At 70.9% G+C, this 230,686-nt stretch carries 197 protein-coding genes and 1 tRNA gene (2 of these 198 only partly in view); 136 read left to right on the top strand and 62 right to left on the bottom strand.

What is annotated here, in order from left to right:
* Both IE262_RS15010 and IE262_RS15005 read left to right on the top strand, forming a co-directional pair.
* Positions 1-232, top strand: partial view of a FecCD family ABC transporter permease gene (locus tag IE262_RS15010; protein ID WP_189874054.1) — the final stretch only. It extends 863 nt beyond the left edge of the window; 232 of the gene's 1,095 nt are visible here — the last part of the coding sequence; the start codon falls outside the window, past its left edge; it ends in the stop codon at positions 230-232.
* A gap of 11 nt (positions 233-243) precedes the next feature.
* Positions 244-1,134: an ABC transporter ATP-binding protein gene (locus IE262_RS15005; RefSeq protein WP_229877268.1), complete on the top strand. Its 891-nt coding sequence runs from the start codon at positions 244-246 to the stop codon at positions 1,132-1,134.
* 69 nt (positions 1,135-1,203) lie between these two features.
* Here IE262_RS15005 and IE262_RS15000 read toward each other — a convergent pair whose 3' ends face one another.
* On the bottom strand, positions 1,204-1,551 hold the full coding sequence (locus IE262_RS15000) for an SCP2 sterol-binding domain-containing protein (protein WP_189874052.1): 348 nt from the start codon (positions 1,549-1,551) through the stop codon (positions 1,204-1,206).
* 64 nt (positions 1,552-1,615) lie between these two features.
* Here IE262_RS15000 and IE262_RS14995 point away from each other — a divergent pair, with 64 nt between their 5' ends.
* The 6 genes from IE262_RS14995 (at position 1,616) to IE262_RS14970 (ending at position 8,000) form a co-directional block, all read left to right on the top strand.
* Positions 1,616-1,966 carry a hypothetical protein gene (locus tag IE262_RS14995; RefSeq protein WP_134040143.1) on the top strand — a complete coding sequence of 117 codons (351 nt, stop codon included), beginning with the start codon at positions 1,616-1,618 and terminating at the stop codon, positions 1,964-1,966.
* Positions 1,967-1,973: 7 nt separating this feature from the next.
* A complete protein-coding gene (locus tag IE262_RS14990) occupies positions 1,974-2,789 on the top strand; it encodes a TlyA family RNA methyltransferase (RefSeq protein WP_189874050.1) in 816 nt (271 codons plus the stop codon).
* Entirely contained in the window at positions 2,786-3,691 is a 906-nt protein-coding gene (locus tag IE262_RS14985; protein ID WP_134040147.1) for an NAD kinase, read from the top strand. The genes IE262_RS14990 and IE262_RS14985 overlap by 4 nt, the downstream gene beginning before the upstream one ends.
* A gap of 165 nt (positions 3,692-3,856) precedes the next feature.
* Positions 3,857-5,599, top strand: a complete 1,743-nt coding sequence (gene recN, locus IE262_RS14980) for a DNA repair protein RecN (RefSeq protein WP_189874049.1) — start codon at positions 3,857-3,859, stop codon at positions 5,597-5,599.
* A gap of 270 nt (positions 5,600-5,869) precedes the next feature.
* Entirely contained in the window at positions 5,870-6,622 is a 753-nt protein-coding gene (locus tag IE262_RS14975; protein ID WP_189874046.1) for an MraY family glycosyltransferase, read from the top strand.
* 247 nt (positions 6,623-6,869) lie between these two features.
* Positions 6,870-8,000 carry a glycosyltransferase family 4 protein gene (locus tag IE262_RS14970; protein WP_189874044.1) on the top strand — a complete coding sequence of 377 codons (1,131 nt, stop codon included), beginning with the start codon at positions 6,870-6,872 and terminating at the stop codon, positions 7,998-8,000.
* A gap of 274 nt (positions 8,001-8,274) precedes the next feature.
* Here the strand turns inward: IE262_RS14970 and IE262_RS14965 are convergent, their stop codons facing one another.
* Positions 8,275-10,077 (bottom strand): glycoside hydrolase family 15 protein, encoded by a 1,803-nt coding sequence (locus tag IE262_RS14965; RefSeq protein WP_134040153.1) that lies wholly within the window; start codon positions 10,075-10,077, stop codon positions 8,275-8,277.
* A gap of 535 nt (positions 10,078-10,612) precedes the next feature.
* On the opposite strand from IE262_RS14965, the gene pyrG reads away from it, so the two are divergent.
* From pyrG to IE262_RS14905, 12 genes are all read left to right on the top strand, one after another.
* Positions 10,613-12,277 carry a CTP synthase gene (gene pyrG, locus IE262_RS14960; protein WP_134040155.1) on the top strand — a complete coding sequence of 555 codons (1,665 nt, stop codon included), beginning with the start codon at positions 10,613-10,615 and terminating at the stop codon, positions 12,275-12,277.
* A 94-nt stretch (positions 12,278-12,371) separates the two neighbouring features.
* On the top strand, positions 12,372-12,998 hold the full coding sequence (locus IE262_RS14955; protein ID WP_134040157.1) for an NUDIX domain-containing protein: 627 nt from the start codon (positions 12,372-12,374) through the stop codon (positions 12,996-12,998).
* 194 nt (positions 12,999-13,192) lie between these two features.
* Positions 13,193-15,328, top strand: a complete 2,136-nt coding sequence (locus tag IE262_RS14950; RefSeq protein ID WP_189874042.1) for a tetratricopeptide repeat protein — start codon at positions 13,193-13,195, stop codon at positions 15,326-15,328.
* A 165-nt stretch (positions 15,329-15,493) separates the two neighbouring features.
* Positions 15,494-16,618, top strand: a complete 1,125-nt coding sequence (gene ald / locus IE262_RS14945; protein ID WP_166681749.1) for an alanine dehydrogenase — start codon at positions 15,494-15,496, stop codon at positions 16,616-16,618.
* 409 nt (positions 16,619-17,027) lie between these two features.
* Positions 17,028-18,155 carry a ParA family protein gene (locus tag IE262_RS14940; protein ID WP_134040385.1) on the top strand — a complete coding sequence of 376 codons (1,128 nt, stop codon included), beginning with the start codon at positions 17,028-17,030 and terminating at the stop codon, positions 18,153-18,155.
* Positions 18,140-18,766, top strand: coding sequence for a hypothetical protein (locus IE262_RS14935; RefSeq protein WP_189874040.1), 627 nt, complete (start codon positions 18,140-18,142; stop codon positions 18,764-18,766). Before IE262_RS14940 ends, IE262_RS14935 begins: the two co-directional genes overlap by 16 nt.
* 65 nt (positions 18,767-18,831) lie before the next feature.
* Positions 18,832-20,067 (top strand): segregation and condensation protein A, encoded by a 1,236-nt coding sequence (locus tag IE262_RS14930; protein ID WP_189874038.1) that lies wholly within the window; start codon positions 18,832-18,834, stop codon positions 20,065-20,067.
* Entirely contained in the window at positions 20,064-20,738 is a 675-nt protein-coding gene (gene scpB, locus IE262_RS14925; RefSeq protein ID WP_134040165.1) for an SMC-Scp complex subunit ScpB, read from the top strand. The genes IE262_RS14930 and scpB overlap by 4 nt, the downstream gene beginning before the upstream one ends.
* On the top strand, positions 20,738-21,817 hold the full coding sequence (locus IE262_RS14920) for a pseudouridine synthase (RefSeq protein ID WP_134040167.1): 1,080 nt from the start codon (positions 20,738-20,740) through the stop codon (positions 21,815-21,817). The genes scpB and IE262_RS14920 overlap by 1 nt, the downstream gene beginning before the upstream one ends.
* A gap of 228 nt (positions 21,818-22,045) precedes the next feature.
* Positions 22,046-22,801 carry an NUDIX hydrolase gene (locus tag IE262_RS14915; protein ID WP_134040169.1) on the top strand — a complete coding sequence of 252 codons (756 nt, stop codon included), beginning with the start codon at positions 22,046-22,048 and terminating at the stop codon, positions 22,799-22,801.
* Complete coding sequence (locus IE262_RS14910; protein WP_189874036.1) at positions 22,801-23,823, top strand: ADP-ribosylglycohydrolase family protein; 1,023 nt, start codon at positions 22,801-22,803, stop codon at positions 23,821-23,823. The genes IE262_RS14915 and IE262_RS14910 overlap by 1 nt, the downstream gene beginning before the upstream one ends.
* 3 nt (positions 23,824-23,826) lie before the next feature.
* Positions 23,827-24,603: a nucleotidyltransferase domain-containing protein gene (locus tag IE262_RS14905; protein WP_189874034.1), complete on the top strand. Its 777-nt coding sequence runs from the start codon at positions 23,827-23,829 to the stop codon at positions 24,601-24,603.
* Here the strand turns inward: IE262_RS14905 and IE262_RS14900 are convergent.
* On the bottom strand, positions 24,574-25,272 hold the full coding sequence (locus IE262_RS14900) for a nucleotidyltransferase domain-containing protein (RefSeq protein WP_189874032.1): 699 nt from the start codon (positions 25,270-25,272) through the stop codon (positions 24,574-24,576). The genes IE262_RS14905 and IE262_RS14900 overlap by 30 nt on opposite strands.
* A 155-nt stretch (positions 25,273-25,427) precedes the next feature.
* Between IE262_RS14900 and aroH the strand changes: the two genes are divergently transcribed.
* From aroH to der, 5 genes are all read left to right on the top strand, one after another.
* Positions 25,428-25,790, top strand: coding sequence for a chorismate mutase (gene aroH / locus IE262_RS14895; RefSeq protein WP_134040176.1), 363 nt, complete (start codon positions 25,428-25,430; stop codon positions 25,788-25,790).
* A complete protein-coding gene (locus tag IE262_RS14890) occupies positions 25,787-26,872 on the top strand; it encodes a prephenate dehydrogenase (protein ID WP_189874030.1) in 1,086 nt (361 codons plus the stop codon). The genes aroH and IE262_RS14890 overlap by 4 nt, the downstream gene beginning before the upstream one ends.
* Positions 26,873-27,236: 364 nt before the next feature.
* A complete protein-coding gene (gene cmk, locus IE262_RS14880; RefSeq protein WP_134040178.1) occupies positions 27,237-27,914 on the top strand; it encodes a (d)CMP kinase in 678 nt (225 codons plus the stop codon).
* A 56-nt stretch (positions 27,915-27,970) separates the two neighbouring features.
* On the top strand, positions 27,971-28,558 hold the full coding sequence (locus IE262_RS14875; RefSeq protein WP_229877267.1) for a lysophospholipid acyltransferase family protein: 588 nt from the start codon (positions 27,971-27,973) through the stop codon (positions 28,556-28,558).
* An 82-nt stretch (positions 28,559-28,640) separates the two neighbouring features.
* Positions 28,641-30,113, top strand: a complete 1,473-nt coding sequence (der, locus tag IE262_RS14870) for a ribosome biogenesis GTPase Der (protein WP_134040181.1) — start codon at positions 28,641-28,643, stop codon at positions 30,111-30,113.
* Between the two features lie 89 nt (positions 30,114-30,202).
* On the opposite strand, the gene IE262_RS14865 is transcribed toward der, so the two are convergent.
* Positions 30,203-30,622 carry a hypothetical protein gene (locus IE262_RS14865; protein ID WP_189874028.1) on the bottom strand — a complete coding sequence of 140 codons (420 nt, stop codon included), beginning with the start codon at positions 30,620-30,622 and terminating at the stop codon, positions 30,203-30,205.
* 236 nt (positions 30,623-30,858) lie between these two features.
* Positions 30,859-31,635: a DUF8842 C-terminal domain-containing protein gene (locus IE262_RS14860; protein ID WP_189874024.1), complete on the bottom strand. Its 777-nt coding sequence runs from the start codon at positions 31,633-31,635 to the stop codon at positions 30,859-30,861.
* A gap of 539 nt (positions 31,636-32,174) precedes the next feature.
* On the opposite strand from IE262_RS14860, the gene IE262_RS14855 reads away from it, so the two are divergent.
* The 5 genes from IE262_RS14855 (at position 32,175) to IE262_RS14835 (ending at position 36,605) form a co-directional block, all read left to right on the top strand.
* Positions 32,175-32,831: a LysM peptidoglycan-binding domain-containing protein gene (locus tag IE262_RS14855; protein WP_189874022.1), complete on the top strand. Its 657-nt coding sequence runs from the start codon at positions 32,175-32,177 to the stop codon at positions 32,829-32,831.
* Positions 32,832-33,206: 375 nt separating this feature from the next.
* Entirely contained in the window at positions 33,207-33,755 is a 549-nt protein-coding gene (locus IE262_RS14850; RefSeq protein WP_229877261.1) for an MTB12 C-terminal domain-containing protein, read from the top strand.
* A 165-nt stretch (positions 33,756-33,920) separates the two neighbouring features.
* Positions 33,921-35,183 (top strand): glycosyltransferase family 4 protein, encoded by a 1,263-nt coding sequence (locus tag IE262_RS14845; protein WP_189874020.1) that lies wholly within the window; start codon positions 33,921-33,923, stop codon positions 35,181-35,183.
* Positions 35,183-36,010, top strand: a complete 828-nt coding sequence (locus IE262_RS14840) for a hypothetical protein (RefSeq protein ID WP_189874093.1) — start codon at positions 35,183-35,185, stop codon at positions 36,008-36,010. Before IE262_RS14845 ends, IE262_RS14840 begins: the two co-directional genes overlap by 1 nt.
* A 379-nt stretch (positions 36,011-36,389) precedes the next feature.
* Entirely contained in the window at positions 36,390-36,605 is a 216-nt protein-coding gene (locus IE262_RS14835) for an I78 family peptidase inhibitor (RefSeq protein WP_134040189.1), read from the top strand.
* A 108-nt stretch (positions 36,606-36,713) separates the two neighbouring features.
* On the opposite strand, the gene IE262_RS14830 is transcribed toward IE262_RS14835, so the two are convergent.
* Together IE262_RS14830 and IE262_RS14825 are read right to left on the bottom strand one after the other, a co-directional pair.
* Complete coding sequence (locus tag IE262_RS14830) at positions 36,714-37,763, bottom strand: phosphatase PAP2 family protein (protein WP_134040191.1); 1,050 nt, start codon at positions 37,761-37,763, stop codon at positions 36,714-36,716.
* Between the two features lie 251 nt (positions 37,764-38,014).
* On the bottom strand, positions 38,015-39,175 hold the full coding sequence (locus IE262_RS14825; protein ID WP_189874018.1) for a glycosyltransferase family 39 protein: 1,161 nt from the start codon (positions 39,173-39,175) through the stop codon (positions 38,015-38,017).
* A 268-nt stretch (positions 39,176-39,443) separates the two neighbouring features.
* On the opposite strand from IE262_RS14825, the gene IE262_RS14820 reads away from it, so the two are divergent.
* Positions 39,444-41,072 (top strand): MFS transporter, encoded by a 1,629-nt coding sequence (locus tag IE262_RS14820; RefSeq protein WP_189874016.1) that lies wholly within the window; start codon positions 39,444-39,446, stop codon positions 41,070-41,072.
* Between the two features lie 153 nt (positions 41,073-41,225).
* Positions 41,226-42,416: an acyl-CoA dehydrogenase family protein gene (locus IE262_RS14815; protein ID WP_134040197.1), complete on the top strand. Its 1,191-nt coding sequence runs from the start codon at positions 41,226-41,228 to the stop codon at positions 42,414-42,416.
* 168 nt (positions 42,417-42,584) lie between these two features.
* Here IE262_RS14815 and IE262_RS14810 read toward each other — a convergent pair whose 3' ends face one another.
* Positions 42,585-43,022 carry a cell division protein SepF gene (locus tag IE262_RS14810; RefSeq protein WP_134040199.1) on the bottom strand — a complete coding sequence of 146 codons (438 nt, stop codon included), beginning with the start codon at positions 43,020-43,022 and terminating at the stop codon, positions 42,585-42,587.
* Positions 43,023-43,797: 775 nt separating this feature from the next.
* On the opposite strand from IE262_RS14810, the gene IE262_RS14805 reads away from it, so the two are divergent.
* The 7 genes from IE262_RS14805 to IE262_RS14775 all read left to right on the top strand — a co-directional run bounded on the left by IE262_RS14805 (position 43,798) and on the right by IE262_RS14775 (position 54,689).
* Positions 43,798-44,685 (top strand): S1 family peptidase, encoded by an 888-nt coding sequence (locus tag IE262_RS14805; RefSeq protein WP_373305049.1) that lies wholly within the window; start codon positions 43,798-43,800, stop codon positions 44,683-44,685.
* 491 nt (positions 44,686-45,176) lie between these two features.
* Positions 45,177-46,082, top strand: coding sequence for a S1 family peptidase (locus tag IE262_RS14800; protein WP_134040203.1), 906 nt, complete (start codon positions 45,177-45,179; stop codon positions 46,080-46,082).
* 613 nt (positions 46,083-46,695) lie between these two features.
* Complete coding sequence (locus IE262_RS14795; RefSeq protein ID WP_189874012.1) at positions 46,696-47,778, top strand: S1 family peptidase; 1,083 nt, start codon at positions 46,696-46,698, stop codon at positions 47,776-47,778.
* A 259-nt stretch (positions 47,779-48,037) separates the two neighbouring features.
* On the top strand, positions 48,038-51,691 hold the full coding sequence (locus IE262_RS14790) for a DNA polymerase III subunit alpha (RefSeq protein WP_189874010.1): 3,654 nt from the start codon (positions 48,038-48,040) through the stop codon (positions 51,689-51,691).
* On the top strand, positions 51,688-52,698 hold the full coding sequence (locus tag IE262_RS14785) for a DNA polymerase Y family protein (protein WP_189874008.1): 1,011 nt from the start codon (positions 51,688-51,690) through the stop codon (positions 52,696-52,698). The genes IE262_RS14790 and IE262_RS14785 overlap by 4 nt, the downstream gene beginning before the upstream one ends.
* Before the next feature lie 220 nt (positions 52,699-52,918).
* Complete coding sequence (locus IE262_RS14780; protein ID WP_134040211.1) at positions 52,919-53,779, top strand: esterase/lipase family protein; 861 nt, start codon at positions 52,919-52,921, stop codon at positions 53,777-53,779.
* Positions 53,780-54,053: 274 nt separating this feature from the next.
* Positions 54,054-54,689, top strand: a complete 636-nt coding sequence (locus tag IE262_RS14775; RefSeq protein WP_189874006.1) for a class I SAM-dependent methyltransferase — start codon at positions 54,054-54,056, stop codon at positions 54,687-54,689.
* On the opposite strand, the gene IE262_RS14770 is transcribed toward IE262_RS14775, so the two are convergent.
* Both IE262_RS14770 and IE262_RS14765 read right to left on the bottom strand, forming a co-directional pair.
* Entirely contained in the window at positions 54,678-55,223 is a 546-nt protein-coding gene (locus IE262_RS14770) for a ribonuclease FAU-1 family protein (RefSeq protein WP_189874004.1), read from the bottom strand. The genes IE262_RS14775 and IE262_RS14770 overlap by 12 nt on opposite strands.
* Entirely contained in the window at positions 55,204-56,124 is a 921-nt protein-coding gene (locus IE262_RS14765; RefSeq protein ID WP_189874002.1) for a GNAT family N-acetyltransferase, read from the bottom strand. Before IE262_RS14765 ends, IE262_RS14770 begins: the two co-directional genes overlap by 20 nt.
* A gap of 95 nt (positions 56,125-56,219) precedes the next feature.
* On the opposite strand from IE262_RS14765, the gene IE262_RS14760 reads away from it, so the two are divergent.
* Positions 56,220-56,588, top strand: a complete 369-nt coding sequence (locus tag IE262_RS14760) for a GntR family transcriptional regulator (protein ID WP_189874000.1) — start codon at positions 56,220-56,222, stop codon at positions 56,586-56,588.
* A gap of 120 nt (positions 56,589-56,708) precedes the next feature.
* Here IE262_RS14760 and IE262_RS14755 read toward each other — a convergent pair whose 3' ends face one another.
* The 3 genes from IE262_RS14755 to IE262_RS14745 all read right to left on the bottom strand — a co-directional run bounded on the left by IE262_RS14755 (position 56,709) and on the right by IE262_RS14745 (position 59,981).
* Positions 56,709-57,482, bottom strand: a complete 774-nt coding sequence (locus tag IE262_RS14755) for a DUF72 domain-containing protein (RefSeq protein ID WP_189873998.1) — start codon at positions 57,480-57,482, stop codon at positions 56,709-56,711.
* 15 nt (positions 57,483-57,497) lie between these two features.
* Positions 57,498-58,592: a DUF5925 domain-containing protein gene (locus IE262_RS14750; RefSeq protein ID WP_189873996.1), complete on the bottom strand. Its 1,095-nt coding sequence runs from the start codon at positions 58,590-58,592 to the stop codon at positions 57,498-57,500.
* Between the two features lie 180 nt (positions 58,593-58,772).
* Positions 58,773-59,981, bottom strand: a complete 1,209-nt coding sequence (locus IE262_RS14745) for a S8 family peptidase (RefSeq protein WP_189873994.1) — start codon at positions 59,979-59,981, stop codon at positions 58,773-58,775.
* Positions 59,982-60,292: 311 nt separating this feature from the next.
* Here IE262_RS14745 and IE262_RS14740 point away from each other — a divergent pair, with 311 nt between their 5' ends.
* Complete coding sequence (locus tag IE262_RS14740; protein ID WP_134040226.1) at positions 60,293-61,099, top strand: SGNH/GDSL hydrolase family protein; 807 nt, start codon at positions 60,293-60,295, stop codon at positions 61,097-61,099.
* 98 nt (positions 61,100-61,197) lie between these two features.
* On the opposite strand, the gene IE262_RS14735 is transcribed toward IE262_RS14740, so the two are convergent.
* The 3 genes from IE262_RS14735 to IE262_RS14725 form a co-directional block, all read right to left on the bottom strand.
* On the bottom strand, positions 61,198-62,874 hold the full coding sequence (locus tag IE262_RS14735; RefSeq protein WP_229877260.1) for a sulfite exporter TauE/SafE family protein: 1,677 nt from the start codon (positions 62,872-62,874) through the stop codon (positions 61,198-61,200).
* On the bottom strand, positions 62,871-64,361 hold the full coding sequence (locus IE262_RS14730; protein WP_189873992.1) for a tetratricopeptide repeat protein: 1,491 nt from the start codon (positions 64,359-64,361) through the stop codon (positions 62,871-62,873). The genes IE262_RS14735 and IE262_RS14730 overlap by 4 nt, the downstream gene beginning before the upstream one ends.
* A 163-nt stretch (positions 64,362-64,524) precedes the next feature.
* Positions 64,525-66,054 (bottom strand): DUF4331 domain-containing protein, encoded by a 1,530-nt coding sequence (locus tag IE262_RS14725; protein ID WP_134040232.1) that lies wholly within the window; start codon positions 66,052-66,054, stop codon positions 64,525-64,527.
* 230 nt (positions 66,055-66,284) lie between these two features.
* Between IE262_RS14725 and IE262_RS14720 the strand changes: the two genes are divergently transcribed.
* From IE262_RS14720 to IE262_RS14710, 3 genes are all read left to right on the top strand, one after another.
* The gene (locus IE262_RS14720) at positions 66,285-66,827 is read left to right on the top strand and encodes a sigma-70 family RNA polymerase sigma factor (RefSeq protein ID WP_134040234.1); all 543 of its coding nucleotides are present in this window, start codon (positions 66,285-66,287) and stop codon (positions 66,825-66,827) included.
* A complete protein-coding gene (locus IE262_RS14715) occupies positions 66,824-67,642 on the top strand; it encodes an anti-sigma factor (protein WP_189873990.1) in 819 nt (272 codons plus the stop codon). The genes IE262_RS14720 and IE262_RS14715 overlap by 4 nt, the downstream gene beginning before the upstream one ends.
* A 115-nt stretch (positions 67,643-67,757) precedes the next feature.
* Positions 67,758-68,021, top strand: coding sequence for a hypothetical protein (locus IE262_RS14710; RefSeq protein ID WP_134040236.1), 264 nt, complete (start codon positions 67,758-67,760; stop codon positions 68,019-68,021).
* A gap of 59 nt (positions 68,022-68,080) precedes the next feature.
* On the opposite strand, the gene IE262_RS14705 is transcribed toward IE262_RS14710, so the two are convergent.
* From IE262_RS14705 to IE262_RS14695, 3 genes are all read right to left on the bottom strand, one after another.
* The gene (locus IE262_RS14705) at positions 68,081-69,280 is read right to left on the bottom strand and encodes a CaiB/BaiF CoA transferase family protein (RefSeq protein ID WP_229877259.1); all 1,200 of its coding nucleotides are present in this window, start codon (positions 69,278-69,280) and stop codon (positions 68,081-68,083) included.
* Between the two features lie 71 nt (positions 69,281-69,351).
* Positions 69,352-70,134: an ABC transporter permease gene (locus tag IE262_RS14700; protein ID WP_189873986.1), complete on the bottom strand. Its 783-nt coding sequence runs from the start codon at positions 70,132-70,134 to the stop codon at positions 69,352-69,354.
* On the bottom strand, positions 70,131-71,078 hold the full coding sequence (locus tag IE262_RS14695) for an ATP-binding cassette domain-containing protein (protein WP_189873984.1): 948 nt from the start codon (positions 71,076-71,078) through the stop codon (positions 70,131-70,133). Before IE262_RS14695 ends, IE262_RS14700 begins: the two co-directional genes overlap by 4 nt.
* Before the next feature lie 63 nt (positions 71,079-71,141).
* Between IE262_RS14695 and IE262_RS14690 the strand changes: the two genes are divergently transcribed.
* Positions 71,142-71,879 carry a TetR/AcrR family transcriptional regulator gene (locus IE262_RS14690; RefSeq protein WP_189873982.1) on the top strand — a complete coding sequence of 246 codons (738 nt, stop codon included), beginning with the start codon at positions 71,142-71,144 and terminating at the stop codon, positions 71,877-71,879.
* Positions 71,880-71,915: 36 nt separating this feature from the next.
* Here IE262_RS14690 and IE262_RS14685 read toward each other — a convergent pair whose 3' ends face one another.
* Genes IE262_RS14685 through hmgA form a run of 3 tightly spaced genes read right to left on the bottom strand, consistent with a single transcriptional unit; the run spans position 71,916 to position 75,270 of the window.
* Positions 71,916-73,106 carry a type ISP restriction/modification enzyme gene (locus IE262_RS14685; protein WP_189873980.1) on the bottom strand — a complete coding sequence of 397 codons (1,191 nt, stop codon included), beginning with the start codon at positions 73,104-73,106 and terminating at the stop codon, positions 71,916-71,918.
* A gap of 25 nt (positions 73,107-73,131) precedes the next feature.
* Positions 73,132-73,881: a GntR family transcriptional regulator gene (locus IE262_RS14680; protein ID WP_134040248.1), complete on the bottom strand. Its 750-nt coding sequence runs from the start codon at positions 73,879-73,881 to the stop codon at positions 73,132-73,134.
* Positions 73,882-73,941: 60 nt separating this feature from the next.
* Positions 73,942-75,270 carry a homogentisate 1,2-dioxygenase gene (hmgA, locus tag IE262_RS14675; RefSeq protein WP_189873978.1) on the bottom strand — a complete coding sequence of 443 codons (1,329 nt, stop codon included), beginning with the start codon at positions 75,268-75,270 and terminating at the stop codon, positions 73,942-73,944.
* A gap of 234 nt (positions 75,271-75,504) precedes the next feature.
* Between hmgA and IE262_RS14670 the strand changes: the two genes are divergently transcribed.
* From IE262_RS14670 to IE262_RS14640, 7 genes are all read left to right on the top strand, one after another.
* Positions 75,505-76,164: a nuclear transport factor 2 family protein gene (locus IE262_RS14670; protein ID WP_229877258.1), complete on the top strand. Its 660-nt coding sequence runs from the start codon at positions 75,505-75,507 to the stop codon at positions 76,162-76,164.
* A complete protein-coding gene (locus IE262_RS14665) occupies positions 76,161-76,787 on the top strand; it encodes a TetR/AcrR family transcriptional regulator (RefSeq protein WP_134040252.1) in 627 nt (208 codons plus the stop codon). Before IE262_RS14670 ends, IE262_RS14665 begins: the two co-directional genes overlap by 4 nt.
* Positions 76,788-76,937: 150 nt before the next feature.
* Positions 76,938-79,178, top strand: coding sequence for a molybdopterin oxidoreductase family protein (locus IE262_RS14660; RefSeq protein ID WP_189873976.1), 2,241 nt, complete (start codon positions 76,938-76,940; stop codon positions 79,176-79,178).
* 122 nt (positions 79,179-79,300) lie between these two features.
* Complete coding sequence (locus IE262_RS14655) at positions 79,301-80,764, top strand: CitMHS family transporter (RefSeq protein WP_189873974.1); 1,464 nt, start codon at positions 79,301-79,303, stop codon at positions 80,762-80,764.
* Positions 80,765-80,813: 49 nt separating this feature from the next.
* Positions 80,814-82,082: an MFS transporter gene (locus IE262_RS14650; protein ID WP_189873972.1), complete on the top strand. Its 1,269-nt coding sequence runs from the start codon at positions 80,814-80,816 to the stop codon at positions 82,080-82,082.
* Positions 82,083-82,183: 101 nt separating this feature from the next.
* A complete protein-coding gene (locus IE262_RS40355; protein ID WP_308432749.1) occupies positions 82,184-83,137 on the top strand; it encodes a hypothetical protein in 954 nt (317 codons plus the stop codon).
* On the top strand, positions 83,124-83,834 hold the full coding sequence (locus tag IE262_RS14640; RefSeq protein WP_134040259.1) for a class F sortase: 711 nt from the start codon (positions 83,124-83,126) through the stop codon (positions 83,832-83,834). Before IE262_RS40355 ends, IE262_RS14640 begins: the two co-directional genes overlap by 14 nt.
* A gap of 106 nt (positions 83,835-83,940) precedes the next feature.
* Here IE262_RS14640 and IE262_RS14635 read toward each other — a convergent pair whose 3' ends face one another.
* Together IE262_RS14635 and IE262_RS14630 are read right to left on the bottom strand one after the other, a co-directional pair.
* A complete protein-coding gene (locus IE262_RS14635; RefSeq protein ID WP_189873970.1) occupies positions 83,941-84,693 on the bottom strand; it encodes an ArsR/SmtB family transcription factor in 753 nt (250 codons plus the stop codon).
* A gap of 247 nt (positions 84,694-84,940) precedes the next feature.
* Positions 84,941-85,582 carry a TetR/AcrR family transcriptional regulator gene (locus IE262_RS14630; protein ID WP_189873968.1) on the bottom strand — a complete coding sequence of 214 codons (642 nt, stop codon included), beginning with the start codon at positions 85,580-85,582 and terminating at the stop codon, positions 84,941-84,943.
* Between the two features lie 107 nt (positions 85,583-85,689).
* Here IE262_RS14630 and IE262_RS14625 point away from each other — a divergent pair, with 107 nt between their 5' ends.
* Together IE262_RS14625 and IE262_RS14620 are read left to right on the top strand one after the other, a co-directional pair.
* Entirely contained in the window at positions 85,690-85,977 is a 288-nt protein-coding gene (locus IE262_RS14625) for a YiaA/YiaB family inner membrane protein (protein ID WP_134040265.1), read from the top strand.
* A gap of 94 nt (positions 85,978-86,071) precedes the next feature.
* The gene (locus IE262_RS14620) at positions 86,072-86,710 is read left to right on the top strand and encodes a TetR/AcrR family transcriptional regulator (RefSeq protein ID WP_134040267.1); all 639 of its coding nucleotides are present in this window, start codon (positions 86,072-86,074) and stop codon (positions 86,708-86,710) included.
* Positions 86,711-86,830: 120 nt separating this feature from the next.
* On the opposite strand, the gene IE262_RS14615 is transcribed toward IE262_RS14620, so the two are convergent.
* Complete coding sequence (locus IE262_RS14615) at positions 86,831-87,292, bottom strand: MaoC family dehydratase (RefSeq protein WP_189873966.1); 462 nt, start codon at positions 87,290-87,292, stop codon at positions 86,831-86,833.
* A 133-nt stretch (positions 87,293-87,425) separates the two neighbouring features.
* Between IE262_RS14615 and soxR the strand changes: the two genes are divergently transcribed.
* Entirely contained in the window at positions 87,426-87,950 is a 525-nt protein-coding gene (gene soxR, locus IE262_RS14610) for a redox-sensitive transcriptional activator SoxR (RefSeq protein WP_189873964.1), read from the top strand.
* Positions 87,951-88,237: 287 nt separating this feature from the next.
* On the opposite strand, the gene IE262_RS14605 is transcribed toward soxR, so the two are convergent.
* The gene (locus tag IE262_RS14605; protein ID WP_134040272.1) at positions 88,238-88,846 is read right to left on the bottom strand and encodes a hypothetical protein; all 609 of its coding nucleotides are present in this window, start codon (positions 88,844-88,846) and stop codon (positions 88,238-88,240) included.
* 285 nt (positions 88,847-89,131) lie between these two features.
* Between IE262_RS14605 and IE262_RS14600 the strand changes: the two genes are divergently transcribed.
* Entirely contained in the window at positions 89,132-91,930 is a 2,799-nt protein-coding gene (locus tag IE262_RS14600) for a penicillin acylase family protein (RefSeq protein ID WP_134040274.1), read from the top strand.
* Between the two features lie 130 nt (positions 91,931-92,060).
* On the opposite strand, the gene IE262_RS14595 is transcribed toward IE262_RS14600, so the two are convergent.
* The 3 genes from IE262_RS14595 to IE262_RS14585 form a co-directional block, all read right to left on the bottom strand.
* On the bottom strand, positions 92,061-96,017 hold the full coding sequence (locus IE262_RS14595; RefSeq protein WP_229877256.1) for a wHTH domain-containing protein: 3,957 nt from the start codon (positions 96,015-96,017) through the stop codon (positions 92,061-92,063).
* Positions 96,018-96,131: 114 nt separating this feature from the next.
* Positions 96,132-97,469 carry a serine-threonine protein kinase gene (locus IE262_RS14590; protein ID WP_189873962.1) on the bottom strand — a complete coding sequence of 446 codons (1,338 nt, stop codon included), beginning with the start codon at positions 97,467-97,469 and terminating at the stop codon, positions 96,132-96,134.
* A gap of 185 nt (positions 97,470-97,654) precedes the next feature.
* Positions 97,655-98,893: an exo-beta-N-acetylmuramidase NamZ family protein gene (locus tag IE262_RS14585; RefSeq protein ID WP_189873960.1), complete on the bottom strand. Its 1,239-nt coding sequence runs from the start codon at positions 98,891-98,893 to the stop codon at positions 97,655-97,657.
* Positions 98,894-99,057: 164 nt separating this feature from the next.
* Between IE262_RS14585 and IE262_RS14580 the strand changes: the two genes are divergently transcribed.
* Positions 99,058-99,822: an SDR family oxidoreductase gene (locus IE262_RS14580; protein ID WP_189873958.1), complete on the top strand. Its 765-nt coding sequence runs from the start codon at positions 99,058-99,060 to the stop codon at positions 99,820-99,822.
* A gap of 117 nt (positions 99,823-99,939) precedes the next feature.
* Positions 99,940-100,533: a TetR/AcrR family transcriptional regulator gene (locus tag IE262_RS14575; protein ID WP_189873956.1), complete on the top strand. Its 594-nt coding sequence runs from the start codon at positions 99,940-99,942 to the stop codon at positions 100,531-100,533.
* Between the two features lie 47 nt (positions 100,534-100,580).
* On the opposite strand, the gene IE262_RS14570 is transcribed toward IE262_RS14575, so the two are convergent.
* The 6 genes from IE262_RS14570 to IE262_RS14545 all read right to left on the bottom strand — a co-directional run bounded on the left by IE262_RS14570 (position 100,581) and on the right by IE262_RS14545 (position 105,253).
* Positions 100,581-101,795 (bottom strand): acyl-CoA dehydrogenase family protein, encoded by a 1,215-nt coding sequence (locus tag IE262_RS14570; protein ID WP_189873954.1) that lies wholly within the window; start codon positions 101,793-101,795, stop codon positions 100,581-100,583.
* Positions 101,796-101,801: 6 nt separating this feature from the next.
* Positions 101,802-102,854 (bottom strand): phosphotransferase family protein, encoded by a 1,053-nt coding sequence (locus tag IE262_RS14565; RefSeq protein ID WP_189873952.1) that lies wholly within the window; start codon positions 102,852-102,854, stop codon positions 101,802-101,804.
* 105 nt (positions 102,855-102,959) lie between these two features.
* Positions 102,960-103,871 (bottom strand): MBL fold metallo-hydrolase, encoded by a 912-nt coding sequence (locus IE262_RS14560; protein ID WP_189873950.1) that lies wholly within the window; start codon positions 103,869-103,871, stop codon positions 102,960-102,962.
* Between the two features lie 95 nt (positions 103,872-103,966).
* On the bottom strand, positions 103,967-104,275 hold the full coding sequence (locus tag IE262_RS14555) for a DUF202 domain-containing protein (RefSeq protein WP_134040289.1): 309 nt from the start codon (positions 104,273-104,275) through the stop codon (positions 103,967-103,969).
* The gene (locus IE262_RS14550; protein WP_131563556.1) at positions 104,272-104,664 is read right to left on the bottom strand and encodes a YidH family protein; all 393 of its coding nucleotides are present in this window, start codon (positions 104,662-104,664) and stop codon (positions 104,272-104,274) included. The genes IE262_RS14555 and IE262_RS14550 overlap by 4 nt, the downstream gene beginning before the upstream one ends.
* 73 nt (positions 104,665-104,737) lie before the next feature.
* On the bottom strand, positions 104,738-105,253 hold the full coding sequence (locus IE262_RS14545) for an NUDIX hydrolase (protein WP_189873948.1): 516 nt from the start codon (positions 105,251-105,253) through the stop codon (positions 104,738-104,740).
* A gap of 195 nt (positions 105,254-105,448) precedes the next feature.
* Here IE262_RS14545 and IE262_RS14540 point away from each other — a divergent pair, with 195 nt between their 5' ends.
* The 3 genes from IE262_RS14540 to IE262_RS14530 all read left to right on the top strand — a co-directional run bounded on the left by IE262_RS14540 (position 105,449) and on the right by IE262_RS14530 (position 108,598).
* Positions 105,449-107,104, top strand: a complete 1,656-nt coding sequence (locus tag IE262_RS14540) for an FAD-binding dehydrogenase (RefSeq protein ID WP_134040291.1) — start codon at positions 105,449-105,451, stop codon at positions 107,102-107,104.
* Between the two features lie 101 nt (positions 107,105-107,205).
* Positions 107,206-107,976, top strand: a complete 771-nt coding sequence (locus tag IE262_RS14535; protein ID WP_189873946.1) for a molybdopterin-dependent oxidoreductase — start codon at positions 107,206-107,208, stop codon at positions 107,974-107,976.
* The gene (locus IE262_RS14530; RefSeq protein ID WP_189873944.1) at positions 107,960-108,598 is read left to right on the top strand and encodes a cytochrome b/b6 domain-containing protein; all 639 of its coding nucleotides are present in this window, start codon (positions 107,960-107,962) and stop codon (positions 108,596-108,598) included. Before IE262_RS14535 ends, IE262_RS14530 begins: the two co-directional genes overlap by 17 nt.
* Positions 108,599-108,731: 133 nt before the next feature.
* Here IE262_RS14530 and IE262_RS14525 read toward each other — a convergent pair whose 3' ends face one another.
* The 3 genes from IE262_RS14525 to IE262_RS14515 all read right to left on the bottom strand — a co-directional run bounded on the left by IE262_RS14525 (position 108,732) and on the right by IE262_RS14515 (position 111,907).
* Positions 108,732-109,643, bottom strand: coding sequence for a hypothetical protein (locus tag IE262_RS14525; protein ID WP_189873942.1), 912 nt, complete (start codon positions 109,641-109,643; stop codon positions 108,732-108,734).
* A 190-nt stretch (positions 109,644-109,833) separates the two neighbouring features.
* Entirely contained in the window at positions 109,834-111,231 is a 1,398-nt protein-coding gene (locus IE262_RS14520; protein WP_134040299.1) for a GntP family permease, read from the bottom strand.
* Between the two features lie 157 nt (positions 111,232-111,388).
* Entirely contained in the window at positions 111,389-111,907 is a 519-nt protein-coding gene (locus IE262_RS14515) for a gluconokinase (RefSeq protein WP_134040301.1), read from the bottom strand.
* Between the two features lie 253 nt (positions 111,908-112,160).
* Between IE262_RS14515 and IE262_RS14510 the strand changes: the two genes are divergently transcribed.
* Complete coding sequence (locus tag IE262_RS14510; RefSeq protein WP_134040303.1) at positions 112,161-112,880, top strand: FadR/GntR family transcriptional regulator; 720 nt, start codon at positions 112,161-112,163, stop codon at positions 112,878-112,880.
* 50 nt (positions 112,881-112,930) lie between these two features.
* Here IE262_RS14510 and IE262_RS14505 read toward each other — a convergent pair whose 3' ends face one another.
* Positions 112,931-113,353 (bottom strand): YchJ family protein, encoded by a 423-nt coding sequence (locus IE262_RS14505; protein WP_229877255.1) that lies wholly within the window; start codon positions 113,351-113,353, stop codon positions 112,931-112,933.
* Positions 113,354-113,721: 368 nt separating this feature from the next.
* Here IE262_RS14505 and IE262_RS14500 point away from each other — a divergent pair, with 368 nt between their 5' ends.
* The 20 genes from IE262_RS14500 to IE262_RS14405 all read left to right on the top strand — a co-directional run bounded on the left by IE262_RS14500 (position 113,722) and on the right by IE262_RS14405 (position 144,019).
* Positions 113,722-115,584: a phage tail sheath subtilisin-like domain-containing protein gene (locus IE262_RS14500; protein ID WP_134040307.1), complete on the top strand. Its 1,863-nt coding sequence runs from the start codon at positions 113,722-113,724 to the stop codon at positions 115,582-115,584.
* A 35-nt stretch (positions 115,585-115,619) separates the two neighbouring features.
* Positions 115,620-116,144: a phage tail protein gene (locus IE262_RS14495; RefSeq protein ID WP_131563567.1), complete on the top strand. Its 525-nt coding sequence runs from the start codon at positions 115,620-115,622 to the stop codon at positions 116,142-116,144.
* A gap of 26 nt (positions 116,145-116,170) precedes the next feature.
* Positions 116,171-116,938, top strand: coding sequence for a T4 family baseplate hub assembly chaperone (locus IE262_RS14490; protein WP_134040309.1), 768 nt, complete (start codon positions 116,171-116,173; stop codon positions 116,936-116,938).
* On the top strand, positions 116,931-117,695 hold the full coding sequence (locus tag IE262_RS14485; RefSeq protein ID WP_189873937.1) for a hypothetical protein: 765 nt from the start codon (positions 116,931-116,933) through the stop codon (positions 117,693-117,695). The genes IE262_RS14490 and IE262_RS14485 overlap by 8 nt, the downstream gene beginning before the upstream one ends.
* Positions 117,696-117,783: 88 nt before the next feature.
* Positions 117,784-118,737, top strand: a complete 954-nt coding sequence (locus IE262_RS14480) for a Pvc16 family protein (RefSeq protein WP_189873935.1) — start codon at positions 117,784-117,786, stop codon at positions 118,735-118,737.
* Positions 118,738-118,770: 33 nt separating this feature from the next.
* A complete protein-coding gene (locus IE262_RS14475) occupies positions 118,771-120,774 on the top strand; it encodes an ATP-binding protein (protein WP_189873933.1) in 2,004 nt (667 codons plus the stop codon).
* Entirely contained in the window at positions 120,765-121,049 is a 285-nt protein-coding gene (locus tag IE262_RS14470) for a hypothetical protein (protein ID WP_134040317.1), read from the top strand. The genes IE262_RS14475 and IE262_RS14470 overlap by 10 nt, the downstream gene beginning before the upstream one ends.
* The gene (locus tag IE262_RS14465; RefSeq protein WP_189873931.1) at positions 121,046-127,966 is read left to right on the top strand and encodes an eCIS core domain-containing protein; all 6,921 of its coding nucleotides are present in this window, start codon (positions 121,046-121,048) and stop codon (positions 127,964-127,966) included. The genes IE262_RS14470 and IE262_RS14465 overlap by 4 nt, the downstream gene beginning before the upstream one ends.
* A gap of 16 nt (positions 127,967-127,982) precedes the next feature.
* The gene (locus IE262_RS14460; RefSeq protein WP_189873929.1) at positions 127,983-128,663 is read left to right on the top strand and encodes a hypothetical protein; all 681 of its coding nucleotides are present in this window, start codon (positions 127,983-127,985) and stop codon (positions 128,661-128,663) included.
* Positions 128,660-129,361 carry a hypothetical protein gene (locus IE262_RS14455; RefSeq protein ID WP_189873927.1) on the top strand — a complete coding sequence of 234 codons (702 nt, stop codon included), beginning with the start codon at positions 128,660-128,662 and terminating at the stop codon, positions 129,359-129,361. Before IE262_RS14460 ends, IE262_RS14455 begins: the two co-directional genes overlap by 4 nt.
* A 10-nt stretch (positions 129,362-129,371) precedes the next feature.
* On the top strand, positions 129,372-129,755 hold the full coding sequence (locus IE262_RS14450) for a LysM peptidoglycan-binding domain-containing protein (RefSeq protein WP_189873925.1): 384 nt from the start codon (positions 129,372-129,374) through the stop codon (positions 129,753-129,755).
* Complete coding sequence (locus IE262_RS14445; RefSeq protein ID WP_134040326.1) at positions 129,748-130,887, top strand: hypothetical protein; 1,140 nt, start codon at positions 129,748-129,750, stop codon at positions 130,885-130,887. The genes IE262_RS14450 and IE262_RS14445 overlap by 8 nt, the downstream gene beginning before the upstream one ends.
* A gap of 48 nt (positions 130,888-130,935) precedes the next feature.
* Entirely contained in the window at positions 130,936-131,469 is a 534-nt protein-coding gene (locus IE262_RS14440; protein ID WP_189873923.1) for a phage baseplate assembly protein V, read from the top strand.
* Between the two features lie 20 nt (positions 131,470-131,489).
* A complete protein-coding gene (locus IE262_RS14435; RefSeq protein ID WP_229877254.1) occupies positions 131,490-131,870 on the top strand; it encodes a hypothetical protein in 381 nt (126 codons plus the stop codon).
* Positions 131,867-132,250 (top strand): GPW/gp25 family protein, encoded by a 384-nt coding sequence (locus IE262_RS14430; protein WP_189873922.1) that lies wholly within the window; start codon positions 131,867-131,869, stop codon positions 132,248-132,250. Before IE262_RS14435 ends, IE262_RS14430 begins: the two co-directional genes overlap by 4 nt.
* The gene (locus IE262_RS14425) at positions 132,247-135,378 is read left to right on the top strand and encodes a putative baseplate assembly protein (RefSeq protein WP_189873920.1); all 3,132 of its coding nucleotides are present in this window, start codon (positions 132,247-132,249) and stop codon (positions 135,376-135,378) included. Before IE262_RS14430 ends, IE262_RS14425 begins: the two co-directional genes overlap by 4 nt.
* Entirely contained in the window at positions 135,375-139,253 is a 3,879-nt protein-coding gene (locus IE262_RS14420; protein ID WP_189873918.1) for a putative baseplate assembly protein, read from the top strand. Before IE262_RS14425 ends, IE262_RS14420 begins: the two co-directional genes overlap by 4 nt.
* Positions 139,253-141,448, top strand: coding sequence for a hypothetical protein (locus IE262_RS14415; protein ID WP_189873916.1), 2,196 nt, complete (start codon positions 139,253-139,255; stop codon positions 141,446-141,448). Before IE262_RS14420 ends, IE262_RS14415 begins: the two co-directional genes overlap by 1 nt.
* Before the next feature lie 115 nt (positions 141,449-141,563).
* On the top strand, positions 141,564-143,123 hold the full coding sequence (locus IE262_RS14410) for a DUF6519 domain-containing protein (RefSeq protein WP_189873914.1): 1,560 nt from the start codon (positions 141,564-141,566) through the stop codon (positions 143,121-143,123).
* A 2-nt stretch (positions 143,124-143,125) separates the two neighbouring features.
* On the top strand, positions 143,126-144,019 hold the full coding sequence (locus IE262_RS14405; protein ID WP_134040340.1) for a peptidoglycan-binding protein: 894 nt from the start codon (positions 143,126-143,128) through the stop codon (positions 144,017-144,019).
* 195 nt (positions 144,020-144,214) lie between these two features.
* On the opposite strand, the gene IE262_RS14400 is transcribed toward IE262_RS14405, so the two are convergent.
* Positions 144,215-144,302 (bottom strand) — tRNA-Leu (locus tag IE262_RS14400).
* Positions 144,303-144,490: 188 nt separating this feature from the next.
* On the opposite strand from IE262_RS14400, the gene IE262_RS14395 reads away from it, so the two are divergent.
* From IE262_RS14395 to IE262_RS40350, 3 genes are all read left to right on the top strand, one after another.
* Complete coding sequence (locus IE262_RS14395) at positions 144,491-145,816, top strand: M20/M25/M40 family metallo-hydrolase (RefSeq protein WP_134040341.1); 1,326 nt, start codon at positions 144,491-144,493, stop codon at positions 145,814-145,816.
* 139 nt (positions 145,817-145,955) lie between these two features.
* Positions 145,956-146,189 (top strand): chaplin ChpH, encoded by a 234-nt coding sequence (gene chpH, locus IE262_RS14390; protein WP_134040343.1) that lies wholly within the window; start codon positions 145,956-145,958, stop codon positions 146,187-146,189.
* Positions 146,190-146,347: 158 nt separating this feature from the next.
* Complete coding sequence (locus tag IE262_RS40350; RefSeq protein ID WP_189873912.1) at positions 146,348-147,118, top strand: chaplin; 771 nt, start codon at positions 146,348-146,350, stop codon at positions 147,116-147,118.
* 69 nt (positions 147,119-147,187) lie between these two features.
* On the opposite strand, the gene IE262_RS14380 is transcribed toward IE262_RS40350, so the two are convergent.
* Positions 147,188-147,376, bottom strand: a complete 189-nt coding sequence (locus IE262_RS14380) for a DUF5703 family protein (RefSeq protein ID WP_014671721.1) — start codon at positions 147,374-147,376, stop codon at positions 147,188-147,190.
* 47 nt (positions 147,377-147,423) lie between these two features.
* Here IE262_RS14380 and IE262_RS14375 point away from each other — a divergent pair, with 47 nt between their 5' ends.
* Positions 147,424-148,110 (top strand): hypothetical protein, encoded by a 687-nt coding sequence (locus IE262_RS14375; RefSeq protein WP_134040347.1) that lies wholly within the window; start codon positions 147,424-147,426, stop codon positions 148,108-148,110.
* Between the two features lie 96 nt (positions 148,111-148,206).
* On the opposite strand, the gene IE262_RS14370 is transcribed toward IE262_RS14375, so the two are convergent.
* Complete coding sequence (locus IE262_RS14370; protein WP_189873910.1) at positions 148,207-150,393, bottom strand: helix-hairpin-helix domain-containing protein; 2,187 nt, start codon at positions 150,391-150,393, stop codon at positions 148,207-148,209.
* Positions 150,390-151,373 (bottom strand): aldo/keto reductase, encoded by a 984-nt coding sequence (locus IE262_RS14365; protein WP_189873908.1) that lies wholly within the window; start codon positions 151,371-151,373, stop codon positions 150,390-150,392. The genes IE262_RS14370 and IE262_RS14365 overlap by 4 nt, the downstream gene beginning before the upstream one ends.
* A 170-nt stretch (positions 151,374-151,543) precedes the next feature.
* On the opposite strand from IE262_RS14365, the gene IE262_RS14360 reads away from it, so the two are divergent.
* The 7 genes from IE262_RS14360 (at position 151,544) to IE262_RS14330 (ending at position 158,495) form a co-directional block, all read left to right on the top strand.
* Entirely contained in the window at positions 151,544-152,599 is a 1,056-nt protein-coding gene (locus tag IE262_RS14360; RefSeq protein WP_134040353.1) for an LLM class F420-dependent oxidoreductase, read from the top strand.
* A 234-nt stretch (positions 152,600-152,833) separates the two neighbouring features.
* The gene (locus IE262_RS14355) at positions 152,834-153,622 is read left to right on the top strand and encodes a ferritin-like domain-containing protein (RefSeq protein ID WP_134040355.1); all 789 of its coding nucleotides are present in this window, start codon (positions 152,834-152,836) and stop codon (positions 153,620-153,622) included.
* A gap of 131 nt (positions 153,623-153,753) precedes the next feature.
* Positions 153,754-154,440 carry a histidine phosphatase family protein gene (locus IE262_RS14350; RefSeq protein ID WP_134040357.1) on the top strand — a complete coding sequence of 229 codons (687 nt, stop codon included), beginning with the start codon at positions 153,754-153,756 and terminating at the stop codon, positions 154,438-154,440.
* A 96-nt stretch (positions 154,441-154,536) separates the two neighbouring features.
* Positions 154,537-155,127 carry a DUF3090 domain-containing protein gene (locus IE262_RS14345; RefSeq protein WP_189873906.1) on the top strand — a complete coding sequence of 197 codons (591 nt, stop codon included), beginning with the start codon at positions 154,537-154,539 and terminating at the stop codon, positions 155,125-155,127.
* Positions 155,091-155,909 carry an SCO1664 family protein gene (locus tag IE262_RS14340; protein WP_134040361.1) on the top strand — a complete coding sequence of 273 codons (819 nt, stop codon included), beginning with the start codon at positions 155,091-155,093 and terminating at the stop codon, positions 155,907-155,909. Before IE262_RS14345 ends, IE262_RS14340 begins: the two co-directional genes overlap by 37 nt.
* Positions 155,910-156,059: 150 nt before the next feature.
* Entirely contained in the window at positions 156,060-157,289 is a 1,230-nt protein-coding gene (gene mshC / locus IE262_RS14335; RefSeq protein WP_134040363.1) for a cysteine--1-D-myo-inosityl 2-amino-2-deoxy-alpha-D-glucopyranoside ligase, read from the top strand.
* 279 nt (positions 157,290-157,568) lie between these two features.
* On the top strand, positions 157,569-158,495 hold the full coding sequence (locus tag IE262_RS14330; RefSeq protein WP_189874083.1) for an SMP-30/gluconolactonase/LRE family protein: 927 nt from the start codon (positions 157,569-157,571) through the stop codon (positions 158,493-158,495).
* A 64-nt stretch (positions 158,496-158,559) separates the two neighbouring features.
* Here the strand turns inward: IE262_RS14330 and IE262_RS14325 are convergent, their stop codons facing one another.
* Positions 158,560-159,546, bottom strand: coding sequence for a PAC2 family protein (locus IE262_RS14325; RefSeq protein WP_134040366.1), 987 nt, complete (start codon positions 159,544-159,546; stop codon positions 158,560-158,562).
* 154 nt (positions 159,547-159,700) lie between these two features.
* Positions 159,701-160,372, bottom strand: a complete 672-nt coding sequence (locus IE262_RS14320) for a FadR/GntR family transcriptional regulator (protein ID WP_134040368.1) — start codon at positions 160,370-160,372, stop codon at positions 159,701-159,703.
* 168 nt (positions 160,373-160,540) lie between these two features.
* On the opposite strand from IE262_RS14320, the gene IE262_RS14315 reads away from it, so the two are divergent.
* The gene (locus IE262_RS14315; RefSeq protein WP_189873904.1) at positions 160,541-163,231 is read left to right on the top strand and encodes an NACHT domain-containing protein; all 2,691 of its coding nucleotides are present in this window, start codon (positions 160,541-160,543) and stop codon (positions 163,229-163,231) included.
* Positions 163,232-163,253: 22 nt separating this feature from the next.
* Here the strand turns inward: IE262_RS14315 and IE262_RS14310 are convergent, their stop codons facing one another.
* From IE262_RS14310 to IE262_RS14295, 4 genes are all read right to left on the bottom strand, one after another.
* Entirely contained in the window at positions 163,254-164,870 is a 1,617-nt protein-coding gene (locus IE262_RS14310; protein WP_189873902.1) for a glycerol-3-phosphate dehydrogenase/oxidase, read from the bottom strand.
* A gap of 87 nt (positions 164,871-164,957) precedes the next feature.
* A complete protein-coding gene (glpK, locus tag IE262_RS14305) occupies positions 164,958-166,496 on the bottom strand; it encodes a glycerol kinase GlpK (RefSeq protein ID WP_134040394.1) in 1,539 nt (512 codons plus the stop codon).
* A gap of 131 nt (positions 166,497-166,627) precedes the next feature.
* On the bottom strand, positions 166,628-167,422 hold the full coding sequence (locus IE262_RS14300) for an MIP/aquaporin family protein (RefSeq protein WP_189873900.1): 795 nt from the start codon (positions 167,420-167,422) through the stop codon (positions 166,628-166,630).
* A 341-nt stretch (positions 167,423-167,763) separates the two neighbouring features.
* A complete protein-coding gene (locus IE262_RS14295) occupies positions 167,764-168,528 on the bottom strand; it encodes an IclR family transcriptional regulator (protein WP_134040375.1) in 765 nt (254 codons plus the stop codon).
* A gap of 355 nt (positions 168,529-168,883) precedes the next feature.
* On the opposite strand from IE262_RS14295, the gene metH reads away from it, so the two are divergent.
* The 4 genes from metH to IE262_RS14275 all read left to right on the top strand — a co-directional run bounded on the left by metH (position 168,884) and on the right by IE262_RS14275 (position 177,031).
* Complete coding sequence (gene metH, locus IE262_RS14290) at positions 168,884-172,414, top strand: methionine synthase (RefSeq protein ID WP_189873898.1); 3,531 nt, start codon at positions 168,884-168,886, stop codon at positions 172,412-172,414.
* A 217-nt stretch (positions 172,415-172,631) separates the two neighbouring features.
* On the top strand, positions 172,632-173,327 hold the full coding sequence (locus IE262_RS14285) for an HAD family hydrolase (RefSeq protein ID WP_189873896.1): 696 nt from the start codon (positions 172,632-172,634) through the stop codon (positions 173,325-173,327).
* A gap of 443 nt (positions 173,328-173,770) precedes the next feature.
* Complete coding sequence (locus IE262_RS14280) at positions 173,771-175,372, top strand: ABC transporter substrate-binding protein (RefSeq protein WP_134039237.1); 1,602 nt, start codon at positions 173,771-173,773, stop codon at positions 175,370-175,372.
* 81 nt (positions 175,373-175,453) lie between these two features.
* On the top strand, positions 175,454-177,031 hold the full coding sequence (locus IE262_RS14275; RefSeq protein ID WP_373305051.1) for an ABC transporter substrate-binding protein: 1,578 nt from the start codon (positions 175,454-175,456) through the stop codon (positions 177,029-177,031).
* A gap of 110 nt (positions 177,032-177,141) precedes the next feature.
* Here the strand turns inward: IE262_RS14275 and IE262_RS14270 are convergent, their stop codons facing one another.
* A complete protein-coding gene (locus IE262_RS14270) occupies positions 177,142-177,813 on the bottom strand; it encodes a response regulator (RefSeq protein WP_134039235.1) in 672 nt (223 codons plus the stop codon).
* A gap of 14 nt (positions 177,814-177,827) precedes the next feature.
* Positions 177,828-178,799, bottom strand: a complete 972-nt coding sequence (locus tag IE262_RS14265; RefSeq protein ID WP_229877253.1) for a RecB family exonuclease — start codon at positions 178,797-178,799, stop codon at positions 177,828-177,830.
* Positions 178,800-179,099: 300 nt separating this feature from the next.
* Between IE262_RS14265 and IE262_RS14260 the strand changes: the two genes are divergently transcribed.
* The 3 genes from IE262_RS14260 to IE262_RS14250 all read left to right on the top strand — a co-directional run bounded on the left by IE262_RS14260 (position 179,100) and on the right by IE262_RS14250 (position 182,476).
* On the top strand, positions 179,100-180,662 hold the full coding sequence (locus IE262_RS14260) for a site-2 protease family protein (RefSeq protein ID WP_189873889.1): 1,563 nt from the start codon (positions 179,100-179,102) through the stop codon (positions 180,660-180,662).
* A gap of 57 nt (positions 180,663-180,719) precedes the next feature.
* Positions 180,720-181,622 carry a tRNA (adenine-N1)-methyltransferase gene (locus IE262_RS14255; protein WP_134039232.1) on the top strand — a complete coding sequence of 301 codons (903 nt, stop codon included), beginning with the start codon at positions 180,720-180,722 and terminating at the stop codon, positions 181,620-181,622.
* Between the two features lie 281 nt (positions 181,623-181,903).
* Entirely contained in the window at positions 181,904-182,476 is a 573-nt protein-coding gene (locus tag IE262_RS14250; protein WP_134039231.1) for a hypothetical protein, read from the top strand.
* A gap of 80 nt (positions 182,477-182,556) precedes the next feature.
* On the opposite strand, the gene IE262_RS14245 is transcribed toward IE262_RS14250, so the two are convergent.
* Positions 182,557-182,862, bottom strand: coding sequence for a ferredoxin (locus IE262_RS14245; RefSeq protein WP_189873887.1), 306 nt, complete (start codon positions 182,860-182,862; stop codon positions 182,557-182,559).
* 256 nt (positions 182,863-183,118) lie between these two features.
* Here IE262_RS14245 and arc point away from each other — a divergent pair, with 256 nt between their 5' ends.
* The 6 genes from arc (at position 183,119) to prcA (ending at position 189,260) form a co-directional block, all read left to right on the top strand.
* Positions 183,119-184,885: a proteasome ATPase gene (arc, locus tag IE262_RS14240; protein ID WP_134039229.1), complete on the top strand. Its 1,767-nt coding sequence runs from the start codon at positions 183,119-183,121 to the stop codon at positions 184,883-184,885.
* Between the two features lie 232 nt (positions 184,886-185,117).
* A complete protein-coding gene (gene dop / locus IE262_RS14235; protein ID WP_351086463.1) occupies positions 185,118-186,629 on the top strand; it encodes a depupylase/deamidase Dop in 1,512 nt (503 codons plus the stop codon).
* Positions 186,630-186,810: 181 nt separating this feature from the next.
* On the top strand, positions 186,811-187,029 hold the full coding sequence (locus IE262_RS14230; RefSeq protein ID WP_020128324.1) for a ubiquitin-like protein Pup: 219 nt from the start codon (positions 186,811-186,813) through the stop codon (positions 187,027-187,029).
* Between the two features lie 33 nt (positions 187,030-187,062).
* Positions 187,063-187,656, top strand: coding sequence for an endonuclease VII domain-containing protein (locus tag IE262_RS14225; RefSeq protein ID WP_189873885.1), 594 nt, complete (start codon positions 187,063-187,065; stop codon positions 187,654-187,656).
* Positions 187,608-188,453: a proteasome subunit beta gene (prcB, locus tag IE262_RS14220; RefSeq protein ID WP_189873883.1), complete on the top strand. Its 846-nt coding sequence runs from the start codon at positions 187,608-187,610 to the stop codon at positions 188,451-188,453. The genes IE262_RS14225 and prcB overlap by 49 nt, the downstream gene beginning before the upstream one ends.
* Positions 188,454-188,513: 60 nt before the next feature.
* Positions 188,514-189,260, top strand: a complete 747-nt coding sequence (gene prcA / locus IE262_RS14215) for a proteasome subunit alpha (protein WP_134039226.1) — start codon at positions 188,514-188,516, stop codon at positions 189,258-189,260.
* A gap of 94 nt (positions 189,261-189,354) precedes the next feature.
* Here the strand turns inward: prcA and IE262_RS14210 are convergent, their stop codons facing one another.
* Positions 189,355-190,368, bottom strand: coding sequence for a LacI family DNA-binding transcriptional regulator (locus IE262_RS14210; RefSeq protein ID WP_189873881.1), 1,014 nt, complete (start codon positions 190,366-190,368; stop codon positions 189,355-189,357).
* Between the two features lie 135 nt (positions 190,369-190,503).
* Here IE262_RS14210 and IE262_RS14205 point away from each other — a divergent pair, with 135 nt between their 5' ends.
* The 16 genes from IE262_RS14205 (at position 190,504) to IE262_RS14130 (ending at position 207,481) form a co-directional block, all read left to right on the top strand.
* The gene (locus IE262_RS14205) at positions 190,504-191,763 is read left to right on the top strand and encodes an MFS transporter (protein WP_189873879.1); all 1,260 of its coding nucleotides are present in this window, start codon (positions 190,504-190,506) and stop codon (positions 191,761-191,763) included.
* A 9-nt stretch (positions 191,764-191,772) separates the two neighbouring features.
* Positions 191,773-193,134: a Pup--protein ligase gene (gene pafA / locus IE262_RS14200; RefSeq protein ID WP_134039223.1), complete on the top strand. Its 1,362-nt coding sequence runs from the start codon at positions 191,773-191,775 to the stop codon at positions 193,132-193,134.
* 290 nt (positions 193,135-193,424) lie between these two features.
* Positions 193,425-194,390 carry an FKBP-type peptidyl-prolyl cis-trans isomerase gene (locus tag IE262_RS14195; protein ID WP_373305047.1) on the top strand — a complete coding sequence of 322 codons (966 nt, stop codon included), beginning with the start codon at positions 193,425-193,427 and terminating at the stop codon, positions 194,388-194,390.
* 56 nt (positions 194,391-194,446) lie between these two features.
* Positions 194,447-194,821, top strand: coding sequence for an FKBP-type peptidyl-prolyl cis-trans isomerase (locus tag IE262_RS14190; protein WP_134039221.1), 375 nt, complete (start codon positions 194,447-194,449; stop codon positions 194,819-194,821).
* A gap of 266 nt (positions 194,822-195,087) precedes the next feature.
* Positions 195,088-196,065 carry a helix-turn-helix transcriptional regulator gene (locus tag IE262_RS14185; protein ID WP_134039220.1) on the top strand — a complete coding sequence of 326 codons (978 nt, stop codon included), beginning with the start codon at positions 195,088-195,090 and terminating at the stop codon, positions 196,063-196,065.
* A 14-nt stretch (positions 196,066-196,079) separates the two neighbouring features.
* Positions 196,080-197,084, top strand: coding sequence for a helix-turn-helix transcriptional regulator (locus tag IE262_RS14180; protein WP_134039219.1), 1,005 nt, complete (start codon positions 196,080-196,082; stop codon positions 197,082-197,084).
* A gap of 149 nt (positions 197,085-197,233) precedes the next feature.
* The gene (locus tag IE262_RS14175) at positions 197,234-197,521 is read left to right on the top strand and encodes a hypothetical protein (protein ID WP_134039258.1); all 288 of its coding nucleotides are present in this window, start codon (positions 197,234-197,236) and stop codon (positions 197,519-197,521) included.
* Positions 197,522-197,606: 85 nt separating this feature from the next.
* The gene (locus IE262_RS14170) at positions 197,607-197,801 is read left to right on the top strand and encodes a hypothetical protein (protein WP_134039218.1); all 195 of its coding nucleotides are present in this window, start codon (positions 197,607-197,609) and stop codon (positions 197,799-197,801) included.
* Positions 197,802-198,061: 260 nt separating this feature from the next.
* The gene (gene tatA, locus IE262_RS14165) at positions 198,062-198,346 is read left to right on the top strand and encodes a Sec-independent protein translocase subunit TatA (protein WP_131560809.1); all 285 of its coding nucleotides are present in this window, start codon (positions 198,062-198,064) and stop codon (positions 198,344-198,346) included.
* Positions 198,347-198,393: 47 nt separating this feature from the next.
* The gene (gene tatC / locus IE262_RS14160; protein ID WP_189873875.1) at positions 198,394-199,350 is read left to right on the top strand and encodes a twin-arginine translocase subunit TatC; all 957 of its coding nucleotides are present in this window, start codon (positions 198,394-198,396) and stop codon (positions 199,348-199,350) included.
* A gap of 157 nt (positions 199,351-199,507) precedes the next feature.
* On the top strand, positions 199,508-202,360 hold the full coding sequence (locus IE262_RS14155; protein ID WP_134039216.1) for a DEAD/DEAH box helicase: 2,853 nt from the start codon (positions 199,508-199,510) through the stop codon (positions 202,358-202,360).
* Positions 202,361-202,822: 462 nt separating this feature from the next.
* The gene (locus IE262_RS14150) at positions 202,823-204,445 is read left to right on the top strand and encodes a sensor histidine kinase (protein WP_134039215.1); all 1,623 of its coding nucleotides are present in this window, start codon (positions 202,823-202,825) and stop codon (positions 204,443-204,445) included.
* Entirely contained in the window at positions 204,442-204,849 is a 408-nt protein-coding gene (locus IE262_RS14145; RefSeq protein ID WP_134039214.1) for a roadblock/LC7 domain-containing protein, read from the top strand. Before IE262_RS14150 ends, IE262_RS14145 begins: the two co-directional genes overlap by 4 nt.
* Positions 204,846-205,271 carry a DUF742 domain-containing protein gene (locus IE262_RS14140; protein WP_134039213.1) on the top strand — a complete coding sequence of 142 codons (426 nt, stop codon included), beginning with the start codon at positions 204,846-204,848 and terminating at the stop codon, positions 205,269-205,271. The genes IE262_RS14145 and IE262_RS14140 overlap by 4 nt, the downstream gene beginning before the upstream one ends.
* Entirely contained in the window at positions 205,252-205,872 is a 621-nt protein-coding gene (locus tag IE262_RS14135) for a GTP-binding protein (protein WP_134039212.1), read from the top strand. Before IE262_RS14140 ends, IE262_RS14135 begins: the two co-directional genes overlap by 20 nt.
* 124 nt (positions 205,873-205,996) lie before the next feature.
* Entirely contained in the window at positions 205,997-207,481 is a 1,485-nt protein-coding gene (locus IE262_RS14130; protein ID WP_189873873.1) for a cytochrome P450, read from the top strand.
* An 18-nt stretch (positions 207,482-207,499) separates the two neighbouring features.
* Here the strand turns inward: IE262_RS14130 and IE262_RS14125 are convergent, their stop codons facing one another.
* The gene (locus tag IE262_RS14125) at positions 207,500-208,441 is read right to left on the bottom strand and encodes an RluA family pseudouridine synthase (RefSeq protein ID WP_189873871.1); all 942 of its coding nucleotides are present in this window, start codon (positions 208,439-208,441) and stop codon (positions 207,500-207,502) included.
* A gap of 99 nt (positions 208,442-208,540) precedes the next feature.
* On the opposite strand from IE262_RS14125, the gene IE262_RS14120 reads away from it, so the two are divergent.
* A complete protein-coding gene (locus IE262_RS14120; RefSeq protein WP_189873869.1) occupies positions 208,541-209,122 on the top strand; it encodes a GNAT family N-acetyltransferase in 582 nt (193 codons plus the stop codon).
* Positions 209,123-209,446: 324 nt separating this feature from the next.
* On the opposite strand, the gene IE262_RS14115 is transcribed toward IE262_RS14120, so the two are convergent.
* Both IE262_RS14115 and IE262_RS14110 read right to left on the bottom strand, forming a co-directional pair.
* Positions 209,447-210,292, bottom strand: coding sequence for a siderophore-interacting protein (locus IE262_RS14115; protein ID WP_134039208.1), 846 nt, complete (start codon positions 210,290-210,292; stop codon positions 209,447-209,449).
* 192 nt (positions 210,293-210,484) lie between these two features.
* Positions 210,485-211,414: a 5'-3' exonuclease gene (locus IE262_RS14110; protein ID WP_229877265.1), complete on the bottom strand. Its 930-nt coding sequence runs from the start codon at positions 211,412-211,414 to the stop codon at positions 210,485-210,487.
* Between the two features lie 299 nt (positions 211,415-211,713).
* Between IE262_RS14110 and IE262_RS14105 the strand changes: the two genes are divergently transcribed.
* From IE262_RS14105 to IE262_RS14095, 3 genes are all read left to right on the top strand, one after another.
* Positions 211,714-212,802 (top strand): quaternary amine ABC transporter ATP-binding protein, encoded by a 1,089-nt coding sequence (locus IE262_RS14105; RefSeq protein ID WP_134039207.1) that lies wholly within the window; start codon positions 211,714-211,716, stop codon positions 212,800-212,802.
* Positions 212,795-215,413: an ABC transporter permease/substrate binding protein gene (locus IE262_RS14100; RefSeq protein WP_134039206.1), complete on the top strand. Its 2,619-nt coding sequence runs from the start codon at positions 212,795-212,797 to the stop codon at positions 215,411-215,413. Before IE262_RS14105 ends, IE262_RS14100 begins: the two co-directional genes overlap by 8 nt.
* A gap of 63 nt (positions 215,414-215,476) precedes the next feature.
* Complete coding sequence (locus IE262_RS14095; RefSeq protein WP_134039205.1) at positions 215,477-215,671, top strand: hypothetical protein; 195 nt, start codon at positions 215,477-215,479, stop codon at positions 215,669-215,671.
* Between the two features lie 145 nt (positions 215,672-215,816).
* Here IE262_RS14095 and IE262_RS14090 read toward each other — a convergent pair whose 3' ends face one another.
* Positions 215,817-215,996 carry a hypothetical protein gene (locus tag IE262_RS14090; RefSeq protein ID WP_134039204.1) on the bottom strand — a complete coding sequence of 60 codons (180 nt, stop codon included), beginning with the start codon at positions 215,994-215,996 and terminating at the stop codon, positions 215,817-215,819.
* Between the two features lie 353 nt (positions 215,997-216,349).
* Between IE262_RS14090 and IE262_RS14085 the strand changes: the two genes are divergently transcribed.
* The 3 genes from IE262_RS14085 to IE262_RS14075 are packed head-to-tail and all read left to right on the top strand — an operon-like array spanning position 216,350 to position 218,650.
* Positions 216,350-216,928, top strand: coding sequence for a helix-turn-helix domain-containing protein (locus IE262_RS14085; RefSeq protein ID WP_134039203.1), 579 nt, complete (start codon positions 216,350-216,352; stop codon positions 216,926-216,928).
* Between the two features lie 6 nt (positions 216,929-216,934).
* Positions 216,935-217,657 carry a helical backbone metal receptor gene (locus IE262_RS14080; protein WP_189873867.1) on the top strand — a complete coding sequence of 241 codons (723 nt, stop codon included), beginning with the start codon at positions 216,935-216,937 and terminating at the stop codon, positions 217,655-217,657.
* A 48-nt stretch (positions 217,658-217,705) separates the two neighbouring features.
* Positions 217,706-218,650, top strand: coding sequence for a LysR family transcriptional regulator (locus IE262_RS14075; protein WP_134039201.1), 945 nt, complete (start codon positions 217,706-217,708; stop codon positions 218,648-218,650).
* Between the two features lie 175 nt (positions 218,651-218,825).
* Here IE262_RS14075 and IE262_RS14070 read toward each other — a convergent pair whose 3' ends face one another.
* Together IE262_RS14070 and IE262_RS14065 are read right to left on the bottom strand one after the other, a co-directional pair.
* Entirely contained in the window at positions 218,826-219,506 is a 681-nt protein-coding gene (locus tag IE262_RS14070; protein WP_189873865.1) for a gamma-glutamyl-gamma-aminobutyrate hydrolase family protein, read from the bottom strand.
* 164 nt (positions 219,507-219,670) lie between these two features.
* Positions 219,671-220,405 carry a FadR/GntR family transcriptional regulator gene (locus tag IE262_RS14065; RefSeq protein ID WP_134039199.1) on the bottom strand — a complete coding sequence of 245 codons (735 nt, stop codon included), beginning with the start codon at positions 220,403-220,405 and terminating at the stop codon, positions 219,671-219,673.
* A gap of 138 nt (positions 220,406-220,543) precedes the next feature.
* Here IE262_RS14065 and IE262_RS14060 point away from each other — a divergent pair, with 138 nt between their 5' ends.
* Genes IE262_RS14060 through IE262_RS14050 form a run of 3 tightly spaced genes read left to right on the top strand, consistent with a single transcriptional unit; the run spans position 220,544 to position 224,104 of the window.
* Positions 220,544-221,914, top strand: a complete 1,371-nt coding sequence (locus IE262_RS14060; protein WP_134039198.1) for a glutamine synthetase family protein — start codon at positions 220,544-220,546, stop codon at positions 221,912-221,914.
* Positions 221,915-221,925: 11 nt separating this feature from the next.
* Positions 221,926-223,296 carry an aldehyde dehydrogenase family protein gene (locus IE262_RS14055; RefSeq protein ID WP_134039197.1) on the top strand — a complete coding sequence of 457 codons (1,371 nt, stop codon included), beginning with the start codon at positions 221,926-221,928 and terminating at the stop codon, positions 223,294-223,296.
* 25 nt (positions 223,297-223,321) lie between these two features.
* Positions 223,322-224,104 carry a 3-oxoacyl-ACP reductase gene (locus IE262_RS14050; protein WP_189874081.1) on the top strand — a complete coding sequence of 261 codons (783 nt, stop codon included), beginning with the start codon at positions 223,322-223,324 and terminating at the stop codon, positions 224,102-224,104.
* Positions 224,105-224,398: 294 nt separating this feature from the next.
* Here the strand turns inward: IE262_RS14050 and IE262_RS14045 are convergent, their stop codons facing one another.
* On the bottom strand, positions 224,399-225,601 hold the full coding sequence (locus tag IE262_RS14045) for an amino acid deaminase/aldolase (RefSeq protein ID WP_134039195.1): 1,203 nt from the start codon (positions 225,599-225,601) through the stop codon (positions 224,399-224,401).
* 615 nt (positions 225,602-226,216) lie between these two features.
* Between IE262_RS14045 and IE262_RS14040 the strand changes: the two genes are divergently transcribed.
* Positions 226,217-227,446: a hypothetical protein gene (locus IE262_RS14040; RefSeq protein ID WP_229877252.1), complete on the top strand. Its 1,230-nt coding sequence runs from the start codon at positions 226,217-226,219 to the stop codon at positions 227,444-227,446.
* Positions 227,443-228,648: a type VII secretion-associated serine protease mycosin gene (mycP, locus tag IE262_RS14035; protein WP_189873862.1), complete on the top strand. Its 1,206-nt coding sequence runs from the start codon at positions 227,443-227,445 to the stop codon at positions 228,646-228,648. The genes IE262_RS14040 and mycP overlap by 4 nt, the downstream gene beginning before the upstream one ends.
* A 15-nt stretch (positions 228,649-228,663) precedes the next feature.
* Here the strand turns inward: mycP and IE262_RS14030 are convergent, their stop codons facing one another.
* Positions 228,664-229,470: a serine hydrolase gene (locus tag IE262_RS14030; RefSeq protein WP_308432750.1), complete on the bottom strand. Its 807-nt coding sequence runs from the start codon at positions 229,468-229,470 to the stop codon at positions 228,664-228,666.
* 128 nt (positions 229,471-229,598) lie between these two features.
* Between IE262_RS14030 and IE262_RS14025 the strand changes: the two genes are divergently transcribed.
* Positions 229,599-230,378 carry an SseB family protein gene (locus tag IE262_RS14025; RefSeq protein ID WP_189873859.1) on the top strand — a complete coding sequence of 260 codons (780 nt, stop codon included), beginning with the start codon at positions 229,599-229,601 and terminating at the stop codon, positions 230,376-230,378.
* A 31-nt stretch (positions 230,379-230,409) separates the two neighbouring features.
* On the opposite strand, the gene IE262_RS14020 is transcribed toward IE262_RS14025, so the two are convergent.
* On the bottom strand, positions 230,410-230,686 hold the 3' portion of the coding sequence (locus IE262_RS14020; RefSeq protein ID WP_134039192.1) for a DUF1844 domain-containing protein. The gene runs 110 nt beyond the window's last position; only the last 277 of its 387 coding nucleotides appear in the window; the start codon falls outside the window, past its right edge — the gene reads right to left on this strand; it ends in the stop codon at positions 230,410-230,412.

Genomic DNA, 230,686 nt, shown 5'->3' with positions numbered 1-230,686 from the left:
CGGCTTCGTCACCCTGACCGCACCGCAGCTCGCCCGGCGGCTGACCCGCTCTCCCGGACCGAACCTCGCGGCGTCCATGTGCATGGGCGCGACGCTGCTGATCACCGCGGACTGGGCCGCGCAGCGGGCCTTCGGCGCCGACCAGCTGCCCGTGGGCGTGGTGACCGGGGTCCTCGGCGGTGTCTATCTTCTGTGGCTGCTGGTCACCGAGCGGAAGGCCGGGCGGATATGAGCCGGGCCGATATGTGCCGGACGGGTACGAGCCGGACGGATACGAGTGTGAACGAGAGCAACGACACGAGCACGAGGAGCACTGTGAACCGCCTGTCCGCCGAGAACGTCACCCTCGCCTATGACCAGCGCGTCATCGCCGAGCAGCTGTCGGTGGCGATCCCCGACAACTCGTTCACCGTGATCGTCGGCCCCAACGCCTGCGGCAAGTCGACGCTGCTGCGCGCCCTTTCACGGATGCTGAAGCCGTCCCAGGGGCGGGTGCTGCTGGACGGGGACGTCATCCAGTCGATGCCCGCGAAGAAGGTCGCCCGGACACTGGGGCTGCTGCCGCAGTCGTCCATCGCGCCCGACGGGATCACGGTCGGGGACCTGGTGGGGCGCGGGCGGTACCCGCACCAGGGGCTGCTGCGGCAGTGGTCGACCGAGGACGAGCGGGTCGTACGGGAGTCGATGGAGTCGACCGGTGTCGCCGAGCTCGCCGACCGCTACGTCGACGAGCTCTCCGGCGGTCAGCGTCAGCGCGTGTGGATCGCCATGGCGCTCGCCCAGCAGACACCGCTGCTGCTCCTCGACGAGCCGACGACCTATCTGGACATCCAGCACCAGATCGACGTGCTCGACCTGTGCGCGGAGCTCCATGAGGAGCAGGGACGCACGCTGGTGGCGGTGCTGCACGACCTCAACCACGCGGCCCGGTACGCCACCCACCTCATCGCCCTGCGCGGTGGTCAGGTGATCGCCGAGGGGGCGCCCACCGACATCGTCACGGCCGAGCTGGTCGAGGACGTCTTCGGGCTGCGCTGCCAGGTCATCGAGGACCCGGAGACGGGGACGCCGCTGGTGGTGCCGGCGGCACGTAAGGCCCGTACCCGGGTGGGTGCGGCAGAGGCGTCCGCCTGATCACAGAAGCTGATCAGAGAAGGGGATCACAGAAGGTGACCACGGAAGGCGATCAGAGAAAGAAACTGATCACAGGAGCTTCCTGAGGCGCACGAGGTCGAGCAGGCCCGCTTCCAGCCTGACCCGGCCTGAGCCCCAGGCCTTGGCGAAGTGGAGCTCGCCGTTGACCATGGAGACCAGGTCGTCCCCGGTCATCGTGAGGCGGATCTCGGCCCTCTCCGGCGGCGGCCCCTGGAGCGTGTCCAGCACCTCGATCCGGCCGTCCCTCAGCCGGCTGGCGAAGGTGACGTCCAGGTCGGTGATGTGGCAGCTCAGTGAGCGGTCGAGCGCGGCGGCGGTACGGACGTCGCCGTCGGCGCCCGCCAGGTTCTCGGAGAGCTTGTCGAGTGCGCTGCGGCACTCCTCAATCGTGGCCATCGCGATCGACGGTACCCCAGGGCTGCATCGACGGTACTCAGGGGCTTCGCGGTAGCGTCGGGGCATGAGCGACTCCGTGCCAGACGCCGAGGCCCCCGAGGAAGGGACCCCGGAGCCCGTCGTGCCCGAGCCTGAGCCGGAGGGCGAGCCCGCGTACGACCCGGCCGCCCCGGCCCCGCTCGGCGTGCCACGCACCCCCACCGGCAACGCCGACGTCGACGCGGCCCTCGACCGGCTGGGGGACGCCGACCACCTCGGCACCGACGGACACGTCGAGGTGTACGAGGATGTACACGGGGGGCTGCGGGACGCGCTGACCGCGCTCGACGCCCGCCCGGGACCTCCGGCGCCCGGGCGAGGCCCTTCGGGCCACACCACCCAGTCGGTACCCACACAGGACCAACACAGGAGCTGAACCACACGTGGCAGGAGTGGCACGCCGCCGTCTCGACGCCGAACTGGTGCGGCGGAAGCTCGCGCGCTCGCGTGAGCACGCGAGCCAGCTGATCGCCGCCGGGCGCGTGACCGTCGGCAAGACCACGGCGACCAAGCCCGCCACCCAGGTGGAGACCGCCGCCGCGATCGTGGTCGCACCGGACGACAGCGATCCGGATTACGTCTCGCGCGGCGGACACAAGCTCGCCGGTGCCCTGAAGGCGTTCGTGCCGCAGGGGCTGGCGGTCGAGGGACGGCGGGCGCTCGACGCCGGCGCGTCCACGGGCGGTTTCACCGACGTCCTGCTGCGGGCGGGCGCCGCGCATGTCATCGCCGTCGACGTCGGCTACGGACAACTTGCGTGGTCTCTGCGAAGCGATGAACGCGTCACCGTCAAGGACCGTACGAACGTACGTGAGTTGACGCTCGCAGCGATCGATGGGGAACCTGTGGATCTTGTCGTGGGGGATCTGTCCTTCATCCCGCTCGGCCTGGTGCTGCCCGCCCTGGTGCGGTGCGTGAAACCGGACGCCGATCTGGTGATGATGGTCAAGCCGCAGTTCGAGGTGGGGAAGGAGCGGCTGGGGAGTGGCGGAGTCGTACGCAGCCCGGAGCTGCGCGCCGAGGCGGTGCGCTCAGTGGGCGAGAAGGCGATGGAGTTGGGGCTCGGCGTGCGCGGCGTGACCGCCAGCCCGCTGCCCGGACCCTCGGGCAATGTCGAGTACTTTCTGTGGCTGCGAGCCGGGGCACCCGCGCTGGATCCGGCCGATGTTGACCGTGCAGTGGCGGAGGGGCCGCGTTGACGCAGAACCGAGCTCGTACTGTTTTCCTGCTGGCCCACACCGGGCGGCCGGCGGCCATCCGTAGCGCCGAACTCGTGGTCAAGGGGCTGCTGCGCTCCGGACTCGGCGTGCGCGTCCTGGAGTACGAGGCGCGCGACCTGCCGCTGCCGGACGAGGTGGAGCTGGTCAAGGAGGCCACTCCGCAGTGCCTCGAAGGGTGTGAGCTGCTCATCGTGCTCGGCGGCGACGGCACGCTGCTGCGCGGCGCCGAGTTCGCCCGTGCCTCCGGGGTGCCGATGCTCGGCGTCAACCTCGGGAGCGTCGGCTTCCTCGCCGAGGCCGAACGGGACGACCTGGACAAGGTCGTCGACCGGGTGGTGACCAAGGCGTACGAGGTCGAGGAGCGCATGACCGTCGACGTCGTCGTGCACCGCAACGGCGAGATCGTGCACACCGACTGGGCGCTCAACGAGGCCGCCGTGCAGAAGGCGGGGGCCGAGAAGCTCCTGGAGGTCGTGCTGGAGATCGACGGGCGGCCGGTGACGGGCTTCGGCTGCGACGGGATCGTGCTGTCCACGCCGACCGGGTCGACGGCTTATGCCTTCTCGGCCGGCGGGCCTGTGGTGTGGCCGGAGGTCGAGGCGCTGCTGATGGTGCCGATCAGCGCGCACGCGCTGTTCGCGAAGCCGTTGGTGACGTCGCCGGACTCCGTGCTCGCGGTGGAGGTTCTGCCTCATATTCCGCCGGGCGTGTTGTGGTGCGACGGGCGGCGGACTGTGGAGTTGCCGCCGGGAGCGCGCGTCGAGGTGCGGCGGGGGGCGGTGCCGGTGCGGCTCGCCCGGTTGCACCATGCTTCGTTCACCGATCGGCTGGTGGCCAAGTTCGCGTTGCCGGTTGCAGGGTGGCGGGGGGCGCCGCACTAGCGGATGCGCCGTGGGGGTTTGAGGGAGCTTCGGCGGCTGCGGGTTCGTTGTGGCTTGTAGCGCCCACGCGGCGCAGCCGCATATCGGTACCGTCCCGCGCCCCTTCAGGCGCGCGTCCCTCCCCCGGGTGACAGGGCACCTCGCACTCCTTGGCCTCGACCTCGTATGGTCTTCTCCGTGCTGGAAGAGATGCGGATACGGTCGCTCGGAGTCATCGACGACGCCGTCGTCGAGTTGTCGCCCGGGTTCACCGCCGTCACAGGGGAGACGGGCGCGGGCAAGACCATGGTGGTCACCAGCCTCGGCCTGCTGCTGGGCGGGCGCGCGGACCCGGCGCTCGTACGGATCGGGGCGAAGAACGCGCTCGTCGAGGGGCGGGTCAGCGTGCCCGTGGGCGCCTCGGCGGTCGTACGCGCCGAGGAGGCCGGGGCCGAACTCGACGACGGGGCGCTGCTGATCAGCCGTACCGTTTCCGCCGAGGGGCGCTCGCGGGCACACCTCGGCGGGCGTTCCGTGCCGGTGGGCGTGCTCGCCGAACTGGCCGACGAACTGGTGGCCGTGCACGGGCAGACCGACCAGCAGGGGCTGCTCAAGCTGTCCCGGCAGCGGCAGGCGCTCGACCGGTACGCGGGTGACGCGGTGACCGCCCCCCTCGCCAAGTACGCGGAGGCGTACCGAAGGCTGCGCGCCATCTCCGCGGAACTGGACGAGATCACCACACGCGCGCGTGAACGAGCGCAGGAAGCCGACATGCTGCGCTACGGCCTCGACGAGATCGCGGCCGTGGAGCCACGGCCCGGCGAGGACACGGAACTGGCCGAGGAGGCCGAGCGGCTGGGGCACGCCGAGGCGCTGGCGTCCGCCGCGACGGCCGCACACGCCGCTCTCGCGGGCAATCCCGAGGACCCGGAGGGCGTGGACGCCTCGACGCTCGTCGCGGGCGCACACCGGGCACTGGAGGCCGTACGGTCGCACGATCCCGCGTTGGCCGCGCTCGCGGACCGAATCGGCGAGATCGGGATCCTGCTGGGCGATGTGGCCGGGGAACTGGCCGGGTACGCCGACGACCTGGACGCCGATCCGCTGCGGCTCGCGGCGGTCGAGGAGCGCCGTGCCGCGCTGAACGCGCTGACCCGGAAGTACGGGCAGGACGTGGCCTCCGTGCTCGCCTGGGCCGAGCAGAGCGCCACGCGCCTCACCGAACTGGACGGCGACGACGAGCGGATCGAGGAACTGACCGCCGAGCGGGACGCGCTGCGGACCGAGCTGGGCGGGCTGGCGCAGGCCCTGACGGACGCGCGGACGGAGGCCGCCGAGCGCTTCGCGGCGGCCGTGACCGCGGAGCTGGCCTCGCTGGCCATGCCGCACGCGCGCGTGTCCTTCGCGATCCGGCAGACCGAGGACCCGGAGGGCGTCGAGGTCGGGGGGCGCGCCGTCGCGTACGGGCCGTCCGGTGCCGACGAGGTCGAGTTGCTGCTGGCGCCGCATCCGGGGGCGCCGCCGCGGCCCATCGCCAAGGGGGCGTCCGGTGGTGAGCTGTCGCGCGTGATGCTCGCGGTGGAGGTGGTCTTCGCCGGGACCGATCCCGTGCCGACGTATCTGTTCGACGAGGTCGACGCGGGCGTCGGCGGCAAGGCCGCGGTCGAGATCGGGCGGCGGCTCGCCAAGCTCGCCAAGAGCGCGCAGGTCGTGGTCGTGACGCATCTGCCGCAGGTCGCCGCGTTCGCCGACCGGCAGTTGCTGGTGGAGAAGACCAACGACGGGTCCGTGACGCGCTCCGGGGTGAAGGTGCTGGAGGGCGAGGAACGCGTCCGGGAGCTGTCGCGGATGCTGGCGGGTCAGGAGGATTCCGAGACGGCCAGGGCCCACGCGGAGGAGTTGCTGGCGACGGCCCGGGGCGACGGGTGAGGCAGGGCCTTCGGCTGCTTTGCGGCCGGGGGCTTGACCGCTCCGCGGTCCCGTGGTGTCACAACCGCTCCCGGTCCGGGTCCCGCTCCCGGTCCCGGGTCCGGGTCCGGGTCCGGTCCCGGGGCCGGGTGACGACCGGTGACCGCTCTGCGATCCGGCGTTGGTACGGCTGGTACGCCGTCCGGCTGTTCGCCGTTCCGGGGTCGGTGCTTCGTCGCTCCGTCGTCCCCGTATCCGACCCGTCCCGCCGTGCCCCTAGGGTTGAGCCGTATGAGCCGCCGCCTCTGCCTCGGCCTCGCCGCCGCCTCCACCCGAGCCGTACTCACCGCCCTGCGTTCCCGCCCGCCCGGCGGCCCCGACCGCTGGCGGCGCGAGAACCACGCGGGGCGGACCGTCGACCTGTACGCCGGGCCCGCGGTGACGGCAGGGGCCGTGCTCGCGGCCGGGCGGGCTCACCCCGGCGCCGGGGTCGCCGTGTTGGCGGCCGGGGCGTGCGGGGCCTACGACGACGTTGCCGGGGCCGGGGACCCACGGCGGGGGGTCAGCGTCCATCTGGCCGCCCTGCGCGAGGGCGAAGTGACGACTGGTGCCGTCAAGTTGTTCGGGATCTCGGCGGCGGGGCTGGTCGCGGGGGCGCTGCTGAAGGAGCGGACCGTCGACAAGGTGCTCGCCGGGGTCGTGATCGCCGGAGCCGCGCATTTCGTGAACCTCGTGGACGTGCGGCCAGGTACGGCGGCCGGAACGGTGATCGCGCTCGGTGCGCCGGGGATGGTGCGGGGCGGAGTCGCGGGGGACGTGGCCGCCTCCGTCGTCGGTGCCTCGGTCGCCGTGCTGCCCGGCGACCTGGGGGAGCGGACCATGATCGGCGACAGCGGGGCCCACGCACTCGGTGCCGCGTTGGGGACCGCCGTCGCCATCGGCAACGGACGACTGGGGCTGCTCGCCCACGCGGGCGCGCTCGTGGCGGCTGCCGCGTACGGGGAACGGATCAGTGAGGTGGCACGCTCCCTGAAGCCCCGGTGAGCAACCGCCGGTGCGCCCGTGGCCCGGGAGGGCAACCGCCGTACGGACCCTCACTCGTGTGGGTGACCTGGTGTGGTCGGGTTGCCCATGGTGGTGCGGGAGCGCCTCCTGCGTGGTGCCGCAACTTCCTCATGGCCTGGCATCCTTGGCGTAGCGCGCGGAAGCGGTTCGCGCGGCAGCCCCTCCGCACGATCGTTCTGTACGTTTCTTCGTGACCGCCCGATGCCGAACCAGGAGCCCCGGCCACGTGAGCCACGTGAGCAGCCACTCACCACACGGCCAGTCGCCGCTGCGCACCGTGCAGGTGCTCGGCGGTGGGAGCGCGGGCAGCAGCGCGCACGTGCGGTCGCTGGCCTCGGGCCTCGTCGCCCGCGGCGTCCGGGTCACGGTGTGCGCCCCCGGCGAGGCGGACCGGACGTACGACTTCACCGGTGTGGGCGCCGTGCACGTTCCCGTGCCCCGCAGCAGCGACCCCGCCTCCGTGGCCGCGCTGCGGACGGCCTGCGCGGACGCCGACCTGGTGCACGCGCACGGCCTGCATGCCGCGTTCCGTGCCTCGCTCGCGCTGAGCGGGCGGCCGGTGCCGTTCGTGGTGACGTGGCATTCGCGAGCGCATGCCGAGGGGGCGCGGGGGCATCTGCTGCGGATGCTGGAGCGGCGGGTCGCCAAGGCCGCGACGGTGGTGCTCGGGACGACCTCCGACCTCGTCGACCGGGCACGCAGCCGGGGTGCGCGGGACGCACGACTCGCCGCCATCGCCCTCCCGCCGCGGCTCCCCGGCGAGGACGACCCCGATCGGCCGCGGTCCAAGGCGCGGGCCGAAGTCGGCGCCACCGACCGGCCGTTGCTCATGGCCGTCGGCACGCTCGACCGGGACCGGGGGCACGAGACGCTGCTGGACGCCGCGCGGGCCTGGTGCGGGCTCGACCCCGTGCCGTTGCTCGTGGTCGCGGGGGAGGGCCCGCTACGGCCCGTTCTGCAGCGGCGCATCGAGGACGAGGAACTGCCCGTGCGGCTGGTGGGACGGCGTGACGATGTCGGTGAGCTGATCGCCGCCGCGGATCTCGCGCTGCTGCCGAGCAGCTGGGAGGCCCGGTCGGTGCTCGCCCAGGAAGCACTCCACGCGCGCGTGCCGCTCGTCGCGGCGGCCGCCCCCGGCATCCCGGAACTGGTCGGCGACGCGGCCGAACTCGTCCCGTACGGCGACGCGGAGGCCTTCGGGGAGGCCGTCGTACGTCTCCTCGCCGATCCCGGCCGGCGCAAGCTCCTCGTGGAGCGGGGCGCCCGGCAGACCGCCACCTGGCCGACCGAGGACGAGACCGTGTCCCAGGTGCTGAGCGTCTACGACGAGTTGACCCAGCCCCTGCCCCTCTCCTAGGCGGGCCGCCCCCTTCGAGCAAGGGGACTCCCGTCGCGGCGGGCGTGTTCCCGGATCGTCCTCTGCCGGGCGGCAACCAGACTTCGGGTGTGGCGGACCGGCCCCCGTCGATCGGGCAGGGCCGGTCCCCGTCGAGTCCGGCAGGACCGGTGCCTTTCGTGGCGCGGACCGGTCCTGAGCATGAGGCGGACCGGTCCTGACCCGTGCGTCAGGGCGCAAGCGCTTGCTTCACGCGCCTGGCTGTGCGCCGATCCGCCGCGCGCGGGCGCCGAAATCAGCCTCCGTAGGCGCCCGAAGCCGTCAGCCTCAGTGCCGTGTCGATCAGCGGCACGTGGCTGAACGCCTGGGGGAAGTTGCCGACCTGGCGCTTCAGACGCGGGTCCCACTCCTCGGCGAGCAGACCCAGGTCGTTGCGCAGCGCCAGCAGCTTCTCGAAGAGCTTGCGGGCCTCGTCGACGCGGCCGATCATCGCCAGGTCGTCCGCCATCCAGAACGAGCAGGCCAGGAACGCGCCCTCGTCACCCGGCAGCCCGTCCACGCCCTCGTGCTCGCCCGACGTCGGGTAGCGCAGGATGAACCCGTCCGAGGTCGACAGCTCGCGCTGGATGGCCTCGATCGTGCCGATCACGCGCTTGTCGTCCGGTGGCAGGAAGCCCACCTGCGGGATCAGCAGCAGCGAGGCGTCCAGCTCCTTCGAGCCGTACGACTGCGTGAAGGTGTTGCGCTCCTTGTCGTAGCCGCGCTCGCACACGTCCCGGTGGATGTCGTCGCGCAGCTCGCGCCACTTCTCCAGCGGGCCGTCCGCGTCGCCCGACTCGATCAGCTTGATCGTGCGGTCCACGGCCACCCAGGCCATCACCTTGGAGTGCACGAAGTGGCGGCGCGGGCCGCGCACCTCCCAGATGCCCTCGTCCGGCTCGTCCCAGTGGTCCTCCAGGTAGCGGATCAGCTTCAGCTGGAGCAGGGCCGCGTAGTCGTTACGGGCCAGACCCGTCATATGGGCCAGGTGCAGGGCCTCGGTGACCTCGCCGTACACGTCCAGCTGGAGCTGGTGTGCCGCGCCGTTGCCCACCCGGACCGGCGCCGAGTCCTCGTACCCGGGCAGCCAGTCCAGCTCCGCCTCGCCCAGCTCCCGCTCGCCCGCGATGCCGTACATGATCTGCAGGTTCTCGGGGTCGCCGGCCACGGCCCGCAGCAGCCACTCGCGCCAGGCGCGTGCTTCCTCGCGGTAGCCGGTGCGCAGCAGCGAGGACAGGGTGATCGCCGCGTCACGCAGCCAGGTGTAGCGGTAGTCCCAGTTGCGGACCCCGCCGATGTGCTCCGGGAGCGAGGTGGTGGGAGCCGCCACGATGCCGCCCGTGGGGGCGTACGTCAGGGCCTTCAGGGTGATGAGGGAGCGGACCACGGCCTCGCGGTACGGACCGTGGTACGTGCAGTGCTCGACCCACTCGCGCCAGAAGTCCTCCGTCGCCTCCAGTGACTGCTCCGGCTCCGGCAGCGCCGGCGGCTCCTTGTGGGAAGGCTGCCAGGAAATGGTGAAGGCGATCTTCTCGCCCGGCGCCACCGTGAAGTCGGCGTAGGTCGTGAGCGACTTGCCGTACGTCTCCGCCGTGGTGTCGAACCAGACCGAGTCGGGCCCGGCGACCGCGACCGTCCGGCCCTCGTGCTTGTGCACCCACGGCACGACACGGCCGTAGGAGAACCGCATCCGCAGCGCCGAGCGCATCGGCACCCGGCCGCTGACTCCCTCGACGATCCGGATCAGCTGCGGGGCGCCGTCACGCGGCGGCATGAAATCGGTCACCCGGACCGTGCCGCGCGGGGTGTCCCACTCCGATTCCAGGACGAGCGAGTCCCCGCGGTAGGACCGCCGGGATGCCGACGGCGGCTCGGCGTCGGCCGCGTGGGCCGGTCCGAGACGCCAGAAACCGTGCTCCTCGTTGCCGAGTAGCCCTGCGAAGACGGCATGGGAGTCGAAACGGGGCAGGCACAGCCAGTCCACCGTGCCGTCCCGGCAGACCAGCGCGGCGGTCTGCATGTCTCCGATGAGTGCGTAGTCTTCGATGCGCCCGGCCAATGTAACTCCAGTCGAACGGCCACGTCGCCCCCCGAGGGGCGGTCGCTGTGCGGTCATGGGACCCATAGGACCAGTGTCGAACGAGATCCCTGGGTTCTGTTAAAGCGTCTAAAGCGTCGTCGTACAACGATGCTCAAGGGAATGAAGGCGTTCGTTGCTCAACGAACTGACGAGCTCATGTGGTTCCGGAGACGGGCGGGGGTGGTGCCGTTCGCCGGCCGGGCTCGGCAGCGATGTCCGAAGAGGATACGACGCTGTTCCGCCCTCCGCGTGCCGCTCCCGGCAACGTAGGTGAGCCGAACGAGTGAGCAAAGGGTGACGTCGAGTGACGTCGAGTGGTCTGCGTGGCGGCTTGTGCGCGGAGCGTGGCCGGAAGTCGTGTCGCGCCGTCGCTGATACGCTGGTAGCCCGTGGACCGGTGGGCGCCCCGGACAAACAAAGGGTCCCCCGAACCGCAGCGACGGCACCCCGGAACCCTCCGGGGCGACAGCCGCCCCGCATTCCAGACCGCGACCACGGGAGCCCCCTCTTGGCCATGCCGCCCAAATCCACGACGACCAAGCACATCTTCGTCACCGGGGGTGTCGCCTCCTCGCTCGGCAAGGGCCTCACCGCCTCCAGCCTCGGCATGCTGCTCAAGGCACGGGGCCTGCGCGTGGTGATGCAGAAGCTGGACCCGTACCTGAACGTCGACCCGGGCACGATGAACCCCTTCCAGCACGGCGAGGTCTTCGTCACCAACGACGGCGCGGAGACCGATCTCGACATCGGACACTACGAGCGTTTCCTCGACCGTGACCTGGACGGATCCGCCAACGTCACGACCGGCCAGGTGTACTCGACCGTCATTGCCAAGGAGCGGCGCGGCGAGTACCTGGGCGACACCGTCCAGGTCATCCCGCACATCACCAACGAGATCAAGCACCGCATCCGGCGCATGGCCTCCGACGAGGTCGATGTCGTGATCACCGAGGTCGGCGGCACGGTCGGCGACATCGAGTCGCTGCCGTTCCTGGAGACCGTCCGCCAGGTCCGTCACGAGGTCGGCCGCGACAACGTCTTCGTGGTGCACATCTCGCTCCTGCCGTACATCGGTCCCTCGGGGGAGCTGAAGACGAAGCCGACCCAGCACTCGGTCGCCGCCCTGCGGAACATCGGTATCCAGCCCGACGCGATCGTGCTGCGCTGCGACCGTGAGGTGCCCACCGCGATCAAGCGCAAGATCTCGCTGATGTGCGACGTCGACGAGGCCGCGGTGGTCGCCTGCCCCGACGCCCGATCGATCTACGACATCCCGAAGACCGTGCACGGCGAGGGCCTCGACGCCTACGTCGTCCGCAAGCTGGACCTGCCCTTCCGTGACGTGGACTGGACGACCTGGGACGACCTGCTCGACCGCGTCCACAAGCCGCGGCACGAGATCAACCTGGCGCTCGTCGGCAAGTACATCGACCTGCCCGACGCCTACCTGTCCGTCACCGAGGCCCTGCGCGCCGGCGGCTTCGCCAACAGGGCCCGCGTGAAGATCAAGTGGGTCACCTCGGACGACTGCAAGACCCCGTCCGGAGCGGCCGAGCAGCTCGCCGACGTGGACGCGATCTGCATCCCCGGCGGCTTCGGCGACCGCGGTGTGTCCGGCAAGGTCGGCGCCATCCAGTACGCCCGCGAGAACCGGATCCCGCTCCTTGGTCTCTGCCTCGGCCTGCAGTGCATCGTGATCGAGGCCGCCCGGAACCTGGCCGGCATCCCGGACGCCAACTCCACCGAGTTCGACTCCGCCACCGCCCACCCGGTCATCTCCACCATGGCCGAGCAGCTCGACATCGTCGCCGGAGAGGGCGACATGGGCGGCACGATGCGGCTGGGCATGTACCCGGCGAAGCTCGCCGAGGGCTCGATCGTGCGCGAGGTCCACGGCGGCAAGGAGTACGTCGAGGAACGGCACCGTCACCGCTACGAGGTCAACAACTCCTACCGCGCCGAGCTGGAGAAGAAGGCCGGTCTGCTGTTCTCGGGCACCTCCCCGGACGGCAAGCTCGTCGAGTACGTGGAGTACCCGCGTGACGTGCACCCCTACCTGGTCGCCACCCAGGCGCACCCCGAGCTGCGCTCGCGCCCGACGCGGCCGCACCCGCTGTTCGCCGGGCTGGTCAAGGCGGCCGTCGAGCGCCAGGAAGAAGCGCGCACGACGGGCCAGTGAGAGCGAGCCGTGCGCGAGCTGTACGGTGGCCGGGGAGCGTGTCCCGCGGGACACGCTCCCCGGCTTCTTCGCACGTGTGGGAGGACAACTCGACATGGCCATCAAGGACACCGCCGAGGAGTGGGAGGTCAGGTCGACCGACACGCCCTTCGTCGGCAACAAGACCTCCGTGCGCACCGACGACGTGGTCATGCCGGGCGGATCGGTCGTCCACCGCGACTACCAGGTCCACCCCGGCTCCGTCGCCGTACTCGCCCTCGACGACACCGGCCGTGTCCTGGTCATCCGCCAGTACCGCCACCCCGTGCGCCAGAAGCTGTGGGAGATCCCCGCCGGTCTCCTGGACGTCCCCGGCGAGAACCCGCTGCACGCCGCCCAGCGCGAGCTGTACGAGGAGGCGCACGTCAAGGCCGAGGACTGGCGGGTCCTCACCGACGTCTACACCACGCCGGGCGGCTGCGACGAGGCCGTGCGGATCTTCCTCGCCCGCGATCTCTCCGAGGCCGACGGCCGGCGTTTCGAGGTCGAGGACGAGGAGGCCGACATGGAGCTCGCCCGCGTGCCCGTCGAGGAGCTCGTACGCGGCGTGCTGGCCGGTGACCTGCACAACAACTGCCTGGTCGTCGGTGTCCTTTCCCTGGTCGCGGCCCTGAACGGCGACGGGCTCGACGCACTGCGCCCCGCTGAGGCCCCGTGGCCGGCCCGGCCGTTCGAGCCCTGAGAGGGGCCTTCAGGGCCCGCGTGCGGGCTTCTCACCGGTCCGGCCCCGCCGGTCCTACGATCGCCTGATCCGATCGGGGGACGCCTCCGCCGTGCTCCGCCCGGATCGTCGCAGAGCGTGAACTAGGCTCTGCAACACGCCCGCACCGGAGTCCCGGCGGGCCTTGCGCGTGCAGTGGGACGGGAGCGTGACCCGTGACGGATCAGGCGGTCGACACGGAGAGCACCGAGGTGTCCGGAACCGAACAGCCCCCGGCTGTCGACGACACCCCCACGGCCCGTCAGTTCCTCGGCCGCGAACGCGAGTTGAAGGAACTGCGCGCCGACATCGAAAGCGCCGGTCTCGAAACCCTCTCTGGCCGCAAAGCCCCACGCGCGCGCGTACTCCTCATCGCGGGCCGCCCCGGCTACGGGCGCACCGCGCTCGCCGAGGAGCTCGCACGGCAGGTCGCCGAGAGTTACCCCGACGGCGTGCTCCGCGCGCGCCTCACGGAGCCCGACGGCACCCGCGTACCGATCGAGCGCGCGGCCCGCGAACTGCTCTCCGCCCTGGACCTGCCCACCCCGCCCGGCGCGGACGAGGACGACCTCAGCGCGGCGCTGCGCGACGCCCTCGCCGACCGGCGGGCGCTGCTCCTGCTGGATGACGCGGCCGACGCCGAGCAGGTCGACGCGCTGCTCCCGGACAACCCCGAGTGCCTGGTCGTCGCGGTGTCCGGCGGGCCGCTGACCGGTATCTCCGACGTCCGCCCGTGCACCCTGGGCGGCCTGGACACCAAGTCCGCGGTGGAACTGCTCAGCCGCTTCACCGGATCCGTACGCGTCACCGTCGACCCGCGCGCCGCCGAGGAACTGGTCCTGGAGTGCACCGGTCAGCCCGCCGCGCTGATGCTCGCCGGGGGCTGGCTCGCCGCCCGCCCCAAGGCCGCCGTGGCCGACCTGGCCAGGCATCTGAACGCCGCGGACGACGAGGGGCCGCCGCTCGCCCGCGTCTTCCGGCTCGCGTACGGCTCCCTGCTCAGCCCCGCCGCCCGGATACTGCGACTGCTCTCGCTCGCCCCGGCGGGCCTCGTCGACCCGCACACCGCGTCCGCGCTGGCCGGCTGCTCGGTCGGCGCCGCACGCACCACGCTGGACGACTTCGTGGCGCTGGGCTTCCTCCACGCGGTCGACTCGCCGCTGCCGCAGTACGAGGTGCCCGCCTGTCTGCAGCCCATGCTGCGTACCCTCGCCGAGAAGCAGGACCGCCCGGCCGAGCTCCAGCTGGCCCGCGCCCGGATGCTGGAGCGAACCCTGCGCCTCCTGCAGTCCTGCCGCACCATCACCGAGACCGACAGTGCCCAGGCCCGCGACAAGCTCCAGGAGATGCCCCGCGCCCTGCGCTTCCCCACGCCCCGGGCCGCCGAGGACTGGCTGCGCATCCGCCGGCCCGCGCTGCTGGCCGCGGCCCGGCTCGCGGTCGCCGACGGGGAGCTGGACACGCTGGCCAGGCGCCTGATGTCCCAGCTGGTGCGCACGATGGTCGCCCACTTCGGCACCCAGGCCGCCGCCCCCGATCTGTACGGCATCCACCGGCTCGTCCTCGATGTCGCCGAGCGCCGGAAGCTGCCCCGGGAGAAGGCCGCCGCCCTGCTGAACCTCGCCGACCTGGACGCCCGGACCGGCCGTACGAACGAGGCGCTCGCCCGCTACCGGGCCGCGCTGGACGCCGCACGGGAGGCGAACGACCCGTATGCGACCGGCCGCGCGATGGAATCCGTAGGGGGCGCCCACCAGGAGCTCGGGGATTACGAACGGGCCGCCGACTGGTACGGCAGGGCGCTCGCCCAGCGGCTCGCCCGCGACGAGCGCGCCGACGCCGCCCGGCTCTACGGCCGTATCGCCGGCACCCACACCTGCGTGGGCCGCTACAGCGAGGCACTGCGCAACTGGTCCTCGGCCCTCACCGGCTACCGCAGGCTCGGCGACGTGGGCGGCCAGGCGAGGGCGCTGAGCGAGATGGGGCGCGTCCAGGAGTACGCGGGACGGTACGAGGAGTCGCTGGCCATCTGCCAGGAGGCACTTCAGTGGGCGCGCCGCGCCGAGGACACGCGGTTGCAGGCCGCGCTGCACGTCCGGCTCGCCGACACGCTGGACAGGCTCGGGGACCCGGCGGCGGCCCGGCTGCACCGGGGGACGGCCGAGCGCATGCTGGGAGACGAACTCGACCGACTCGACGAACTCCACGCACGCCACCCCCTCCACGAGGGCGACGCCTGTGCCGCCGACGAGACCGAGACGGAACACCGCGCTAACACCTGCGAAATCCGTAGCGGATCGGCTGGAGCTTGATGCATTGGAAGGCTAGACAGCAGGGCAGCCTTCATTAAACTGGGTTCGCCGCCGGGTTCTCTGCGGTGTATCCCAGTGCGCTCCGGTGCGTACGGGTATGTCCTGCGTTGCCTGAGTACGCGTCGCCCGTGCGCGCGTGCGCCCCACCCCTCTGAGCCAAGGACCGTGATCGACGTGAAGGTCGGCATCCCCCGCGAGGTCAAGAACAACGAGTTCCGGGTGGCCATCACCCCCGCCGGCGTGCACGAACTGGTGCGCCACGGCCATCAGGTCGTCGTCGAGCGGAACGCCGGTGCCGGCTCGTCGATCACGGACGACGAGTACGTCGCCGCCGGCGCCGGAATCCTTCAGACCGCCGACGAGGTGTGGGCCGCCGCCGACCTCCTGCTCAAGGTCAAGGAGCCCGTCGCCGAGGAGTACCACCGCCTCCGCAAGGACCAGACGCTCTTCACCTACCTGCACCTGGCCGCGTCCAAGGAGTGCACGGACGCCCTCCTGGAGTCGGGGACGACCGCGATCGCGTACGAGACCGTCGAGCTGCCGGGCCGCGCGCTGCCGCTGCTCGCCCCCATGTCCGAGGTCGCGGGCCGGCTGGCCCCGCAGGTCGGCGCGTACCACCTCATGCGCGCGGGCGGCGGCCGCGGCGTGCTGCCCGGCGGCGTCCCGGGGGTGCCGGCCGGCCGGGCCGTCGTCATCGGCGGCGGCGTGTCGGGCTGGAACGCCGCCCAGATCGCCATCGGCATGGGCTTCCACGTGACCCTGCTCGACAAGGACATCAACAAGCTCAAGGAAGCGGACAAGATCTTCGGTACGAAGATCCAGACCGTCGTCTCCAACGCCTTCGAGCTGGAGAAGGCCTGCCTGGAGGCCGACCTCGTCATCGGCGCCGTCCTCATCCCGGGCGCCAAGGCCCCCAAGCTGGTCACCAACGAGCTCGTCTCCCGGATGAAGCCGGGAAGTGTCCTTGTCGACATCGCGATCGACCAGGGCGGCTGCTTCGAGGACTCACGCCCCACCACCCACGCGGAGCCGACCTTCACGGTCCACGAGTCGGTCTTCTACTGCGTCGCCAACATGCCGGGCGCGGTGCCCAACACCTCCACGTACGCGCTCACCAACGCCACGCTGCCGTACATCGTGGAGCTCGCCGACCGCGGCTGGGTCGAGGCGCTGCGCCGTGACCCCGCGCTGGCCAAGGGCCTCAACACCCATGACGGCAAGGTCGTTTACCGCGAGGTCGCGCAGGCCCACGGCCTGGAGCACGTCGAACTGGAGTCGCTGCTCGGCTGAACCCGGGGGAGCTGCGAGTCGACTTGCCGACGGCAAAAGGCGATACGTCAACACAGCTCGTCAACGGTGCACTTCCGGCCGGACCTTGCCTGATGAGGTCCGGCCGGAAGTGTGTATGTTCACCTCGCAATGCGTGGTCAACTCGCCTCGAACGTAACCCTTCAACCGATTCGCGCAACGGTGAAACCTGCCGTGCGACGGCCGTACGCCCTTGACAGCGGGATGTTTCATTGCCGACACATCGGGCCGGGTCCGGCGGATTGTGTTGCTGCGAACCGCCGACACGCCATAGAGTCGCCAACCGTCGGCATGGTGCCACGCTGACCTATCTAGAAGTTCCCTGGTCACCAAGGAGGTAAGACGACTTGTGAATGAGTCGACATTTACTCCCGGGGGTGGTCAACCAGGAATCCCTGCGCAGGGCCAACGGCCCACGGGGCTTCAGGCTGTCGGCTCCGTAGCGGTGCGCACCTTCGCAGCCCACCAGAGTCCGCAGGTGACTCAGACAGCACACATGAGCATGGATGGCCATCACGTGAACGCCATGGCCGGCGACGGAAGTGGCGAGATCCGCAACCACTTCGCCGACTACGACGAACTGCCCGAGGGGCACTTCTACGACCCCGACGCCGAGTACGAGCCCGATCCGGAGTACGCGGCCACGCTCGCGCCCGACGCGGCCCGACAGCGCCGTGAGCGCATCGGCCCGACGGGGCGCCCGCTGCCGTACTTCCCGATCCCCGGCCCGCTGACCGACCACGGCCCCGCGAAGATCATCGCGATGTGCAACCAGAAGGGCGGCGTCGGCAAGACGACGTCGACCATCAATCTGGGTGCCGCGCTCGCGGAGTACGGACGGCGTGTCCTGCTGGTCGACTTCGACCCGCAGGGGGCGCTCTCGGTCGGCCTCGGCGTGAACCCGATGGAGCTCGACCTCACCGTCTACAACCTGCTCATGGAGCGGGGCATGGCGGCCGACGAGGTCCTCCTGAAGACCGCGGTCCCCAACATGGACCTGCTGCCGAGCAACATCGACCTGTCCGCGGCCGAGGTCCAGCTGGTGAGCGAGGTCGCGCGCGAGTCGACCCTGCAGCGCGCCCTGAAGCCGCTCATGGCGGACTACGACTACATCGTGATCGACTGCCAGCCCTCGCTGGGTCTGCTCACGGTGAACGCGTTGACGGCCGCGCACAAGGTGATCGTCCCTCTGGAGTGCGAGTTCTTCGCCCTCCGTGGTGTGGCGCTGCTGACCGAGACCATCGAGAAGGTCCAGGAGCGGCTCAACCCGGAGCTGGAACTCGACGGGATCCTCGCCACGATGTACGACTCGCGCACCGTGCACAGCCGAGAGGTGCTCGCGCGTGTCGTCGAGGCGTTCGACGACCACGTCTACCACACGGTCATCGGGCGCACGGTCCGCTTCCCGGAGACCACGGTCGCCGGTGAGCCGATCACCACGTACGCCTCCAACTCCGTCGGTGCCGCCGCCTATCGCCAGCTCGCCAGGGAGGTGCTCGCCCGGTGTCACGCCGAGTGAGTCTGCCGGGGGCCGACGAACTGTTCCGAACGACAGGGGGGATGGCGCTCCAGGCGTCCACTCCCCGGCGCCAGGCCAACGGCGAGGCCAGGGTGCCGGCGCCGGCGGGGGAGAGCGATCCCACCGCCGCGGAGGACGCGCCGCCGGCGGTGCCCGCGCAGGGTGGTGACGGCGAAGGCGCCGAGCACGTGGCCGCGGACGCGGAGCCGGCCGACGCGGGGGAGTCCCGCAGCCGGGCAGGCGCCGCTGAGGCGGACAAGGCCGCTGGGGCCGCCCCGGAGGCGACGCGCTCGGCACGGCGGCAGTCCGTGCAATCCGCTCAGTCACCACAGGACGGTTCACCCGCGTCCGCCGCCGGCGCGAACCGCCGCCGTGGACGGGCCGCGGGACGGCGGCCCAGCGGGCGCGAGCGGCACGACGAGAAGATCACCGTGTACGTGTCCGCCGAGGAGCTCATGGACCTCGAACACGCCCGGCTGGTGCTCCGCGGCGAGCACGGGCTGGCGGTCGACCGGGGCCGGATCGTGCGCGAGGCGGTCGCCGTGGTGCTGGCCGACCTTGAGTCCCGCGGGGACGCGAGCATCCTCGTACGCCGGCTGCGGGGGCGATAGCCGGTCCGGAAGGTCCGGAACCGGTGGTCGGCTTCGGGGGCGGTACGCGGTAGCCTGCGACGGCTATGACCTCGTCCCATACGTCCCCCTCCGGCGGTTCGGCCGGTCGTCGGCGTGCGCTGGGCCGAGGGCCTGGGGCGCGGCCACTCAGGGCGACGACCCCGGAGGCCGCGGCGACCGAAACGGGCCCTGAGCCTGAGGACGCCGGTCGTCCTCACTGGGAACCCGAGGCCGTGGCACCGTCCGCAAGCGCCGGGCCGCGTCTGGAACCGGAGACCGCCGCACCCCGCCCGCAGACCGAGGGTGCCCCCGCCGAGCCGGAACCGCACGCCCAGCCGGAGCCAGAGCCGGAACCGGAGCCGGAACCGCCCGCCCGGCCCGAAGCGACCGAGCCCGGTGTCCCGCAGCCGGCCGCCGAAGACACAGGTGACCCCGACGAAGCCGGCCAACCCGGCCATCCCGGTGAACCCGGTGAACCCGCTGAACCCGACGACGGTGTCTTCAAGGTCCGGCTCGCCAACTTCGAAGGGCCCTTCGACCTTCTCCTCCAGCTGATCTCGAAGCACAAGCTGGACGTCACCGAGGTCGCGCTGTCGAAGGTGACCGACGAGTTCATGGCGCACATCCGGGCCATGGGGCCGGACTGGGATCTCGACCGGACGACCGAGTTCCTCGTGGTGGCCGCCACGCTGCTCGATCTCAAGGCCGCGCGGCTGCTGCCGTCCGCGGAGGTCGAGGACGAGGCCGATCTCGCGTTGCTGGAGGCACGGGACCTGCTGTTCGCGCGGCTGCTGCAGTATCGCGCGTACAAACAGATCGCCGACATCTTCAGTCACCGCCTCGACGAGGAGGCCCGGCGCTACCCCCGTACCGTCGGGCTCGAACCGCACCACGCGGAGCTGCTGCCCGAGGTCGTCATCAGCATCGGCGCGGAAGGGTTCGCGAAGCTTGCCGTGAAGGCGATGCAGCCGAAGCCGAAGCCGCAGGTGTACGTCGACCACATCCACGCGCCCCTGGTGAGTGTGCAGGAGCAGGCCGGGATCGTCGTGGCGAGGCTCAGGGAGCTCACCGAGGCCACCTTCCGGGTGCTCGTCGCCGACACCGATGACACCCTCACCGTCGTCGCCCGGTTCCTGGCCTTGCTGGAGCTGTACCGCGAGAAGGCCGTGGCGCTGGATCAGGAGACCGCCCTCGGGGAGCTGCTCGTGCGGTGGACCGGGGGCGAGGGGGACGAGACACCGCTGGTGACCGACGAGTTCGACCGGCCGCCCGAGCAGCCCGAGGAGGAGAAGAAGACGTGAGCGAGGAGAACACCGAGGCGCCGACCGGTCACCGGACTGTCGCCGATCTCGACCTCAAGCCCGCTCTGGAGGCCGTCCTCATGGTCGTGGACGAGCCCGCCACCGAGGAGCACCTGGCGAAGATCCTCGATCGGCCCCGGCGGCAGATCGCGAAGGCGTTGCGGGAGCTGGCCGACGACTACACCGTGCAGGGGCGGGGATTCGAGCTGCGGTTCGTGGCCGGCGGCTGGAGGTTCTCCACGCGGGGCGAGTACGCCGCCGCCGTCGAGCGTTTCGTGCTCGACGGGCAGCAGGCGCGGCTCACACAGGCCGCCCTGGAGACGCTGGCCGTGGTGGCGTACCGGCAGCCGGTCAGCCGTTCCCGGGTCTCCGCCGTGCGCGGCGTGAACTGTGACGGGGTCATGCGCACGCTCCTCCAGCGCGGACTGGTCGAGGAGGCGGGCGCGGAACCCGAGACAGGTGCGATCCTGTACAGGACCACGAACTACTTCCTGGAGCGGATGGGCCTGCGCGGTCTGGACGAGCTCCCGGAGCTCGCGCCCTTCCTCCCGGAGGCGGAGGCGATCGAGGCCGAGACCCAGGAAGCCGTACCGTCGTTCGATCCGGATGCCCCGGACGCGGACGACGGTCCGGCGACGGACATGCCGAAAACGACGACGACGGAACTTTGATGCGAAGCAGCGGTAGCGGTAAGAGCGGCGGGCGCGGTAACCACCGCGGCGCCGGCAACAACAGGGACCAGAAGCAGGGGCAGGGCCGCCCCCGCAAGCCCCGCCCCGAGGAGCGCCGCTACGACGTCGGCCCCGGTGCCACCCAGGACGGACCGAAGTCGGGGCGCGGCGGCTCCGCGCGCGGCGGTACCAAGGGCGGGCCCAAGAAGCCACAGCAGGGTCAGCAGCAGGGCGGGCGCGGGCGTACGGCCCCCGCACGCTCCCGTGAGTACGAGGCGCGCGCCGAGGAGCGCAACCGCGAGCGGTACGCGGGCAAGGAAGCCGTCAAGCCGCCCAAGACCTTCCCCGGCGCCGAGCAGGAGGGCGAGCGGCTGCAGAAGGTGCTCGCACGGGCCGGATACGGCTCGCGGCGTGCCTGCGAGGAGCTGATCGAGCAGGCACGGGTCGAGGTCAACGGCGAGATCGTGGTCGAGCAGGGCATGCGGGTCGACCCCGAGAAGGACGAGATCAAGGTCGACGGGCTCACCGTGGCCACGCAGTCGTACCAGTTCTTCTCGCTGAACAAGCCCGTCGGAGTCGTCTCCTCGATGGAGGACCCGGAGGGGCGGCAGTGCCTCGGTGACTACGTCACGAACCGCGAGACCCGGCTCTTCCACGTCGGTCGCCTCGACGCCGAGACCGAGGGCGTCATCCTGCTCACCAACCACGGGGAGCTGGCCAACCGGCTGACCCACCCCCGGTACGGCGTGAAGAAGACCTACCTGGCGCACATCGTCGGCCCGATCCCGCGTGACCTGGGCAAGCGCCTGAAGGACGGCATCCAGCTGGAGGACGGGTACGCGCGCGCGGACCACTTCCGGGTGGTCGAGCAGACCGGCAAGAACTACCTCGTGGAGGTCACCCTGCACGAGGGCCGCAAGCACATCGTGCGCCGCATGCTCGCCGAGGCCGGCTTCCCGGTCGACAAACTCGTGCGCACCGCTTTCGGGCCGATCACCCTCGGTGACCAGAAGTCGGGCTGGTTGCGCCGGCTGTCCAACACCGAGGTCGGGATGCTGATGCGCGAGGTCGACCTGTAGATCTACAGATCCCTCCGCAGATCCACGGCACTTCTTCGTGACGCTTCGAAGCGGCCGGGTCCGGATTCCTCCGGTCCGGCCGCTTCGTCATGTCGCGTTTCTTTGCCTCGGCGTCGCGTTTCTTTGCCGCCCACGGGTTGTCGGCACCACTCCCGCTCTTTATAGTCGTAGTGACTATTGGTCTTGGTGACCATTAAGAGGAGTCGATCAAGAGGGGGTAGGTGGACCATGAGCGCATCCGTCGACCACGCGTCGAACGGCAACAGCCCCGACGGTTACGACAAGTACGCCTACGAACCCTTCGCCGTCACCGTCGACCTGGCCGTCCTCACCATCCGGAACGGCGCACTCCAGGTGCTGCTCGTCGAGCGCGGGCAGGAGCCGTACGCGGGCCACTGGGCGCTGCCCGGAGGATTCGTGCTGCCGCACGAGTCCGCGGAGACGGCCGCCCGGCGTGAACTCGCCGAGGAGACCGGCCTGGAGGACGTCTCCGAACTCCACCTGGAGCAGCTGCGGACGTACAGCGAACCCGACCGGGACCCGAGGATGCGCGTCGTCACCGTCGCGTTCGCCGCGCTGCTGCCGCACCCGCCCGAACCGCACGGCGGCGGCGACGCGAAACAGGCCCGGTGGCTGCCGTACGACACCGCCGGCCCGCTCGCCTTCGACCACGACCGGATCCTCGCCGACGCTCACGAACGCGTCGGCGCCAAGCTGGAGTACAGCTGTCTCGCCACGTCCTTCTGCCCACCCGAGTTCACGCTCGGCGAGTTGCAGCAGGTCTACGAGACCGTGTGGGGCACTGCCCTCGACCGGCCCAACTTCCGGCGCAAGGTGCTGGGCACGCCGGGCTTCGTCGAGCCGGTCCCCGGCGCCGCGCGCCTCACCGGGGGGCGCGGCAAACCCGCCGCGCTCTACCGCGCCGGCGAGGCCACCACCCTGCACCCGCCCCTGTTGCGACCCACGCCCGAAGGACGGCCCTGATGACCACGACCCTGCTCGCCAAGCGCGCCGCCACCGGATCCCTGCTCGGCCTCGCCCTCGGCGACGCGCTCGGCTTCCCCACCGAGTTCAACGACGTCCCGTCGATCCTCGCCAAGTTCGGGCCGTGGCGGGAGATGGAGCTCCCGAAGCCCGCGTTCGTCACGGACGACACCCAGATGACCCTGGCTCTCGGCCGGGCCCTGCGCTCCGCGATGGACCGCGGCCCGCTCGCCCCCGAAACCCTGGAGCGGGCCACCCGCGCCGAGTACGTCGCCTGGTCCCGCTCACCGGAGAACAACCGCGCCCCCGGCCGCACCTGCCTGGTCGCCTGCGACCTGCTCGCCGGCGAGCGCCGCCCCTGGCAGGACGCCAGCCAGATCCACTCCAAGGGCTGCGGGGCCAACATGCGGGTCGCCCCGCTCGGGCTCGTCCCCAGGCTGAGCGACGAACAGCGCGCGGGCGCCGCCCAGTTGCAGGCCGCGCTCACCCACGGGCACCCCACGGCGCTCGCCGCCGCCGACCTCACCGCACACGCGGTACGGCTCCTCGCCCAGGGCGTCGAACCGCTGGGCCTGGCCGACCGGTTGAGGTCGTACGTCCACGAGAACCGCAGCCGTTACCACACGCGCTGGCTCGGCGACCTCTGGCGCTACGGCCAGGCCGCCTCGCCCGAGAGCTTCATCTCCCGCGGCTGGGACGAGTGCCTGGACGCCCTCGACCGTCTCCAGCAGGCCCTGAGCCACCCGTCACCCGAGACCGACCCCTGCCTGGCCACCGGTGAGGGCTGGATCGCCGAGGAGGCGCTCGCCACCGGCCTGCTGTGCTTCCTGCTCTTCGCCGACGAACCCGTCACGGCCCTGCGCCGCGCCGCCTGCACCTCGGGTGACTCCGACTCCATCGCCTGCCTCACCGGTGCCTTCGCGGGCGCGTACCTCGGCCCGGCGGCCTGGCCGACGGAGTGGGCCGACCGCATCGAGTACCAGGGCGACCTCGTGTCGCTGGGGGCGCTCTGGGACGCTTGAGGGGTGACTGAGACCCTCGCGAATCTCGACATCGACCTCGCGCCGGTGGTCGCCGAACAGCCCGACCAGTTGCTGTTCGCGACCGTCTCCGGAGCGCACCTGTACGGCTTCCCGTCGCGCGACTCGGACGTCGACCTCAGGGGCGTCCACCTGCTGCCCACGGCCGAACTGGTCGGGCTGCGCGAGCCGGCCGAGACCCGTTCCCGGATGTGGGACCGGGACGGCGTCGAGCTGGACCTCGTCACGCACGACCTGCGCAAGTTCGTCCGGCTGATGCTGCGCCGCAACGGCTACGTGCTGGAGCAACTGCTCTCCCCGCTGGTCGTGCACACCACCGATGCCCACCGCGAGCTGACCGCCCTGGCCCCCGGCGTCCTCACACGCCATCACGCTCACCACTACCGGGGCTTCGCGGCCACCCAGTGGCGGCTCTTCCAGAAGACCGGCGAACTCAAGCCGCTGCTCTATACGTTCCGCGTGCTGCTCACCGGGATCCACCTGATGCGCAGCGGCGAGGTCCAGGCCCATCTGCCCACGCTCGTCGGCGAGGTGGACGCGCCCGCGTACCTGCCGGACCTCGTCGCCGCCAAAGCCGAGCACGAACACGGGGCCGCCGACGTCGACCACGCGCGTGTGGAGCGCGACGTGGAGCGGCTGCACGGCGTGCTGGACGAGGCGCAGGCCCTCTCCGCGCTGGCGGACGCCCCCGGCGCGTACGACGCCCTGCACGACCTCGTCGTACGGGTCCGGCTACAGGGCGCGGACGGCTTCGAGGGCTGAGGCGCGGCGGGTCCGCACGAGGAAGTCCTCCACACGGGCCCGGTCCGGCTCCGGCGGCAGCGGGGAGCGGGTCGCCGCCTCGTCCGCCTCCGCCGCCAGCCGGGTCATCCGGGACTCCACCTCGGACCAGGGCACCTCGCCGCGCTTGACCGCGAGGAGCGGCGCGCGCAGCTCACCCACGTCGACGGTGAGTTCGCCCGTGCGCAGGAGATCACGGCAGCTCGTCAGGAGGCGCAGCAGGTGCATCGCGTGCTTCCAGCGCGGGGCACCGTGTCCGCGGACGTCCGCTTCGAGCTTCCTGCGCTGGGCGAGGGCATAGCGCGCGAACGTGGCGTGGACCTGCCGGGAAAGAAATGCCCCGCGCAGAGACAGGAGTTCACGGCCGGTGTCGTCGACGTGCTCCACCAGCGGTGAGTGCAGGCATTCCAGGATGTTCGGGTTGGCGCGCAGCGCGAGGGAGCAGAACCGCTCCAGCTCCCAGCTGAACTGTTCCTCCGCCGGGCCCTCCACATGCGTCGGCGGCTTCTCGAAGCGCCAGTACAAGGAAGTGGGCGCGAGGAAGACGCCCCTGCGGTCGGTGTCGCTGTCGTCCGTGGCCAGGCCGAAAGCGCGCGACCCCATGACACAGGCGTAGATCGTGTGGTCGCGGACCAGGGCCTCGGACTGCATGCCCGGGAGCGTACGGGGTGGATCACGCCTGGCGAACCGAATTTCCCGTGCCTCGCGGTACCCGTCTCGGCAGGCGGGCGCCGCGCACCGGTGCGTTCCGGGCTGACTACGCTTGGGTGACGAGTCGTGTACGTACATCAGCGAGGAGCACAGCCGTGCCGGTACGAGCGGTCCGGGGCGCCGTCCAACTGGAGCGGGACGAGGCCGGGCACATGGACGAGCAGGTCAGCGAGCTGCTCACGGCCATCCTGAAGCGGAACGAGCTCACCGCGGACGACCTGATCAGCATCTGGTTCACGGCGACACCCGACCTGCACAGCGACTTCCCGGCGGCCGCCGCACGCAAGCTCGGCATCGTCGACGTGCCGCTGATATGCGCGCAGGAGCTCGACGTGAAGGGCGCGATGCCCCGGGTCGTACGGGTCCTCGCGCACATCGAGTCCGACCGGCCGCGCGCGGAGATCACGCACGTCTACCTCGGCGCCGCGGCCGCACTCCGCAAGGACATCGCCCAGTGAGAACCGCACTCGTCATCGGGACCGGGCTGATCGGCACCTCGGCGGCCCTGGCGCTGGCCCAGCGCGGGGTGACCGTCCACCTCACCGACCACGATCCGGAGCAGGCCCGTACGGCCGCCGCGCTCGGCGCGGGCACCGACGAGGCGCCCGACGGGCCGGTCGACCTCGCGATCGTGGCCGCGCCCCCCGCGCACGTCGCCGCGACCCTGGCCGACGCCATGCGGCGCGGCCTCGCCCGCGGCTACCTCGACGTGGCCTCCGTCAAGGGCGGCCCGCGCCGCGAGCTGGAGGCCCTCGGCCTCGACCTCACCGCGTACATCGGCACGCACCCCATGTCGGGCCGCGAGAAGTCGGGGCCCCTGGCAGCCACCGGCGACCTCTTCGAGGGCCGCCCCTGGGTGCTCACCCCCACCCGGGACACCGACACCGAGGTCCTGAACCTCGCCCTGGAGCTGGTCTCGCACTGCCGTGCCGTGCCCGTCGTCATGGACGCCGACGCCCACGACCGCGCGGTAGCCCTGGTCTCCCACATGCCGCACCTGGTGTCGAGCATGGTCGCCGCGCGCCTGGAGAACGCCGAGGAGTCCGCCGTACGGCTCTCCGGCGGAGGCATCCGTGACGTGACCCGCATCGCGGCGTCCGACCCCCGTATGTGGATCGACATCCTCTCCGCGAACCCCGGACCGGTGGCCGACCTGCTCAGCGAGTTCGCCGCCGACCTCGACGAGACCGTCCGCGCCCTGCGTGCCCTGCAGTCCTCCGACGAGGCCAAGCGCCGTGAGGGCGCCACCGGCATCGCGGACGTCCTGCGCCGCGGCAACGCCGGCCAGGTCAGGGTGCCCGGCAAGCACGGTTCCGCTCCGCGGGTCTACGAGGTCGTGGCAGTGCTGATCGACGACCAGCCCGGGCAGCTTGCCCGCATCTTCGCCGACGCGGGCATGGCCGGGGTCAACATCGAGGACGTACGCATCGAGCATGCGACAGGGCAGCAGGCCGGTCTGGTGCAGTTGATGGTGGAGCCGAGGGCGGTGCCGGTGTTGACGGCGGCGTTGCGGGAGCGGGGCTGGGCGCTCCGGCAGTAGGGCAGGGTGCCTCGTTGTCGGCGGTCGGAGGCCGCCGCAGCCGTCCCGAAGCCTGGGAGGCGCCTGGCGCCGAGCGGTGCGAGGGCGGCGTCGAGGGTTGGTCGTGCGCATCGAGCATGCGACAGGGCAGCAGGCCGGTCTGGTGCAGTTGATGGTGGAGCCGAGGGCGGTGCCGGTGTTGACGGCGGCGTTGCGGGAGCGGGGCTGGGCGCTCCGGCAGTAGGGGACGCGGACGGTACGGTCACGGGGGTCCCCGGGTACGGCCAGATGAGCGACGCGCACCCAGTACCCTTGTCCGGGGCACCTAAGCGGCGCCGCTTAGCGCCCCACTCCACCACCTCGGACCAGGAAAGGTGCCCCCACAGTGGAACGCGCCGCAGTGATTGTCGCCATCGACGGCCCCTCCGGCACGGGCAAGTCGAGCACCTCCAAGGCCGTCGCCACACAACTCGGGCTGAGGTACCTGGACACCGGCGCCCAGTACCGGGCGATCACCTGGTGGATGGTGAACAACGGGATCGACATGGACGACCCCTCGGCGATCGCCGCCGTGGCCGGCAAGCCGGAGATCGTCTCCGGGACCGACCCGTCCGCGCCGAGCATCACCGTGGACGGGACGGATGTGGCCGGTCCGATCCGTACGCAGGAGGTCACCTCCAAGGTCAGCGCGGTCAGCGCGGTGCCCGAGGTGCGTACCCGGATCACCGGGCTCCAGCGGTCGATCGCGGCCGGCGCGGAGAACGGCATCGTCGTCGAGGGCCGTGACATCGGCACCACCGTGCTACCGGACGCAGACCTGAAGATCTTCCTCACCGCCTCCCCGGAGGCCCGCGCCGCCCGCCGCAACGGTGAGCTCAAGGGCGCCGACGTCAACGCCACCCGCGAGGCGCTGCTCAAGCGGGACGCCGCCGACTCCAGCCGCAAGACCTCGCCGCTCGCCAAGGCGGACGACGCGGTCGAGGTGGACACCTCGGACCTCACGCTCCAGCAGGTCATCGAGTGTGTCGTCACCCTCGTCGAGGAGAAGCGGGCCGGGAAGTGACCGGGGCACCTTCCGCACGCGGGGCCGAGGTCGGGCGCCGTATCGGCGTCGGCCTGATGTACGGGCTGTGGAAGCCGCGCGTGCTCGGCGCCTGGAAGGTGCCCGCGACCGGCCCGGTGATCCTCGCCGTCAACCACTCGCACAACATCGACGGTCCGATGGTCATCGGCGTGGCGCCCCGGCCGTCGCACTTCCTGGTCAAGAAGGAGGCGTTCGTCGGCCCGCTCGGCCCCTTCATGCGCGCCGTCGGCCAGCTGGAAGTGGACCGCTCGACCGCCGACCGCACGGCCATCACCCAGGCGCTCGCCGTCCTGGAGAACGGCGGTGTCCTCGGCATCTTCCCCGAGGGCACCCGCGGCGAGGGCGACTTCGCCTCCCTGCGCGCCGGGCTCTCGTACTTCGCGGTCCGCAGCGGTGCCCCGATCGTGCCGGTCGCGGTGCTGGGAAGTTCTGAGAAGCGGGGACGGTTGATAAAGGGGCTGCCCCCGCTGCGCCGGCGCGTCGACGTCGTCTTCGGCGACCCGTTCGAGGCGGGCGACGGCAGTGGGCGGCGCACGCGCAAGGCACTCGACGAGGCGACCGAGCGCATCCAGAAGCAGCTTGCCGCGCACCTGGAAAATGCCAGGCGGCTCACCGGCCGCTGAACCAGACTTGAGTACTTGAGTAGTGGATCACCCGGAACCCGGGGGCTCCACCGATCACCACGATGAACGAGGTACCGACTTCATGAACGACCACATCCCCTCCGACGGCTCGGAGGAGTACGAGCACGGAGAGCTCGGCGACGCCGAGTACGCAGCGTTCATGGAGCTCGCCGCGGAAGAGGGCTTCGACGTCGAGGACGTCGAGGGCGCCATCGAGGCGGCCGGGCACGGGCCGCTGCCCGTCCTCGCCGTCGTCGGCCGTCCGAATGTCGGCAAGTCGACACTCGTGAACCGCATCATCGGCCGTCGTGAGGCGGTCGTCGAGGACAAGCCGGGCGTCACCCGCGACCGCGTCACCTACGAGGCCGAGTGGGCGGGCCGCCGCTTCAAGGTCGTCGACACCGGCGGCTGGGAGCAGGACGTCATGGGCATCGACGCCTCCGTCGCCGCCCAGGCCGAGTTCGCGATCGAGGCGGCCGACGCGGTCGTGTTCGTCGTCGACGCCAAGGTCGGCGCCACGGACACCGACGAGGCCGTCGTACGGCTGCTGCGCAAGGCGGGCAAGCCTGTCGTCCTGTGCGCCAACAAGGTCGACGGCCCGAGCGGCGAGGCCGACGCGGCCTACCTGTGGTCCCTCGGTCTCGGCGAACCGCACCCGGTGTCCGCGCTGCACGGCCGCGGTACCGGCGACATGCTGGACGCCGTCCTGGAGGCGCTGCCCGAGGCACCCGCGCAGACCTTCGGCACCGGGCTCGGCGGCCCGCGCCGTATCGCCCTCATCGGCCGCCCGAACGTCGGCAAGTCCTCGCTGCTGAACAAGGTGGCGGGCGAGGAGCGTGTCGTCGTCAACGAACTGGCGGGCACCACCCGCGACCCGGTCGACGAGCTCGTCGAACTCGGCGGCGTCACCTGGAAGTTCGTCGACACGGCGGGCATCCGCAAGCGCGTCCACCTCCAGCAGGGAGCCGACTACTACGCCTCGCTGCGTACCGCGGCCGCCGTGGAGAAGGCCGAGGTCGCGGTCATCCTGATCGACGCCTCCGAGTCCATCTCCGTGCAGGATCAGCGCATCGTCACGATGGCCGTCGAGGCCGGGCGCGCGATGGTCATCGCGTACAACAAGTGGGACACCCTCGACGAGGAGCGCCGCTACTACCTGGAGCGGGAGATCGAGACCGAGTTCGGTCAGGTCGCGTGGGCGCCCAGGGTCAACGTCTCGGCGCGTACCGGTCGGCACATGGAGAAGCTGGTCCCGGCGATCGAGTCGGCTCTGGCGGGCTGGGAGACCCGGGTCCCGACGGGCCGCCTCAACGCGTTCCTCGGTGAGCTGGTCTCCGCTCACCCGCACCCGATCCGGGGCGGCAAGCAGCCGCGTATCCTCTTCGGCACCCAGGCGGGCACCAAGCCGCCGCGGTTCGTGCTCTTCGCCTCGGGCTTCATCGAGGCCGGCTACCGGCGCTTCGTCGAGCGGCGGCTGCGCGAGGAGTTCGGCTTCGAGGGGACGCCGATCCATATCTCGGTGCGGGTGCGCGAGAAGCGCGGCAAGAAGAAGTGACGTCTGCGTCACGGTGACGGCGAGGAGGGCGGCCTTCGCAAGGGGTCCGGGAGGTCCGGAGGCCTTGAGGAGGCCGTCCTCCTCGTGTGTCAGTGTCCTCGGCGTGGGCCCGGTGGCAGCGCGGCCGGGATGTGGTGCATGCCGGTGTGGCCGGTGGGCATCCGGCCGACCGGCTGCCACACGGATGCCACCGGGGCCGCGGCGCCCTGGTGCCGGGTGCCCTGCTGGGGGGCGAAGTGGCCGGTCGCGTGCGGGGCCGCGCCATGGCGGCCACTGTACGTGCCCGACTGGTACGCACCGTACGAGCCGGTCCCGTGCGTGGAGTTGGCGAAGAAGGGGTGGAACCCCAGATCCTCCTCGCCGTGACGGTCACCGGGCAGTGCCCGGTAGGACTTGACCCACTCGGCGTAGAGAGCGTCGTAGATCGGCGTGGCCGAGGGGCCCTGGGCCGGCCGCAAGGACGGACTCGACGGGTAGGCGTGGCGGCGGGGAACCTGGTATGCGTGCACGTCTGAGCCAACGACCTCATGGCCCAACGGATGCGGCCGTTAGGCCGAATTGGACGAGGGGCAGTTCAGCGCCCCCGCAAGGGGCGCGGGGCGGTGACATCGTGCGCATCTGCCGAACGACCGGCACGCAGCCGACGAGCGCACCCGTTCAGGGTCGCGGGGAACTGCGCAACAAACCCCGTACCACCCGCACGCGACCGATGAGCGCACCCATGACGGCGCCCACAGCGGAGCGCTCACGTGCCGGCCAGGGGAAGCGTCGCCGCCACCAGCTTCCCGTTCGCCGCGGCCTTGTCGAGCGCGTCGCGCAGCAGGTCCTCGCGGGGCTGGCGGCCGATCGAGCCGACCGGGGCCGCGAACAGCAGCACCTGCTGGTGCTTGTTGGCGGCCGCGCGCCAGCTGTCGGCGACCTGGAGCGCCTGGTGGGCCTGCCACCAGGCGACCGGCCGGCCGCTGCCGTCGCTGCCCGGCTGGAGGATGGCGTGCAGCTGGCCCATGGCGAGCAGCACGGACCAGCCGTGCAGCACCGACGGGACCGAGTCGATCTCGGTCAGCGGCATGAAGCCCTGTTCGATGAGCAGCGGCAGGAAGTCGTCGCCCGTGGTGGTCGTGCCGGGGCGGGCGATGGGGGCGGTCGGTTCGACGACGAGCGCAGGGTGCAACTCGCCGTTGATCAGGACGAGTCCGCTGGTGACGCCCAGCACGGCCTGCTCGACCGCGGCCTTGGCGGTGCCGCTGTCGGCCGAGATGGACCGGACGGCGCCCTGCAACTGCTCCTCCGTGACCTGGACGACCTGCGAGGGCAGACAGGTGGCGTGGGCGAAGGCGAGGACGGCGGTCTCGTCGCCGATGAACAGGACGGTGCTGGTGCGCTCCTGCTCGGAGTCGCCCGGGGTGCGGCAGGACGTGCAGTCGTAACTGCCGGGGGCGTTCTCTCCGGCGAGCAGCCGGTCTGCTTCTTCGTCGCCGATCTCGGCGCGTACGTCGTCGCTGACGTCGAGCATGCGCGGCACGGGTGGCTCCTCGGGATGTGATGCGGGGCGACAGCCGGGTGGCTCCCGGCCCATGAGCGCGGGTGGCTCCCGGCTCATGAAAGGACAACGGGCGATCTGTGGCCGGAGTCACGCCCGGGAGCGAACGGAATCGAACCATCCGAAGCGCAGCGTGAAGCCGCGGGCGGAACCTGTCACTCCACGACAAGTTCTTGGATTTCCAAGGAAGTTACGACGGTGAAGTGGGTCACAGATCGCCCGGGAGCGTGGTTGACAAATCCCGACATCAGGCAATGAAGTGGGTGTCCGAAAATGGACGGTACTCGCGGTAACGGTGAACTGGCCTCGAACGACAGGGCGTTGGTTGATAGCGGGCCGCCGGGCTCTCTAGATTCCTCGGCCGAGTGCAACGAGCACCGCTCGGGTCGTCCGCCGGCCGCAGCACCGTCAGTTCCTCAGCACCATCGCCGGCGGACGGGGCGGAGTACGACGACCGCGTCCCGTGCGTGGGGAGTCGTAGGCCGCCTTGGGGGATCCCGGGTCCTGCGAGAGGGAAATACATGTCCGCATGTGCCGACAACACCCACGACGGCACGCGTAAGACGCGAACGACGCGTACGACGGCGGTCCTCGCCGGGGCAGCACTGCTGGCCCCGCTGGGCCTCCTCGCCGCCGGCGGCGACGCCGTGGCGGCGGACAGCGGCGTCTGGGACCGCATCGCCCAGTGCGAGAGCGGCGGAAACTGGCACATCAACACCGGCAACGGCTACTACGGCGGACTCCAGTTCGCCGCATCCACCTGGCGCGCGTACGGCGGCACGGCCTACGCGGCCACCGCCGACAAGGCATCCAAGGCCCAGCAGATCGCGATCGCCACGAAGGTCCAGCGCGCTCAGGGATGGGGCGCCTGGCCCACCTGTTCGGCCCGCGCCGGGGCGTCCGGCGGAGCGCCCGCCGCGCCGTCCACCGGCTCGGCGTCCGGAGAGTCCGCCAACTCGGCCTCCCCCGGGCAGTCGTCGAAGACGCCGGCTCGCCCGTCCGGCCACACCGGCCGTGGCACGCCCCGGGGTGGCGACTACACGGTACGCAGCGGTGACACGCTGAGCGGCATCGCCGCCCGGCACGGGACCACCTGGCAGCGCATCTACGCCGCCAACAAGGCCGTCATCGGCGGTGAGCCCGATCTGATCGTGCCCGGGCAGCGGCTCGACATCTGAGTCAACTCCCCGTCCTGGGCACGGGGTCCCGACCGGCACGCCGGTCGGGACCTAGGGCTTGTTTCGAAAGTCCCGCCTGCCGCCCGGCGTCTGGCACGCTCCCCCACTGCCTTAAGGGCGTGGGAGGTACCCCCACTCGCCGCACCGGGCGAAAGCCCAAGTACATCCAGTACGAGGGCTTCCGCCCGGCACGCCGAGAGCACGCACCAGACGCCGCTCGGCCCGCCCTCCGGGCGGACGACGGGACTTTCGAAACAAGCCCCAGGCGTTTCCGGCGGGCACGGTCCGCTGATGGAGTTGCACGATGCCCGGTGTGAGCTGACCCTGAAAGCACCAGGCACACACGGCCCGGACCGACAACCGGTGGTGAGCCAGATGGTTCTCGGGAGCTACCTCAGGGGGAGCAGCGGACGGCTGGGGGCACTGACCGCGGGGGCGGCCCTCGTCCTCGCCCTCACGGCCTGCGTGGACGGCGGCAAAGGCGACAGCGCCGTGTCCGCCCGTACGGCGGACAGGACCACGAGCGTCGTGGCGACGCCCAGTGCCACCCCGAGCGGGGCCCAACCGGCCAACCCGGCGGCGGCCAAGAAGGAGATCACGGCGAACTGGGAGACGTTCTTCAACTCCCACACGTCCAAGCAGGACCGGCAGGCCGTCCTGGAGAACGGCAAGCAGATGGGGCGGGTCCTCGACGCCCTCGACCGCGCCGAGCGCGGACGGCAGATCGAGGCGAAGGTCACGAAGATCGAGTTCACCTCGGCGACCGACGCGAAAGTGACGTACTCGCTGCTCATGAAGGGTGCTGTTGTCCTGCCGAACGCGAGGGGCACCGCGGTCGAGCAGAACGGCACCTGGAAGGTGTCCGCCAAAACGCTCTGCGGACTGATCAAGCTGAGCGGCCATCGGTCGGCCCCGGGCTGCTGACGGCGTCGCGGCCCGAAAGGTTCCCCGTATCACCTACCGATCACCTATCGATCGGGCAACTGCTCCAGCACGAGTTGATGATGAAGCCCAACCAAGTGCGGGGGTTCCGGGTCCAACCATCAGTCAGACGGATGAGACTGCGGAAACAGGGGGCTCGGGGGACGTATGCATATGTCTTTCCTCATACACAACGCGTACGGCATCGGGGGGACGATCCGGACCACGTACAACCTCGCGAACGCTCTTGCCGAGCAGCACGACGTCGAGATCGTCTCGGTCTTCCGCCACCGTGACGAACCGGTCTTCACGCCCGGCTCCCGGGTCCGCGTGCGCCACCTCGTCGACGTCCGGCCGGAAGGCGCCGACGCCGGGGACCCGGATCTGGGGCGCCCCGCGCGCGTCTTCCCGCGCGCGGAGGGCCGTTACGAGCAGTACAGCGCCCTCACGGACCGGCGAATCGCCGAGCACCTCGCCACGGTCGAGGCGGACGTGGTCGTCGGCACCCGGCCGGGCCTGAACGCGCACCTGGCCCGGGAGACCCGCCGTGGCCCGGTCCGTGTCGGCCAGGAGCACCTCACGCTCGACAGTCACCCCGCGGCCCTGCGCGCCACGCTGCGCGGCCTCTACCCGCGCCTCGACGCGGTCACCACGACCACGGAGGCCGACGCCCGCGCGTACCGCGACAGGATGCGGCTGCCCGGTGTCCGGGTGCAGTGCGTGCCCAACCCGGTGCCCCGGCCGGGCATCGACCCCGCGGACGGCTCCGGCCGGTGGGTCGTCGCGGCCGGACGGCTGGCCCCCGTCAAGCGGTACGACCTGCTCATCAAGGCCTTCGACACGGTGCGCGCCCAGCGGCCCGACTGGCGCCTGCGGATCTACGGGGGCGGCAGGCAGAAGGACCAACTCCGCGAGCTCGTCGACCGGTTGGGCCTCTACAACCACGTCTACCTCATGGGCCCGGCTCACCCCATCGAGCCGGAGTGGGCCAAGGGCTCCATCGCCGCCGTCACCTCCAGCATGGAGTCCTTCGGCATGACGATCGTCGAGGCCATGCGCTGCGGCCTGCCGGTCGTCTCCACCAACTGCCCGCACGGGCCCGGCGAGATCATCGACAACGGTGTCGACGGGCGTCTCGTCGAGTCCGGCAACGTCCAGGCCATCGCCCAGGGCCTGCTCGAACTGATCAACGACGACGCGTTGCGGCAGCAGATGGCGCACGCGGCGCTCACGGACTCCGAGCGCTTCGACCCCTCCCGTATCGCCGAGCGCCACGAGTCGCTCTTCTCCGCACTGCTCGCCCGTGGCGGGAACTCACCGGGCGGGCGGGCGCGAGGTGCGCTGCACCGCGCCCGGGGAGCGCTGCTCGCCGGGGTGTACGCCGTACGGGACGCGGGACGCACCGCTTCAGGGAAGGGACGCACCTCATGATGACCCCGGCTCCGTCCGCAGCGAACCAGCACGTCCACGAGGCCCCCGTCACGGCTCCGCGTGCCGACTGCGTCGCCGACTCGGCGGGCGGCCTCACCTTCGACGTCACCGACCGGGGCGGGTCCGCGCCCGCCCACCTCCTGCTGAGGCGCCGCGACAGCGAGCAGGAGGTGCGCCTGCCCCTCAGCCCGGCCGCCGACGGCCGCCTCAGGGCCGCCCTGCCCAGCAGCGTCGAGCTCCCCGAGGGCCGCTGGGACGTGTACGTCCAGGTGTCCGACGGCGAGCCGTGCCGCCTGGCGCCCGGCGTCAACGACCTGCGCGCCCTCGTCGACCGCGTGCCCGGCGCCGCCCCCGGGCATGTCGCCGCGCGTATCCCGTACGCGACCAAGTACGGCAACCTCACCGTCCGTAGCTGGCTGCGCGACCCGCACGCCGAGGCGGGCGAACTCCTCGTGGGCAAGGACGAGCTGAGTGTGAGGGCGCGGGTGTACGGCACCCGGCTGGCGCCGGACGCGTGCGTCGAGCTGGTGGCCAGGAAAGCGCCGGCCGCTGTGGTGCGCGCCGGTCTCACCGCCGACCGGTCCGAGTTCCGCTTCACCGTGACGTACCCGGCTCTCCGCCCCGGCCTGTGGGACCTGTGGCTCCGGCCGGACGGGGAGACGGGGCCCCGGGTACGGATCGCACGCCTCCTCGACGACATCGCCGACAAGAAGCCGATCTTCATCTACCCGAAGGTGACGCTGGAGACCGAGTACGGCCGGGTCACGGCGGGGCCCTACTACACGGGGGACAACGACCTCGCGGTGAAGGTGGCCGTGGTGGAGTGACGCGCCGGCCGGGCCGTCCCCGCCGCTGCTCGACGAGGGCCTGCTACGAACCATGTATTGCCCGTGCGGTGGGGGCTTCCCGGGAACACCGGTAATCGGAATGAAATGCGGTCTCCGCGTGATCGGCGGCACGCTTTCCGGGGCATTATTCGAGACGGCGTCAAGCGGGCCGGGAATTACGTGCGACAACGGACGTGACACGTACGGAACCGCTCGTACGTGTGACGCGGTTCGGCCTCTCACGCGTGTCGTGGTCCTGTGACACAAGTGTGACCGCCGGGGAACAGTGACCCTCTGCCACACCCGGCCCGGCCGGTCCGGGAGCGCCTCGGCGGGCCCGGGCTTCCGCGGGCGCGGGGCGCCGCCTAACGTGGCCGTCATGGCACCCATCCCCACTCCGTCCCAGGAGCCCCAGGACAGTCCGGACACCTACGTCGGCCTTGAGGCGAGCAGCGCCGAGCGCCGCGCCCGGGAGCACGGCTGGTCCACGGTCCGGTCGCTGCCGCCGGGCGCGATCATCACCATGGAGTACCGCGTGGGCCGCCTGAACTTCGAGGTCAAGGACGGCCGCGTGACGCGCTGCTGGAAGGGCTGAGACCACGGAGAGGACCACAGACGAAGGCCCGGCCCCTGAGGGAGCCGGGCCTTCGCCGTGCGGAGTGAGGGTGTGCGTACCGGCTCCGCTGTCCGTGGCTGCTTCGTGTCAGCCCCCCGCGACGGGGCGCGCCGACGTCGTACTCCGTGGCGCCCGGTCGGAGTGCGGCGGACGGCGGCTGCCGACCGGCGTGACCGGGATGCGTTCCGAACGTGTGGTGTGCGGCCCCGACGACAGGTGCAGCGGCGGCCGGGTGGACCTGGCCGCGACGGAGGTGTCCCGGGCCGTGCCCGGGTCCTGGGCGGGCGAACGCAGCGGGGAGGCGCCCACGGACGCCGTCGCCGACGGGAGTCCCCCCGCCGCAGCCGGTCCGAGAGCGGGAGAGGCGGCCGGAGCGCTCAGACGTGCCCACCAGGCGTCCCGCAGCGACAGGATCCAGATCTCGGCGCGTGCGATGAGCGGCTCGAACCAGGGCAGCGCCAGCAGGATCAGCAGTCCGGCGGCCCAGCCCAGCAGGACGTCGCTCAGCCAGTGTGTGCCGAGGTAGACCGTGGTCAGGCCCACGCCGAGCGAGGTCACGGCGGACAGCGCGGACAGCCAGCGCCGGGCTCTCGGCGTGGAGGCCAGATAGGCGAGGATGCCCCAGGTCACCACGGCGTTCGCGGTGTGGCCCGAGGGAAATATGTCGCCGCCGAGCCACATCTCGTTCGAGCCGATCGAGGTCGCGTAGTGCGGTCCGAGGCGGCCCATGCCGAGCTTCGCGGCGCCGACCGTGACGTTCAGCAGCAGCAGCGACACACCCAGCGCGAGCAGCGGACGCAGGGTGTGCTGCCGCCAGGAGCGCCAGCCCAGCCAGGCCGCCACCATCACGGCGGTGGGGCCGCGCTGCCCGAGGACCACGTAGTAGTCCAGGAACGCGTGGACCTCCGGCCACTGCTGGTACGGCCGGAAGAACATGAGCTGCCAGTCGAGGCGGACCAGCCACGAGGTGATGAGCACGGCCCACACGATGGCCGCGTAGAAGGCCAGGGTGGCGGCGAAGAGCACCACCCTGTGCCTGCTCATCACGGGCACATTGATGTGGGCCGGTCGTTCCGGCTCACGGTCCAGCCGCGCGAAGACCCGCTCAAGGCGCGTCAGGAAACGTTCGGTACACACTCAATCGACGTTACAGCGAGTGAGCGCTGTCCCGGCCCGAATCACTCGCTTTGTGATGACGATGTGATGTGGGATTGCTCTCAGGAAGAGGTTTATTTTCAAGGAATCCGTAATCAGCGGGATGCGCCGCCTTCAATTCCGTTGATCATTCGGCGTCCTGGTTTTATGGCCATTTTGGATTCGTTCACCGAATGCTGGTGTGGAATTCTCCGTCCGCTCACGGAGCGTTGGCCGGCGGACACCGGGAACGGTCAGGGCGGACCGGAGCCGCTCAGCCAGAACGCCCCGTAGAGCGCGGACGCCACGGCGACTGCCCCGAGAACCGGCCCTGACCTGGTCGTACGCAGCCCGGCCAGGGCCCTGGCGAGCGGCAGCAGCAGGGGGAAGGCGGGCATCAGCAGGCGCGGTTTCGAGCCGAAGTAGCCGGACGCGCCCAGGGCGAGCGCGACCACGACCCCCGTGTACACCGGCAGCGGGAGCGGCTGCCGCTGCCGGATGCCCGCCACGTACAGCCAGATCACCAGCGCGACCCCGAGGACCAGCCCGACGCCGGCGAGGGCCGACGGGAACGACGTGAACTTTCCGGCGACGAACCGGGCGAAGGCGTAGCCCCCGTCGAAGCCGTTGCGCCAGCCCGCCTGCACGTCCAGATATCCGAGCGGGCCCCTGCCCGTGTGATGTCCCACCCACAGCACGTAGCCGGCGGCGCCGAGCGGCGCGAGCAGCATGCCGAGGGCGCGCCGCCACATGGGGGCGCCGTCCGGCTCCACCGTGCTCCGATCTCCTGCCAACGAGGGAGCGAGCACCGCCGCCCACACCGCCACGGCCACCGCGAGGCCCACCGGGCGGGTCAGCCCGGCGAGCGCGGCGAGCGTGCCCGCGGTGACCCAGCGGCCGGTCAGGACCGCGTACAGCGCCCACGCGGCCAGGGCGGTGAACAGCGACTCGGTGTACGCCATCGACTGCACGATCCCGACCGGCAGCACGGCCCACAGCAGCACCGCGCAGACACCTGTCCGGCGCCCGTACACGTGGTCCGCGACGGCGAAGATCCCCCAGGCCGCGGCCAGCGAGGCGAGCGTGCTGACGACGAGGCCCGCGTCCGCGTACGCCAGCGAGGTCACCGCCGACACGGCCCGCTCCAGCCAGGGCAGCAGCGGGAAGAAGGCGAGGTTCGAGTGGATGTCGCCGTTCGGGAGCCGGACCTCGTAGCCGTAGCCCAGGTCCGCGACCCTGACGTACCAGAGCGAGTCCCAGCGGGCGGCCAGCAGGGTGTACGCGCTCTTGTCGCGTGCCGCGCTCCACACGGCGAGAGTGACAAGGCCCAGGGCCCGCACGGCGGCGTACCCGAGGAGTGCGGGGGCGGCCCTTGCGAGGAGGGGTGGCGCCGGGCGCGTTGCAAGGTCGGTCACGCGCTCGATTATCAAGGCCGTCCGGAAGCGGGCGCCCATATCGGGCGGGGGTGAAGGGTGTCGGCCGAAGGGAGCGTGGCGCACGCCACACGTTGTCCGAACGTTCCATGAGAGGCCCACCACGCGCCACCGGCGTGTTCTCGCGTACCCTGACGGCTCACTCGCCTTTGTCGCGGACCCGGGACACCGCTCCTCCCGGGCTGTGGCCGCCGGGGAGTCCCCACCCCGCGGCCCGCCGAGCGCGAGGGATCATCTGGGAGGTACGTACATGTCCGGGACGACCACGGCCGCTGCGCGGTGCCGTCGGGCGGCCGGGAACGGTGCCAACCGCTGGGTCGTCCTCGTCGTCCTCTGCGCCAGCCTGCTGCTGGTCGCTCTCGACGCCACGGTGCTGCACGTCGCGGTGCCCGCCGTCACGGAGGACCTCAAGCCCAGCGGCGTCGAACTGCTCTGGATCGTCGACGTCTACCCCCTCGTCTGCGCCTCGCTGCTGATCCTCTTCGGCACGCTGGGCGACCGGATCGGCCGCAGACGGGTGCTCCTCCTGGGCTACGGGCTGTTCGGTGTCGCCTCGGGCCTGGCGGCCGTCGCCGAGAACGCCTCGATGCTGATCGGCGCCCGCGCGCTGCTCGGGGTCGGCGGCGCCATGATCATGCCCGCGACGCTGTCGATCCTGCGGCAGGTGTTCCCCGACCGGCGCGAGCGGGCGCTGGCGATCGGCGTCTGGACCGGCGTGGCCGCGGTCGGCGCCGCCGTCGGCCCCCTGCTCGGCGGTTTCCTGCTGGAGCACTTCTGGTGGGGCTCGGTCTTCCTCGTCAACATCCCGCTGATGATCGTGAGCCTGCCGGTCGGGCGCCTGCTGCTGCCCGAGTCGACCGGCGACCGGAACGGGCCCTGGGACGTGGTGGGCGCGCTGATGGCCGCCGCCGGTCTCTTCGGCGTCGTCCTCGGCGTGAAACGGCTCGGCAGCGGAGACAGCCCGTTCGACCTGTACACGCTGTTTCCCCTGGTGCTCGGCGCCGGGCTGCTGGCCGCGTTCGTACGGCGGCAGAAGCGGCGCCCGCACCCCCTGGTGGACCTGCGGATGTTCGCGCGCCCCGCGTTCAGCACGTCCGTCGGCTGCATCGTGCTCGCGATGCTCGCGCTGGTGGGTCTGGAACTGATCGCGGCGCAGTACCTGCAACTGGTGCTGGGGCTGTCCCCGCTTCAGACGGGCCTGCGGATGCTGCCGCTCACGATCGCGGCCATGGCGGCCGGGCTGCTCGGAGCGCAGATGCTGCGCCGCTTCGGGCCCCGCCGCATGGTTTCCGTGGGCTTCTGCCTCACGGCGGGCGCGGTCGTCCTGCTCACCGTGATGGGTACCCAGGACAACCCCGCCCTGCTGCTCGTCGGCTTCATCCTGCTCGGCTTCGGCCTGGAGACGACGCTCTTCGGGGCGTACGAGTCGATGCTCAGCGAGGCGCCCCAGACCCAGGCGGGCGGGGCCGCGGCCATCGGCGAGACGTCGTACCAGCTCGGCGCGGGCATCGGTATCGCCCTGCTCGGCAGCGTGATGAACGCGGCGTACAAGCCCGGACTCTCCGGCGTGCCCGGCGTCCCGGAGTCTGCCTCGGCGGCGGCCGGGCACTCGCTGGGCGAGGCGTACCAGGTGGCCGGGCGGCTGGGCGGTTCACCGGGCGAGGCGCTGCGCCATGCCGCGCGGGACTCCTTCGTGCACGGACTGCATATGACCTTGCTGGTCAGCGCGGCGTTGTTGCTGCTGGGTGCTGCGATGGCGCTGCGGTTGCCGCGGGTCATGGAGTGCGGGGCTCCCGCGGCGGGCTCGACGGACGTCGCCCCGGTGCCCGCGCCTCGGGAGGCGAACGCGAAGGTGCGGGCGGAGTCGTCCGTGAGTTGACTGACGTGAGCGAGCCGACTGCCTTGAGGGCGTGGGGCACCGCGGCTGCGCCGTCGGGGCTGCTCGCCGTTGCGGCGGAAAGAAGTGGCGTCGTACCGTCGGCGTTGACCTTGGACTAGCGCTGCTAGTTTTCCTGAGCCGGAGGCCGCCCCGATGACCGCTTCCCCCAAGCTGCCGCCCTTCGACCCCACCGATCCGCTCGGTATCGACGAACTGCTGGACGCGGAGGATCTCGCCGTCCGCGACACCGTGCGCAAGTGGGCCGAGCGGCGAGTGCTGCCCCATGTCGCCGAGTGGTACGAGAAGGGCGAGTTGCCCGGGATTCGTGAACTGGCGCGGGAACTGGGCGAGATCGGCGCCCTCGGGATGTCCCTCAGCGGGTACGGGTGTGCCGGCGCCGGCGCCGTGAGGTACGGCCTCGCCTGTCTGGAGCTGGAGGCGGCCGACTCGGGAATCCGGTCCCTGGTCTCCGTGCAGGGCTCCCTCGCCATGTACGCCATCCACCGGTTCGGCAGCGAGGAGCAGAAGCAGACGTGGCTGCCGCGCATGGCATCCGGTGAGGTCATCGGGTGCTTCGGGCTGACCGAGCCGGACCACGGATCCGATCCCGCGTCGATGCGCACGTACGCGAGGCGTGACGGTGGGGACTGGGTGCTGAGCGGGCGGAAGATGTGGATCACCAACGGGTCCGTCGCCTCGGTCGCCGTGGTCTGGGCGCAGACCGAGGAGGGCATCCGCGGGTTCGTCGTGCCGACGGACCGTCCCGGATTCGCCGCGCCCGAGATCCGGCACAAGTGGTCCCTGCGGGCGTCCGTCACCAGTGAGCTGATCATGGATGAGGTGCGGTTGCCCGCGGATGCCGTGCTGCCCGGGGCTATCGGGCTCAAAGGGCCGCTGAGCTGTCTGTCCCACGCCCGGTACGGGATCGTGTGGGGTGCGATGGGGGCGGCGCGGACCTGTTTCGAGGCCGCCGTGGACTACGCGAGGACGCGGGAGCAGTTCGGGAAGCCGATCGGCGGGTTCCAGCTCACCCAGGCCAAGCTCGCCGACATGGCGGTCGAACTGCACAAGGGGATCCTGCTCGCCCACCACCTGGGGCGTCGGATGGACGCGGGACGGCTGCGTCCGGAACAGGTCAGCTTCGGCAAGCTGAACAACGTACGGGAGGCGATCGAGATCTGCCGTACCGCCCGGACGATCCTCGGTGCCAACGGGATCTCCCTGGAGTATCCGGTCATGCGGCACGCCACCAACCTGGAGTCCGTGCTCACCTACGAGGGCACCGTCGAGATGCACCAGCTGGTGCTGGGCAAGGCACTCACCGGCCTCGACGCGTTCCGGTGATTCCCACCACCGGCGGCGAGTGAGCCGAAGGGGCGCGCCTGTGTCGAGAGGACGAGCGCGCGGAGGCCCGAAGGGCTGAGCACGGTCGGCCTCTCGACACAGGCTTTGGCGTCCCGGAGGCGAACCGAGCCACAAAAAAAGGGGGGGCGGGGCGGGTGAGTCCCTTGCTCAGCTCTGGTTGAAGAAACCGTCGGACTGACGGCCCGCCGGCTCGCCGCTGACGATCTCCGTGTCCGCCGGGGTCAGCAGGAACACCCGGTTCGAGACCCGTTCGATCGAACCGCGCAGACCGAAGATCAGGCCGGCCGCGAAGTCGACGACGCGCTTGGCGTCGGCGGGCTCCATGTTCGTGAGGTTCATGATGACCGGGACCCCGTCCCGGAAGAGCTCGCCGATCTGCCGGGCGTCCCGGAAGCTGTCCGGGTTGACCGTGCCGATCCGGCGGCCCTTCTCATGAGCGGATTCGGACGCGACCTTCACACGCGGGTCGGTGACCCAGGCATCGCCGGACTCCTGCCCCTCGGCGTAGTCGTCGTCGTAGTAACGCTCGTCATCGTTGTCGTCGACGAGGCCAAGCCAGGCACTCGCCTTGCGCACCGATCCCATGGACGCCTCCTCTCACAGCGGTCATTCTTGCTTTCCGCACCCCTATCGTCGTCCATGATGCGGATGGCGCGCCAAGTGATTGGACACCGCGCTGGGGTTTCGTGACGGTACTGGTGCAGAACCCGTTCGTCGAGAGCCCGTGTGTCCCAAGGGCTGCACTGTGCATGGCTGCTGACTGTGAGTGAAATAATATTTGTTTCGGCGGACGGGTGATGAGCAGCGCGTACGGGTGAACGACGCGGCCCGTACGATGCGCCGGCTCTGCGGTGGGCAGCTCGGCGGAACGCCGGACGGGCACTCAGTCCGAGCGCGAGCGGTCAAGCCGGCGTGTGACTGCCGAGAGGCGAGGCGCGCTCCCCGAAGGAAGAGACAGGGGGAGGGGTGTGCCTGTGTGAAGGCGCGGCGCCCGGGCGTGAAGGGGCGTGCTGGGTGAGTACGGAGAACCGCTGGACCTCGCCGTCACGGCGGGGAGTGCAGTCTGCTCCGACCGAAACAAAAGGAAACACACCGGCTGATTCCTTGGGGCCACTTCGGCGCGACCCGGGGTCTGCGCGGAATCCTCACATGGATGTCGCGAGATCAAATGCCGCCGAAACGGGCCAAGCTGAATGACCCGCTCCGGATGCCCTCTTGCGTCACTCGACTGCGTGGCCGAATACTCCCTCCAGCGTCTTGTCAGGGACACGGCGTGTTCGAAAATCGGACACGTCCCTTGGCTCACGCCTCACGGGCCCCAAACCCCACAGAGGGCCCCCAACTTCCCCAGGAGGGAACTGTGAGGATCACGCGCACCACCCCCCATGGCGGTGTCTCCAGACGAGCCCGGCTGATCGCCGTGACCGCCGGACTCGTGGCCGCGGCCGCGATCACCGTGCCCACCGCGCAGGCGAGCGACGCGCAGACCTTCAGCACCGCCCAGCTCAAGAGCGCCAGCTCTGCCGTCCTTGAGGCCGATGTGGCGGGCACCGCTTGGGCGATCGACCCGAAGACCGACAAGGTCATTCTCACGGTCGACAGCACCGTCTCCCAGGCCGAGATCGCGAAGATCAAGAAGGAGGCGGGCGTCAACGCCGGCGCCCTGACGATCAAGCACACCCCCGGCAAGTTCCGCCCGCTGATCGCCGGCGGTGAGGCCATCACCACCGGCGGCAGCCGCTGTTCGCTCGGCTTCAACGTGACGGCCGGCGGCGTCTCCTACGCGCTGACTGCCGGTCACTGCACCAACATCAGCAGCAGCTGGTCCATCGGCACTCGCGCCGGTACCAGCTTCCCGAACAACGACTACGGCATCATCCGCCACTCCAACCCGTCGGCGGCGGACGGTCGCGTCTACCTGTACAACGGCACGTACCGGGACATCACCTCGGCGGGCAACGCGTACGTGGGCCAGTCCGTGCAGCGCAGCGGCAGCACCACCGGGCTGCACGGCGGTACGGTCACCGGCCTCAACGCCACGGTCAACTACGGTTCCAGCGGCATCGTGTACGGCATGATCCAGACCAACGTCTGCGCCGAGCCCGGCGACAGCGGCGGCCCGCTCTTCTCGGGCAGCACCGCGCTGGGCCTCACCTCCGGCGGCAGCGGCAACTGCTCCACCGGCGGTACGACGTTCTTCCAGCCGGTCACCGAGGCCCTGAGCGCCTACGGCGCCTCGGTCCTCTAGTACCCCTCGCCGGCGCTTCGGGGTGACGGCCGGATTCGCTCCGGCATCCGCACCACCGAACCCGCGCAGCCAGTAACCAGGTGAGCCCCCGCACGGCAAGTGCCGTGCGGGGGCTCACCCTTGTCCTTCGGGCGGAGCTGGATCTCGCCGACCGCTGGACATCGCCGTCGCGGCCGGCGAGCGCAAGCCGCTCCGACCGCCACAAAGGAAAACACACCGGTCCATTCAGAGGAGCCACTCAGGCGCGACCAAGGGTCTGCACAGAATCCTCACATGGCGGGTTGGGAGATCAAGTACCGCTGCTGATGGGCGAGTTGATTTTTATGCGTCCGAACGCCCTCTTGCGTCACTCGGCCGCATGACCGAATACTCCCCTCAGCGCCTTGTCAGGGGCACGACGTGTTCGGAATCCGGACGCATTCCTTGACTTGCGCCTCACGGGCCCCCAACCCCACGGCGGGCCCCCGACTTCCCTCAGGAGGGAACGTACTGTGAGGATCACGCGCACCACCCCCCGGAGCAGCGTTGCGAGACGGACTCGGCTGATCGCCGTGACGACCGGACTCGTGGCCGCGGCCGCCGTCATGGTCCCCACCGCGCAGGCGAGTGACGTGCAGACCTTCAGCACCGCCCAGCTCAAGAGCGCCAGCTCTGCCGTCCTTGAGGCGGATGTGCCGGGTACCGCTTGGGCGATCGACCCGAAGACCGACAAGGTCCTCCTCACGGTCGACAGCACCGTCTCCCAGGCCGAGATCAAGAAGATCAAGGACGCGGCCGGCGGCAACGCCGGTGCTCTGACGATCAAGCGCACCCCGGGCAAGATGAACAAGCTGATCAAGGGTGGCGACGCCATCTACGCGGATAGCTGGCGCTGCTCCCTCGGCTTCAACGTGAAGAACAGCAGCGGAGCCGACTACTTCGTGACCGCCGGTCACTGCACCGACGGCGCCGGCACCTGGTGGTCGAACTCGGGTAAGACGACGACGCTCGGGACCACCTCGGGCTCCAGCTTCCCGACGAACGACTACGGCATCGTCCGGTACACCAACTCGTCCGTCACCAAGTCCGGCACCGCCGGCAACGTGGACATCACCCGTGCGGCCACCCCGAGCGTGGGCACCAGCGTGATCCGCACCGGTTCCACGACGGGCACCCGCACCGGGACCGTCACCGCCCTCAACGCGACCGTCAACTACGGTGGCGGTGACATCGTCTACGGCATGATCCAGACCACGGTCTGCGCCGAGCCCGGCGACTCCGGCGGCCCGCTCTACGGCAGCAACGGCACCGCCTACGGTCTGACCTCCGGCGGCAGCGGCAACTGCACCTCCGGCGGCACGACGTTCTTCCAGCCGGTCACCGAGGCCCTGAGCGCCTACGGGGTCAACGTCTTCTGACCGGTGCGCACGGCCGGAGGACGCTCCGGCGCCAGCGCGGCAGAACCTGCAGCAGGCAACAGGCGAGCCCCCGCACGGCAAGTGCCGTGCGGGGGCTCCCGCTTGTCCGTGTGACGGGGTGACCGTTGAAGGGCACCGCTGCGGTCGCACGTGCGGGGCCGGGGCTCAGGTGATCCTGCCGACACCCCCTTGCAACGGCCCAGCAGGGGCCTGACGTGACACAGCAGCACCCTGCGGCAGGCGCCGCAGCAACCGGTGCAGGAGCAACTGCCGCCTCTTGAACCGCGGTCGGATCCGGACCCCGAGGGGTCGGCATTCGGACAGGACTAGACCTCGCCGGCCGTAGAGGGATAACCCTCGGTTGTCGTGTTTGCAGTGGGGACCCACCCGGTGTGGCCACCGCGGGTTTACACGCGTCACGCTGCGGACGGCGCGCACCGGTTGACGCGCGCGCGTCCTGAAGTCGGCCTTGTGTGCTCCCTGGACGCCTCGGGATAGTGGTCGTCGTCCATTGGCATGGACGCGCTCTTTTCGGGCAGCAGATCCGTGCCCACCTTCCGGTTCCCGAGGTCCCCACAACGTCCGGAACCGACCCCCCACAGGAGGACGTGAGTTGAAGCACCGACGCATACCCAGGCGGCGCGCGGCCGTGGCAGGTGCGGGTATCGCCGCACTGGTGGCCGCGGGAGTCACCTTCCAGACTGCGAACGCGAGCGAGAACGCGAAGACCCCCGACCTCAAGATCCTCTCGGCCGTGGCGGCCGGAAACCTCGCCTCGACGCTCGGCGAGGACCTCGGCGGTGACGCGGCGGGAACGTATTACGACGCGAAGGCCAGGCACCTCGTGGTGAACGTGCTCGACGAGGCGGCGGCCCAGGCCGTCGAGTCGGCCGGAGCCAGGGCGCGGGTCGTCGAGAACTCCCTCGCCGAGCTGAGGAGCGCCCGTACGACGCTCAAGGAGGACGCCACCATCCCCGGCACCTCGTGGGCGACCGACCCGAGGACCAACAAGGTCGTCGTCACCGCGGACCGCACGGTCTCGGAGGCCGAGTGGGCCAAGCTCACCGAGGTGGTCGACGGTCTCGGCGCGAAGGCCGAACTCAAACGCACGAAGGGGGAGTTCAAGCCCTTCATCGCGGGCGGTGACGCCATCACCGATGGCAGCGGCCGCTGCTCCCTCGGCTTCAACGTGGTCAAGGGCGGGGAACCGTTCTTCCTGACCGCCGGCCACTGCACCGAGTCCATCTCCACCTGGTCGGACTCCAGCGGCAACGAGATCGGCACCAACGAGGACTCCAGCTTCCCCGACAACGACTACGGCCTGGTCAAGTACACGGCCGACGTCGACCACCCGAGCGAGGTCAACCTCTACAACGGCTCCGTCCAGGAGATCACGGGCGCGGCCGAGGCCACCGTCGGCATGGAGGTCACCCGCAGCGGTTCGACGACCCAGGTGCACGACGGCACGGTCACCGGTCTGGACGCCACCGTGAACTACGGAAGCGGCGACATCGTCAACGGTCTCATCCAGACCGACGTCTGCGCCGAGCCCGGCGACAGCGGCGGCTCGCTCTTCTCGGGCGGCGACGCGATCGGCCTCACCTCCGGTGGCAGCGGCGACTGCACCTCCGGTGGCGAGACGTTCTTCCAGCCGGTCACGGAGGCACTGTCCGCGACCGGCACCGAGATCGGCTGACACCCTGCACAGCTCGGACCCGCAGGCTTCCCGTGCCTGCGGGTCCGAGTGCGTCCGGGGTCGGGAGGGACGGTTCGCGCCGCCGCTCAGCCCGCCATGTCATGTCCCCACGGACGGATTCGACGGGTGTTTCCGCAGGTGGGACGGGTTCGAACGGGTGTCGTACATGAGTTCGAGATTGGGGGTATGGTGAGGGTGAGAAAGCTGGGAACTGATGTTCGAGGGCTCGTGTGAGGGCTCCTGGAGTGCGGAGGTGTGTGTGCCGGGTTTCGCACATCTGCACACCGCGTCCGGGTTCTCCGTGCGATACGGCGCCTCGCACCCGGAGCGGCTCGCCGAGCGCGCCTCCGAGCGGGGCATGGACGCTCTCGCGCTCACCGACCGGGACACCCTCGCGGGGGCGGTGCGCTTCGCCAAGGCCTGCGCGGGGGCGGGGATCCGGCCGCTGTTCGGGGTGGAGCTGGCGGTGGAGGAGTCGCCGGCGGTGAGGCATGCGGTCGAGGGAGCCGGCCCGCGCGGGAAGCGGCGGACTCCTGTCCGTGGCGGTGCCTTCATCGATGAGTCGACACCTCGGGTGACCTTCCTCGCCCGGGAGGGTGCGAAAGGCTGGGCCGAGCTCTGCCGAATCGTTTCTGCGGCGCATGCGGGCGACCCTGCGGGCGGGAACGGCGGCCGGCCGCTGCTGCCCTGGTCCGCGTGCGCCGCCGAGGGGCTGACCGTCCTGCTCGGCCCCGACTCCGACGTGGGCCGCGCGCTCGCCGCCGGCCGCCCCGACCGGGCCGCACGGCTCCTCGCGCCCTGGCGGGAGATCCACGGCGACGCCCTGCGTCTCGAAGCGGTGTGGCACGGCCGCGACGGCACCGGGCCGGGCTCCCTGCGGCTGGCCGCCCGTACCGTCGGCTTCGCCGCCGAGCAGGGCGTACGCCCGGTGCTCAGCAACGCCGTCCGGTACGCCGACCCCGGCATGGGCCCCGTCGCCGATGTCCTGGACGCCGCCCGCCGGCTCGTTCCCGTCGACCCCCGTCGCGAGCTGGACTCCGGCGAGGCCTGGCTCAAGGACGCGTCCGCCATGCTGGGCGCCGCCGAGCGGATCGTCGAGGCCGCGGGTTACCGCCGTGACACCGCGTACCGGCTGCTGGAGCAGACACGGGCCACCGCCGCCGAGTGCCTGGTCGACCCGGAGGACGACCTCGGCATCGGCAGCGTCCACTTCCCCGAGGCCCACCTCGTCGGCGCGGGCCGCCGTACCGCACAGCGCACTCTCGCCTCCCGGGCCGCGGCGGGGATGGTGCTGCGCGGGTACGACCGGCGGCGTGAGTACTGGGAGCGGATGCACCAGGAACTCGACGTCATCGCCCACCACGGCTTCGCCTCCTACTTCCTGACGGTGGCCCAGGTCGTGGACGACGTACGGAGGATGGGGATCCGGGTCGCCGCGCGCGGCTCCGGTGCGGGCTCCCTCGTCAACCACCTCCTCGGCATCGCACACGCCGACCCCGTCCGGCACGGGCTGCTGATGGAGCGCTTCCTGTCCAAGCGGCGGATCGCGCTGCCCGACATCGACATCGACGTGGAGTCCGCGCGCAGGCTGGAGGTCTACCGCGCGATCATCGACCGCTTCGGCACCGAACGGGTCGCGACCGTGTCGATGCCGGAGACGTACCGCGTCCGCCACGCCATCCGCGACGTCGGCGCCGCGCTGTCCCTGGATCCGGCCGACACCGACCGGATCGCCAAGTCCTTCCCGCACATCCGGGCACGCGACGCACGGGCCGCGCTGGACGAACTGCCCGAGCTCAAGGAACTGGCGAGGGAGTTTCAGCGGGAAGAGGGGAAGCACGACGGGACGTACGGGGGCAAGTACGGCCGTATGTGGGAGCTGGTCGAGGCGCTCGACGCCCTCCCGCGTGGAGTCGCCATGCACCCGTGCGGGGTGCTGCTCTCCGACGCCTCGCTCCTCGCCCGTACGCCGGTGATGCCGACCAGCGGCGAGGGGTTTCCCATGTCGCAGTTCGACAAGGACGACGTCGAGGACCTCGGGCTGCTCAAGCTCGATGTGCTGGGCGTGCGGATGCAGTCCGCGATGGCGCACGCGGTGGCGGAGGCCGAGCGGGCGGCGGGCACCCGGATCGACCTGGACGACGTCGACATCGACGCGGGCGACCCGGCGACGTACCGGCTCATCCGCTCCACCGAGACGCTGGGCTGCTTCCAGATCGAGTCGCCGGGCCAGCGGGACCTGGTGGGGCGCCTCCAGCCGGCCACCTTCCACGATCTGGTGGTGGACATCTCGCTGTTCCGTCCCGGTCCGGTCGCCGCCGACATGGTGCGGCCGTTCATCGCGGCCCGGCACGGACGGGCGCCGGTCCGCTACCCGCACCCGGACCTGGAGGGACCGCTCAGGGAGACGTACGGCGTCGTGGTCTTCCACGAGCAGATCATCGACATCGTGCACATCATGACCGGCTGCGGACGGGACGAGGCGGACCAGGTGCGGCGCGGGCTGTCGGACCCCGAGGCGCAGGGGCGGATCCGGGTCTGGTTCGCCCAGGCCGCGGCCGCCAAGGGGTACGACGCCGAGACCGTCGCACGGACCTGGGAGATCGTCGAGGCGTTCGGGTCGTACGGCTTCTGCAAGGCGCACGCGGTCGCCTTCGCGGTGCCGACGTACCAGTCGGCGTGGCTGAAGGCCCATCACCCGGCCGCGTTCTACGCCGGGTTGCTCACGCACGACCCCGGTATGTACCCGAAGCGGCTGCTGTTGGCGGACGCGCGGCGGCAGGGGGTGCCGATCCTCCCGTTGGACGTGAACCGGTCGGGCGTCGCCCACCGTATCGAACTGGTGTCTGAATCCGGGGCCGGCAAGGGCACTTGGGGACCCAAGGAACCCCGGGTGGGCAAGGGGACCTGGGAATCCAGGGAGGGCAAGGGGATCTGGGGTGTGCGGCTGGCGCTCTCCGACGTGTACGGCATCAGCGAGGCCGAGGCGGCACGGATCGCGGACGGACAGCCGTACGCCTCCCTGCTCGACTTCTGGGAACGGGCCCGGCCCAGCCGCCCGCTGGCCCAGCGGCTCGCCCAGGTCGGCGCACTGGACGACTTCGGCGCCAACCGGCGTGACCTGCAACTGCACCTGACCGAACTGCACCGGGTCGCCCGGGGCGGACGCGGCGGACGCAGCGGACGCGGCGCGGGCGGCGCCCAACTCCCTCTCGCCGGCGGGCGGGGAACCGCATCCGCCGGGCTGCCCGACCTGTCCTCGGCGGAGCGGCTCAGCGCCGAGCTGGGCGTGCTCTCCATGGACGTCTCGCACAACCTGATGGACGACCACCGGGAGTTCCTGACCGAGCTCGGCGTGGTGTCCGCGCGGCGGCTGCGCGAGACCCGGCACGGCGAGACGGTCCTGGTCGCGGGCGCCAAGGCGGCCACCCAGACCCCGCCGATCCGCTCCGGCAAGCGGGTCATCTTCACCACCCTCGACGACGGCACCGGCCTGGTCGACCTCGCCTTCTTCGACGACTCCCACGACGCCTGCGCCCACACGGTCTTCCACTCCTGGCTGCTGCTGGTGCGCGGGGTGGTGCAGCGACGGGGGCCGCGCAGCCTCAGCGTGGTGGGCTCCGCCGCCTGGAACCTCGCCGAACTGGTGGAGCTGCGGCGGGAGGAGGGCCTGGACGGAGTGGCCCTGCGGTTGGCGGGGCCGAGCGGGGCGGCACAGGTCGGTGAAGCAGGTGAGGCCGGTGGGGCAGCGGGACCCGACGGTTCCCCCGACGGGGAGGAACCGGCGGGCGGCCGGCGCATCCAGATGCCCACGGGGTTCGAAATGCACCCCTGGGCGGATCTGCGCCCGGCGGGCGAAGGGCCCGCGAGCGGACGGAAGTTGTGGCACCAGAGTCCGGGGAGTGCGGGATGACCATCCTCTGCGTCCAGTTCCAGCTGCCTCCGACGTACGAGGCCGCCCTGCCCCGGCTCATCGAGATGCTGGAGGAGTTCACGCCCGTCATCGAGGCGCTGCCACCCGACCGCGCCCTGGTCGACCTGCACGGCGCCGAACGGTACTTCGGCCGGGACGCCCTGGATCTGGCCTCGATGATCCGGGTGCGCTCCCTCGCCCGGTACGGGATCGACTGCGCGATCGGGGCCGGGCCGGGCCCGCTGTTCGCCCGGATGGCCCTGAACGACTCCCGCCCCGGGCTGATCCGAGTGGTGCCCGAAGAGCCCGGCGCCCTCACGGAGTTCCTGGCCGGGCAGCCGGTCGCCGCGCTCCCCGGAGTCGGCGCCGCCACCGCCCGCACCCTGTGCGAGTACGGCCTCGACACCCTCGGCAAGGTCGCCGCCGCCCCCCTGTCGACCCTGCAACGGCTCACCAGCGCCCGCACCGGCCGCGAACTGCGGGAGAAGGCACAGGGCATCGACCGCGGCCGGGTCGTCCCGAACGCCGTCTCGCGCTCTCTGGCCGCCGAACGCTCCTTCCCGCGCGACGAACTGGACCCGGCCGAACACCGCCGCGCCCTGCTCTCCGCCACCGAGGAACTGGGCATCCGGCTACGCGCCCTGGAGAAGGTGTGCCGCACGCTCACCCTCACCGTGCGGTACGCCGACCTCCCCCACTCTCGGCTTCGCTCAAGCGGGGGGACCCCCACCTCCACGACCCGCAGCCGCAAGCTCAAGGAGCCGACCGCGCACTCGCCGGCGCTCACCGACGCCGCGTACCGCATGTACGAGGCGCTCGGCCTCCAGCGCGCCCGCGTCCGTGGAATCGCCCTGCGCGCCGAGGGGTTGAGCCCCGCCGACCAGGCCACCCACCAGCTCACCTTCGATCCGGTGGACGAGAAGGCTCGCCGCATCGAGGAGGTCGCGGACCGGGCGCGGGCCAGGTTCGGTGCCCATGTGATCGGGCCGGGCACGCTGGCCTCGTAACTCCCCGGCCGCCTGGTAACCCCCTGCGCTCGTAACCCCCCTATCGCATGTCCAGCGACACGCACCAGTGCGTCACAGCCGCCACTGGAAGTTTTTACTGACGCGTAACTTCACACTTCACCTACTCGCCCGTAACTTGTCGAGTCGAACAGCATCCTCGTGATCCGGATCACAGGGCGTACGTCGTCGCACCTCCCTTGAGCCGCAAGGAGATCACCCGATGCTGCCCTGGAAGCGAGTGCTCACCCCCCTCGCCGCACTGCTGCTGGCCACCGCCGCCACGCTCGTCCCCGCCACCACCGCACAGGCAGCCGCCGCCCCCGACAGCGGTTGGAACGACTACTCCTGCAAACCCTCCGCCGCCCACCCCCGTCCCGTCGTCCTCGTCCACGGAACGTTCGCGAACTCCGTCGACAACTGGCTCGGGCTCGCTCCCTACCTGGTGAACCGCGGCTACTGCGTCTACTCCTTCGACTACGGGCAACTGCCGGGGGTCCCGTTCTTCAACGGACTCGGCCCCATCGACAAGTCGGCAGAGCAACTCGACGACTTCGTCGACAAGGTGCTCGCCGCGACCGGAGCCGCCGAGACCGACCTCGTCGGCCACTCGCAGGGCGGCATGATGCCCCGCTACTACCTCAAGTTCCTCGGCGGGGCGGCCGAGGTGAACGCCTTGGTCGGCATCGCGCCCAGCAACCACGGCACGAACCTCGGCGGCCTCACCGAACTGCTCGACTACTTCCCCGGCGCGGAGGACCTCATCTCCACCGCGACGCCCGCGCTCGCCGACCAGATAGTGGGCTCCGCCTTCCTCACCAAGCTCAACGCGGGCGGCGACACCGTGCCCGGCGTCACGTACACGGTCATCGCCACCAAGTACGACGAGGTGGTCACGCCGTACCGGTCACAGTTCCTCGACGGGCCGAACGTCCGCAACGTCGTGATCCAGGACCTGTGCGCGGCCGACCTCTCCGAGCACGCCGCGATCGGGCTCCTCGACCGCATCGCGTTCCACGAGGTGACCAACGCGCTCGACCCGGCCAACGCCACACCGACGACCTGCCTTTCGGTGCTCGGCTGACACACGCGCCCGACGACGCGTGCGGGCGGGGGCTGTCCGGCCTGAGCCGCCGGACAGCCCCCGGAGCCGTGCCTCCTCGGCGCCATCGAAACTAGCCGCAGAAAACCGCGGAATCGCCTACTGACGGCCGGTGATCGAGATCCTTATGTTCGTCTTAAGGAAGCGCTCATGCTGCGATCAGACAGGCAGTGCGCGGGCGTGAGCGATGAGGGGGATCCGGCACGCTCCGGCGACCGCGGCCCCGACTGTCAGTGGCGGGTGTCACCCTGACGGAATGACTACGAACGATGACGTCGACTGGGACACCGAGGCCGTCACCTTCGACGACGAGCCGGACCACGGCCTGCGCGACCCCGGGGTGCGGCAGGCATGGGCGGACCGGCTGGCGGCCTGGCTGCCCGCACGGCCGGCCGACGTGCTGGACCTCGGTTGCGGGACGGGCAGCCTGTCGCTCCTGGCCGCCGAGCAGGGGCATCGGGTGACGGGTGTCGATCTCTCGCCGGCGATGGTCGACCGGGCCCGTGCGAAGCTCGCCGGCCGGGCCGCGGTGTTCCTCGTCGGGGACGCGGCGACGCCGCCGGTGGGGGAGGAGCGGTTCGACGTCGTGCTCGTCCGCCATGTGCTGTGGACGCTCCCGGACCCCGAGCGAGTACTGCGGGCCTGGGCCGGGCTGCTGCGTCCTGGGGGCACCTCCCACGCTTTCGGCAGTGAGGGAGGGCGGTTGGTGCTGATCGAGGGAGTGTGGGGGACGGTCAGCCCGGTCGGCATACCGGCGGAGCGGCTGACCGGGCTGCTCGCGCCCCTCGCGCAGGACGTGCGGGTGGAGCGGCTCTCGGACGACGCCCGGCTGTGGGGGCGGGAGGTGGAGGACGAGCGGTACGCGGTGGTGGCTCGCCCGTCAACTCAGTAGTGCCTCGAATCCGCCCCCTCGGGCCAGGGCCTCCAGTTCGTCGAGAGCGGCCACGGCGGCGGACGCGGCCTCCGGGGCCGTCTGGGCCAGACCGCTCGCCGCGAACTCGTCCTCGTCCAGGCGCAGTACGGCGCTGCCGTCCGCGGAGCGCCACAGGTCCAGGTCGAGGTCCTCGACGACGAGTTCGGTTCCGGAGGGGGTGGCCGAGACGGTGGCCGGGCGCGTGATGTCGCAGTACCAGCCCTTGAGGGTGCCCGCGCCGTCGCGGACCTCTTTCACCGCGTACCAGCGGTCGCGCCAGTAGTGCTCGATGAAGACATCACCCGCTTCGAACCGTACGAAGCCGAAGTCCCGGACGCCCTCGCCCGCCCAGGCCGCCCGTACGGTGACGCGGGTGCCGTCGTCGTGGAGGAGGTCGGCGGGGTAGCGGATCTTCGTGCGCCCGGCCTTGACGAGAACGACCTCCAGAGCGGCATCCGGGGCGACCAGGGCGGCGTCCGAACCGCCGGTGGGGTCAGCCGAGTTCGCGGACATAGCGCACCTCCGTCGCGCACACCTCGTAGCCGAGCCACTTGTTGACCGCCAGCATGGGTCCGTTGGACGCGTCGTTGCCGGTGAACGCCTCCGTGCAGCCCGCCGCGCGGGCGCGGTGCAGGGAGGCGTTCTTGGCGAGCTTGGCCAGCCCCCGGCCGCGGAAGGCGCGCGCCGTGCCCGTCATGGCCGTGAAGTAGCGGCCCCGGCCGTCGGTGCGGGCCGCGGTGAACGCGGCAGGGGTGCCGTCCACCACGGCCACCGTCGTCAACTCGTGGTCCAGCAGGGGGTGGTGCCAGGTGTTGCGGAGCCACTGCTCGTAGTCGTCGAGCTCCGCGTCGATGTCGCCGGGCTCGTCCGCCGTCGTCTCCGCGTCCAGAGCGAACAACGGGCGCGGGTCGTCGGCGAAGGCCGCGGCGGCGCGCAGTTCGACGTCGGCAGGCGGCGTGGCGAGCGGGGGGAGGGTGCCGTGGACCAGGTCCAGGCTGAGCAAGCAGGACGAGCGGCTCGCGCGGTAACCCCGCCGCTCGGCGAAGGCACGGTCGGCCGGGGTGTCCAGTACCCAGCAGAACAGCGCCGTCGCGCCCAGCGCGGCGAGCCGCTCCTCGGCGGTGCGCGCGAGCAGGGCGCCCGCGCCACGGTGTACGCGCTCCGGGTGCACGTACACGTTCAGGTAACCCTGGCCCGGCACCGGGCTGTCGTGGGCGAGACCCGCGTCGGCCGTGCCGATCACCTCGCCGTCCTCCTCGGCGACGAGCAGCCCGTAGTGGGCGTCGGGATGCATGTGGGTGACGTCGTGGAGGACGGACTCGGCGGTGGAGACCAGAACGGGAAGGGCCTGGCGCCGCACCTGGGCGAGGGCCGCGGCGTCCTCGGGGCGGAAGTCACGCACGATCACTGTCATGGGGTCGCACGCTACGGGGCGAGCACGGGTGGCTGCCTCCGAATTTCCGGCGGGTACGGGGGAAGCCTTCCGGGCGGGTACGGGACAATCGGACCGTGACCTTGAAGATCCGTATCACCGAGGGGACCGCGCCCTACGAGCAGGTACGCGCGCAGATCTCCGAGCAGGCCCGTTCCGGCGCGTTGCCGGTCGGCTACCGGCTCCCCACCGTGCGAGGGCTCGCCGAGCAGCTCGGACTGGCCGCCAACACCGTGGCCAAGGCCTACCGCGCCCTGGAGACGGACGGGGTGATCGAGACGCGGGGGCGCAACGGAACGTTTGTGGCTGCCGCCGGCTCGGCGGCGGAACGGGCCGCCGCGGCGGAGGCCCAGGTGTATGCGGAGCGGGTGCGGCGGTTGGGGTTGAGTGAGTCGGATGCGTTGGGGGCCGTGCGGGATGCCCTGCGGGCGGCTTATGGGGGGTAGGGGGTCTGTGGAGTTTGGTGCGGTGGGGCGGCTCAGAGCTCGGGGCTGGTGGTTGTTGGCCGGGTGCGGGTTGTGTGTGGCTTGTCGCGCAGTTCCCCGCGCCCCTTAGGGGGTGTGGGGTTACCGGCTCGCCTTGGAAGGAAGCTGGGTCCTTGTGACCCGTAGGTGGGCTTTGTGTGCTGCGGTTGCGAACTCCCTCGCGTCCTTCACTGCCGCGCCGTTCGGGTCGTTGTTGAAGTAGGCGTAGACGTCGTCGTCGTGGGACCAGGTCGTCGCGACTCGGTCGACCCAGGTCTCCAGGGAGCGGCGGCCGTAGCGGGGCCACTGCCGGGCGCGGCCCTCGTGGAAGCGGACGTAGCCCCAGTCGGTGGTCCGCCACAGCGGGGTCACCGGCTGGGCGCGCACGTCGGCCCAGCAGAGGGCGGCGCCCCGCTTCTGAAGTGCCTCGCGCACCTCGGGCGTCCACCAGGAGTCGTGGCGGGGCTCGACCGCGACACGGGTCCCGGAGGGGAAGCAGGCGAGACAGGCGTCCAGCAGACCGGTGTCGGCGCGCAGCGTGGGCGGGAGCTGGAGGAGGACCGGGCCCAGGCGGTCGCCGAGCCCGGCGGCGTGGCTCATCAGCCGGTGCACCGGTTCCTCGGGGTCCTTCAGCCGCTTGATGTGGGTGAGGAAGCGGCTCGCCTTGACGGCGACGACGAAGTCCGGCGGGGTGCGGTCCCGCCAGGCCTCGAAGTTCTCCCGGGACGGCAGTCGGTAGAAGGCGTTGTTGAGCTCGACCGTGGCGAACCGTGCCGCGTACTCCTCCAGCCAGAGCCGCGTGGGCAACCCGGCCGGGTACAGGACGTCACGCCAGTCCTTGTACTGCCACCCCGACGTGCCGACGAACAGGGTCATACCTCCATCAAAGCACTACAGATACAGCCCCGCGTCCGCCCCCGTCCGCGGATCCGGCAACGACGTCGGGGACGTCCCCCGGCGCAGCGCGTACAGCTCCGCCAGTGTCGCCCCGTCGCGGCCCACCCCCTCCTCGCTGCCCAGCCAGTTCACCGCCTCCCGGCGGGTCAGCGGGCCGACCTCGATGCGGGCGAGACAGCGGCCGGGGCGGACGACGGCCGGGTGGAGGCGTTCCAGGTCCTCGTTGGTGGTGACGCCCACCAGGACGTTGCGGCCCTGGCCCAGCAGGCCGTCCGTGAGATTGAGCAGACGGGACAGCGCCTGGCCCGCCGTGTGCTTCGCCTCACCGCGGATCAGTTCGTCGCAGTCCTCCAGGAGCAGCAGGCGCCAGCGGCCCTTGCCCGCCGCGTCCTCCTCGCCGATCGCGATGTCCATCAGATAGCCCACGTCGGAGAAGAGCCGCTCGGGGTCGAGGACGCAGTCCACCTGGCACCAGTCCCGCCACGAGCGGGCCAGGGTGCGCAGCGCCGACGTCTTGCCCGTGCCCGGCGGGCCGTGCAGCAGCAGGAGCCGGCCCGCGATGTCCTCCGGAGTCGTCTTCATGAGGCGGTCCATCGCGTCCGCCACCGGCGCGGTGTAGTTCGGGCGGACCTCCTCCCAGGTGCCCGCGGAGATCTGCCGCGTCGTACGGTGCGGGCCGCGCCTCGGCGACACGTACCAGAAGCCCATCGTCACGTTCTCCGGCTGCGGCTCCGGCTCGTCCGCCGCGCCCTCGGTGGCCTGGCCGAGTACCTTCTCCGCCAGTTCGGCGCTGGTCGCCGTGACCGTGATGTCCGCGCCCCGGTTCCAGCGGGAGACCAGCAGCGTCCAGCCGTCGCCCTCCGCGAGGGTCGCGCTGCGGTCGTCGTCCCGCGCCGAGCGCAGCACACGGGCGCCGGGCGGCATCAGCGTCGCTCCGGAACGCACCCGGTCGATGTTCGCCGCGTGCGCGTACGGCTGCTCGCCCGTCGCGAAGCGGCCGAGGAACAGCGCGTCGACGACGTCCGAGGGTGAGTCGCTGTCGTCGACGTTGAGCCGGATCGGCAGAGCGGCGTATGGGTTCGGGGACATGCCGCCATGATCCGGCACGGGGGCGGCCCGTGCACCCGGTTTCCCTCGCAGGCCGGTCGTGTCGCCTCCGCCGCCGAAGTTCCGGTACCGGCGGGCCGAACTGTATGGGGACGTATACGGGAGTTCCCCGGAGGCATGGGGTGCCTCCGGGGAACTCCCGTGCAGATCAGGCGAGTTCCGTTACTGGACGACCTTCAGGAGACGGTTCGGGGAGCCGGTGCCGGGGCTGGTGACCACACCCGAGGTGGCGCCGTTCGTGAGAGCCGTGGCGACCTGGGCCGGGGTGGACGAGGTGTGTCCGCCGAGGTAGACCGCCGCCGCGCCCGCGACGTGCGGGGTGGCCATCGAGGTGCCGGAGATGGTGTTCGTCGCGGTGTCGCTGGTGTGCCAGCCCGCCGTGATCGAGGAGCCGGGCGCGAAGATGTCCAGGACCGAGCCGTAGTTCGAGTAGCTGGCCCTCGCGTCCGTGCTCGTGGTGGCGCCGACCGTGATGGCCTCGGTGACGCGGGCCGGGGAGTACGAGGAGGCGTTGGCGTTGCTGTTGCCGGCCGCGATCGCGTAGGTCACGCCGCTGGCTATGGAGTTGCGCACGGCCGTGTCCAGCGCGGTGGAGGCGCCGCCGCCGAGGGACATGTTGGCGACCGAGGGGCCGCTGTGGTTCGCGGTCACCCAGTCGATGCCCGCGACCACGCCCGCCGTGGTGCCGGAGCCCGCGTTGTCGAGCACGCGGACCGCCACGATCTTCGCCGCCTTGGCGACACCGTAGGTCGAGCCCGCGATGGTGGTGGCGACGTGGGTGCCGTGACCGTTGCCGTCCTGGGCGACGTTGTCGCCGTCCACGGCGTCGTAGCCGTTGGTGGCCCGGCCGGCGATCTGCTGGTGGCTGATGCGGACGCCGGTGTCGATGACGTACGCCGTGACGCCGCTGCCCGCGGAGTCGGGGTAGGTGTACGTGCCGGAGAGCGGCAGCGACGTCTGGTCGATGCGGTCCAGGCCCCACGGGGCGTTGGACTGCGTGGCGTCCACCTTGACCGTCTGGTTCTGCTCGACGGAGGCCACCGCCGGGTCGGCGGCGAGTCTCTTCGCCTCGGCCTCCGAGAGGTTGGCCGAGTAGCCGTTCAGCGCGTGGCTGAACGTCTTCTTCACCGTGCCGCCGTACGTCTTGACCAGGTTCTTGCCCTGGTTGGACGAGGCTTTCAGACCCGCCTCGCCCTTCTTGAGCGTGACGATGTAGCTGCCCTTGATCGCGGTGGGGGAATCGGCCGCGAGCACCTTGCCCTCGGCCGGGGCGGCCTGGGCGGGAAGTGCGGTGAGCCCGCCCAGGAGGGCGGCCGTCGTCACGGTGGTGAGGGCGGCGATCCGGATCTTCTTGCTACGCAGCTGTGCCATTACGAGGGAGTCCTCCTCTAGGCAGCGTGCGCCGGGGTGTGGCGCACGACTGTGGGGGTGTGCACGTCTTCGCGCACACGGCCCGGAGCGTCGCCTTCCACTCCGGGCTGGGTAAAGACTGAGTGATCTACGGGTGTAGCTCAAGGGAGTTGAGCCCTTGTCACGCTTCTGTCATGTTCATGTAACAAAACGTCCGCTGAGCGGACGGTTCCCACTCCTCTCCGCATGGAAAGTATTGGCATGAACACTTCCAGTCAACGCGTGTAGCTGGTACCAAAGTTCAGGCAGAGATCCTGCTAAAGGGAGGTTCCATGAGACGTTCCCGATTTACGGCATACGCAGCCTCGCTCCTCCTCGCCGCCGGCATCGCCCTCACCGGGGCAACGGCGGCGCAGGCTTCCCAAGAGGCCGCGGCCACCGGCTATGTGGCCCTCGGCGACTCCTACTCCTCGGGTGTCGGGGCGGGCAGCTACATCAGTTCCAGCGGCGACTGCAAGCGCTCCACGAAGGCGTTCCCGTATCTGTGGGCCGCCGCCAACTCACCCTCGTCCTTCGACTTCACGGCCTGCTCGGGCGCCCAGACGAGTGATGTCACGGCCAATCAGCTGGGCCCGCTGAACTCCGGCACCGGCCTCGTGTCGATCAGCATCGGCGGCAACGACGCGGGCTTCGCCGACGTCATGACGACCTGCGTCCTCTCGAACGACAGCACCTGTCTCTCGCGCATCAACACGGCGAAGGCGTACGTCGACTCGACGCTGCCCGGACGGCTGGACAGCGTGTACTCGGCGATCCGGGCCAAGGCGCCCTCAGCCCGCGTCGTCGTGCTCGGCTACCCGCGGTTCTACAAACTGGGCCAGGACTGTCTCGGCCTCTCCGAGACCAAGCGGTCCGCCATCAACGACGCCTCCGACTACATGAACGCCGCCATCGCCAAGCGCGCCGCCAACCACGGCTTCACCTTCGGCGACGTCCGCTCCACCTTCACCGGCCACGAGATCTGCTCGGGCAGCTCCTGGCTGCACAGCGTCAACTGGGCGAACATCGGCGAGTCGTACCACCCGACGGAAGCCGGCCAGTCGGGTGGCTATCTGCCCGTACTGAGGAACCTGGCCTGACGCTCCGCTCGATGTGAGCGCGTTGGCCGAGCCAGTGCCCAACAGCACTAGAAGGGGAGGCCCCGCCCGTCGGGGCCTCCGACCTCCGTCGCGGTGGCTCAACCGAGTGCCGATGCCGCCCCCTTGAGTACCAATCCGGCCCCGAGGGCGACGACGACGAGCGCCGACACCAGGGGCACGGTCCTGCGCAGCAGCGCGACGGCCGGGCCGCCGGCCAGCCGGGGCCGCCGGTCCAGCAGCCGTGTCATCCCGTCGCCCGTCCGGACGACGGCGAACCCGACGCCCGTCAGCGTGAGCGCCAGGCCGACGCCGAACGCCAGCACGAGCACCAGCCCGAACCACGCCTTCCCCAGCGCGGCGGCGCCCACGAGCACGACCACCGCGGAAGGACTGGGCACGAGCCCGCCCGCGAAGCCGAGCAGGATCGTGCCGCGGACCGTGGGGGCCACGGGGTGGCTGTGGGTGAAGCCGCCGTGGGTGTGCGTGACGGTGCCGCCGAAGAGGGTGCGCCGGCGGTCGTGTGCATGGTCACTGTCGTGGCCGTGGCCGTGGTCGTGACGGTGGGCTGTGGTGTGGGCGTGACCCGGTGCGTGGGTGTGGCTCGCGCCGTCCGCGTGGGCGTGGGCCAGGACCAGCGCACGCTCCGGCTCGTGAGCGGGGGCGTCGGCGTGTTCGTGGTGGCCCTGTTCGTCGTGGCCATGGCCGTGGCCGTGCTCGTGGTGGTCGTGCGCATGTTGCCGTATGAGCTTCCGGTTCAGCAGGGCGCGGCGTACGAGGCTCACGCCCGCCGCCATGACGAGGAGGCCGCTCGCGATGCCCAGCCAGGTGATCACGGACGGCGCGGCGGACGAGCCGGCGGCGATCAGCAGGCCCAGGGCGACCACGCCGAGGGTATGCGTGACCGTCACCGAGACAATCATGGGCAGGACATCGCGGAACGTCGCGTTCCCGCGGGCCGCGGCGGTCGCCGCCATGATCGTCTTGCCGTGACCGGGAGCCATCGCGTGCATCGCCCCGAGGAACACGGCGATCCCCAGGGCCAGCGCCGCGAAACCGAGGGACAGGTCCTGACGGGCCACCAGGTCGTCGAGCGCCTTCGTCCAGCGGTCCGCTCCGCGCGGCAGGATCGAGGCACCGGGCGCGCCGTCCTCGTCCGCCGCCAGCGCCGGTCCGCCCGGCCGCACCTCCAGGGACGCCGACGCGGTGTCCTCCGGCGACGACAGCAACTCCTTCGGGTAGCTGGTCAGCTGCCGGGACACCGACCTCTCGGGCACGTCCGACTTCGTGAGCGTCATCCGGTCGCCCCGGGCGGTGACCTCGCGCCATCCCGGGCCGGAGTCCACGGCGGCCCGGAAGCGCACCGAGGTCGCCCGGTCGGGGAGGGGAGCGGTCAGCCCGCACTCCACGCGCAGGGTCGTGAGCCCGGCCTGTCCGGGCCGCTCCTCGGCCCTGCTCGATCCCACGGCCAGCGCCACGTCCTCGCCGCCGACGGTGACCTCGCTGTCCCGGGCGGCCGACGCGCACCGCGCCTCGGCCCACTTCTCCATGCCCTGCTTCTTGATGGCGGGTTCGGCCTGGGTCGCCGGTATCTCCGCCAGGTCCTCGACGTGGAGGACACGCAGCGTGCCGGAGGCGGCGACCAGACCGTCGTACCGGTTGACGGTGAAGTTGCCGAGAGGATGCGCGCTCGCGGGCGGGGCGGGGAGCAGCACGAGCGCGCAGACGGCTACGAGGACCGCCGTGCAGGAGGCGAACACACTCCGGTGGAACGTCACTTGGCCGCCTCCAGAGCCTTGAGCGCCTTACGGGCCCGCTCCGCGCCCAGCGGGGAGAAGCCGGAGTTGAGGTCGAGCGCCGCCGTAAGGGAGCGCCGGGCTTCCTCGTCGTTGCCCGTGGCCTGCTCGATCATCCCGCGGTGGTAGCGGAACGTCGCGTCCTTGTAGCCGGTGGCCGCCGCGCGGCGCGCGTACGGCAGCGCCTCGTCGCTGCGGCCGTTGACGTGCAGCGCCCAGGCGAGCGCGTCCGCCGTGTGGACCGTCTGCCGGAGCTTCCACTCGGCGCGGGCCGCGCGCAGGGCGGCCTTGCGGTCGCCGTGGTCGGCGTCGGCGAGCGCGGTGTCGAGGTCGGCGTTGACGCCGTTGGCGCGGGCGAGCGAGGTCCAGGCGTTCACCAGCGTGTACTGGTCGCGAGCCTTCGCCCTGTCGCCCTCCAGCTCGTACAGCTCGCCCAGCTCGACGAGCGGTCCGGGCAGCGGGTAGCGGGAGACGACCGCCTCCAGGGTGCGGATCGCGCCGTCCCGGTCGCCGCTCGCGGCCTCGGCGCGGGCGCGGCCCTCCAGCGCGGGGACGTAACTGTCGTCGGCGGCCAGCGCTCGGGCGTAGTGGTCGAGCGCGCTCTGGTGGTCGCCCTGCCGCCAGGCGAGTTGGCCGAGCTGCGTGGCCACGTACGCGAGGTCGCCGCGCCCGTTCGCGGAGGTGAGCGCCTGCTTCAGGACCCGCTCCGCGGTCTTCGTGTCGCCGCGCAGCTCGCGCACGTACGCGTAGCGCGTGAAGACGGGGATGCCGGGGCGCCGGTCGTCCGCCAGGTCGGCGGCCTCGGCGGCGTCGTCGTAGCGGCCGAGCTCCACCAGGGCGTCGATCCGCGTGGCCAACGCCCGTTCGCTGTACGGGTTCTGCTGCAGCGCCAGGTCGGCGTGGCGCAGCGCGCCGTTGAAGTCGTGGCGGGCCGCGGCGAGCGCCGCCTGACCCGCGAGCGCCGGGTCGTTGTCCGGACGCAGGTCCAGGGAGCGCCGCAGGGCCTTCTCGGCCTGCGGGTAGCGGGAGGGGTCGCCCTTGGTGCGGGCCTGCTCCACGTAGGCGAGGCCCAGTGTGGCCCAGGAGGTGAAGTCCTTCGGCTGGCCGCGGAGATGATCCTGGAGGGTGGCGATGTTCGCGTCGAGGTCCCCGCCGGCGAGCAGCTCCGCCGTGACACCCGGCGAGCTCGACGTGCTCACCGGCTGCTGGCGGTTGCCCAGCGCGATGGCCCCCGACGTGATCGCGACGGCCAGCGCGGCCGCGCACGCGGCGAGGTGCAGCACGCGGCGCCGCTTCGACGCGCCGGGCGCACGCGCGGCCTCCACCGTGCCGGGTTCACCGGTGACGTCGCCCCCGGTCGCAGCGGTGTCGCGGTCGTCGGTGGTGTCGCGTGCGTCGCCGGCGAGGGCGGCCGTGTCCTCGTCCGGGCGCTCGCCCTCGGGCGCGCTCTCGTTCGTACGCGGGGACATGCCCTCTCCTCTGGTTCCGGGACGGGAAGGTTCGTGGTGGCCGAAGGGAGGCGCGGCCCGCGCCGTGGGGGATGGATGGGTGCGGGCCGCGCCAGTTCGGGAGCCGGACCGTCAGCGGGTCCGGTACGGGACAGGGCCGGTCACGGTCCGGTCCGGGGACCGGTCAGTAGTACGCCCGGTCGTTCTGCCGACGGCGCCACCAGAACAGGCCGGTGCCGATGATCAGGACGCCGCCCGCGCCCGCCGCCGCGGAGCTCGCGATCAGCGTGGTGTCGGTGCCGCTGCCCGCGGCGCCCACGCCGCCGTCCAGCGCGCTGCGCACGTTGTCCGTGGTGTTGCCCTCGACGGTCTTGCCCCGCGAACCGGCCGTCGGCAGACCCACGTACGGGAAGGACTTGCCGAACTTCTTGTCGTTCTTGTCGACCGCGTCGCCCAGGTCGTTCTTGGCACCGAGCAGCTCGCCCTCCACGACCTGCAGCGCGATGTCGATGACGTCGTCGGTGAGCCGGCGTCCGTTCGGGAAGCCCTGGTTGTCACCGTCGAGCACACCGAGCCGCTTCGGCTCCTTGGTGGGCTCGATGGAGGTGTTCAGGCGCAGCATCTCCGACGGGGTGACGTGCGGAGGCTGGTTCAGGCCCTCGACGCCCTTCAGGAACACGTCGACCAGGTCGTTGCGCGGCTCGTCGGGCGCCGGGATCTTGTAGATCGCCTCGATGAGCTTGGGCAGCTCGGGCTCGGTGACGTTCTTCAGGAACTGGGCGTCGTCCACGGGCGAGGACGCGTTGAACGTGTCCTTGTCCTTGATCGGGTTGACGACCTCGTTGACCAGCGGCATGCCGAGGCGCGAGACCTGGTGGAACTGGCCGTCGGCGCCCTTGCGCTGGGTCGTGGACCAGATGCCGACGATCGGCTGCTTGTGCGACTCGATGATCGCCTCGCTCGGCACCTGAAGGGCGATCGAGTTGACGTTGTACTGCTTGAGGGTGTCCCGGCCGACCTCGGAAAGGTCACCGCCGTACAGCAGGTCGAACACGCGCAGGTCCAGGAAGAACGGGTCGTCGGCCTGTCCGGCGAACGTCGTCACGCCGCTCGCGGTCTCGTAGACCGCTTCGTCGCGCAGCTTCTTGTAGTCCGGCATCGACGCCTTGCCGACGTTCGACGGAGCCACCCGCACATCGTCCGCGAGCTGCGTCTTGGACACCGCACGCCGGTTCTTCAGCTTGATCAGCTCGATGTCGTAGGTCTGCGTGATGTTCAGTTCCTCGTCGTCGAGGCTCTCGACCACGCCCGTGTTGTAGAGGAAGCTCCTGTCGTTCTTCGTCTTCGTCCTGAACGTGTAGCGGAAGATCAGGTCTTCCTGCGCGTCGCCGTCCTGGTCGATGCGGATGTCGTACTCGGCGTCCTCGGCGAACGTGTAGAAGTTCGGTCCGCCCGCCGGCTCCTGCAGGGGTATCCAGTTCGCCACGATCGTCGTCGTGTCCGGCTTGTCCGGGCTGACGAACGCGTACAGGTCCGTGTTGTCGAACTGGGGCTGCCCGGAGATGAGGGGGGCCTCCCGGTGGCTGGAGGCGGAGGCCGCCCCCGGTTCCAGCGCGGTCACGCCGGCGGCTGCGAGCCCCCCGGCAGCCAGCGCACCACAGATGAGGGTCGCGATGCTCCTGCGCCCCGAGCCGCTCCTGGAAGTAGGTGTCATGCCGTCCGTCCTCTGTCCCAACTTGCCTGACGAACGCCATTCGGAGCGGCCGGCAGGGCGGATTGGTCGAATCCCAAACGTTCTTACGACACGTTTGAGATCTTGTTTCAGCGGCCGGTCACCGAGTCTTCGGACGGGCTGATCCGTACCTCCATCCGGAGGTGGGTTCCTTGCGAATGCCCTACACGAGGGGATGGCCGTGCGGTCCGGCCGGAGCAGAGGGGGAGCGAGTGGAGGCGGACGAACTTCTGGTCCGGGTGGCCCGAGGCGACCAGAACGCCTTCGAGGAGCTGTACGGACTGGTGTCCGGGCCCGTGTTCGGGCTCGTGCGCCGGGTCGTACGGGACCCCGCCCAGTCGGAGGAGGTGGCGCAGGAGGTGCTGCTCGAACTGTGGCGCTCCGCCGCGCGGTTCGACCCCCGCCGGGGCAGCGCCCTGTCCTGGATCCTCACGCTCGCGCACCGCCGCGCCGTCGACCGGGTGCGCAGCGCCCGCGCGGCCACCGAACGCGAGCAGCGCGAGGGCATGCGGGCCCACCACCCCGCGTTCGACCAGGTCGCCGAGGAGGTGGAGGCCGGCCTCGAACGGGAGTGGGTACGCCACTGCCTGGACCGGCTCACCAGCCTCCAGCGCCAGTCGGTCACGCTCGCCTACTACGACGGCTACACGTACCGTGAGGTCGCCGAACAGCTGTCCCTGCCGCTCGGCACGGTCAAGACCCGTATGCGTGACGGCCTGACCCGGCTGCGCGAGTGCATGGGAGGTGCCGCATGAGTCTGTTCGGCAGGTCGTCGCGGCGGGATCTGCACTCGCTCGCCGCCCCCTACGCCCTGGACGCGCTGGAGCCCCACGAGCGGGTGCGGTTCGGCAAGCACCTCAAGAAGTGCGACCGGTGTACCGCCGAGGTGCGGGCACTGTCCGAGGACGCGGTGCGACTGGCGTGGTCGACCGCGGCCCAGGCTCCGCCCGCGATGCGCGACCGCGTTCTCGCCGCCGTGCGCACCATGCCGCAGGAAGCCCCGCGCCGGAGCGCCGCCCCCGAGCGCCCCCACCATCTGCCGGCCCATGTGTGGGGCACCGAACCGCCACCGCCCCCGAGGCGTGCGCCCCGTATGCGGTCCCTGCTGGTGCCGCTGGCCACCGCCACGGCCGCCGCGGCGCTCGTCGTGGCCTCTCTGTTCGCGGTGCAGGCGGCGCGCACACAGGACCAGCTGGCGGCGGAGCGGGCCCAGTCACGTGAGATCGCCAACATTCTCTCCGCCCCCGACGCCCGCGCCACCAGTGAGCGGGACGACCGGGGCCGAGGGATCGGAGTCGTCGCCTCCGTCAAGGAGGGGCGCGCGATCGTCACCCTGAGCGGGCTGGGCGATCTGCCGAGCGGTCGCGTGCACCAGCTCTGGCTCATGCGCCCCGACACACAGCCGCAGTCCCTGGGCCTGTTCCAGGGCGACACACCCCTGGTCACGGGCTCCGTGAGAGGCGACGGCACGTCACTCGCCGTCACCGTCGAACCCGACGGGGGATCAGCCCAGCCCACCAGTCAACCGATCGCTCAACTCGCCCTGAAATCTGTCGGATTCGGAGAGTAATCGTCAACGTCCTTACGGGGTAGATGAATCCTGTGACCGAGATACACGAGTGCCCCAAGGGGGCGATAGGGTTACCCTGCCCGGGCCGGGCGGACTCGTACGGGTGGGGAGTGACATGGATCAGATAACAGCGCGCAGGGCGCGAGTCCCTGCGATTACCTGCGGGAGCAGCGCGACCAGTTCGCGCCTCGACCGACATCTCTCGGTGCTGGCCGGCCCCGCCGTGCCACAGCGTGAGACGGCCGAGGCGACCTCGCTGATGCGCGAGATCACCGCACGCGAGCCGCACGAGCGGAGCGGCAAGGGCAGCCGGGTCGGCCGGGTCTCGCTCTTCGCACCGCTGCGCCGGCTGCGCCGCACGCTGTTCGGCGGCCACTGAGCACCACGCGCTCACCGCAAGGAGCCCCGCTCACCACGGGCTCACCGCAGGACCCGCGCTCAGGCGACCACACCCTCCCGGCGTAGCGCTGCGATCTCGTCGTCCGTCATCCCCACGGCACGCAGCAGCGCCACGGTGTGTTCCCCGAGCGCGGGCACGGCCCCCATCCGTGCCGCGCCCCCACCCGGCAGCGTGACCGGGGGCAGCAGCGCCTTCAGCGGCCCCACGGGCGTCCCCACCTCCCGCCACCGCTCCCGGGCCGCGAGCTGCGGATGCTCCGCCACCTCGTGCAGGTCCCTGAGGCGCGCGCAGGCGATCCCGGCCGCCTCCAGCCGTGCCAGGGCCTCGTCCGTGTCGAGCGCGCTCAGGGCCCCCGCGACCAACTCGTCCGTCCGTGCCCGGCGTTCGACCCGGGCCGCGTTCGTGGCGAACGCCGGGTCCGTCCCCAACTCCGGCCGCTTCAGTACCTGTTCCGCCAGCCGACGCCACTCACGGTCGTTCTGCACCGACAGCAGTACCCGCCCGCCGTCCGCCGTGGCATAGGCGTCGTACGGGGCGATGACGGCGTGACCGAGTCCCGTGCGCGCCGGGGGAGTTCCGCCGTGCATCGTGTGGTGCAGCGGATGCCCCATCCACTCGGCGAGCGCCTCCAGCATGGACACCTCCACCGGCCCACCCCGCCCGGTCGCCCCGCGCCGCACCAGCGCCGCGAGCACCCCGGAGAACGCGTACATGGCCGCCGCGATGTCCGCCGCCGGAATCCCCGCCTTCACCGGCTGCTCCGGTGTCCCCGTCACCGACACCAGCCCCGCCTCGCACTGCACGAGCATGTCGTACGCCCGCTTGTCCGCGTACGGTCCCGACGCCCCGTACCCCGAGATGTCCACCGCGACCAGCCGCGGATGCGCGGCGCACAGCGTGGCCGCGTCCAGGCCGAGCCTGGCCGCCGCGCCCTGCGCGAGGTTCTGCACGAAGACGTCCGCGTCCGCCACGAGCCGCCGTACGACCTCAAGGCCCCGTGGGTCCTTCAGGTCCAGTGCGATGGACTCCTTGCCGCGGTTGCACCACACGAAGTGCGAGGCGAGGCCGCCCGCCGCCGTGTCGTACCCGCGTGCGAAGTCCCCGCCGTCCACCCGCTCGACCTTGATCACACGGGCGCCGAGGTCGGCGAGCTGCCGGGTGGCGAACGGGGCGGCGACGGCCTGCTCGACGGTGACGACGGTGATGCCGTCCAGGGGGAGGGGGAGTGGTGGCTGCATGGCACGGATCATGTCGCCCGTTCCGTGCCGTTGTCATCCGCGTCTGCGTCAACCGTGGCCCGCGGCCCCTCTCACCGTTCCCCGCGCGCGTACCGGCGTACGGCCAGCGGCAGGAACACGGCGATCAGCACGGCGCACCACAGCAGGGAACCGGCGACGGGGTGGGTCACCGGCCAGGCTCCGTCCTGCGGCACCGGGGCGTTGCCGAACAGATGCCGCAGCGCCGTCGTCACCGCGCTGATCGGGTTCCACTCGGCGATCGTGCGCAGCCAGCCCGGCAGGCCGTCCGTGGGGATGTACGCGTTCGACAGCAGCGGCAGCATGAAGGTGGCGCTGCCGAGCTGTCCGGCCGCCTCCTCGCTCCGCGAGGCGAGCCCGAGCAGGATGCCGACCCAGGTGGTGGCGAAGCGGAAGAGCAGCAACAGACCGAAGGCGCCCACCGCCGACGGCCAGCCGCCCTCGATCCGCCAGCCCATCGCGAGCCCGACCAGCAGCAGCGGAACGAGCCCGACCGCGGTCGTCAGCAGGTCGGCCACCGCCTGGCCCACGGGCACGGCGGAGCGGCTCATCGGCAGCGTACGGAACCGGTCCATCACGCCGCGGTGCGCGTCCTGGGCGGCGCCGAACATCCCCGTCATGATGCCGTTCGCGACGGTCGCCACCAGCAGCCCCGGAACCAGGAACGCCCGGTACTCCTCGCCCGGCATGGCGAGCGCGCTGCCGAAGACGTAACCGAAGAACAGCAGGAACACGACCGGCATCGTCTGTGTCAGGACCGTGATGGCGGGCGCGTGCCGGATCCGCTGGAGGTTGCGGACCAGGACCGCGGCGCCGTCGATGACCAGCGCGCTCATACGGCGGCCTCCTTACGGGCGGTGAGGCGCAGGAAGACCTCGTCGAGGGTGGGCGGTCGCAGGCTCGCGTCGACGACCGGCACCCGGCCGGCGTCCAGTTCGCGGACGATACGGGGGAGGGTGAGGTCCGGGTCCAGGACGACCGCCCCCGCGGTGCGCCGCTCACGGTCGAGCACCGGCTCCGTGCCGGTCAGTTGGTCCAGGACCACGGCGGCCGCGTGCAGCGCGGGCTCACCGCCCTCCGCCGCGACGACCACTTCGGCGTAGGCGCCGATCTGCGCCTTCAGCCGGGCCGGTGTGCCCTGGTGGGCGGCCCGGCCCTCGTCGATCAGCACGATGTCGTCGGCCAGCTGATCGGCCTCCTCCAGGTACTGCGTGGTCAGCAGCACGGTCGTACCGTCGCGCGCCAGTTCCCGTACGGCCTCCCAGATTTCGTTCCTGCTGTGCGGGTCGAGTCCCGTCGTCGGCTCGTCCAGGAACAGCACGGCGGGACGGGTGACGAGGCTGGCCGCCAGGTCGAGCCGGCGCCGCATACCGCCGGAGTAGGTGCGCGCGGGGCGGTCCGCGGCCTGCGCCAGCCCGAAGCGCTCCAGCAGCTCGTCGGCCCGCGAGCGCGGCGCGCGCAGCAGACGGGCGAACAGGCGCAGGTTCTCGGCGCCGGTCAGATCGCCGTCGACCGAGGCGTACTGCCCGGTGACCGCGATCCGGCGGCGGACCGCCGCGGCTTCGCGCACGACGTCGTGCCCGGCCACCCGGGCCGTCCCGGTGTCCGGGGCCAGCAGGGTGGTCAGGACCCGGACCGCGGTCGTCTTGCCCGCGCCGTTCGGCCCGAGCAGCCCGCAGACCGTGCCCTCGGCGACCGCGAGGTCCAGTCCACACAGTGCCTGAACGTCGCGGAAGCGCTTCTCCAGACCCTCACTAAGTACAGCGTACGTAGTATTCATGAGCTGACCATACCCCACTACGTACGGCGTACGTAACTAGGATGGTGAGCGAGGTGATGATCAATGGCGGGCCGAACGGCCGAACCCGAGGTGATCTGGGCACGCCCCGAGCGTGCGGGCCGCGGCCCGAAACCCGCGTACAGCCGAGCCGACATCGCGGCGGCGGCCGTCCGTATCGCCGACGCGGACGGCCTCGACGCGGTCTCGATGCGCCGCGTCGCCGCCGAGATCGGCTGCGGCACCATGTCGCTCTACAACTACGTGCCGCGCAAGGAGGACCTGTACGAGCTGATGGTCGACCTGGTCAGCGCGGAGTACGACCTGTCCGGCGAACCCAGCGGCGACTGGCGCGCGGACATGCTGGGCCTGGCCCGCCAGGCTCGCGGCATCATGCGCCGCCACCCCTGGGTGGTTCGCGTGATGTCGACCGTCTACGGCATCAGCCCCAACGCCTTGCGCTGTATCGACTGGTGCCTCGCCTGTCTGGAGGGCCTCGACGTGCCGGCCAGTACGAAGCTGGAGCTGTTCGGGATGGTCAACGGGTCGGTCATGCTCTTCGTCGCCAACGAGCAGGCCGTCGCCGAGCGCGCCCGCTCCGTGCCCTGGTCGGCGGAGCGGGAGGAGGCCGTGCGGGGCGCCTACCTGATGAGCCAGGTCATGACGGGCGACTATCCGCACCTGGCGGCCCTCTACGCCGAGGGCGTCGCACCGCCGGACGACCCGGAGGCGACGTTCGACCGCATCCTGACGAGGCTGCTGGACTCTTTCGATCTCAAGAGCCGGCCCGATCCCGCGCGTTAGGGCCCAGGGACCAGCCCGTGGACGGCAGCCCGGGAGTCAGATCAGCGCGAGCTGGCCCCCGGGGCCCTCCTCGTGGCTGTCGAGCACCGAGGCCGGCCGGCGCGCCGGTTCCGGCACCGGGAGAACGCCCGCCGTGCGCAGTTCGGCCGCGCCGATCGGGTCCTCCACCGTCAGGGCGGCCTGTCGCGGCCGGAGTTCCGCCAGCAGTGCCAGCACCGTGATCAGCTCCAGCAGCTCCGACGTCCAGGTCTGCGGCCAGGACGCCGGGCGTACGGCCTCCAGCGTGCCCGGCTCCGCCGGCTCCGTTCGCCGGGTGAACCACGCCTGAAGGACCCTGACCCCGCCGACGTGGAAGTCCCAGGCATCGGCGGGTACGGGGGCGATGCGGCCCTCGCCCGCCAACAGGGCCTCCTCGTCGCGGTCGTAGAGCAGTTCGAGGGGGAGGCTCGGCAACGGGGCGCGGACGTAGGGGCGGCGGCCGCCCGGCAGCTTGGGGCGTTCGCCGTCGCGGCGCATCAGCCACAGCATCCGGCGGCCCAGCTCGACGCCCTGGGCCCAGGTCCCGGGAGCGCCGGTCAGCGGAACCTCGATGCCCCGGGGACCCGGCCGCGCGGCCGTCAGGATCCAGGCCAGGACGTCCAGGGGCTCCGGGGCCGTGCCGAGCCGTTCGGCCAGGTGGGCCGTGAGACCGGGCGCGAGGTTCGGCTCGTGGCCGCCGGGGCGCCGGTGGAGGGGCCGGACGCGTCCGGTGCGGGGCCCGTGGGCCGGGGCCAGCGGCAGCGCGGCCGGGGCGAGCAGGACCGGGCCGGTCACGTCGGGCGCGGCCGTCTGCTCGACCACGAACACCTGCCGCTCGTCCGCCACCCGCCACAGCTCGGGCCGCGCGGCGTCGATCAGCCGGTGGTCCGGGATGAGCCACTGCTCGTCGAAGGGGGCGGTGAGGACCCGTACGGGCTCCGGACACGGTCCCGACTCCCGGGCCAGCGGCCCGGTGCCGCTGGTCTGGCCCGGCAGCTGGGACACGGCCGAGTGCAGGGTGCGGGAGCGGGTGGGCTCGAACAGGGCCTCACGGACCGGCTCCTCGGCCTTGACGAGGGTGTCCCAGCGGGCTCTCAGACAGGCCGCGTCGGGGGCCGCCGGCCACCTCCGGCCCAGCCGCGGCGGTGCGACGGACCACGGCATGAGGTCCGCCAGCAGCGGAGCGTCGTCGTGCGTCACGCCGGGCATCGTACGACGCGGTGCCCGCGGCGGTTCATGTCGCGTCGAGGGTGACGGAGAACGAGAAGCGGTCACCCCGGTAGTGGATCACCGCCACATCCAGCACCCGGCCGTCCGCGTCGTACGTCACGCCCGTGTAGTGCAGGATCGGGCTGAGCAGCGGCACACGGAGCAGGCGCGCCGTCTCCGGGTCGGCCAGCCGCGCCTCCACGGTGTCGGTGATGCGGCCGATGTCCGCGCCCACGACGTCCCTGAGCACCTTCGTCATGGGCCAGCGGACCAGGTCGTCGTGGTCGATGCGCTCGGCGAGCTCGGGGCGGACGTGGTTGCGGGCGTGGTTGGTCGGCTCACCCGTCTTCTCGTCGCCGCGCAGACGGTGGTACGTCGCCACCTCCGTCAGGTCCGGGAAGCACTGGGACAGTTCAGGCGGAACCGGCACCTTGCCGTGGTCCAGCAACTCCGTCGTCATGCCCGACTGCTGCGCCACGATCGCGTCCACCGAGCCGAGCAGCCGTACGGGGGCGCCGCGCCTGGCGCTCGGCTCGATGAACGTGCCGCGCCGGCGGTGCCGGGTGATCAGTCCCTCGTCCTCCAGCTCCTTCAGCGCCTGCCGCATGGTCAGCACGCTCACCCCGTAGTGCCCGGCGAGCCGCTCCTCGGTCGGCAGGCGCAGCGGGTCCCGGGGCGAACGGCCGAGGATCGAGGCGCGCAGCGACTGCGAGACCTGGTACCAGAGCGGCAGTTTGCGGTTCAGGACGATCGAGTCCGGGGCGAAGGAGGTCACGACGGTATCCGTACCGGTCGAGGGCGTCGTGTGCAACGGGCGGCCGTGGTCAGTCCACCGTCAGTCCACCGGCGGCCGGAAGTGGCGCTGGAGTCCCGACCACACGTCGTCGTAGTGCGGTTGCAGGTGGGTGGCCTCGGCCGCCTGCGCCGTCACGGTCACCGGCCAGCGCGTCTCGAACATGAACGCCAGCCCGTCGTCGAGCTTCTGCGGCCGCAGCTCGGCGGCGCTCGCCCGGTCGAACGTCTCCCGGTCCGGGCCGTGCGCCGACATCATGGTGTGCAGGGAGCCCCCGCCCGGCACAAAGCCCCCGGGACCCGCGGTCTTGGCGTCGTACGCGCCCTCGATGAGCCCCATGTACTCGCTCATCACGTTCCGGTGGAAGTACGGCGGCCGGAACGTGTCCTCGCCCACCAGCCAGCGCGGCGCGAAGACGACGAAGTCGACACCGGCCAGCCCCGGGGTGTCCGACGGGGATGTGAGGACCGTGAAGATCGACGGGTCCGGGTGGTCGTAGCTAATGGTGCCGATCACATTGAACCGGCGCAGGTCGTAGGCGTACGGCACATGGTTGCCGTGCCAGGCGACCACATCGAGGGGCGAGTGGTCGTACGTCGCCGTCCAGAGGTTCCCGCAGTACTTGTTCACCACCTCCACCGGGCCCTCGATGTCCTCGTACGCGGCGACCGGTGCCCGGAAGTCCCGTGCGTTCGCGAGGCCGTTGGCGCCGATGGGCCCCAGGTCGGGCAGGCGGAACGGGGCTCCATAGTTCTCACACACATAGCCGCGCGCCGAGCCGTCCAGCAGCTCCACACGGAAGCGCACCCCACGGGGAATCAACGCGATGTGGGCGGGCTCCACATGGAGTTGACCGAACTCGGTATGCAGCAACAGCCCGCCGCGCTCGGGGACGATCAGCAACTCGCCGTCGGCGTCGCTGAAGACGCGGTCCATGGACGCATTGGCGTGATACAGGTGCACCGCCATACCGGTGCGCTGTGTCACATCGCCGTTGCCGCCGAGCGTCCACAGGCCGCCGAGGAAGTCCGTGCCCTCCGGCGGCTGGGGCAGCGGGTTCCAGCGCAGCCGGTTCGGGTCGGGCACCGTCTCGGTGAAGGGGGCCGTGCGGATCGTGCCGTTGTCCGCGCGCGTGAACGCGGGGTGCGCGGCCGACGGGCGGATCCGGTACAGCCAGGAGCGCCGGTTGTGCGCCCGCGGCTCGGTGAACGCCGTGCCGCTGAGCTGCTCCGCGTACAGGCCGAGGGGAGCGCGCTGGGGCGAGTTGCGGCCGTCGGGCAGCGCGCCCGCGACCGCCTCCGAGCTGTGCTCGTTGCCGAAGCCCGAGAGGTAGGTCAGTCGCTCGGCGGTCTTCCGTGCGTCCCCGTTCATGTTCGCTCCCTCACGCGGATTCATTCCTATGGTTCACCGTAGGATTCGGGACGGTGGGGCGCAAGAGGAGAGCCGCGCCACGGTCCGCGTCGGTTCAGCCACAGGTGTTCGAGGCCGCCGGGGTCGCGGACGCCCGTCGAAGATCGGCCAAAAAGCACCCCCGGAGCCGCTTGGCGCCCAAGAACCCGGCCTGAGGGGGATCCGCGTGTCACAGGGGTGCTCTAGTCTCCCGGCATGTCGTGGACGCGCGGAGGTCTGAGCGACCCCGGGAAGGTGCGGGTGCGTTCCCGGCGCCGCTTGGCCGCGCTCGCGGCCTGTGCCCTCCTCGGCCTCGCGGCGGGCTGTGGCGACGGCGCGCACGAGCAGAGGGCAGGAGTGTCGGCGCCACCCGTGGGCAGACTGCTGGACGACACGGACGAGAAGGGACGGCACTACCGTGAGATCGACGAGCAGGGCGCGCCGGAGGTCGCCATCGAGGTCCAGCCGGATGCCGGCGACGGCTGGGACGTACGGCTGACCGTCCGTAACTTCCGCTTCTCGCCCACCGGTACGCGGCAGGTGGCCGTGGCCGGCCGCGGCTCCGTCGTCCTCTACCTGGACGGCTGCCCCCTCACCCGGCTGCGCACCACCGAGTACCGCCTTCGCGGCTACCTCGTCCCCCGCGGCACCCACCCCCTCACCGCCCGCCTCCACGCCGACGACCACACCGTGTGGGCCGTCGACGGCGAGCCCGTCGAGAGCACGGCGGACATCACGGCGTCGGGGCCCGAGCCGGCGCCGGCCGCGAGCGGGGGCGCTCCGGGGGCCTCGGTGAGCGGAAGTGGATCCCCGGCCCGTACTGAAGGGCGTACCTGTACGGGGCGCTCAACGCACCCAGGCGGAAAGGCATCATGAAGCCCGTGTCCCACGCGACCTCGCTGCGTCGCGCGCCCGTGCAGCGCCGCAGCGCCGAACGACTGACCAGGATCCTCGACGCCTGCGCCGACCTGCTCGACGAGGTGGGTTACGACGCCCTCAGCACCCGTGCCGTCGCCCTGCGCGCCGGCGTGCCCATCGGCTCCGTGTACCGCTTCTTCGGCAACAAGCGCGCGATGGCCGACGCGCTCGCCGAGCGCAACCTCGACCGTTTCACCGAGCGCGTCACCGAGCGGCTGCGGGGGACGGGCGGGACGGGTGACGGGGGCTGGCGCACGGCCATGGACGCCGTCCTCGACGAGTACCTCGACATGAAGCGCACCGCCCCCGGCTTCGCCCTCGTCGACTTCGGCAACCAGATCCCGGTCGGCGCCCGGCACGCCAAGCCCAACACCCGCGTCGCGGACCGCCTCAGCCGCCTCCTCTCCGGTTATATCGACCGTGCCCCCGACGAGGACCTCCGCCGCGCCTTCCTCGTCGCCGTGGAAACCGCGGACACCCTCGTCCACCTCGCCTTCCGTGTGTCACCGGAGGGCGACGCGCGGATCATCGCGGAGGCACGGGAGCTGCTGGGGGCCTATCTGGGGCGGTTGCTGGACTGACCTGCCCGACCTGCCCGACCTGCCCGACCTGCGTGCCCCGCTGACCCGCCTGACCTGCCTGACCTGACCAGTCCCGGATCGGGGGCTCCCCAGGATGCATACCGGTCGGTATGCTCGACGCGCTCGCACGCCCAGCCTCCGGGAGACGACATGCCCAGCACCGCTCTGCGGATCTGCCCCCTCTGCGAGGCCACCTGCGGTCTGACCCTCACCATCGAGGGCGCCCGGGTGACCGGGGCGCGCGGGGACCGGCACGACGTGTTCAGCAAGGGCTTCATCTGCCCGAAGGGCGCCTCGTTCGGGGCGGCTGACGCGGATCCGGACCGGCTGCGCACCCCGCTGGTCCGCAAGGACGGAAAGCTGCGCGAGGCCACCTGGGAGCAGGCGTTCGACGCCGTCGCCGCGGGCCTGCGGCCGGTCGTCGAGGCGCACGGACCCCATGCCGTCGGCGTCGTCCTCGGCAACCCGAACGTGCACACCGTGGCCGGCGCCCTCTACCCGCCCGTCCTCCTGGCCGGCCTCGGCACCCGCAGCCTCTTCACGGCCTCCACCCTCGACCAGATGCCCAAGCACGTCTCCAGCGGACTGCTGTACGGCGACGCGGGCGCCATCCCCGTACCCGACCTCGACCGCACCGACCACCTGCTGCTGCTCGGCGCCAACCCCCTGGAGTCCAACGGCAGTCTGTGCACCGCACCGGACTTCCCCGGCAGGCTCAAAGCCCTCAAGGCGCGCGGCGGCACCCTCACCGTCGTCGACCCGCGCCGCACCCGCACCGCCGAACTCGCCGACCGGCACGTCGCCCTCAGGCCGGGCACGGACGCGCTGCTGCTCGCCGCGATGGCGCACGTCCTCTTCGAGGAGAAGCTCGTCGACCTCGGGCAGCTCGCCCCACACGTGCAGGGTGTCGACGAACTCGCCCATGCCATCAAGGAGTTCACGCCCGAAGCCGTCGCCGACGCGTGTGACGTGGACGCCGGTACGGTCCGCGCCCTCGCCCGCGAGCTGGCGGACGCGCCGACGGCCGCCGTCTACGGGCGCATCGGCAGCTGCACCGTCCCGCACGGCACCCTCGCCAGCTGGCTCGTCGACGTGCTGAACATCCTCACCGGCAACCTCGACCGGCCCGGCGGGGCCCTCTTCCCGCTGTCCGCCACGGACAAGACGCCCCGGCCCGCCGGACCCGGCCGCGGCTTCCACCTCGGGCGCTGGCGCAGCCGGGTGAGCGGACACCCGGAGGCGAAGGGCGAACTGCCGCTGTCCGCCCTCGCCGAGGAGATCGACACCGCGACCGACGAGGGCACGCCCGTGCGCGCCGTGATCGCCGTCGCCGCCAACCCGGTCCTCTCCGCCCCCGACGGCGACCGGCTCGACAAGGCCCTCGGTTCGCTGGACTTCATGGTCGGCGTCGACCCGTACCTCAACGAGACCTCGCGGCACGCGCACGTGATCCTGCCGCCGCCCCCGCCCGCGCAGGCCCCGCACTTCGACTTCGCGTTCAACACCCTCGCCGTGCGCAACCAGGCCCGCTACAGCCCCGCCGCCGTCCCCCTGGAGGACGGCCGGATGCCGGAGACCGAGATCCTGGCCCGGCTGGTCCTCGCCGCGACCGGCATGCACGGCGCCGACCCCTCCGCCGTCGACGCGATGGTCATCGACCAGACCCTCGGCAAGGCCGTGAAGGAGGCACACTCGCCCGTGCACGGGCGCGACCCGCGCGAGCTGGCCGCCGCCCTCACCGGGGACACCGGCCCCGAGCGGCGGCTCGACATGATGCTGCGCCTCGGCCCGTACGGCGACGGCTTCGGCGTACGGGCCGACGGGCTGAACCTGGCCAAGCTGCTCGCCCACCCGCACGGCATCGACCTCGGGCCGCTGAGGCCCCGGCTGCCGCAGCCGCTCAAGACGGTGAGCGGCAAGGTCGAGCTGCTGCCGCAGCCGATCGCCGACGACCTGCCAAGGCTCCGGCAGTCGCTGCGGGAACGCCCCGACGGGCTCGTGCTCGTCGGGCGGCGGCATCTGCGGTCCAACAACAGCTGGATGCACAACGTGCCCGCCCTCACCGGCGGTACGAACCGCTGCACGCTGCACCTGCACCCCGAGGACGCCCAACGCCTCGGGATCGCCGACGGCGACGCCGTGCGGATCAAGGGCGCCGGGGGAGAGGTCATCGCTCCGGCCGAGGTCACCGACGGCATCCGGCGCGGTGTCGTCAGCCTCCCGCACGGCTGGGGACACGACCGGCCGGGCACCCGGATGAGCCATGCCGCGCTCGACCCCGGCGTGAACGTCAACCAGCTCCTCGACGGTTCCCGGCTCGACCCGTTGTCGGGCAACGCGGTCCTCAACGGCGTGCCTGTGGACGTCGCTCCCTCTGCGGCAACGCTGTGACCAGGAGTTTTGCGCTTATTGCTCGCATGTCAACATCTTGTTAACGCCCGTCAGCGGGCCCTAACGTCGCTCCAACCGCCGGCCCTGGTGGCTGTTCAAGGGCGAACGTTAGGTATCCATTTATGCTCACCATCCTCGGCTTCGCCATGATCGCGACCTTCCTGGTCCTGATCATGATGAAGAAGATGTCGCCGATCGCGGCGCTCGTGCTGATCCCCGCACTCTTCTGCGTGTTCGTCGGAAAAGGTGCCAAGCTCGGCGACTACGTCATCGAGGGGGTGGGCAACCTCGCGCCCACCGCCGCGATGCTGATGTTCGCCATCGTCTACTTCGGCCTCATGATCGACGTCGGCCTCTTCGACCCGATCGTCCGGGGCATCCTGAAGTTCTGCAAGGCCGACCCGCTGCGCATCGTCATCGGTACCGCCGTGCTCGCCGCGATCGTGTCGCTCGACGGTGACGGTTCGACCACCTTCATGATCACGGTCTCGGCGATGTACCCGCTGTACAAGCGCCTGAAGATGAGCCTGGTCGTGATGACCGGTGTCGCCGCCACCGCCAACGGCGTGATGAACACGCTGCCCTGGGGCGGTCCGACGGCCCGTGCGGCCACCGCGCTCAAGCTCGACGCGGGCGAGATCTTCGTCCCGATGATCCCCGCGCTCCTCGTCGGCCTGCTCTTCGTCTTCGTCCTCTCGTACTTCCTCGGTCTGCGTGAGCGCAAGCGCCTCGGTGTGCTGAGCCTGGACGACGTCCTGGGGCAGGAGGAGATCGTCAAGGACGGCGAGGGCGCGAAGCAGGAGGTGGCCGAGACGGTGCTCGTCGGCGCGGGTGCGTCCGGCGGTTCCGGCAACGGCACGGGCCGTACGGCGAAGACAGGCGGCGGCGCGGGTTCCGGCACCGACGCGGACGCCGACTCCGACGACGAGCACGAGGACGCACGGCTCCAGGGGCTGGACCCCAACCGCCCCACCCTGCGGCCGAAGTTGTACTGGTTCAACGCGCTGCTCACGGTCGCCCTGCTCACCGCGATGATCATGGAGTTGCTGCCGATCCCGGTGCTGTTCCTGCTCGGTGCCGCGCTCGCGCTGACCGTCAACTTCCCCCACATCCCCGACCAGAAGGCACGGCTCGCCGCCCACGCCGACAACGTCCTCAACGTCTCCGGCATGGTCTTCGCCGCCGCCGTCTTCACCGGCGTCCTGCAGGGCACCGGCATGGTCGACTCCATGGCCAAGTGGATCGTCGACGGCATCCCCAGCGGCATGGGCCCGCACATGGCGCTCGTTACCGGCTTCCTGAGCCTGCCGCTCACGTACTTCATGTCGAACGACGGCTTCTACTTCGGCGTCCTGCCGGTGCTCGCCGAGGCGGGCGCCGCGCACGGGGTGTCGCCGCTGGAGATCGCCCGCGCCTCACTCGTCGGCCAGCCGCTGCACATGTCGAGCCCGCTGGTCCCGGCCGTGTACGTGCTCGTCGGCATGGCCAAGGTCGAGTTCGGTGACCACACGAAGTTCGTGGTCAAGTGGGCCGCGATCACGTCGCTTATCATCCTCGGCGCGGGGATCCTGTTCGGCATCATCTGAGCCGGGCGGGGCAGTCGAGCCCCGGAGAGACCTTGAGGAGGTCCGTGTCGTGAAGCCCGGTGGGAACCGCGGCTGGCTGCTCCGCCTCGTCATCGCCTTCAGCTTCGCGCAGGGGGCGGTGTCGATGGCGCGGCCCGCCGTGTCCTACCGGGCTCTCGCGCTGGGCGCCGACGAGCGCGCGATCGGTGTGATCGCGGGGGTCTACGCCCTGCTCCCGCTGTTCGCCGCCGTACCGCTGGGCCGCCGCACCGACCACGGGCGGTGCGCACCGCTGCTGCCCGTCGGGGTCGTCCTCATCTCCGGCGGCTGTGTGTTCAGCGGCCTCGCCGACTCGCTGCTCGCGATGGCCGCCTGGAGCGGGGTGATGGGGCTCGGGCACCTGTCCTTCGTCATCGGCGCCCAGTCGATCGTCGCCCGCCAGTCCGCGCCGCACGAACAGGACCGCAACTTCGGCCACTTCACCATCGGCGCCTCCCTCGGCCAGCTGATCGGGCCGATCGCCGCGGGCGCCCTGATCGGCGGCCGGGACATGGCGGGTACGAGCGCGCTCGCCCTGCTCGTGGCGGGCGCGGGGGCCGCGGTGGCGTGCACCTCGCTGTGGCGCATAGAGCGTCGTACGGCCCCCAAGTCCCGTAACGCGGCGGGCGAACGCGTCCCCGTCCACCGCATCCTGCGCGCCCGGGGGGTACCCGCGGGCATCTTCATCAGCCTCGCCGTCCTGTCCGCGACGGACATCCTCACCGCGTACCTGCCGGTGGTCGGCGAGGAGCGCGGCATCGCGCCGTCCGTGATCGGGCTGCTGCTCAGCCTGCGCGCGGCGGCCACCATCGCCTGCCGGCTCGTGATGACGCCGATGCTGCGGCTGCTCGGCAGGACCGCGCTGCTCACCGTGACCTGCCTGCTGGGCGCCGTGCTGTGCGCCGGGATCGCGCTGCCCGTGCCGGTGTGGGCGCTCGCCGTGATCCTCGCCGCGCTCGGGTTCTGCCTCGGGGTCGGGCAGCCGTTGTCCATGACGACGGTCGTGCAGGCCGCCCCGGACGGGGCCCGCTCCACCGCCCTCGCGCTGCGGCTGACCGGCAACCGGCTCGGCCAGGTCGCCGCGCCCGGCGCCGCGGGGCTGGTCGCCGGAATCGCGGGTGTCGCCGCGCCGTTCCTGATGCTGGGCGCGCTGTTGCTGCTGTCCTCGGGCATAGCGTTGCGCTCGCCCGCGAAACCGGGGCAGGGGCGGGACGGGGATGGGGATGGGGACGGGACCGGCAGTGGTGCTGGGAACCGAGGGACCAGGGGCGCGTCCTTGGGCCGGAAGAGCGAAATCTGACGGGTGATGAAGCGCGGCGCCCGCATCGGCCGTCGCGAATGTGACAAAGAGTCAGTCGAAAGCCCGATTTATGTGACTATCGACCGACTCGGAGGTCTCGTATGCCCACCTCGTCGTCCCTCCCACGCCGCGCGGGCGCACGCCCGGGTGTCGCGGCCCTCGCGGCGCTCACCGCGGCGGGAACCGCGTTCTTCATCGCCCCGGCCGCCGCCGCGGTTCCCGGCGACCACGGCGACATCAAGATCACCATGAAGGACACGGACGCCCTCCCCCAGGCCGGCCGGACGAAGATCTGCGCGTTCGACCTGGAGGCCGTCAACTTCGAGTCGGTCCAGGGCATCTCGTGGGCCATCGAGCCGCAGCCGGCGAAGCCGGGTGCTGCCCAGCTGTCCGGGCGCGTCCTCCTCACCGACGGAGCGGGGCGGACGGACGACAACCTGGCGCTGCCCGAGGGGCAGTACAAGCTCACCTGGCGGATCGACGGCGGCATGGGCGCGGGCAAGCAGAAGGCCTTCAAGGTCGACTGCAGCCGAGAGGCGCCGGCCAGCGCGCACGCGCCGGGCAACGTCCCCAACGACGGGCCGAACGGCGAACGGAACAACGCGCCCAACGGCGCGCCGAACGCCGAACCCGACGCCGAGTCCGACAGCGCGGCGAACGCCGAGGCCAACGGCAAGCCGAACGCCGCATCCGACAGCGCGGCGATCGCCGGGCCCGACGCCGCGGCGAACCCCGAGGCCAACGGCAAGCCGAACGCCGAAGCCGACATCGAGCGGGGGGCCGAACCGAACGCCGAAGCCGACAGTGAGCGGAAGGGCGAGCCGAACGCCCAGTCCGACAGCGCGGCGACCGCCGAGGCCGACAGCAAGCCGAACGCCGAAGCCAATGCCGCGCCCAACGGGGAACCGAAGGGCGGGCCGCCCGCGGGCGGCGGCGGTCTCGCGGAGGAGCGGGACTTCGCGCCGGTAGCGGGCGCGGCGGCGGTGGGCCTCGTCGCGGTCGCCGGAGCCGCGTACTTCGGGCTGCGCCGCCGTCGCTCCCATGGCGCGGCGTAGGGGCGCTCCGAGGCCCTGGTACCGGACGCGCGCCTACCGCCTGACGCGGACGATCGTGGTGACCGTCTGCCTGGTGGTGGGCGGCGTCTGGTGGGCTCAGGACGACGAGCCCACCGACCCCGCCGGGGCCCGGACCGACGCGCGCGGTGTCGGGGCACCGCACGCGCCGGCGCCCCGGCGGACATCTCTTGGTGCGTCCCCGAGCACACCGCCCCAGCCGCTGTCGCGGTCCCGGGCGGTGTCCCTCGCCATCCCCTACCTAGGCATCGAGGCCCCCCTTGTCGACCTCGGCCTCGACCGCCGGCGCCGGCTGACCGCACCACCGGCGGACGACCCCAAAGCGGCCGGCTGGTACGAGGGCGGTCCTTCGCCCGGCCAGTCCGGCACGGTGGTCGTCGTCGGCCACCGCGACACCAGGACGGGGCCCGCCGTCTTCGCCGCACTCCACGAGATCCAGACCGGCCGCGTCGTGGAGGTCCGCCGCGCGGACAGGCGCACCGCCGTCTACACCGTGTACGCCGTGCGGATGTACGAGAAGGCGCGCTTCCCCAACGAGGAGGTCTACGGCCGCCGGTACCGCCCGGAACTGCGCCTGATCACCTGCGGCGGCCGGTACGACCGCAGGACCGGCTACGTGAGCAACATCGTGGTCTTCGCCCATCTGACGGCGACGAGAGGACCGACGGGTTCCACATGAACCAGGCGGATGCCCACAGCACGACGGTGACCGTGGCGGCGGCTGTGGTGAGCGCCTCGGTGTGGCGGGCGGGCGGGGTGGCGGTTTGAGCGGCTGGGGGGCGAGGTCAGCGCAGTGACGTCGGTTCGATGCCCAGCAGGTCCGCGAAGGCCCGCTCACCCGACGGCGTGACCTTCACGGCTCTCTCCGATCCGATGCGTACGCACCAGCCGGTGGTCATCGCGTGGCGGCACAGGGCCGCGCCCGCGACGCCCGCGAGGTGGGGGCGGCGTTCGGTCCAGTCGAGGCAGGAGCGGGCGAGGGGGCGGCGGCCGGTGCGGTCGAGGGCGATGCCCGCGGTGGCGAACCACGCCAGGCCGGCGTCCGTGAGGGCGAAGCCGGTGTCCTGACGGAGGAGGCCGTGGTGGGTCAGGGCGTCGGTGACGGCGATGCCGAGGCGGCCGGCGAGGTGGTCGTAGCAGGTGCGGCCGCGGGCCATCGCGGCGTGGGCCGTGGCGGCGCGGAGGGTGCGGGGGCGTTGGGCGGGGGTGAGAGGGCGGGTGTGGGAGGCGAGGTCCTCCACGAGTTGGGCGACGCGGAGGCCGGCCAGCCGGACGTAGCGGTGGCGGCCCTGGCGCTCTTCGGTGAGCAGACCACCGGCGACGAGTTTGCCGAGGTGTTCGCTCGTGGTGGAGGGGGCGACCCCCGCGTGCCGGGCGAGTTCGCCCGCGGTCCAGGCGCGGCCGTCCAGCAGGGCGAGGAGGCACGCGGCGCGCGTCTCGTCGGCGATCAGCCCGGCGAACGCGGCGAGTTCCGCGGCGTCGCCACCGCGGGATCGCGGCGGCCGGTCAGGGTTTCTGCTGGTCATACCCACCAGCATGCGCCACGAACGTTTCGGCGGGCGCCGAAGCGTCGGGGGCGTGGTGGGCGGGGGCCGGGCCGGCTGCTGGTGTGGAGGGCGCGAGTACGGCTGGCGGTAGGGGGGGCGGTGCGGTCGCGGGCTCGGGTGCGCCCGTGCTTCCAAGGGGCGCGGGGCTGTGTCGATGTTCTCCGCCGCGCGGACGCGACCGGCCACCACGAACCCGCAGCCGCCCACCGGCAACAACCCGGCAGACGAAACCGACCGCTCACACCCCGGGACGGACCCGCTCGAACTGGGCCGTGAGGCCGTCCAGCAGCGCCCTCAGCCCCGTTGCGAAGGCGCGCTCGTCGATCTTCTCCTGCTGGTCGGCCAGCAGATGGGCCTGCCCGAGGTGGGGATACGCGGCAGGGTCGTACGCCGCCTCGTCGTCGACGAAGCCGCCGGCGAAGGAGCCGAGGGCGGAGCCCATGACGAAGTACCGCATGAGGGCGCCGATGGACGTGGCCTGGGCCGGCGGCCAGCCGGCTTTCACCATCGCGCCGAACACGGCGTCGGCGAGACGGAGGCCGGCCGGGCGTCGGCCGGGGCCACGGGCGAGGACCGGGACGATGTTCGGGTGCTCGCGCAGGGCGGCCCGGTAGGAGACGGCCCAGTCGTGCAGCGCGGTGCGCCAGTCGCGCCCGTCCTCGAACATCGACAGGTCGACCTGCGCGCACACCGAGTCCGCCACGGCTTCGAGGATCTGGTCCTTCGTGCGGAAGTGGTGGTAGAGGGACGGGCCGCTCACGCCCAGTTCGGCGGCGAGGCGGCGGGTGGACACCGCCGCCAGACCCTCCTCGTCCACCAGCGTCCGCGCCGTGGCGACGATCCGGTCGGCGCTCAGGAGAGGCTTGCGCGGTCGTGCCATGGCGCACATGGTAGGCCGGGCAACCGAACCAGCAGGAGCGGCCTTCTGAGTACGGCCTGAGTATGCCGGCGGATGTGGCGCGGGCCACGTCCGCCGATGCTGTCCCCATGAGTGAGACACCGGTCAAGCAGCAGTCCACCGCCGCCTACTTCGGTCAGGCCGTCGCGTCGTTCGCCGTCGCCATGGTGGCCACCGCCATCGGCATCTTCAACCTGGAGGCGGACGCCTGGGTGCGCGCCTTCCTGGGGATCGCCGTCCTGTACCTGGTGACCTCGGCCTTCACCCTGGCCAAGGTGGTTCGGGACAAGCAGGAGGCCGGGCAGATCGTCAGCCGCGTCGATCAGGCCAGGCTGGAGAAGCTGCTCGCCGAGCACGACCCCCTCGCAAAGCTCTGACCCCGGTGCGTACGGCCCTGAACGGGCGCTCTAAGCGGGCGCTCACCTTCGGAGGTATGGTGTGGAACCTGCCATGGGAAGGGGCGAGCGAGCGATGAGTACGGCGGAGGAGACGGCCGGCGGCGAGGTGCCGCCATGGGGTGAGGTCACCCCGGACGCGGCCCGGCGGCTGCTCGTCGCCGCGGTGGAGGCCTTCGCCGAGCGCGGGTACCACGCGACGACGACCCGTGACATCGCGGGCCGCGCGGGCATGAGCCCGGCCGCGCTCTACATCCACTACAAGACCAAGGAAGAGCTGCTCCACCGGATCAGCCGCATCGGGCACGAGAAGGCGCTCGATGTGCTGCGCACGGCCGCCGAGAGCGAGGGCGGCCCGGCCGAGCGGCTCGCCGAGGCCGTACGGTCCTTCGTGCGGTGGCACGCCGGGCAGCACACCGTCGCGCGGGTCGTGCAGTACGAGCTGGACGCCCTCGGCCCGGAGGCGCGCGCCGAGATCGTGGCCCTGCGACGGCAGAACGACGCGGCCGTGCGCGGCATCATCGAGGACGGCGTCGCGGCGGGCGACTTCGACGTCCCCGACGTCAAGGGCACCACCGTCGCCGTGCTCTCCCTGTGCATCGACGTGGCCCGCTGGTTCAACGTGAACGGCCCGAGAACACCCGACGAGGTCGGCGCGCTGTACGCCGACCTCGTGCTGCGGATGGTGGGGGCGAAGAGCCGGCCGCCCGCCTGAGAGCGGCAGTCGTCACCGGCCACAGCACAACTAGGCCCTGTCGTCAAACTCCCGCCTGGCCCGGGGCGGCTGGTGCGTGGCCCGCCCTCCGGGCGGACGACGGGAGTTTGACGACAGGACCTAGAAGTAGTACCGCGACACCGACTCCGCCACGCACACCGGCTTGTCCCCGCCCTCGCGCTCCACGGAGACGGCGGCCGTGACCTGGACGCCACCGCCCGCCTCGGTGACCTCCTTCAGGACCGCCGTGGCGCGCAGCCGCGAACCCACGGGTACGGGCGCGGGGAAGCGCACCTTGTTCGTGCCGTAGTTGACGCCCATCGTGATGTTGTCGACCTTCATCACCTGCGGTACGAGGAGCGGCAGCAGCGACAGGGTGAGGTAGCCGTGCGCGATGGTCGTCCCGAAGGGACCCGCCGCGGCCTTCTCCGGGTCCACATGGATCCACTGGTGGTCGCCCGTGGCTTCCGCGAACAGGTCGATCCGCTTCTGGTCGATCTCCAGCCAGTCGCTGTACCCCAGCTGTTCGCCCACCGCCGCCTTGAGCTCGTCGGCGGACGTGAACGTCCTCGGCTCTGCCATGGTCCGGCCTCCCGCATCCCGTGTGCCTGCGCCGCTCGTTTCGACAACAACCCTAAGCAACTGCTTAGCATGGTCGGGTGCCGGGGCGCCTGTCAACGGACCGGCCGAGTGACGGGTGGGTAGGCTCTGAAGGGTGCCCCAGATCCCCGAGAAGATCCACGAGTTGACCGTCGGCCAACTGTCGGCCCGCAGCGGTGCCGCCGTATCCGCCCTGCACTTCTACGAGTCCAAGGGGCTGATCAGCAGCCGCCGCACCACCGGCAACCAGCGCCGCTACAGCCGTGACGCGCTGCGCCGGGTGGCCTTCGTCCGGGCCGCGCAGCGCGTCGGCATCCCGCTCGCCACGATCCGCGACGCCCTCGCCGAACTGCCCGAGGAGCGCACCCCCACCCGCGAGGACTGGGCGCACCTCTCCGAGGCCTGGCGGTCCGAACTGGACGAACGCATCAAGCAGCTCAACCGGCTGCGCGACCACCTCACCGACTGCATCGGCTGCGGCTGTCTGTCCCTGGACAGCTGTGTGCTGTCCAATCCCGACGACGTCTTCGGCGAGCGGCAGAGCGGCTCCCGGCTCATGGTCGAACGCAAGGCCGCCGGCGTGGGGCAGCGGGCGAAGCGGGCGCCCGAGCAGGAGGAAGAGCCCGGAACCTGCTGCTGAGCAGCCCCGGGGACTCGTGCGGCCGGAGTGCCGGCGAGCGTCGTCGTCAGCTCACTGAAGTGGGATGCCGCGCAGTCGGAGCACGTTCCACGCGGACGTCGCGACTCCGTGACTGGTGATCACCGTGCGTTCATCGCACGGGGGTGCGGCATCCCCAGCACACCCCCGCCGCGCACGGCTTCATCGCGTCGCCTCCGGGTGCAGCAAGCCGACGTCGAGAACCCGACCGTGCTCAGCCCTTCGGGCCTCCGCGCGCTCGCTCTCTCCACACCGGCGCGCCCTTCGGCTCAGGCTGATACGAGCAGCCGTGCCCGTGCGCGCCTGGCGTTCGCCAGGGCCTCGCGTGTCAGCACGGGGCGCGGCACCACGATGCCGCACTCCATGCAGACCGGTCCCGATGACGGTTCATGGGCCAGGTCGTACTTCCAGGTGAGGTGCTCGCCCTCGCACACCGGGCAGACCGAGCCCGGTTCACGCTCCAGCGCGGCGATCAGCCGACGCAGCACCTCGGCCAGTGGTTCATCCGGGTGGACATAGGGATCGTCGCACCATGCCACGCCGAATCCACCCCAGGTCAGCCGGTGCCAGTCGTCCACACTGCCCGGCCTGCGCAGCCCGTCGTGCTTCTCCTTCTTGCGGCGCTGCGCGAACTCTTCCTCGTAGGTGAGCCAGACGGAGCGGGCCTCCTCCAACTCGTCCAGTGCGGCCACGAGCCGCGCTGGATCCGGGGAGCGGTCCTCGGGGCCGAACCCGGCCCGTGAGCACAAATGGTCCCAGGTCGCCCGATGCCCGTACGGGGCGAACCTCTCAAGGCACTTGCGCAGCGAATAACGCCGCAGTGCCAAATCGCAGCTCGGGTCGCGTACCTGTCTCGCCAGACTCCTGAAGCCTGCCATCGCCCTGCACCTCCGTCACACCTGCACCTGTACTTCGGTCACTTCGGCGTCGTTGTTCGGACGTCGCCGAATAGACGTATCGACACGCGATTCGGCTCCATCCGATTTCGAATGGCCCCCCATAAGCCATCCGTCGAGCAGTTCACGGCCCGCCTCCCCGTGCCGTCGGCCCGTGCCGGGGTGCCGGCGGCCGTGGTGACGAGTGAAAAGTTGACGCATGTTCATCTTCAAACTCTGGGCTACCGGCGGTAACCTCTGGCCCCACCCCCGTCAGGAGGAGGTGCCATGCCCTGGCGCATCCCACGCATCACGCTCGACAGAGTGAGAACTCCCGGCAGGTTCACGGAGTTCCTCAAGGGCGCATCCGTATGCATCCTCATCGCCGGTCTTCTGTCGCCGCTTTCGCAGGCGGCAGCCGCGGAGACGGCCCCCGCCGACACGGCGGCGGCCGCCAACGACTACTGCGGAGGCCAGTGTTCCGACATCCTTCCGCCCGGCCAGAACGGCAACGCCACCCTCGCCCAGATCCTCCTCAACCAGGCCTTCGGCACCCAGCCCGAGAACGCCGACAACCAGCTCGGGCCGTACGCCAACCTGGCCACCGGCTACTCCTCGTTGACGAACGACAAGATCAACACCTTCTTCAACGACGCCTCGTTCGGTGTCCCCTCCGACCAGGTGGCCTCCACCCTCAAGCCCGCCGGCCGCACGGACGTGACGATCGTCCGCGACAAGAAGACGGGTGTGCCGCACATCACCGGTACCACTCGATACGGCACCGAGTTCGGAGCGGGCTATGCCGCCGCCCAGGACCGGCTGTGGCTGATGGACGTCTTCCGCCACGTGGGCCGCGGCCAGCTGACCCCGTTCGCGGGCGGCGACCCCTCCAACCAGGGCCTGGAGCAGCAGTTCTGGCGCAGCGCCCCCTACACCGAGGCGGATCTTCAGGCCCAGATCGACAACGCCGCCGCGACGAACGGCGAACGCGGCAAGCTGGCCCTCGCCGACGCGAACGCCTACATCGACGGCATCAACGCGTACATCGCCGCCTCCGACAGCGGCCGTTACTTCCCCGGCGAGTACGTCCTGACCGGCCACAAGGACTCCGTCACCAACGCCGGGACCATCGAGAAGTTCAAGCTCACCGACCTGGTCGCGCTGGCCTCCGTGATCGGCGCCCTCTTCGGCTCCGGAGGCGGCGGCGAGGTCAACAACGCGATCTCCCTGCTCGCCGCGCAGGAGAAGTACGGCGTGGCCGAGGGCACCAAGGTCTGGGAGTCCTTCCGCGAGCGCAACGACCCCGAGGCCGTGCTCACCGTCCACGACGGCAGCTTCCCGTACGCGACGAAGCCCGACGCCCCGCAGGGCACCGCCCTGCCCGACGCCGGCTCGGTGACCGAGGAACCGCTCGTCTACGACCGCACCGGCAGCGCGGCCACCCCCACCGCCACCCGCACCTCGGCCACGGCCGCCGCGAACGCCCTCACCTCGGCCAAGCGTGGCATGTCCAACGCCCTCGTCGTGAGCGGCAAGCACACCGCGAGCGGAAACCCCATCGCCGTCTTCGGACCCCAGACCGGCTACTTCGCCCCCCAACTGCTCCTGCTGCAGGAGATCCAGGGCCCCGGCATCAGCGCACGCGGCGCGTCCTTCGCGGGGCTGAGCATGTACGTCGAGCTCGGCCGCGGCCAGGACTACTCCTGGAGCGCCACGACCTCCGGCCAGGACATCATCGACACGTACGCGGTCGAGCTGTGCCAGGACGACCACCACTACCTCTACCGCGGCACCTGCACGGCCATGGACAAGGTCGAGAAGACCAACGCCTGGAAGCCGACCACGGCCGACGACACCCCGGCGGGCTCCTACCGCATGCAGGTCTGGCGCACCAAGTACGGCCCGGTCACGCACCGCGCGACGGTCGGCGGCAAGAAGGTCGCGTACACCACCCTGCGCTCCTCCTACCTGCACGAGGCCGACTCGATCATCGGCTTCCAGATGCTGAACGACCCCGACTACGTCAAGGGCCCGGCGGACTTCCAGAAGGCCACGCAGCACATCAACTACACCTTCAACTGGTTCTACGCCGACTCCCGGCACACCGCGTACTACAACAGCGGAGACAACCCGGTGCGTGCGAGCGGGGTCGACGCGGAGTTCCCGGTGTGGGCGGGGGCCGCCTACGAGTGGCGGGGCTGGGACCCGGCGACGAACACCGCCGACTACACGCCCCCTTCCGCCCACCCCAACTCCGTCGACCAGGACTACTACATCTCCTGGAACAACAAGCAGGCCAAGGACTACACCACGGCCCCCTGGGGCAACGGCTCCGTGCACCGCGGCAACCTGCTGGACGACCGGGTGAGGAAACTGGTGGCGGCGGGCGGCGTGACCCGGGCCCAGCTCGTGAAGGCGATGGCCGGCGCGGGCCTCGCCGACCTGCGGGCCGAGGACGTGCTGCCGAAGCTGCTGAGGGTCGTCAACAGCTCCGCCGTCACGGACTCCACGGTCGCGGCGGCGGTCAGCAAGCTACAGACATGGGTGACGGCGGGTGCCCAGCGCACGGAGACCTCGGCCGGGTCGAAGACGTACGCCAACGCCGAGGCGATCCGCGTCCTGGACGCCTGGTGGCCGCTGCTGGTGAAGGCCGGGTTCGAACCGGGCCTCGGCAGCGACCTGTACGCCGCCATGAACGACAACCTGCCCATCGACGAGTCCCCCTCGGCCGCGCACGGGCCCACCGGCTCGCACGCGGGCAGCTCCTTCCAGTACGGCTGGTGGAGCTATGTCGACAAGGACATCCGGGCCGTACTCGGTGAGTCGGTACAGGGGGGCCTGGCCAGGAAGTACTGCGGCGGCGGCACCCTCAGCGGCTGCCGGGACGTCCTGATCAGCACCCTGAAGGAGGCGGCGGGCAAGACCGCGGCCCAGGTCTACCCGGGCGACGCCAACTGCTCGGCCGGCGACCAGTGGTGCGCCGACTCGATCATCCAGCGCCCGCTCGGCGGCATCAACCACGGGAAGATCAGCTGGCAGAACCGGCCGACCTTCCAGCAGGTGGTGGAGTTCACCTCCCACCGGTAGGGCCGACTGCACGGACCCGCGAGTGGCATGGACACTCGCGGGTCTTGAGCCCGGCGAAGACCTCCGACGCGGCGGAGCTGTCCAGAACCGCACGCATGGCAGTCTTCGTGTCCCCGGACAGCGTACCTAGCTAGCGGCCTGCGGGGCGCGGTATGTGTGCCAGGGCCCTTCTGATCGTCTCGGTGGGGTCGGGGACCGGGATGCCGAGGTGTTGCAGCAGCGAGGCGATGGTCGTGATGCTGGTGCGCTTCCGCAGTGCGGTCTCGATCAGGTACTGAAGGGGGAAATGCCCGACTTCCGGGACTTCTCCCTCGTCCAGCTCGTGCGCACGCATGAGTCTGAGGGCCTCGCTGAACGAGAGACCCTTCGGGAGGCTGCTGTGAGACGTGGGGATGTTGCAGGCGTGCAGTCGCCTCACGACAGAGGCCGGACTCGCGCCCACTTCATGTGCGATCAGGAGTACGAAACTGAGCGGCACGACGTCGCCCACGTCGGTGAGCCACCAGTTGCCGGGCCCGTCCTCGTGGAAGATCTCACGGTCCAGTCCGGTCGGACGACGCGGAACCTCCATGGGGACGTCGAAGCCGTAGGCGCGTAGCCTGCCGAGCTTGTACCGCACTCCCTCCAGGTCCTCTGCCTGGCTGAAGATGTTGCCGTAGGTGAGGGGGGCCTGCCGGGTGAGGAACCCACCGTAGAGCTCGTCGTACAGCAGCCAGATGTCGTCCGGCGCCGCGTCGGCGGGGAACGGCTCGTGGCGTGCGAAGCCGAGGGCGTCGAATGCCGCCAGCACCTCTGACAGCCCCAGCCCGAGCTGCTCCACCAGGCTCAGCACATGGCCCGGCGGCGGCGCCTGGGTCATGTCCAGCCAGGGGGGCTGCCCGTTCGCGCCGGCGCTCAGCAGGAGGAGGGTCTCTTCCGACGGGCGCTCCGGCAGCCGACCGGCGTCGGTTCGCAGACCGTGTGCCGCAAGCATGCGGCACACCTCGGATACGGGGACGTCGAGCCTGACGCTCGCGTGCGCGATGTGCCCCAGGGGGACCACGGCATCGGGGGCGAGACAGCCGCCCGTCCTGGCCTCCGGGTTGAGTCGGAGCAGGTCGTCCTTCTCGGCCGCCTCGCACATGGCCGCGATGTCGTCCGCCACGTCAAGCCCGAAGCCCCGCAGGAACTCGACCGTTGCGGTGACGCCCTTCCTCGAACGTTCTGCCGCCAGCATGAGGTCGGCGGAGGTCACGGGACCGGTCCTGGTGAGCGAATGGCCGTACCTTCGCTGGAGCGCCTCACCGTTGGCCGTGGAGAGCTGGGCGTCGTCCGACCAGTACCGAGGATCGTTGTCGGGGAATCCCAGGTCGGCCAGACGCTGGGCCACCTCGCGTCCGGTCCACTGCAGTGTGTCGGCCGCGTGCGCCATGTCCCTCAGGGACAGCGGATGGCTGCGCCACGAAGGGCTCCCACTGGTTTGGAGAAGCCACTGGTCGGACGGCGTCGGCCTGCGCAGAGGCCGGGGGTCCTCGATCTCCGGACACAGGTCGGCCAGCTTCCGCAGCACCGCGCGTGGGCGACGGGCCAGAATCCTCCAGAGATAGATGTGGTCCGGTGCGTATCCGTACGGACGGCCCAAGGAACCGGCGTAACTGCGGCTCTCGCCATAGCGGTTGGTCGGGACCAGGGAGAGGTCGGCCGGGAAGACCCCGTGCTGTGCGTCGCCGAAGACCATCCCCTGGGACGTCAGCTCGCTGCCGTTCGAGGAGAACGCCGAGGTGAGCAGGTCGCCCAGTACCGCACTGCCGCCGGTCACGTCGGAGAGCCATTCGAAGTTCGCCAGGTGAGCATCCCCCTGCGTGAGGACGCAGGTGGCCGCCGTCAACAACTCCAGAACCGTCGAGGCCACGTCGTCGACGACGTTTCTGCGGTCCACCGACAGCCGGACCGGGGACGCCTCGCCATGGAGGTTGACCACGGCCCCTGTCAGCCCGGAGCCACTCGATGAGAACACGCCCTTGCGGACCGTCGGCTCCACGAGCAGACCGTCCACCAGGAGGGCGCCACCGCGTTCGCACCAGACGACCTGCGGGTTATCGGAATCGGGCGGCCAGGACACGTGGTGTCCGTGTGCGTTGAGCCTGAAGCCCTTCGAGTAGCCCGGATCCTTCCTCGCCCTGAGCCGCCCCGCCTCCCAGACACTCGTCAGCTCGCCGCACCGGGCGGTCGTGGGAAACTCGGCGATGGCGAGCAGGCGTTCCAGCACCTCGACGCTCGACCAGGAATCAGGATCGACGTCGGCCCGCAGATGGAGCCGTACGCGAGTCCCTGGCTCACTGCCACGCGCCGTAGTCCTCACGATCCTGAAGAGGTGCCCCGGACCGCAGATGGACACCTCGAAAACCGGCCCCGGAACACCGTCCGACCCCATACGGCACGTGGTCACACGGATCTCGTCGGCCAGCATGAAGTAGCTCAGCACACCGATACCGAAGCGACTGTTCGGATACAACGTCACCGGCGGGTCCAGAGTCTCCCACTGGGCACGCTCCAGCTTGAACTCCAACTGCTCCGCGAAGCGAGCCCCCGCATGGGAGAACACACCCCGCAGTTCGGCCTCCCCCATGCCGATGCCGTCGTCCTGGCACTCCAGATAGGCCCGCCCGCTGTCGTCGGTGCCCTGCACGAACGAGATCCGGCCGGTGTACTCCGAGGACGTGACTCCCGTACGGCGCAGGTACTCGCTGCGCGCCCGGCGGTAGCGGCAGGCGTCGAGCGCGTTCTGGTACAGCTCCCGGACGGCCAGATCCCGGTCCTTGTAGAGCTCGATGCCCATCGCCAGATCGAGGACCCGACGCCCGTCGCTCCGAAATCTGGCATAACCGTCGAAGGCGCCGTCGGCCGGAGTCACATCATGGGCAGAGAGACGGGTCGGGAGGGGCGGCACGGGCTGGGTGATCCGTTCCCTCACCGTGCGCCGCACGGTGTGCAGGAGCTCGTCGGCGCGGGCCGTGTACTCCCGCAGCCCTTCGAGGACGGCTTCGTGAGGGCACTCCACGCGCAGCACCGGCAGGTCGTGCGAGCCTCCCCACTCCGCGTCGGCCAGCGTGCGACGCAGCTCCTCCAGGTTTACGGGGTGAGGGATGGCGAGATGTTCGGCGACGATGTCGGGCAGTGCCGTCATGTCGATGGCCATGCTGAAGGCGAGGGCCACGATCAGGGCCACACGTTGAAAGCGGACCTGCTGGTGACCGGGGCCGGAGCGCACCCGGTAGTCGGAGGGCAGCAGGTCGAGGAACTCCTGATGGCAGACGTCGGGTCCGCGTCGGAGCCCGTGCAGCAGAGCGGTCAGTCTGCCGGCGTCGAGTGCTCCGCCGAGCTCTTCCGAGGACGGGCCGAGGTCCGCCAGCAGGCCACTGACGGAATCGCTCCGTGTGAACTCCTGGTGCTGGGCCACCCAGCGGTGGAAGAGCCACCAACCGACCGACGACTCCGCCTCGTCGTCCCGGAGCGCACGCTGGACGAGGCCGTCGTCCCCCTCGGTGAAGAGTTCGAAGGACTTCCGGCCGGGCCCGGCACCTGCCTGGGTACGCAGAGTCCAGGGACGTATCTCGGCGAGCTCCACCACGCGCCGCAGGTAATGGACCCGGTGGAGAAAGGGGAACAGGACGAAGAGCGACGCCTCGGCGGGGTAGAGGTCGAGCTCCCTGGCCTGCCCCTGCGCCTGCGTCTGGACCGGCTCGCCGAGCAGCCACTCGACGTTGTCCAAGAACCGGGTCGCGATCCCGGAGTCGCACCACGGGTCTCCGGCCGACAGCCGCTCCAGGTCGTCTCGCATGCGGGCCAGTCCCGCCACGACGGCGGCGGAATGGCGCCGGTGGTGGCTGCTGTCCCGGCCATCCGGTATGTGCTGCCAGATACAGGAGTCGGTGACCCGGCGCACCCATGCGTCCAGTTCCGACGGCGCGTCGGACTCCGACCGCTCGGCCCCCGTGGACGGAGCGGTCGCATGGAAGTGGATGTCCCGGATCGTTTGGGCCTGGACAAGAGGTCCCCCCACGACCGCGTCGCCGCTCACGACGTTGCGGCTGCCGCCCTCAGTCAACCTGCCGCTCCCTTCTGGCGCTCCGAAAGAATCTAGACGAGCGCCGTCGGGTCGTGACCCGTTTGCCCTCATCGGGCAGCGCGGAGGGCAGCGGCTCCTACCGCGTGCTCCGCGTCACCGCACGCGGCCCGCCGCCAGCACCACCCGCGCCAGCTCCTCGTGGCAGATGTCGCTGTGGGCGCCCGACGGCGGTCCGCCGCGTTTCACCACCGCTGCCGCGTCGATGTTGACGCAGCCGGACGCGGGCAGTTGGGCCCTGAGCGCCTCGGACAGCGTGAACGAGCGGGTGCCCTTGACGGCCTGCACGCCGTCGTAGCCCAGCGCGCCCCACTTGGTGCCGAGGACACTGCCGATGCCGAACCCCGTGATCGAGCGGGAGTCGCCCGCCATACGGGAGGCCAGCGGGTAGAACGTGCCGAGCGCCGAGTCGTGACGGGAGTGGCAGCACACCAGCGGGCCGTCGACGCGCTTGTGCTGACCGTGCAGGACCCCGCTCGCCCGGTCGTCGTGCGGCAGCCGGGCCGCGAACGCGTAGTGCGAGAAGGCGCCCTGGAGCAACGTCACCGACTTCACCGTGTGCACGCCCTCGGGCAGCCCGCGCAGCGCGAACGACACCAGGCGTGCCCCGAAACTGTGCCCCACGAGGTGCACCCGCACGTCCGGCGCCGTCCGCGCGAGTTCCCCGAGGGCGCGCCCCAGGCCGCGCTCACCGACCGTGCCCGCACGCCGCTTCATCGCGAAGTAGGTGGCCTGGCGGAGCAGTTCCTTGCCGCCGTCCCACAACCGCGGTCGCGCGGCCACGGCTCCGGCACCGGCAGCCCCGCCCTCCACCTGCGCCAGCGCCGCCGCGAACTCCCCGCACACCGCCCCCGTGTCCCCGAACAGCATCTCGGGATCGCTCTGCGGCACCCCCTCGGACAGGGTGTCCGCCGCGAACGCGGCCTGCGGGCCCCGCGGCCGCATCTCCACCAGCAGCCGTACCAGCCGCCCGAACTCCTCCAGCGAGGCGGCCTCCTCCGGCTGTTGGTCCAGCAGCCGCGCCAGCTGATCCACGACCGTCGCCCGCCCCGGGAAGACCTCCAGGAGTGCGTGCCGCGTGCCCTTGTCGAGTACCGGGCGCGCGGTCGCCGGAACGCCGGACACACCGTCGGCCACCGATCGCGGCAGATCGGGGATGGGCTCGTCCGAGAACCGCATCGAGGGCCACAGCACGCCCACGTATCCGAGACGCGCCCGTGGCGCCAGCGTGGGGAACGGCGCGAAGAAGCGGCTGTAGAGCCGGTTCGCGCCCGAGCGGTCGTTGTTCCAGCCGTGCGCGAAGACGACCAGGTCCCGCACCCCGCGCTGCCCGGCCTCGGCCAGGAGCCGGTCCCGTTGCGGGCCGTCGACGTCACCGTCCGCGTCGAAGGTCAGCTCCCAGTAGGGAGTCACGCCGATCTCCGGATCCGCCATGCCGAGCCCCCTTCGGCCCCCGTCGGTCCTGCGCTGTGCGCGCATCGTCCCGCTGGTGACGGCGGTTGGCCATACGTCCCGCACGTCCCGGGCGTACCCGAATTGATGTGCTGCGGCGGGGCACCGCACCGGCGCCCGGATCACCGATGACAGCGATGACAGCGATGACAGCGATGTCAGCGGTGTCAGCGGTACAGGAGGTACTCCCGGCGCACCCTCCGGAACGCGGCCAGCTCGTCCTGCCAGCCCGCCACGACCTCGTCCGTGTCCGCCCCCGCGTCGATCATCGTGCGTACCCGTGCGGAGCCGGTCAGCTTGTCGATCCAGTTGTCGGACCGCCAGGCGAAGCCGCTCCAGACCTGCTTCGCGGTCACGAGGAGCGCGACGCCCGTGCGGACGGGGTCGTAGGCGGCCCGGTCGTGTACGTGGATCTGCACGCCTCCCACGGTCTTCCCCTGGAACTTCGAGAACGTCGGCGTGAAGTACGCCTCCCTGAAGTGCACGCCCGGCAGTTCCAGCTCCCCCGCCTTCTCCGCCCAGCGCCGGTCGATCCCCTCCGCACCGAGCAGTTCGAAGGGCCGGGTGCTGCCCCGCCCCTCCGACAGGTTCGTCCCCTCGAACAGGCACGTCCCCGCGTACACGAGGGCGGTGTCGGGTGTCGGCATGTTGGGGCTCGGCGGCACCCAGGGGAGCCCGGAGGCGTCGTAGAACTCCGAGCGCCTCCACCCCGACATGGGGACGGTGTCCAGCGCCGCCGGGGTGGTCAGGAACTCCTCGTTGAACAGCCGCGCCAGCTCCGCCACCGTCATCCCGTGGGCCTGCGAGATCGGCTGCCGGCCGACGAACGTCGCGAACTCCCGGTGCAGCACCGGCCCTTGGGCGGAGCGCCCGGTGACGGGGTTCGGCCGGTCGAGGACCACGATCCGCTTGCCCGCGAGCTGGGCCGCCTCCATGCAGTCGTACAGCGTCCAGATGTACGTGTAGAAGCGCGCGCCCACGTCCTGGATGTCGAACACGAGCGTGTCGACGCCGGAGGCCGTGAAGATGTCGGCGAGCGGCCGGCCGCTCTTCTGGTACGTGTCGTAGACGGGCAGCCCGGTCGCCGGGTCGTCGTAGCGGCCCTCCGAGCCGCCCGCCTGCGCCGTGCCCCGGAACCCGTGCTCGGGACCGAAGACGGCGACCAGGTTCACCCGGTCGTCGGCGTGCATCACGTCGACGATGTGCCGTACATCGCGAGTGACGCCGGTCGGGTTGGTGACGACGCCGACGCGCTCGCCCTGGAGCAGCGCGTACCCGTCGGCCGCGAGTCGTTCGAAGCCGGTCTGCCTCCGGCGGCCGGCCGCGGAGGCCTGGGATGCCGGAGGGAGCGAGACGGCCGCCGTGGCCGTGGTCGCTGCGAGCAGGGTCCGTCTGGACAGGTGCATGAGGTGACCTCCGTGCGTGCGGACGGCTGGCATGGACACGCTACGTGCTTCGCTCCACCCCTTCCAGGGATGAAGTCACCCTTCCGACGTCACATACCGACCGGTTAGTCTGACCGTCGAAGCGGGCGCGGAGGCAGAGCTGTTCCGTCACGTCGAAGGAGCCGATGGTGGGAGCCGTGCAGGGTGCGGGAGTCGTGGTCACCGGAGCGGGAGGCGGCATCGGTGCCGCGCTGGCCCGCCGTTTCGCGGCCGAGGGGGCGCGGGTCGTGGTGAACGACCTGGACGCCGACAAGGCGAAGGCCGTGGCCGACGAGATCGGCGGAACGGCGGTGCCGGGCGACGCGTCCGCGGTCGTCGCCGAGGCCCGGAACGCGCTCGGTGGCACGGTCGACGTCTACTGCGCCAACGCGGGCGTCGGCTCCGGCGGCACGGAGGCGGCCGACGAGAAGGTCTGGGCGCTCGCCTGGGACGTCAACGTCATGGCCCACGTCCGCGCGGCGCACCAACTGCTCCCCGCCTGGCTGGAGCGCGGCAGCGGCCGGTTCGTCTCCACCGTCTCGGCCGCCGGACTGCTCACCATGATCGGCGCCGCGCCCTACAGCGTCACCAAGCACGGCGCGTACGCCTTCGCCGAGTGGCTGTCACTGACCTATCGGCACCGTGGCCTGAAGGTCCACGCGATCTGCCCGCAGGGCGTGCGCACCGACATGCTGACCGCGACCGGCCGCCTGGGCGAACTCGTGCTCGCGCCGACCGCGATCGACCCGGAGGACGTGGCGGAAGCGCTGCTCAAGGGCATCGAGGAGGATCGCTTCCTGATCCTGCCGCACCCGGAGGCCGCCGAGTACTACCAGGCGCGGGCCACCGACCCGGAACGCTGGCTGGCGAACATGAACCGTGTCCAGCAGAAGTGGGAGGCTACGCCCTGACAGCCCTGCCCGACTGGCTGAAACCGGAGGGTGGGAAGATCCTCCGTCGGGAACGGAGTACCCCGTCCGGTCGGTGACGACAAGCGGACGAAAATCATGGAAGGCAGGTGGCGGCAAGTGCCCAGGACGACGGACGGAGACGGCACGCCCGTCCCGCAGCGGCTGCTGGCCGCCGCCACCCGGCTCTTCGCCGAGCGGGGCTACGACCGTACGTCGGTGCAGGAGATCGTGGAGGCGGCAGGCGTCACCAAGGGCGCCCTCTACCACTACTTCGGCTCCAAGGACGACCTGTTGCACGAGGTGTACGCACGTGTGCTGCGCGTACAGCAGGAGCGCCTCGACGCCTTCGCGGGCGCCGACAAGCCGGTCGAGCAACGCCTCCGGGCCGCCGCGGCGGACGTCGTCGTCACGACGATCGAGAACCTCGACGACGCGATGATCTTCTTCCGCTCGATGCACCACCTCAGCCCGGAGAAGAACAAGCAGGTGCGTGCCGAGCGCCGTCGCTACCACGAACGCTTCCGCGCGCTGATCGAGGAGGGGCAGGAGTCGGGCGTCTTCTCCACGGCGACCCCGGCGGACCTGGTGGTGGACTACCACTTCGGTTCCGTGCACCACCTGTCGACCTGGTACCGCCCGGACGGCCCGATGAGCCCCCAGGAGGTCGCGGACCACTTGGCGGACCTGCTGCTGAGGGCGCTGCGGCCGTAGGGGCGCCGAGGGCGCGACAAACCCCGGGCCGTCCGAGGGGGCAGGGTTCACGCGTACCGCTTCAACTCCCGCCGCGCCAGCGACCGCTGATGCACCTCGTCGGGACCGTCGGCGATCATCAGCGTACGCGCGCCGGCGTACAGCTCGGCCAGGGGAAGGTCCTGGCTGACGCCACCCGCGCCGTGCAGCTGGATCGCCCGGTCGATGATGTCGACGACCGCGCGAGGTGTGGCGATCTTGATGGCCTGGATCTCCGTGTGGGCGCCCTTGTTGCCGACCGTGTCCATGAGCCACGCGGTCTTCAGCACCAGCAGCCGCAGCTGCTCGACCGTCACCCGCGCGTCCGCGATCCAGTTGTGCACCACTCCCTGCTGGGCCAGCGCCTTGCCGAAGGCCGTACGGGACACGGCCCGTCGGCACATCAGCTCGATCGCCCGCTCCGCCATGCCGATCAGCCGCATGCAGTGGTGGATGCGACCGGGGCCGAGCCGGGCCTGGGCGATGGCGAAGCCGCCGCCCTCCTCGCCGATCAGGCCGGACACCGGCACCCGCGCACCGTCGAAGGTCACCTCCGCGTGCCCGCCGTGGTAGTGGTCCCCGTAGCCGAACACCCGCATCGCGCGTTTCACCGTGACGCCGGGGGTGTCGCGCGGGACCAGCACCATGGACTGCTGACGGCGGATGTCGGCCCCGTCCGGGTCCGTCTTGCCCATCACGATGAAGATCCGGCAGTCCGGGTTCATCGCCCCGGAGATGTACCACTTGCGGCCGGTGATGACGTACTCGTCGCCCTCGCGCTCGATCCGCGTGGTGATGTTCGTGGCGTCGGACGAGGCCACCTCCGGCTCGGTCATCGCGAACGCCGAGCGGATCTCACCGGCCAGCAGAGGCTCCAGCCACTGCTTCTTCTGCCGCTCGTCGCCGAACTGGGCGAGCACTTCCATGTTGCCCGTGTCGGGCGCCGCGCAGTTCAGCGCCGTGGGCGCCAACTGCGGGGAGCGGCCGGTGATCTCGGCGAGCGGAGCGTACTGGAGGTTCGTCAGCCCGGCGCCGTACTCCGCGTCCGGCAGGAACAGGTTCCACAGGCCCCGCCTGCGGGCCTCGGCCTTCAGCTCGTCGACCACGGCCGGGGTGTCCCACGGTGAGGCGAGCCGCGCACGCTGCTCGTCGGCGACCGTCTCGGACGGGTACACGTGGTCGTCCATGAAGGCGAGGAGCCTCTGCCGCAGCTCCTCCGTACGGGCGTCGTATGCGAAGTCCATGGCGGATCAGCCCTTCCGGGAGCCGTCTTGAAGCGTGGTCAGCGTCGTCAGGCCGTGCTCGATGAAGACCGGAACGAGTTCGCCGATGCGGTCGAAGCCGGCGCCCACCGTCTGGCCGAGGGTGTACCGGTAGTGGATGCCCTCCAGGATCACGGCGAGTTTGAACCACGCGAACGCCGTGTACCAGGAGACCGCGGACACGTCGCGCCCCGAGCGCGCGGCGTACCGTTCGACGATCTCGGCCGGGTCCGGGTGACCGGGGGCCGTGGCCGTCGTGGAGACGGGGGAGTCCGGCAGCCCGAGCGGCACGCTGTACATCACCAGCAGCCCCAGGTCCGTCAGCGGGTCGCCGAGTGTGGACATCTCCCAGTCGAGGATCGCCGTGATCCTTTCCCCCGCGCCCAGCAGTACGTTGTCGAGCCGGTAGTCCCCGTGGACGACCGTGGGCGCGGGGGAGTGCGGGAGCTCGCGGCCGAGCGCCGCGTGCAACTCGTCGATCCCGGCCAGGTCGCGGTTGCGGGAGGCGTCCAGCTGTTTGCCCCAGCGCCGCAGCTGCCGGTCCAGGAAGCCCTCGGGGCGCCCGAAGTCGGCGAGGCCCACCTCGGTCGGGTCCACCGCGTGCAGCCCGACCAGCGTGTCGACCAGGCCCAGCACGGCGTCCCGGGTGCGCTCCGGGCCGAGCGGGGCCAGCTGTTCGGCGGTGCGGTAGGGCGTGCCCTCCACGAAGTCCATGACGTAGAAGGGGGCGCCGAGCAGCTCCTCGTCCTCGCACAGCAGTACGGGACGGGGTACGGGTACGTCCGTCGGGTACAGCGCGCTGATGACCCGGTACTCGCGCTTCATGTCGTGCGCGGTCGCCAGCACATGGCCCAGCGGAGGGCGTCGTACCACCCACTTCGCCGTGCCGTCCGTGACCTCGTACGTGAGGTTGGACCGCCCGCCCTCGATCAGCCGGCCGGTGAGCGGGCCGTTCACCAGACCGGGCCGCTCGGCATCGAGCAGGCCGCGCAGACCGCGCAGCCGGTCGGGATCGAGACCGGGCGGGTGGACAGGGCGCATCGTCGCTCCTACGGGCCGGTGAACGGGACTGCACTCATGGTGCCGACCGGTCGGTATGTCGTCCAGTGGGTGGGGGGAAAGTGATCGGTTTCTCCCCACCGGGGCTCACGCGTGGCAGGTCATCATCTCGCCGCCGTTGACCGCCGCCATGTCCCTGAAACCGATGAGCGGGTCCAGGCCCTCGCCCTCGGGGTGTCCGTCCAGCTCGGCGTAGGCGCGGTGCAGGTTCGCCACCAGCCGCTCGCTCTCGGGCAGCTCGGCGTACTCCCCGAGGTCGGTCTGCCGGGCCGCCTCCAGCGGGGTGAGCCCGGCCGCGTGGGCCTTCTCGGCGACATCGGCCACGAACCGGATGTACCGCTCGGCCCGGTCGAACGCCGACGGGTCGGTGACCGGACCGTGCCCGGGTACGACGGTCTCGGCGCCCAGACCGCGCAGCAGCTCCAGCGCCCGCAGCGAACCGCTGAGCGAACCCATCAGGAAGAACGGTGTCCCGCCCTCGAAGACCAGGTCCCCGGTGAACACGATCCGGCGGTGCGGCAACCAGACGAAGGAGTCGCCCACGGTGTGCGAGACGCCCGGGTGGATCACCTCGGCCTCGATGTCGCCCACGTGCAGCGTCATACGGTCCGTGAACGTCAGGTCCGCGCCCTTGATCGGGGCGTGCCCGAAGTCCGTCTGCGGCCACAGCAGATGCAGGTGCTGGCCGCTGGCCAGGGCCTCGCGGCGACAGGCGGCGTGTGAGACGAGCGTGGCCGTCGGCATGAAGTGCCCGTTGCCGTAGGTGTGGTCCCCATGGTGGTGGGTGTTGAGCAGGAGCCGCGGCGCCGGGACGCCCGTGGCGTCGAGGGCGGCGGAGAGCGCCAGGGTGCGCCGCTCGGTGGCCGCGGTGTCCACGAGCAGGGTGCTCGTTCCGTCGCTGACGAAGCCGGAGTTGTTCAGGCACCACCCGCCGTCCGGTTGCACATACGCGTGCACGTCCTCGGCCAACTCGACGGTGTACGGCTCGCCTGCGGTCATGGGACCCCCTTGGGATCGTCGCCAACTGGTGCTCAGAGCCTGCCAGTCGGCGGCGATCCGCAGAAATCCGGGGCACGGTGCGCGGTGGGGGCGCGTCACACCACCAGGGCCGCCGCGCACACGGCGAGGGCGACCGTGCACAGGGTCGCGGCCGTGGCGTGCCGGGCGGTGATCACCGGCGGACGAGGCGTGGCCAGGGCGCGGATGCGCAGGTGGGCGAGGGCCAGGAAGCCCAGCCAGAGGGCCCCGCACAGCGCGCAGACCAGCAGGCCCACCGTGGACGGCCCGCCGCGCAGCGCGCTCCGCCCGGCGAGCACGGCGGCGACCGTGCCCGCCAGGGTCGTACGGCGCCACGCCAGCCGCGTACGCTCCGGCTGGAGCCCGGGGTCCCGCTCCTCGCTCATCCCTCCCACCTCAGGAGCACCACGACGACCATGGCGATCGCGACCACGGCCACGGCCAGGCTGAGCAGCGCCGGGAACCGTGACACGGGCAGGTCCTCGCCGCGACGCATCGCCCGCTCGCAGCGCACCCAGTGGTTGACGGCCCGCAGCGAACACAGCACACCGGCCCCGAGCAGTGCGAGCGCGAGGCCCACCCGCCACCCCCACGGCAGGTCCGGCAGGAACTGGTCCACCGCGAAACCCCCGCCGATCAGGGCGAGCGCGGTGCGCAGCCAGGCCAGGAAGGTCCGCTCGTTCGCCAGCGAGAACCGGTAGTCGGGCGTCCCGCCCTCCTCCCGGACCTCCTGTGGCGCGAACCACAACCGGACGTTCCGCATGAATTCGCTCACGTTCAGGACCCTACCCGGCGCTGTTCCGGGCCTCCGGGGCGAGGGGGAGAGGAGATGCGGGGGAGGAGAGACGTCAGCCCAGGGACCGGTACGCCTTGAAGCGTTCGTACGCGGCCAGGCCGTCCGGGACCCACTCCCACTCGGTCAGCCGGTGCTCCACCTCGTCCTCCGTCAGGAAGTCGTACCAGGCGACCTCCTCGGCCTGCGGGTTCACCGGGAGGTCGCAGCGGACCTCGTAGACGGCGGACCACCAGCTCTGGCCGACGCCGTTGTCGTACAGGAACTTGAAGAGGTACGTGGGCCGCGGCAGACCGGAGACGCCGAGTTCCTCCTCGGCCTCGCGGAGCGCGGCGTCGTCGTAGGACTCGCCCGCGCCCACCACCCCGCCGACCCACATGTCGTACAGGGAGGGGAAGACCAGCTTGGTCGGGGTGCGGCGGTGGACGAAGACGCGGCCCTCGGCGTCGCGTACGTGGATGAAGGCACAGCGGTGGCGCAGACCTCGCGCGTACGCCTCACCCCGGGGCGACTGCCCGATGACCCGGTCGTTCTCGTCCACGATGTCGAGGATCTCGTCAGCGGCGCTCATGGGCCCATCCAAGCAGGAGACCGGAGCGACCCGGCCACGGGCTGTCCGCGGGAACGGACGCCACCCGGCAGTTGACTCACCCCGTCTTCTGCCGAAGGATCTGATGCCAGGTGCTGACCGGTCGGTAACAACGGCTCGGTGTGGCTCCCGACCTTCCTTGGCCTGTTGCCGACACGTTCTTGAGAGGACGGCCCCATGGCGTACGACGCTGATGTGATCGTGATCGGGGCGGGCCTCGCCGGCCTCGCGGCGACCGCGGAGCTCGTCGACGCCGGCCGTACGGTGATCCTCCTCGACCAGGAGCCCGAGCAGTCGATGGGCGGGCAGGCCTTCTGGTCCTTCGGCGGGCTCTTCTTCGTGAACTCGCCCGAGCAGCGCCGGCTGCTGATCAAGGACAGTCACGCGCTCGCCCTCCAGGACTGGATGGGCACGGCCGCCTTCGACCGTCCCGAGGACGCGTGGCCGCGCAAGTGGGCCGAGGCGTACGTCGACTTCGCCGCCGGCGAGAAGCGCGCCTGGCTGTACCGGCAGGGCGTGCGTTTCTTCCCGGTGGTCGGCTGGGCCGAGCGCGGCGGCTATGACGCGCGCGGGCACGGCAACTCCGTGCCCCGCTTCCACATCACCTGGGGGACCGGGCCGGGGCTCGTCGAGCCGTTCGAGCGGCGGGTGCGGGCCGGGGCGGCCCGTGGGCTGGTCCAGCTGAAGTTCCGGCACCGCGTCACCGGGCTGTCCCGCAGCGCGGGCGCCGTCGACACCGTCACCGGCGAGATCCTGGAGCCCTCCGGCATCCGGCGCGGCCAGGCCAGCAGCCGCACGGTCACCGGCGCCTTCGAGCTCAGGGCCCAGGCGGTGATCGTCACCTCGGGCGGCATCGGCGGCAACCACGACCTCGTCAGAGCCAACTGGCCCGAGCGGCTCGGCAGTCCGCCGGAGAGGATGGTCTCCGGCGTGCCCGCGCACGTCGACGGCAGGATGCTCGGCATCGCCGAGGAGGCGGGCGCGCACCTCATCAACCGCGACCGCATGTGGCACTACACCGAGGGCATCCAGAACTGGAACCCCATCTGGGACAACCACGGCATCCGCATCCTGCCCGGCCCCTCCTCGCTGTGGCTGGACGCACGCGGCAAGCGGCTGCCCGTGCCGCTGTTCCCCGGCTTCGACACCCTCGGGACGCTGGAGCACATCATGAGGACCGGGTACGACCACACGTGGTTCGTGCTCGACCAGAAGATCATCGGCAAGGAGTTCGCGCTCTCCGGCTCGGAGCAGAACCCCGACCTGACCGGCAAGTCCGTCAAGGACGTCATCGGGCGGGCCCGCGCGGACGTGCCGGGCCCGGTCAGGGCCTTCATGGACAACGGCGTCGACTTCGTCGTCGAGAAGGACCTGGGCTCCCTCGTCCGCGGCATGAACGCGCTCACCAAGGAGCCTCTGATCGACGAGGCCGAGCTGCGCCGCGAGATCGTCGCCCGGGACCGTGAGATCGTCAACCCGTTCACCAAGGACCTCCAGGTCATGGCCATCCGCGGCGCCCGCAACTACCTCGGCGACAGGCTCATCCGCACCGCCGCCCCGCACCGCATCCTCGACCCCAAGGCGGGCCCGCTGATCGCCGTCCGCCTCAACATCCTCACTCGTAAGACGCTCGGCGGCCTGGAGACGGACCTGTCCTCGCGTGTGCTGACCGAGGGCGGCGACCCGCTGGACGGCGTGTACGCGGCGGGCGAGGCCGCGGGCTTCGGCGGCGGCGGCGTGCACGGCTACCGGTCGCTGGAGGGCACGTTCCTGGGCGGGTGCCTGTTCTCCGGGCGCACGGCGGGCCGCGCGGCCGCGAAGGCGGTGGGCTGAGCCGCACGGGGCTCCGAGCCCCGACGGAGATACCTGACGGATGTATTACGGGCGCCCGCCGCCACTGGCCTCATCGGGGTGACAGGTGCTCGAATCGACAGGTGACCACTGAACAGCCCCACGAGGAACAGCCCGACGGCGAACAGCCCCACGGCGAACAGCCCGACGAGCGTGGTGCGCCGGTGGGCCGCCGGGTCGTGCTGGGCACGCTCGGACTCGGAGCGCTCGGCCTGGTCGCCGCGCCCGCGCTCCAGCGGGGCCTGGAGTCCTTCCTGGGCGGGGCGGCCGGCAAGGACCCCACGGGGCTGACCGGTCTGCTCCCCAACGGCGGCGGGTTCCGCTACTACTCGGTGACGTCGTCCGTCTCACGCAAGGACGCGTCGAACTACCGCCTCACGATCGACGGCCTGGTCGACCGCCCGATGTCGTACACCCTCGACGAACTCACCGCCCTGCCCCAGACCCGGATGGTGCGCGACGTCCAGTGCGTCACGGGCTGGCGGGTACCGGACACGCCGTTCGAAGGCGTACGGCTGTCCCGGTTGCTGGACGCGGCGGGCGTGCGGCCTTCGGCCGGAGCGATCCGCTTCACCTGCTTCGACGGCGCGTACACCGAGAGCCTGACCCTCGATCAGGCACGCCGCGCGGACGTCCTGGTCGCCCTGCGCATGCAGGACAAGGATCTGAGCCACAGCCACGGCGGTCCGGTCCGCCTCTACGTCGCCCCCATGTACTTCTACAAGTCGGCGAAATGGCTCTCCGGCATCACGGTCACGGAGAAGGTCCGGCCGGGATACTGGGAGGACCGCGGCTACGACGTCGACGCCTGGGTCGGCCGGTCGAACGGACGCGACGATGAGCCCACGGCTTGACACCCCGGCGACCCCGTCGTCCCCGTCGTCCCCGTTCGCCCAGGTACGCCGCTTCAGCCGTGCCGAACGCTGGGTGCACCGGAGCACGGCCGCGCTGATGGGGGTGTGCGTGCTGACCGCGGCCTGCCTGTACATCCCGCAACTCGCCGAACTCGTCGGCCGCCGCGCCCTCGTGGTCACCCTCCACGAGTGGTCGGGCCTGCTGCTCCCGCTCCCCGTGCTGGCGGGCCTCGCCTCCCGAGCCTTCCGGGCGGACCTGACCCACCTCAACCGCTGGGGCCCGCACGACCGGGTCTGGCTCCGCAAGGCCGTCCGCCGCGTACCCGGTCCCCGCCCCGCCGCCAAGTTCAACGCGGGCCAGAAGCTCTACGCGGCCTGGATCACCGGCGCCACGCTCGTCATGCTCGGCACGGGCCTGATGATGTGGTTCACCCACCTGACCCCGCTGATGTGGCGCACCAGCGCGACCTTCGTCCACGACTGGCTGGCCCTGACGATCGGCATCGTCCTGGCCGGCCACATCGGCATGGCCCTGGGCGACCCGGAGGCGCGGAAGGGGCTGCGCACGGGGTCGGTGAGCAGGGAGTGGGCGGAGCGGGAGCATTCGCTGTGGCGGCCGTGAGACTGCGCCCGCGCCCGAGCCTGGCTCGGCCCTGAGACTGCGCCCGCGCCTGAGCCCGGCCATGAGGCCACGCCCGCCCCCATCGGGCGTGGCCTCACGGCGTGTCAGAGCTCACTGCGCGAGCTGGTGAGGTTCAGCCCCGGCGGAGCCGCACCGGTACCGTCTCGTTGACGGTCACCGGCTGTGCGTAGTCCGGGTCCGTCGCCGTCGCCCGCGCCTCGACCTCGACCAGGCCCTGCTGGAAGGGCACGGACCCGGTGGGTACGGCCGTGCCGGTCCATTCGACCGGAGTGCCCGGGACACAGGACACCGAGGTGGAGTAGGAACCCCGGATCAGCGTCTGGTTCTTGACCTGCGTGACGTTCCCCGCCACCGCGACCTGCACCGGCTTGTTGCAGCTCACCGTCCCGTGCAGGGTGGCCTTGCCGTTCAGGGTGCTCGCGGTGCCCTCCACCGCCACGGCGAGGCCGAGGTCGAGCTCGGCCGGCGGGGCCGGGTTGGTGATGTGGAGCTCACCGCGAGCGGCGGTGGCGCCTCCCTCGCAGTGCTGCTCGAAGGTGGCGTCGAGCTTCTTCACGTATCCGAGCGGGCCGAACTCCACCTCGGAGATGGTGAACTCGCCGGTGAGCGTGTTGCAGCCGCGCCCGTTGCCGCTGAGCGACAGGCCCGGCTCGTCCGGCTCGTTGAACGGATGGCGGGTGGCTCCGGTGTACGTCCCGGGTGCCAGGGCCTTGCCGGACGGTGCCGCGAGGTCCAGGTACCACCAGTCGCCGCCCGCGCCGTCGACGGAGAGGGAGACCGTGTTGTTGCCGCTGTCCGCCGTGATGTTCAGGCGGTCGTCGGACGCGGTCGTGTACGCGTAGGACCGGCCACCGCTGATGTAGTCGCCCTCGTCGCCGCTGAAGCTGAAGGACCCTTCGCTGACCGGCATGGCCTGCGCCTCCGCGCCGGACAGCAGACCGGTCGAGCCGGTGGCCATGCCCAGGGCCAGTGCGAGGACGGCCGTGGCACGGGTCAGGACGCGTCTGGGCGCACTGAGTTTCATGGATGTTCCCCCCTTGAGAGACGGGTGTGCCCCGCCGACGTGTTCTTCGTCGGCGGGGCGAGTCTGCCAACCGGGGGAATGTGCGACAACTGTGTTTCAGGAGCCGTTAGTTGTGGTTCCGGCCACCAACTGGCGGTTCCGGCGACGTCGTCGTATTCCGTTTCCTTGTCGTCCGCTGGATCACAAGCGACTAGATCACCAGCGACAAGAGCAGCACCATACCCCCGGCCACCACCGAAATGATCGTCTCCATGACGGACCACGTCTTGACGGTCTGTCCGACGCTCATGCCGAAGTACTCCTTGACCAGCCAGAAACCGGCGTCGTTGACGTGGCTGAAGAACAGCGAGCCCGCGCCGATGGCGAGGACGAGCAGGGCGGCGTGTGTGGTCGACATGTCGGCCGCGAGGGGCGCGACGAGGCCGGCCGCCGAGACCGTGGCCACGGTCGCCGAACCGGTTGCCAGCCGGATCGCCACCGCGATCAGCCAGCCCAGCAGCAGCGCCGGGATCGACCAGTCCTCGGAGATGTTGAGGATCATCTGGCCGACACCGCTGTCGATCAGCGTCTGCTTGAAGCCACCGCCGGCGCCGACGATCAGGAGGATGCCCGCGATCGGGGCCAGGGACTTCTCGGTGACCTCCGTGAGGCGGCCCTTGGTGAACCCGGCCGGGCGGCCCAGCGTGAAGATGCCCACGAGTACGGCCGCGAGCATCGCGATCAGCGGGGAGCCGATCACGTCGAAGACCCGCTGGACGCTGTTCTCCGGGTCGTCGATGACGATGTCCACGAGTGCCTTGGCCAGCATCAGGACGACCGGCAGGAGCACCGTGGTGAGGGTCGCGCCGAAGCTCGGGCGCCGCTCCACCTCCTCCGAGGCGCGGGGCGGCAGCATCCGCTCGGGGACCGGCACATCCACCCAGCGGGCCGCGTACCGGGCGAACAGCGGACCGGAGATGACCACCGTGGGGATCGCCACGAGCACGCCGAGGGCGAGGGTCACCCCGAGGTCGGCCTTGACCGCGTCGATCGCGACCAGCGGGCCGGGGTGCGGCGGGACCAGACCGTGCATCACCGAGAGACCCGCGAGCGCCGGGATACCGATCCGCATCAGCGAGTAGTTGCCGCGCTTGGCGACCATCAGCACCACCGGGATCAGCAGCACCATGCCGACCTCGAAGAACAGCGGCAGACCGATCACCGAGGCGATCAGCACCATCGCCCAGGGCATCGAGCGGCCGCCGGCCTTCGCCAGGATCGTGTCGACGACCTGGTCGGCGCCGCCCGAGTCGGCGAGCAGCTTGCCCAGGACGGCGCCCAGCGCGATGAGGACGCCCACGCCCGCGACCGTGGAGCCGAGGCCGGCGCTGAAGCTGGTGATGACCTTGTCCAACGGTGCCCCCGCGAAGGCGCCGAGCGCCAGCGAGCCGATGGTCAGGGCCAGGAAGGCGTGCAGTTTGAACTTGGTGATGAGCAGCACGATGACGGCTATGCCCGCCAGTACTGCGATGCCCAGTTGCGCGTGGCCCGCCGAGGTGATCGGTTCGGGGGCCTCCGCCGCCAGCATCTCGACACTGAGTCTGGTCACGGTGAATCCCTTGGATTGGACGGGGAGTTGGGGAGAGGAGGGTGAGGGGGTGAGGAGAAGCACTTGCCCGGAGTGGTCCGGCGTAAAAGTGGGTGCGCGGATGTACGTACGCTGAACGCTCGGATGTACCTACGCTGAGGTACTCACACCGAAGGACTCAGCGAGACGGCCGGTCGAGCTCTCCGAGCGCGGCCACGGCCCGCTCGGTGATCTCCTCCGGCGTGCCCGAGACATCGACCGCGACACCCGGCTCGTCCGCCCGGAGCGGCTGGAGCGTGGCGAACTGCGAGTCCAGCAACGCCGTGGGCATGAAGTGCCCCTGACGGTGCGTCATCCGCTCGCCGATGAGCTCGCGGTCGCCGACGAGGTGCACGAAGACCAGACCGGGCGCGGCCGCCCGCAACCGGTCCCGGTAGCTCCGCTTCAGCGCCGAACAGCTGACGACCCCGCCGAGTCCGGCCCGCCCGTGCGCCCACGCACCGATGGCGTCCAGCCACGGCCACCGGTCCGCGTCGTCCAGCGGGACCCCGGCCGACATCTTGGCGATGTTGGCCTCGGGATGGAAGTCGTCGCCCTCGGCGTACGGAACGCCGAGCCGGGCCGCCAGCAGGGGACCGATCGTGGTCTTGCCGGTCCCGGCCACACCCATGACCACGACGACGTGGGGGGAACGCATCTCTACCTCGCTGTCCTCATCGACATTCGACGTCACGCGCAGACCGCGACGCTGACCGGGGCGCCGGCCCCGTTCGGACCGCGCGCAGCGCGCGATGGTCGCGCTACGTCGTCCGACGCCACCTGACGCTGACGCCACCTGGCGCCATCTGACGTCGACCACACTGAAACCCATTAGGTACGACAAATTCAAGAGTCTGTGACATATAAGTCTGACTTTTTCTCGACGCGACTCTCCTCGTACCCTGATCTCCATGACCACACCGGGCCGGGGGCTGCACGGCCGAGTACTGGAGAGCCTCGGCCCGGCGATCACCGCGGGCGAGTACCCGCCCGGCAGCGTGCTGCGCACCGACGAGCTGGCCCAGCGCTTCGAGGTGTCACGCTCGGTGATGCGTGAGGCCGTCCGTGTCCTGGAGTCCATGCACCTGGTCGAGTCCCGCCGCCGGGTCGGCGTGACGGTCCGTCCGGCCGCCGAGTGGAACGTCTACGATCCCCAGGTCATCCGCTGGCGCCTGGCCGGCGCCGACCGCCCGCGCCAACTGCGCTCCCTCACCGTGCTGCGCTCCGCGATCGAGCCGGTGGCCGCCGGGCTCGCCGCGAGGAACGCCACCGCCGAGCAGTGCGCCGAGCTCACCGAGTGCGCCCTCGGGATGGTGGCCAACTCGCGCGGTCACAGGCTGGAGGAGTACCTCGTCCACGACATGGCCTTCCACCGCGTGATCCTCAACGCCTCGGGCAACGAGATGTTCGCCCGCCTCGGCGACGTCGTCGCGGAGGTCCTCGCGGGCCGTACCCACCACGAGGTCATGTTCGAGGACCCCGACCCCGAGGCTGTCACCCTGCACGTCCACCTCGCCGAGGCCGTCCGCGAGGGCGACGCGGACCGTGCCGAACAGCTCACCCGCGAGATCACGATCGGTGCCCTCCAGGAGCTGGACATCCTGGCGCCGGGCGGCAGACCGGCGCCGTAGCGGCTGCTCGGCGAACAACTGCTCGGCGAACCAACTGCTCGGCGAACCGACTACTCGACGAAATCCCCGTCCACGTACACCCAGGCCCCCTCCACCCGCTCGAACCGGCTGCGCTCGTGCAGCGCGCCGCCCCGGTAGGAGGCGCGGAAGGTCACGGTTCCCGTGGAGTGGAAGGCGGAGCCGTCGGTTGTCTCCAGGACCTCCAGACCCGTCCATGTCAGCCCTGGCTCGAAGTCGACCCGTGCGGGCCGCGTGCGCGGATGCCAGGTGCGCAGCAGATACCTTTCGTCCCGCTTGACGAAAGCGGTGTAACGGGACCGCATCAGCGCCTCCGCGGTCGGTGGGCTCGTGTCGCCCGTATGGAACCGGCCACAGCAGTTCTCGTACGTCTCCGCAAGACCGCAAGGACAGTGGGCATTGTGTGCCGGGGTCGAGGGGTGCCTGCGCCGGAACCGCTGGGTGTGTCGGGACATGGGGTCCATTCTGCTGCAATACCACCCGTGGGAGATGTGTGAAGCTTCCGTCCCGACATGCGCACATCGTGTGCGAGTCGTGTTCGCCGTCCTTCATGGAACCTCCTCCGGGACTGGCGTGAACGCGCCTTGCTCCTCCAACTGCCCAGTCACCAAGGTGGATTGAGCACTTGAGCATCAGGGGTCACAAGCCGAGTTGCTTGCCCCGGACGGCCGTCCGCCCGGGGAAATGACGGGGGAACTGATGCGGAGCCCGCGGGCCGGGCGCGTCACCGCGCCGGCACAGCCCGCGCGCGCCGGACGACCACGACTCCCTCTGCCGCCTCTTGGTGCCTTTCACCGGTGCCCGAGAAGGGATAGGAGGGGGAATGCCGACGAACGCAAGTTCCGCCAGGCCGACGTATCCCGGCGTCTACGTCGAAGAGCTTCCCAGCAGCACCCGCACGATCTCCGCCGTGACCACCTCGGTGACCGCCTTCGTCGGTCACACCCGGCGGGGCCCGCTCAACGAGCCGGTGCGCGTCACCGGATTCGCCGAGTTCGAGCGCCGCTTCGGGGGCCTCAGCTCGCAGAGCGCCGTCGCCTACGCGGTGCACCAGTTCTTCGCGAACGGCGGCTCCGTCGCCGTGATCGTCCGCGTCGCCAAGGCGGGCAGCGGCAAGGCAGCGTGCGTCGTCCTGGAGTCCACCGAGGGCCACAGCGAGTGCCGTGTCCTCGAAGTGCACGCCAAGGAACCCGGGGTGTGGGGCAACGGCCTGCGCGTCGCCGTCGACTACGACACGCCCCGCCCCGACGAAACCTTCAACCTCAGGGTGTACGACGCCAAGGGCGACGCCCGCGAGAGCTTCACCGGGCTGTCCATGGACGCCGGGCACGGCCGTTACGCGCCGACCGTGATCAACGCGGGCTCCCGGCTGATCCGCGTCGAGGCCGTCGGCGAGGGCCGCCCCGACCCGTCGGGCACCGTCTCCAAGCCGTTCGGGCACGAGCTGCCGAACCTGGCCGTCGACCTCACCGTCAAGATCGGTGAGGTGGAGCGCGAGTTCACGCTCCACGACCCCGATGCCGACGGTGAGGCCCCGTGCACCGTCGCCGAGCTCGCCCTGCTCCTGGAGCGCAAGCTGCGGGCGCTGCCCGACGCGCCGGGCAAGCACGCCTTCGCGGGCGCCGAGGTCATCCCCTTCGGCCGCCGCCTCCAGGTCGTCGCGGGCTCCACCGACCCCGAGGACGTCGTCCGCTTCCTCGGCGAGTGCGCCAACGACCTGGGCCTGGAGGCCTCCGTCAACCCGCCGGTGTTCCCGCTGGAGGGCGGCGAGGACGGCGAGGCCCCCGGACCGCGCGACCTCATCGGCGGCGAGACCGACAAGACCGGTATCCAGGCCCTGCGCGGCGTCGCCGACGTCAACCTGCTGGCCCTGCCGGAGCTCGCGGCGTACGAGAACACCGAGGACATGCTCACGGTCGTCTCGGCGGCCCAGCGGCTGTGCCAGGAGCGCCGGATCTTCCTGCTGGTCGACGCGCCCAGCACCTGGGTCAGCGTGGACACCGCCCGCGCCGGCCTCTCCGCCTTCGACCCCGTACGCGGCAACCACGCCGGCCTGTACTTCCCGCACATCCAGCTCACCGACCCCCTCACCGGGCGGTTGCGTTCCTTCCCGCCGTCCGGCGCGGTCGCGGGCGTCATCGCGCGCACCGACTCCGAGCGCGGAGTGTGGAAGGCCCCGGCGGGCACGGAGGCGCAGCTCGCGGGCGTGCACTCGCTGACCGTCGACCTGACCGACCGCGAGACCGGGCTGCTCAACCCGCTCGGCGTCAACTGCCTGCGCACCTTCCCGCTCACCGGCCCCCTCGTCTGGGGCTCGCGCACGCTGGAGGGCTCCGACGCGCTCGACAGCGAGTGGAAGTACGTACCCGTACGGCGGCTCGCGCTGCACGTGGAGGAGAGCCTGCAACGCGGCCTGCAGTGGGTCGTGTTCGAGCCCAACGACGAGAGCCTGTGGCAGCAGATCCGCCTCAGCGCCTCCTCGTACCTGCACACCCTCTTCCGCCAGGGCGCCTTCAAGGGCAGCACGCCGCGCGAGGCCTACTTCGTCAAGTGCGACAGCGAGACCACGACGGACGAGGACATCGAGAACGGCATCGTCAACGTCCTCGTCGGCATCGCGCCGGTCCGCCCCGCCGAGTTCGTGATCGTCAAAATCCAGCAGACGTCGGGGCAGTTCGCGCTCTAGCACCGTCGCAGAATTGGGAGAGCTGAAGGAATCCGATGGCTGAGTTCACGGTCAACGCGCATCGCTTCGACCCCTACAAGAACTTCAAGTTCCTGGTCCTGTGGGACGGTCGCACGGTCGCCGGCATCAGCAAGATCAGTCCGCTGAAGCGGACCACGGAGGTCGTCAAGCACCGCCACGGCGGCGACCCCTCCTCCCCGCGCAAGTCGCCGGGCCGCTCCGAGTTCGAGGGCATCACCCTGGAACGCGGGGTCACCCACGACCCCGAGTTCGACCGCTGGGCCAACAAGGTCTGGCAGGTCGGGGCGGGGCTCGGCTCCGAGGTGTCCCTCGCCGACTTCCGCAAGGACATCGTCATCCAGGTCCTCAACGAAGCCGGCCAGGTCGCCGTCTCGCACAAGCTGTACCGGACCTGGCCCAGCGAGTACCAGGTCCTCGGCGAGCTGGACGCCAACGCCAACGCGGTGGCCATCCAGTCACTGAAGCTGGAGTGCGAGGGCTGGGAACGGGACTACGAGATTCCCGAGCCGGAGGAGCCGTCGTTCCTCAACCCGGCCTGAGCAGCGGGTAGTCAAGGGGGGACGAGATGGCGATCACCGGGGCGGCCGACCTGCTGGCCACCTGGGAGGCGGGACTCGCCGAGGCGCCGGCCGGACGCGCGCTGCTGCTGCACCGCACCGCGCGCCCGGACCTCGACGCCCGGGCGCTGCCGGTGCTCCCGGTCGGCGCACGCGAGGCCGACCTGTTCACGCTGCGCCGGGCCCTGTTCGGCGAGCGGATGCAGGTGCGTCTGGAGTGCGGGGCGTGCGGCGAGGACATGGAGTTCGACCTCGACGCAGGGGAGTTCGCGCGGACGCTGGGCGGGCCGGACGAGTCGGTCGTCCGGGTGGGGGAGGGCGGCCGGGAGGAGACCACCGTCGTACGGGTGGCGGAGGGCGGCTGGGACGTGGAGTTCCGGCTGCCCGGCGTCGCCGACCTGACGGCGGTCGCCCGGGCCGCGGACCCGCGCGGGGCCCTGATCGCCCGGTGCCTCGTCTCGGCGGTGCGTGACGGAACCGCCGTGGGCGCGGACGAACTGCCCGCACCCGTGCAGCGCCGTATCGCCGAGGCCGTCGAGGCCGCCGACCCCGGTGCCGACGTGACGCTCAACGTCGCCTGCCCCGAGTGCGGGCACGCCACCCGGGCCGAACTCGACATCGCCTCCTACCTCTGGACCGAACTGGACGCCTGGGCCCGGGACGTGCTGCTCGACGTCCACCTGCTCGCCACCGCCTACGGCTGGAGCGAGCCGGAGATCCTGGCGCTCAGCCCGCTGCGGCGCCGCTACTACCTGGAGCTGTGTGCGGATGTCTGACTCCCCTTCGGGAAGCCGGCCGGCGGGCTCGCCGGAGCAGTCCGACTTCCTCGACCGGCTGATCGCCCGGCACACCGCCCCGGCCGCCACCCAGCGGCCGGGCGTGGTGCGGGTACGGCCCCGGCTGCCCGGACCGTTCGAGCGGATCGAGGCCGTACGGGCCCGGACATCCGACGTGGACGGCCCCGAGCCGCTGTGGCCCTCCGCCACCCCCTCGGTCGCGCCGCCGCCGGAGGTGCCGGGCCCGGCGGTGCGCGAGACCCGGGTGCGCACGGAACGGGAGCGGACTGTCGTACGCACCGAGCGGACACCCGCCGACGCGGAGGCCCGGCCGGCCCGGCCGTCCGCGCCCGAGAGCCCGCTGCTGCGTCCGGCCACGCCGGTCGCCCCGGGACCGCGGCCGGTCGCCGACCCGGCGCGCCGCACGGCGGGACGGGGCCGCCCCGACCGGGGCCCCGCCCAGAGCGCGGCGTCCGTGCCCAACCCCCCGGGCACGGGCGTCGCTTCCCCTGCCGCCGTGAGCCCGGCGCTGCTCCCCAGCGCCGCGGACACGGCGGCAGCACGCGACGCCGTACGACAGGCCGCGGCCCGGCGGCCCGGACGGGCCCCCGAGCAGGTGGTGCAGGTGCAGATCGGGCGGCTGGAGGTGACGGCGTCGGCGCCCGCACCTGGCGGCGGCAAGCGGCGTACGGAGCCGCCGGGGCGCCCGGAGGCGACCGTGAGCCTCGCCGAGTACCTGGCACGGGGGCGCACATGAGCGGCACGGAACGGAGCGCCAGGAGAACCGGCAGGACCGGCAGGACCAGTACGACCAACTGGAGCAGAGGGACTGAGGAACCGACGTCATGAGCAACGCACTCGCCATCGCCCATGTCACCCAGGCCCTCGCCGTGCTGATCGAGTCCAACCTCGGAGGGCCGGAACTCGACCTGGCCGTCAAGATGGAGCTGGGCAAACCACCGACCGAGCCGCCGTCCGAGCCCACCATCTCGGTGTTCTGCTACCAGGTCACGCCCAACGTCTCCGGGCGTGGCAACGACCTGCCGACCCGCGCCGCCGACGGCACCCTGCGCAAGCGGCCCGCCGCGGCACTGGACCTGCACTACCTGATCAGCGCGTACGGCGAGGAGTCCGAACTGGTCGGCGAGCGGCTCATCGGCTCCGTGGTGCGCACCCTGCACGAGATACCGATCCTGCCGAAGGACGTCATCGAACGGGCAGGTGAGAAGCCGTACCTGGCGGGCAGCGACCTCGCGGAGGCCGCGCAGCGCGTGCGGTTCACACCGACGGTGATGGACATCGACGAGACGTCGAAGCTGTGGGGGATGCTCCACCAGACGCCGTACGTCCTCTCGGTGGTCTACCAGGCCGCCCTCGTCTACATCGAGGGCCGCGAGACACCCGTGCCGGGGAAGCCGGTGGAGCGGACCGATGTACGGGTGCTGCCGTTCGGGGCGCCGGGTGCGCCGGGTGCGCCGGTGCCGCCGGGGCCCACCGACGCGGGTGCGGCCGTGGATGAGCCTTCGGGCACCGCTGAGCCCGTACCCGCCGCCAAGGCGGCGCCCTCCAAGCCGGCGCCCTCCAAGGCGGTGGCCAAACCGGCGGCGAAGACCCCGGCCAAGAGCGCCACCAGGAAGGCAGCACAGCCCACCAGGACGGCGAAGACGGCCAAGGCGGCGAAGAGGACGTCGAAGTCCGCCCAGCCCACGGCGGACAACAAGACAGCCGACAACAAGACAGCCGACAACAAGACGGCAGACAACAAGACGGCAGACGACAAGACGGCCGACGACAACTGAGGCCACGTGGGACCGACGGGGGCAGGTGAGGACATGGGAGAGCAGGGAACGCGGGGAGCTCGGGGAGCGCGGGGAACGCGGCAGCCGGGCACCGCCGCCGCACGGGACGGCGGGTCGACGCTGACTGCCGAGATCCAGCGCGTCCTGGCCCGAGTCGACGCTCACGCGGCGCGCGTCGACGGCGCTCAGGACGACGCGGGTGTACCGGACGCCGCCCCCGCGGTCGCCGGCCCCGGAACCGCCCCGCTCGACGCCCTCGCCGCCTGCTTCGGCCTCACCCCCTTCGAGCGCGACCTCGTCCTCCTCACCGCCGCCCACGAGTTGGAGCCCACGACCGCGGCCCGGTGCGCCGCCGCCTGCGGTGACCGGGAGCGGGCTTACCCCACGTTCTCGCTCGCCCTGGCCGCGCTGGAGGAGCCGCACTGGAGCGCGCTCACCCCCGTGGCGCCGCTGCGGCGCTGGCGCATCGTCGAACTGGACGACGAGACACGCCTGACGACGTCCCGGCTCCGCCTCGACGAACGCATCCTGCACTTCCTGCTGGACTCGCCCTACCTGGACGCCCGATTGCACGGCCAGTTGCGCCGCGTACCGGTACCGGACGCGCTGCCGCCGTCGTACGACATGGCCGCGAACCGGGTGGCTGCCGGCTGGACGACGGGCACGAGCCCCGACGCCCCGCCGCTGGCCCAGCTGACCGGCGGCGACCTGCGCAGCCGGGCCGATATCGCCGCAGCGGCCGCCGCCCGTTCAGGGCTCGGGCTCTACGCGATGGCCGCCGAGGACGTCCCGACCGACCCAGCCGAACGCGACCGCCTGGCCCGCCTGTGGCAGCGCGAGGCGATCCTCCTCCCCGCCGCACTGCTGGTCGAGGCGGGCGAACTGGACCGGGACCAGCGCTCGGCGACGGAGTCGTTCCTGTCCGGGGCCGCCGTACCACTCGTCGTGTCGAGCGAGGACCCCTTGCGCTCGGAACGCCCGCACGGCGCCCGCGTGACGGTCCCGCGCCTGGACGAGGAAGAACAACTGGGCGTTTGGACAGCCGCGTTCGAGGATGTCGCCGACTTGCGCGCCTCTGAACTCCGCTCCCTGGTGGCCCAGTTCCAGCTGCCGCCGCACGTCATACGGTCCGCTGCGGCCGCCGTACGCCGCGACCTGCCCCACGAGGACGAACTCGACGCCGCCGAACTCGCCTGGCGCGCCGGTCTCGACGAGGCACGGATCGGCATGGACGAACTGGGCCGCCGCATCGAACCCCAGGCGGGCTGGCACGACCTGGTCCTGCACGACCGGCAGACGAGCGTACTGCGCGAGATCGTGGCGCACGTACGCCAGCGCCCGACGGTCCACCAGGAGTGGGGCTTCGCCGGGACGCTGCGCCGGGGCCTCGGCGTCACGGCACTCTTCGCGGGCGGCTCGGGTACGGGCAAAACGCTGGCAGCCGAGGTCATGGCGAAGGAACTCGGCCTGGACCTGTTCATCGTCGACCTGTCCCAGGTGGTCAGCAAGTACATCGGCGAGACGGAGAAGAACCTCCGCAGGGTCTTCGACGCGGCGGAACGAGGCGGCGCACTCCTCCTCTTCGACGAGGCCGACGCGCTGTTCGGCAAGCGCAGCGAGGTGAAGGACAGCCACGACCGGTACGCCAACCTGGAGGTCAGCTACCTCCTCATGCGGATGGAAGCCTACCGCGGCCTGGCCATCCTCACCACCAACATGAAGAAGGCCCTGGACAACGCCTTCCTGCGCCGCATCCGCTTCGTAGTCGACTTCCCGTTCCCGGCGGAGCACGAGCGAGCCGAGATCTGGCGCCGCGTACTGCCACCGCAGGCCCCAGTGAAGGACATCGACCCGGAGCTGCTCGCCCAGCTCACGGTGGCGGGCGGCTCGATCCGCAACATCGCGCTGTCGGGCGCCTTCCTCGCCGCCGAGGAGGGGGACCGCCTCCAGATGCGTCACATGCTCGCGGCGGCCCGAACGGAGTACCTGAAGCTGGAGCGGTCCCTGACACCGGGGGAGGTACGGGGATGGGTGTGAACAGGGAGCCTTCGGCGATACGAGTGGAGATCGGCGAACTCGCCCTGAGCGGCTTCCGGGTGGACCCCGAGCGGGTCACGGCCGCGTTCGAGCGCGAGCTGACCCGACTGGTGGAGAGGCACGGCGTACCGCTGGCGACCGACGGCCCCCTGACCCTGGACGCGCTGTCCGGGCTCCCGCCCCTGCCCGCCGGCCTCTCGTCCCGCCGCCTGGGCCAGGAACTGGCACGCGTCGTGCACGAGGGGCTGAGCGGCCACGGGGAGGTGACGCGATGACCTCCCAGACGCAGCAGGACCGTTCGGAGCAATCGGCCGAAGAGCGCCGCCGCAAGCGTAAGGAGCGGGCCGCCAAGTCCCGTACTCCCGAGCCGAAGGACATCGTCAGCGGCGCGGGCCAGCCCCTCGACCCGGGGGTGCGGAGGGAACTGGAGGAGCAACTCGGCCACGACCTGAGCCGCGTACGCCTGCACACGGGCCGCGACGCCGGACAGCTCACGGACCTCCTCGGCGCGGACGCGGTCGCCGTGGGCCAGGACGTCTTCTTCCGCGAGGGCGCCTACCGACCGGGCACGGCGGAGGGCCACCGCCTGCTCGCCCACGAGCTGCTGCACACGGTCCAGAACCCGCACGGCCTGGGCGCGTTGCGCGCCGGACGCGAACTGGGTGCCGTGAGCCTGCCCCAGCAGGCGATCGAGCGGGAGGCGGAGTCGGCGGCACAGGACCTCGCACGTCCCGAGGCGGCACGTGACTCCGTGCCGGAGGTCGAGGAGGGGCAGGCGACACCGGGCTGGCTGCGGTACGCGACGGTGGACGCGGACCGGCGCCGTATGGAGGCGCTGGACCCCGCGACCCTTGTCGATCGCGTGGCGAACGGCATCTTGCGCTCCCTGCGCGGGGACCCGGAGGACTGGTCGGGCCGGGTGCGGATCCAGCTGGCGCAGATGGCACCGGAGGTCCAGGACACCGTCCTCGACCGGTTGGAGGTGCGGCTGCCCGCACCTGTCATCGACCGGTTGCTGGAGGTCGTGGAGGAGACGGAGCAGGCGGGGCCGTTGCCGATGGAGGCCGCGGCGGCCCCCTTGGCCGTGCCTGGCGCGGCGGAGGAGATCGAGGAAGAGCGGGCAGGGGAGGAGTCCGAGGCCGAGGCGGGCGATTCCCAGGACCGCGAAAGAGACGTACCCGAGAACGACAACGGCAGGCCCGGAGGGGGACAGCAGGACGGGCGGACCGCGCCCGGAGGCGGCCGGGACGAGGCGGCCGGGGGCCGCGACGGATCCATGTACGACGCTGGCCAGGAGAACGCTCAGGGCGGCGCAGGTTCGCCCACGCGTCAGCAGGAGAGTGCGAAGCAGCAGCAGGAGCGATCGCAGGACCAGCAGGAGGACAAGGACGCCTCCGGCCGGGACGCGCAGAAGGACGCTGCGGAAGAAGGCAAGGACGCCTCGGACACCGAGCGCGAGCAGCAGGACCAGGACAAGCAGGACGAGCGCGACGCCGGGGAGGACGCGGACAGTCCGGACGAGGCTGCGCAGGAGCCGGAGAAGCAGGCCGTCGAGCAGGAGCAGCGCCAGGACGCGGGTGCGGGCGAGGTGGCGGGTCGGCAGGCCGCAGCCCCCGGCGCTGTGGACCGCAGCGGGGCCGAGCCCGGCGAGAAGTCCCGGACCGGAGGCGACTCCGGTATGGCCCGGACGGCGGGGGACCCGGAGAACCAGCAAGACGCCGACGACGAGCCGTTGGGTCTGGAATCGGAGTCCGAACAGGACGGTGCGGAGCAAGAGAGGGGCAGCCACACGCCCGCATCGGCCAGCCTGGAGCCCGTGCCCGATGTCGACCTCGTCGGTTACACGGACGCGGCGAAAAACCCGAACCTTGTCGAGGAACGGCGCAAGGGTACGGCCCCTCTGCCCAGCCTGTCGTCCGTGGACGTGGCTCCGGCGCCGGACACCGCTCCGCAGGCGACAGAGCCCGACACGTCCAGGGATGCTGCGTCACGCGCCGAGGAGGAGGCAGGCGACAGCGAGTCCTTTGAGGACATCCTGAGCGGTACGACCGACGCGCAGGACGCGGGCCTGTCCGGAATCGGCGATGGACTGGGTACGGCGTCGCCGGGTGCGGAAGGAGGCACCTCGGTGTCGGACGTCGGCGGGGCGGACGGGGCCCGGAAGCAGGCGGACGAACGCAAGGAGGACGCTGAGGACGCGCGGCGCGATGAGGAGGCCAGGGCCTCGGATGCTGCGGCGACCGGGGCGGCCGCGGCAGTCGGTGAGCCGGCCGCGCCCGACCAGTTGGCCAGGGCGGGCGAGGACGCCCGTACACAAGGAGCCGGTTCGCCGTCGTCCGAGCCTGCCCCGGCGGAGGGCACGGGCCGGGCCGACACCGCCGGGAAGCCGGAAGCCGGCAAACCCGACCGTCGCGGTGGGCCGGAGACGAGCGCCGGAGCCGACAAGGCGCAGAAGCAGGACGACGCGGCCGCCGAGGACCCGGCGAGCATCGGGGCCAGCAGGGGTGCCAGCGGCGCGGACCAAGGCAAGAGCGACCCGGAGACCCCCGCCCCCAGCGAGGGTGACGTCACGGAGGGCAAGGGACCCGCCACGTCTTCCGGGCCCGGGACTGGCCCCGACCATGTCTCCACGCCAGGTCCCGCCGCCGCCCCGAAACTCACACCGGGTAACGGCCCTCCTGCCAGCTCCGCGGGGCCGGAAGCGAGGACCAACACCCCCAAAGCCACCGAGTCCCCGGGATCCGGTGGCTCGTCGGGCGGATCCACGGGCTCGCGGGCCCGGCCAACTGGCAGTAAGCGGCAGGCTGCACGGCAGGCCGCGAGGACCGTGTCGCGCCGCGGTGGCGGAGGTGGCGGTCGTACGGCCCCGGCACCCGCGCCCGTACGAGCCGGTGGCCGCAGCGGTGGCCGCCCCGCGGTGGGCGGGTCGAAGCCCAAGAAGGAGGCCCCGGCCCCGGACGTCTCCAACGCCACCCCCGAGTCGGGGCTGGCCACGGCGGGGTCGCTGAAGCCCCACCAAGCAGTTGAGACGCTCAAAGGAGTCGACGGTGCGGTGGGCCGCTCCGTCGAAAAGGAGCGCACGGCCCTGCGCAAGGCGCCGCCGACCACACAGCGGCCGTCCGGTTCGCCGCGCACCGTTCCCGGTGGCCCGACCGCGTCTGCCCCCGGCACGTACACGAATGCGAAGGTCGCCCGCACCAAGGCGGCTCCCGGTCAGACACCCGAGATCACCGGCGAACAGAAGCCGGAAGGCGAGGTTCCAGGCGCGAACGTGCCTGAGCCGAGCTGGTGGGACATCGCCGTGACGATCGGCGCCCAGCTCTTCGGCAGACTTCTGAAGGAGATCCTGCCGCTCGACGACCTCATTGACTCCATACTCGGGCTCCCTACCAAGGACGAGGGCCTGCAGAACGCCCGCGTGGGTGACGCCCCGAGGCTGCCGCTGGAGAACGACTCGGACCCGCAGCGCACGGACGAGCAGAGCCAGAAGCTCGACGAGCGGAAGACCGAGCTGCACCAGGCCGGCCGTGAGGACGCGGCCCGCCCGATGGGCGAGGACCAGATCTATCCGGACGTGCCCAAGGAGACCCTGACCGGCAAGGTGCCCGGCGGGAAGAAGACCGCGGGCGCGGGCGGTGCCCGGTCGGTGTCCGGGGGCGGGGTGCCGATCGAGTCCGCGTCTGCTGTGGCCGAGCACGACCGCGGCCCACAGATCCAGGCGGGCTTCGCCCAAGGTCACCAGAAGATGACGCAGGAGCGTCAGGCCAAGGACAAGAAGGCTACGCAGGACCGGCAGCAGCACGACCGGGACCTCCAGCGGGAGGTCACTGCCAGCAGCAAGAAGCAGGCCGAGGCCCGCGACCAGGGCCGCTCCGACATCGCCGACTCCCGCGACAACTGGCGCAAGGAGCAGGACGACAAGGCCGCGGAGATCGACGGCAAGAAGGGCAAGAAGTACGAGCAGGTCCGCAAGGACATCGACGACAAGCAGGAGCAGACCGACAAGGACGTCGACAAGCGGACTGAGGACGACAACCAGAGGATCGAGGACGAGCAGACCAACGCCGAACAGGAGGCGGAGCAGAAGCAGGAGGACGGCAAGAGCGACGCCGACAACTGGCTCGAAGAGGCTATCGAGAAGCTGAAAGAGTTCTTCGAGGAACTCAAGAACGCGATCAAGAGCATCTTCGAGAGGGCCCGTCAGGTCGTCACCGACCTCATCGAGGAATTCAAAGCACAGGTCTTCAAACTCATCGACGATGCCCGCAACTGGGTCATCGACCAGATCAACCTGTTTGCCGACGCGCTGATCGCCCTCGGAGACGAACTCCTCGCCGACTACCCGGCGATGCGCGACAAGTGGCGCAACACCATCAACGAGGGGCGCGACTGGGCCGTACAGAAGGTCAACGAGGCGGCGGACGCGCTCAAGGAAGTCGCGGGTACCCTGCTCGACGGGTTGTGCGGCGCCCTGCTGGCCGGGCTCGACGTGCTGGAATCCGGCATGCTGGCGGCCGTCGACATCGCCGAAACCGTCACTGTGGGAGCCCTGGAGTTCGGTGCTGCGGCCGTCGCGGCCCTCGGCGAATGGGCCGCCATCTTCAACGACATCGTCTCCGACCCGGGCGACTGGATCAGCAAGGCCGGGGCCGCCGCGGAGACCGGCGCCAAGGAATACCTCTTCGAGGAGATCAAGACCGCCGTCAAGGCCTGGTTCAACCAGAAGGTCCAGGAGATCATCGGCATCCCGATGGAGGACTTCCAGGAGCTGATCTCCGGCGGCGTCACCGTCGAGCAGATGGCACAGATGGCCTGGGACGAGGCGCTGCCCCAACTGCCCCTCATCATCGGCGTCCTGGTCGTCGAGAAGGTGGTCGCAAGGCTGATCCCCGGCGCCGGCTGGGTCATGGCCATCATCGACGCCCTCCAGACGGCGTGGGGTGCGCTCAGTGAGATCCTCGCCGCCTTCGGTCTCTTCATGGACTTCCTGAAGGCCGTCAAGAGCGGCAACGGCGCCCTGCCCTTCGCGAAGGCGGTCGCGGCTGGTGTCGTCGCCCTGCTGGAGCTGGTCTACCAGTTCCTGATCGAGGGCGTCAGCCGCTTCATGGGCAAGGTGGCCGAGCGGCTCGGCGACATGCTGAAGAACCTCCGCCAGAGGAAGCCCAGCCCTGGCCCGTCCGGGAGCCCCGACCAGCCGGGAACTCCCACCAGGCCCAGAGACCAGGAACCCACACGCCCCGACGACCGGACACCGGACTCGGGCCGCCCGAACGACCGTCCTGCCGACCGCGTGGACGACCGTCCCGCGAGCCGCCCGACCCCGCGCAAGCCCACCCGGGACCAGGCATCACGGCCACCGTCGCGGCCGCGCCCCGGCAAACGCCCCGCCCCGGAGAAGAAGCCGCGCCCCGCCCACACCACCAGGCCGAAGAAGCGCCGCGACGACGAAGAACGCCGCAACGAGGGCCGCGAAGTCAACGCGGCCCGGCGGCGGATGCGGGACGCGGAGCGCCGAACGCGCGACGAGGACCGGGACGAGCGCTCCGGCGGGCCAACCCGCCGCGGCCCGGCCCGCGACACCCTGCGCCCCGACCGCCGGCGCCCTGGCACGGACGACCGCGACCACGACCTTAGGAACACGCGTCCGGGCAGCCAGCGTCCGAACAACCGCCGCCGCCCGGACGATGACCGACGGACCGACCAGCGCCCCGAGGAAAGGAACCGCGACCGCCGCTCCGAGGACAGGGAGAAGGACCGCCGCCCGGCCGACCGCCCCCGCCCCCTCCGCCGCGCCCGCCAGACCATCAAGTCGGCTGTCAACAGAGCCCGTCGAGCGGCACACCGACTCTTCGGCAGGGCCCGCCGCACACTCGGCAGCCGGCTGAACGACCGGCTGCGGCGGCTGCGGAACCAATGGCGGCGTACGCAGGACCGGACACGGGACCGGGACCGGGCCAGGGAGAGGACGCGGGATCGGGGCCGACAGTTGGAGCCGGAGGGCAGGACAGACTACGACCTTCCCACGGTCCGCTTCCGCACCGTGGACGGCGCGACTCACACACTGCTCTTCGACGGGAAGGGCAAGAGCGCCGACCTGGCGATGCGGACCACTCTGGCTTCGATCAAGTCCTATATCGACAATTGGGGGGATGAGAACAATTCTCCTCCCATCTCCGAGCAGCGGGACCTGCACACCGATCAGGAGACCGCTCGGAAACGAGCCGAAGCGCAGCGAGCGATAGTGGAGGCGGCACAGGACCGGCTGCCCGACAGGGAAGTCGGAAAGGGGAGGGGAAGACGGTACCGTTCGTACGGGGAACCGATCTACCAGCGCGGTGGACGTTCGGACTTCGACACCCAGTTGCGTGACCTTCAGCGGCTGATGGAACGACTTGCCGAACTGTTGGAGCGGCGCTCGCGCGGTGCGGGTAAACCGCCTTTGCCGGAACCGATCCTGCCTCCGTTCTCGGACGGGACAGTGGCACAGTCGTTCAGAGCGTCGTACATACAGAAAAAGGTCAAGAGGGGCACCGAGGCGACCGAGCGCCCGGACGCCTGGCCTTTGGGCTGGGACAGGATCGTCGCGCGGAACCTTGGAGCGGGTGCGGCCTGGGTTCGCATGCACGTACTCACGGCCCTCTTGGGCGGCCACGCCTCCACGTCCAACCTGGTGCCCGCACGCAAGGCGGACAACGAAGGCGCGCGGGACGGGGTGGAGCATCCCGCCGCACGTGCCATCGGGAAGCTGCCACCGAACGGGCCGCTTGAGGACATGATCTGGTATGACGTCAACGTAATTCTGCGAAACCAGTATCCGGGATTTCCGCGCCAGATTTACATGCGTTGGGGAACCTACCACTACCCCAAGGGGTACTGGGAGAGGAAGCCAGGTCAGAGCGGACAGTGGAAAGGCCAGTTCGATCGGCCGCCGTGGAGTGGCAGTGCCGCTCAGTCGCCGCTCTCAGTGAACCTCAACACGGGCAATCAATACCAGATCCGAGCCGCGCTGAAAATATCGGTGCGATGGGTGAAGACGATCCTCCATGCGAGGAGCGGCGTCGGGAGTTTCAGTGGAATGGGACACCTTGAAACGGAACTATTGAAAAATGTCAAGCCCGCGGGACGGAGGTCACGTGAGCAATTGATCGGCCTCCTGAAGAAGGCTGAGATCCGTGGAAAAATCGTCTTCTGATCAATGGGAGGTTCTGATGGATATAGGAGAACTGACGGCCTACGAAGAAGGCTGGATGAGAATATTGGAGGAATTGCAAGAAAGTCCCGGAACTCAGGTACTCAACGAGATAGTGGGAGAGGTTGAGGCTTCTGCGGACGCGTCGTCCTTCGACGACTTGGAGGAGTGGGAAGGAATTCGGCTCGCCCCCTCCTACCACGACGACTTCATTCGCTTCGAAATGCTCGGCAGTCAATGGCAGACCGTTCCTCCCTTTACATTCGCCGCAGGAGAGTTCAGGCTGACGCCGCTACCGCTCGCCGTGCATGAGGATCCGCCTGACTTCTCGTCCTCCTTGTACTCGGATGAGGATCGAGAAATGGGAGAACAGCTAAGGATCATCGACGAGCACCCGTTTACTGGCTCGGGCTTCTTCGTCGCGCTGAGGCTTCAGCCGGGGATCGAGGATCCGGAGGTATGGCTGTCGGACAACACAGGCCTGTGGAAGATGGGCCTTGACTACCGGCAGTACCTTGAGGCGTTGCGACTGACCAAAGGCGCGTTCGGCTGGCAGCACCTTTTCACCGAGGCGCCCGTAGGATCCGAGCAATTCGAAACCATCGCAAACCAGTTGCACAGCATGTTGGACGTGCTTCCGGAGCTCTTCCCCGACCACGACTACACGGACCTGAAGACCCGCCTCCGGGAGCGCACGTGACCCGCTACGCAGACATCCCCAAACCCATCCGCTCCGGCATCGTCGTCGTCAACCCCGACACCGGCACCCCGCAGCGCATCATCATCCTCCAGTTCAACCCGGACACCTTGGAGCGCAGCGTCTCGCCCCAGTCCGCCGGAGACAGCGGCGACGCCGGAGGCGGAGGCACCGGCAGCGGAGACCGCAACGAGGCGCTCCGCCTCAAAGGCCCCGCCCAAGAGACCTGGAAGTTCACCGCCGAGATCGACGCCACCGACCAGTTCGAGATTGCCGCGCCCGACGGCATCCACCCGCAGCTCGCGACCCTCGAAATGCTCGTGCAGCCGACCACCACGCAACTGCGGGACGCGATGCGGCTGTCGCAGAAGGGGAGCATCGAGATCAGCCCGATCGAGATGCCGCTCACCCTCTTCACCTGGGGCAGCAAGCGCGTCATGCCCGTACGGCTCACCGAACTCTCCATCAATGAGTCCGCGTTCGACGTCAATCTCAACCCGATCCGCGCCTCCCTCAGTATCGGCATGAAGATCCTCACCGTCAGCGATCTGCCCGCCGGGCACCGCGGTGCCGACCTCTACATGGCGCACCTCGCGCAGAAGGAGCGGCTGGCCGCGGCCGCACGCGGAGGGAGCCTGGGTTCCCTCGGGCTCAGCGGCATCGGGGCCGGAGCAGCGGGCATACCGAGCGGAAGGGGCTGAGTACACCACCATGGCCGACATCGAGCCCTACGAGAGCGCGCTGGATGCGATACCGGGCGCGCACCCCTACCCCCGCACCAGCCGGTACCACGACGCCGAGATCGGGGTCCACCGTCAGCCCGACGGGACCGAAGTGCGGTACACCAAGCGCCGGTTGCTGCCCCCGCTCGACCAGCGAGAAGACGAGACCCAGCCCCACACCGTCGGCGCCGGCGATCGCCCTGACCTCCTCGCCCAGCGCTACTTCGGCGACCCGTCGCAGTGGTGGCAGATCGCCGACGCCAACCCGGTCCTCGACCCGAACGAACTGACCGACCAGGCCGGGCGCGTCATCGACATCCCGCTCGCCGGTGGTGTTCCCGGCGGCTTCCCGCAGGGCGGCCGACGTGTTTGACATGCCCGTGGGCCAGGGCCCCGTCCACATCACCCTCCTCATGGGACCCCAGCTCGCCCGCCCCGTCCCCGCCGAAGTCACCGAGGCGCTGCTGTCCGCGCAGATCACCGCCACCGCCGGCGAACGCAGCGGCTTTCAGCTCGCCTTCGACCTCACCAAGAACGGGATCATCAGCCGCAGGCTCCTCCCCGAGGGGTTCTTCGACCCGAAGACCCGCCTGATCGTCACCGTCAACGTCAAAGGCACGCCCGACGTGCTCTTCGACGGGCTGATCGTGCGCCATGAGGTCGGTGCCAGCAACCAGCCCGGTCACTCCACCCTCACCGTCACCGGCGAGGATCTCACCCTCCTCCTCGACCTGGAGGAGCGCACCGCCTCGTACCCCAACCTGCCGCCCTCCGAGCGCGTGCTCGCGATCCTCCGCCGTTACTCCGACTACGGCATCCGGCCCGATGTCTACAAGGAGAAGGTCGCCCAGCCGCCCCACCAGAACCTGCGCGTGCACTACCAGACCGGGACCGACCTGCAGTACGTCACCGAGCTCGCTCGTGCGAACGGCTACACCTTCTACCTCGAACCCGGGCCCACCGCCGGTCAGTCCTCCGCCCGCTGGGGACCCGAAGTCCGCCTCGGCATCCGCCAGCACGCCCTCAACGTCAACATGGACGCCAACTCCACCGTCGATCAATTGACGTTCGCGTACGACGGGACGGCCCGCGAGGAGCCTCAAGCGCGCTGGCAGAACCCGGAGAACCGGCGGTCGGACCTCCTCCCGCAACCCTCCATCAGCCCGCTCCGCCCGCCCCTCGGCAAGCGCCCCACCCCCGCCCTCAAGCGCAGGACCCTCTCCGGCACCGCCAAGCAGCAGCGCCAGGAGGCCGAGGCCGAACTCCTCGCCCGCGCAGCCGTCTCCGCCGACGTCGTCTCCGGGTCCGGGTCACTGGACGTCAACCGGCACGGGTACATCCTCCAGCCCCGCCAACTCGTCGGCGTACGCGGCTCCGGACGCGCCTACGACGGCGACTACTACGTCAAGTCCGTCACGCACAACCTCCGCCCGGGCTCGTACCAGCAGAACTTCACCCTCTCCCGAGAGGGCCTCGAAGCCCGCAGTGACTACGTCCGGCCGTAGACGTATCACTTTCGCCATTTTCGACACATCGACCAGGAGCACCCCACCATGGCGGCACCCAGCAATCGCTACCTCGGCAAGTTCCGCGGCCGGGTCGTCGACAACAACGACCCCTTGCGCATCGGCCGCGTCACCGTCGAGGTCCCGGACGTCCTCGGCAACGAGCCGTCGACGTGGGCGCTGCCCTGTCTGCCGTTCACCGGGCCGCAGTCCGGGCAGTTCGTCGTGCCGCCGCCCGGCGCCGGCGTGTGGGTGGAGTTCGAGCAGGGGGATCCCAGCTTCCCCGTGTGGACCGGGTGCTGGTACGGCACCGCTGACGAGCTGCCGCCCGACGCGCGGCGCGAGGTGCAGACGAACTCGCCGAACAAGCCCGTCGTCGTGCAGACCCAGCTGGCGCACAAGATCGTGATGAGTGACACCACCGGCCCCGACGAGGGGATCCTGCTCCAGGCCAAGGACGGGGCGTACATCCGGATCACCGAAGGCGCGATCGTCATCGCCGCCGGCAACGCCCGGATCACCCTCCAGGACGGCAGGGTCATCGTCAACGAGGGCCAGCTGACCGTGGAACCGAAGCGTTAGAAACGGGGGGATCGACCAACGTGTTCGGCACATCCAGGACATTCAGAACCGCAGGGGCCTCCGGAGCAGCCGGGAAACTGCTAGCCGCCGACACCCTGATCAGCTGCCCGCACGGCGGACGTGCCACACCGGTACACACGCCGTCCCCGGCGGTGCTGATCGGCGGCCGGGCGGCAGCCACCGCCGCTCACACCTACACCGTCGTCGGCTGCACTCACACCGTGGACGGTGTGCCGCAGCCGTGCGTATCCGTGCGGTTCACCGCCTCCGCGAGCGGCGTGACCGTCGCGGGCGCCGCCGTGCTGCTCGACACCTCCGCGGCCCAGTGCTTCAGCGCGGCCCTGGTCGCACAGGGACCACCCGTCGTCAACGCCGCGCACCAGGAGGTGTCCCTACGATGACGAAGCCGGTCACCCGCACCGACATCGCCTTCCCCTTCCGCGCCGACCGCCGGGGACGCACCGCGCACGCCGACCACGGCGAGCACGTCCACGACCTGGTCGAGCAGCTGCTGTTCACCAGCCCGGGGGAGCGGGTCATGCGCCCCGACTTCGGTTGCGGGCTCCTCGACCTCGTCTTCGCGCCCAACAGCCCCGAGCTGATCAGCACCCTCGAACTCTCCGTGCAGGCCTCGCTTCAGCGTTGGCTCGGCGACCTCATCGATGTGGAGGCCCTCGACGTGGTCAGCGAGGACCACGTCGTCCGCGTGCACCTCTCGTACGTCGTCCGCGCTACCGGCGCCCGGCGTGAGGACGTCTTCGAAGGGAGGGCCGCCGCATGACCAGCCCCACGAGCACCACCCGCTCCCGCCGCGCCAAGGTCAGAGCCGCCCAGCTCAACGGCATCGACGCCGTGGAAGTCAGCGACGACGGCCTGCTGCTCACCGTCACGTTCCTCGGCAAGGCCCCGCACGGCCTGTGCCCGGAGAACGTCCGCGTCGACGGCGGCCGCCGTATCACCGGCATCACCGCCCTCGACGTCAGCGTGGAGCGCGAGGAGGACCCCGAGCTCGACGACCGGCTGTACGTCACCCTCGACAAGGCCGGCGACACCTCCCGCTACCGGCTCTCCCTCGTGGAAGCCGACCCGTACGGACGGCCCGGGACCGAGCCGTACCGCGGCTTCGACCAGCGCTACCACAGCGCGATGTTCCGCTTCCGACCCGACTGCCCGACCCCCTTCGACTGCAAGGACGAGGCGCACCCCGACACGGACTTCCCGGCCGCACCCGTCATCGACTACACGGCCCGCGACTACGACACCATCCGCAAGCTGCTCCTCGACCGGCTCGCGCTCACCACACCCGACTGGAGGGAGCGCAACCCCGCCGACCTCGGGATGACGCTGGTCGAACTGCTCGCCCACACCGGCGACCAGATCAGCTACCAGCAGGATGCCGTGGCCACCGAGGCCTACCTCGACACCGCCCGGCGACGGGTCTCCGTACGACGTCACGTCCGGCTCATCGACTACGCGATGCACGACGGCTGCACGGCCCGCGCGTACGTCACCGTCGAGACGGCCGGCGACCAGACCCTCGCCCCGGGCACGTTCCGCTTCGCCTCCGTCGACGTCCGCACCCTCGACCCGCACGACCGGCCCGAGCCCGGCACCGTCATCGGCGACCACGACCTCGCCGACCTCGACGAACGCGGCTCCGTGGAGGTCTTCGAACCGGTCACCCCCAGCGACCCGCTTCAGCTGCGCACCGCGCACAACGCGATCCGCCTGTGGACCTGGGGCGGCGAGGTGTGCACCCTCCCGAAGGGCGCCACCTCCGCCACCCTCCGTGACGCGTGGGCCGACCCGGAGACCTGCCGCGACCGCCAACTCGCCCTCCGCCCCGGCGACCTGCTCGTGCTGGAGGAGATCAAGGGCCCGCGCACCGGCACCCCCGGCGACGCCGACCCCGCCCACCGTCAGGCCGTACGCCTCACCTCCGTCACCCCGGGCATCGACCGCATCGAGGACCAGCCGGTCCTGGAGGTCACCTGGGCCGCCGAGGACGCGCTCCGCTTCCCCTTCTGCCTCACCACCCGCGGCGGACGCGACTGCCTGCCGATCGAGGACGTGAGCATCGCCCGCGGCAACGTCCTCCTCGTCGACCACGGCCGCACCCTCCAGTGGTCCGGCGAGCTCCCCGAGAGCGTCACCGTGCCGCCCGTACCCGCCGTCGTCGCTCCCTGCGACCCTCCCGCCTTCGGCTGCCACGACCGCGACGAGGGCAATGCTCCCGCGCGGCTCATCAACTCCCTCACGGACCGTACGGAATCCGGCGAGGCGCTCACCCCCGACGACGTCCGCGAACTGTTCGCCGTCGTCGGACTGCCCGCGACCACCCGCGCCGGAATCGGCCTGGAGCGGGCCGGGCAGCGGCACGAGCGCGTCGTCCCCGGCACCGCGTACGCCCAGGCCACCGCCCTGCGCACGCTGCTCGCACAGTCCGTCTACCCGGGGATCCAGCCCCGCTTCCGGCCCGTCCTCGGCCGGGTACCGGTCGCGCAGGCCGTGCCGTTCCCCGACCCGCGGACCGTCTCCGCCGGGCAGGCCGAGCGGATCGCGGCCATCCCGGAGCGGGTACGGCAGCGGCTCGTCGACCTGTGGCGCAGCGCCCGCGACCGCGACGGACTCGGCAACGACGAGATCGCCGAACTCGGCGTCATCTACGGCCTGAAGCTCCTCGAACGCCTCGAACTGCGCCGCCACCCCGTCCGCGCCCTGCGCGAACTCCTGCACCGCACCGACGAGTTGCTCGACACCAAACTGCGCCGCGTCGAGATCCTCACGGCACGGGCCCGCGCGGGCACGGTCCTCGACGGGCACATCGCCTGGGAGATCGCCCACAGCTGGGGTCCGGCGTACGCGGCCGGGCTGCACCCCGACGAGCCCGTGCTCCGCGGCTCCGCGAGCTCCGCGCTCACCCAGGACCCGCGCCGCGCCCTGCCCGCCGTACGACTGCACACAGAAGAGGAGACCTGGGAGCCACGCCGTGACCTGCTCGACAGCGGCTCACGCGACCGGCACTTCGTCGGCGAACTGGAGGACGACGGCCGCCTCGCCCTGCGCTTCGGCGACGGCCGGCACGGCGCGAAGCCGACCCCGGGCGCCCGGCTGGCCCTGCACTACCGGCTCGGCGGCGGCAGCGCGGGCAACGTCGGCGCGGAAGCCATCAACCACCTCGTCGTGCAGGCCGAGGACGACTGCGAGGCACCCGTCGCCGTCGTCCGCAACCCGCTGCCCGCGACCGGCGGCACGGAACCCGAACCCGTCGAGCAGGTACGCCAGCTGGCGCCGCTCGACCTGCGCCGCACCCGCCTGCGTGCCGTCACCGCCGACGACTACGCGGCCCTCGCCTCGGCCTTGCCCGGAGTGCAGCGCGCCGCCGCCGAGATCCGCTGGACCGGCAGCGTCCAGGAGGCGCACATCGCGATCGACGCCCACGGCACGGGCTCCCCGCCCCCCGAACTGCTCGCCGCCGTCGAACAGTCCCTGGAGGCGTACCGGCGCATCGGCCACGACCTCGTCGTCGGCCCGGCCCGTCTCGTACCGCTCGACATCGCGCTCACCGTATGCGCCAAGCCGGGCCACCAGCACGGGCAGATCCTCGCCGAGCTGTACCGCGTACTCGGAAGCCGCAGCCTTCCGGACGGGCGGCTCGGCTTCTTCCACCCGGACGCGCTGACCTTCGGCGAACCCGTCCGGCTCAGCCGCCTCGTCGCCGTCGCCGCAGCGGTTCCGGGTGTCGAGAGCGTCCATGTGACCCGGCTGCGGCGGCTGTTCGAGCAGGACCGCGGAGAGAGGGAGGACGGCGTGCTGCGGCTCGGCCCGCTGGAGATCGCCACCTGTGACAACGACCCGGACCGGCCGGAGAACGGCCGGCTGGCGATATCCCTGGGAGGTGCCCGATGACGGACACGCACCCGATCCCGATCACTGTGAACAGCGGCCCGCCCGACGAGCACGGTTGCGGCTGCGGCGGCGCCTGCCGCGGCGGCCACGACGAGCGCCTCGCGCCCGCCCCGGTCCACAACCCGCCCGGCCGCACCGCCCTCGACTACCGCGTCGGCGAGTACGGCTCCTTCCTGGCCGCCCTCCTCGACCGGCTCGCCTCACCCGCGTACCCGGCCCTGAGCGAAGCGACATGGGGGTCCCCCCGGCCGGAGGCTGGGGGAGGGCTCACCGTCCGCACGCCCGACGACCCGGCGATCGGCCTCCTCGACGCCACGGCCGTCCTCGGCGACCTCCTCACCTTCCACTCCGAGCGGATCGCCGACGAGGCCTACATCCGCACGGCCAACGAGCACCGCTCGCTGGTGCTGCTCGGGAGGCTCGTCGGCCACCGGCCGCGCCCCGGCGTGGCCGCCGCCACCCACCTCGCGTACCTCCTGGAACGCGACCCGCGCGCCGAGACCCTGCCCGTGGTCATCCCGCGCGGAGCACGCAGCCACAGCGTGCCCGCCTCCGCAGACGAGGAGTCCCAGACCTTCGAGACGGGCCGTGACCTGACGGCCCGCTGGGACTGGAACGAGCTGAAGGTCCGCCGCCGGCGCCCCTCCCTCGTCACCCCGGAGGACCTGGAGAAACGCTCGGAACTGTTCGTCGAGGGCACCAACAACTCCCTCCAGACCGGTGACCAGCTCCTCTTCGTCTTCGGCGAACGCGCGGGCGGCGCGCGGATGCTGCTGCCCGTGGCGAAGGCGCGGGTCGACCGGGAGGACGAGATCACCGCGATCTCCCTGCCGAACTCGGCCCCCGCGACCTTGAAGGAGCTCGTGGACGAGGTGCGCCGCTGGACCGCCGAGCCCACCGTCCCGGGCGAGCCCGGCGACGAGCCGCCCACCCCGGAGGTCCCCAACCCGCGCCCGGTCAGCAGGCTGATCGAGGACTTCGAGGACCAGGTCCTCGCCCCGCTGCGCGCGGACCTCGACACCGTCACGTCCCCCGAGCGGCTCGCGGCCCGTCTCGCCGAACCCGTCGCCCGCCTCGGCGAGGCCCAGGTGCTGGCCACGCCGTACGAGGACGTGGCCGCATGGTTCGAGCGGCTGGAGGCCGTGCTCGCGGAACTCGCCGAGCGCGCCATGGAACTGGCACCGGCGCAACCCGAGGAACCCGAAGAACCCCAGGAACCCGGTGAACCCCAGGAGCCCTCGCAACCGAATACCAGAGCCGCGGCAGCCACCCTCACCCCCCGCGAAGCCGCCCTCCAGGCCCTGAGCAACGTCCTCCCCGCCCTGCGCGCCTCCGCCCCCACTGCCCACGGCGGCACCCGCGCCCAGCTCCCCGGCACGGACACCGCCCGGCTGCTCTCGGCCCTCAACCCCGGCCTGAGCGGCCTCTACCCGGCCTGGCGCACGGCCGCGGCCCCCGGTACCCCGCAGCCACTGCGCGAACTGCTCGCGATGCGCGTCACGGCCGCCCCCTTCGGCGCCGTAGCCCCGCTCAAGCCGGTCCAGGACGACCGGGGCCGGGTCATCCGCACCGCGGACTGGCCGCTCACGGGCGCCGTCCTCGTCAGCATGCGCGTCGTGTTCGACACGTCGGGCAAGGTTCCGGTCCGGGCGGAGTTCCAGTACGTCGAGGGCAGCAGCTCCGACCAGCGCGCCGAGAACCTGCCCGTGACACAGCCGGTCCTCTTCCGCCTCGGCACGGGCGAGGTCGAACTGATCACGCGGGTCGCCCAGGACCGCGATCTGAACTGGCTGAACCGCCGTCCCACCGACTCCCAGGAACCCGGGGTCACCGCCCACCTCCGCTCGGGACTCCCCGAGTACGACCTGTTCGTGTCGCGCCCCGACGACGAAGGCCTCGTCCACGTGGTCGTCGGTGACGAGGCCACGGCCACCCTGCGTCCGGGCGACACCAAGCCGCTCCACCTCGGCGAGGAGGAGATCAGCCTCCGGTACACGACGGGCAGCACCGAGCCCAACGTCGAGATCGTCCTCGCGAGCAAGCGCGACCCCGTCAACCGCCACGTGCTCCAGCTCGACACGGTGCACTCCGGCATCACCGTCGGCAGCTGGGTCGCGATCCAGCGCCCCGCCAAGGGCGCCGACCACGGCATCCCCGGCGACGAGAAGCTCAGGCGCGTCACCACCCAGGTCGTGGCCGCCCGTACCGCCGCGTACTCCAACTACGGCATCACCGGCCGCGGCACCGAACTCACCCTCGCCGACCCCTGGCTGGACGAGTTCGACGTCCTGCTGTCGCACATCCGCGACACCACCGTGCACGCGGCGGGCGAGCCCCTCCGCCTGGCGGACGAGCCGCTCGGCGAGGACGTGCACGGCAACGAGATCGAACTCGCCGAGCTGTACGACGGACTGCGGCCCGGACGCACCCTGATCATCGGAGGTGAGCGCAGCGACATCCCGTCCGTGGCCGGAGTGACGGCCACCGAGGTCGTGACGATCGCCACCGCCGACCCGGCCGTCGACCCCCGGCTCCCCGGCGACCACGCCCACACCCGGCTGACCCTGACCGCCGACCTCGCCCACCGCTACCGCCGCGAGACCGTCCGCATCCTCGGCAACGTCGTCGAGGCCACCCACGGCGAGGGCCGGGAGGAGGCCATCGGCAGCGGCGACTCCGACCGGACGAACCAGACGTTCGCGCTCTGGCAGTCCCCGCTCACCTGGCTCGCCGACGACAACCCCCTCGGGGCCACACCCGTGCTGGAGATCCGCGTCGACGGCGTGCTCTGGCACGAGGTCGACAGCCTCGCCGGACGCGGCCCGCGCGAGCGCGCCTACATCACCGGCTCCACCGCCGACGGGCGCACCACCGTCACCTTCGGCGACGGCGTCCACGGCGCCCGCCTCCCCACCGGCCACGAGAACGTCCGCGCCCGGTACCGCTTCGGCACCGGCAAGGCGGCCAACGTCGCCGCCGACCGGATCACCCAGCCGCTCACCCGGCCCCTCGGCGTCAGCCAGGTCACCAACCCCCGCCCGGCCACGGGCGGCGCGGACGCGGACGGCCCCGGCCTGACCCGGCGTACGATCCCGCTCGCCGTGTCGGCCCTGGACCGGCTCGTGTCCGCCGCCGACTACGAGGACTTCGCCCGTTCCCGCGCCGGCATCGGCCGGGCCGCCGCACGCGAACTCTTCGACGGGCGGCGGCGCGTGCTGCACGTCACGGTCGCGGGCACGGACGACGTGCCCATCGCGGAGGATTCGGACACCCTGCGCGCCCTGCGCGGCGCCCTCACCGAGTACGGCGACACCAACCTCCCCGTCCGCGTCGACGTGCGCGAGCTGGTCCTGCTGCTCGTCGCCGCCAAGGTCAAGGTGGCCCCCGACCACGCCTGGGAGACCGTCGAACCGCGGCTGCGTCAGGCGCTCCTCCGCCGACTCGGCTACGAGGGACGGGAGCTGGGCCGGCCGGCCCGCCTCTCCGACGTCCTCGCCACGGCCCACACCGTGCCCGGCGTCGACTACGTGGACGTCGACGTCTTCACCGGCGTCCCCGCGTCGGCCACGCCCCACGAACTCACCGCGCTGCTCACCCGCCCCGGCCCCCCGAGGCCGACGGTCCCGGCACACCCGGCGACGTACGACGAGAAGACCCACACCGTCCGTGCCGAGGACGGCGAGACGCTCTCCTCGATCAGCGCCCGGTACGGCGTCCCGCTCGCCGAACTCCTGCGCCTCAACCCCGACATCACCGACACCCGGCGCCTGGCGAAGGGCCGGTCGGTGTTCGTCTTCCGCGGCATCCGCCCCGCCCAGCTCGCGCTGCTGTCGCCCAAGGCCGCGGACACCCTGATTCTGACGGAGGTCAAGTGATGGCTGGGAGCTCGACGGATGCCCAGTACGAGACGGCGGCAACCCCGGCGGCGTCCAGGGAACCCGACGGTCTCGCCGAACTCCTGCCCCGCTGGCACCTGCTGCGCGACGCCGAGGAGGGCGAACCGCTGCGCGCCCTGCTCGCCGTCGTCGCCGAGCAGATCGACCGCGTCCGCGACGGCGTCGCCCAGGGCTACGAGGACCTCTTCGTGGAGACCGCGGCCCCCTGGGTGCTGCCGTACCTCGGCGACCTCGTGGGGTACCGCACCCTGCCGGGCTACGAACGCGTCCTCACCACGGGACTGCACACCGGCGGCCGCGCCGGACTCGCCGAGGCCGTCGCCCCACGCGCCGACGTGGCCGCCACCGTCGCGGGCCGCCGCCGCAAGGGCACCCTCCACCTCCTGGAGGAGATCTCCGAACGGGTCACCGGCTGGCCAGCACGCGCCGTCGAACTGTCCCGTCACGTGGCCCACACCCAGCCGGTGAAGCTGTACGGCACCGGGGGAGCCCGACGCGGGAGCCGCGGCCGTCTCGTGGACCTCCGCGACGGTTCCGCGCTCGCCCTCGCGGGCGGACCGTTCGACACCGCGGCCCGCACGGTCGACGTCCGCCGCGCCGACTCCAGCCGTACCCAAGGCGGTTGGACTCCGGCCGGAGTCGGGCTCTTCGTGTGGCGGCTCAAGGCGTACTCGCTCACCTCGTCCCCGGCGTACTGCATCGACCGGGCCCGCAACCTCTACACGTTCTCGATCCTCGGCAACGACAGCCCGCTCGTCACCCAACCGGTCCCGGAGCCGTCGCCCACGCACCTCGCCACGGTCGACAACGTGCCGGGATTCATCACCCGCCGCCTCCTCCACGACCGGCTCGCCGACTACTACGGCCCCGGCAAGAGCCTCGTCATCCGCCGCGACGGCGAGGACAAGCCCGTACCGCCCTCCGACATCGTCGTCGCCGACCTCTCCGACTGGCGCTACCGGCCACGGCGCGGCCAGGTAGCCGTCGACCCCGAGCTCGGGCGGATCGCCTTCGGCTCCAGGTCCGCGCCCCGGCAGGGCGTGTGGGTGGACTACCACTACGCGTTCGCCGCCGACATGGGCGGCGGCGAGTACGACCGCGACGACCGCGGCCCCCGCCCCGACGCCGCCTTCTACCGCGTCGGCCCGGGACAGCGGTTCCGGCAGATCATGGACGCCTACCGGGCCTGGCAGCACGACCGCCGGGCCGACCGGACCGGCCCCGAGGGCATCATCGAGATCACCCACAGCGGCGCCTACCAGGAGCAACTCGACTTCGACCTCGACCCCGGCGACCGCCTCGAACTGCGGGCCGCCGAGGGCACCCGGCCGGTGATCCGCCTGCTCGACTGGTACAGCAACCGCCCGGACGCCCTCAACATCCGCGCGGTGTCGGAGGACTGCGCCCCGCACGAACGCCCACGCGTCGTGCTCGACGGGCTCCTCGTCGCCGGACGCGGCATCAACGTCACCGGCCCGATGGGCGCCGTCGTCGTCCGCCACAGCACGCTCGTGCCCGGCTGGTCCCTGGAGCCCGAGTGCGAGCCGCACTCACCCGACGAACCCAGCATCGTCCTGGAACGCACCACCGCGTGCCTCCAGATCGAGCACAGCGTCCTCGGCACCATCGAGGTCATCGGCGACGAGGTGAGCGAGGACCCCCTCGACATCCACCTCCGCGACAGCGTCCTCGACGCCACCGGCCACGACCGCGAGGCCCTCTCCGCCCCGGACTGCCGCCACGCCCACGCCGTGCTCCACCTGCACCGCACCACCGTCATCGGCGAGATCCACACCCACGCCGTGAAGATCGCCGAGAACTCCGTCCTCACCGGCAGGCTCCATGTGGCCCGGCGCGGCATCGGCTGCCTGCGCCACAGCTACGTCCCCGCCGGGTCCCGTACACCCCGCAGGTACCGCTGCCAGCCCGACCTGGCGGGTCCCGCCGACGCCTCCCGCGTACGGCCGCTGTTCGCCTCCGAGCGCTACGGGACGCCCTGGTACGCGCAGATGGCCGACCGGTGCCCCGAGGAGATCCGGCGCGGCGCGGACGACGGGGCCGAGATGGGCGCCTTCCACGACCTGTACCGGCCCCAGCGCGAGGACGGCCTGCGGGCCCGGCTCGCGGAGTACACGCCCGCGGGCACGGACGCCGGGATCTTCTTCGTGACATGAGCCGTGACATGAGCCACCCCACACTCCCGAGCCGCGCGTGAACCGGCCCGGACGCGCGAGCCGTACCCACCGACGACTCCTGAACCGCACATCCTCAACCAGGGGGACCCCTTCCATGCACGCTGACCTCTCCCGCCTCACGTTCCGCCCGGAACGGCACTACTCGGCGGTCGTCGCCCAACAGGGCCGCGTCCAGCTCGACGCCGACACCAACGAGCAGACCGCGATCCAGCTGCACCAGGCCCGCACCCTCGCCGCCGACCTGATCGGCCGGCACGGCGGACCGCGCGAGGCGTGCGGCTTCCGCATCGAGTACGTGGGCGGCAAGCACGACATCGACACCCTGTACATCCACGGCGGCCGCTACTACGTCGACGGCATCCTCTGCGACGCGTCCCGCCCCGCGCCCGGCACCCCCGTACCGGACGAGGGTGCCGAGGAGCAGGACGACGCGGCGGCCGCCCAGCCGCCCGCGTACTGGACCTACTGGGACCAGCCCGACGGCTACCGCGACCCGGAGAAGCCCGGCGACCGGCTGCCCTCGCCCGCCCAGTCGCCGTTCCTGGTGTACCTCAACGTGTGGGAGCGTTCGGTCACCGCGGCCGAGGACCCGGCGCTGCGCGAGGTCGCGCTCGGCGCGGCGATGCCGGACACCGCCGCCCGTGTGAAGGTCGTCTGGCAGGTGCTGGGCCTGTCCCTCGCCGCCCTGGAGATGGAGGAGACCGACCCGTCCAAGGAGGTCGTCCGCGCCGCCTTCGACAAGTGGGCCGCGCGCCAGGCGGCCCCCTCGGCCCGGCTCGCCGCCCGCAGCGAGCGGCCCGGCCACGCCGACGAGGACCCCTGCCTGGTCAAGCCCGACGCCCGCTACCGCGGCCCGGAGAACCAGCTGTACCGCGTCGAGGTCCACGCCGGGGGAGAGGCGAAGGACGCCACCTACAAGTGGTCCCGTGAGAACGGTTCGGTCGTCTTCCCGGTCGACGAACTCGACGGCACCTGGGTGCAGCTGGCCTCCCTCGGCCACGACGACAAGCTGGACCTGGACGTAGGCGACCACGTCGAGCTCACCGACACCGCGTACGCCTCACGCCTGGAGCCCTTGCCGCTGCTGCGGGTCGAGGAACTGGACCTGCCCGGCCGCCGCGTCCGCCTGTCCGCCGAGCCGGAGCCGGCCGTCGGCCGGCTGCCCCACCTCCAGCCGTACCTGCGCCGCTGGGACCACCACGAGGGCCCGAAACGCAAGGGCCGTACGACCTCCCTGCGCGGCGGCGCCGTGCCCGTCATGGAGGGCGAGTGGCTGCCCCTGGAGGACGGCGTCGAGGTGTACTTCGCCAAGGGCGGCACCTACCGCACCGGCGACCACTGGATCATCCCCGCCCGCACCGCCACCGGCAGCGTCGAATGGCCGGCGGACCCGGCACGCCGCCCCCTGCTCCAGGGCCCGGCCGGCATCGCCCGCCACTTCGCCCCGCTGGCCCTGATCAAGGGCGAGGGCAGCCCCGTCGACCTGCGCTACGCCTTCGGATCACTGGCGAGCAGCGTCCCGGCCGCGGACGAGGCCGCACTCGCCGCCGAGGAACAGGCCGGACGTGAGGAGCGGGCCGCGGAGGCCGACCCCTCCGGCGGGCGGTCACAGACCACAGGAGAGGCGGAGGCTTCCGCGGAAGGAGACCGGTAACCATGGCCAAGCCCCTGAGCGCGTCGAAGATGGTGGAGATCCTGCGTGCGGAGGGCCTGACGGTCCACGAGGTACGCAGCTGGCGCACCCACAACCGCAATTCCAAGGGCCCCTGGGGGCCGGTCAACGGCGTGATGATCCACCACACCGTCACCTCCGGCACCCAGAACTCCGTGAACATCTGCTACAACGGCTACTCCAGCCTGCCCGGCCCCCTCTGCCACGGCGTCATCGACAAGAAGGGTGAGGTCCACCTCGTCGGCAACGGACGCGCCAACCACGCGGGCTCCGGCGACAGCGACGTCCTGCGCGCGGTGATCAACGAGACGAAGCTGCCGCCCGACGACGAGGCCGACACCGACGGCAACCGGCACTTCTACGGCTTCGAGTGCATCAACCTCGGCGACGGCAAGGACCCCTGGCCCGAGGCGCAGAAGGAAGCCATCGAGAAGGTCGCCGCCGCGATCTGCCGCCACCACGACTGGACCGAGCGCTCCGTCATCGGCCACAAGGAGTGGCAGCCCGGCAAGGTCGACCCACGCGGCTTCACGATGGACAGCATGCGCAAGCGCATCGGTGAGCGGCTGGCCGGCAAGGGCGGCTCGACGAAGCCGAAGCCCGCCGATCCGAAGCCCGCGCCCAAGCCGTCGTACGAGCCGTTCCCCGGCAGCGGCTTCTTCCACATCGGCCAGAAGTCCCCGATCATCACGGCCATGGGCCGCCGCCTGGTCGCCGAGGGCTGCAGCCGCTACGAACACGGCCCGAGCCCCGAGTGGACCGAGGCCGACCGCCGCTCCTACGCGGCCTGGCAGCAGAAGCTCGGCTTCAAGGGCAAGGACGCCGACGGCATCCCGGGCAAGTTCAGCTGGGACAAGCTGAGGGTGCCGAACAGCTGACGGTCCGTACCGATACGGCCCCACGCCTCTGTCGTGGCTCGGGGTCGTATCGGTACACCCACCCGGCCCCCGAGCACGACCCCGGCGGAGGCGGCCTGCACCGCAGCGTCTGAACCGACTCATGATCCACCCTGGGGCGGGGCGGCGAAGAGAAGACCGGAAAAGCAGAAGGCCCCTGGTGAACAGGGGCCTCGCTGGTGTCCGAGGGGGGACTTGAACCCCCACGCCCGATAAAGGGCACTAGCACCTCAAGCTAGCGCGTCTGCCATTCCGCCACCCGGACAAGGTGTCTGTCGTGCGGGGTTTCCCCCGTGGCGACAGAGGAAACATTACCAGGCTTTCGAGGGCCCCTGATCACACCCTGTCCCCGCGTGAACGGCGTGTGACGGGCCGGGCCCGGTCTTGGGGCGAACGGGTGCGCGGAGAGAGGATGAGGGAAGTACACCGGCAGTGACAGCGGGAGGAAGCAGCGTGAGCGACACGGACACGACCAGGCACGTCACCGGCGAGGACGAGGTCGTGGACCTCTGCCGTGAGCTGATCCGCATCGACACCAGCAACTACGGCGACCACTCGGGTCCCGGCGAGCGCAAGGCCGCCGAGTACGTCGCCGAGAAGCTCGCCGAGGTGGGGCTCGACCCGAAGATCATCGAGTCGCACCCGGGCCGCGCCTCCACGGTGGCCCGTATCGAGGGCGAGGACCCGTCCCGGCCCGCGCTCCTCATCCACGGCCACACCGACGTGGTACCGGCCAACGCGGACGACTGGACCCACCACCCCTTCTCCGGCGAGATCGCGGACGGGTGCGTGTGGGGGCGCGGCGCCGTCGACATGAAGGACATGGACGCCATGACGCTGGCGGTCGTCCGGGACCGGCTGCGCAGCGGGCGCAAGCCCCCGCGTGACATCGTCCTCGCGTTCCTCGCCGACGAGGAGGCGGGCGGGACGTACGGCGCCAAGCACCTCGTCCAGCAGCACCCCGATCTGTTCGAGGGCGTGACCGAGGCGATCGGTGAGGTCGGCGGGTTCTCCTTCACCGTGAACGAGAAGCTGCGCCTGTACCTGGTGGAGACGGCCCAGAAGGGCATCCACTGGATGCGGCTCACCGTGGACGGCACGGCCGGGCACGGTTCGATGACCAACTCCGACAACGCCATCACCGAGCTGTGCGAGGCCGTCGGACGGCTGGGGCGGCACACGTGGCCGGTCCGGGTCACCAAGACCGTGCGGTCCTTCCTCGACGAGCTCTCCGACGCGCTCGGCACCGAACTCGACCCCGAGAACATGGACGAGACCCTCGCCAAGCTCGGCGGTATCGCCAAGATGGTGGGCGCGACGCTCAGGAACTCCGCGACGCCCACCATGCTCGGCGCCGGCTACAAGGTCAACGTCATCCCGGGGCAGGCCACCGCGCACGTCGACGGGCGCTTCCTGCCCGGCTACGAGGAGGAGTTCCTCGCCGACCTCGACCGGATCCTCGGCCCGCGTGTGAAGCGGGAGGACGTGCACGCGGACAAGGCCCTGGAAACCGGCTTCGACGGCAAGCTGGTCGACGCCATGCAGAGCGCGCTGAGCGCCGAGGACCCGATCGCCCGTGCGGTGCCGTACATGCTTTCCGGCGGCACCGACGCCAAGTCCTTCGACGACCTCGGCATCCGCTGCTTCGGCTTCGCTCCCCTGCAACTGCCGCCGGAGCTGGACTTCGCGGGCATGTTCCACGGCGTCGACGAGCGGGTGCCCGTGGACGGGCTGAAGTTCGGGGTGCGTGTGCTCGACCGTTTCATCGACGCGTCCTGACACCCGTATTCGCCAGTGTGTACGGGGATCGACCGGGACGGGTGAATCCGACCATAAGCTCGTAGCTCGATTACATCCTCCTCGTTACAGGTGATGTGATCCACGACGTGGGATCGCATTTGCCAACAAGGAGGAATAAATGATCAAGAAGGTCGTCGCTGCTGCGGCTGCCACTGGCGGTCTGGTTCTCGCGGGTGCGGGCCTGGCGGTTGCCGACTCGGGTGCCCAGGGTGCCGCAGTGAGCTCTCCGGGTGTGCTGTCCGGCAACGTTGTCCAGGTGCCCGTGAACACCCCGGTGAACTTCTGCGGCAACACGATCTCGGTGATCGGGCTGCTGAACCCCACCTTCGGCAACACCTGCATCAACAAGTGACGTTGTGCCTCACCCCATGAGGGGCCTCACCCCATGAGGGTCTGAGTCCGTCGGCTCCGGAGCGCACGCCATGCGCTCCGGAGCCGACGGGTTTTCCGCAAGGTCCAGGACAGGTCCAGGGCAGGTCCAGGACAAGGTCGAAGGCAGGGAATTCAGCAATGCGACAGATCACCCGCAAGGGTCTGATGACCGTGGCGGCCGCGACGGGCGTCCTCGCCGCGACCGGCGGCTACGCGAGCGCCGACTCCGGAGCCCAGGGCTCCGCGACCGACTCACCCGGTGTGCTGTCGGGCAACTCGGTGCAGGTACCGGTGCACGCTCCGGTCAACGTCTGTGGCAACACGGTGAACGTCGTGGGGGCGCTCAACCCGTCGGTGGGCAACACATGCGGCAACAAGAGCGGCGGCAGCGGCTCGCACCACGACGACGGCCACGGCGGCGGCTCGCAGAGCGGGTCCGGCAACGGGGCCCAGGCCGGCGGGGACGCCGCCGGTTCACCCGGCGTGGGCTCCGGCAACAACGTCCAGGTGCCGGTGGACGTGCCGGTCAACGTCTGCGGCAACAGCGTGAACGTCGGCGGCATCGGCAACGCGACGACAGGCAACGAGTGCGGCAACGGCACGGGCGGCCACGAGAACCCTCCGGGCAAGCCGGGGGAGCCCGGACATCCGGAGCAGCCGGAACAGCCGGAGAAGCCGGAGAAGCCCGGCCAGCCTGGTGAACCCGGCAAGCCCGGCAACCCGGGTGGCCAGACCCCCGGCGGCGGTCACACGAACAACCCGGGCACACAGACCGTCACCCGGCCCGAGGCAGCCGGTCAGCTCGCCCAGACCGGCAGCGAGCTGCCCCTCGGCCTCGCGCTGCCCGTCGGCGCGGGCGCGATCCTCGGCGGCGCCCTGCTCTACCGCAAGGCGCGGGCGACCCCGTAGGCCCCTGTGGCGTGCGCAACGCAGCGGGCCCCGCCTCGGCGGGGCCCGCTCCGGTTCAGTCGCCCGCCCTCACCACGTGGCGCGCACCTGGCGGATGATCCGCCGGCGCAACCGCACCCTGCGGCTGCCGTCGCGCAGCAGGCTCAGGCGATCCAGCTCCCAGTGACCGTACTCGGCGTGGTCCGTCAGCAGACGCGTGGCTTCCTTGCGGGAGACCCCGCGCGGTACGTACACGTCGACAAATTCGTATTCCGGCATCGCATCTATTGTGCGGGCAGAGGCCCGGTACGGATAGCGTCTGCACTATGTCTGATGCTGCGCAGCCCACCGCTGCCGAGGTACGCGCCGCCGCCGAGGCGGTCAAGACCGCGCTCGACCGCCACCTGGCCGCGGTCGAGCGGAGGACGGGTGAGGACGACCCGGCCGTCTACGAGGCGTTCAACGAGCTGGCCGCGGCCGCCGAGGAGTACGACGAACTGCTCTACGACCGTTATGACGAGGTCACGCCCTTCGAGATCCCCGGCACGGTGCCGCCCTACGCGGGACCGGAACCGGAAGCCGTCAGCGTACTGATCCGCAGGGACTACACCGTGGCGGAGCCCCAGCGGCTGCTGGCACAGGCACAGCGCGTGGAGGCCGTGGAGGAGGACCGCAACGGAGACGGCGATTCCGCCGGCTCCCTCGGCACCGCTCATGCCCTGGACATCGTGTTCGGCGAGTTCGAGGCCGACGAGATCGCCTCGCGGCACAAGGAGTTCGGACTGGAGGAGGGAGACTCCACGCTCTGGGTGACGGCGCTGGACGCACCGGCCGAACCCGGCGAATGGCTGGAGGCCCCCTTCGAGCAGCCCGACGAGGACCGGGTCATCTGCCGCTTCGACGCCAGCACCAGCTTCGAAGAGGACGACGGCGACGACCTGGACGACGAGCTCGTCCCCGGACCCGAACTGGACGACGACGAGGACCTGGAGCCCCTGGACGCGGATCGCTGAGCCCGTGCGGCCACGGCGGTGAGGACGGCGAGGCGGCGGTCACCCGAGGTCCGGGTGACCGCCGCTCTTCCCTCTGGGGAGGGGCCGGCGCGAGGCTCAACCGGCCGCCGGGACCTGTGCCTTGAGCAGGGCGGGCAGACGGGTCGTACGGGGCTTGGCCAGGACCTCGGTCACAGCCTGGGCCAGCGCCTGGTCCACGCCGTGCACCACGGACAGATGGCGCTCGGCGCGTCCGAAGGCCGTATACACCCAGGGCCGGCTCAGGGCCTGGGCGGCGTCACCGGGCAGCACGACCACCGCGGCCGGCCACCGTTGTCCCCCGGCCTGGTGCGCGGTCAGCGCCCACCCGTGCCGCACCGACTGCTCCACCCGCTCCTTCGGTACGACGACGGGGGCGCCCCCGCACTCCAGGTGCAGCCCCGCGGCGTCGGCCGTCACGACCCGGCCCGGCACCCCACGGCCCGGCGTGGGGGAGTAGACGACGCGGTCGCCGGGGTCGAAGCCGCCGAAGCGGCCAGGGCCGGGGTTCAGCCGCTCCTTCAGGGCGGCGTTCAGCGCGCGCGTACCGGCCGCGCCGCCGTGGCCCGGCGTGATCACCTGCGTCTGCTCGGCCGGGACCCCGATCGCCCGCGGCACGGAGTCCGCGACGAGCTGCACGGTCCGGTGGACCGCCTCACCGGCGTCCCGCACCGGCACGATCACGACCTCCTTGCCGGGCGCCTCGACCTGGTTCAGCTCACCGATCCCGATCCCTGAGACCAACTCGCCGAGGGGACCGGGGTCAGGCGTGCGCGAGGCGACCTGAGGGCAGACCCGGGCGGCGAGCAGGTCCGCGAAGACCCGGCCCGGCCCCGCCGACCACAGCACCCCCGGATCGCCGCTGAGTACCAGCCGGGCCCCGTCGGGCAGCGACTCGGCGAGCACGGCCGCGGCCTCGACGTCGAGCTGCGGGGCGTCGAGCACGACAAGGAGGTCCAGGTCCAGCGCCCCGTCCACGTCCCGCCCGGGGCCTTCGGCACCGGACAGGAGCCCGGCGACGGTGACCACGGCCCCGGCCACCGCACTCGTGGTCACGTCGGCGAGCAGCGCCGCGAACCTCCGTCGGCCGTCCGGGCTGTGCGCGGCCGCGTACGCGCGCAGGCCGAGTGCGTGCGCGGCGGCGACCAGAGCCGCGGGCTCCGCGCGGGATGCCTCGCCGCCGGTGTGCAGGACCAGGCCGTGCCCGGCGACCGCGCCGATCAGCTCCGCCGCGGAAGGCATGGCCGAGGCGACGGCCTGCTCCCAGGCGGCGGCCGAACCGTCCTCCTTGGGCACCGAGTTGATCACCCGGGCCAGTCCGTCGGCGAGGCTCTCCTCCGCGAGGGCGTACCGCTCCAGGCCGAGCAGGACACGGACCGGGCGTTCCTCGGTCTCCTCGCCCTCGTTCTCCCGGGCCGGGGCCGCCGTGTCGAGGGCGTCCTGGAAGGCCAGGGCGTCGCCCTCCGCGATGGTGCTCTGCACGGCCGCGTCCGGGTCCGGCACCGAGCGCCGGCTGAGCGCGGCGGTCAGGGCCGGGATCTCCAGGGCCGTGTGCCCCGCCAGCGCCGCCTGCTCCAGGAGCCAGACGGTGACCGCCCGGGCCCGCCGCTCGTCGTCGGGGCCGCACTCCGCGCCGAGCAGCGCCCGCGCGAACCCGTCGGCCTGTTCGGGCCGCACCCCTGCGACCCGCAGCAACTGCCAGGGATCCGCGCGCAGTTCACCCGCCGCACCCTCGCCGAGCGCGGCGGCTACCTGCGGTGCGAGGGTGCTGGGGGCGCCGCCCTCGGTCAGTACGGCCTGCACGGCCTCGACCGTCTCGCGTGCGGGAGCCGCCGGGCCCTCTGGGGCCGCGGGTGGTGCGGGTGGCGTGGGCTGTGGGCGCCGAACCGGCTCGGCCGCGGGCCTGCGCGGTGTGGGCTCCGGCCCACTGAACACCGGGGACGCGGGCTTCTGCCCGCCCTCCACGGCTCGTACGGCCGCGAGGAGGTCGGCAGCCGTGCCAGTGAGCCTGTTCCCGCTCTCGATCGGTGCCGTCTTCTCGGCCTTCCGCCGCTCGATCCGCTCCCGCTCGATCCGCTGGGCCGCCAACTCGGCCTCGGCCTCGGACCGATCGGACGCGGCGGCGTCGTCGGCCTCGGCCGCCTCCGCACCTCCCTGGGGCGCGTCCGTGCCGTCCTCGGGGGCATCCGGACCGCTCTCGGGGGCGTTCTCGTCGCCCGGGTGCCCCGGCTCGGCCGTCTCCGTGGGTTCGGGCTCCGTGCTCACAGCGTGCTCCAGTCGTGATCGGGATAGCGGTGCAGGGGCGCCGACACGTCGTCGAGAGCCCGGCAGATCTCGTCAGGAAGAGTAAGGGCCTCCACTGACAAAGCCGCCGTGAGCTGCTGCGCGTTGCGCGCGCCGACGATCGGGGCGGCCACCCCGGGGCGGTCGCGGACCCAGGCGAGGGCCACCTGGAGCGGGGTCGCGGCGAGACCGTCCGCCGCCGTCTGCACCGCGTCCACGATGCTGCTCGCCGTCTCGTCGAGGTACGGCGCGACGAAGGGGGCCAGGTGCTCGGAGGCGCCCCGTGAGTCGGCGGGCGTGGAGTGGCGGTACTTGCCCGTGAGGACGCCGCGGCCGAGCGGCGAGGACGGCAGCAGGCCGACGCCCAGGTCCAGGGCCGCGGGGAGCACCTCCCGCTCCACGCCGCGCTGGAGCAGCGAGTACTCCATCTGCGTACTGGCCAGTCGTGTGCGTATGCCCGGGGCCGCGAGCTGCCACGTGGCGGCCTTGGCGAGCTGCCAGCCGCAGAAGTTGGACACCCCCGCATACCGCGCTCGCCCGCTGCTGACCGCGAGGTCGAGTGCGTGGAGGGTCTCCTCCAGCGGGGTGCCGGCGTCGTAGGCGTGCACGTGCCACAGGTCCACGTAGTCCGTGCCGAGGCGGGCCAGGGAGGCGTCGAGCGCCGAGAGCAGATGGCCTCGTGAGCCGTCGAAGCGGCGGTCGGGGTCCGGCACGCTGCCGGCCTTGGTCGAGATGACCAGGTCCCGCCGTGGCACGAGCCCCTCCACGAGCTGCCCGAGCAGGTACTCGGACTCCCCGTCCCCGTAGACGTCCGCCGTGTCGACGAGGGTGCCGCCCGCCTCCCAGAACACCTTCAGCATGTCCGCGGCGTCGTGCTCGTCCGTGTCACGTCCCCAGGTCAGGGTGCCGAGCCCGATCCGGGACACACGCAGGCCGGTACGGCCGAGATGCCTCTGCTCCATGAACGCGACACTACTGTCCGGAACTCGCCGCGTGGAAAGCCTGTGGACAACCGACCCTCGCCCCCGCCGCCCCTACCCGTCCCATCCCGGGGGTTCAGGCCGACAGCGCACCCTCACCCACGCTACTGTCGACGCCACAAGCGACGTTACTGATCGGTAAGGGGAAGGCCATGCAGCTCGGGATCAACCTCGGCTACTGGGGCGCCGGAATGGACGCGGACAATCTCGCCGTGGCTCAGGAAGCCGATCGGCTGGGCTACGCCGTGTGCTGGGCCGCCGAGGCCTACGGCTCGGACGCGGCCACCGTACTCACCTGGGTCGCCGCCCAGACCACCCGCATCGACGTCGGCTCCGCCATCTTCCAGATCCCGGCCCGCCAGCCCGCGATGACCGCGATGACCGCGGCCACCCTGGACTCCCTCTCCGGCGGCCGTTTCCGCCTCGGTCTCGGCGTCTCCGGACCTCAGGTCTCCGAGGGCTGGTACGGAGTGAAGTTCGACAAGCCCCTCGCCCGCACCCGCGAGTACGTCGAGATCATCCGCAGGGCGATGACCCGCGAGCGGCTCTCGTACGAGGGCGAGCACTGGACCCTGCCCCTGCCCGGCGGCCCGGGCAAGCCGATCAAGCTGACCGTGCACCCGCAGCGCGAGCACATCCCGCTCTACATCGCCGCCATCGGCCCGAAGAACCTGGAGCAGACCGGTGAGATCGCCGACGGGGCGCTTCTCATCTTCCCGTCCGCGGCCCACCTCGAAGAGACCGCGATCACCCACCTGCGCGCGGGCCGGGAGAAGGCGGGCAAGACCCTCGACGGCTTCGACGTCTGCCCGACCCTGCCCCTCGCCTCCGGCGACGACAAGGACGTGACCGCCCTCGCCGACACCTTCCGCCCCTACACCGCGCTGTACGTCGGTGGCATGGGCAGCCGCAAGCAGAACTTCTACAACCAGCTCGCCCAGCGCATGGGCTACGAGAAGGAGGCCGCCGAGATCCAGGACAAGTACCTGGCCGGTGACAAGGCGGGTGCGGCGGCGGCCGTCCCGCACGAGTTGATCGACCAGACCACGCTGCTCGGCTCCGTCGACCGCATCGCCGACCGTATGAAGGCCTACGCCGAGGCCGGGGTCACCACACTCACGCTCGCGCCCGCCGGCTTCACGCTGGAGGAGCGGATCGCCTCGCTCCGGGCCGGCTCCGAGGCCCTGGAGCGGTCCGGGCTCGCATAGCCCGGGGCTCGCAACCGCAGAGGGAAAGGTTTCCGCGGCCGTGGTGGGGGCTCGGGGGGTCTTCCCCGCCACGGCCGTCACCGGACACAACGCCTCGTCACACCGCTTGGTTACGGAACCCCCTGGGAGCCCGCACCCCCGCCGTTCGGTGGATTTGTCCGACACACATGTTGCCGCACCCCTGTCACCGCATTTGACTCGTTCTTCGCGGAACCCTGCAGAGAGGTGCCTCAGATGCTTTCGGCCAAGAGTCTGTTCCAGGAGATCCTCGACAACGACGAGTCGTTCCGGCTGTTCTGCTCCATCGCGGCCAGCGGGGAGTCGCAGGGAGGCTGGGAGAACGCCCGCATCGCCGCGCTCGTCCCGCAGAGCGAGCGCGCGCTCGCAGCCAAGATCACCCGCCACGGCGCCGACGAGGACAAGCACGGGCGCATCTTCAACGCCCTCATGAAGAAGCGCGGCCTCGAACCCGTCGAGGTCCCGCCCGCCACCGACTACACCATGCTCCTGGAACAGAGCGGCATCGGCCTCGCCCACGAGAAACTCAAGGGCGACCAGCCACTCACCGTGCAGGACATCGTCATCTACCTGGCCCACAGCAGGGTCACCGAACAGCGCGCCTCCGAGGAGATGGAGCTCCTCCGCACGTACTTCGCCGACCACCCCGACATCGGGCGCGCGGTCAGGATGATCTCCAACGACGAGGACAACCACCTCGCGTACTGCCACGAGGAGTTGCTGCGCTTCGCGGCCGCGGGCCACGGCCGCGTGATCCAGCGCACCCTCCGCGAGTGCGCCCGCGCCGAGATCCGCGTCTACCGGGACGTCAGTCTCGCCGTGATGGCCGACATGGGCCGCATCCTCGGCTGGCCGAAGGCCAAGTCCGCCGTCCTCGCCGCCGGCATCCACGCCGTCTACCTGTACGAGCGCCTCGGCGGCTGGCGCCGCATGGTCTCCCTGAAGATGCCCGAGCGCCGCGACGCCCTGGGCGGACCGGCGACCGCCTCCGCCGAGTTCGCGTAACGCCCGGACGGCACGCGCGCGTGGAGCACGAGTGCGCGGCGTCGGGCGTACGGCACCGCCGTGGGGCCGTGACGCAGTAGTCCCGCCGTACGGTGGCCGGCGCACCCCGTCGGACGCTTACGCTGGGCGGCATGCCCACGTTGATCCTCGTCCGGCACGGACGGTCCACCGCCAACACCTCGGGGCTGCTCGCCGGGTGGACGCCCGGCGTCGCCCTGGACGAACGCGGAGCCGCGCAGGCCGCCGCGTTGCCCGGTCGCCTCGCCGGGCTGCCGGTCTCCGAGGTGGTCACCAGCCCGCTGCAGCGCTGCCAGGAGACGATCCAGCCACTTCTCGACGCCCGCCCGGACCTCAGCGCGCACACCGACGAACGCATCGGAGAGGCCCACTACGGCGACTGGTCCGGCCGCAAGCTCGCCGAGCTCAAGGACGAGCCGCTGATGCAGGTCGTCCAGGCGTATCCGTCGGCGGCCGAGTTCCCCGGCGGCGAGTCGATGCGGGCGATGCAGGACCGTGCCGTGGCGGCCGTACGCGAGTGGAACGCGCGCGTGGAGCGCGATCACGGCGCCGACGCCGTGTACGTCATGTGCTCGCACGGCGACATCATCAAGTCCCTTGTGGCGGACGCGCTCGGACTCCATCTCGACCTCTTCCAGAGGATCTCCGTGGAACCGTGTTCCATCACCGCGATCCGCTACACCCGGCTGCGACCGTTTCTCGTTCGCCTCGGCGACACCGGGGATTTCGCGTCACTTGCCCCCCGGGAGGAGCCGCCGAGCCCCGACGCTCCGGTCGGGGGCGATGCGGGCGCACCGTGATCGTCAACCGCAGTAGGGTGAAGCGGTCGCAGCGGTACAGCACGTGACAGTAGCCGCGGCGGTCGGTCCCGACGTCGATTCCAATGGAGACAGGACGTGTCCCGTCAGGTGTTCCTCTACGACCCCCCGGACCGCTTCGTGGCCGGTACGGTCGGGTTGCCCGGGCGCCGTACCTTCTTCCTGCAGGCCACCGCAGGTCAGCGCGTCACCAGCGTCGCCCTGGAGAAGACCCAGGTGGCCGCCCTCGCCGAGAGAATGGACGAGTTGCTCGACGAGGTCGTACGGCGCAGTGGCGGCAGCGCCGCCGTCCCGGCCGTGGCCCCCAGCGAGGTCCCCGACACGGCTCCGCTGGACACGCCGATCGAGGAGGAGTTCCGGGTCGGCACGATGGCGCTGGCCTGGGACGGTGACGAGCAACGCATGATCGTCGAGGCGCAGGCTCTGGTGGAGCTGGACGCCGACTCCGAGGAGGACCTGGCCGAGGCCGAGGAACGGTTGCTCCAGGACGAGGAGAACGGTCCGCCGATGCTCCGCGTCCGGCTCACCGGCGCGCAGGCCAGAGCGTTCGCCAAGCGCGCCCTCGACGTCGTCAACGCGGGACGCCCGCCGTGCCCGCTGTGCAGCCTGCCGCTCGACCCGGAGGGACACGTATGTCCGCGCCAGAACGGATACCGCCGCGGAGCCTGACCTCCGCCGCACTGCTCGCCGAGGGCGAGCTGACGGTGCGCGGCCGCATCCGGGAGGCGTCCAACGCGGCGCTGTACTGCACGGTGGCCTACGAGGGCAGGCAGGCCGCCTGCGTCTACAAGCCCGTCGCGGGCGAGCGACCGCTGTGGGACTTCCCCGACGGCACGCTCGCCCAGCGCGAGGTCGCGGCCTACGAGGTCTCCGAGGCGACCGGATGGGGGCTCGTACCGCCCACGGTGCTGCGCGACGGTCCGTACGGCGAGGGCATGTGCCAGCTGTGGGTAGACGGGCAGCCCGGTGACGAGCTCCTCGCCCTCGTGGACGGGGAGGAGCCGGGGGACGGCTGGAAGGCGATCGGGTTCGCCGAGGTCGGCGACGGGAAGACCGCTCTGCTGGTGCACGCCGACGACGCGCGGTTGCGGCGGCTCGCCGTCCTCGACGCGGTCATCAACAACGCCGACCGCAAGGGCGGCCATCTGCTTCCGGCCGACGGGGGCCGGTTGTACGGCATCGACCACGGGGTCACCTTCAACGTCGAGAACAAGCTGCGCACCCTGCTGTGGGGGTGGGCGGGGGAGCCCCTCACGGAGGAGGCGACCGAGGTGCTGACCACGCTGCGGGTCGACCTGGGCGAGGGCGGCGCGCTGGCGCTGCGGCTGGCGGAGCTGATCACCACCGCCGAACTGGACGCCACCCGTGCACGGGTCGAGGCACTGCTCACTTCCGGCACCCACCCGGAGCCGAGCGGCGAGTGGCCGGCGATCCCCTGGCCTCCGGTCTGAGACCCGCGGGGAACCGCACGAGCGACCACCACGATCCAGGGCCCCCGCGCGCCGCCCCGCATACCCGGAAGGTTTGCGCAAGAGTGCCGTCCCGGCCATCCGGCCCGGTCCGGTTCGTATGCGGAACTTCCGTCCGGTTAGGCTCATGACATGCATGCCTGGCCCGCTTCTGAGGTCCCCGCCCTGCCCGGCAAGGGCCGCGACCTCCGGATCCACGACACCGCGACCGGCGGTCTGGTCTCCCTCGACCCCGGTCCCGTCGCCCGTCTCTACGTCTGCGGGATCACTCCCTACGACGCGACCCACATGGGTCACGCGGCGACCTACAACGCGTTCGACCTCGTGCAGCGCGTGTGGCTCGACACCAAGCGGCAGGTTCACTACGTGCAGAACGTCACCGACGTCGACGATCCGCTGCTGGAACGCGCGGACCGCGACGGCATCGACTGGACGGGCCTCGCCGAGAGGGAGACCGCCCTCTTCCGCGAGGACATGACCGCCCTGCGGATGCTGCCCCCGCAGCACTACATCGGTGCCGTCGAGGCCATACCGGGGATCGTCCCGCTCGTGGAGCGGCTACGGGAAGCCGGCGCCGCGTACGAGCTCGAAGGTGACATCTACTTCTCCGTCGAGGCCGACCCGAACTTCGGCAGGGTGTCCAACCTGGACGCTGCCGCGATGCGCCTGCTCTCCGCCGAGCGAGGGGGCGACCCGGAACGCCCGGGCAAGAAGAACCCGCTCGACCCGATGCTCTGGATGGCCGCCCGTGAGGGCGAGCCGAGCTGGGACGGCGGCTCGCTCGGCCGCGGCCGGCCCGGCTGGCACATCGAGTGTGTCGCCATCGCCCTCGACCATCTCGGCATGGGCTTCGACGTCCAGGGCGGGGGATCGGACCTCGTCTTCCCGCACCACGAGATGGGCGCCTCGCACGCCCAGGTGCTGACCGGTGAGTTCCCCATGGCCAAGGCGTACGTGCACGCCGGGATGGTCGCTCTCGACGGCGAGAAGATGTCGAAGTCGAAGGGCAATCTCGTCTTCGTGTCCACGCTGCGGCGCAGCGGCGTCGACTCCGCGGCCATACGGCTCGCCCTGCTCGCCCACCACTACCGCTCCGACTGGGAGTGGACCGACCAGGTCCTCGCGGACGCCGTCGCGCGGCTCGACCGCTGGCGCGCCGCCGTGTCACGGCCCGACGGCCCGCCCGCGGAGGCGTTGGTCGAGGAGATCCGTGAGGCCCTCGCCCACGACCTGGACGCCCCGGCCGCGCTCGCCGCGGTCGACCGCTGGGCCGCCCTCCAGAAGGAGCAGGGCGGTACGGACGAGGGCGCGCCCGGAGTCGTGTCCCGTGCGGTGGACGCCCTCCTCGGCGTGGCTCTGTAGGCCGTTGCACGAAGGGCGCCGGGCGGGGTCGTCTCCCGTCCTGCGCCCTTCGTCTCTAAGGGAGCAGACGTGCCGTCACCTTCCGGCCGACCGCTGTCGGGACCCTGTCGAGACGCTGTCGGACGACTGTGGACTGCTGCGGGGGCGTGCGACATGTGATGGGGTGACAGCGGAAGTTGACCGCCCGACCGGCCAACTGCCGGTCCCCACGCGGAAGGACGCGCAGTGGCACCTGCACCCCCGCACTCAGCCTTCGCACACCACCTCAGTCGGCGCGGCATGCTCATGGCCGGAGCCATGACCGCCGGTGCCGTGCTCCTCGGATCACCGGCCGGCGCGGCCGTGGGGTCGGCGAAGACCGGGCCCGGCGTGATCCCGCTGCCGGACGGCTTCCGCCCCGAGGGCATCACGATCGGCGGCGGCCCGTACGCCTACCTCGGCTCGCTGGGAGACGGCTCGATATACCGCGCCGACCTGCGCACCGGAGAGGGCCGGATCATCTCGACCGGACCCGGAACGCCGTCGGTCGGGCTCAAACTCGACGACCGGGGGCGGCTGTTCGTCGCCGGGCGCGGTGAGGGCGCCCGCGTGGTGGACGCCCGTACGGGGGAGATCCTCGCCTCGTACCCGCTCACCACGGCGACCCCGACCTTCGCCAACGACGTGTTCCTGACCGGGCGCACGGCCTGGTTCACGGACTCCTACCAGCCCGCGCTCTACGCCCTGCCGCTCGGCTGGGGCGGTGCGCTGCCGGACGCGGACGACGTCGTGAGGGTCGGCCTGAGCGGCGACTGGAGTCAGGTCCCCGGCGAGGTCGTGAACGCCAACGGCATCACCCGCACCCCCGACGGCACGGCGCTTCTCGTCGTACAGTCCGGGGTCGGCGCTCTCCACCGCGTCGACCCGAGGACCGGGGTCACCCGACTGGTCGACCTCGGTGACGCGGCCCCGCTCACCAACGGCGACGGACTGCTCCTGATCGGACGGACGCTGTACGTCGTGCAGAACCGGCAGAACGCGATCGACGTGTTCACGCTCGCCGCGGACGGCACCAGCGGCGTCTTCCGGAAACGCGTCACGGACCCGGACTTCGACGTGCCGACCACCGTGGCCGAGTACAACGGGACGCTCTACCTGCCCAACGCCCGGTTCACCACCACGCCGGCGCCGGACACGACGTACGCCGTCGTCGCCGTCAGGCGCTGAGCAGCGCGAACACCCAGCACACCAGAGGGGCGGTGCGCCATGCGCACCGCCCCTTCCCGGCGTCTCAGTCGTCCGACGACTCGTCGTCGTCGGGTCCCGGCCGCTGCGGCTTCGGCGGGCGTGTCCGGCCGCCGGGGTTGTCCCGCAGGTACGGGGCGGTGTCGCCGCCGTCCGCCGTGGCGTGTCCGCCGGCGGACGGGCCCGGCCCGCCGACGTCCCGTCTGCGCAGATAGCGCTCGAACTCGCGGGCGATGGCCTCGCCGGACGCCTCGGGCAGCTCGGCGGTGTCCCGGGCCTCCTCCAGCGTCTGCACGTACTCGGCGACCTCGCTGTCCTCGGCGGCCAGCTGGTCCACGCCCACCTGCCACGCGCGCGCGTCCTCGGGCAGCTCGCCCAGCGGGATGCGTACGTCGATGAGGTCCTCCAGGCGGTTCAGGAGGGCCAGCGTGGCCTTCGGGTTCGGTGGCTGCGACACGTAGTGCGGGACCGCCGCCCACAGCGAGACCGCCGGGACGCCCGCGTGCGTGCACGCCTCCTGGAGGATGCCGACGATGCCCGTGGGGCCCTCGTACTTGGTCTCCTCCAGGTCCATCCGCCGGGCCAGGTCCGGGTCGGACGTGACCCCGCTGACCGGGACCGGACGCGTGTGCGGGGTGTCGCCGAGCAGGGCGCCCAGGATGACCACCAACTCCACGCCCAGCTCATGGGCGAAGCCCAGCAGTTCGTTGCAGAACGAGCGCCAGCGCATGGACGGTTCGATGCCGCGGACCAGCACCAGGTCCCGGGGTTTCTCACCGCCGACCCTGACCACCGACAACCTGGTCGTCGGCCAGGTGATCTTGCGTACGCCCGCGTCCATCCACACCGTGGGGCGGTTGACCTGGAAGTCGTAGTAGTCCTCGGCGTCCAGCGCCGCGAACACCTCGCCCTTCCACTCCCTGTCCAGATGCGCGACCGCGGTGGAAGCGGCGTCGCCGGCGTCGTTCCAGCCTTCGAACGCGGCCACCATGACTGGGTCGATCAGCTCGGGAACTCCCTCCAGCTCGATCACCCAGCGCCTCCTTCCGACGTGCCCTCGCGTACGTCCCAACCTTACGGCGTGCCACGGGGGCCTTAGCAGCCCCCTTGCACGGGGCAGTGAACGGATCACTGCCCCGTTCGCCACCCCGGAACACCCGACGGGCAGCCGAGCCGTCACCGGCGGCTCACAGGGTCGAGCGCAGCCACTGCTCCACCGACGCGATGTGCACCGTGGCCCACGAGCGGGCCGCCTCCCCGTCGCGGTCGCGGAGAGCGGCGAGGATCATGCGGTGTTCGTGGAGCGTGCGGCTGACCGCGTCCTCCTGGGTGAGGCCGCGCCAGATCCGGGCCCGGGTCGTGGGCCCGGAGAGCCCGTCCAGCAGGGAGCAGAGCACCGAGTTGCCGGAGCTCTGCACGATGCCCCGGTGGAAGTCCAGGTCGCAGGCCACGAGCTCCTCCACGGACGGCGTCTCGCCCAGCTTGTCCAGCTGGGCGCTCAGCGCGTCCAGTTGCTGCTCGCTGATGCGGGAGGCCGCCATCGCGGTGGCCGCCGGCTCCAGGATGCGCCGCACCGCGAGGAACTCCAGGACCGTGTCGTCGCGGTGGAAGTCGACGACGAAGCTCAGCGCCTCCAGCAGCAGCTGCGGGTCCAGACTGGTGACGTAGGTGCCGTCGCCCTGCCGTACGTCCAGGATGCGGATCAGCGACAGCGCCCGGACCGCCTCGCGCAGCGAGTTGCGGGACAGTCCGAGCTCGGACGCGAGCTCGCTCTCTTTCGGCAGGCGGTCGCCGGGGCGCAGCGCGCCGGAGACGATCATTCCCTTGATCTTCTCGATCGCCTCATCGGTGACTGCCATGGCGTGCCTCCCTGTTGCTCAGACATCCGATGTCTGCGGGTCATTATGCGGCAAAAAGTCATGCAGGGGTGCCCACCTGCGGAAACCAGCGGCACGCCGGTCCCGTGCCGACTGTGTGCAGGTGGTAAAGGGCGTGACGTCGTGCGATCACGTCGGCACACTTTGTCCATGGACAACCAACGGGGGCCGGACGACTGGCAGTCACCGTCCGAGGTGCACAACATCGTCCAGGACAGCACCGTCGAGTACCTGATCCAGGCCGGACACGTGCACGGCAACCTCGTGGTGAACCTGCCGCCCAGCCACGACCCCACGGACACCGCCGCCGAGGAACTGGCCCGCGCCGTCCGCGCACGGTGGTCGGCCGAGGCCGCGGCGTGGGAACTCGGTGACACCGACGCGCCGCTCGCCGTGCGCTGGCTCGCTCGCTGGACGCCGTCCGTGGACACCGAAGCCGCCGTCCGCAGCGACCGGCTCGGTGACGTCGTCGACTCCCTGTGCCGACTCGACCCGCGCCGCCTCGTCGTGCTCGGCGGCCCCGGTTCCGGAAAATCGACCCTGCTCGCCATGACCGTCGTGCGCCTGGCCGAGCGGCACCTGGGCGATGTGACCCGGAGCGTGCGCGGCGACCGCACCACACCCGTTCCCGTGCTGCTGTCGCTTGAGTCGTGGGACGCGGAGACCGTGGCGTTCCGCGACTGGCTGGTGGGGAGTATCCAGGAAGACCACCCGGGGCTCCCGCGGACGGCCGGGGAACATCCGGCCCGCCGCCTGGTACGCGACGGCCGCGTGCTCGCCGTGCTCGACGGCCTCGACGAACTCCCCGGCCACCGCAGGGCCGCGGTCGTCCGCCAACTGAACTCCGCGCCACGGGAGTCGGGCTTCGTCCTGGCCTCCCGCACCGAGGAGTACCGCGCCCTCGGACTGCGGGTGGCCGGCGCCTCCGACATCGAGGCGCTCCCGGTCACCCCCCGCGACGCGGCCCGCCACCTGCTGCTCACATCCCCCGACGCACAGCACGAGAGGTGGGGCCAGGTGGCCGAGGACCTGGCCGACCACCCCGAGGGCCCGCTCGCACGCGCGCTGACGACCCCGCTGATGATCTGGCTCGCCCGCCGCGCGTACAGCGGCCCGTACACCGACCCGGTGAACCTCACCGCCCGGACCCGGCTGCCCACCCGCGAGGCCGTGGAGAACCACCTGATGGACGCGGTGATCCCGGCGGCCTTCGCGCCCCTCGCCCACGACACGGAGCGACTGCACGCGCCCGGCCGCTGGAACGCGGTGCGCGCCCGGGGCTGGCTCACCTTCCTCGCCCGTGAACTCGACCGCCGCCGCACCGCCGAGTTCTCGTGGTGGAGGCTGGTCCGGGCACGGGCGGCACGATTACTCGCCGTACCCACCCTGTTCGCCGTGTGCGTCGCACTCGCCGAGTCGGTGCTGACAGTCACCGGATGGGCGCAGGACACCTATGGGGATTCGGTCCTTCCCGTGCGCTTCTTGGAGCACACGTATCTGTTCGGCGGTTTCGTCCAGGGCATGGGCCTGATGCTGGCGACGCTGTTCTGGTTCGGCGACCGGTTCTGGGAGCCGCGCCGACGGGCCAACCCCTTCAAGGCGGGTGCCGCCCTGCGCGCCGCGTCCCGTGCCGTCTCCGCACGGCGGGCTCTGACGGCCGCCGCCGTCCTCGTCGTACCGACCGTGTTGCTCCTGCTCCTGCGCCAGAGCGCGTACCACGCCGATGCCTTCATCGCCGAGACCCTGCTGGACTTCGTCCTGCCGGCCCTGGTGATGGCCGTGATCGCCGCGCCGTCGGACGCCGTCGACGCCGCCACCCCCGACGACCTGCTCGCCGACGAGCGCCGCACCGCGCTGATCACACTCTGCGTCGTCGCCCCGCTGATCGGGCTCGGCACCGGCGTGAACGTCCTGCTCAGCGAGGGCGGCCCCGTGAGCGTCTGGACCGCCTCCGTGGAGAGCTTCACCGGAGCCGTGATGGTGCTCGTGGTCCTGAGCCCGTGGTTCGTGTGGGTGGTCTCCAAGGCGTGGCTCGCGGTCCTGGGACGGGTGCCCTGGTCGCTCATGGAGTTCCTGCGCGACGCGTACCGTCAGGGGCTGCTCCAGCGGTACGGAGGCGTGTACCGCTTCCGGCACCTGCGGCTCCAGGAACACCTGGCGGGACGCGTCCGGCCCGTGGAACCCACGTCTGTCGCCCCGGTGGCGCCGCGGCGGCAGCCCCTCGTGGTCACGGGACCCCAGCCGCAACGCCCGCCCGCCGCCGCGCCGTTGCCGAGCTTCTCGGACATGCTGGACAATCCGCCGCCGATGCGTGAACTGCGCGGCTACACCGTGTCCTTCACCGAACAGGCGTACGTCATGACCGGCCGCGACCGGCGTCTGCCGCTGGGCCACTGGGTGTGGTGCGGCATGTTCATGATCGTCGCGTTGCTGCGCCTGGCCGCGACCGGCAACTGGGACACCCTGACGAGCTGGATCAGCGTGCTGTTCTGGCCCGTCTTCGCCCTGCTCATCAACATCGTGGCGTTCCTGCTGCCCAGGACCCCACTGGAGCTGCGCGTCGACGCCCAGGGGATCACGTCCCGTATGGGACGCCACCGGGCCGCGTACGCCTGGCACGACGTCCTGGCGGTCCGCGTCCGGCAGGTCCACGTCCGCGGCCGCAACCAGCGTGTGCACGGCCCGCACGTCCGGCTCAGGCCCGGGGCGCCGGAACCGAAGCGGGTGTTCCACGGCCGCGACGGCTGGTATCTGGTGCTGCCGATGCAGGTGCGCCCGGTCCTGCCACCGGACGTGGCGGAGGCGTTCGTCCGCTTCTCCGGAGGCCGCTGGCAGGGCTGACGCCATCACGTGCCCGCGGGAGTCACTCCTTGTCGAGCAGGTCCCGCACCTTGCCGCGGACGTCGTCCGTGTCCAGGCCCCGGATCGTCAGCGTCGTCCGGCGGCGCAGCACGTCGTCCGCCGTCTCGGCCCACTCGTTGTCGCGGGCGTAGACGACCTGTGCCCAGATCTCCGGCGCGTCCGGGTGGACGCGTTCGCCCAGCTCGGGGTCGTCGTTGGCGAGGCGGGCGATGTCGAAGGCGAGCGAACCGTAGTGCGTGGCCAGGTGCCGCGCCGTGTCGGGCGCCATACGCGGGCCGGGCGCCGGGCGGTCGACCAGAAGCCGGTGGGCGACCGCGCGCGGGTTGGCGACGCCCGGCAGCGGCAGCCTCTTCGGGAGTGAGGCGATCGGTTCGAAGTCCTCGCCCAGCGGGCGGCCCGGCAGCGCCTGAAGCTTCTTCATGACCGTACGGCCGATGTGGCGGAACGTGGTCCACTTGCCGCCCGCGACCGAGAGCATCCCGCCCCTGCCCTCCGTCACGACCGTCTCCCGCTTCGCCTTCGACGTGTCGCCGGGGCCGCCCGGCAGCACCCGCAGACCCGCGAACGCGTAGGTGATCAGGTCGCGCGACAGCTGCTGGTCGCGGATCGACAGCGCGGCCTCGTCGAGTATCTGAGCCGTGTCCTTCTCGGTGACCGCGACCTCGGCCGGGTCGCCCACGTACTCCTCGTCGGTGGTGCCGAGCAGCAGCATGTCCTCCCAGGGGAGGGCGAAGGTGATGCGGTACCTGTCGATCGGGGTGGCGAGCGCGGCCCGCCACGGCGAGGTGCGCTTCAGCACCAGGTGCGCGCCCTTGGACAGACGGATGGAGGGGGCCGCGTCCGGGTTCTCCATACGGCGCAGGTGGTCGACCCACGGGCCGGTCGCGTTCAGCACGAGACGGGCGTTCACGCCGAACTCGTCGCCGGACAGCCGGTCCTTGAGCTCCGCGCCCGTGACCCGGCCCCGGGTGAAGCGCAGACCGGTGACCTCGGCGTGGTTGAGGACGACGGCGCCCGCCTCGACGGCCGCGCGGACCGTCATCAGCGCCATCCGGGAGTCGTTCATCTGGTCGTCGCCGTACACGGCCACGGCCCTGAGGTTGTCCGTACGCAGCTCGGGCACGTCCTGCGCGGCCTTCGCCGGGCTCAGCAGGTGGCCCACCCCGTCGCCGAACGCCGACAGCGCGGAGTAGGCGAACACGCCCGCCCCGAGCTTCGCCGCGCCGTGCGGGCCGCCCTTGTACACGGGGAGGTAGAACGTGAGCGGGTTGGCCAGGTGGGGGGCCACCTGGCGGGAGACCGCACGGCGCTCGAAGTGGTTCTCCGCCACCAGCCTCACCGCACCGGTCTGCAGATAGCGCAAACCTCCGTGAAGCAGCTTGGAGGAGGCGGAGGAGGTGGCGCCGGCGAAGTCGCCGGCGTCGACCAGCGCCACCCTGAGCCCGGACTGCGCGGCATGCCAGGCGGTGGAGATGCCCAGGATGCCGCCGCCGATGACGAGGAGGTCGTACGACGCCTTGGCGAGCTGCTCCCGGGTCTCGGCGCGGGTCGGGTTCGACCCGGCTGCCGGGCGCGTGCCCAGGGTGGGCAGGGCCTGCAGGGTGGACTGACTGGTCATGCGGTTCTTACTCCTCGTCAGTTCTCAGCAGCTCAAGGAAGCGCCGGCTAGGTGGCGCCAGGCGGCTCTCAGCAGCTCTGGGCAGCGCTAGTCGGCGTCGTCGGCGATCCAGCCCATGGTCCGCTCGACGGCCTTGAGCCAGTTCTTGTACTCACGGTCGCGGTGCTCCGCGTCCATGCGGGGGGTCCACTCGGCGGCACGGCGCCAGTTGCGGCGCAGGTCGTCGGTGCCGGCCCAGAAGCCGACGGCGAGACCGGCCGCGTACGCCGCGCCGAGGCAGGTGGTCTCGGCCACCATCGGCCGCACCACGGGGGCGTCCAGGAAGTCCGAGAGCGTCTGCATCAACAGGTTGTTGGAGGTCATGCCGCCGTCGACCTTGAGCGCGGAGAGCTCGACGCCGGAGTCCTTGGTCATCGCGTCGGTGATCTCCCGGGTCTGCCAGGCGGTGGCCTCCAGGACGGCGCGCGCGAGGTGCGCCTTGGTGACGTACCGGGTGAGGCCCGCGATCACACCGCGGGCGTCGGAGCGCCAGTACGGGGCGAACAGGCCGGAGAAGGCCGGTACGAAGTACGCGCCGCCGTTGTCCTCGACCGAGAGCGCCAGCGTCTCGATCTCGGCGGCGGTGGAGATCAGGCCCATCTGGTCGCGCATCCACTGCACCAGCGAACCGGTGACGGCGATCGAGCCCTCCAGGGCGTAGACCGGCTTCTCGTCGCCGATCCGGTAGCCCACGGTGGTCAGCAGCCCGCTGTACGAGTTGATGATCTTCTCACCGGTGTTCATCAGCATGAAGGTGCCGGTGCCGTAGGTGGACTTGGCCTCGCCCTCGGCGAAACAGGTCTGGCCGAACAGGGCCGCCTGCTGGTCGCCGAGCGCGGAGGCGACCGGGATGCCGCCGAGCAGCTCGCCCAGCCTGCCGCCGGTGATCTCGCCGTACACCTCGGCGGAGGAGCGGATCTCCGGCAGCATCTGCTGCGGCACGCCGATTGAGGCGCAGATCTTGTCGTCCCACTCCATGGTGTGGAGGTTCATCAGGAGGGTGCGGGAGGCGTTGGTGACGTCGGTGACGTGGCGTCCGCCGTTGACCCCGCCCGTCAGGTTCCAGATGACCCAGGAGTCCATCGTGCCGAACAGGATGTCGCCGGCCTCGGCGCGCTCACGCAGGCCCTCGACGTTGTCCAGCAGCCAGCGGGCCTTGGGACCGGCGAAGTAGGAGGCGAGGGGGAGACCGGTCTCGCGACGGAAACGGTCCTGGCCGACGTTGCGCCCGAGCTCCTTGCAGAGCGCGTCGGTGCGGGTGTCCTGCCAGACGATGGCGTTGTGGACGGGCTCACCGGTGTTCTTGTCCCAGAGCAGCGTGGTCTCACGCTGGTTGGTGATGCCGATGGCCTTGATGTCGTCGCGGGTGATGCCGGCCTTCTCTATGGCTCCGGCGACGACCTCCTGGACGTTGGTCCAGATCTCGGTGGCGTTGTGCTCGACCCAGCCCGGCTTGGGGAAGATCTGCTCGTGCTCCTTCTGGTCGACGGAGACGATACGGCCGTCTCGGTCGAAGACGATGCAGCGGGACGAGGTCGTGCCCTGGTCGATGGCGGCGATGAACGGGCCCTGGCCGTGGGAAGCGATGCCGGCGCGGGTGTCGGTCACGGGATGCTCCTGAATCTCTGCGATCTCTGCGGACAAGCGGCTGTCGGTGGGGCGCGGTGTTCGTGGCCCGATGGGCCGTGGTTTCAGCGGTGCCGGCAGGCGTGGTGCTCTCAGGCGAAGGCGAGCCTGTAGATGCCTGCGGCGAGCGCGCCGCCGATCAGCGGGCCGACCACGGGGACCCAGGCGTAGCTCCAGTCCGAGCCGCCCTTGTTGGGCAGCGGCAGCAGGGCGCGCGTGATCCGCGGACCGAGATCACGGGCCGGGTTGATCGCGTACCCGGTCGGGCCACCGAGCGAGAGGCCGATGGACACGACCACGAGGGCGGTGATCAGGGCGCCCAGGGTACCGAGGCCCTTGCCGCTGTCGTTCAGGCCCTGGGTGAGGACGGCGAGGACGAGCACGAGGGTGCCGATGATCTCGGTGGCCAGGTTCTGGGCCGCGTTCCGGATCTCGGGGCCGGTGGAGAAGATCCCGAGCACGGGGCCCGCACCGGCCTCCCGCGCCTCGACGGCCTTGGCCTTGGTGGCCTGCGCGCCGGGACCGCCGACGATCTCCCGGTCGGTGAGGTGCGCGTGGAACTGTCCGTAGTACGCGACCCAGACCAGCGCGGCACCGATCATGGCGCCGAGCATCTGGCCCGCCCAGTACGTCGGCACGTTGCTCCAGTCGCCGTCCTTGATGGCGATCGCGAGGGTCACGGCCGGGTTCAGATGGGCACCCGACAGCGGCGCCGAGGTGTAGACCGCCGTCAGAACGGCGAAACCCCATCCGAAGGTGATGGCGAGCCAGCCGGCGTTACGGGCCTTGGAGGCCTTCAGCGTGACGGCGGCGCAGACGCCCGCGCCGAGCAGGATGAGTACGGCGGTACCGATGGTCTCGCCGATGAAGATGTCGGAGCTGGACACCCGCGACTCCTTTGTCCTTCGTCCAGGGAAGGCGGAACCCCGGGTCCCTCCGGAGGTCCGTGCCCTCGGGGGTGAGAGCGATGCCGGCCCGTGGCGTTGTCACACCCTAGCGCGGATTACCGATAAGTGTTCGACAATGCCGACCGATGGACGGGAGTCTGGCTTTGGCTCCAGGCGCACGTCAAGGGGTCCGTTGTCGAAAACGCGATCGTTATGGAGCGCGGCCGGTTGTCGATCTCCCGCTGGTAGCCGCATGCGTGCGGTGCGCTGCCGGGTGTGTACGCGCACCCGGGTTCGGGTGCGTGCGGTGCGCTGCGGAGCCGGGTGCGCCCCTGCCGCGATCAGAACCGTGCGGCACCCAGATCCCGGGACACCGAGCGTGCGCAGTCCCGCACCGCCGCGATCAGCTCCGGGCGTACCTCGCCGTCGCGACACACCCGCTCCACGGCGCCGGTGATGCCGACCGCGCCCACCGGCATACGGCGCCGGTCGTGGATGGGCGCGGCGATGGACGCGACGCCCTCCCAGGTCTCCTCGACGTCGACCGCGTACCCACGCGCGCGCGTGAGGTCGAGGACGCCCTCGAACTCGCCCAGCTCGCAGATGGTCCGGTCCGTGAACGCCTTCCGGTGGCCCTCCACGACCTCGCTGTGCGCCACCGGGTCGTACGCCGAGAGCACCTTGCCCAGCGCCGTGGAGTGCAGCGGCTGCATGGCCCCGATCTCCAGGACCTGCCGGCTGTCGTCCGGCCGGAAGACGTGGTGCACGATCAGCACGCCCTGCTGGTGCAGCACCCCCAGGTAGACGCTCTCCCCGCTGGAGCGGGCCAGGTCGTCGGTCCACACCAGGGCGCGCGCCCGCAGCTCGTGCACGTCGAGGTAGGTGGTGCCCAGGCGCAGCAGCTCGGCGCCCAGCTGGTAGCGCCCGGAGGCGTCGTCCTGCTCGACGAAGCCCTCCTGCTGGAGGGTGCGCAGTATGCCGTGGGCCGTGCCCTTGGCGAGGCCCAGCGACGAGGCGATGTCCGAGAGGCCCAGTCGCCGCTCGCCGCCCGCGAGCAGCCGCAGCATCGCGGCCGCCCGTTCGAGCGACTGGATGTTCCGTGCCATCGCCGTCCTGCCTCCGTCCCCTTCGGCCGTCGGTGCGCGCCTCCACTGACACCGTTCGGCATTGTCGAACACTACCCGCCGTCGTCGATCCGCCGCCAATGGCGGACACGGCCTTTTCGGCGGATCACCCCCGACGAGCCCCGCACGTTCACGCGCGCCGTCGGAGTAAACCGCATGTCGCGGGGTGTGGACGCATGTCGCGTCGGCGAGGGGCCCGCCCGTCCCGGGGGCCGCCGCGTCCGTCCGTCTCGTGGACGGGTCGGCCGACCGCGCCCGCTCCGGGCTACCCTGGCCGGGTGCGCCTTCCGCAAGGAGCCGCAAAGCCGACAGCCGTCGCACCCCAGGGAGCACCTTTATGGCCTCGTTGCCGAATCCGTCCCCTACGTCCGCCGCTTCCGACAGCCGGACCCGATCCGACGCCCTGCGCCATGCTCTGGCCACCCGTGTGGTGGTGGCCGACGGTGCGATGGGCACGATGCTGCAGGCGCAGGAACCGACGCTGGAGGACTTCGAGAACCTTGAGGGCTGCAACGAGATCCTGAACCTGACCCGCCCGGACATCGTGCGCTCGGTGCACGAGGAGTACTTCGCGGTGGGCGTGGACTGCGTGGAGACGAACACCTTCGGGGCGAACTTCTCCGCCCTCGGTGAGTACGACATTCCCGGGCGCGTGTACGAGCTGTCCGAGGCGGGCGCGCGGATCGCGCGTGAGGTCGCCGACGAGTTCACGGTGTCGACGGGACAGCAGCGTTGGGTGCTGGGTTCCATGGGCCCTGGCACGAAGCTGCCGACGCTCGGGCACGCCCCGTACCCCACGCTGCGGGACGCCTACCAGCAGAACGCCGAGGGCCTGATCGCGGGCGGCGCGGACGCGCTGCTGGTGGAGACGACGCAGGACCTGCTGCAGACCAAGGCGGCCGTGCTCGGTGCCCGCCGCGCCCTGCAGTCGTCCGGTCTGGACCTGCCGCTGATCGTGTCGGTGACGGTGGAGACGACCGGCACGATGCTGCTCGGCTCGGAGATCGGTGCCGCGCTGACCGCGCTGGAGCCGCTGGGCATCGACATGATCGGGCTGAACTGCGCGACCGGCCCGGCCGAGATGAGTGAGCACCTGCGGTATCTGGCCCGCCACTCCCGTATCCCGCTGTCCTGCATGCCGAACGCCGGTCTGCCCGTTCTCGGCAAGGACGGCGCGCACTACCCGCTGACGGCCCCCGAACTCGCCGACGCCCAGCAGACGTTCGTGCGTGAGTACGGGCTGTCGTTGGTGGGCGGCTGCTGCGGCACCACCCCGGAGCACCTGCGCCAGGTCGTCGAGCGGGTGCGCGAGCTCACCCCGACGCGGCGCGACCCCCGGCCCGAGCCCGGCGCCGCCTCCCTCTACCAGACGGTCCCCTTCCGTCAGGACACGTCCTACCTGGCGATCGGCGAGCGCACGAACGCCAACGGCAGCAAGAAGTTCCGTGAGGCCATGCTGGAGGGCCGCTGGGACGACTGTGTGGAGATGGCCCGCGAGCAGATCCGCGAGGGCGCCCACATGCTCGACCTGTGCGTGGACTACGTCGGCAGGGACGGCGTCGCCGACATGCGGGAACTCGCCGGCCGGTTCGCGACCGCGTCCACGCTGCCGATCGTCCTGGACTCCACCGAGGTCGATGTCATCGAGGCCGGACTGGAGCGGCTGGGTGGCCGCGCGGTGATCAACTCGGTCAACTACGAGGACGGCGACGGACCGGAGTCCCGTTTCGCGAAGGTCACAACGCTCGCCCGGGAGCACGGCGCCGCACTGATCGCGCTGACCATCGACGAGGAGGGACAGGCCCGCACCCCCGAGAAGAAGGTGGAGATCGCCGAGCGGCTGATCGCGGACCTGACGGGGAACTGGGGGATCCACGAGGAGGACATCCTCGTCGACTGTCTGACCTTCACCATCTGCACCGGTCAGGAGGAGTCCCGCAAGGACGGCATCGCCACCATCGAGGCGATCCGTGAGCTCAAGCGCCGTCATCCGCGGGTGCAGACCACCCTGGGCCTGTCGAACATCTCCTTCGGCCTCAACCCGGCCGCCCGCATCCTGCTCAACTCCGTCTTCCTGGACGAGTGCGTCAAGGCGGGCCTGGACTCGGCGATCGTGCACGCGTCGAAGATCCTGCCGATCGCCCGGTTCAACGAGGAGGAGGTCCGGACCGCTCTCGACCTCATCCACGACCGCCGCACCGAGGGCTACGACCCGCTGCAGAAGCTGATGGCGCTGTTCGAGGGTGCCACGGCCAAGTCGCTGAGGGCGGGCAAGGCCGAGGAACTGGCCGCGCTGCCCCTGGAGGAGCGCCTCAAGCGCCGCATCATCGACGGCGAACGCAACGGCCTGGAGGCCGATCTGGACGCGGCCCTGCAGGACCGTCCGGCCCTGGACATCGTCAACGTCACACTGCTGGACGGCATGAAGGTCGTCGGCGAGCTGTTCGGCTCCGGCCGGATGCAGCTGCCGTTCGTCCTCCAGTCCGCCGAGGTGATGAAGGCAGCCGTCGCCTACCTCGAACCGCACATGGAGAAGACCGACGCCGACGGCAAGGGCACCATCGTGCTCGCCACCGTCCGCGGCGACGTGCACGACATCGGCAAGAATCTCGTCGACATCATCCTGTCCAACAACGGCTACAACGTCGTCAACCTCGGCATCAAGCAGCCGGTCTCCGCGATCCTGGAGGCGGCCGAGGAGCACCGGGCCGATGTCATCGGCATGTCCGGGCTCCTGGTCAAGTCCACGGTGATCATGAAGGAGAACCTGGAGGAGCTCAACCAGCGCGGCCTTGCCACCGACTACCCGGTCATCCTCGGCGGCGCGGCGCTGACCCGTGCGTACGTGGAGCAGGACCTGCACGAGTTGTACGAGGGCGAAGTCCGGTACGCGCGGGACGCGTTCGAGGGGCTGCGGCTGATGGACGCCCTGATCGGCGTCAAGCGGGGCGTGCCCGGAGCGGTCCTGCCGGAACTGAGGCAGCGCCGCGTCAAGGCCACCCCGGCCCGCACGGTCGTCGAGGAGCGGCCGGAGGAGGGCCATGTCCGCTCCGACGTCGCCACCGACAACCCCGTCCCGGCCCCGCCGTTCTTCGGTACCCGCGTCGTCAAAGGCATCCAGTTGAAGGAGTACGCGTCCTGGCTGGACGAGGGTGCCCTGTTCAAGGGCCAGTGGGGTTTGAAGCAGACGCGTACCGGTGACGGACCGTCGTACGAGGACCTGGTCGAGACGGAGGGGCGGCCGCGGCTGCGCGGACTGCTGGACAGGCTCCAGACCGAGGGCCTCCTCGAAGCGGCCGTGGTCTACGGCTACTTCCCCTGCGTGTCCAAGGACGACGACCTGATCATCCTGGACGAGCAGGGCAACGAGCGCACCCGCTTCACCTTCCCGCGCCAGCGCCGGGGCCGCCGGCTGTGCCTGGCCGACTTCTTCCGCCCGGAGGAGTCCGGCGAGAGGGACGTCGTGGGCCTGCAGGTCGTCACCGTCGGCTCGAAGATCGGGGAGGAGACGTCCCGTCTCTTCGAGTCCAACTCCTACCGCGACTACCTCGAACTCCACGGCCTGTCCGTGCAGTTGGCCGAGGCCCTCGCCGAGTACTGGCACGCACGCGTACGCGCCGAACTCGGTTTCGCGGGAGAGGACCCCGCGGCGATCGAGGACATGTTCGACCTCAAGTACCGCGGAGCCCGCTTCTCGCTCGGCTACGGCGCCTGCCCCGACCTGGAGGACCGCGCCAAGATCGCCGAGCTGCTGGAACCCGAGCGGATCGGTGTGAAACTCTCCGAGGAGTTCCAGCTGCATCCCGAGCAGTCCACCGACGCGATCGTCATCCACCACCCCGAGGCGAAGTACTTCAACGCCCGCTAGGGGTGTCGAGCACGATGCAGGGGGCACGAGCGTCGCGTTCCCGCCCGTCCGTTTGACGACACGACCCGGCCGGTGCATGTGTGGGCCCTTTGAGTGCCCACGTGTGTGGAGCTCAAACCGAGCGTTTCGTCGAACGGCGTCGTAAACTGGTCGATCCACCGCAGGCCGGTTCCCCATCAGGGAACCGGCCTGCTCGTCCCACAAGGAGGTGCGCCGGATGACGACAACGGTCCCCGCGCTCGGTACCCAGACGGCCGAAGGCTCAGCACTGCAGGCTGTGCTCCTCGACATGGACGGAACCCTGGTGGACACCGAGGGATTCTGGTGGGACGTCGAGGTCGAGGTCTTCGCGGGCCTCGGTCACGCACTCGACGACTCCTGGCGCCATGTCGTGGTCGGCGGCCCCATGACCCGCAGTGCCGGCTTCCTCATCGAGGCCACGGGCGCCGACATCACCCTCGCCGAGCTCACCGTGCTGCTCAACGACGGGTTCGAGGACCGCATCGGGCGTACGCTGCCGCTGATGCCGGGCGCCGCCAGACTGCTGGCCGAGCTCGCCGCGCACGGCATTCCCACGGCCCTGGTCTCCGCCTCCCACCGGCGCATCATCGACCGCATCCTGACCTCGCTCGGCCCGCAGCACTTCTCCCTCTCCGTCGCGGGAGACGAGGTGGAGCGGACCAAGCCGCACCCCGACCCGTATCTGCTGGCGGCCGCCGGGCTGGGCGCCGACCCGGCCAGATGCGCGGTCATCGAGGACACGGCGACGGGAGTCGCGGCCGCCGAGGCCGCCGGCTGCCACGTGGTCGCGGTCCCCTCGGTGGCGCCCATCGCGCCCGCCGTCCGGCGCACGATCGTCACCTCGCTCGAAGAAGTCGATCTTTCTTTTCTCCGGGGGTTGGTGGCCCTCTGACCACGGAAATCCAGGTCCTGTTCACCCAGGGTGCCTCATTGAATACGCGATAATGCAAAGGGCTTCGCGCCTTCGTCGCGTGGCAATTCGATTCGATGCGCCCTGGCTGAATTCCCCTACTGGCCCATGCAAACGGCCCTGTGATGTTCATCACCAGCCGCAGGGTCGACAAGGGGGCCTGCCTGTGCGTCACCCGCCCGTACCGCGATGCTCGGCACGTCTTTGTGTCCCGATTAGTGCTACCTGCACTGATCAGTCCACTGACCAACTGTTCAGTGTGTCCGCGGTCGGTTCCGCAGCGTGATGGGAACTCAACTCCGCTGTGTGCAAACCAGTCTTCCGGTGCGGACTAATCTCGTCGCGAGGACATCCTGTACCCCGTGACCCGCCGCACACCCCAGCTGCCGGGTCCGTGGAAAGACAGCTACTGGAGAAACACGAGCATGAACCGCAAAACTCTGGTGCTGCCGGCCGTCATAAGCCTGCTCACCCCCGTGCTCGCCGCCTGTGGCAGCTCCGACGGCGGGAGCGGTGGCGACGCGATCGTCGTGGGTACGACGGACCGGTTCACCGCCTCCAGCAACACCCCCGCGCCGCTCGACCCCGCCTACGCGTACGACGTCGGTACCTGGAACGTCCTGCGTCAGACCGTGCAGACCCTGATGACGCAGCCCCGCGGTGACGGCGCCCCCGAGCCCGAGGCAGCCGAGAGCTGCCGCTTCACCGACACCGGCAACGAGCGCTACGCCTGCACGCTCCGCGAGGGCCTGAAGTTCGCGAGCGGCGACCCGATCACCGCCGAGGACGTGAAGTTCTCCATCGACCGGGCGCGCGCCATCAAGGCCGACAGCGGTGTGTTCGCCCTCCTGTCGACGATCCAGCTCGTGGAGACCAAGGGCGACCGCGAGGTGATCTTCCACCTCAACGGACCTGACGCCACCTTCCCGTTCAAGCTCTCCACACCCGTCGCCGGCATCGTCAACTCCGACGACTACGACAAGAAGAAACTGCGGGACGGCTTCGAAGTCGACGGCTCCGGCCCGTACACCCTCAAGGCCGAGGTCAAGGGCAACGAGGTCGTCGAGACCGTCTTCACCAAGAACCCCCACTACAAGGGGCTGTTGAAGCCGAAGAACGACGAGGTCGTCCTGCGCTCCTTCGACGATGCCGAAGCCATGGGCGCCGCGCTCGAAAAGGGCGACATCGATCTGATGACCCGCGCCATGTCGCCGGAGCAGATCGACAAGCTCGCGGACTCCTCCTCCGACGACATCGACCTCATCGACGCGCCCGGCCTGGAGATCCGCTACCTGGCCTTCAACACCAACGCACCGCTGGTCAAGACCAAGGCCGTCCGCCAGGCCATGGCCCAGCTCGTCGACCGCGCCGCCCTTGTCTCCGAGGTCTACGGCACCCAGGCGGAACCGCTCTACTCCATGGTCCCGGCCAGCATCACCGGCCACTCCAACGCGTTCTTCAACAAGTACGGCGAGCCCAGCAAGGCCAGGGCCAAGTCCATCCTGACCGCGGCCGGCGTCACCACCCCGGTGAAGCTGACCCTGAACTACACGACCGACCACTACGGCGCCGCCACGAAGCCGGAGTTCGAGCAGCTGCAGAAGCAGCTCAACGAAAGCGGCCTGTTCGAGGTCGACATCAAGGGCGCGCCCTGGGACAAGTTCCAGACGGCCGAACGGGAGGGCGAGTACGCCGTCTTCGGCTATGGCTGGTTCCCGGACTACCCGGACGCCGAGACATACCTCTCGCCGTTCCTCGACAAGGACAACTTCCTGCGCCTGCCCTACGCGAACAACGAGATCCGGGGCACGCTGCTGCCCGAGGCCCGCCGAGAGGCCGACCGCCTCACCGCCTCGGACAGCATCAACGACATCCAGGACATCGTGGCCGAGGACGTACCGCTCCTGCCGCTGTGGCAGGGCAACCAGTACGTCGCCGTGAGGGACGACATCACCGGGGGCGAGTACGTGCTCAACTCCGCGTCATCGCTTCAGCTGTGGGAACTCGGCCGTGGTATCGGCGGCTGACCGGAGACCGCACTCCGTACTCCGGGCCTTCGGGCCCGGAGGCTCCGTGAACCGACAACATCAAGGCACTCGCACGTGAACATGCGTAACCCCTCGCCAGTCCTGTCCCTCACCACAGGACTGGCCATCGGCCTGCTCACCGGCTGTGGCACCGTCACGGGCAACGCCTCCGACCCCGGCTCCCGCATCGTGATGGGGATGTCCGACGAGGTACTGGCCACCGACCCCGCGTCCGGCTACGACCCGGGATCCTGGCTGCTCTTCAACAACGTCTTCCAGTCGCTGCTGAGCTTCCCCAACGGCGCCACCGAACCCCGGCCGGAGGCCGCCAGGGAGTGCGCCTTCACCGACGACCGGACCACAACCTACAAGTGCACGCTCAAGGACGGCCTGAAGTTCAGCAACGGTGACTCCCTCACCTCGAAGGACGTCAAGTTCTCCTTCGACCGCATGCTGAAGATCAACGACGAGGCCGGTCCGGCGATCATGTTCCCCATGCTCGACGAGGTCGAGACGCCGGACGACAAAACCGTCGTCTTCAAACTCAAGTACGCCGACGCCACCTTCCCGAGCAAGGTGGCCTCCGGCGCGGGCTCGATCGTCGACCACCGCACCTACGACGCCGACAGGCTCCGCCAGGACGGCGGGGCTGTCGGCTCCGGCCCGTACACACTCGACTCCTTCGGCAAGGACGAGGCCGTCTTCTCGGTCAACGAGAACTACGAGGGCAACGCCGACGTGGAGAACTCCGGAGTCACCCTGAAGTTCTTCCACGGCGACCAGACCGCCCTCAAGAGGGACCTGCGCGACAACGAGCTCGACGTCGCCTACCGCGGGCTCAGCTCCACCGACATCGCCGACATCGAGGCGGACAGCTCCGCCCACAGCGCCCTCGACATCGTCGACGGCACCGGAGCCGAGGTCCAGCACCTGGTCTTCAACATGGACGACCCGGTGGCGGGCAAACTCGGCGTCCGCCGGGCCATGGCCTACCTGCTGGACCGCGAGGCCCTCATCGAGCAGGTCTACCAGGGCACGGCGACACCGCTGTACTCGATCATCCCGGCCGGCATCACCGGCCACAACACGGCCTTCTTCGACACCTACGGCGCCCGCCCCTCCAAGACCAAGGCGGAGGCCGCCCTGCGCGCCGACGGCATCAACGACAAGGTCGAGCTGACCCTCTGGTCCACCCCGTCGCGCTACGGCCCGTCCACCGACCAGGAGTTCCAGGCGATCGCCACACAGCTCAACAACAGCGGCCTGTTCGACGCGACCGTGAAGTCCGTCCCCTTCGAGCAGTACGAGAAGGACATCGCCGCGGGCAAGTACGGCGTGTACGTGAAGGGCTGGGTGCCCGACTACCCGGACCCCGACAACTTCACCAGCCCGTTCTTCGGCGACGGCAACGTGCTCGGCAACAACTACACCAACAAGACGATCACCGGCACGCTCCTGCCGAAGACGGCCGCCGAGAGCGAGCGCTCCGCGACCGAGCAGGAATACGCCGAACTCCAGAACATCGTCGCCGAGAACCTCCCCGTCATCCCGATCTGGCAGGCCAAGCAGTACGCGGTCGTCAAGGACAACGTCTACGGCCTGGAGTACTGCCTCGACGCGTCGACGGTGTTCCGCTTCTGGGAGATCAGCAAGGACTGATTCCGGGAGATCAGCAAGGACTGACACGCACAGCCACGAACACCGAGGGCGCCCCCTGTGACGAAGGGGCGCCCTCGACGCCGTACACCCGGCCCGTGCCGGCACGCCCGCTACTGCGCGCCGGGACGCACCAGCCCGCTCTCGTACGCGTACACCGCGGCCTGCACACGGTCGCGCAGGCCCAGCTTCGTCAGGACATGCCCCACATGCGTCTTGACCGTGGTTTCGCTGACGAACAGATCGGCCGCGATCTCCGCGTTGGACAACCCGCGCGCCACCAGCTTCAGCACCTCCACCTCACGGTCGGTCAGCGTGTGCAGCGTGTCCGGCACCGGCTCGTCACCGGAGGGCAGATGCGTCGCGTACTTGTCGAGGAGCCGACGCGTGATGCTGGGCGCGAGCATCGCCTCACCGGCGGCCACCACACGGATCGCCTGCACCAACTCGTTGGCCGGCGCGTCCTTGAGCAGGAAACCGCTGGCCCCGGCCCGCAACGCCTCCACGACATACTCGTCGAGATCGAACGTGGTCAGCACCAGCACCTTCGCCGGACCGTCCCGGCCGGGCCCGGTGATCTGCCGGGTCGCCTCCACCCCGTCCATCCGCGGCATGCGGATATCCATCAGCACCACATCGGGCTGCAGGGCACGTACCTGGTCGAGCGCCTGAAGACCGTCTCCGGCCTCCCCCACGACCGCGAGTTCCTGCTCCGCCTCCAGGATCATCCGGAAGCCGGTACGCAGCAGCGGCTGGTCGTCGACCAGTAGGACGCGGATGGCCACGTAAGTCTCCTTCGCTAGTCCGGCCCCATTCTGCCCTGCGGGTCTCGGCCCGACGCGGGCGACCTCAGCGGCAGCGGGTACGGCGGGGGAGTGCCGCCGAATTCCGGACAGAACGCCTGGTGGTCGCACCAGCCACAGAGCTTGCTGGGCCGGGGCCGCCAGTCGCCCGTCTCGGTGGCCGCGCTGATCGCCTCCCACAAGGCGAGCAGCTTGCGCTCGACGCGCTCCAGATCGGCGAACACCGGATCGTACGTCACCACATCCCCACTGCCCAGGTAGACCAGCTGGAGCCGGCGCGGCACGACCCTCTTCAGACGCCACACCACCAGGGCGTAGAACTTCATCTGGAACAACGCGCCCTCGGCGTACTCCGGTCTCGGGGCCTTGCCCGTCTTGTAGTCGACGATCCGCACCTCACCGGTCGGCGCGACATCGACACGGTCGATGATCCCGCGCAGCCTGAGCCCCGAGTCCAGCTCCGCCTCGACGAACAACTCGCGCTCCGCGGGCTCCAACCGGGTCGGATCCTCCAGAGTGAACCAGCGCTCCAGCAGCTGCTCCGCCTCCCCGAGCCAACGGGCCAGCCGCTCACCCCCGGGGTCGTCCGCGAACAACTCCACGACCTCCGGCTTCGACTCGCGCAGCCGGTCCCACTGGCCGGGGATCAACGCCCTCGCCCGCGGCGCCGTGCGCTCCGTCGCCGGAGCGTCGAAGAGCCGCTCCAGCACCGCGTGCACCAGCGTGCCGCGCGTGGCCGCCTCGCTCGGCTTCTCCGGGAGTCTGTCGATCACCCGGAAGCGGTAGAGCAGCGGGCACTGCATGAAGTCGCTGGCGCGCGAGGGCGAGAGCGACGCCGGAGCCACGCCGGCCCCGGCCCGCGCCCCTGACGGGAGCCCCGCGCCCGAGCCCCCGTCACCGGAGCCCTCCGCCCTGGCGCCGCCGCTACTGGTGCCGTCGGTACTGGTGCCGTCGGTACTGGTTTCCATGCCCACAGACCATACGGGCCACCACTGACAGTGACGACCCGCGGGACCGCGATCTCGCCGGAGCGAGCGAGACATGCGCTCAGGGGCGCACATCGGAAGGCACGCGACCCTACGGAACACCCCCCGCCACCGCACGCGCGAACGTCTCCCACGACCACCGGGAAACAGCCCGCACGACGGCACGGGTAACAGAGGGGGTGCCGGGGCAGAACGAGCGGCGACGACCACATAGCATCGACCACAGACCCTTCCGCCCCGCACGTAACCGGGCGCGGAAGACGCATCGAACGAGGGGACATCGTGGACGAGAGCGGCGGGAGCGGGCAGCCGCGGTCCGGCAGTGACGAGTCGACCGAGCGCCCCGCAGGGCAGTCGACCCCGGCCGACGACACCGCACGCCCCGAACCCAAGCCCAGTGAGAACCGGCCGGCGCCCGACGCCCCGGCCGACAGCGCCACCCCGGCGCGCACCCACCCCTCACCCGGCCACCAGCCGCCGGCACCCACCGAGCCTCCGGCCGATCACAGAACCGCCACACCCACAGAGCCGACCCGGCAACACCCCGACCCCTCGGCCCAGCACGGAAACCCCGCGCGCCCCGAGCCCCAGGCAGACACCCCGCCCGCGGCCGCGCCCCGCGCCGACGACGACACCGGCGGCCGCATCCCCACCGCCCCCACCGGAGACCGCAAACCGCCCCAGCGGCCCAAGGAGCCCGGCGGCGGAATCCTCATGGGACGCCCGTTCGGCGTGCCCGTGTACGTCGCACCCAGCTGGTTCCTCGTCGCCGCACTGATCACCTGGGTCTTCGGCGGCCAACTCGACCGAGTCCTGCCCGAACTCGGCAACGCCCGATACCTCGTGTCACTGTTCTTCGCGGTGGCCTTCTACGCCTCCGTACTCGTCCACGAACTCGCCCACACCATCGCCGCACTGCGCTTCAAACTGCCGGTGCGCCGCATCCAGCTGCAGTTCTTCGGCGGAGTCTCGGAAATCGAGAAGGAGTCCGAGACCCCGGGCCGCGAGTTCGTACTGGCCTTCGTCGGACCGCTGCTCTCGCTGGTCCTCGCCGGTGTCTTCTACGTCGCCCTCCAGACCGTCGAGCCCGGCACCGTCCCCGGCGTGCTGCTGGCCGGACTGATGATCTCCAACCTGATCGTGGCCGCGTTCAACCTGCTGCCCGGACTGCCCCTCGACGGCGGCCGCATGCTCCGCGCCGTCGTCTGGAAGATCACCGGCAAACCGATGAGCGGCACCATCGCCGCCGCCTGGATCGGCCGCGCCCTCGCCGTCGCCGTACTGATCGGGCTTCCCCTGCTCACCCAGTCCGGCGCGCTCGGCACGGGCGCCGAAGACCTCGGCGGCATGGACACCGTCACCGACGCCCTGCTCGCCGCGATCCTCGCCGCCATCATCTGGACCGGCGCCGGCAACAGCCTCCGCATGGCCCGCCTGCGCGAACACCTGCCCGAGCTGCGCGCCCGCAACCTCACCCGCCGCGCCGTCCCCGTACAGACCGACACCCCGCTCTCCGAAGCGCTGCGCCGCGCCAACGACGCCGGCGCCCGCGCCCTCGTCGTCGTCGACGCCGACGGCGAGCCCCTGTCACTGGTCCGCGAGGCCGCCATCGTCGGCGTACCCGAGCACCGCCGCCCCTGGGTCGCCGTCAGCGGCCTCGCCCAGGAACTCACCGACGGCATGCGCGTCTCCGCGGAACTCGCCGGCGAAGACCTCCTCGACGCCCTGCGCGCCGCCCCTGCCACCGAATACCTGGTCGTGGAGGAATCAGGCGAGATCTACGGCGTCCTCTCGGCGGCCGACGTCGAGCGCGCCTTCGTCAAGGCCATGGCACGCCCCAGCTGACCACGGAGCACACACTCCGTGGTCTACGGCCCCCTCCAGGACCGGTAGGCTGGTCACATGTCCGAACCGACCGGTGCCGCCCGCCGTCGCGGGCCCTTCAAGGTCGGGGACCAGGTACAGCTGACCGACCCCAAGGGACGCCACTACACGTTCACGCTCGAAGCGGGGAAGAACTTCCACACCCACAAGGGTTCCTTCCCGCACGACGAGTTGATCGGAGCGCCCGAAGGTAGCGTCGTCCGCACCACGGGGAACGTCGCCTACCTGGCGCTGCGCCCCCTGCTCCCCGACTACGTCCTGTCCATGCCCCGCGGCGCCGCCGTGGTCTACCCCAAGGACGCGGGGCAGATCCTCGCCTTCGCCGACATCTTCCCCGGCGCCCGCGTCGTGGAGGCCGGCGTCGGCTCCGGCTCACTCAGCAGCTTCCTGCTGCGGGCCATCGGCGACCAGGGCATGCTGCACTCGTACGAGCGCCGCGCGGACTTCGCCGAGATCGCGCAGGCGAACGTCGAGCGCTACTTCGGCGGCCCGCACCCCGCCTGGCAGCTCACCGTCGGCGACCTCCAGGACAACCTGAGCGACACCGACGTCGACCGCGTCATCCTCGACATGCTCGCCCCTTGGGAATGCCTGGAAGCCGTCTCCAAGGCCCTCGTCCCCGGCGGCATCCTGTGCTGCTACGTGGCGACCACCACCCAGCTCGCCCGGACCGTCGAGTCCATCCGCGAGATCGGCTGCTTCAACGAGCCGACCGCCTGGGAAACGATGATCCGCAACTGGCACATCGAAGGCCTCGCCGTCCGCCCCGACCACCGGATGATCGGCCACACCGGCTTCCTGCTCACCGCCCGCCGCCTCGCGGACGGCGTCGAACCGCCCATGCGCCGCCGCCGCCCCGCCAAGGGCGCCTACGGCGAGGACTACGCCGGACCGAACGCCGACGGAGGCACCGGCCACTGAGGCGGCCCGGTGCCGCGTCCAACGCACAAGCGCCGTGGCCGAGTTCCCGGAACCGACCGGGAACTCGGCCACGGCGCTCTTCTGTTGACAAGAGCCGGCGCCCGTCCCTGTCGACAAGCCGACACGACCACGGCGCTGTGGCACTCCCGGAACCCCAACTCCGCGAACGCCCACCAGAAGACGGCACCCCGCCGTTCCCCCGCACTGTGACGTGTGGCACCATGCGGTCCACCCCCACCCCCACCACCACCGGCACAGCCCTCACAGGAGACACATCTCTCGTGCAGCAACCCGCCGTCCCGGAACTCGCACACACGCACACCCGCCCCATCCACTGGGTCGCCACGGCCACCGCCCTGTCCGCCGTCGTCGCCCTGTCCTCACTGCTGCAACCCGATCCGGCGACCGCGGTCCAGGCCGGCACCCGAACACAGCCCGCCCCCACCACCGCGAAGGCCCCGGACACCACCGGCGTGGACTTCCCCATCGAGTGCGGACCCACCAAGGCCGTGGTGCGGAAAAAAGCCTCCGGAGACCTCGACGGCGACGGCATCCCGGAAACCGTCGCCGTGGTCCGCTGCGACGCCGGCTCCGGAACCCCACCCGACGGCGTCTACGTCCTCACCCAGGGCACCGCCACCCAGCCCCGCGTGGTCGCCACCCTGATCAACCCGAAGGACCGCCTCACCGTCCAGGACTTCGCCGTCCGTGACAACGCGGTGACAGCCACACTGCTCGGCTACTCCTCGATCGACGTACCGAGTTGCTGCCCCGACCTGACGGACCGCGCCAAGTGGCAGTGGAAGAACGGCGCGTTCGTACGCTCCCAGCTCTCCGAGGCGCGCAGCTTGTGACGAACGCCTCCCCGAGCGCTACCGCGGCAGCCGCCCCGCTGTGACAAAACAGACAAGAGTCACACTGGGCGCCTGTCTGCTCACTCAGCGTCCGGGCCGTACACCTCGACCCTGTCCGAAACTCGACGCACGTGGATGCACTCGCCGGGACACTCCTTCGCCGAGTCCACGACGTCCGTGAGAAGCGTCAGCGGCACGGGTGTTGTCGCGCCCGGGGCCTGCAGCAACTCGTCGTCCGAGCCCTTCACATAAGCCAGGCCGTCAATGTCGAGCTCGAAGACCTCCGGGGCATACTGGGCACAGATACCGTCGCCGGTGCACAGAGCCTGGTCGATCCAGACTTCCAGCGCCTCGCCGCCTGCTCCGGCCTCCTGCTGCACGCTCATCTCTCCTACCGATTTCCTGTGCCCGCCGATCCGGTACCAAAGACAAGTCGGCCCAGCTCTGACGGGTGTTGAACTCTTCGACCCTACCTCCGCCCGCTTCCCAATCATGTTCGGTGGGTATTCCCCTGGCGTGAGGGAGAGCGCAAGGGTGAAGATCGGACACACCTTGACAGTCTTTGTGATCTAGGGGTTTCAATCGACACCCACCCAGGTAGGGTCTGGAAGCGTCCAGCTCCCCTTGGAGGAGGTGAGGACCGTGGCAGCCCACGACGACGACATGAACCGCGGCATCCGCCCGGGACGAGGGTCCGACGACCCTGCCGGGCAGATCGCCTACCTTGAGCAGGAGATCGCCGTCCTGCGACGCAAGCTCGCCGACTCTCCGCGACACACGAGGATTCTCGAAGAGCGGATCGTCGAGCTGCAGACCAACCTGGCCGGCGTGTCCGCCCAGAACGAGCGACTCGCGAACACGCTCCGTGAGGCCCGCGACCAGATCGTGGCCCTCAAAGAAGAGGTCGACCGACTCGCACAGCCACCGGCCGGCTTCGGAGTCTTCCTCACGGCGAACGAGGACGGCACCGCCGACATCTTCACCGGAGGCCGCAAACTCCGGGTGAATGTCAGCCCAAGCGTCGAGCTCGACGAGCTCCGGCGCGGCCAGGAAGTAATGCTCAACGAAGCACTCAACGTGGTCGAGGCCATGGAGTTCGAGAGGGTCGGGGACATCGTCACCCTCAAGGAGATCCTTGAGGACGGCGAGCGCGCCCTGGTGCTCGGGCACACCGACGAGGAACGGGTGGTACGGCTCGCCGAGCCGCTGCTGGACGTCACCATCCGCCCCGGCGACGCCCTCCTGCTCGAACCCAGGTCCGGCTACGTCTACGAGGTCGTACCCAAGAGCGAGGTCGAAGAACTCGTCCTCGAAGAGGTGCCCGACATCGGCTACGAGCAGATCGGCGGCCTGGGCAACCAGATCGAAATGATCCGCGACGCCGTCGAGCTCCCCTACCTCTACCCCGACCTCTTCAAGGAACACGAGCTGCGGCCCCCCAAGGGCGTCCTGCTGTACGGACCCCCCGGATGCGGCAAAACACTGATCGCCAAGGCCGTGGCCAACTCACTCGCCAAGAAGGTCGCCGAGGTGACCGGCCAGGCCGCCGGCAAGAGCTTCTTCCTCAACATCAAGGGCCCCGAGCTCCTGAACAAGTACGTCGGCGAGACCGAGCGGCAGATCCGCCTCGTCTTCCAGCGCGCACGGGAGAAGGCCAGCGAGGGCACCCCCGTCATCGTCTTCTTCGACGAGATGGAATCCCTCTTCCGCACCCGCGGCTCCGGTGTCAGCTCGGACGTCGAGAACACGATCGTCCCCCAGCTGCTCGCCGAGATCGACGGCGTGGAAGGCCTGCAGAACGTGGTCGTGATCGGCGCCTCCAACCGCGAGGACATGATCGACCCCGCCATCCTGCGCCCCGGCCGCCTCGACGTGAAGATCAAGATCGAGCGTCCGGACGCCGAAGCGGCCAAGGACATCTTCGGGAAGTACCTCACCGAACGCCTCCCGCTGCACGCCGACGACCTCGGCGAGCACGGCGGCGACAAGGCAACCACGGTCCAGAGCATGATCCAGACCGCCGTGGAACAGATGTACGCCGAATCGGAGGAAAACCGCTTCCTGGAGGTCACCTACGCCAACGGCGACAAGGAAGTCCTCTACTTCAAGGACTTCAACTCCGGCGCCATGATCGAGAACATCGTCGGCCGCGCCAAGAAGATGGCCATCAAGGACTTCCTTGAGAAGAACCAGAAAGGCCTCAGGGTCTCCCACCTCCTCCAGGCATGCGTGGACGAATTCAAGGAGAATGAAGACCTGCCCAACACGACCAACCCGGACGACTGGGCTCGGATCTCCGGAAAGAAGGGCGAACGGATCGTCTACATCCGTACCCTGATCACCGGAAAGCAGGGTGCGGACACCGGACGCTCCATCGACACGGTGGCGAACACCGGACAGTACCTGTAATAGCCAGGGCGGCTGCGGGTGCCCTTCTGGGGGGTACCCGCAGCCGACTGTTTTCAGGGCACGGCTGGAGCAAGGCAATGACGCAAATGATCTCCCCACCAGCGCAGAGGCGTTCTAGGCTCTTTCGTACCGCCGGATCGCGCAGTGCGGGGACGGGCACCGCAGCACCGGAGCGCCAGCGGTACTTGAGCGCCGCCCCCGACCGAGGGCGCCGCCCGGCAAGGAGGGCCGCATGACCGTACGGCGAGTAATGGGCATCGAGACGGAGTACGGCATCTCCGTCCCCGGCCACCCCAACGCCAATGCCATGCTCACCTCATCCCAGATCGTCAACGCCTACGCCGCGGCGATGCACCGGGCCCGCCGGGCCCGCTGGGACTTCGAGGAGGAGAACCCGCTACGGGACGCGCGAGGATTCGACCTCGCCCGCGAGGCCGCCGACGCCAGCCAGCTCACCGATGAGGACATCGGCCTGGCCAACGTGATCCTCACCAACGGCGCACGACTGTACGTCGACCACGCCCACCCGGAGTACAGCGCCCCCGAGGTCACCAACCCACGCGACGCCGTCCTGTGGGACAAGGCCGGCGAACGGATCATGGCAGAAGCCGCCGAACGCGCGGCCCAGCTCCCCGGCGCCCAGCCGATCCACCTCTACAAGAACAACACCGACAACAAGGGCGCCTCCTACGGCACGCACGAGAACTACCTGATGAAGCGGGAGACCCCCTTCTCGGACATCGTGCGCCACCTCACGCCGTTCTTCGTCTCCCGCCAGGTCATCGCCGGAGCCGGCCGCGTCGGCATCGGCCAGGACGGACACGAACACGGCTTCCAGCTCAGCCAGCGAGCGGACTACTTCGAGGTAGAGGTGGGCCTGGAGACCACCCTCAAGCGCCCCATCATCAACACCCGGGACGAACCGCACGCGGACGCCGAAAAGTACCGTCGCCTCCACGTGATCATCGGCGACGCCAACCTCTCGGAGATCTCCACCTACCTCAAGCTGGGCACCACGGCCCTCGTGCTGTCCATGATCGAGGACGGCTTCATCGCGGTCGACCTCGCCGTCGACCAGCCCGTACGCACCCTCCACCAGGTCTCGCACGACCCCTCACTCAAACGCCTCATCACCCTCCGCAGCGGTCGCACCCTGACCGCCGTACAACTCCAGATGGAGTACTACGAGCTGTCCCGCAAGTACGTCGAGGAACGCTTCGGAGCCGACGCCGACGAACAGACCAAGGACGTCCTGACCCGCTGGGAGGACACCCTCAACCGGCTGGAGCACGACCCCATGAGCCTCTCCGGCGAGCTCGACTGGGTCGCCAAGCGCGAACTCATGGAAGGCTACCGGCGCCGCGACAGCCTCGACTGGGACGCGGCCCGCCTGCACCTCATCGACCTCCAGTACGCCGACGTACGCGCCGAGAAGGGCCTCTACAACCGCCTCGCCGCCCGCGGCAAGATCAAACGGCTGCTCGACGAGACGGACGTGGAACAAGCCCGCACGAAGCCCCCGGAGGACACCCGCGCGTACTTCCGCGGCCGCTGCCTGGAGCAGTACGCCGACGACGTCGCGGCCGCCTCCTGGGACTCGGTGATCTTCGACCTGCCCGGCCGGGACTCCCTCCAGCGCGTTCCAACCCTGGAACCGCTTCGCGGAACGCGTAATCACGTCAAGGAACTCCTGGACCGCTGCCGCACCGCAGAAGACCTGGTCAGGGTCCTGTCCGGCGGCTGAGCGGATGCTTCGGCCGAGGCGGCCGTGCAGGGTGGAAAGGACGCCGTCCGGGAATCATCGAGGTGGTCCCCGGACGTTGTAGCAACTGCGGGGCCAATGTCAGACCCGGCTTGTAGGGTCTGATCAAGACCACTCGGCAGCAATGCCGACCATGTCGGGCGAACTGAGCGGGGTGAGGGTTATGGCGACCAAGGACACCGGCGGCGGACAGCAGAAGGCCACGCGCTCTACCGAGGAGGTCGAGGAGCAGGCGCCTGAGGCGCAGGCGAGCGAGGACCTCAAGGAGCGGCAGGAGAAGCTGAGCGACGACGTGGACTCGGTGCTGGACGAGATTGACGATGTCCTCGAGGAGAATGCGGAGGACTTCGTTCGAAGTTTCGTTCAGAAGGGCGGCGAGTAGCCTTCGAATCGAAGGCGTCGGGGGGCTCTGGAGTTGACAAGCGAAGAAGGGCAGAGGCGCTGCTCGCGGTGCAAGGAGTCCAAGCCGCGGGCGGCCTTCGCCAGCAATAAGGCTGCTCGTGACGGGCTGCAGGCCTACTGTCGGGAGTGCTGGGCGGCGTACCACCAGGAGCGACAGCTGGCGAAGGGAAGAAATGTCCGGCCGCGAGTGGAGACACCCGAGGGTCATAAGTTCTGCCGGAGCTGCGGGGAGATCAAGCCGCACAGTGAGTGGCACCGCAATGCAACGGCCTCCGATGGTCTCTCAACGAGTTGCAAGACGTGCCGAGCAGGCAAGGGGCGTGCGGGGCACCTGAAGCGTCAGTACGGCATGACCGAAGCCGAGCGGGACGAGATGATCGCTTCCCAGATGGGGCTCTGCGTGATCTGCCTGAAGGCTCCGGCCGCGCATGTGGATCACTGCCATTCGACGGGTAGGGTCCGTGGCGTACTGTGCTTCAACTGCAATTCGGCCATCGGCAAATGGGGAGACGATCCCGACGCTGCCCGTCGGGTTGCCGCTTACTTGGAAGGAACCACGTGGAAGCCAATCCTCGTAGCACCGGGCGTCTACCAGCTGCCTTCCTGACGCCTGGCTCGTCCTCGTTCATGGACTTCCTGTCCGAGCACCAGCCGGAGATGCTCCCGGGCAACCGGCAGCTGCCGCCCACGCAGGGCGTGATCGAGGCGCCGCACGGCACGACGATCGTGGCCGTCACCTTCCCGGGTGGTGTGGTGCTGGCCGGTGACCGGCGGGCCACCATGGGTAACGTCATTGCTCAGCGTGATATCGAGAAGGTGTTCCCGGCGGACGAGTACTCGGCCGTCGGTATCGCCGGCACGGCCGGTCTGGCGGTCGAGATGGTCAAGCTCTTCCAGCTGGAGCTGGAGCACTTCGAGAAGGTCGAGGGTGCCCAGCTGTCCCTGGAGGGCAAGGCCAACCGTCTGTCGACCATGATCCGTTCCAACCTCGGCATGGCCATGCAGGGCCTCGCCGTGGTCCCGCTGTTCGCCGGGTACGACGTCGACCGTGAGAAGGGCCGGATCTTCTCGTACGACGTGACGGGCGGCCGTTCCGAGGAGAAGGGCTTCGCGGCCACGGGCTCCGGTTCGATCTTCGCGCGGGGCGCCATGAAGAAGCTTTTCCGTGATGATCTGTCCGAGGCCGACGCCACGACGTTGGTGGTTCAGGCCCTGTACGACGCGGCTGACGACGACTCGGCGACGGGCGGTCCCGATGTCGCCCGCCGGATCTATCCGATCGTCACCGTGATCACCGAGGACGGCTTCCGCCGGCTCACCGAGGAGGAGTCCTCCGAGATCGCCCGCTCGATCCTGGCGCGGCGCCTGGAGCAGCCCGACGGTCCGCGGGCCGCGTTGCTGTAGTCGGCGGCCGTTTCTTGTCAAGGTGATCCAGTGACTTCCACAGAAAGGGACGGATAACCGGTGTCGACGCCGTTCTATGTCTCACCCCAGCAGGCGATGGCCGACCGGGCGGAGTACGCCCGCAAGGGCATCGCGCGTGGTCGCAGCCTGGTTGTGCTGCAGTACACCGACGGCATCGTTTTCGTCGGCGAGAACCCGTCCCGTGCGTTGCACAAGTTCAGCGAGATCTATGACCGGATCGGCTTCGCGGCGGCCGGTAAGTACAACGAGTACGAGAATCTCCGGATCGGTGGCGTCCGCTACGCCGACCTGCGGGGTTACACCTATGACCGCGACGATGTGACGGCCCGGGGTCTGGCCAACGTGTACGCGCAGACGCTGGGGACGATCTTCTCGTCCGCGGCCGAGAAGCCGTACGAGGTGGAGCTGGTGGTCGCCGAGGTGGGGGAGACCCCGGAGGGCGACCAGATCTACCGTCTTCCGCATGACGGCTCGATCGTGGACGAGCACGGCTCGGTCGCGGTCGGGGGTAATGCCGAGCAGATCAGCGGCTATCTCGACCAGCGGCACCAGGACGGCATGTCGCTCGCCGAGGCGCTGAAGCTGGCGGTTCAGGCTCTGTCGCGTGACACGAACGGCAGCGAGCGGGAGATTCCGGCCGAGCGTCTGGAGGTCGCCGTCCTGGACCGTACGCGTCCGCAGAAGCGGAAGTTCAGGCGCATCGTGGGCCGTCAGCTGTCCCGCCTGCTGGAGGTCAATGGTGCGGAGACGGCCGCGGAGGCTGAGGATCCCGACGAGGAGAAGTAGCCGGTAGCCCCAGTACCTGCCGCTCGATGGTGCGCCCCGGCCGATCAGGCCGGGGCGCGCGGCGTTGGCGCCCGGCAAGGCGCACTGGGCCCGCTCACCCTCCTGGGGGCGCCGTGGAAGCCCGTACCACCAGTTCCACGGGGATGTCCCCACCCTCCGGCGTACGGCCCTCCAGGACCGCCAGCAGGGCCTGCATGCCCCGTTCTCCGAAGAGCTCCGCGTCCAGGTGGACGGTGGTGAGTTCGGGGTCGAGGGCCTGGGCCAGGGCCAGGTCGTCGAGGCCCGTGACGGATACGTCCTCAGGGATGCGCAGCCCGAGGCGGCGGGCGGCCTTGTACGCGCCGGCGGCGAGTTTGTCGTCGTCGCAGACGAGAGCTGTCGGGCGGGGGCCCGGAGCTGAGAGGGCTGCTTCGGCGGCCGTCACGGCGTCCTCGATGGAGATCGGTGCGCGGGTCGTGCGGAGCAGTGTGCCCGGTACTTCGGACAGCCGAGCGGCCAGCTCGCGTGCCCGCACGTCGAACGTCCAGGACGCGATGTCGGCTGCCAGGTGCAGGAAGCGGCGGTGGCCCAGGCCCAGCAGGTGGTCCGTGATCTGGCGTACGCCGTCCGTGATGTCCAGGTTGACCGTGGCCGCGCCGAGGCTGCCCTGGGGGTCGCTGTCGAGCATGACCAGGGGCAGCTGGTCGCCGCGGATGTCGGTGAGGGCGTCGGCGGCCATGGAGGAGGCGATCACGCCGTCGAGGGCTGCCTGCGCCGAGGCGAAGGGGTCCCGGGCGGGTCCGATGCCTGCGGGGGACGGGTAGAGCACCACGCCGAAGCCGTGCTGGGCGGCGACTCGGGCGGCGCCTGTGTAGACGCCTCCGAAGAACTCCGTCGTGAGGGCGGGGACCACCAGCAGTACGGTGCGGGTGCGGCCCAGTCGGAGGTTGCGGGCGGCGAGGTTCGGCCGGTAGTCGAGCTCGCGCGCGGCTTCCCGGACGCGCTCGGCTGTGGCCTGTGACACTCGTCCGCGCCATTTGTCGCCAAGGACGAGGGAGACGGCGGCCTGGGACACTCCTGCGGCCCGGGCGACGTCACGGCTCGTTGGGCGGGTGCTGCCTCGTGCCACCGTGAGCTGCTCCTTCGTCTGGACTCGTGGACAGCGCACATGGTACGTATGCAAGCGACGTTATACGTAACACGTCGCCGCCTCAGGGGCCTTGTGCCAGAGGGCGGGGCGCTGGACGAGGAGGAGGTCGGGGACATGGCCGTCGGATACCTGGAGATCCTCAGGACGCGGCACGCCGCGCGGCTGCTGGCCGGCACGCTCGTGGGTCGGCTGCCGAACATCACGGGCGCGATGGCCGTCATGCTCTTCGTGCGGGCGGAGGGCGGTTCGTACAGCCTCGCAGGGGCCCTGGTGGCTGTGTACGGCGTCGCCAACGCCGTGGGCCAGCCGGTGCTCGGCCGTCTGGTGGATCTTCACGGGCAGCCGCGTGTCCAGCTGCCGGCCGCGCTTGTCTCGGCTCTCGGGATGACCGCTTTCGCTTTCACGGGCGTCGAGCCGTTGGTGCCGGCGTATGTGTTCGTGGCGGTCGCGGGGTTTTTCACGCCTCCTCTGGAGGGCGGTCTGCGGGCGCTGTGGCCCTCTGTCCTCCGGAAGGAGGACCAGGTGCACAGGGCGTACGCGATGGACGCCGTGGCCCAGGAGGTCATGTTCACCGCCGGGCCGGTGCTCGTGACGCTGAGCGTGTCGCTGTGGTCCGCTCGGGCGGCACTCGTCCTGCTGAACGTCATTGGTGTTCTGGGCGCCCTTTCCGTCGTCGTGTCGGTGCCCTCGCGCGCGTGGCGGTCGGCGCCGCGCGAGGCCCACTGGCTGGGCGCGCTGCGTTCACCGGGGTTGCTGGTGATGCTGTCGGCGTTCCTGTTCGTCGGTATCGCGCTGGGTTCCATCACGGTCGCCGCCGTCTCGTATGCGGACGGTCGTGGCGGCGACGCGGTGTACGGCTGGCTGATGGCGGGGCTGGGGCTCGGCGCGCTGGTCGGCGGCACGGTGTACGGGGCGCGGCAGTGGAGCGGAGCTCCGGAGCGCCGACTGCGGGTGCTGGTGGCTCTTCTGGCGGTCTGTTACCTGCCGCTGATGCTGGTGCCCGGTCCGGTCGCCATGACGGCGCTCGCGGTGCTCGCCGGTGTCTTTCTCGCCCCGTGCATCGCCTGCGCCTTCGTCCTTGTCGACCGGTACGCGCCGAGGGGTACGGTCACCGAGGCGTTCTCCTGGCTTGTGACGACGTTCACGGTGGGCATGTCGGTCGGTACGGGGCTCGCGGGGCCGGTCGTCGAGGCGGGCGGGGCGGTGTGGGGTTTCGTGGTGCCGGGTGCCGCGGGGGGTGTCGCCCTGCTGGTCCTGCTGGTGACCGGGCGGGTCTTCGCAGTTCCTCGTGGGGGTGCGGTGGTTGTGGTCGCTGCGGAAAATGATCCGAACCGTGCTGTCGAACCCCGTTTCAGTTCAGGGGATCGGGCGTAATGTTCAGTCATGGACCGCCGCATTTTCGGGCTGGAGAACGAGTACGGCGTCACATGCACGTTCAGGGGACAGCGCCGCCTGTCTCCTGACGAGGTGGCGCGGTACCTCTTCCGCCGTGTCGTGTCATGGGGCCGCAGCAGCAATGTCTTTCTGCGGAACGGGGCCCGCCTCTATCTCGACGTGGGCTCACATCCGGAATACGCGACACCCGAATGTGACAACGTGATCGAACTGGTCACCCACGACAAGGCCGGCGAGCGCATTCTCGAAGGACTCCTGGTCGATGCCGAACGCCGCCTGCACGAGGAGGGAATCGCGGGCGACGTCTACCTCTTCAAGAACAACACCGACTCGGCGGGCAACTCCTACGGCTGCCACGAGAACTATCTGGTGGCCCGGCACGGGGAGTTCTCCCGGCTCGCGGACATCCTCATTCCGTTCCTCGTCACACGGCAGTTGTTGTGCGGCGCCGGCAAGGTGCTGCAGACTCCGCGCGGCGCTGTGTACTGCGTCAGTCAGCGTGCCGAGCACATCTGGGAGGGTGTCTCCTCGGCGACGACCCGTTCCCGGCCGATCATCAACACGCGCGACGAGCCACATGCGGACGCCGAGCGTTACCGCCGCCTGCATGTGATCGTGGGCGACTCGAACATGTCCGAGACGACCATGCTGCTGAAGGTCGGCGCCACCGACCTGGTGCTCCGCATGATCGAGGCGGGCACGGTCATGCGTGACCTCACTCTGGAGAACCCCATCCGGGCGATCCGTGAGGTCAGTCACGACATCACCGGCCGCCGCAAGGTGCGCCTGGCCAGCGGCCGTGAGGCCTCCGCCCTGGAGGTGCAGCGCGAGTACTACGAGAAGGCGCTGGACTTCTGCGAGCGCCGTGGCATCCGTACCGGCACCGTCGAGCAGGTCCTGGAGCTGTGGGGCCGCGCGCTGGACGCCATCGAGTCGGAGGACCTCGACCGGATCGGCACCGAGATCGACTGGGTGATGAAGTACAAGCTCATCGAGCGGTACCGCGCCAAGCACAACATGACCATGTCGCACCCGCGTGTCGCCCAGATAGACCTCGCCTATCACGACATCCACCGCCGTCGGGGGCTGTACTACCTCCTGGAGAAGAAGGGGCAGGCCACCCGGATCTGCAATGATCTGAAGATCTTCGAGGGCAAGTCCGTTCCGCCGCAGACCACTCGGGCTCGGCTGCGCGGTGACTTCATCCGGCGTGCGCAGGAGCAGCGTCGTGACTTCACCGTCGACTGGGTGCATCTCAAGCTCAATGACCAGGCCCAGCGGACCGTGTTGTGCAAGGACCCGTTCCGTTCGGTGGACGACCGGGTGGAGAAGCTGATCGCCGGAATGTGAGCCGATGCCGGTCGCCCTGGGGGGGATGGCCGGCGCGGGACGCCCGATGCCGGGAGGTATGCGTACCTCCGGGTGTCGGGCGTTTCTGTGGCGGCTGGGCGAGATTTCCCTGTGCGGACGCCGGGGCGCCCGGGCGGAGTCGTTCACCCTGACAGCGTTTGGTGTGCCAGGGCCGGAAACCGGCCGGGCGTCGGCGTGTCTTGCGTTGATCTCTCCCGGGAGCGTGTACGCCGTAGAGTGGCGGCCATTGCCCCCCACCCCCGAGCCCAGTGGGACTGATGAACTACAACATGAATCGACGCGTGGCCGTGCTGCTGGCCGTTCCCGCCCTGTTGTTCACCGCCGCGTGCGGATCGGACGGCGGGAGCAGCGGCGAGGCGGCGGGAGGCGTTGCCCAGGTCAAGGGGAAGGTCGGGGCGAAGCCCGAGATCTCCGTGCCCAAGGACGCCGAGCCGTCCAAGAAGACCGTGGTCAAGACGGTCTCGGAGGGCAGCGGTAGCGCGATCAAGGCCTCTGACTTCGTCCGGCTGGACTGGACCGTCGAGAAATGGCAGGGCGGCCAGGAACTCGGCGGCACCTGGGCTACGGAGACCGGCGGCACGACGCCCCGGCGGCAGTCCGTGGAACAGCTCGGCAAGGCGAGCCAGCAGTTGCCCGCCAAGGTCCTCGACGCCCTGAAGGGGAAGAAGCCGGGCAGCCGGATCCTTGTGCAGGGCACCGCGGGCGATCTGCTCGGCAAGAGCCTGAACCCCTCCTCCGGTATCTCCGCGAACGACGTACTGGTCTGGGTGGTCGACCCGGTCGGTGCCGCCTCCGTGGACGCCAAGGCCGAGGTCAAGGGCGAGCAGGCGGCCCCCGAGGCGGGCATGCCGGAGGTGAAGGCCCCGTCGCAGAAGGCGGCGGTCATCACCATTCCCAAGGGCGCCAAGGCTCCCAAGGAGCTCAAGGAGCAGGTGCTGATCAAGGGCGACGGCAAGAAGGTCGCGGCGGGCCAGGCGCTCATCGCCCAGTACACCGGGGTCAAGTGGGAGGACGGGAAGAAGTTCGACTCCTCCTGGGACCACGGTGGCGCCACCGCCTTCCAGATCGGCACCGGCTCCGTGGTGGAGGGCTGGGACAAGGGCCTCGTCGGCAAGAACGTGGGCGACCGCGTCCTGCTGGTGATCCCGCCGTCCCTCGGCTACGGCGCGAACCCCAGCAGCGAGCTGGCCAAGAACACGCTGGTCTTCGTGGTGGACATCCTCGGCACCGCGTGACCTGAGTGGTCTGTGAGACTGTTCCCGACGCAGGTCACGCAACAAGGAGTGATGAAGTGAACATCGACAAGCCCGAGATCGACTTCCCGGGCGGCGAGCCCCCGAAGGACCTTGAGATCAAGGACATCTGGGAGGGTGACGGGCCGGTCGCCAAGGCGGGCGACACCGTCTCCGTCCACTACGTGGGCGTGGCCTTCTCCACCGGCGAGGAGTTCGACGCCTCCTGGAACCGCGGCACGCCGCTGCAGTTCCAGCTCGGTGCCGGCCAGGTCATCGCGGGCTGGGACCAGGGCGTGCAGGGAATGAAGGTCGGCGGGCGTCGTCAGCTGACGATCCCCGCCCACCTCGCCTACGGCGACCGCGGTGCCGGTGGCGGCCGCATCGCCCCCGGCGAGACGCTGATCTTCGTCTGCGACCTGGTCGCGGTCTGAGCCGGTTGAGCCGGTCTCCGGGGCCGAGCCGCCGACGGATGTGCGCGTGGTACGGCCGGTGAGCGACGGCGCGCCGGAGCGTGATCGTCCGGCGCGATTGGTTCGCCGTACGGGCCCGTCGCCGTGCGCCGTGTGAGCGGCACCCGACCGGTCCCGATCATCGGGGGCCCATGCCTGCGCGGGCATGGGCCCTCGGCTTTTGCCGGGGTACTCCGGGGCGGTACGGTCATCATCAGAAGGGCCTACCGAGAGGACGTAGGGCGTCGATGGCCATTGCCAAGGCCGAGCGGCTGATGAATCTGGCGTTGTGTCTGCTCGGGACGCGGCGGCCGCTCAGCAAGCGGGAACTGCGCCAGTCGATCGAGGCCTACGTCGAGGCCTTCGGGCCGGACAGGAGCGCGGCCGGATCGGACGACTCCTTCAACCGCATGTTCGAGCGCGACAAGGACGATCTGCGCGAACTCGGGCTGGTCATCGAGACGGTGGAGAACCTCGACGGCGACGTCGGCTATCTGGCGCGCCGTGACAGCAACCGTCTGCCGCCCATCACCCTCGACGCCGAGGAGGCCGCCGCCCTCGGCCTCGCCGCCAAGGTGTGGCAGCAGGCCCGTCTCGCGGGCGCGGCCAGCGGCGCTCTGCAGAAGCTGCGCGCTGCCGGTCTCCCCGAGGACGTCGACCCGTACGAGGTCCATGGCGCCCTGGAGCCCCGTATCCCCGTGCACGAGGCCGCCTTCGAGCCGCTGATGCTCGCCTGCCGTGACCGTCGGCCGGTCGTCTTCGAGTACCGCAAGGCCACCGCCGCGCACCCCGAGTCCCGTACCGTCGAGCCGTGGGCGCTGGAGTGCTGGCGCGGTCACTGGTATCTGGCCGGCTGGGACCGTGGCCGCGGTGCCGAGCGGGTCTTCCGGCTCTCCCGCATCACCGGGAGGGTGCGCAGCCGGAGCGGCACCTTCACCGCCGAGGTCCCGGATGTCGTCACCGTGCGCGAGACCGTCGCGAGCTGGGCCGGTGAGACCGCCGACCGCTCCGCCCTGATCCGGCTGCGCACGGGCGCCGGTTACCCCTTGCGGGCGAAAGCCACCTCGGTACGGGAACTCGGAGACGGCTGGGACGAGTTGGAGATTCCGTACGGGCATGGTCTGGATGCCTGGCTGGTGGAGTTCGGGCCCGATGTGGTGGTGCTGGATCCGGCCGAGCTGCGGGCCGACGTGGTGGACCGGCTGCGCGCGGTCGCCAAGGGCTGAGGGGGCGTAAGAACGTGGTGGGAAAACCGGCCAGGCCGGGGAACGCCATCGACCAGACCCGGCGGATGCTCTCCCTGGTCACCTATCTGAGGGAGCGCCCCGGCGCCCGCGTCGAGGACGTCGCCCGCGCCTTCGGGATCACCGAGGACGAGCTGATCTCCGACCTGGATGTGCTGCCCCTGTGCGGCACGAGCTTCCGTGGCGGAGACCTGCTCGACATCGACACCGACGGTGACCGGATCTGGTGGCACAACCCCGATGACGTCGCCGAGCCGCTCCGGCTGGCGGCCGACGAGGCCACCGCCCTGCTCGTGGCCGCCCGGGCCGTGTCCACCCTGCCCGGATTGCGCGAGGGGGACCGGCAGGCACTGCTGCGGGCCACCGCCAAGGTGGAGGCGGCAGCGGGGGAGGCGGCCGGGGCCAGCTCCCGGCTCTCGGTGACCTTCGAGTCGGAGGGCGGCGTCTTCGCCGACGTGGACCGTGCGATCTCCGAGCGGCGCCGTCTGTGGATCCGCTACTACTCACCGGCCCGCGACGAGGTCACCGAGCGCGAGATCGACCCGATCCGCCTGGTCAGTGTCGGTCACACCTATGTCGAGGCCTGGTGTCGCCGCTCCGAGGCGCGCCGTACCTTCCGGCTCGACCGGGTCGCCGAGATCAAGATCCTCGACGAGCCGTCCGCGCCGCCCGAGATCGAGTTGCGCGACCTCTCCGAGGCGCTCGTCCAGCCCGCGGCGGAGGATCCCGAGGTGGTCGTCGAGGTCGGACCGGGCGGCCGCTGGGTCGCCGAGTACTACCCGCACGACAGCGCCGACGAGCTGCCGGACGGCGGTCTGCGTATCACCCTGCGGACCCCCGATCCCGCTTCGCTGCGGCGGCTCGCCCTGCGGCTCGGGCGTGACGGCCGGATCGTCTCGCCCCAGGACCTCGCGGACAGGGCCCGGCAGGCGGCGCGGGAGGCGCTGGCGGCGTACGACGGGCCGCAGGCCGTGTACGACGGGCCCCGCGGAGTTGAATGAGGGCCGGCGGTACGGCAGGCACGAGTGAGCCGGAGGTGCGCGCACCGGTCTCGGCACCGGCCACGCCCCGGTAGGGGCATGTCGGTGCGGCGTGCCCTGGAGGCGAACGAACCATCAAAAGGGGAGCAAGGGCTGTGAGCGGGTCGGCGATGTCGGGTGTGCAGGATGTGCGGGAGATGTCCGTGGCGGTCGCGTTCGCCGGCATGAAGAGGGTGGCCGACGTGGTGTTCAGAGCCGGTTGCCCCGAGTGCAGGGCCAGCTTCGAGCTGAGCGCCGGCGCCCTGCGGCTGGCCATCGGTGCGACCAGCAAGACGACGTTCTATTCCTTCACCTGCCCCGAGTGCGGGGTGGCGGTGCGCAAGCCCGCCGGTGAGCGCATCGTCGAGTTGCTCACGGGCGGCGGGGTGCGGACTCTGCGGCTGCACTCGACGGTCTAGGTGTGGGGTGCGGACAGGCCCTGGCGGTGTCGGGGCGGCGTGGGCGCGTGGCTTGACCGTCCCGGTGTCGCTTAGGCTCGGCGACATGTTCTGGCCGATGCTCGCGATCGCTGTGGGGTTTCTGGGTCTCGCCGTTCTCGGTGTGCTCGCCGTCCGGGTCTTTCTGGAGGCGCAGCGCCTCGGCAGGCAGGTGAGCGATTCCGCGAGCCGTATCAACCGTGCCGCCGAGGAGTTGGAGCGGGCGTCCGCGAGTGCGGCCCGTTCTGCGGGCGGACTGTGAGTCCGGACGGCATGCCCCGTGAGTCAAGGGCGTTGGGTGCTTTGGGGGACTTCGCCCTGTCACCTTCTCGGCTCGGGCGGGTACGCTCATGGGCGCGGCCCGGAGAGCGAGGCGCGGGTCGCGGATTGGGAGTACGCACAGGGATTGCCTGACGTTCACCCTTGAGCGTTACGATCGCTGACAGCACGGCCAGTCGGACATTTGTCCGACTGGTCGGACAGTACCCCACACCCGCCGCCTCGGTGAGAAGGTAAAGACATATGTTCGGAAGGCTCGGCGCTCCCGAGATCATTCTCATCCTCGTCGTCATCATCCTGCTGTTCGGCGCGAAGAAGCTTCCGGACATGGCCCGCTCGCTCGGCAAGTCCGCGCGCATCCTCAAGAGCGAGGCCAAGGCGATGAAGTCGGAGGGCCAGGACAACAGCACGGCCGCCTCCGCCCCGCCGCACGAGGAGACTTCGGCTCAGCGCACCATCAAGGCCGCGCCCGGTGACGTGACCGGCTCTCGCCCGGTCACCGAGCCGACGGACACGACCAAGCGCTGACGCAGGGCCGGTGACATCCGGCCCGCCGCACGAGATGGGAACGTGGGTTGCTGAAGTCTGCCCGCAAGCAGGAGAAGGATCCCGATGGGCGGATGCCCCTCGTGGAGCACCTTCGTGAGCTCCGCAACCGGCTCGCGAAGGCGCTGCTGGCCATCGTCGCGATCACGATCGTCGCCGCCTTCTTCTATAAGGACATCATCGAGTTCTTCACGAACCCGATCCTCCAGGCCGTGGGGTGCGAATCCAGCTTCGCCGAGCTGGCCGCGAAGGACAGCGGGACCTGCGCCCGCATCGTGCTCAACGGTCTGCTGACGCCCTTCACGCTCGCGCTGAAGGTCTCCCTCATGGCCGGTGTGATCTTCGCGTCACCGATCTGGCTCTACCAATTGTGGGCATTCGTCGCCCCGGGCCTGCACCGACACGAGAAGAAGTACGCCATCGCCTTCGTCAGTGCGGGGTTCCCGCTCTTCGTCGGCGGTGCCTTCTTCGCGTACAAGACGCTGCCGAAGATGGCGGCGGTGCTGCTTGAGTTCTCGCCCGCGGACCTGGACAACCAGTTGCCGCTCGACGATCTGCTCGATCTGATCGTCCGCATGGTGCTCGTCTTCGGCTTGTCGTTCGAGTTGCCTCTCCTCTTGGTCATGCTCAACATCACTGGAGTGATCAGCGGCAAGCGCATGCTCGGCTGGTGGCGCGGCATGATCATGAGCATCACGGTGTTCGCCGCTGTGGCCACGCCCAGCACGGACCCGTTGACCATGTTGGCGCTCGCCGGACCGATCTGGGTCCTGTACTTCGGCGCCGCCGCCTTCTCGCTCCTCAACGACCGCCGAAAGTCGCGCCGCGAGGCCATGGGCCCGGCCGACGACGAGGCCTCCGACCTCGACCTCACCCCCGAGGACATCGGCGAGATCGAGTCCGTGTCCGCGAGCCGCGCCCTGCCCGAGGGCACGGGTAAGAGCACGGGTACGGACCGGGTCAACGGATACGACGACGTGACCTGACGCACCAGGAACACCGTCCACCCCACCGCGGGCAGCGGCCGGGGCGCCCATGCGGCGCTGCCGGCCGCTTCCGCGTCGGACCGTATGCGGGGTGCCGGATCGGCCCTGGGTCCCTGAGCTGCGGGCATCCCGTGTCCCCGGATGGCCGATCCGGATAATGATCGTCCTGTTGTCAGTGGGGGCCGGTAGTCTCGAAAGCACGATGACAGAGGACCTCTCACCGGCCGAGCGGTATGCGGCAGCCCGTAGGCGCGCTGCCGAGCAGGCCACCGCGCTCGCCTCCTTCCGCGAGATGTACGACTTCGGTCTCGACCCCTTCCAGATCGAGGCCTGCCAGGCACTCGAAGCCGGAAAGGGCGTGCTGGTGGCCGCCCCCACCGGCTCCGGCAAGACGATCGTCGGCGAGTTCGCCGTCCACCTCGCTCTGAGCCAGGGCAAGAAGTGCTTCTACACGACGCCCATCAAGGCGCTGTCGAACCAGAAGTACGCCGACCTGTGCCGCCGCTACGGCACGGCGAAGGTCGGCCTGCTCACCGGCGACAACAGCGTCAACTCCGAGGCACCGGTGGTCGTCATGACCACCGAGGTGCTGCGGAACATGCTGTACGCGGGTTCACAGACCCTCCTCGGCCTCGGCCATGTGGTCATGGACGAGGTGCACTACCTCTCCGACCGCTTCCGCGGCGCCGTCTGGGAGGAAGTGATCATCCACCTCCCCGAATCCGTGACGCTGGTGTCACTGTCGGCGACCGTGTCGAACGCGGAGGAGTTCGGTGACTGGCTGGACACCGTGCGCGGCGACACCGAGGTGATCGTCGCCGAGCACCGGCCCGTGCCGCTGTTCCAGCACGTGCTGGCCGGGCGCCGTATGTACGACCTCTTCGAGGAGGGCGAGGGCAGCAAGAAGGCCGTCAACCCCGACCTCACGCGCATGGCACGCATGGAGGCCAGCCGGCCCTCGTACCAGGACCGCAGGCGCGGCCGGGCCATGCGCGAGGCCGACCGTGAGCGCGAGCGCAGACAGCGGTCGCGGGTGTGGATCCCGAGCCGGCCGGAGGTCATCGAACGGCTGGACTCCGAGGGCCTGTTGCCCGCCATCACGTTCATCTTCAGCCGCGCCGCCTGCGAGGCCGCCGTCCAGCAGTGCCTGTACGCGGGCCTGAGGCTGAACGACGACGAGGCACGCCTGAAGGTGCGCGCCCTCGTCGAGGAGCGTACGGCGACGATCCCCGCCGAGGACCTCCACGTCCTCGGCTACTACGAATGGCTGGAGGGCCTGGAGCGCGGCATCGCGGCCCACCACGCGGGCATGCTGCCGACGTTCAAGGAGGTCGTCGAGGAGCTCTTCGTGCGCGGCCTGGTCAAGGCCGTGTTCGCGACCGAGACCCTCGCGCTCGGCATCAACATGCCGGCGCGGTCGGTGGTGCTGGAGAAGCTCGTCAAGTGGAACGGCGAGCAGCACGCGGACATCACACCCGGCGAGTACACCCAGTTGACGGGGCGCGCCGGCCGCCGTGGCATCGACGTCGAGGGCCACGCGGTCGTGCTCTGGCAGCGCGGCATGAACCCCGATCACCTGGCGGGGCTCGCCGGCACGCGCACGTACCCGCTGCGGTCCAGCTTCAAGCCGTCGTACAACATGGCGGTGAACCTCGTCGGGCAGTTCGGGCGGCACCGCTCCCGCGAGCTGCTGGAGACGTCCTTCGCCCAGTTCCAGGCCGACAGATCGGTCGTCGGGATCTCCCGCCAGGTGCAGCGCAACGAGGAGGGCCTGGAGGGCTACAAGGCCTCCATGACCTGCCACCTCGGCGACTTCGAGGAGTACGCGCGGCTGCGCCGCGACCTCAAGGACCGTGAGACCGAGCTGGCCAAGCAGGGCGCGGCCCAGCGGCGCGCCGAGGCGGCCGTGGCGCTGGAGAAGCTGAGGCCGGGCGATGTCATCCACGTCCCCACCGGCAAGTACGCGGGCCTCGCGCTGGTGCTGGACCCCGGCCTGCCCGCCGGCCGTTCCAACGGCCATCGCGGCTTCGAGTACCACGACGGCCCGCGCCCTCTGGTCCTCACCGCCGAGCGGCAGGTCAAGCGGCTGGCGTCCATGGACTTCCCGGTGCCCGTCGAGGCCCTGGAGCGGATGCGGATCCCCAAGTCCTTCAACCCGCGCTCACCGCAGTCGCGCCGGGACCTGGCCTCCGCGCTGCGCACCAAGGCCGGGCACCTCGTCCCCGACCGGCACCGCAAGAAGCGGTCCATGGCCGCCGACGACCGTGAGATCGCCCGGCTGCGCGCCGAACTTCGCGCCCACCCCTGCCACGGGTGCAACGACCGCGAGGACCACGCACGCTGGGCCGAGCGCTACCACCGTCTCAAGCGCGACACGACCCAGCTGGAGCGCCGCATCGAGGGCCGCACCAACACGATCGCGCGGACCTTCGACCGGATCGTGGCACTGCTGACGGAGCTCGACTACCTGCGCGGCGACGAGGTCACCGAGCACGGCAAACGGCTGGCCCGGCTGTACGGCGAACTCGACCTGCTCGCCAGCGAGTGTCTGCGCGCCGGGGTCTGGGAGGGGCTCGGGCCCGCCGAACTCGCCGCGTGCGTCTCGGCCCTGGTGTACGAGGCCCGGGTCGGCGACGACGCGCTCGCGCCGAAGCTGCCGTCCGGCAAGGCCAAGGCGGCGCTCGGCGAGATGGTCCGCATCTGGGGGCGCCTCGACGGGCTGGAGGAGGAGTTCCGCATCACCCAGACCGAGGGTGTCGGGCAGCGCGAGCCGGACCTCGGCTTCGCCTGGGCCGCGTACATGTGGGCCTCCGGCAAGGGGCTGGACGAGGTGCTGCGCGAGGCGGAGATGCCGGCCGGTGACTTCGTGCGGTGGTGCAAGCAGGTCATCGATGTGCTCGGGCAGATCTCGGCGGCGGCTCCGGGGGAGGGCTCGACGGTGGCCAAGAGCGCGCGTAAGGCGGTTGACGGGCTGTTGCGGGGTGTTGTGGCGTACTCGTCCGTGGGTTAGGTCTGGGTTTGCCAGGGATGGCCGGGGCCACGTTCCCGGCTTTTCCCCACTCGTGGCTTCGCCTGAGCGGGGGCCCCATGAACAGGGGGCCTCCCACCGCGGCGGAGCCGCACAACGTCACGGCCCGCGTCTCTCTGCGTAGTTCCCCGCGCCCCTGGGCCCCGATGCTCCCGTCGCCCTGCCATGGGGCCGATTCCGGGCGCCCGTACATGATTACCTGACGTGTTCGATTACTGGCTGAGCGTATAAATAGGGTCGAGCGTACTCCTGTATCCGTCCCCGTTTCAGGTGCTTGCTGAATATGACACAGCGATGATCCGGTCGGACTAAGCTCGCCCGCGGCGCACCAAGTTGAGGGGTAATCGTGCGCTTGTTCCCAAAGATTCCGAAGATCCATTTTGCGTTCCCCCGCGCCACAGCACCACCCCCTAACTCCCAGCCGATTCGTCTCAGAGGGCATACATGGTGAGTGTTCAATCGCCTCCCAGTGGCCGTGAACTTCCCTACGCGCGCGTGCTGTTGCCGCCCGCCATACTGGCCGCCGCGGCGACCGGGACCGCCGCCGCCCTGGTGACGGGGCCGGCCCGGATCGCCGTCGGCTGGTGCGGAGCCATCGCGACCGTCCTGGTCGTCGCGATCGCCTCCCAGGTCGTGCGCCGAGGACGGCAACTCCGGTGCCTGCGCGCCGACTTCGCGCAGCGGACCTCGTACCTGGAACACCGCGTCGCCTCCCACGACGAGGAGTTCCTGCGCCTCGGCAGGGAGATCCTGCCCGCCATGCTGGAGCGGCTGTACGGCGGTGCTTCCCCCTCAGAGGTGATTCGCCTGGGCATCGCGGAGAATCCCGTCTACCACCACCTGCCCGAGTCGCAGCGTTCGTTGATCCGCATGATCCTCGACATCGTCGACCGCGAGGACGCCCGGCGTGACTCCTCGCAGCGCGCCTTCGTCAACATCGCACGACGCGTCCAGGCGATCGTGCACCAGCAGAACGTGGAACTCCGCGAGATGGAGGAGGACCACGGGCGCAATCCCGAGGTCTTCGACGACCTGCTGCGCATCGACCACGGCACCGCGCTGATCGGCCGCCTCGCCGACTCCATCGCCGTCCTCGGTGGCGGCGGCCCCGGCCGCCAGTGGCCCGAGCCCGTGCCGCTGTACAGCGTGCTGCGCGGCGCCATGTCCCGCATCCTGGAGTACCGCCGCATCGAGCTGCACTCCATCGCCAAGGTCAATGTCGCCGGAGTGTCCGTCGAGCCGCTCATCCACGCCGCGGCGGAACTCCTCGACAACGCCACCCGCTACTCGCCGCCCCAGACCAAGGTGCACGTCACCGCCGTCGAGGTGCAGACCGGCGTCGCCATCGAGATCGAGGACGCCGGCGTCAGCCTCAGCGAGGAGTCCCGGGCCAAGGCGGAGAACATGCTCGTCAGGGCCCAGCAGGGCGCTGACTTCCACGAACTCGGCGACACCCCGCGCCTCGGCCTCGCCGTCGTCGGCCGTCTCTCGACGATGTTCGACATGCAGGTCGCGCTGCGGCAGTCCGCCTACGGCGGCGTCCGCGCCGTCCTCGTCGTACCGCGCAACATGCTCACCGACGAGCCCGCCACCAGCTTCGCCCACGGCATCGGCGCCGCAGCCCTGCCCGCCCTGCACAACGACGGCGTCAAGGGCCCCGAACGCGCCCAGAAGAAGCGCCGCCCGACCACGGGCCCGCGCGTCCCGTCCTCGGCCGAGTCGCTGATGGGCCTGGAGGACGACGTACCCGTCGTCACCGAATGGACCGAGAACGGTCTGCCGCAGCGCCGCAGCCGCGTGACGACCCCCCTCAGCCAGCGGATGGCCGAGGCCGCCGCCGCGGAGGCCGCCGCCGAGGCCGCACGGGCCGCCACGCCCGTGTGGGAGCCCGAGCCCGAGCCGGTGAAGATCGATCCCCCCGGCGCGTGGATCGAGGAGTTCTGGGCCGGACTCAAGGGCGACCCGGACCCGAACGCCTTCACCAGGAACCCGGACGACCCGACGACGTTCACCGCTGACAACGAGCCGGCCCGCGTGGAGGCCGACAACGAGGGGGATCTCAAGTGATCACGCCGCGAGCCAACTTCGACTGGATGCTCAAGGATCTCGCCGAAGGAGTACCGGGCGTCCAGCAGGTCGTGGTGCTCTCCGCCGACGGACTGCGCATCGCCCGCTACGGCGGTGACCCGGACACCGCCGACCGTGTCGCCGCCGCCTGCGCGGGCCTGCAGAGCCTGGCCGGAGCCGTCGCCGCCGAGATCGCCACCGGTGACGGCCGGATGCGCGTGGTCATCATCGAGATCCAGGGCGGTTACTTCTACATGATGGAGGCGGGCCCCAACGCCTACCTCGCGGTCCTCGCCAACGCGGTCGCGGAACCCGGCATGATGAGCAACCGCATGCGCGACCTCGTCGCCCGCATCGGCTCCCATCTGACGAGTCCGCCCCGGCGGAACGGGCAGACCGTATGACGCCTCCACAGCGCCGGCGGCGCTTTCCCCAGGAACAACCCCCGCAGCCCCACCAGCCGACCGGGGAAGGCTCCCAGGACGGCAGGCCACCGAAGAACCCCGAGCGGCTGTACATCATCACGGGCGCGGCGGTCGAGGACGGTGAGCGGGCCCCCATCGACCTCGTGACGTTGATCGTGGCGAGCGCCGAGCTGCCGCCTTCCGCCTCGCCGGAGCAGTCGGCGCTGCTGCGGATCTGCCAGGCACCCCTGTCCGTGGCCGAGATCTCGGCCTACCTCAACCTGCCGTTCAGCGTGGTGACCGTCCTGCTCACCGAGCTGCTGGCGGCCGAACTGGTACAGGCGCGCGCACCGATCGTCCGGCAGGCGCGGGCCGACCGTTCCCTCCTCGAAGCGGTGATGCATGGACTTCAAAAGCTCTGACCCCGTCACGGGTCCTCGCACCGAGGACCACCTGCCGCACACGGCACAGGCCGGGGTGAAGATCGTGATCGTGGGCGGTTTCGGGGTCGGCAAGACGACGATGGTCGGCTCCGTCAGCGAGATCAGGCCGCTGACGACCGAGGAGACCATGACACAGGCCGGCATCGGAGTCGACGACAACTACGGCTCCGACTCCAAGACGGCCACCACCGTTGCCATGGACTTCGGCCGCATCAGCATCACGGACCAACTGGTGCTCTACCTCTTCGGCACCCCCGGCCAGGAGCGCTTCTGGTTCCTGTGGAACGGCCTGTTCGAGGGTGCCCTCGGTGCGGTCGTGCTGCTCGACACCCGCCGCCTGGAGGTCAGCTTCGACGTCATAGGACGCCTGGAGGAGCGGGGCGTGCCGTTCGTGGTCGCGGTCAACACCTTCCCGGACGCGCCCCGCTACCCCGTCGAGGAGCTTCGCTCGGCGCTCGATCTGCCCCGGGAGATCCCCATCGTGGAGTGCGACGTGCGGCGCCGGGCCTCCAGCCGCGACGTCCTGATGACCCTGCTGCGCTTCCTGCACTCGCTGGCGAGGGCGAAGGCCCCCGCGTGAGCCACACCCGGTCGAGCCGTAGCCGCACACGGCGTACGAGCCCCCGAGCCGCGTACGTCCGGGCCGACGCGCCGTCACCTTACTTCCTGCACATCCGATCCACTTCAGCTTCGGAGCGACCATCGTGACGTCTGAATCCCTCTCCCCGACCAGTACGGACGACCCCGTGGCCGCCCCGCCACCCGGCTGCCCCGCGCACGGCACGGGGCCCGGCGGCGTGCGCCGGCTGTACGGCCCCGAAGCGGAGGACCTGGGTGCCGTGTACGAGAGACTCCGCGCCGAGCACGGCCCCGTGGCCCCCGCGTTGCTCCATCAGGACGTGCCGGTCTGGATGGTGCTCGGCCACGGCGAGAACATGCAGCTGGTGCGCAGCCCCCATCAGTTCACCCGCGACACCCGCGTCTGGAACAAGCTCCTGGACGGCACGGTCAAGGCGGATCACCCGTACATGCCGCACATCGCCTGGCAGCCCATCTGCTCCCATGCCGAGGGCGACGAGCACCTGCGGCTGCGCGGCGCCGTCAACGGCGCCATCTCGACCATCGACCACCGGGGCATCCGGCGCCACATCAACCGTACGACCCAGCACCTCGTCAACCAGTTCTGCGAAGCGGGCAAGGCCGACCTGGTCAGCCAGTTCTCCGATCATCTCCCGATGGCCGTGATGTGCGAGATCCTCGGCATGCCCGAGGAGTACAACGACCGGTACGTGCAGGCCGCCCGCGACCTGCTCAAGGGCACCGAGACCGCGATCGCCAGCAACCAGTACGTCGTGGACGCGCTGATGCGGCTGACCGTCCGCCGCAGGGCCGAGCCCAAGGACGACTTCGTCAGCCACCTCATCCTTCACCCGGCACGGCTCACCGACGAGGAGGTCAGCGAGCACCTGCGCCTCGTCCTGATCGCCGCGTACGAGGCCACGGCCAACCTCCTCGCCAACGTGCTGCGCGTGGTGCTCACCGACCCGCGGTTCCGTGCCCGGCTCAACGGCGGTCAGATGACGGTGCCCGAGGCGGTCGAGCAGTCCCTGTGGGACGAGCCGCCGTTCAGCACCGTCTTCGCCTACTTCGCCAAGCAGGACACGGAGCTGGGTGGTCAGCGCATCCGCAAGGGCGACTGCCTGGTCAACGGCATCGCGCCGGGCAACGTCGACCCCCGGGTGCGCCCCGACCTGAAGGCCAACATGCAGGGCAACCGCTCCCACCTGGCCTTCGGTGGCGGCCCTCACGAGTGCCCGGGGCAGGACATCGGCCGCGCCATCGCCGACGTCGGCGTGGACGCCCTGCTGATGCGCCTTCCGGACGTCCAGCTCGGCTGCGAGGAGCACGAACTGCGCTGGCGGGAGAGCCTCTCGAACCGGCACCTGGTGGAGCTTCCGGTGACGTTCGTGCCGAAGCCCCAGCAGGACGTCAAGGCGCGGCCGACCGTCCACCCGATGCCTCGGCAGCGGCCCGGCGGACAGGTCGACCTGCCGCAGACCACGACTACCGAGGCCACGACGGCTGCGTCCACGGTTCCGTCCGGCGAGCCGACGCGGGTGCAGACGCCCGAACCAGCCCGCCGGCCGGGCGTGTTCCGGCGCTTCCTGCGCTGGTGGAGCGGCAACTGAGGCGGCCGGGCACCGGGCCTACCCGGCCCACTCCTCGTACGACGACCAGGCCCGCAGCACCCGCGGACTGACGAACCGGTGGTCGCGCCCCGTGACCGGATCAGTGAACTCCAGTACCCGCGCCAGCAGTTGGAGCGGGCGCCGGAAGTCACCGGCCGCCACGGGGCCGGTCACCACCGGATAGAGGGGGTCGCCGAGGATCGGCAGTCCCAGCGCACTCATGTGCACCCTCAACTGGTGCGTCTGCCCGGTCAGCGGTGTCAGCCGGTACCGCCCCAGTCCGTCGCGCTCCTCCAGCAGTTCGACGCGGCTCACGGCGTTGGGCTCGCCCTCGACCTCGCGGGCCGCCATGACCCCGCGCTCCTTGACGATCCGGCTGCGCACCGTGCGCGGCAGGGTCGGCGACTCGTGGTGCGGAGCCACGGCCTCGTACTCCTTCGCCACGCGCCGGTCGCGGAACAGCGACTGGTACGCACCGCGTTCCTCGGGGCGCACGGTGAACAGCACCAGCCCGGCCGTCAGCCGGTCCAGCCGGTGCGCCGCGCCCAGCGTCGGGATGCCCAGCTCCCGCCGCAGCCGGGCCAGGGCCGTCTCGGCGACATGGCTGCCGCGCGGCGTGGTGGCCAGGAAGTGCGGCTTGTCGGCCACGACGACATGCTCGTCCCGGTACACGACGTCCACCGCGAACGGCACCCGCTCCTCCGCGGGCAGCTCCCGGTGGAACCACACGAACATCCCCGGCACATAGGCCATGTCCGGCGGCACCGGGCGCCCGTCGGCGTCCACGATCCGACCCGCGTCGAGCATCCCGTCGATCACCCCGGCCCCGGCCGCGAGGCGCGCCACGAGATGATCCCGGACGGTCCCCCACGCGTCCCCGGCGGGCAACCGCACCCGCACCGGATCCACCCCGTCGCGCTGCGGCAGGGGAGAGGGCGGGGGCGGCGTACGGCGTCTCATCACGACCAAGCGTACGAGGGGACACCGACAGCGAGGGGCGGGGCGTGCTCCCGGAAAAGCGTTGTGCCCTCTCCGTGCCCCGTTGGCAGGATGCCGAGCATGCCTTACCTCACGAGCGCGGTGCTTCCCCCAGGCACCCTCGCCCAGCATCCGCAGCCCACGCTCCCCACCGGCGACGGCCTGCTCCTGCGCCCCTGGACGGCTGAGGACGCCCCTGCCGTCTACGAGGCCTTCCAGGATCCGGTGATGCACCAGTGGCACATCCGCGCAGCCGACTCCGAGGACGAGGTGCGCGGCTGGATCGACGAGTGGCAGCAGGAGTGGAGGAGGGAGCAGAAGGCGCAGTGGGCCGTCGTCGACGCGGACACCGACCGGCTGATGGGACGCGTGGCCCTGCGGTGCATCCTGCTGGACGAGGGCACGGCGGAGGTCGCGTACTGGACCGTCGCGGCGGCCCGGGGGCAGGGCGTCGCCACGCGCGGGACGAATGCCCTCGGCCGCTGGGCCCTCGACGAGATCGGCTTCCATCGCCTCGAACTCATGCACGCCCTGCGCAACGTGGCGTCCTGCCGCGTGGCCGCCAGGTCCGGCTTCGCGCTGGAGGGCACCAAACGCAGCGCCGTCCTCCACGCGGACGGCTGGCACGACATGCACCTTCACGCGCGCGTGCGCGGCGACTGACCTCCCACGGGCCGGGCCCAAATCTCACGGCATTGCATGACTACGCCATGCGCGATAGCGGATCGTGCTGCTCGGGCTGCTGGGCGGGGCCGACTACCCGGGCGGGACCGCCGGTGCGCGAGGTGACCGGCCGTGGCGGAGTACTGCTCGCGCTCGCCGTGGGGGTGGGGGCGGTGTGGTTGTCCATACGGACGTTCCGGTCGTACCAGCGGTCGGTGTAAGGCGCCCTGCTGCCGTTGCAACTGCGGTGGTTGCCGCCGTCGTTGCGGGAGGGCTGCCGTTCAGGAGGCGGCCGCCGACCCCGCGGCCGTCTCCGGAGCCGGCTCACGCGGCCGGGGAGGCGTCCTCCTGCTCCTTCTCCACCTGTGCGTTCCACTCCCGCTTGGTCGCCTGCCAGTTGTCCTCGTTGTGCCCGAGCCGCCAGTAGCCGGAGAGCGACAGGTCCTCGCGCGGGACCTGGCGTTCGACGCGCAGCAGACGCCGCAGCTCCTTCACGAAGCCGGCCTCGCCATGGACGAAGGCGTGCAGGCGGCCCTCGGGGAACTCCAGCGCGCGGACGGCCTCGACGAGCGCCTCACCGACGGGACGGCTTCCGCGGTGCAGCCAGACGACCTCCACGTCGGAGGCGATCTTCTGCTCCTCGTCGGCGTCGGAGACCTCGATGAAGGCGTGCACCCTGGCCTCGTCGGGTATCGCCTCCAGCGAGGCGGCGATCGCGGGCAGCGCGCTCTCGTCCCCGGCGAGCAGGTGCCAGTCGGCGTCCGGGTTCGGTGCGTAGGCGCCGCCGGGGCCCAGCAGCCGGACGAGCTCGCCCGGCTGGACCCGCGCGGCCCACGGGCCCGCGAGGCCCTCGTCGCCGTGCACCACGAAGTCCAGGGTGATCTCGCGCAGGTGGGGGTCCCAGGCACGCACCGTGTACGTCCGGGTCACGGGCCACTGCTCGCGCGGGAACTCCGCACGGATCCGCTCCATGTCGAAGGGCTCCGGGTAGGTCACACCGTCCGGCCCGAAGAGCAGCTTCACATAGTGGTCGGTGCTGCCCCTCGTGGCGAACTCGGCGAGACCCTCGCCACCGAGGACGACGCGCTGCATGTGCGGGGTCAGCCGCTCGGTGCGGACGACTCGCGCGGAGTGGGGCTTCGGGGCCCTGCGTACCGGACGCTCTGCCATGGCAGCCTCCCAAATACCTAGCTTAGGCTTGCCTAAGCTAGCATCTTCCCTCGGGCGAGACCTCCACGCTTGAAGTGTCTTAGCCCACGAGCGGTTGCATCCAGCCGCCCCCGGGGAGCTCCCGCACACCCCGAGTACCTCCCGGCCACGGCTCGTACTCCTGCGGTGATCCCCGCAGACTGCGCGGACCGGTCAGGTCCGCAGCGTCGTCAGCAGCCGCTGCAGCGAACCGCCCAGGCCCCAGCGCGCGGCGAGCGCGTCCAGCCCCGCCGGGTCCCGCGGTTCGCGCGGGAGCGCCGTGTCCACGTCGGGCAGGGGTACGTCGCCGGCGACCCGGACGACCCGTGGAGCGACCGCCACATAGGGCCGGGCCTCGTCGAGCCTCCTGCGCTGGGACGGCGTGAGCCTGGCCGACGGGTCGTCGACCGCCGCCATGATCCCGGCCAGGTCCCCGTACTCGGCCAGCAGCTTCGCCGCCGTCTTCTCGCCGATGCCCGGCACTCCGGGCAGCCCGTCGCTGGGGTCGCCGCGCAGCAGTGCCAGATCCGCGTACCCACCGCCGTCCACCCCGTACTTCTCGCGCAGCACCGCCTCATCGGTGAGCTGGAGCGTGCCCACGCCTTTGAGCGGGTACAGCACGCGGACCCCCCGGGCGTCATCGACCAGCTGGTACAGGTCGCGGTCGCCGGTGACGATGTCGACCGGGCCCTTCGCCCGCGCCGTGAACGTACCGATCACGTCGTCCGCCTCGTACCCCTCGACGCCCACGCGCGCGATGCCCAGTGTGTCCAGGACGTCCTCGATGACCGGCACCTGCGGCGACAGGGTGTCCGGCACCACCTCCTCGTCCGGGCCCACCTCGTGCTCCGCGGCGACCCGGTGCGCCTTGTAGGAGGGGATCAGCTCGACCCGCCACTGGGGCCGCCAGTCCGCGTCCATGCAGGCCACCAGGTCGTCGGGGCGATGGTCCCGGACCAGGCGGTCGATGAAGTCGAGCAGCCCGCGCACGGCGTTCACGGGCGTGCCGTCCGGGGCCCTCACGGAGTCCGGCACCCCGAAGTAGGCACGGAAGTACAGCGAGGCGGCGTCGAGGAGCATCAGGCGTCGGGTCACCTTCCGCATCATGCCGTACGGCACCGACAGCCGGTGTCCCGCGCAGTCCGCCGGAAACGGGCGGCACGGGGTGAAGGCCGTGTGAACTGGGACACTCATGCGTTTGCGCTGCTGGGGCGGGGGCAGGCGCGGGCCCGGAGCAGGGTCGGTTACGCCTTCAACCACTTGGTGGGGCGGAATCCGCCGGAACGTGAACAGCGACCGGGCGGAGCGCGTGCACGCGCCGGGCCCGGCGGGCCGAACCCGCCGCGCTCCACGGCCCGCCGGCGGGGGAGCCGGGCCGTTCTGGTGCTAGACGAGAGGTTTACGTGTCATCCAGGCTTGAGGCCGAGAACCTGTACAAGGTCTTCGGCAGACGACCCGACGAGGCGGTGGAACGGCTCCGCCGCGGAGCCGACCGCGAGGAGCTGCGCGCCGAGGGCACGACCGCAGCCGTGATCGATGCCTCCTTCACGGTGGAACCGGGCCAGATCTTCGTCGTCATGGGCCTGTCGGGGTCCGGGAAGTCGACGCTGCTGCGCATGCTCAACGGGCTGCTGGAGCCCACCGCGGGCCATGTGCGGTTCGACGGCCAGGACCTCACCGCGATCTCAGACCGTGAGCTGCGCGAGGTCCGCTCGCAGAAGATCAGCATGGTCTTCCAGCACTTCGCGCTGTTCCCGCACCGCAGCGTCCGCGAGAACGCCGCCTACGGCCTGGAAGTGCAGGGCGTGCCCCGCGCCGAGCGCGAGCGCCGCGCCGACGAGGCGCTCGCCCTGTGCGGCCTGGCCGGCTGGGAGAAGTCCTGGCCCGACGAGCTGTCCGGCGGTATGCAGCAGCGCGTGGGCCTGGCCCGCGCCCTCGCCACCGACGCCGACCTGCTGCTCATGGACGAGTCCTTCAGCGCCCTCGACCCGCTGATCCGCCGCGACATGCAGGACCAGCTGCTCGACCTGCAGAAGACCCTCAAGAAGACGATCGTGTTCATCACGCACGACCTCAACGAGGCCATGCGCCTGGGCGACCGCATCGCCGTCATGCGTGACGGCCGCATCGTCCAGACCGGCACCGCCGAGGACATCCTGATCCGCCCGGCGGACGACTACGTGGCCTCCTTCATCCAGGACGTCGACCGCTCCCGCGTACTGACCGCGGGCGCCGTCATGGACCGGGAGGTCCGCGGCGACGAGGCCGAGTGCGGCTGCGAGACGGCGACCCCCGACACCCCGTTCACCGAACTGTGCGCGATGAGCGCCCGCCTGTCGCACCCGGTCGCGGTTCTCGACGCGAAACGAAAACTGGTGGGCGTCGTAAGCGGACAACGCCTCGTCGGCTTCCTCGGCGACGAGCAGACCGCCCCCGTGAGCTGTGACTCCCCCCGGGGCACCGACGGCGGCAAGGCGGTGGCCCATGCCTAGGATTCCTCTCGGCGACTGGGTCAACGGCACGGTCGACTGGCTGCTCGGCCACATGGCCTGGCTCTTCGATTTCCTCAAGACCGTTTTCGTCGGCACCTATGACGGAATCGACGCCGTTCTCCAGGCGCCCGAACCCCTGCTGCTCGCGGGCATCCTCGCCGTGCTCGCCTTCTGGCTGCGCGGCACGCTGGCAGGTGTCCTCACCTTCGCGGGATTCGCCTTCATCGACTCCCTCGAACTGTGGGAGAACGCGATGGTGACCCTGTCGCTCGTCCTCGTCGCCACGATCATCGCGCTGGTTGTTGCCGTGCCGGTGGGTATCTGGGCCGCGCGCTCCGACCGGGTCAGCGGGCTCGTCCGGCCGATCCTGGACTTCATGCAGACGCTGCCCGCGATGATCTACCTCATCCCGGCGATCCTGTTCTTCGGCACCGGCGCCTCCGCGGGCATAGTCGCCACACTGATCTTCGCCCTCGCCCCCGGCGTGCGCATGACGGAGCTGGGCATCCGCCAGGTCGACAAGGAACTGGTCGAGGCCGCCGACGCGTTCGGCACCACACCCCGCAACACACTGCTGCGTGTCCAGTTGCCGCTCGCGTTGCCCACGGTCATGGCCGGTGTCAACCAGGTCATCATGCTCGGTCTGTCCATGGCCGCGATCGCCGGCATGGTCGGCACCGGCGGCCTCGGCGGCGACGTCAACGAGGCCATCGGCCAGCTCAACGTGGGCCTCGGCTCCGAGGCCGGTGTCGCCATCGTCATCCTCGCGATCTACCTCGACCGCATGACCAGCGCACTGGGCACCCAGGTCTCCCCGCTGGGACGCCGCGCCGCCGCCAAGGCGCGAGGCGCCCAGAGCCTGAAGGTCTGGTCGTACCGGCCCCGCCCGCAGGTCGCCGTGATCGGTGTCGTGATCCTCGCCCTTGTGGCGGGTGGCATGGGCATCTTCGGCGGTGACGGCGGTGGCACCACCTCCGTCGCCAAGGGCAAGGACGTCGGCCAGGGCAAGAAGGTCACCATCGGTTACATCCCCTGGGACGAGGGCGTCGCCTCCACCTACCTGTGGAAGGAGATCCTCGAGGAGCGTGGCTTCCAGGTGGACGCCAAGCAGTTCGACGCCGGTCCGCTCTACACTTCCCTCGCGGCGGGCAACGTCGACTTCCAGACAGACGCCTGGCTGCCGACCACTCACGAGCAGTACTGGAAGAAGTACGGCAGCAAGATCGACGACCTCGGAGCCTGGTACGGCCAGACCTCGCTGGAGCTGAGCGTGCCGTCCTACATGAAGGGCATCGACTCGCTGGCGGACCTCAAGGGCAAGGCCGCCACCTTCGGTGGGAAGATCACCGGCATCGAGTCCAGCGCCGGCGAGATGGCCATGCTCAAGAGCAAGGTCCTCAAGGAGTACGGCCTCGACAAGGAGTACAAGGTCGTCGACAGCTCCACCCCGGCGATGCTGGCCGAGCTCAAGCGGGCCTACAGCAAGAAGGAACCGATCGTCGTCACGCTCTGGTCGCCGCACTGGGCGTACAACGACTACGACCTGAAGAAGCTCAAGGATCCCAAGGGAGCCTGGGGCAAGGGCGACGGCGTGCACACCGTGGCCCGCAAGGGCTTCGCCGACGAGAACCCGGTCGTCGGCGAGTGGCTGAAGAACTTCAGGATGAGCGAGAAACAGCTCACCAGCCTGGAAGCCGAGATCAACAAGGCGGGCAAGGGTGAGCAGCAGGACGCCGTGCGCGCCTGGCTGAAGCAGAACCCGGGCCTCGTCGACAAGCTGGCCCCGGTCACGGGCGGCGACGGGGCGACTGCGGCCGAGGCGAAGCGGCCCATCGACGTGGCCTGGTTCCCCTGGGACGAGGACATCGCCATCACCTACCTCTGGAAGAACGTCCTGGAGCGGCGCGGCTACAAGCTGAACCTCAAGCAGATGGACGTCGGCCCGGTCTACACCGGCCTCGCTTCCGGCGACCTCGATCTCAACTTCGACGCCTGGCTGCCGTACGCGCAGAAGAACTACTGGGACAAGAGCAAGGACAGACTCGCCGACCTCGGCACCTGGTACGAGCCGACCTCGCTGGAGGTCGCGGTGCCCTCGTACGTCAAGGACGTGAAGTCCTACGAGGACCTCAAGGGCAAAGCCGACCTCTTCAACGGGAAGATCATCGGCATCGAGCCGGGTACCGGCGAGATGAACCTGCTCAAGACCAAGGTCCTGCCCGGGTACGGCCTGGACAAGGAGTACGACGTCGTCGACGGCTCCACGCCCGCGATGCTCGCCGAACTCAAGCGCGCCTACGCCAAGAAGCAGCCCATCGCCGTCGTTCTCTGGTCGCCGCACTGGGCGTACACCCAGTACGACCTCACCAAGCTGAAGGACGACAAGAAGCTCTTCGGCGAGGGCAACACGATTCGGACCATCGCCAACGAGAAGTTCCCCGAGCAGTACCCGCAGCTCACCAAGTGGATCAAGAACTTCAAGATGAGTGAGGACGAGCTCGGCAGCCTGGAGGCCGAGATCAACAAGCGCGGCCAGGGCCACGAGGAAGAAGCGGTCGCCGCCTGGCTGAAGGAGCACCCGGACGTCGTCAACCGGATGACCCCGCAGTAGCCGCCCCACGGGAGCTGCCCGGAGACCTGTGCATCTGGGACCCGCCGCCACGACGTCCGCGTCGTGGCGGCAACGGTCCAGCGGTCGTCGCTCGCCGCCGACTTCACCGGCGGCTGCGCACTGGCGTGGGAGAAAGATCCGGCCAACCACGTCGAGGTCCGCGGCCACGTGGGCATCGGGGCCCTGCGGGCCGCACGCCGACCGCAGGTACGACGCGCCCTGGGCTCACGTGCACCCATGTACGAGCACGTGCGCTGAGCCGAGCGAGCCCGGCAGCACCACGACACGCGGCGACACGGTCGAGCCGGTGGGGGCGGCGCCGGGCGGCCCCTGCGACACGGACAGCCAACCGCGCGCTACTCTGCGCGACTTCACAACCGGGCAGGCCACGGCGGACAATCGACTAGACCGCGCCCCGGCAGCCTGATGGCCGGGCGGCGACATGGGCGACCGCGTACGCCTCCGGCTCGGCGGCGCGGAGCCGGTACGGATCGGAGGCCGGCGATGACACCACGACCTCGCCGCCCCGCGGGCGTACGCCCGCGGGCCCAGGACCGGACACGCCGACCGGACGGGCGGCCACGCCCCCGACGGCAGCGCAGCCGCCGCCCACCGGTCCGAGACCCTCCGCACCGGCCCGGAGGGGCGTCCCGCACTCCTGGTCAGCGTCTTCGCCCCGTCGGGACGGTGCGGCGGTGGTGCGGGCAGATCAGCCTCACCGCTGGCGTGAACTGTGACCCTGACCGTCGCTCGGTGTGTCAGCGATGTGACGGACCTATGAAACGGTTTGCCGAACATGCGTAGGGTGCAGAGAACTCATCAGACGACGTGAGCCGGATGAGTAGCACCACAGTGGTGTATCAGTAACGGCTGTACCGACTGGAGCAGCCGTATCGAGCAGCGGCCGACCGACGAGCGAAGGAGGGAGCCGGAGCGATGGGCGACCACAAAGAACAGCCCCTTCGGGTGGGCGCGGCCGTCCGGCGGCGGCGCCGGACACTGGAGCTCACGCTCGCCGTCGTGGCCGAACGCAGCGGACTGTCGGTTCCCTTCCTCAGCCAGGTCGAGAACGAGCGGGCACGGCCCAGCAAGCCGTCCCTGGAGCGCATCGCCGACGCGCTCGGCACGACAGCCGTTGACCTGCTCGCCGCGGCCGACCCGGCGTGCAGTGTCGACGTGGTGCGCGCCGACACGGAGGCCATCGCGCCGACCGAGTCCAGCACGCGCTCCTTGGTGCGCGGACACCACCAGCTGCATGCCATGGAGTTCATCGGCGACCACGACGAGGGCCGGGAGGTCCAGCACCGCAACGACGAGCTCATGTACGTGGCCGACGGTGCCGTCGAGGTCGAGGCGGAGGGCCGCGCCCACCGGCTGGGCCGTGGTGACACGCTGTACCTGACCGGCGGCGTACGGCACCGGTGGCGGGCGACAGTGCCCGACACCCGTGTGATCGTGGTGGCCGTGGCGGACCACATCGAGGCGCTGGAGGACCGGCACCGGCGCGGTGCGTGACCCGTCGTGCTCCGTGTCGTCTCCCTCGTCCCCTCCCTGACCGAGGCCGTGGCGGTCTCGGTGCCCGGCGCGCTGGTCGGTGCCACCGACTGGTGCACCCACCCCGCGGATCTTGACGTCGTACGGATCGGCGGCACCAAGAACCCGAAGACCGGCCGGATCGTCGCACTGTCACCCGATCTGGTGATCGCCAACGAGGAGGAGAACCGCGAGCCCGACCTGACGGCCCTGCGGGAGGCGGGCGTCGAGGTCCTCGTCACCGAGGTACGGGACGTCCCGCAGGCCTTCCGTGAGCTGGAGCGGGTGCTGCGGGCGTGCCGGGCGCCGACGCGGCCGCGATGGCTGGACGAGGCGGAGGAGGCCTGGTCCCGGCTGCCGTCTCCCGAACACCGCAGGACCGCCGTGGTGCCGGTCTGGCGTCGCCCCTGGATGGTTCTCGGCCGGGACACCTTCGCGGGGGACGTCCTGGCGCGGCTCGGTGTGGACAACCTGTACGCGACGCACGCGGACCGTTACCCCCGCGTCCCCGTCGATGACCTGCGGGCCGCCGGGCCCGACGTCGTCGTCCTGCCCGACGAGCCGTACCGCTTCACCGCCGACGACGGGCCCGAGGCGTTCACGGGAGTGCCGTGCGCGCTCGTCAGCGGACGTCATCTCACCTGGTACGGGCCGTCGCTGGTGGAGGCGCCGAGGGTGCTGGCCGGGGCGCTGCGAGCAGCTCACCGCTGACCTGCCCCACCACGGAGTCCCCGCGACCGTAAGACATAAGCTGGATTTATGGGCAAGGGCAGAGCTGAAGAGCAGGCGGGCGCAGCCGCCGTGCCGCGCGGCGGGCTCGCCCACCGGGTGCCGGATCTCGGGGCGCTGGAGCTGTTGCTGGCAGTGGCACGCCTCGGGTCGCTCGGGAGGGCCGCGCGAGAACTGGGCGTCACGCAGCCGGCGGCCAGCAGCCGGATCCGTTCCATGGAACGGCAGCTCGGCGTGGCCCTGGTCGACCGGTCACCCCAGGGCTCGCGGCTCACGGACGCCGGAGCGCTGGTCACGGACTGGGCGCGGCGGGTCGTGGAGGCGGCCGAGGCGTTCGACGCCGGGGCGCAGGCGCTCAGGGACCGGCGAGACTCCCGGCTGCGTGTCGCCGCGAGCATGACCATCGCGGAGTACCTGCTGCCGGGCTGGCTCATCACCCTGCGCGCGCAGCGGCCGGACACGGCGGTGTCGCTGCTCGCGGGCAACTCGGCGGTCGTCGCGGAGCGGTTGCTGGCGGGGGAGGCGGACCTGGGATTCGTGGAGGGGGTGAGCGTGCCGGCCGGCCTGGACTCGGCGGTCGTCGCCCATGACCATCTGATCGTGGTGACCGCGCCGCGGCACCCGTGGGCACGGCGCCGTAAGCCGCTGGACGCGGGCGAGCTGGCAGCGACTCCGCTGATCCTGCGGGAGGAAGGATCAGGTACGCGTCAGGTTCTGGACGCGGCGCTGGGGGGTCTGGCCCGGCCGCTGATCGAGTTGTCCTCGACGACCGCGGTCAAGGCGGCGGCGGTGAGCGGTGCGGGGCCCGCCGTACTGAGCGAACTGGCCCTCGGCGAGGAACTGTCGGCCCGGCGCCTGGTGAGCGTTCCCCTGGACGGTGTCCACCTGCGGCGGTCCCTGCGAGCGGTGTGGCCCACGGGGCATCGGCCCACGGGGCCCGGGCGGGACTTGCTGGCGTTGACCCGGAGCCGCTAGGTCCTGTCGTCAAACTCCGGCCTGCCGCGCGGCGCCATGCACGCTCCCCCACTGCCTTAAGGGCGGGGGAGGTACCGGGCGTGGGAGGTACCCCCACTCGCCGCACCTGACGCCGCGCGGCCCGCCCTGCGGGCGGACGACGGGAGTTTGACGACAGGACCCAGGGGTGAGTGGCTCAGGAAGCGGCTCGGGTGAGGGCGCGCATCACTCGGGTGTCCTCGCCCATCTCCGGGTGCCACTGGACGCCCAGCACCCATGCCTGACCGGGCAGCTCGACCGCCTCCACGGTCCCGTCGTCCGCGTGCGCCGACGCGATGAGCCCCTCGCCGAGGCGGTCCACCGCCTGGTGGTGGTACGTCGGCACGGCGGTGCCCTCGGGCGCGATGTCCGCGTACAGGGTGCCGGGAACGGGCTTCACCGTGTGGGGGCCGAACACGCCGACCTGGTTGACATGACCGTCCAGGTGCTGGATCAGCGTTCCACCGAGGGCCACGTTGAGGAGCTGCATTCCACGGCAGATGCCCAGGAGCGGGGTACCGGCGGCCAGCGCGGCGCGGATCAGGGCGAGCTCCCAGGCGTCGCGTTCCGGCGCGGGCGGACCGGTGCGCGGGGAGCGCTCGGCTCCGTAGCGGGCGGGGTCGACGTCGGGACCGCCCGCGATCACCAGGCCGTCGAGGCGGGCGACCGTCTCGGCGGCGTACGACGGGTCGTCCGGCGGCAGCATCGCGGCCAGCCCGCCCGCCGCCTGAACGAGCCGCGGGTAGCCGACCGGCAGCAGCGCGGCCTCCAGCTCCCAGACGCCCCAGCGCGCACCGGACTCCAGATACGTACTCACACCGATCAGCGGCCTGGCCACGCGGTTCTCCCTCACACTCAAGAGGACGCGTCCTCAATGGGGCACGTTCATACCTTTGCGGGGTGCACGGTGGAAGGCAAGCCCCAACGAAGGGCAACGGCCAACCAAGGGCAAGCTCCAACCCATGGCACGCCCCCACCCACTCGACCCGGCCCGTCCCCCCTTCAAGCCAAGAACCCCCGCAACAGCGCCGCCGTCCCCGCGCAGTGCTCCCGCATCATCTCCCGCGCCCCGTCCGCGTCACCGTCCAGCACCGCCTCGACGATCGCGCCGTGCTGGCGCTGTGAGTGCTCCAGGTTCCGGACCAGCAGGGGGATGCAGTCCAGCAGGTCGTTGACGGTGGCGCGGACGGCCGCGTACTGGGCCGTGAGGGACGGGGAGCCGCTCAGCTCGGCGAGGGTGAGGTGGAAGAGGGTGTCCAGGCGGCGGTACTCGGTCAGGGGCGCGTCCCGGGTGCGGGCCAGCGCCTCACGCAGGCGGTCCGCCTGCTCCACGGCCGGGCCGTGGGACGCGCACAGCCCGGCCGCGCCCACGTCCAGGACCTCGCGGAAACGCAGCACGTCCTCGATGTCGGTCCGCGCGACACGGCGCCGCAGCTCGTCCCCGCCGCCCGCGCCGCTCCGGGGGAGCACGAACGTACCGCCGTACCGTCCGCGCCGCGACTCCACCAGCCCCTCGTCCTGGAGCACCTTGAGGACCTCGCGGAGCGTGACCCGGCTGATCCCGAGCCGCTCCGCCAGCTCCCGCTCCGCGGGCAGCCGCTCGCCGCCGGGGACCAGGCCCAGCCGTACGACCTGCAGGATCTGCTCCAGGGCCTCCTCGAAGCCGTTGCCCGCCCGTACCGGCCGCAGCACCGGGGTCAGTCCGTCGTCCGGGCCGCCGTCAGGATGCGCCGACATCTCGCCGTGCCCCCTTCCCAAGCAATGGTTCTCCGCAATACCTTAGGGCTCTCGGTCCGGGTGATGAAGCCGTAAGCAGCCAGCCGTGAAGGCCCAATAACCCGAAGAAGCCCGAAGACGCCCGAAGGAGGCCCTCCCGTGGCAGACCGCACAGCCCCGCTCGGTATCGAGGAGCTGCACGCCCTCGTCGCGGGTGGCGAGATCGACACCGTCGTCCTGGCCTTCCCCGACATGCAGGGGCGTCTCCAGGGCAAGCGGTTCGCCGCGCGCTTCTTCCTCGACGAGGTGCTTGAGCACGGCACGGAAGGCTGCAACTACCTGCTCGCCGTCGACACCGAGATGAACACCGTCGACGGATACGAGATGTCCTCCTGGGACCGGGGCTACGGCGACTTCGCGATGCACCCCGACCTGAGCACACTGCGCCGGGTGCCCTGGAACGAGGGCACGGCGATGCTCATCGCGGACCTCGCCTGGAACGACGGCTCACCCGTCGTGGCCGCTCCCCGGCAGATCCTGCGCCGGCAGTTGGACCGGCTCGCCGAGCTCGGCTACACCGCCCAGGTCGGCACCGAGCTCGAATTCATCGTCTTCAGGGACACCTACGAGCAGGCCTGGGACGCCGGCTACCGGGGGCTCACCCCGGCCAACCAGTACAACATCGACTACTCGGTGCTCGGCACCGGCCGTATCGAACCCCTGTTGCGGCGCATCAGGAACGAGATGGCGGGGGCCGGCCTGACCGTCGAGTCCGCCAAGGGCGAGTGCAACCCCGGCCAGCACGAGATCGCCTTCAAGTACGACGAGGCCCTGGTCACCTGCGACCAGCACGCCGTCTACAAGACCGGCGCCAAGGAGATCGCCGCCCAGGAGGGCGTGTCGCTGACCTTCATGGCCAAGTACAACGAGCGCGAGGGCAACTCCTGCCACATCCACCTGTCGCTGGCGGGCCCGGACGGGACGAACGCCATGGCCGGTTCCGCGGACGACCCCGACGGCATGTCGCCCCTCATGCGGCACTTCCTCGCCGGACAGCTCGCCGCGCTCCGGGACTTCGCGCTGCTGTACGCACCCCACATCAACTCCTACAAGCGGTTCCAGCCGGGGTCCTTCGCCCCGACCGCCGTCGCCTGGGGCCACGACAACCGGACGTGCGCGCTCCGGGTCGTCGGGCACGGCCGCTCCCTGCGGTTCGAGAACCGGCTCCCCGGCGGCGACGTCAACCCGCACCTCGCCGTCGCGGGCCTCGTCGCGGCCGGGCTCCACGGCATCGAACAGGAGCTGGAGCTCCCCGGGGCATGTCCCGGGAACGCGTACGCCGCCGACTACGCCCATGTGCCCACCACCCTGCGCGAGGCAGCCGAGCTCTGGGAGAACAGCCCCATCGCCAAGGCCGCCTTCGGTGACGAGGTGGTCGCGCACTACCGCAACATGGCACGCGTCGAGCTGGAGGCCTTCGACGCCGCGGTGACCGACTGGGAGCTGCGCCGCTCCTTCGAACGCATGTGAGAGGTCCTTCCTTGTCGTACGAGCACGAGCTCCAGGTACTCAATCCGGCCACCGAGGAGGTCGTCGCCACCGTCCCGGCCACCACGGCCGAGGACGTGGACGCGGCGGTGGCGCGGGCGGCGACGGCACAGACCGGGTGGGCCGCCCTCGCGCCGGGCGACCGCGCCCGGCTCCTGCGCCGCTTCGCCGCGACCGTGGACCAGCACATCGAGGAGCTGGCCCAGCTGGAGGTCCGCCAGGCCGGTCACACCGTCGGCAACGCCCGCTGGGAGGCGGGCAACGTCCGCGACCTGCTCGACTACGCGGCCGGCGGCGTCGAGCGCCTGACCGGACGCCAGATCCCGGTCGCGGGCGGCCTCGACGTCACGTTCCACGAACCCCTCGGCGTGGTGGGCGTGATCGCGCCCTGGAACTTCCCGATGCCCATCGCCGCCTGGGGCACCGCCCCCGCGCTCGCGGCCGGCAACGCGGTGCTCCTCAAGCCCGCCGAGACGACCCCGCTCACCGCACTCCGCCTCGCCGAACTCGCCCTGGAGGCGGGGCTCCCTGAAGGGCTGTTCCAGGTGCTGCCCGGCCACGGGCCCGTCGCGGGCAGCGCGCTCGTCGAGCACCCCGGTGTGGCGAAGATCGTGTTCACCGGGTCGACCGCCGTGGGCAAACAGGTGCTGGCGAAAGGCTCCGCCCTGCTCAAGAGGGTCACCCTCGAACTCGGCGGCAAGAGTCCCAACATCGTCTTCGCCGACGCCGACATCGAGGCCGCCGCCGCGGCGACCCCCATGTCGTTCCTCGACAACTCCGGCCAGGACTGCTGCGCCCGCACCCGCATCCTCGTGCAGCGGTCCGTGTACGACCGCTTCCTCGGCCTCCTCGCGCCCGCCATCGAGTCCGTCCTCGTCGGCGACCCGGCCGACGAGAGCACCCAGATGGGCCCGCTGATCTCCAGGACCCAGCTGGACCGCGTCCGTTCCTACGTCGACTCCAGCGCGCCCGGCATCCGCGGCAAGGCTCCCGAAGGCCCCGGCTTCTGGTTCCCGCCCACCGTCCTGACCGCGGTCGAGCCCCACGCGCGCGTGGCCGTCGAGGAGGTCTTCGGCCCGGTGGCCGTGGTGCTGCCCTTCGAGGACGAGGCGGACGCCGTCCGGCTCGCCAACGACACGCCGTACGGCCTCTCCGGCTCGCTCTGGACCCGCGACGTCGGCCGGGCGCTGCGCGTCTCGCGGGCCGTCCGCGCGGGCAACCTGTCCGTCAACTCCCACTCCAGCGTCCGCTACTGGACCCCCTTCGGCGGCTTCAAGCAGTCGGGCATCGGGCGCGAGCTCGGCCCGGACGCCCTCACCGCCTTCACGGAAACCAAGAACGTCTTCCTCAGCACGGAGGCCTGAGCCGCTCATGACCGACAACGCAGGCATCACCGAAGAAACCATCTGCCGCCGCCTCGTCGGCCGCACCGCCGTCATCACCGGTGCCGGCAGCGGCATCGGCCTGGCCACCGCGCGCCGGCTCGCCTCCGAGGGAGCCCACGTGGTCTGCGGCGACGTCGACGAGACACGCGGCAAGGCGGCCGCCGAGGAAACCGGCGGCATCTTCGTGAAGGTCGACGTCACCGACCCCGAACAGGTCGAGGCCCTGTTCAAGACCGCGTACGACACGTACGGCAGCGTCGACATCGCCTTCAACAACGCGGGCATCTCACCGCCCGACGACGACTCCATCCTGGAGACCGGCCTGGAGGCGTGGAGGAGGGTCCAGGAGGTCAACCTCACCTCCGTGTACCTGTGCTGCAAGGCCGCCATCCCCTACATGCGGCGGCAGGGCAAGGGCTCGATCATCAACACGGCGTCGTTCGTGGCCCGCATGGGCGCGGCGACCTCCCAGATCTCGTACACGGCCTCCAAGGGCGGCGTGCTGGCCATGTCCCGTGAGCTGGGTGTGCAGTTCGCACGCGAGGGCATCCGCGTCAACGCCCTGTGCCCGGGGCCGGTCAACACCCCACTGCTCCAAGAGCTGTTCGCCAAGGACCCGGAGAGGGCCGCGCGCCGACTGGTGCACATCCCGCTCGGACGGTTCGCGGAGGCCACGGAGATCGCGGCCGCGGTCGCGTTCCTCGCCAGCGACGACTCGTCCTTCGTGAACGCCACCGACTTCCTGGTGGACGGCGGTATTTCGGGCGCGTACGTCACACCGCTCTAGAAAGACCACGGGAGGCGACGGCTATCGAACGCTTGCCCAGTGCTCCACCCTTTAGGGTGGAGATGTAGGGCATCCTGCCCGTAGCGGCCCTGAGGGGCGCTGCGGCATGGTTAAGATCGTCTTGTCCGACAACGGGGTTGTGGGACCTACCGCCGGACGGGCGGGAAGTCAGGCCTGCGGAGGCTGTGTAAGACCGACCTTCACCGGTCGGCGGCGGCCTGTGAAACAGGAACCCATGGTGGTGCCGCGTAGCGGTACGGACCGGAATCTCCTGCCCTCGGGCAGGAGAGGGCGTCAAAGGAAGGTGTGGCCCTCCCCGCGGTACGTCGGCACGGTCGCCGTCACCTCGTCGCCCGCCACGAGGTGCAGCACGTCGAACCGCTCACACAGCTCGCCCGCCTTGGCGTGCCGGAACCACACCTTGTCACCGATGAGGAGATCGTCGGCGGGCGCGCCCAGCAGCGGCGTCTGCACCTCGCCCGGACCTTCCTGGGGGTCGTACTTCAGCCCCTCGGGCAGGTACGGGACGGGCAGCCGGTCGCGGCCCGCGACGCCGGAGGCCGGATAGCCGCCGCCCAGCACGGTGACGACGCCGACGCCAGGCCGACGGACGACGGGCTGGGCGAAGAGCGCGGCCGGACGCCCGCTGAACGAGGTGTAGTTGTCGAAGAGGCGCGGGACGTACAGACCGGACCCGGCCCCGATCTCGGTGACCGCGTCCTCGGCGGCGGTGTACTGGACACTGCCCGTGCCGCCGCCGTTGACGAACTCCAGGCCGGGCTCCACAGCCCGCACCGCGCGCACCACCTCGGCCCGCCGCTCCGCGAGCTCCTTCCGCGCGGCGGCCTGCATCAGCCGGACGGCCCGCGAGCGCAGCGGGCGCCCCGCGAGCGAGTCCCCGACACCGGCGATGTGCCCCTCGTACGCCATGATCCCGACCAGCCTGAACCCGGGCCGCCGGACGACCGTACGCGCCAACTCGGCGACCTGGGCGGGGGAGTGGAGCGGGGACCGCCGGGCGCCGACGCGCACGCGCCCGCCGAACAGCTTCAGCGACGTGTCCAACTCCAGGCAGACCCGCACCACTTCGGAACCGCCCGCGCGCGCGTCGTCGATGAACCGGAGCTGGGCCGGGTCGTCCACCATGACGGTGACGGCGCCCGCGAGCTTGGGATCAGCGGTCAGCTCGGCAAAGCCGGAGCGGTCGGTCGACGGGTACGCGAGCAGGACGTCGTCGAAGCCGGACCGCGCGAGCCACAGCGACTCGGCGAGGGTGAAGGACATGACGCCCGCGAAACCCTCGCGCCCCAGGACGCGCTCCAGAAGAGCCCGGCAGCGAACGGACTTGCTGGCCACACGGATCGGCTTGCCGCCCGCCCTGCGGATCATGTCGTCGGCGTTCGCGTCGAAGGCGTCCAGGTCGACGATCGCGACAGGGGCGTCGAGATGAGCGGTGGCCCGGTCGTAGCGGGCGCGGTCAGCGGCACGGGCAGTCATGAACGCAGCCTGCCAGACTCGATTACCGCAGGGTAGGGGGACGTTCCGGGCAGATTCCCCCGGGGCTGCGGACTGGTTCCCTCTCCGCGCGCGGTAACCCGTAGAGTGACGCGGAAGCAGGGGACGACCTCGGCCGGGGATGGTCACGCCTCGCGACGGGTACGGATGCTCGTGGCGGACACCCGGGCAGGCGGCTCCAGAACGACGAGCGCTCCCCATGGGGCGGTCGTACGCCCGGACGTTCTCCGAGGCGGCCTGGGACACGAGGAAACGGGGGGGTGCATGAGCACGGAAGCGCGTCGTGCCTCCATCCCCCCACGCCCCACGACTCCGCCCCATCCGCCGACGCCTCCACGGACGCCGGGCGCGCACGGTTCCGACGCACCCGAGGATGCCGCGACGGGGCCCGTACCGCCCCAGGACCAGCAGCCGGGCCCCGCCCCGAGGAACGGTGCGCCGGGGGCCTCCACCGCCACGAGTGCCCCGTTGCCACCTCAGCGCTCCGCACCTCCGTCCGCCGCCGCCCCGCCCCGTCCGCAGCGCCCCCCGACAGCCGGCGCACCACCCGTGCCGCCGCCCGCCCCGTCGCGCACACCGTCCGGCGCGCCCGGTCCGATGCCGGCACCACAGGGAACCCGCGCTCCGGGGCCGGAGGACGGAGCCGGTCAGCGTCCGCGGCCGCGCGACTTCCGTGGCGCCGCCGAACAGAGCACCGACCCGGCCCCCCCGCCCCCGCCCGCGTCCTCGGCGCGGTTCCCCGACGCGCCGCCGGCGGGCTCCGCACGGACCGCGGACGCACCGAACCGGCCGGGCGGGCAGCCCTCCGGTGCCGTGGCCGGTGGCGCTCCGCCCAGGCCCGCGGAGGCGCCGCGCCGTACCGCCCCGCCCGAGGAGACCCGCACCGAGACGACCACCCGGCTGCGTCCCGTCCGTGACGAGGCGCCGACCGGCTGGACCCCCGCGTCGAGCTCCTCGCGCCGCTCCGTCGGGGCACTGGACCAGGCACTCGGCACACGCCCGGGACGCCCGTACATCACCTTCGCGCGACCCGAGACGTACCACCCCGAGACGCACGACGGCACCCGGGCGCGGCCCAGCCGCCCCCGTGCGCTGGCGGCCGCCACCTGCGTCGTCCTCGGCCTCGGGCTCATCGGCGGAGCGGTGACCGGGAGCTGGCTGATTCCGGACGCGGACGCGGACGGCGACCGCGGTGGCTTCGCCGCCGCCGCACAGCTGTGGCACAACGTGCCCGTCGACCAGCTGTTCCCGCGCACCCTCGACGGCGAGGGCGCCGGACCCGGCGGCGCCGACCGGACCTGGACGCGGATCGCCGTGGCACCCGACACCGGCTGCGAGGACGCCTTCGACCCGCTGCTCCGCAAGGCTCTCTCCCCGGTCGGCTGCCTGCGGCTGCTCCGCGCCACCTACACCGACGCGACCCGCAGCCATGTCACCACCGTGGGCCTGCTCTTCACCACGGCCGACTCCGCCGCCATGGCCTCCCTGAAGTCCCGCTTCGAGAGGGAGGGCCTGGACAGACGCACCGACCTGATGCCCCTCCCGTACGCGGCGCGGGGCACCGTCGCGGACCGGTTCGGCGCCGACCAGCGTGCCTCCTGGACCCTCTCCGTCCTCACCGACGCGCCGGTCGTCGTCTACGCCGTCTCCGGCTTCGCCGACGGCCGCACCGTCACCGAGCCGGAGCCCGCCGCGGAGGCCATGAAGTCCGGCGCCAGCACCGCTCCCGCCCAGTCCGGCCTCGGCCACGAGGCACAGGGCCTCGCCGACCGCGTCGAACGCGGCTTCCGCAAGACGGTCGCCGCGGCCGGAGACCAGGCCTCATGACCCGCATGACCCTCGTGAAGGCACGCATGAACCCCAGGACCGGCGCGCTGAGCGTCCTCCTCGCCGCCTCCCTCGCCCTCGTCCCGTCCACCACAGCCCACGCGGACGAGATTCGCTCCCAGCAGTGGGCCCTGGACGCCATGCACGCGCGGGAGGCCTGGCGGACCACCAAGGGCGCGGGCGTCACCGTGGCGGTCCTCGACACCGGCGTCGACGACGAGCACCCGGACCTGGTGGGCAACGTCCTGCCCACCAAGGACATGGTCGGCTTCGGGTCGAGCCGCGGCGACGAGACCTGGGCCGTGCACGGCACCGCCATGGCCGGGATCATCGCGGGCCACGGACACGGTCCGGAACGCGCCGAGGGCGTGCTGGGCATCGCCCCGGCGGCCAGGATCCTTCCCGTCCGCGTCATCCTTGAGGAAAAGGACCCTGCCCGCTCCAAGGCCCGCAACACCCGCGGCAACGCCCTCGCCGAGGGCATCCGCTGGGCCGCCGACCAGGGCGCCGACGTCATCAACCTCTCACTCGGCGACGACTCCAAGTCCGCCCACCCCGAACCCGCCGAGGACGCCGCCGTCGAGTACGCCCTCAAGAAGGGCTCCGTCGTCGTCGCCTCCGCGGGCAACGGCGGCGAGAAGGGCGACCGCATCTCGTACCCGGCCGCCTACCCGGGCGTCATCGCCGCCACCGCCGTCGACAAGTACGGCACCCGCGCCTCCTTCTCCACCCGCCGCTGGTACGCCACCGTCAGCGCCCCGGGCGACGACGTCGTCATCGCCGCCCCCGACCGCAAGTACTACGAGGGCTGGGGCACGAGCGCCGCGGCCGCGTTCGTCTCCGGCGCGGTCGCCCTCATCCGGGCCGCCCACCCCGGTCTGAGCCCCGCACAGATCAAGCAGCTCCTCCAGGACACGGCCCGCGACGCCCCGGCGGGCGGCCGGAGCGACTCCCACGGCTTCGGTTTCGTCGACCCCGCGGCCGCGATCAAGGCGGGCGCCAAGCTCGAACCGGAAGGGCTCCGCCCGGCGGCGTACGGCCGGAAGTACTTCGGGTCCGGCCCGGATCCGGACCTTGACGGCAGTGCCTTCAGCTGGGCGGCCCCGGTCGCGGGCGGCCTGGGCCTCCTGCTGCTGGGCGGCGCGGTCGTGCTGTGGCGGGGCCGGGGACGACGGGACCACACGGACCACTACGGCGTCTGAGCCGGGGAGAGACCGCTACCGCGGCTTCCGGGTGGGCAAGGGTTCCTCCCGCGGCCGCCGCACCGGCGCCGCCACGGTCTCGGCACTTCCCGCGTCCTCCGCCCCGAACACCGACACCGCGGCCTGCGCGGCCGCCTCCACCAGCGCGACGCCCTTCGCCTTCGTGGTGTGGCCGTTCGACAGCACCGCCACGAGGCGGTCGTGCCCGTCCGCGGTGACGCGTCCGATGCTGTTGATGACCCACAGCCCCGTCGTGCTGCGCGGCAACCACCCGTTCTTCAGGGCGAAGCCGGACCCGGCCGCCGACACACCCCAGTCCTGGCCCACGGCCGGCCGCCCCATGAGCTCCCGCAGATACGCCCGCGAGGCGTCGTTCAGCTCCGACCCGTGCCCGAACACCTGCTGGAGCAGGACGAGTTGATCGGCGGCCGTGGTCCGGGTCAGCCCCCACAGCGGCCCGTCGCCGCCCTCGGTGCCGGTCAGCCCGAAGCGCTCGTTCGCGGCGTCGAGGCCCGCCGCCGAACCGATCGCCTTCCACAGCGCGGTCGCGGACGCGTTGTCACTGTTCTCGATCATCGCGGCCGCGTACGCCTCCTCCTGGGCGGTGAGCCGCCGGTCCGCGTCCTGCGCCTGGAGGAGCAGCGTCGCCAGGATGCCGACCTTCACGATGCTCGCGGTCTCGAACCGCGCCTTCCCGTACGCCGCGCTCTCCCCGGACTCCATGTCCCGCACGGCCACGGCCAGGCCGGCGCCGTCCTCGGCCTCCACACCCTCCAATGCGGCGGCGAGCAACGCGTCGCGGTCCACCGGGGGCGCCCCCACAGGTCGCAACGAAGCCTCCTAGGGCGTGGAAGATGACACCGACGACGATACGGTGCCGGGCTCTGTGCGGAGCTGTGGTTCCGGCCCCGGACATGCCCGGGAGGCTTCCCCCGATAGGGTCGGTGACCGTGGCGAACAAGAACATTCCCGACCCCGGTTTCTCCGACGACGACGGCTCCGCCGACCCCCGGCTGAGCGCGGCGCTCGCGGCCTGGGCCGAGGACCGCACGGCCGTGGGGCCCGTCCTGGAGGCACTCAAGGGCGCCCGGCTGCTCGTTCCCGTCGTGGCCCTCCTGGGCGAGGTCGAGGAGGACAGTCAGGAGGGGCGCGAAGCTCCCAAGAAGGGCGGTGGCGGGAGACGGGAGGGCGGGCTGCGCCGCGAGAAGACCAGCGACATGGCCGTACCGACCCTGAAGGCCGGACACCGCACCGCCCTGCCCGCCTTCACCTCCACCGACGCCCTGGCCCGCTGGGACCCCGCCGCCCGTCCCGTCGCCGTCCCCCTGCACCAGGCCCTCCAGGCCGCCGCCCACGAGAAGGCCGACACGATCGTGCTGGACCTGGCCGGGCCGGTGCCGTACGAGCTGACCGGGCCCGCGCTGCTCGCGCTCGCCGAGGGCCGGACCACGACGGACCCGCTCGCCGACCCGGCCGTCGTCGCGGCCGTACGCGAAGCCGTGGCCGCCGAGCCCGCCGTACTGCGTGCCCACCTCGGGCCGGGAGAGGCCGACGGTGCCCTCGCCCTCGTCCTGGACCCGTCCGCGCCCCCGGCCGAGGCCGCGCGGGCGGTCGCACGGCGCCTCGCCGCCGACGAGACGCTGCGGGCCCGCCTGGTGCGCGGCCTCGACCTGGCACTGCTGCCGGCCGGGACCACGCCACCGGGCGAGCCCCTGTACGTACGTCCGTGAATCAGCCGTGGGCCCCGCCGGGCCGGGTGCGTCAGCCGTAGACCGGGCCCGTGTACTTCTCGCCCGGGCCCTGCCCCGGCTCGTCCGGGACCAGCGACGCCTCGCGGAACGCCAGCTGGAGCGACTTCAGGCCGTCGCGCAGCGGTGCCGCGTGGAAGGAACTGATCTCGGTAGCGGACGCGTCGAGGAGACCGGCGAGGGCGTGCACCAGCTTGCGGGCCTCGTCCAGGTCCTTGTACTTGTCGCCCTCCTCGGTGAGACCGAGCTTCACGGCGGCGGCGCTCATCAGGTTCACCGCGACCGTCACG

Source organism: Streptomyces bluensis (assembly GCF_014650715.1).
Lineage (GTDB): Bacteria > Actinomycetota > Actinomycetes > Streptomycetales > Streptomycetaceae > Streptomyces > Streptomyces bluensis.
Note: the sequence above shows the minus strand (reverse complement) of the source record. Positions and strands in the feature narration are given on the sequence as shown.

Excerpts from the sequence above, each read along its gene's own strand:
- IE262_RS14525 (WP_189873942.1), bottom strand. The coding sequence starts at position 109,643 with ATGAAACTCAGTGCGCCCAGACGCGTCCTGACCCGTGCCACGGCCGTC.
- IE262_RS14635 (WP_189873970.1), bottom strand. The coding sequence starts at position 84,693 with ATGCTGGTGGGTATGACCAGCAGAAACCCTGACCGGCCGCCGCGATCC.
- recN (WP_189874049.1), top strand. The coding sequence starts at position 3,857 with ATGGTCTTCTCCGTGCTGGAAGAGATGCGGATACGGTCGCTCGGAGTC.
- IE262_RS14375 (WP_134040347.1), top strand. The coding sequence starts at position 147,424 with ATGTCTGATGCTGCGCAGCCCACCGCTGCCGAGGTACGCGCCGCCGCC.
- IE262_RS14295 (WP_134040375.1), bottom strand. The coding sequence starts at position 168,528 with ATGGCACGGAACATCCAGTCGCTCGAACGGGCGGCCGCGATGCTGCGG.
- IE262_RS14285 (WP_189873896.1), top strand. The coding sequence starts at position 172,632 with ATGACGACAACGGTCCCCGCGCTCGGTACCCAGACGGCCGAAGGCTCA.
- IE262_RS14755 (WP_189873998.1), bottom strand. The coding sequence starts at position 57,482 with ATGACCCTGTTCGTCGGCACGTCGGGGTGGCAGTACAAGGACTGGCGT.
- IE262_RS14495 (WP_131563567.1), top strand. The coding sequence starts at position 115,620 with ATGGCTGAGTTCACGGTCAACGCGCATCGCTTCGACCCCTACAAGAAC.
- IE262_RS14425 (WP_189873920.1), top strand. The coding sequence starts at position 132,247 with ATGACCAGCCCCACGAGCACCACCCGCTCCCGCCGCGCCAAGGTCAGA.
- IE262_RS14930 (WP_189874038.1), top strand. The coding sequence starts at position 18,832 with ATGACCTCGTCCCATACGTCCCCCTCCGGCGGTTCGGCCGGTCGTCGG.
- IE262_RS14265 (WP_229877253.1), bottom strand. The coding sequence starts at position 178,799 with ATGGAAACCAGTACCGACGGCACCAGTACCGACGGCACCAGTAGCGGC.
- IE262_RS14205 (WP_189873879.1), top strand. The coding sequence starts at position 190,504 with ATGGCCGTCGGATACCTGGAGATCCTCAGGACGCGGCACGCCGCGCGG.
- IE262_RS14565 (WP_189873952.1), bottom strand. The coding sequence starts at position 102,854 with ATGCGCCCTGTCCACCCGCCCGGTCTCGATCCCGACCGGCTGCGCGGT.
- IE262_RS14600 (WP_134040274.1), top strand. The coding sequence starts at position 89,132 with ATGCCCTGGCGCATCCCACGCATCACGCTCGACAGAGTGAGAACTCCC.
- IE262_RS14125 (WP_189873871.1), bottom strand. The coding sequence starts at position 208,441 with ATGAGACGCCGTACGCCGCCCCCGCCCTCTCCCCTGCCGCAGCGCGAC.
- IE262_RS14460 (WP_189873929.1), top strand. The coding sequence starts at position 127,983 with ATGGATATAGGAGAACTGACGGCCTACGAAGAAGGCTGGATGAGAATA.
- pafA (WP_134039223.1), top strand. The coding sequence starts at position 191,773 with ATGGACCGCCGCATTTTCGGGCTGGAGAACGAGTACGGCGTCACATGC.
- IE262_RS14170 (WP_134039218.1), top strand. The coding sequence starts at position 197,607 with ATGTTCTGGCCGATGCTCGCGATCGCTGTGGGGTTTCTGGGTCTCGCC.
- IE262_RS14505 (WP_229877255.1), bottom strand. The coding sequence starts at position 113,353 with ATGTCCCGACACACCCAGCGGTTCCGGCGCAGGCACCCCTCGACCCCG.
- IE262_RS14540 (WP_134040291.1), top strand. The coding sequence starts at position 105,449 with ATGGCGTACGACGCTGATGTGATCGTGATCGGGGCGGGCCTCGCCGGC.
- IE262_RS14195 (WP_373305047.1), top strand. The coding sequence starts at position 193,425 with ATGAATCGACGCGTGGCCGTGCTGCTGGCCGTTCCCGCCCTGTTGTTC.
- IE262_RS14775 (WP_189874006.1), top strand. The coding sequence starts at position 54,054 with ATGACTACGAACGATGACGTCGACTGGGACACCGAGGCCGTCACCTTC.
- IE262_RS14770 (WP_189874004.1), bottom strand. The coding sequence starts at position 55,223 with ATGTCCGCGAACTCGGCTGACCCCACCGGCGGTTCGGACGCCGCCCTG.
- mycP (WP_189873862.1), top strand. The coding sequence starts at position 227,443 with ATGACCCGCATGACCCTCGTGAAGGCACGCATGAACCCCAGGACCGGC.
- IE262_RS14075 (WP_134039201.1), top strand. The coding sequence starts at position 217,706 with ATGGGCAAGGGCAGAGCTGAAGAGCAGGCGGGCGCAGCCGCCGTGCCG.
- IE262_RS14475 (WP_189873933.1), top strand. The coding sequence starts at position 118,771 with ATGGGAGAGCAGGGAACGCGGGGAGCTCGGGGAGCGCGGGGAACGCGG.
- IE262_RS14670 (WP_229877258.1), top strand. The coding sequence starts at position 75,505 with ATGTCGTGGACGCGCGGAGGTCTGAGCGACCCCGGGAAGGTGCGGGTG.
- IE262_RS14750 (WP_189873996.1), bottom strand. The coding sequence starts at position 58,592 with ATGTCCCCGAACCCATACGCCGCTCTGCCGATCCGGCTCAACGTCGAC.
- tatA (WP_131560809.1), top strand. The coding sequence starts at position 198,062 with ATGTTCGGAAGGCTCGGCGCTCCCGAGATCATTCTCATCCTCGTCGTC.
- IE262_RS14150 (WP_134039215.1), top strand. The coding sequence starts at position 202,823 with ATGGTGAGTGTTCAATCGCCTCCCAGTGGCCGTGAACTTCCCTACGCG.
- IE262_RS14920 (WP_134040167.1), top strand. The coding sequence starts at position 20,738 with ATGCGAAGCAGCGGTAGCGGTAAGAGCGGCGGGCGCGGTAACCACCGC.
- IE262_RS14245 (WP_189873887.1), bottom strand. The coding sequence starts at position 182,862 with ATGAGCGTGCAGCAGGAGGCCGGAGCAGGCGGCGAGGCGCTGGAAGTC.
- IE262_RS14100 (WP_134039206.1), top strand. The coding sequence starts at position 212,795 with ATGCCTAGGATTCCTCTCGGCGACTGGGTCAACGGCACGGTCGACTGG.
- IE262_RS14490 (WP_134040309.1), top strand. The coding sequence starts at position 116,171 with ATGGCGATCACCGGGGCGGCCGACCTGCTGGCCACCTGGGAGGCGGGA.
- IE262_RS14085 (WP_134039203.1), top strand. The coding sequence starts at position 216,350 with ATGGGCGACCACAAAGAACAGCCCCTTCGGGTGGGCGCGGCCGTCCGG.
- IE262_RS14810 (WP_134040199.1), bottom strand. The coding sequence starts at position 43,022 with ATGGGATCGGTGCGCAAGGCGAGTGCCTGGCTTGGCCTCGTCGACGAC.
- IE262_RS14110 (WP_229877265.1), bottom strand. The coding sequence starts at position 211,414 with ATGCGGAAGGTGACCCGACGCCTGATGCTCCTCGACGCCGCCTCGCTG.
- IE262_RS40355 (WP_308432749.1), top strand. The coding sequence starts at position 82,184 with ATGCCCACCTCGTCGTCCCTCCCACGCCGCGCGGGCGCACGCCCGGGT.
- IE262_RS14485 (WP_189873937.1), top strand. The coding sequence starts at position 116,931 with ATGTCTGACTCCCCTTCGGGAAGCCGGCCGGCGGGCTCGCCGGAGCAG.
- IE262_RS14500 (WP_134040307.1), top strand. The coding sequence starts at position 113,722 with ATGCCGACGAACGCAAGTTCCGCCAGGCCGACGTATCCCGGCGTCTAC.
- IE262_RS14695 (WP_189873984.1), bottom strand. The coding sequence starts at position 71,078 with ATGAATACTACGTACGCTGTACTTAGTGAGGGTCTGGAGAAGCGCTTC.
- IE262_RS14785 (WP_189874008.1), top strand. The coding sequence starts at position 51,688 with ATGACCATCCTCTGCGTCCAGTTCCAGCTGCCTCCGACGTACGAGGCC.
- IE262_RS14975 (WP_189874046.1), top strand. The coding sequence starts at position 5,870 with ATGAGCCGCCGCCTCTGCCTCGGCCTCGCCGCCGCCTCCACCCGAGCC.
- IE262_RS14275 (WP_373305051.1), top strand. The coding sequence starts at position 175,454 with ATGCGTAACCCCTCGCCAGTCCTGTCCCTCACCACAGGACTGGCCATC.
- IE262_RS14280 (WP_134039237.1), top strand. The coding sequence starts at position 173,771 with ATGAACCGCAAAACTCTGGTGCTGCCGGCCGTCATAAGCCTGCTCACC.
- IE262_RS14835 (WP_134040189.1), top strand. The coding sequence starts at position 36,390 with ATGGCACCCATCCCCACTCCGTCCCAGGAGCCCCAGGACAGTCCGGAC.
- IE262_RS14175 (WP_134039258.1), top strand. The coding sequence starts at position 197,234 with ATGTCGGGTGTGCAGGATGTGCGGGAGATGTCCGTGGCGGTCGCGTTC.
- IE262_RS14140 (WP_134039213.1), top strand. The coding sequence starts at position 204,846 with ATGACGCCTCCACAGCGCCGGCGGCGCTTTCCCCAGGAACAACCCCCG.
- mshC (WP_134040363.1), top strand. The coding sequence starts at position 156,060 with ATGCATGCCTGGCCCGCTTCTGAGGTCCCCGCCCTGCCCGGCAAGGGC.
- IE262_RS14065 (WP_134039199.1), bottom strand. The coding sequence starts at position 220,405 with ATGTCGGCGCATCCTGACGGCGGCCCGGACGACGGACTGACCCCGGTG.
- metH (WP_189873898.1), top strand. The coding sequence starts at position 168,884 with ATGGCCTCGTTGCCGAATCCGTCCCCTACGTCCGCCGCTTCCGACAGC.
- IE262_RS14155 (WP_134039216.1), top strand. The coding sequence starts at position 199,508 with ATGATCGTCCTGTTGTCAGTGGGGGCCGGTAGTCTCGAAAGCACGATG.
- IE262_RS14420 (WP_189873918.1), top strand. The coding sequence starts at position 135,375 with ATGACGGACACGCACCCGATCCCGATCACTGTGAACAGCGGCCCGCCC.
- IE262_RS14740 (WP_134040226.1), top strand. The coding sequence starts at position 60,293 with ATGAGACGTTCCCGATTTACGGCATACGCAGCCTCGCTCCTCCTCGCC.
- IE262_RS14410 (WP_189873914.1), top strand. The coding sequence starts at position 141,564 with ATGCACGCTGACCTCTCCCGCCTCACGTTCCGCCCGGAACGGCACTAC.
- IE262_RS14630 (WP_189873968.1), bottom strand. The coding sequence starts at position 85,582 with ATGGCACGACCGCGCAAGCCTCTCCTGAGCGCCGACCGGATCGTCGCC.
- IE262_RS14625 (WP_134040265.1), top strand. The coding sequence starts at position 85,690 with ATGAGTGAGACACCGGTCAAGCAGCAGTCCACCGCCGCCTACTTCGGT.
- IE262_RS14320 (WP_134040368.1), bottom strand. The coding sequence starts at position 160,372 with ATGGCAGTCACCGATGAGGCGATCGAGAAGATCAAGGGAATGATCGTC.
- hmgA (WP_189873978.1), bottom strand. The coding sequence starts at position 75,270 with ATGAACGGGGACGCACGGAAGACCGCCGAGCGACTGACCTACCTCTCG.
- IE262_RS14580 (WP_189873958.1), top strand. The coding sequence starts at position 99,058 with ATGGTGGGAGCCGTGCAGGGTGCGGGAGTCGTGGTCACCGGAGCGGGA.
- IE262_RS14590 (WP_189873962.1), bottom strand. The coding sequence starts at position 97,469 with ATGGCGGATCCGGAGATCGGCGTGACTCCCTACTGGGAGCTGACCTTC.
- IE262_RS14480 (WP_189873935.1), top strand. The coding sequence starts at position 117,784 with ATGAGCAACGCACTCGCCATCGCCCATGTCACCCAGGCCCTCGCCGTG.
- IE262_RS14815 (WP_134040197.1), top strand. The coding sequence starts at position 41,226 with ATGACCGCTTCCCCCAAGCTGCCGCCCTTCGACCCCACCGATCCGCTC.
- IE262_RS14850 (WP_229877261.1), top strand. The coding sequence starts at position 33,207 with ATGGTTCTCGGGAGCTACCTCAGGGGGAGCAGCGGACGGCTGGGGGCA.
- IE262_RS14545 (WP_189873948.1), bottom strand. The coding sequence starts at position 105,253 with ATGAGCGCCGCTGACGAGATCCTCGACATCGTGGACGAGAACGACCGG.
- IE262_RS14915 (WP_134040169.1), top strand. The coding sequence starts at position 22,046 with ATGAGCGCATCCGTCGACCACGCGTCGAACGGCAACAGCCCCGACGGT.
- IE262_RS14995 (WP_134040143.1), top strand. The coding sequence starts at position 1,616 with ATGAGCGACTCCGTGCCAGACGCCGAGGCCCCCGAGGAAGGGACCCCG.
- IE262_RS14765 (WP_189874002.1), bottom strand. The coding sequence starts at position 56,124 with ATGACAGTGATCGTGCGTGACTTCCGCCCCGAGGACGCCGCGGCCCTC.
- IE262_RS14700 (WP_189873986.1), bottom strand. The coding sequence starts at position 70,134 with ATGAGCGCGCTGGTCATCGACGGCGCCGCGGTCCTGGTCCGCAACCTC.
- IE262_RS14855 (WP_189874022.1), top strand. The coding sequence starts at position 32,175 with ATGTCCGCATGTGCCGACAACACCCACGACGGCACGCGTAAGACGCGA.
- IE262_RS14470 (WP_134040317.1), top strand. The coding sequence starts at position 120,765 with ATGGGTGTGAACAGGGAGCCTTCGGCGATACGAGTGGAGATCGGCGAA.
- IE262_RS14440 (WP_189873923.1), top strand. The coding sequence starts at position 130,936 with ATGGCGGCACCCAGCAATCGCTACCTCGGCAAGTTCCGCGGCCGGGTC.
- IE262_RS14900 (WP_189874032.1), bottom strand. The coding sequence starts at position 25,272 with ATGCAGTCCGAGGCCCTGGTCCGCGACCACACGATCTACGCCTGTGTC.
- IE262_RS14415 (WP_189873916.1), top strand. The coding sequence starts at position 139,253 with ATGGCTGGGAGCTCGACGGATGCCCAGTACGAGACGGCGGCAACCCCG.
- IE262_RS14560 (WP_189873950.1), bottom strand. The coding sequence starts at position 103,871 with ATGACCGCAGGCGAGCCGTACACCGTCGAGTTGGCCGAGGACGTGCAC.
- IE262_RS14115 (WP_134039208.1), bottom strand. The coding sequence starts at position 210,292 with ATGGCAGAGCGTCCGGTACGCAGGGCCCCGAAGCCCCACTCCGCGCGA.
- IE262_RS14710 (WP_134040236.1), top strand. The coding sequence starts at position 67,758 with ATGGATCAGATAACAGCGCGCAGGGCGCGAGTCCCTGCGATTACCTGC.
- IE262_RS14685 (WP_189873980.1), bottom strand. The coding sequence starts at position 73,106 with ATGCCCGGCGTGACGCACGACGACGCTCCGCTGCTGGCGGACCTCATG.
- IE262_RS14570 (WP_189873954.1), bottom strand. The coding sequence starts at position 101,795 with ATGGACTTCGCATACGACGCCCGTACGGAGGAGCTGCGGCAGAGGCTC.
- chpH (WP_134040343.1), top strand. The coding sequence starts at position 145,956 with ATGATCAAGAAGGTCGTCGCTGCTGCGGCTGCCACTGGCGGTCTGGTT.
- IE262_RS14330 (WP_189874083.1), top strand. The coding sequence starts at position 157,569 with ATGCTCATGGCCGGAGCCATGACCGCCGGTGCCGTGCTCCTCGGATCA.
- IE262_RS15000 (WP_189874052.1), bottom strand. The coding sequence starts at position 1,551 with ATGGCCACGATTGAGGAGTGCCGCAGCGCACTCGACAAGCTCTCCGAG.
- IE262_RS14230 (WP_020128324.1), top strand. The coding sequence starts at position 186,811 with ATGGCGACCAAGGACACCGGCGGCGGACAGCAGAAGGCCACGCGCTCT.
- IE262_RS14405 (WP_134040340.1), top strand. The coding sequence starts at position 143,126 with ATGGCCAAGCCCCTGAGCGCGTCGAAGATGGTGGAGATCCTGCGTGCG.
- IE262_RS14255 (WP_134039232.1), top strand. The coding sequence starts at position 180,720 with ATGTCCGAACCGACCGGTGCCGCCCGCCGTCGCGGGCCCTTCAAGGTC.
- IE262_RS14705 (WP_229877259.1), bottom strand. The coding sequence starts at position 69,280 with ATGCAGCCACCACTCCCCCTCCCCCTGGACGGCATCACCGTCGTCACC.
- IE262_RS15005 (WP_229877268.1), top strand. The coding sequence starts at position 244 with ATGTGCCGGACGGGTACGAGCCGGACGGATACGAGTGTGAACGAGAGC.
- pyrG (WP_134040155.1), top strand. The coding sequence starts at position 10,613 with ATGCCGCCCAAATCCACGACGACCAAGCACATCTTCGTCACCGGGGGT.
- IE262_RS14430 (WP_189873922.1), top strand. The coding sequence starts at position 131,867 with ATGACGAAGCCGGTCACCCGCACCGACATCGCCTTCCCCTTCCGCGCC.
- IE262_RS14510 (WP_134040303.1), top strand. The coding sequence starts at position 112,161 with ATGACCACACCGGGCCGGGGGCTGCACGGCCGAGTACTGGAGAGCCTC.
- IE262_RS14365 (WP_189873908.1), bottom strand. The coding sequence starts at position 151,373 with ATGGAGCAGAGGCATCTCGGCCGTACCGGCCTGCGTGTGTCCCGGATC.
- IE262_RS14725 (WP_134040232.1), bottom strand. The coding sequence starts at position 66,054 with ATGACACCTACTTCCAGGAGCGGCTCGGGGCGCAGGAGCATCGCGACC.
- IE262_RS14135 (WP_134039212.1), top strand. The coding sequence starts at position 205,252 with ATGGACTTCAAAAGCTCTGACCCCGTCACGGGTCCTCGCACCGAGGAC.
- IE262_RS14955 (WP_134040157.1), top strand. The coding sequence starts at position 12,372 with ATGGCCATCAAGGACACCGCCGAGGAGTGGGAGGTCAGGTCGACCGAC.
- IE262_RS14515 (WP_134040301.1), bottom strand. The coding sequence starts at position 111,907 with ATGCGTTCCCCCCACGTCGTCGTGGTCATGGGTGTGGCCGGGACCGGC.
- IE262_RS14605 (WP_134040272.1), bottom strand. The coding sequence starts at position 88,846 with ATGGCAGGCTTCAGGAGTCTGGCGAGACAGGTACGCGACCCGAGCTGC.
- IE262_RS14820 (WP_189874016.1), top strand. The coding sequence starts at position 39,444 with ATGTCCGGGACGACCACGGCCGCTGCGCGGTGCCGTCGGGCGGCCGGG.
- IE262_RS14315 (WP_189873904.1), top strand. The coding sequence starts at position 160,541 with ATGGACAACCAACGGGGGCCGGACGACTGGCAGTCACCGTCCGAGGTG.
- IE262_RS14715 (WP_189873990.1), top strand. The coding sequence starts at position 66,824 with ATGAGTCTGTTCGGCAGGTCGTCGCGGCGGGATCTGCACTCGCTCGCC.
- IE262_RS14840 (WP_189874093.1), top strand. The coding sequence starts at position 35,183 with ATGACCCCGGCTCCGTCCGCAGCGAACCAGCACGTCCACGAGGCCCCC.
- IE262_RS14845 (WP_189874020.1), top strand. The coding sequence starts at position 33,921 with ATGCATATGTCTTTCCTCATACACAACGCGTACGGCATCGGGGGGACG.
- dop (WP_351086463.1), top strand. The coding sequence starts at position 185,118 with ATGACCGTACGGCGAGTAATGGGCATCGAGACGGAGTACGGCATCTCC.
- IE262_RS14745 (WP_189873994.1), bottom strand. The coding sequence starts at position 59,981 with ATGGCACAGCTGCGTAGCAAGAAGATCCGGATCGCCGCCCTCACCACC.
- IE262_RS14355 (WP_134040355.1), top strand. The coding sequence starts at position 152,834 with ATGCTTTCGGCCAAGAGTCTGTTCCAGGAGATCCTCGACAACGACGAG.
- IE262_RS14585 (WP_189873960.1), bottom strand. The coding sequence starts at position 98,893 with ATGCACCTGTCCAGACGGACCCTGCTCGCAGCGACCACGGCCACGGCG.
- IE262_RS14875 (WP_229877267.1), top strand. The coding sequence starts at position 27,971 with ATGTACGGGCTGTGGAAGCCGCGCGTGCTCGGCGCCTGGAAGGTGCCC.
- IE262_RS14615 (WP_189873966.1), bottom strand. The coding sequence starts at position 87,292 with ATGGCAGAGCCGAGGACGTTCACGTCCGCCGACGAGCTCAAGGCGGCG.
- IE262_RS14690 (WP_189873982.1), top strand. The coding sequence starts at position 71,142 with ATGGCGGGCCGAACGGCCGAACCCGAGGTGATCTGGGCACGCCCCGAG.
- IE262_RS14660 (WP_189873976.1), top strand. The coding sequence starts at position 76,938 with ATGCCCAGCACCGCTCTGCGGATCTGCCCCCTCTGCGAGGCCACCTGC.
- IE262_RS40350 (WP_189873912.1), top strand. The coding sequence starts at position 146,348 with ATGCGACAGATCACCCGCAAGGGTCTGATGACCGTGGCGGCCGCGACG.
- IE262_RS14310 (WP_189873902.1), bottom strand. The coding sequence starts at position 164,870 with ATGACCAGTCAGTCCACCCTGCAGGCCCTGCCCACCCTGGGCACGCGC.
- IE262_RS14910 (WP_189874036.1), top strand. The coding sequence starts at position 22,801 with ATGACCACGACCCTGCTCGCCAAGCGCGCCGCCACCGGATCCCTGCTC.
- IE262_RS14465 (WP_189873931.1), top strand. The coding sequence starts at position 121,046 with ATGACCTCCCAGACGCAGCAGGACCGTTCGGAGCAATCGGCCGAAGAG.
- IE262_RS14340 (WP_134040361.1), top strand. The coding sequence starts at position 155,091 with ATGTCCGCGCCAGAACGGATACCGCCGCGGAGCCTGACCTCCGCCGCA.
- IE262_RS14040 (WP_229877252.1), top strand. The coding sequence starts at position 226,217 with ATGCCGGCACCACAGGGAACCCGCGCTCCGGGGCCGGAGGACGGAGCC.
- IE262_RS14730 (WP_189873992.1), bottom strand. The coding sequence starts at position 64,361 with ATGTCCCCGCGTACGAACGAGAGCGCGCCCGAGGGCGAGCGCCCGGAC.
- IE262_RS14665 (WP_134040252.1), top strand. The coding sequence starts at position 76,161 with ATGAAGCCCGTGTCCCACGCGACCTCGCTGCGTCGCGCGCCCGTGCAG.
- IE262_RS14450 (WP_189873925.1), top strand. The coding sequence starts at position 129,372 with ATGGCCGACATCGAGCCCTACGAGAGCGCGCTGGATGCGATACCGGGC.
- der (WP_134040181.1), top strand. The coding sequence starts at position 28,641 with ATGAACGACCACATCCCCTCCGACGGCTCGGAGGAGTACGAGCACGGA.
- IE262_RS14350 (WP_134040357.1), top strand. The coding sequence starts at position 153,754 with ATGCCCACGTTGATCCTCGTCCGGCACGGACGGTCCACCGCCAACACC.
- IE262_RS14620 (WP_134040267.1), top strand. The coding sequence starts at position 86,072 with ATGAGTACGGCGGAGGAGACGGCCGGCGGCGAGGTGCCGCCATGGGGT.
- IE262_RS14640 (WP_134040259.1), top strand. The coding sequence starts at position 83,124 with ATGGCGCGGCGTAGGGGCGCTCCGAGGCCCTGGTACCGGACGCGCGCC.
- IE262_RS14120 (WP_189873869.1), top strand. The coding sequence starts at position 208,541 with ATGCCTTACCTCACGAGCGCGGTGCTTCCCCCAGGCACCCTCGCCCAG.
- IE262_RS14555 (WP_134040289.1), bottom strand. The coding sequence starts at position 104,275 with ATGAGCGAGGAGCGGGACCCCGGGCTCCAGCCGGAGCGTACGCGGCTG.
- IE262_RS14530 (WP_189873944.1), top strand. The coding sequence starts at position 107,960 with ATGAGCCCACGGCTTGACACCCCGGCGACCCCGTCGTCCCCGTCGTCC.
- IE262_RS14045 (WP_134039195.1), bottom strand. The coding sequence starts at position 225,601 with ATGACTGCCCGTGCCGCTGACCGCGCCCGCTACGACCGGGCCACCGCT.
- IE262_RS14780 (WP_134040211.1), top strand. The coding sequence starts at position 52,919 with ATGCTGCCCTGGAAGCGAGTGCTCACCCCCCTCGCCGCACTGCTGCTG.
- IE262_RS14380 (WP_014671721.1), bottom strand. The coding sequence starts at position 147,376 with ATGCCGGAATACGAATTTGTCGACGTGTACGTACCGCGCGGGGTCTCC.
- IE262_RS14185 (WP_134039220.1), top strand. The coding sequence starts at position 195,088 with ATGGCCATTGCCAAGGCCGAGCGGCTGATGAATCTGGCGTTGTGTCTG.
- IE262_RS14655 (WP_189873974.1), top strand. The coding sequence starts at position 79,301 with ATGCTCACCATCCTCGGCTTCGCCATGATCGCGACCTTCCTGGTCCTG.
- IE262_RS14360 (WP_134040353.1), top strand. The coding sequence starts at position 151,544 with ATGCAGCTCGGGATCAACCTCGGCTACTGGGGCGCCGGAATGGACGCG.